Genomic DNA, 230,686 nt, shown 5'->3' with positions numbered 1-230,686 from the left:
GCAGATCCATTTGCGATACCCATTTTTCCAGCTCCGCCAGGGCCGCGCGGTTATCGCGCAACAGCAGGCGGTTGGTGCGCTTATCTACCATGATGGTTCCCTTCGCGCTCAGGAGTTTCTCGCCCGCTTTCGCCAGTTCGGCGGCATCGGCGTATTGCAGGCTAATGCTGCGGTTTTCCAGCGGTAAATTAGCCTGAAGCCTTAACCGCTCGGCATCCTGCCGCGCACTGTGTTCTTTCTGCCAGGCCTGTGAATGAACATGGAAAATATTCCCCTCCTGACGCAGCACCAGCCCCGCGCTATTGACCACCGTCTGTAGCGCCTGTTTCCACGGCACATCCGTCAGATGTAGCGATAATGTCCCGCTGACGTCCGGCGACACCACCAGATTCTGCCGCTCCTGCTCGGCTAAAGCCTGCAAAACCTGCACCACAGGGACGTCGTCAACCACCAGCGTCACTTTCGCCGCTTTTCCCGCCTGCGCGGCGGGCATCAAGGCTATCAGTATTATGGCTATCCATCGCTTCATTGTCCGCTCCCTGACGTAGCCACCGCCACTGCGGCGGCGCACAATTTTTACCGGTCGTTAACGTTAAGGCTTCCGCCGTCAGGCGGACAATCGTCCAACCGTTTTCCAGCGTCTGCCCTTCTTCCACTCGCCGCCATTTTTGCTGGCTGTCTTTAAGAATGCCTGTCCATCGCTCGCCTTTACGCACCGCGCCCTGATACCGCCACTGCGAGAGTTCCGCTATCCGGCAGCGATCTTCCGGCGGGCGGAAGGGATCGCGCATTCCCGTCAACGTCAGCAAACAAAAACAGAGCAATACACCGCGGCTAACCTTCATTCGCCAGGCGCTCCAGTTGCAGCGTTATCAATAATTCCGCCCCCTCTCTACGCAATGAAAACCGACTTACGCTCATCTCGCTTTCGGCCAACCGGACAAACAGCGACGGCACCGCATCCCAGGACGTTTTCAGCGCCATTTCTCCCCCCTGCGCCGATGGCTGCCAGTGCAGCAAACGCAGGGGAGGCGCCTGGAAATCTAACGGCGAAAAAGGACGCGGATTTTCAACGGTGCCCCCGAAAAGCGGTTCAGCCGCGACGCTCAGACGGCGCAGATGACGCCACTGTTGCCGGGCGGCCTCGCGCTGCTGGCTTAACCGCGCATGTTGCGTATCCAGCGTTTTCCAGCCGGGATAGCCCACAGATAACGCAACCGTCAGCGTCAGGCACAGCACGCCTGCACACCAACAAAAAACCCGACCACAGCGCGACATCCCGTACCAGATATCAAAGAGCGCGTTCACGGGCGGCGCTCCTCGTTAACTGATAATGGAACTGCCAGCGCCCTTGCGCATCCTGCCGCGTGGCGCCCGTGCGGTTTAGCGGAAAACTGACATAGTGACGAAGCGATGTTTCAAGCGTGAGCAGGGCGTCAAACGTTCTCGCCAGCCCTTCCAGCTCTAGCGTCTCTTGCTGATAATTGAGGCTTGTCAGCCATGCCTGCTCTGGCAACAGGCTGGCAAGGTCAGTCAAGATAGATTGCCAGGCTTGCGTCAGTTCACGCTGCGCCTGACGTTGTAATCGCGCCTGTTGCTGTCGCTGACGCTGCTGCAACTGCGGTATGTTCGCCGCAAGTGCCGTCGTGCGTCCGTTTTCCGCCGTCAGTAGCAGTTCATTAATCCTCCCCTCCTGCCAAAAAACCAACCGGGCGATCGTCGCGAGGCTTGCTATCAGCAGCAGGGACGCGCCCCATACCACGCACCACAGCCGCAGACGCGCTACGTAATGTTGGCGCCGCCAGGGGAGCAAATTGACAGAATGCGCCATCAGCGTATCTCCCCTATGGCTAAACCCAGCGCAATCGCAAAGCGATAACCGTCCGGCGGAACCGGCGGTTGGCGGACGGTAACGGCGCGCCAGGGGTCGAATTCGCCTTCGGCGCATAACGAAATATGTTCCGGCACGACGGATAACGTCGCGGCAAGGTCATGCAGCGTCGTCGCATCGCGCGCCGATTTACGTCCCCACGCATAGCGCGTCGCCCACAGCCACTGGCTCTCATCGCGCCAGACCAGACATTGCCGCCCCGAAGGTATAAACGGCAGCAAGCGCTGTAACGCGCAGGCATCGGGCGTTACAGCAGCGATGCGCACATTGAGCGTTTGCGCCAGCGTTAACAGCTCTGAAATTTCTTTGCTTTGCACGGCGGTAACGTTGAACGCGGGGCTCAGCGCATCGTCCTGAAAGTCGAAACGCAATAAGTCCGGATCCATATCCAGCTCACGCGCCATCGTTTGTGAAAGCCATGCGACTTGCTCACGTTCCCGCAGACGCATCGGCGGATGTGGAAAAGCGCGTTGCAATGTCCGATTTGCGGGAAAAGAGAGATAAATACGGTGACGTAGCGGCAGCTCGCGGCTCCAGGGTCGCAGTACGTGAGCCAGCGATTGCGGGTCAGGAATCGTACCCTCTGCCGTGGAGGCGTTCATCAGCGGCAGTCGCCACCAACGTTGCAGGGACCAGCCCGATGCGCCGCGAATAACGGCGATGGCCAGCGCTTCATGCTGCTGAATATGCAATCCTATTTGCCAGGTTTTAAAAGCCATAACGGTCGATCTCCTTATCACCCGTCGCGTTAACGGGTATATCAATGCGTCTGGCTTGCCTTTATACTACCGCGCGTTTGTTTATAAACTGCCCAAATGACACTAAATGGGAAATCTCCAGTGAAGTTCGTAAAGTATTTATTGATCCTTGCAGTATGTTGCATCCTGCTGGGAGCAGGCTCGATTTATGGCCTTTATCGCTATATTGAGCCACAGCTACCTGACGTCGCGACATTGAAAGATGTGCGTTTGCAAATTCCGATGCAGGTTTACAGCGCGGATGGCGAACTTATCGCGCAATATGGCGAAAAACGTCGTATTCCCGTTACGCTCGCTCAAATTCCGCCGGAAATGATCAACGCCTTTATCGCCACCGAAGATAGCCGCTTTTATGAGCATCACGGCATTGACCCGGTAGGTATTTTCCGTGCGGCCAGCGTCGCGCTCTTCTCCGGTCACGCATCGCAGGGAGCAAGTACCATTACCCAGCAACTGGCGCGAAACTTCTTCCTTAGCCCCGAACGCACGCTGATGCGCAAGATCAAGGAAGCGTTTCTGGCGATTCGTATTGAGCAGTTGCTGAATAAAAATGAGATCCTCGAACTCTATCTGAACAAGATCTATCTCGGCTACCGCGCCTATGGCGTTGGCGCGGCGGCACAGGTCTACTTTGGTAAGACGGTCGACCAGCTTAGTCTAAGCGAAATGGCGGTTATCGCCGGGCTACCTAAAGCGCCTTCTACCTTTAACCCGCTCTACTCGATGGATCGGGCGATAGCGCGCCGTAACGTAGTGCTTTCGCGAATGTTAAGCGAGGGATATATCACTCAGGCGCAGTACGATCAGGCCCGTAGCGAACCTATCGACGCAAATTATCACGCGCCGGAAATCGCCTTCTCCGCGCCTTATCTGTCGGAAATGGTGCGCCAGGAAATGTATAACCGTTATGGCGAAAGCGCTTACGAAGATGGTTATCGTATTTACACGACCATCACCCGCAAAGTGCAGCAGGCCGCGCAACAGGCGGTGCGTAATAACGTGCTGGACTATGACATGCGCCACGGTTATCGCGGCCCGGCGAATGTGCTATGGAAAGTGGGCGAAACAGCGTGGGACAGTAAAAAAATTACCGATACGTTGAAAGCGTTGCCGACCTACGGACCGCTGCTTCCCGCCGTGGTCACCAGCGCTAATCCGCAAGAGGCGACCGCTGCGCTTGCCGACGGTACGTCCGTTTCGCTACATATGGAAGGAATGCGTTGGGCGCGACCTTACCGCTCGGATACACAGCAGGGGCCGACGCCGCGTAAAGTTACCGATGTCGTCCAGACAGGTCAGCAAATCTGGGTTCGTCAGGTGGATAACGACTGGTGGCTGGCGCAGGTACCGGAAGTGAACTCCGCGCTGGTTTCGCTTAACCCGCAAACAGGCGCGGTACTGGCGCTGGTCGGCGGTTTCGATTTTAATCAGAGTAAATTTAACCGCGCGACGCAAGCTCTGCGTCAGGTGGGGTCGAACATCAAACCGTTCCTCTACACCGCCGCAATGGATAAAGGGCTAACGCTCGCCAGTATGCTCAACGATGTGCCGATTTCCCGCTGGGACGCCGGGGCCGGTTCAGACTGGCGTCCGAAAAACTCTCCGCCGCAGTACGCCGGACCGATTCGTTTACGCCAGGGGCTGGGGCAGTCGAAAAACGTGGTGATGGTACGCGCCATGCGCGCCATGGGCGTCGACTATGCGGCGGAATATCTGCAACGCTTCGGCTTCCCGGCGCAGAATATCGTGCATACCGAATCGCTGGCGCTGGGCTCCGCCTCCTTCACGCCGATGCAGGTTGCGCGCGGTTATGCGGTGATGGCGAACGGCGGTTTCCTGATCGACCCGTATTTCATCAGCAAGATTGAGAACGATCAGGGCGGCGTGATCTTCGAAGCGAAACCGAAAATCGCCTGCCCGGAGTGCGATATCCCGGTCATTTACGGCAATACGCAGAAATCCGACGTGCTGGAAAACACCAATGTGGAAGAGGTCGCGGTTTCGCAAGAGCAGCAAAACAGCGCCGTACCGATGCCTGAGCTGGAACAGGCAAACCAGGAGCTGGTCGCGCAAAACGGCACGCAGGAGTACGCGCCGCATGTGATCAATACACCGCTGGCGTTTCTGATTAAAAGCGCGTTGAACACCAATATCTTCGGCGAACCCGGCTGGATGGGTACCGGCTGGCGTGCGGCGCGTGACCTTAAACGTCGCGATATCGGCGGCAAAACCGGTACGACCAACAGCTCGAAAGACGCATGGTTCTCCGGCTATGGTCCTGGCGTCGTCACTTCCGTATGGATCGGCTTTGACGATCACCGCCGTGATTTAGGCCGCACTACCGCTTCCGGCGCGATCAAAGATCAAATCTCCGGCTATGAGGGCGGCGCGAAGAGCGCGCAACCTGCATGGGACACCTATATGAAAGCCGTACTGGAAGGCGTGCCGGAACAGCCGCTAACGCCGCCGCCGGGCATCGTCACGGTGAATATCGACCGCAGTACCGGACAACTGGCGAGCGGCGGTAACAGCCGTGAAGAGTATTTCATCGAAGGCACGCAGCCGACACAACAGGCGGTACACGAGGTGGGAACCACCATTATTGATAATGGTGAAACACACGAACTGTTCTGATCAAAAAAGGCGCTCCGGCGCCTTTTTTATTGTGTTTAGCGGATGACGGCGAACGGGGAGACAAACTTTCCGTTGGCTTGATCAACGCCGCGCCATCAGGCAATTCGGCCCTGCGCTTTCAACCACTCGCGTACCAGAAACAGCGCGCTGACGTTGCGGGCCTCGTTAAAATCGGGGTCTTCCAGCAGATCCATTAAATGCGCCAGCGGCCAGCGTACCTGCGGCAATGGCTCAGGCTCGTCGCCTTCCAGCGACTCCGGATAGAGATCTTCCGCCACCACGATATTCATTTTGCTGGAAAAATAAGAGGGCGCCATGCTGAGTTTTTTTAAGAAGGTCAGGTTATACGCGCCAAACCCGACCTCTTCTTTGAGCTCCCGGTTCGCCGCTTCAAAAACGGTCTCGCCCGGGTCGATCAATCCTTTCGAGAAGCCCAGCTCATAGGATTCGGTTCCCACCGCATACTCACGAATAAGAATCAGATGCTCATCAACGATCGGCACAATCATTACCGCCTCACGGGTTGATGGTCGCATACGTTCATACACGCGACGCACGCCGTTGCTGAACTCCAGATCCACGCTTTCTACGTTAAACAGTCGGGATTGTGCGACGGTTTCCACTTTCAGAATGGTGGGTTTTTGTAATGATTTGCTCATTGTGAGAATCTTTGCAGTGTAATCTGTGGTCATTGTGCGACATACCGCACGGTTTCGGCAATGCGAATTGCCGTTTATTTACATTTATGTAACGTAATAAAAATTAATTCTTATTTCAAATTAAAAGTCAATAGGTTGAAATAACTCCAGGAATTTGCTGATATTCCGTTTTTGGTGGTATTGCTATGATTTGCCTTCACTGGGATGCGCTTTACAATGCTCAAGTTCAACTCCACGCTTGCCGATAGCCAACCACAGAAAAATGTTTATTGGACAGGGTGCGACTGACCACGCCTGACAGACTTAGTAAGATGGGGAAAGCATGAGCACCATTCTGATTTTTATAGCTGCTTTGCTGGCCTGCTCTCTACTGGCAATATGGCGGTTCCGGGTAAAGTCCAGACGAGGGAGTTTACCGTGGATCAGCGCCTTTCAGGACGCGCAAACGCGTAAACTGTTGCCCGAAGAGCGCAGCGCGGTAGAAAACTATCTCGATAACCTTAGCCAGATCCAGCAAGTTCCGGGGCCGACAGGCGCCAGTGCTGCGCCCATCTCGCTGACGCTGAACGCGGAAAGCAACAGTGTCGTGATACTGACCCACTCCATCACCCGCTACGGCATTACCACTGACGATCCTAATAAATGGCGCTACTACCTCGACTCCGTCGAAGTCCATCTGCCGCCTTTCTGGGAACAGTACATCAATGATGAAAACAACGTTGAGCTGATCCTCACGGATACGCTGCCGCTGGTGATCTCTTTAAACGGCCATACGCTGCAAGAGTATATGCAGGAGTCGCGCGGCTACGCGCTACAGAATACGGCCTCTACGCAGGCGTCGATTCGCGGCGAAGAGAGCGAGCAGATTGAGCTGTTGAATATCCGTCAGGAGACCCACGAAGAATATGCGCTCAGCCGCCCGGCTGGCTTGCGCGAAGCGTTGTTAATCGTCGCCTCCTTTTTGTTATTCTTTTTCTGTCTGATAACGCCAGACGTTTTTGTACCGTGGATGATAGGCGGCGCTATCCTGCTGCTGGCAGCCGGACTTTGGGGACTTTTTGCGCCGCCGTCGAAAAGTGCGCTGCGGGAAATTCACTGTCTGCGGGGAACGCCCCGCCGCTGGGGACTGTTTGGGGAGAATAATCAGGAGCAGATTAACAATATTTCGCTGGGCATCATCGACCTTATTTACCCTGCCCACTGGCAACCCTACATTACGCAGGATCTTGGGCAACAAACGGATATTGATATTTACCTTGATCGCCATGTCGCGCGCCAGGGCCGGTTTTTATCCCTGCATGATGAAGTGAAAAACTTCCCGTTGCAGCACTGGTTACGCAGCACTGTTATTGCTATCGGTTCGCTGCTGGTGTTGTTTATGCTGCTGTTCTGGATCCCGCTGGATATGCCAATCAAGTTCACGCTATCGTGGATGAAAGGCGCGCAAACCATTGAAGCGACAACGGTAAAACAGCTTGAAAAAGCTGGCGTGCGGGTGGGCGATACGCTGCACCTGAGCGGTAAAGGAATGTGTAATATTCATTCCGGCGCGACCTGGAGCGGCCAGTCTAACTCACCGTTTATGCCGTTCGATTGCTCGCAAATCATCTGGAATGACGCGCCTGCGTTACCGCTACCGGAATCAGACCTGGTGAATAAAGCGATGGCGCTAAGCCAGGCGGTAAATCGTCAGCTCCATCCAAAACCCGAAGACGACTCGCGCGTCAGCGCATCTTTACGCTCCGCGATCCAAAAATCGGGCATGGTATTATTAGATGACTTTGGCGATATTGTTCTGAAAACCGCTGATTTGTGCGCGGCGGAAGACGAGTGCGTGCGTCTGAAAAATGCGCTGGTTAATCTCGGTAACAGTAAGGACTGGAACGCGCTGGTGAAACGCGCGAACGCTGGCAAACTGGACGGCGTCAACGTGCTGCTACGCCCCGTAAGCGCAGAGTCGCTGGAAAATCTGGTCACGACCTCAACGGCGCCGTTTATTTCTCGCGAGACCGCGCGTGCCGCCCAGTCGCTGAATAGCCCCGCTCCCGGCGGATTCCTGATCGCCAGCGATGAAGGTAGCGAACTGGTTGATCAGGCCTGGCCGTCAACGCCGCTGTATGACTATCCCGCGCAGGAACAGTGGAGCGCCTTCCAGCGTCTGGCGCAAACGCTCATGCAGACGCCATTTAGCGCCGAGGGCATTGTCACCAGCGTGTATACCGATGCCAACGGCACGCAGCATATCAGCCTGCATCGTATCCCCGATAAATCCGGCTGGTGGCGTTACCTCGGCACCACGCTGCTGATGCTGGCAATGATAGTGAGCGCGGTCTACAACGGCATTCAGGCGTTCAGGCGTTATCAACGCCACCGTACCCGTATGGCGGACATCCAGGAATACTATGAAAGCTGCCTCAATCCCAGGTTAACCGTCTCTCCGGAAAATCTCATCTGATAGCGCCGCCGTGCGACAGGGTATGCTACCCTGTCGCGCAAATTGCGTTACCCTGGAGTTCCCCATGCATATTGATATTGACTGGCAAAACGTGGATACCGTTTTGCTGGATATGGACGGCACGCTGCTCGATCTCGCGTTCGATAACTATTTCTGGCAAAAGCTGGTACCGGAAACCTACGGCGCGCAGCAGGGTATTTCGCCGCAGGACGCGCAGGAATATATTCGCCAGCAGTATCATGCCGTACAGCATACGCTAAACTGGTACTGTCTGGATTACTGGAGCGAGCGTCTGGGTCTGGATATTTGCGCCATGACGACGGCGCAAGGGCCGCGCGCCGTTTTGCGCGACGATACCGTACCGTTTCTGAATGCGTTAAAAGCCAGCGGAAAACGTCGGATTCTGCTCACCAATGCGCATCCACATAACCTGGCGGTGAAGCTGGAGCATACCGGTCTGGCCTCACACCTTGATTTATTACTTTCCACCCACACATTTGGTTATCCCAAAGAGGATCAGCGGTTATGGCGCGCTGTCACTGAGGAAACGGGAATAAGCGCAGAGAAAACGCTGTTTATCGATGACAGCGAACCGATTCTCGACGCCGCCGCCCGGTTTGGTATTCGCTACTGTCTTGGCGTGACGAATCCCGATTCCGGCCTGGCGGAAAAGCAATATACGCGCCATCCGTCCCTGAACGATTACCGCCGTCTGATCCCCTCGCTGAAGTGAAGGAGACGCCATGAAAGAAAAGTCCTCCGTTGAGGTCAGACTGGATAAATGGCTGTGGGCCGCGCGTTTTTATAAAACCCGCGCGCTGGCCCGCGAGATGATTGAAGGCGGTAAGGTGCATTACAACGGCCAGCGCAGTAAGCCGAGCAAAATCGTCGAGCTGAACGCAACCCTTACCCTGCGTCAGGGAAATGACGAACGGACGGTGATCGTTAAAGCCATCACCGAACAGCGCCGTCCGGCCAGCGAAGCCGCCGCTCTGTATGAAGAGACGGCGGAAAGCGTGGAAAAACGCGAAAAAATGGCGCAGGCGCGCAAGCTTAACGCCCTGACCATGCCGCATCCGGACAGGCGACCGGACAAGAAAGAGCGCCGCGACCTGTTACGATTTAAACACGGCGACAGCGAATAACTGTCACCCGCAAGAGAGATGATTATGCCGCAACATGACCAATTACATCGTTATCTGTTTGAAAACTTTGCCGTTCGCGGCGAGCTGGTGACCGTTTCGGAAACCTTGCAACAGATCCTCGACAATCATACCTACCCGCAGCCGGTGAAAACCGTACTGGCCGAACTGCTGGTCGCCACTAGCCTGCTGACCGCGACGCTGAAGTTTGCCGGTGACATTACGGTACAGCTCCAGGGCGACGGGCCGTTAAGCCTGGCGGTGATCAATGGCAATAATCAGCAGCAGATGCGCGGCGTGGCTCGCGTTCAGGGCGATATCCCTGACAATGCGGATCTCAAAACGCTGGTTGGCAACGGCTATCTGGTGATCACCATTACGCCGGAAGAGGGTGAACGCTATCAGGGCGTGGTGGGTCTGGAAGGCGATACTCTGGCGGCGTGCCTGGAAGATTACTTCCTGCGCTCCGAGCAGTTGCCGACGCGCCTGTTTATCCGTACCGGCGATGTCGACGGTAAACCGGCGGCAGGTGGAATGTTGCTTCAGGTGATGCCGGCACAGAACGCGCAGGCGGAGGATTTCGACCATCTGGCTATGTTGACGGAAACCATTAAAAGCGAAGAGCTGCTGACGTTACCGGCAAATGACGTGCTGTGGCGTTTGTATCACGAAGAAGAAGTCACGCTCTACGATCCGCAAAATGTTGAATTCAAATGCACCTGTTCACGCGAACGTTGCGCGGGCGCGCTGAAAACATTGCCGGATGAAGAAGTGGACAGCATTCTGGCGGAAGAAGGCGAAATCGATATGCACTGCGATTACTGCGGCAATCATTACCTGTTCAATGCGATGGATATCGCGGAGATCCGTAACAACGCCTCTCCTGCCGATCCACAGGTTCATTAATCGCCTCGTAGTCGGCAACGTCATTGCCTGATGGCGCTGCGCTTATCTGGCCTACAGCATCCCGCTCCGTAGGCCGGATAAGGCATTTATGCCGCCATCCGGCAAAAAGCTTACTCGTTGTAGTAATCCACATCCAACCGCTTACCATCAACAATGATATCGCGCCAGGCTTTGGGGGCTGAGTCTAACTGATGCCCGGCAATCGCGTGCAACAGTTGCGTCTTAGAAAACCCGTCCGGCAATCGGGCGAACGCTTTCTGCGTCCATTTCCCCTCTTTTAAGCCGTAGACCTGGCTCTCGGCAACAATAAAGTTATACAGCACCTGCTCAGGCTGACCGTCACCGTTAAGATCCTGACTCACCAGCACGCAGGCATCCGGTTCAAGGCAGGAATCGTCCGAATAACTCTGCTCTTTGACAAACGCCCAAAATGCGGCATCCGGCTTCTGGCTACCGGGTGCAATCATCACCACCCGCGCTAAATCGTCCGCCGTCGGAGCGACCTTATTTCTCTGCAAAAACGTCATCAGTTCACGATTGCGCTTTCTGTTCTGCGTAAACGCCTCGTCATCCCGCAACGATTTCAGCGCTTCCTGGCCAGGTTTGCCGCTGTGATCCAGCATATACAGGCTGATCTGATCCGCAGTAATTTTACCGCTATGGTAACGCGCCATATGGCTGTTGACGCTAATACGCCAGACATCAAGTACAGGCGAGGCCAGCAACAGCAATATCACCAGCGTCAGCAAAGAGACGCTCAGTATCACCTTGCCTTGCCACTCACCAGGGTCGCGTCCGCGGCGTAACAGACCGATTAGATAACCGAAGGACCATACCAGCAAGACAGACACCGTCAGCGCGCCATACAAACGATCCGGCGTCCAGCCGTATTGCTGAATGCGTACCCATAGCGCCCAGCCCGCCAGCAGCATATATATCGGGGCAACGCACAGCGAGGCGCTAATCAAACCGCGTAATACGCGCGGATAGGGTAATACGCGCTTTTGCGGTTCGTTGACAATCGCCACGAGGAGCAGCAGCATCAGCGTCAGCGTGGATAGCAGCCCCGCAGCGGAAACACGCGCAGAAATCGCCTCCAGTCCGGTAAAGGGTAACGTCACAATAAACAGCAATGCCAGCAGCGACACCACCGGCAGTAACCCCGTCGCGATCAGCGTCAGCAGCTTTTGCACCGCCGCCACAAGGCGCGACTGCGTGCGGGCGAGAATGACCGCCAGCGCCGTAATCAGGCCGATGGTCACATAAATAAAGGCTTCAGTTTCAAAGAAAAGGGTGCTGAAAAAGCGGATGCCCACCAGCCTGAATAGCGCGCTCCAGAGCAGAAGCACCAGCCAGAACAGTCCGTTAGCGACCAGGACGATAAACAATGTCAGTACGTTATGCCATAACCGCAGATAAAACTGGGGATAACGCGCCGAACCGGTTTGCGAATGTAACTGATATTGCATCCAGGGTAATACCAGCATCGCCATCAACACAAGCCGGAGACCATACAGCCAGAGGAGCTCGGCCAGGCGCCATTTCTCCACCGCCTCAACCTGCCATTTCAGCCAGCCGCTCATTGCCAGCACGACCACAAAGATCAGCCCCAGCCAGCCCCACAGCGCGCGCTGTTTAAAAGAGACCACGGTAAGCAATAGCATTGACGACAACGCTATCGTCGCAGGCATACCATAGAACAGCCAGTCGCTATTTTGTGGTACCAGCCAGGCCATCAGCAGGTAGCACAAGACGCCCTGCAGCAAACCGGTGAGCAACATCCCCCAGCGAGTAGTACGTGAAAGCGCTACACTTTCCATGTCGTTATCCAGAATGATGAGAAAGCCGCATTATTGCATCATCTGTTCACCGCCAGGCGTCGTCATGCATAATTCAGAAAAAAACGCAGAGAGGTGAATCGATATTGTTAATGTTGGTGTTACGTAACTTTCCTACATGAATGCGATTACAGTCACATTATGTCGGTCAAAAACACTTCCTTTTAACGTTTTCAGAACATTTTCCACAACAAAAGTAGGTTTCCTGCCATAATAACCGCCGCTGCGTGACAGGAGTCACAGTGTTTTTCGTCAATCGTGATTTTGTCCAGATACGTAAATCTATGAGCCTTGTCGCGGTTAACCAACCTCAAAAAACCTTACTATTTTCGGTAATATATATTGGCTAAGGAGCAGTGATATGCGCGTTAACAATTTAACCCCGCAAGATCTCAAGGCTTATGGTATCAACGACGTCCAGGATATCGTTTACAATCCCAGCTACGACACCCTTTATCAGGAAGAACTTAATCCTGGTCTGGAAGGCTATGAGCGTGGCGTGTTAACTAACCTGGGCGCTGTTGCCGTTGATACCGGTATTTTTACCGGTCGTTCGCCTAAGGATAAGTATATTGTTCGCGACGACACCACGCGTGATACGCTGTGGTGGTCCGATAAGGGTAAAGGTAAAAACGATAATAAGCCGCTTTCCCAGGAAACCTGGCAACACCTGAAAGGTCTGGTGACGCATCAGCTTTCTGGTAAACGCTTATTCATTGTTGATGCGTTCTGCGGCGCAAATGCCGATACGCGTCTTTCCGTGCGCTTTATTACGGAAGTCGCCTGGCAGGCCCACTTCGTTAAAAATATGTTCATTCGCCCAACGGACGAAGAGCTGGTAGGCTTCAAACCTGACTTTATTGTCATGAACGGCGCGAAGTGCACCAACCCGCAGTGGAAAGAGCAAGGACTGAACTCGGAAAACTTCGTGGCGTTCAACCTGACTGAACGTATTCAGCTTATTGGCGGCACCTGGTACGGCGGCGAAATGAAAAAAGGGATGTTCTCGGTAATGAACTACCTGCTGCCGCTCAAAGGTATCGCCTCAATGCACTGTTCCGCCAACGTGGGTGAAAAAGGCGATGTCGCGGTCTTCTTCGGCCTTTCCGGTACCGGAAAAACCACTCTGTCCACCGACCCGAAACGTCGTCTGATTGGCGATGATGAGCACGGTTGGGATGACGACGGCGTGTTCAATTTTGAAGGCGGCTGCTACGCCAAAACCATCAAACTGTCGAAAGAAGCGGAGCCAGAAATTTATCATGCGATTCGCCGTGATGCGCTGCTGGAAAACGTCACCGTGCGCGAAGACGGCACCGTTGATTTCGACGATGGTTCCAAAACCGAAAACACCCGCGTCTCTTACCCGATCTATCATATCGATAACATCGTTAAGCCCGTGTCCAAAGCAGGTCACGCCACCAAAGTTATCTTCCTGACGGCGGACGCCTTCGGCGTGTTGCCGCCGGTTTCCCGTTTAACCGCTAACCAGACGCAGTACCACTTCCTGTCAGGTTTCACCGCTAAACTGGCCGGCACCGAACGCGGCGTCACCGAACCGACCCCCACCTTCTCCGCCTGCTTCGGCGCCGCGTTCCTGACGCTGCACCCGACGCAGTATGCTGAGGTGCTGGTGAAACGTATGCAGGCAGCAGGCGCGCAGGCTTATCTGGTTAACACCGGCTGGAATGGCACCGGCAAACGTATCTCCATCAAAGATACGCGCGCAATTATCGACGCCATTCTGAACGGTTCTCTTGATAACGCGGAAACCTTCCGTCTGCCGCTGTTCGATCTGGCGATCCCGACTGAACTGCCAGGCGTGGATACCCACATTCTCGACCCGCGTAACACCTACGCGTCGCCGGAACAATGGCAGGAAAAAGCCACCGCGCTGGCGAAACTGTTCATTGAGAACTTCGAGAAGTATACGGATACCCCGGCAGGCGAAGCGCTGGTTAGCGCCGGACCGAAGCTGTAAGGAACAGGCCGGATGGCGGCTTTGAATTGCGTCATCCGGCGTTAAGAAGAAAGGGAGGGTAATACCTCCCTTTCCTATGCCTCTTTTGTCGTCCCCTGGACGCGAGCCACAGGAACCGGCAGCCAGGCGCGAATTGACAAGCCGCCACGCTCGCTGGTGCCAATCTCCAGCATCCCGTTATGGTTATCGATAATGCGCTGCACAATCGCCAGCCCCAGCCCTGTACCGCTGGTGCTACGGGCGCTGTCGCCGCGCACAAAAGGCTGGAACAGATGTTTACGCTGCTCCGGCTTAATGCCCGGCCCGTCATCTTCTACCTGGAACCAGGCGCGATGCGACTCGGTGCCGCTGCTGACCTTAATCCAGCCGTTGCCATAGCGGGCAGCATTGACCACCATATTCGCCACCGCGCGCTTAATCGAGAGCGGGTGCATTTTCACCTGGATACTGCCTGCCTGAAGCGCAGTGTTAATCTCACGCTCATAGCCGCTTTCCGCCGCAATCACCTCGCCCAGTACGGAATTGAGATCCGCCATCTCCATTGGCATTTCCTGACCGGTACGCAGATAGTCAATAAACTGTTCGATAATGGCGTTACACTCTTCGATGTCTTTATTGATCGACTCCGCGAGATAGCCGTCTTCCTCGCCCATCATCTCCGTCGCCAGACGAATACGGGTCAGCGGCGTGCGCAAGTCGTGGCTGACGCCCGCCATCAATAGCGTACGGTCATCGGCCAATTGCTTCACGCCGGCTGCCATATGGTTAAACGCCCGGGTCACAGAGCGCACCTCAGAGGCGCCATATTCACGCAGCGGCGGCGGAATAATTCCCTTCCCTACCTGCAAGGCGGCATGTTCAAGATCCACTAACGGTCGATTCTGTATACGAATAAACAGCCACGCGCCGCCTATCGCCAGGAGCATGATCGCCAGCGTGTAACGGAAAAGCGGAGAAAAATCGCCCTGATGAATCTCGGTCAGCGGCACGCGCACCCAGATATTGGGCGACAGCCAGGTTTTGAGCCACACGACAGGCGAGCTTTTGTTGACCTCAACGCGCACTTCCGTCGGGCCGCCTAATTGCTGCGCCATCTGGTGGCTTAAGAATTCGTAGTGTTGCGCCCAACGCAGCCCGGCCTCTTCAGCGGCTTCGTTGGTGTAGAGAGAGATCCCCAGCTCGCGATAGATTTCCCGGCGAAACGCAGGCGGCACGACTAACTGCGTGCCGTCCTCCAGTTGCAGCTTATCGGTCATCAGCATACGGACTTCGTAAGCCAGAACCTTATTAAACTGCTGGAGGCTCGGCAAAATCGCGAAGTTCAACACCACCAGGTAGGTCGTCACCAGGCTGACGAACAGCAAGGTGACGATGAGCAACAGCGTGCGGGCAAATGAACTTCGCGGCGAGAAGCGCATTCGCCTCATGCTTTAGAACCGTCCGGTACAAAGACGTAGCCCAGGCCCCAGACGGTCTGAATATAACGCGGATGCGCCGGATCTTCTTCCACCATACGGCGCAGGCGGGAGATCTGGACGTCGATGGAGCGTTCCATCGCGGAATACTCGCGGCCACGGGCCAGATTCATCAGCTTATCGCGAGAGAGCGGCTCGCGCGGATGGCTGACTAACGCTTTCAGTACCGCAAACTCCCCGCTGGTCAGCGGCATCGGTTCATCTTCACGGAACATCTCGCGCGTACCGAGGTTCAGTTTAAACTTACCGAACGCGATAACGGCCTCTTCCTGCGACGGCGCGCCGGGCAGTTCGTTTGCCTGACGACGTAGCACAGCGCGAATACGCGCCAACAGCTCGCGCGGGTTAAACGGTTTAGGAATGTAGTCATCGGCGCCGATTTCCAGCCCGACGATACGGTCAACCTCTTCACCCTTCGCCGTGACCATAATGATCGGCATTGGATTACTTTGACTACGCAGGCGACGACAAATCGACAGACCATCTTCACCTGGCAGCATTAAATCCAGTACCATGAGATGGAAAGATTCACGGGTCAGCAGACGATCCATCTGCTCGGCGTTAGCGACGCTTCGAACCTGGAAGCCCTGCTCGGTCAGATAACGTTCCAGTAGCGCCCGCAGACGCATATCGTCATCAACCACCAGAATCTTATAATTCTCTTGCATTGTCTGTACTCCCAAAGGTTCGCAACAAATGTAAGTGTGTATTCTTAAAAAAGCTCACGTGAGTCACCAGCAAATTCTGGTATGAATTTCAGGCTAAATTGTTACAAAGCATATTTAACAGCAGCTTAAATATACAATTAATCGGCAACCCCATTATTTATTCTGTCGGGACGATCACGTTATACCCCGTGTGCGCAATATCGACAGCAAAGGTAAATCAACGAGATGAAAACGCCCCTGATCACCCGCGAAGGGTACGAAACACTCAAACAAGAGCTCAATTATCTCTGGCGTGAAGAGCGCCCGGAGGTCACCAAAAAAGTGACCTGGGCTGCGAGTCTGGGCGACCGCAGCGAGAATGCCGACTATCAGTATAATAAAAAGCGCCTGCGTGAGATCGACAGACGCGTCAGATATCTGACCAAATGCATGGAAAATCTCAAAATCGTGGATTATTCCCCGCAGCAGGAGGGCAAAGTCTTCTTCGGCGCCTGGGTGGAAATCGAAAATGATGACGGCGATACGCTGAAGTTCCGCATTGTCGGCTACGATGAAATTTTCGGACGTAAGGATTACATCTCTATCGACTCGCCGATGGCGCGGGCGCTACTGAAAAAAGAAGTGGGCGATCTGGCGGTGGTCAACACCCCTGTCGGCGAAGCAAACTGGTACGTCAATGCGATCGAATACGTCAAATAAGACAAGAAGAATCCTAAGCCCCCGCTGATGGCTGGCATTTTTGCCAGCCAATCCGTATAACTATCCCCTGATTTTTATCCTGAAGACGAAGCTAACCCATGATGAATGATTCTTTCTGCCGCATTATTGCGGGTGAAATCCAGGCAAATGCCGGACAGGTTGAAGCTGCCGTTCGCCTGCTTGACGAAGGGAACACCGTGCCGTTTATCGCACGTTATCGTAAAGAAATCACCGGCGGTCTGGATGACACGCAGTTGCGTAACCTGGAAACGCGTCTGGGCTATCTGCGTGAGCTGGAAGACAGGCGTCAGGCCATCCTCAAGTCCATTTCCGAACAAGGCAAACTGACCGATGAGCTGGCTGGCGCCATCAACGCTACGTTAAGTAAGACCGAGCTCGAAGACCTCTACCTGCCCTATAAACCTAAACGCCGCACCCGTGGACAAATCGCCATTGAAGCCGGCCTTGAGCCGCTGGCCGATCTGCTCTGGAACGAGCCGTCCCACGATCCTGACGTGGAAGCGGCAAAGTACATTGATGGCGACAAAGGCGTGGCGGACACGAAAGCCGCGCTCGACGGCGCACGCTACATTCTGATGGAGCGCTTTGCCGAAGACGCCGCATTGCTGGCGAAAGTGCGTGATTACCTGTGGAAGAACGCCCATCTGGTCGCCACCGTCGTGAGCGGCAAAGAGGAAGAAGGGGCAAAATTCCGCGACTATTTCGACCATCATGAGCCCATTGCTAACGTCCCGTCTCACCGTGCGCTGGCCATGTTCCGTGGTCGTAACGAAGGCATTCTGCAACTTTCGCTCAATTCCGACCCACAGTTTGATGAGCCGCCAAAAGAAAGCTACTGCGAGCAAATCATCATGGACCATCTCGGCCTGCGGCTAAATAACGCCCCGGCGGATAGCTGGCGCAAAGGCGTAGTGAGCTGGACGTGGCGTATCAAAGTCTTAATGCACCTCGAAACCGAACTGATGGGCACCGTGCGCGAACGTGCGGAAGACGAAGCGATTAACGTGTTTGCGCGTAACCTGCACGACCTGCTGATGGCAGCCCCCGCAGGCCTGCGCGCCACGATGGGCCTTGATCCTGGCCTGCGTACCGGCGTAAAAGTCGCTGTCGTTGACGGCACCGGCAAGCTGGTGGCGACGGATACCATTTATCCGCATACCGGTCAGGCGGCCAAAGCGGCTACCGTGATCGCCGCGTTGTGCGAAAAATACCACGTCGAACTGGTCGCGATTGGCAACGGTACGGCCTCGCGTGAAACCGAACGCTTCTATCTCGACGTACAGAAACAGTTCCCGAACGTGACGGCGCAGAAAGTGATCGTCAGCGAAGCGGGGGCGTCCGTGTATTCCGCTTCTGAGCTGGCGGCGCAGGAGTTTCCGGATCTCGACGTCTCCCTGCGCGGCGCGGTCTCTATCGCGCGTCGTCTACAGGATCCGCTGGCGGAACTGGTGAAAATCGATCCGAAATCGATCGGCGTCGGCCAATATCAACACGATGTCAGCCAGACCCAGTTGGCCCGTAAGCTGGATGCGGTGGTCGAAGACTGCGTAAACGCCGTCGGCGTCGATTTGAATACCGCCTCCGTGCCGCTGCTGACCCGCGTCGCAGGCTTAACGCGCATGATGGCGCAAAACATCGTCGCCTGGCGCGATGAGAACGGTCAGTTCCAGAACCGCCAGCAACTGTTGAAGGTGAGCCGTCTGGGGCCGAAAGCGTTTGAGCAGTGCGCGGGCTTCCTGCGTATTAACCACGGCGATAACCCGCTGGATGCGTCCACCGTCCACCCGGAAGCCTATCCGGTTGTCGAACGCATTCTGGCGGCGACGCAGCAAGCGCTAAAAGATCTGATGGGCAACAGCAACGAATTGCGTCACCTCAAGGCCGCTGATTTTACCGACGATAAATTCGGCGTGCCAACCGTGAGCGATATCATCAAAGAGCTGGAAAAACCGGGCCGCGACCCGCGTCCTGAATTTAAAACCGCGCAATTCGCCGATGGCGTTGAAACCATGAACGACCTGCTACCGGGGATGATTCTGGAAGGGGCGGTCACTAACGTCACTAACTTCGGCGCGTTTGTCGATATCGGCGTTCATCAGGATGGCCTGGTGCATATCTCCTCCCTGTCGAATAAGTTCGTCGACGATCCACACACCGTGGTAAAAGCTGGCGACATCGTGAAGGTGAAAGTGCTGGAAGTGGATCTGCAACGTAAGCGTATTGCGCTGACGATGCGTCTGGACGAACAGCCCGGCGAAACCGCCGCTCGCCGCGGCGGCGGCGCCGATCGCGCGCAGGGCAACCGCCCGGCGTCAAAAGCGGCGAAACCGCGCGGTCGTGACGCCCAGCCAGCCGGTAACAGCGCCATGATGGACGCGCTGGCAGCGGCAATGGGGAAAAAACGCTAATCGGGTAATACGCAGGCCGGGTTACTTCTTATCCGGCCTGCGATTTTGCAATACGTCCAACCCTTTCTTTTTTAATTAACAATTAAATCTTACCCATTAGAATCTGTTAATTAATTTTCTTCTGCTATCTGCACTATTAATTATCACTTTATTAACAGATGAAACCTTAATTAAACATTAAAAACGGTGGATATTTGCACATTAGGGGTATTTGCAAAAAGACAAATAAATGTTGAGCCATATCAACATCGGCGCAAATTATCGCTTATTTGTACATTCCGTCACATTTTAATCGTTGAAGATAGAAACCATTCTCATTATCATTGTGTTGTTGATTATTTACTCTTTCCTTCGTTGGCTAAACATCGGGTCTCCTGCCGCCCCCCTGAGCGCCGCATGAGGTATACATCCAGTTAGTAAGAAACAAGTAGGTCGTATGCAATTCACTCCTGACACTGCGTGGAAAATCACCGGCTTTGCGCGTGAAATCAGCCCGGCGTATCGTCAAAAACTGCTTTCGCTCGGCATGTTGCCCGGCTCTTCATTTAATGTCGTCCGCGTCGCGCCCTTAGGCGATCCGATCCATATCGAAACACGACGCGTGAGTCTGGTTTTGCGTAAAAAGGATTTGGCGTTAATAGAAGTGGAAGCGGTTTCCTGTTAATACAGTGAGTCTATAAAAATGAAAAAATTAACCATTGGTTTAATTGGTAATCCTAATTCCGGCAAGACCACCTTATTTAACCAACTCACCGGCGCGCGTCAGCGCGTGGGGAACTGGGCGGGCGTCACCGTCGAGCGTAAAGAGGGCCAGTTCGCGACAACTGACCACCAGGTCACGCTGGTAGATTTACCCGGCACCTATTCTCTGACGACCATCTCGTCACAAACCTCTCTCGACGAACAGATCGCCTGCCACTACATCCTGAGCGGCGACGCCGACCTGTTGATAAACGTTGTGGACGCCTCCAATCTGGAGCGCAACCTCTATTTGACGCTGCAACTGCTGGAGCTGGGTATCCCCTGTATTGTCGCGCTCAACATGCTGGATATCGCCGAAAAACAGCAGGTTCGTATTGATGTCGACGCTCTGTCCACGCGTCTGGGTTGCCCTGTCGTACCGCTGGTATCGACTCGCGGCCGCGGTATCGAGGCGCTGAAACTGGCCATTGACCGTCACAACGCTAACGACAACGTCGAACTGGTGCATTATGCCCAGCCGCTGCTGCGCGAAGCGGATTTCCTGGCCGACGCGATGGCCCAGGAGATGCCTTTACAACAGCGCCGCTGGCTGGGTCTGCAAATGCTGGAGGGCGATATCTACAGCCGGGCTTACGCAGGCGAGGCGGCGCAAAACCTGGACACCTCCCTGGCCCGTCTGAAGGACGAAATGGACGACCCGGCGCTGCATATCGCCGACGCCCGTTACCAGTGTATCGCCGCTATTTGCGACGTGGTAAGTAATACCCTGACAGCCGAACCCAGCCGCTTCACCAGGGCGGTCGATAAAATTATCCTGAACCGCTTCCTCGGCTTACCGATTTTTTTGTTCGTGATGTACCTGATGTTCCTGCTCGCCATTAACATCGGCGGCGCGTTGCAACCCCTGTTTGATGCCGGTTCCGTCGCCATCTTTATTCATGGCATTCAATGGATTGGCTACACGCTGCACTTCCCGGATTGGTTAACCATCTTCCTGGCGCAAGGTCTTGGCGGCGGGATCAATACCGTCCTGCCGCTGGTGCCGCAAATCGGGATGATGTACCTGTTCCTCTCCTTCCTTGAAGACTCCGGTTATATGGCGCGCGCGGCCTTCGTCATGGATCGCCTGATGCAGGCGCTGGGACTACCGGGTAAATCCTTCGTGCCGCTGATTGTCGGCTTCGGCTGTAACGTACCTTCCGTGATGGGCGCCCGCACGCTTGACGCTCCGCGCGAACGCCTGATGACCATCATGATGGCGCCGTTTATGTCCTGTGGCGCGCGCCTGGCGATTTTCGCCGTCTTTGCCGCCGCCTTCTTCGGGCAAAACGGCGCGCTGGCGGTCTTCTCGCTATACGTGCTGGGTATTGTCATGGCGGTATTAACCGGCCTGATGCTGAAACATACCATTATGCGCGGCGAAGCCTCTCCGTTTGTGATGGAGCTGCCGGTTTACCACGTACCGCATATCAAGAGCCTGATCATCCAGACCTGGCAACGCCTGAAAGGTTTTGTACTACGCGCCGGTAAAGTCATTATCATCGTGAGTATTTTCCTGAGCGCGTTTAACAGTTTCTCGCTGAGCGGCAAAATCGTCGATAACATTAATGACTCCGCCCTCGCCTCTGTAAGCCGGGTCATCACACCAGTCTTTAAACCGATCGGCGTCCATGAGGATAACTGGCAAGCGACCGTGGGTCTGTTTACGGGCGCCATGGCGAAAGAAGTTGTCGTCGGTACGCTGAACACGCTCTACACCGCCGAAAATATTCAGGACGAAGCGTTTAATCCTGCCGACTTTCACCTCGGCGATGAACTGCTGGGCGCGGTTGACGATACCTGGCAAAGCCTGAAAGACACCTTTAGCCTGAGCGTACTGGCTAATCCGATCGAAGCGAGTAAAGGCGACGGCGAAATGGCGACCGGCGCGATGGGCGTGATGGATCAAAAATTCGGCAGCGCCGCGGCGGCGTACAGTTACCTGATTTTCGTCCTGCTTTACGTACCGTGTATCTCGGTAATGGGCGCTATCGCCCGCGAGTCCAGCCGCGGCTGGATGGGCTTCTCCATCCTGTGGGGGCTGAATATCGCCTATTCGCTCGCCACGCTGTTCTACCAGGTTACCAGCTTCAGTCAACACCCGACATACAGCCTGATCTGTATTCTGGCAGTGATCGTCTTTAACGTTGTGGTGTTAAGCCTGTTACGCCGCGCCCGCAGCCGTGTAGACATTGAACTGCTGGCAACCCGCAAAAACGTCAGTTCCTGTTGTTCGGGCACTGCGGGCAATTGTCACTAAGGGATGTAAAAAATGGCTTCATTGATACAGGTTCGCGATCTACTGGCGCTGCGGGGGCGTATGGAGGCAACGCAAATCAGCCATACGCTGCACGCTCCGCAGCCCATGATCGACGCCATGCTGAATCAACTGGAGATCATGGGTAAAGCGGTACGTATCCCGGAAGAACCGGACGGCTGCCTTTCAGGCAGCTGTAAAAGTTGTCCGGAAGGTAAAGCCTGCCTGCGCGAATGGTGGACCTTGCGTTAGCCTTCGCCGGGTAGCGACGTAACGCGTCTTATCCGGCCTTTATCCCGCGTTATGTTGCCCGGTACGCGTCACGCTGCCGGGCAATTTTGCGTCATGCCTTCCACAAAGATGAAAGCGTTACCGCCGTGCGCATTTATCTCCCCACGCGCCTCGCAAGCGCGCTAATCCTCTACTGCAATCAGCCCGGTCTGCGCGTAGTGTCACGCCATTGAACTTCACCGATGACGGATCGATATGGCGACCTCAACAACATCCACGCCGCATGACGCGGTATTCAAACAGTTTCTATGCCACCCCGATACTGCACGGGATTTTTTGGAAATTCATCTCCCGACGACATTACGTCAAATCTGTAATCTGAATACGTTACGGCTGGAGTCCGGTAGCTTTATTGAAGAGGATTTACGCCCCCATTATTCCGATATTCTTTGGTCGCTGGAAACAAGTGAAGGTGAAGGTTACATTTACGTGGTTATTGAACATCAGAGTACGCCGGACGCGCATATGGCATTTCGGCTGATGCGTTACGCAATGGCTGCAATGCAACGGCACCTGGAAGCCGGGCATAAGACGTTGCCGTTAGTGGTGCCAATGCTGTTTTATCACGGAAACCGCAGCCCGTATCCGTTCTCATTATGCTGGCTGGATGAATTTGCCGACCCGGTGATGGCGCGTAAGCTATACGCCACCGCCTTTCCTCTGGTCGATATTACGGTCGTGCCGGACGACGAGATTATGCGACACCGACGGGTCGCGCTGCTGGAACTCATACAAAAACACATCCGCCAGCGCGATCTGATGGGGCTTGTCGAACAGCTGGTCGCCCTGCTGGTTAAGGGATACGCTAATGACACCCAGCTTCAAAGTTTGTTTAATTACATGATGCACACTGGCGACGCCGCGCGCTTCAATACGTTTATCCGCCAGGTGGCTATGCGTATCCCACAGCATAAGGAGAAGATCATGACTATCGCAGACAGATTACGTCAGGAAGGACATCGTAACGGGTTACAGCAAGGCAAGCAGGAAGGCCAACGGCTCGCCGCATTGCGCATTGCCCGCTCCATGCTAAACGATGGTTTCGATCGCGATACCGTGCTTAGGGTTACCGGGCTGGCGCCTGCCGATCTGGCGTCTGAAAGCCATTAATCTGGCAGAATGGTCCGGGCCCGGCAACGCCCTGGTTACAGCGATGATTTTAGCGTCATCAGCGCCTGACAAAACGCCGCCGGATGCGAGATAAACGGCGCATGGGCCGCCTTCGCCATTATCTGTGATGTACTGTGCGGCCATAACGTATCGAGCAAAGGCACGATTTTACGCGGCACCAGACCGTCCAGATAACCATACAAACGCAAAAACGGCATGTTCACATTTTTAAGCGCTTCTCGTAGATCGACCGTTTTTAAGATTTCCAGTCCGCCATTGAGCACCTCTACATCCGGCATAGGCTGCGCCAGCACCACGCTTTTTAAGGTGCGGGCATCCTGACGCGCCGTCTCCGTCCCTAACGTTTGCAGCGCCAGAAAACGCTCCACCGTGCGCTGAAAATCGTCGCTAAGCTGCTGCTGGAATCCGCCGAGGATTTCTGGTTTTATTCCCGGCCACCCCTCACGCGCGCTAAAGCATGGCGAAGAGGCGACAGTCACCAGCGCCTGGACGCGTTCAGGGTGGGTGAGCGCCATCTGACTCGCCACCAGGCCACCCAGGCTCCAGCCAAGCCAGATAGCCTGGTCCGGCGCGTTTTTCGCTACCTGCGCCGTCATCTCTTCAAGCGTCATGGCGCCAAACCCCGAGCTGCGACCATAGCCCGGCAAGTCGACCAGATGCAGCGTAAAATGCGAGCCGAGTTCCTCGCGAATGCAATGCCACACCTCCGCGTTCAATCCCCATCCGTGCAGCAGCACAAGATGACAATTTCCCTCGCCGTAGGTCTGCCACCAGATGTCATTCATCAGTTACTGTTCTCTTTTGTCTAACAAGGATGCACCTATGCTAACAGTACCGGGATTATGCTGGCTATGCCGAATGCCGCTGGCGTTAAGCCACTGGGGGATTTGTTCCGTATGCGCGCGCGCCGTTCGTCAGCGCGTCAGCCTGTGTCCGCAATGCGGATTACCTGCCGCGCATCCTTCGCTCCCCTGTGGTCGCTGCCTGCAAAAACCTCCGCCCTGGCAGCGTCTGGTGAGCGTCAGTGACTATACACCGCCCTTGAGTTTACTGGTGCATCAGCTTAAATTTACCCGCCGCAGCGAAATTGCCGCCGCACTGGCGCGTCTACTGTTGCAGGAAGTCCTCATGGCGCGCCGCAGCACTGGCTTGCAGCTTCCCGACAGAATCGTCAGCGTTCCGCTCTGGTCGCGCCGACACTGGCGGCGGGGGTTTAACCAAAGCGATCTGTTATGCCAACCGTTAGCGCACTGGCTGGGCTGCGCGTGGGACAGCCAGACCATCACGCGGGTACGGGCGACCGCAACACAACATCATCTCAGCGCCAGGTTACGTAAGCGCAATTTGAAAAACGCGTTTCGCCTTGAATTGCCGGTACAGGGTCTCCATATGGTTATTGTGGATGATGTCGTCACTACCGGAAGTACCGTCGCGGAAATCGCGCAACTGCTTTTGCGCAACGGCGCAGCGACTGTCCAGGTATGGTGCCTGTGTCGAACCTTGTAGAGCCTCGATGATGGGCGTATTATAACCAACTAAAATAGTCAACTATTAGGCCATTACTATGATCCGTATTTCCGATGCTGCACAAGCGCACTTTGCCAAACTGCTGGCAAATCAGGAAGAAGGGACGCAAATCCGCGTATTTGTCATTAATCCCGGCACTCCTAACGCAGAGTGCGGCGTTTCTTATTGTCCGCCCGACGCCGTAGAAGCCACCGATACTGCACTGAAATTTGACCTGTTGACCGCTTATGTCGACGAGCTGAGCGCGCCCTATCTGGAAGACGCGGAAATTGATTTCGTGACCGACCAGCTAGGTTCTCAACTTACATTGAAAGCGCCAAACGCGAAGATGCGCAAAGTGGCCGATGACGCACCGCTGATGGAGCGCGTGGAATATGCTCTGCAATCGCAGATTAACCCGCAGTTGGCGGGCCACGGCGGTCGCGTCTCGCTGATGGAAATTACCGATGAAGGCTATGCAATTCTGCAGTTTGGCGGCGGTTGTAACGGTTGCTCGATGGTTGACGTCACGCTGAAAGAAGGGATCGAGAAACAGTTGCTGAATGAATTCCCGGAACTGAAAGGCGTTCGCGATCTGACCGAACACCAGCGCGGCGAGCACTCATACTACTAAGATTTTCCCCGCATCCATGCCCGATGGCGCTTGCGCCTGTCGGGCCTTGTCTGCCCCACCGTAGGCCGAATAAGGCGTCTACGCCGCCATCCGGCGCTATCAACCACATCTCATAACAATGGCCCTTCTTCTTTCGCCGATAACATGACCTGTGTCTCATAATTTAAATTTTGCCTGCCAGGGTCATTTTCAACACCCATATGTTACCCGTATCATTCTTATGGGCACCTAACATCCATATAACATCTGACTACGCTCATTCGTTTCAACGGTAATCAGTATTGGTGCTATTGCGACTCTGTTCCCGTCGGGAACAACAGGAATTTGTCGTCGAAACAATGACGTTACCCATAACAAAGTAAAGGCCAGGTAAATCATGCCATTAGTCATCGTTGCTATCGGTGTTATCTTGTTACTTCTTCTGATGATCCGCTTCAAAATGAACGGGTTTATCGCCCTTGTCCTGGTAGCGCTCGCTGTCGGGTTGATGCAGGGAATGCCGCTGGATAAAGTCATCGGCTCCATCAAAGCCGGTGTCGGCGGTACGCTTGGCAGTCTGGCCCTGATTATGGGGTTCGGCGCCATGCTGGGCAAAATGCTTGCCGACTGCGGCGGCGCTCAACGTATCGCCACTACCCTGATCGCGAAATTTGGTAAAAAGCATATTCAGTGGGCCGTAGTGTTAACCGGCTTTACCGTCGGCTTCGCTCTGTTCTATGAAGTGGGCTTCGTTCTGATGCTGCCGCTGGTATTCACCATTGCCGCAGCAGCGAATATCCCGTTACTGTACGTCGGCGTGCCGATGGCCGCGGCGCTTTCCGTCACACACGGCTTCCTGCCGCCGCACCCGGGTCCAACCGCGATCGCCACGATTTTCCATGCCGATATGGGTAAGACGCTGCTGTTTGGTACGATTCTGGCAATCCCGACCGTGATCCTTGCCGGACCGGTTTACGCCCGTTTCCTGAAAGGTATCGATAAGCCGATCCCGGAAGGCCTGTACAGCGCGAAAACTTTTACGGAAGAAGAGATGCCGGGCTTTGGCGTCAGCGTCTGGACGTCGCTGGTTCCGGTGATTCTGATGGCGATGCGTGCGGTTGCCGAGATGATTCTGCCAAAAGGCCACGCTTTCCTGCCCGTTGCCGAGTTCCTGGGCGACCCGGTAATGGCTACGTTAATTGCCGTACTGATTGCGATGTTCACCTTTGGCCTGAACCGCGGGCGTTCAATGGATCAGATTAACGATACGCTGGTCTCTTCCATCAAAATTATCGCCATGATGCTGCTGATCATCGGCGGCGGCGGCGCGTTCAAGCAGGTGCTGGTCGATAGCGGCGTGGATAAATACATCGCTTCAATGATGCATGAAACCAATGTCTCTCCGCTGTTGATGGCGTGGTCTATCGCGGCGGTGCTGCGTATCGCGCTGGGCTCTGCGACTGTCGCGGCGATTACCGCAGGCGGCATTGCGGCGCCGCTGATCGCCACTACCGGCGTTAGCCCTGAACTGATGGTTATCGCAGTCGGTTCCGGGAGCGTGATTTTCTCTCACGTCAACGACCCGGGCTTCTGGCTATTCAAAGAGTATTTCAATTTGACTATCGGCGAGACCATTAAATCCTGGTCGATGCTGGAAACGATCATCTCCGTCTGCGGCCTGATCGGCTGTCTGCTACTGGGTATGGTGGTTTAAGCGAGGCGGCTTGTAGGCCGGATAAGGCAGCAATGTGCGCCAGGATTGCCTGATGGCGCTGCGCTTATCAGGCCTACGTGCTCTCACCATCATAAAGCCGGGGAAATCCCCGGCTTTATTACTTCTTCTTCGCGGCCGCTTTTCGGCGCTTATCCAAATCCTTAATCAGCTTGTTTACACCCTCATCGGCAAACATCTGCTCCAGCGTGGCGGTGAGCTTCCGTCGCCAGTTTTTATACTGATCGCTGGTGCCCGGTACGTTAACCGGATCGGCCATATCCAGCCAGTCCTCCGGCTGAAGCCCCAACAGACCGCTGTTACTGTCGGCGATGTAGCGCTGAAGCCCGCGATTTAGCGTTGGCGTCATCGACATTAACGATGCCTTATGCCCGGCGCGTTTTGGCAGACAACCATATTTATGCAGCGCGTCCAATAGCCCCTGTTTCGCCCGCTCGCGATCCTCATACAGCCCGCGCAGAATCACTTCATCCGGATAAAGCCCCAGAGCTTTACCCAACGTCAGGTCACCGCATTCCCAATAGCCGCGCAGCGTGGGGAGATCGTGCGTCGAGGCGACAGCCATCGATTGTTGCGGATACGCGCCTGGCGCGCGGAAGTTTTTCTCAAGGTCATTTTCAAACCACAGCACTTTATAAGAATAGACCCCGCTATCGCGCAGCTTGCCGACAATCTCAACTGGCACAGTCCCCAGATCTTCGCCTATCACCATACAACGGTGACGTTGGCTCTCCAGCGCCAGAATAGCCAACAGATCGTCAACCGGATACTGAACATATGCCCCGCGATCCGCGGTTTCGCCATACGGTATCCACCACAGACGCAGCAACGACATGACATGGTCAATGCGCAACGCGCCACAGTTTTGCATATTGGCGCGCAGCAGGTCGATAAAGGGCTCATACGCCCGGGCGACAATAATATGCGGGTCCATTGGCGGCAGCCCCCAGTTCTGACCGAGCGGGCCGAGGATATCCGGCGGCGCGCCGACAGATGCTTTCAGGCAGTACAGCTCCCGATCGCACCAGGTTTCCGCGCCGCCTTCCGCTACGCCAACCGCCAGATCGCGGTACAGACCAATCGGTAGTTTAAAACTCTGGCAGGTATCCCAGCAGGCGGCGAATTGGCGCCAGGCCAGCCACTGAAGCCAGAGGTAAAACTCCACCTCTTCGCGGTGCGCTTCACAGAATTGTTTGACAGCGGGAGACTCTATCGACTGGTACGCCTCCGGCCAGGCTGGCCAGCCCCAGCGCTGCTCATCCTCTTTTACCTGATACGCATGCAGCGCGTCGAATGCCGCCTGCCAGTAAAGGCTCTCGCCTTCGCGGGCGATAAAGTGACGAAACTCCGCCATTTGCGCATCGTCGCGAGCGGCAAACCGCGTCCACGCCATCCGCAGCGCCGTGATTTTCAGCGCGGTAACGGTAGCGTAATCCACCCATTGCGCATCGCGCGCTTGTCGCAGCTTTTGCTGTGTGGCGGGCATTTGCCACCATGCCTGCGCCTCTTCGCTCAGGCGGAAATCTTCGACGGCGTTGACGTCGATATATATCACGTTCAGCCAGCGACGAGACGAGGGGCTGTAGGGACTGGCGCTCTCCGGATTCGCCGGATAAAGCGCGTGGATCGGATTCAGGCCGATAAACGCGCCGCCGCGTGTCGCCACATCGACCAGCATCGACTTCAAATCGCCGAAATCGCCAATACCCCAGTTTTTTTCTGAACGCAGAGTATAAAGCTGGACGCAGGCCCCCCACAGTTTTTTCCCTTCCAGCAGCGCCTGCGGCTCATAGCATCGCGGCGGGGCAACGATAATACGGCAGTGCGTACGCTGTTCATCCTGAGTCAACGTCAGGGTGTGGTAGCCCTCCGGCAATGTAGCCGGCAGGTTAAGTTTTTTACCGCCCGTCACGCGCCCTTTGTAATGCACGCCCTCTTCCGTAGTCAGCAGCCAGGCAAACTCACCGCGCCCCTCAACCGGCAACGCCATTTTTTTACCCGCGGTATAAACCTTCACATTCGGCACGACCGCCTGTGGTCCTGTTGTCGTGCCGTGCATCGCCGCCAGCAAACGTCTCTTGGTTTCAGCGCCAATAGACTGCGGTTTGCCATGAGCATTGATGTAACTGGGGCTGATCCCCGCCGCCAGCGCGGCACTATCGAGACGTTTATTTTCCATCGCGCTCCCTTAGCGTTTTGCCTGCCAGATACGGGCCTGATAATCGCGAATAGAGCGATCGGAACTGAACATACCGCAGCGCGCGGTATTGAGGATCGCGGCGCGCGTCCACGCTTCCTGGTCGCGATACAGCGCATCCACCTGCTTTTGCGCCTCGACATAAGCGGCGAAGTCCGCCATGACCAGGTACGGATCGCCCCCCTGTTTGCCGAGGCTATGCAGCATCTGGTCAAAGGCATGTTTATCGCCATCGCTGTATTGACCGCTTTCCAGCTCTTTTAGCACCGCATCCAGCACTTTGTCTTTTTTACGCCATTTCACCGGATCGTAGCCTTTGGCTTTGAGCGCCTTGACCTCTTCCACAGTATGGCCAAAGATAAAGATATTCTCTTCACCCACCTTCTCAGCGATTTCAACGTTAGCGCCGTCCAGCGTTCCCACAGTCAACGCCCCGTTCAGCGCCAGTTTCATGTTGCCGGTGCCGGACGCCTCTTTCCCGGCGGTAGAAATTTGCTCGGAAATATCCGCCGCCGGAATGAGCATTTCCGCCGCCGAGACGCAGTAATCCGGCAGGAAAACCACCTTCAGCTTATCACCCACCGCCGGGTCGTTATTAATGGCTTCCGCAACCTTATTGATAGCAAAAATGATGTTCTTCGCCAGGTAATAGCCCGGCGCCGCCTTCGCGCCAAACAGGAATACGCGCGGTACGCGGTCGGCCTGCGGGTTTTCGCGGATCTCTTTGTACAGCGCCAGAATATGCAACAGATTCAGATGCTGACGCTTGTACTCGTGCAGGCGTTTGATCTGAATATCAAAAATCGCGTTGCTTGAAATCTCAATCCCGGTACGGGCCCGGATAAATTTCACCAGCCGTTCTTTGTTCGCCCGTTTGATGTCGCGATACTGCTGACGGAATGTGGCGTCGTCAGCGTATTTTTCGAGGTTGATCAACTGGTCGAGATCGTTAGCCCACTCTTTTTTCAGCGCTTTATCCAGCAACGCCGCAAGCTGCGGATTGCACTGTTTAATCCAGCGACGCGGCGTAATGCCGTTGGTGACATTGTGGAATTTGTTCGGCCAAAGCTGGTGATATTCCGGGAACAGATCTTTCACCACCAGATCGGAGTGCAGCGCCGCCACACCGTTGACCGCAAAGCCGCTGACCACGCACATATTGGCCATGCGTACCTGACGGTCGTGCACCACCGCCAGTTTTGCCCATACCTGCTTATCGCCAGGCCAGGTCTTATCGACCAGCGTCTTAAAGCGATCGTTAATCTGCTTGATAATCTGCATATGACGCGGCAACAGCGCTTTGATTAACCTCTCATCCCAGCACTCCAGCGCTTCTGGCATCAGGGTGTGGTTGGTGTAGGCGAAGGTTTTGCTGGTGATAGCCCAGGCGTCATCCCAGCTCAGTTGGTGCTCGTCAATCAGCACGCGCAGCAGTTCCGGAATGGCGATGGTCGGGTGAGTATCGTTCAACTGAATGACCTCGTAATCCGCCAGCTCATGCAGTTTGCGTCCGGCCAGATGATGGCGACGCAGAATATCCGCTACCGAGCAGGCGCACTGGAAGTATTGCTGCATCAGGCGCAGTTTTTTGCCCGCCGTGTGGTTATCGTTGGGATAAAGCACCTTCGTCAGTTTTTCCGCATCGATACCCTGCTGTTCCGCCCGCAGGAAAGCGCCGTCGTTGAATTTGGTCAGATCAAACGGATGCGCGTGGGTCGCCTGCCACAAACGCAGCGGTTGCGCGACGCCGTTACGATAGCCTAACACCGGCAGATCCCAGGCCTGGCCTGTAATCACAAAACCTGGCTCCCAGCGCCCTTCTTTGGTGACTTTACCGCCGATCCCAACCTGGACGTCCAGCGCCTCGTTGTGGCGGAACCACGGATAGCTGCCGCGATGCCAGTCATCCGGCGCTTCCATCTGCTTGCCCTCAACAAATGACTGACGGAACAGCCCATACTGGTAGTTCAGACCATAGCCCGTAGCGGACTGCCCGACGGTGGCCATCGAATCGAGGAAGCAGGCGGCCAGACGTCCCAGACCACCGTTGCCGAGCGCCGGATCGACTTCCTCTTCCAGCAGATCGGTCAGATTAATATCGTGCGCTTTCAGCACATCGCTAACGTCCTGGTACCATCCCAGATTTAACAGGTTATTTCCCGTCAGGCGGCCAATCAAAAATTCCATAGAAATGTAGTTCACATGACGCTGGCCTTTCGTCGGCTGCGCTACCGGTTGCGCGCTCAGTAATTCCGCCAGCGCGCCGCTAACGGCCTGCCACCACTGACGAGGCGTCATGTCGGACGCCGACAGTAAACCGAAACGCTGCCACTGACGCGTCAGGGCGGCCTGGAATTGATCTTTATTGAAGGTTGGCTGTGACATAGGAAATCCGTCCTCGGGTAATAAAACAACGTTATCGCTAGTTTGCCAGGCTCGATGTTGACCTTCCTCCTCCCGGCAATGATTAGGGAGGGAGGAGGAGCGGGGATGAGCATAAAAGTGTGATCGCCGCCACTTACCCCTGTATAAACGCGCCGATTCCTGTCAACGACACCCAGTGTTACGCATAATCAAATGAATAAACAGAAATAACAGTAAATCGCGAAGGGGTATTTTCGAAAGATTATATGAACGCCGAAATAGTTTCTTACCTGAAATATTCAGTGGCGGGAGATTCACTCACTAAACATAATTAATTAAACGCCTGGTATCGCCATTGTGTTAAATCCGGATGATGTCCAGGACATTATTTACAATAACGGAAATATGACCTCAGCCCAGCTCTGACGCTCGTTTCAACCGCGCCGAATACTTTTTTAATACCGTTATTTAGAATTGTGACAGAGTGCAAATTCAGACACATAAAAAGTCTGCTTAGCTTGCATTAAAATGCTTTCTGGCCGACCTTATATCTATTAATTACGAAGCGCAAAAAAAATCGCAGTTCCCCCCATTTCCCACAGTGAAGTGATTGCTATGTTGATTCCGTCTAAATTAAGTCGTCCGGTTCGTCTCGACCATACCGTGGTTCGTGAGCGGCTGTTGGCTAAACTTTCCGGCGCGAACAATTTCAGGCTCGCCCTGGTAACCAGCCCTGCTGGCTATGGGAAAACCACGCTTGTCTCACAGTGGGCGGCGGGCAAAAATGAATTAGGCTGGTACTCTCTCGACGAAGGCGATAACCAGCAAGAGCGATTCGCCAGTTACTTAATTGCCGCTATCCAACAGGCCACCGGCGGACACTGCTCTACCAGCGAAGCGATGGCGCAAAAACGTCAGTACGCCAGCCTGACGTCTCTCTTCGCACAGCTCTTTATTGAACTGGCGCAATGGCATCGCCCGCTTTATCTGGTGATTGACGACTACCATTTGATTACCAATCCGGTGATTCACGACGCGATGCGCTTTTTCTTACGGCATCAGCCGGAAAATTTCACCCTGGTGGTGTTATCGCGTAATTTGCCGCAACTGGGCATCGCTAATCTGCGCGTGCGCGATCAGCTGTTGGAAATCGGCAGCCAGCAGTTGGCTTTTAACCATCAGGAAGCAAAGCAATTTTTTGACCGTCGTCTTTCGTCGCCCATTGAAGCCGCTGAGAGCAGCCGCATGTGCGACGATGTGGCCGGTTGGGCCACTGCGCTACAGTTGATCGCCCTCTCCGCGCGCCAGAACCATACCTCTGCGCATCACTCCGCCCGCCGTCTTGCCGGGATTAATGCCAGCCACCTTTCTGATTATCTGGTGGACGAAGTACTGGATAACGTGGATGTCAGCACCCGACATTTTTTACTTAAAAGCGCGATTTTACGCTCAATGAATGACGCGTTGATCGTGCGCGTGACCGGCGAAGAAAACGGCCAGATGCGGCTGGAGGAGATTGAGCGCCAGGGGTTATTCCTGCAACGCATGGACGACACGGGCGAATGGTTCAGCTATCACCCGTTGTTTGGTAGCTTTCTGCGCCAGCGTTGCCAGTGGGAACTGGCGGCGGAACTGCCGGAGATCCACCGTGCGGCCGCGGAAAGCTGGATGGAACAAGGTTTTCCCAGCGAAGCTATTCATCATGCGCTGGCGGCGGGTGACGCGCAAATGCTGCGCGATATCCTGCTTAACCATGCGTGGGGGCTGTTTAATCACAGTGAACTGGCGCTGCTGGAAGAGTCATTAAAAGCGCTGCCGTGGGAAAGCCTGCTGGAAAATCCGCGGCTGGTGTTGTTACAGGCCTGGCTGATGCAAAGCCAACACCGCTACAGCGAAGTGAATACGCTGCTGGCGCGCGCCGAGCAAGAGATCAAAGGGGTCATGGACGGCACGCTACATGCTGAATTTAACGCGCTGCGCGCCCAGGTCGCCATCAACGACGGCAATCCGGAAGAGGCAGAGCGGCTGGCGAAACTGGCGCTGGATGAGCTTCCTCTCGCCTGGTTTTATAGCCGTATTGTCGCGACCTCCGTTCACGGCGAAGTGCTGCACTGTAAAGGCGATCTCAGCCAGTCTTTATCGCTGATGCAGCAAACCGAACAAATGGCGCGCCATCATGACGTCTGGCATTACGCGCTGTGGAGCTTAATTCAACAAAGCGAAATTCAGTTCGCCCAGGGATTCCTGCAGGCCGCATGGGAAACGCAGGAGAGAGCCTTCCAGTTGATCAAAGAGCAACATCTGGAACAACTGCCGATGCATGAGTTTCTGGTACGTATCCGCGCGCAATTGCTGTGGGCGTGGGCGCGCCTTGACGAAGCGGAGGCCTCGGCGCGCAGCGGTATCGCTGTGCTGTCCACCTTCCAGCCGCAACAACAGTTGCAGTGCCTGACGCTACTGGTGCAGTGCTCGCTGGCGCGCGGCGATCTGGATAATGCCCGTAGTCAGCTTAACCGACTGGAAAATTTATTAGGCAATGGTCGTTATCACTGCGACTGGATCTCTAACGCCGATAAGGTGCGTGTCATTTACTGGCAGTTAACCGGCGACAAAAAATCCGCCGCCAACTGGTTACGTCATACGCCCAAACCGGCGTTTGCCAATAACCATTTTCTGCAAGGGCAATGGCGGAATATCGCCCGCGCGCAGATCCTGCTGGGCGAATTCGAGCCTGCGGAAATCGTGCTGGAAGAGTTAAATGAGAATGCCCGTAGCCTGCGCTTAATGAGCGATTTAAACCGCAATCTGCTGTTACTCAATCAGCTTTACTGGCAATCCGGGCGGAAAAACGACGCCCAGCGCGTATTGCTTGATGCCTTACAGCTCGCCAACCGCACCGGATTTATCAGCCATTTTGTGATTGAAGGCGAAGCCATGGCGCAACAATTGCGTCAGCTTATCCAGCTCAATACGCTGCCGGAGATGGAGCAGCATCGCGCGCAGCGCATCCTGCGAGAGATTAACCAACATCACCGGCATAAATTCGCCCATTTTGACGAAGGCTTCGTCGAGCGCCTGCTTAACCATCCGGATGTCCCGGAGCTTATTCGCACCAGCCCGCTCACCCAGCGTGAATGGCAGGTGTTAGGGCTTATCTATTCCGGTTACAGCAACGAACAGATTGCCGGCGAACTGGCGGTGGCCGCGACCACCATTAAGACGCATATCCGCAACCTCTACCAGAAACTCGGCGTCGCGCACCGTCAGGACGCGGTACAGCACGCGCAGCAGTTGCTGAAGATGATGGGGTACGGGGTTTGAGGCAAAACAGGCAACGTCCTGGTGTGTAAATTTGTTTAATCATAAAACCTGAAAGCACCGGTTAACATATGGGCAAAAACGGCGCTTTTAAAATAAATCGGCATGCGTTCCTGTTCGTTCAAATCGCAGGCATTCATCCGTTATCTTATCAATAAGAATCCAGTCAGGCCCAATATGGGCATCCCGGTATCCGCTATATGAACCTTGTAACGGGTAATCTTTATAAATGGCAGGAAGGGGAAAAGGGTGGTGAATCAGAAGCGTCATAAGTGTTTTAAGTTTGCCGACATCCTTATGACGCTTTTGTGCCCGTTTTACATCTTTCTGGAACTGTCCCGAATATTCAATTTCCCTTTGCCCCATAGTCAGATCCCTAACTGGTCAAACAAATCATCAGCATCTTTGGCTTTATGAATGTCAACGCCAGCTTCGCTATTTTCTATCGTTCGGGACGTTAACTCATTGGGTATCCGCAAATCAAAAGGCAATGCCTTTTCACGCGCAACTTTAGTCAGTGTAATCCGTATCAAATCAGAAATGGTTAACCCCATTTCAGCCAGGACATCTGCCGCCTGATTCTTCAGCGTTTCGTCGATACGGGCACGAACAAGCGCATTTGCAGCCATCGATTAGTCTCCTGTACTGTGTCTCTATACAGTTCAAATTGTGGCTCAACTGAGACACACATACAAACCGGGCCTGGATGTTTGCCTTGCAATGCTCGTAAAGATGACTTAGTCGCTTACCCGGACAAGATAGCCACTTTCGGTTGCTTCACAGGAAAATCTGACCGGCAAAAACCGTTCCACCACCGCAATATTGGTAAGCAAGTGAGCGGAAGCCCGCGCCACGGTAAACGCGCCTTCGCCCGCCAGCGCCAGCGGTAAAATCAGCTGGTCAGCCAGATGCTCTCCCACCGCCGCCGGGCTTGCGAGATAGCGCCGCGCTTCATGCGCAACCTGGTTAGCTACCGCTTCCGCGCTGGTGCCTTTTACGCCGAACGCGGCGAACAGTTCGGTCAGTTGTTCGCTTTGAATCATCAGCGACAGCGTGTTGCCCGGCCCGCAGCCGCCTTCCAGCGCAACGACGTTTTTCTCCGCCTGCGGGAAGTGGGCTTCCAGCGTTGCGACTTCACGTTCGCCAACGTGGTAAGGAACCGCCGCCAGCAAAGCTTCGGCGGTGATACGCAGCGTCTCGCCGCGCGATATCAGCGTCAGACCGCGTAAAGACGCCGCCGGTTCGACGACCGTCGCTGCCGCGCCGCCGCCAGCCGGATAAAAGCCGTGTTTTATCAGCGTGGTACGCTGGCTGATGCCCATCCTCGCCAACAGCGGCTCCCAGACGCGGCAGATAAAATCGGCGCTGGGCGCGGCCTGATTATGCGTCCCGCCGTGAACCTCCACGCGGGATGAACCGTCAGCAAACCACAGCGCGGGCAGGACGGTTTGCAGCACCAGCATACAACTGCCCGCGCTGCCAATCGCGAAACGGTACTCGCCGCCGCGAATCGGCCCCGGCGTAAAACGCAACTGTTGCGAGCCCAGCTCGTCGCCGTTCACCTGCGCGCCGCAGATTTCCGTCGCCGCTCGCACCGCCGTTAAATGCTGGCGTAGCAGCCCCGGTTTGGCGCGCCCGGCGCGGATGCCGCTCATTTCAAACGGCTGGCCGGTTATCATTGATAAACTCAGCGCCGAGCGCAAAATCTGCCCGCCGCCCTCTCCCTGTGCGCCATCCAGCGCGATAATCCTTGCCATTTTCTATCCTTTAACGCACACCACCTGCCGCAGGGTGTACATGATTTCCACCAGGTCAGACTGCGCCGCCATCACCGCATCAATGTCTTTATACGCCATTGGGATCTCGTCGATCACGTCCGCATCTTTACGGCATTCGACATGCGCGGTGGCGCGAATCTGATCGTCAACGCTAAACAGTTTCTTCGCTTTCGTTCGGCTCATCACACGCCCGGCGCCGTGGCTGCACGAACAGAACGACTCTTCGTTACCCAGCCCGCGCACGATAAAGCTTTTCGCCCCCATCGAACCGGGAATGATACCGAACTCACCGCGCCGCGCCGAAACCGCCCCTTTACGCGTCACATAGATCTCTTCGCCAAAGTGCTGCTCTTTTTGCACATAGTTATGGTGGCAGTTGATCTCGTCCATATCGAGGGCGATCGGTTTTTCCACGCAGCGCTGGAGCGCCGCCAGCGCGTTTTCCATCATCGCCTCGCGGTTCAGGCTGGCGAATTGCTGCGCCCAGTGTACCGCTTTCAGGTAATCATCAAAATATTCGCTTCCTTCATTAAAATACGCCAGATCGCGGGACGGCAGCGTTTCTAACTGCTCCTGCATTTCTTGCTGCGCCAGGCCGATAAAATAGGTGCCGATGGCGTTACCGATCCCGCGCGAACCGGAGTGCAGCATGATCCATACCCGATCGGTTTCATCCAGACAGATCTCAATAAAGTGGTTACCGGTTCCCAATGTTCCCAGGTGCTTATAGTTATTGGTATTCAAAAAGCGCGGATATTTTTGCGTTAACCACTGATATCCCGCTTCCATCTGCGCCCATTTTTCATCAACGTTGGCGGGCGGTTTTCCCCATGCGCCCACATCGCGATGCCCGCGCCCGGTGGTACGCCCGTGAGGCACAGCGGCCTCTATGGCGCTACGCAGTTCCGCCAGATTTTCCGGCAGATCGGCCGCCGTTAAGCTGGTACGCAGCGCGTTCATTCCACAACCGATATCCACGCCCACCGCCGCCGGAATAATCGCCCCTTTCGTCGGGATCACGCTACCGATGGTCGATCCTTTCCCCAAATGCACATCCGGCATAACGGCAATATGTTTGAAAATAAACGGCATTTTCGCCGTATTGATCAGCTGCTGACGGGCATCGTCTTCTACCGGTACGCCTTTGGTCCACATTTTTACCGGTGCGTTCTGGGTGGTCATCAATTCGTAATTCATCATTTTTTTCTCGTTTTAATCATTAGGGTGGCGACAAGTTTATGTGAATACACCGCTCTACCATTGAGCTACAGAGCCGGGCTCTGACGGGTCTCGAACCCGCAACAAATGTAGATCCACAGGCATTCGCCAAAATAGGGTGGCACGACAAGTTAAGGTGAATCACCCGCTCTACCGTTGAGCTACAGGGCTAAGCCCCGGCAGGGTTCGAACCTGCGTCTGGCCATACAAGGTGTAGATCCACCAGCATTCGTGCCTTCAGCGTTGCGCGACAAATTCATAGCCGGGATGATACGCATCGGGAAAGATGTAATCCCGGCCAGCATTCGCGCCGCGCTGAATACTCTTTACAGCGTCACGGCTTCAATCTCTTCCAGCCAGTGCGCGCTGCCATAGCGACCGTTAACAAAGTTATCTATCACCGTAAACACCTCGTCGCTGAAGCCGCCGACGTTCAAAATATCGCTTCGTTCCGCCGCCTGGGTGGTGCCGTAAGGCAGCAGATCGATACACACCAGGCGCGCCTGCGGGTTGCGCTTTTTCAGTTCGATCCAGCATTCCATGGTGGCCGTTGAGCCATGGCACGACTTATCAACCCACGATTCGTTATCCGACACCATAATCACCAGATCCACCCGCGCCCGCTCGTTCAACAACCTACGCAGCGGCGCGGAGCAGTTGGTGCCGCCGCCGCCAACCGCCGCCAGCTTTTGCGCGTTGTGCATAACCGACTGGCGCGCATCAAGCCGCACGTCGACCACATCGCATTCAAACGGCAGCACGCGGGCCTGCGGATGATTACGCAGCACGGCGGCGGCGATCAGCCCGGCAACGTCCACGCAGCGGATCTTACTGGTCGCCCCCTTGCGATAGCCGGTTATCGACGACTTCATCGACCCCGACACGTCCGGGCAGACCACCACATTGCCGCGAAACGGCGGAATGTTCTCCAGCGCGTACTCCATCGCCTGCGCTAAAGCCTCGCGAATAACCTGCGGCACGCTGCTTTGCAGATTGCTCCACGCCGACAGCAACTGATAAGGATAAACCCAGGACTGGCGCACCTGCGCCCTGTCCGCCAGCCGCTGCGCCACGCTGGCGGCAAGCGTTGCATTCTCAAACACGTCATGACGCGCCAGGGTATTCAAATTCATCCGCAACGTTTGCCAACTCATCCGCTGCGCCAGTTGCGCCCATTGTTCGCGGCTCAGCGGCGCGTTGGTCAGCAGTAAAAACGGCACATCGGGTAAGGCCGCGCCCATGTCGCCTTCACGAAACGCCAGCAGCGCGCGCGTTTTTTCCGGCAACTGTGTCTTATCGCACGGCTTACCAATCAGCCAGGCGAAGAAGGCTTCCTGCCACGCCGCCTGCGGCCGTGGGTGTACCATTTTGACGATATCCGCCAGCGACGGCGCATTGCCCACCGATGCCTGCAATAAACGCTCTTCGCTGGCGTTCTGCAACCAACGCTGCACCAGCTTCTTTGGCCGCGTCCCCAGCGAGCGCCGCCCGGTCACGCCGCTGCGCAAAATTTGCACAAAGTTACGCAGCATCCGGCCATTATTGATCACCCGCGTAAATACTATCGGCAGCAGCGCCGAACCACGCGCCGCCAGAATGGCGGTCAACAGCGCGGGCATATCCTTCATCATCCCGCGTTCGCGGCCATAAATCGCCAGTTGCGCTAAAAACAGATCGTCGAGATCTTTCGCCGTCGCCAGAACATCATTTAGCTGCGCCTGGCCGCTGGTATAAAAAGTCTCGTTCATGCAGCCGGTCATCACCATTTGCGCCAGTTTATGGCGCGGGATGAAGGCAAAGGCCGCTGCGCCTTGCTGATTGCTGGCGTTGGCCAGCGGCGCATCCCTTAACAGCGAACGGAACAAAAGTGGATTAGCCATTTGTTTTTCCCATTTCCGTTATTCTCCATGCCAGAGTTATTGCAACCAGCGTGCCAGAAAATAAATTATTTTATAGTCTATTGATTTTTAAGTTATTTATTTCATTAGCGTTCAGGTGAAAGAAAAATGCCTGCACGGTAGCCATTAAAAAGCGATAAAATTATCTCGTCTTTTAGAAGGAAATCTAAGATGCGAAAAACGGTGGCCTTTGGTTTTGTCGGTACGGTGCTCGACTATGCAGGACGCGGCAGTCAGCGTTGGGAAAAATGGCGTCCTACTTTGTGTCTGTGTCAGCAGGAGACGCTGGTCGTTCACCGCCTGAAACTGCTGTACGATGCCCGCTCTCGCTCGCTGTTTGAAGGATTAAAGAAGGATATCGCCAGCGTCTCGCCGGAAACGGAAGTCGTTGGCGTAGAAATCGCGATCCGCAACCCGTGGGATTTCGAGGAAGTTTACGCCTGCCTGCACGATTTCGCCCGCAGCCATACTTTTCATCCCGAAGATGAAGACTATCTGATTCACATCACCACCGGCACCCACGTCGCGCAGATCTGCTGGTTCCTGCTGGCGGAGGCGCGCTATCTTCCGGCGCGATTAGCGCAGACCTCGCCGCCGCGCAAAAAAGATAAACCGCATAGCACGGGCGACGTGACGATTATTGACCTCGACCTCAGCCGCTACAATGACATCGCCACCCGCTTCGCCCAGGAGCGGGAGGAGACGCTCAACTTCCTGAAGTCCGGCATTGCAACCCGCAACCCGTGTTTCAACCGGATGATTGAGCAAATTGAGCGCGTCGCGATACGCTCCCGTTCGCCAATCCTGCTCAACGGCCCGACCGGCGCGGGCAAGTCGTTTCTCGCCCGTCGCATCTATGAACTAAAACTGGCCCGCCACCAGTTCAGCGGCCCGTTTGTCGAAGTGAACTGCGCCACCCTGCGCGGCGACACGGCGATGTCGGCGCTGTTCGGCCACGTTAAGGGGGCGTTTACCGGCGCGAGAGAGGAGCGTGCAGGGCTGCTGCGCAGCGCCGACGGCGGCATGTTGTTTCTTGACGAAGTGGGAGAACTGGGCGCGGATGAACAGGCCATGTTGCTGAAAGCCATTGAAGAAAAACGCTTTTACCCTTTCGGCAGCGACCAGCAGGTCAGCAGCGATTTCCAGTTGATTGCCGGCACGGTGCGCGACCTGCGCCAGCGGGTGGCGGAGGGGACATTCCGCGAAGACCTGTACGCGCGTATTAATCTCTGGACCTTCGAACTACCGGGCCTGCGTCAGCGCCAGGAAGATATTGAGCCAAACCTTGACTACGAACTGGAACGCCACGCGGCGCTAACCGGCGACAGCGTGCGTTTTAATACCGAAGCGCGCCGCGCCTGGCTGAGCTTCGCCACCTCGCCGCAGGCCGCCTGGCGCGGTAACTTCCGCGAACTCTCCGCCAGCGTCACCCGCATGGCGACGCTGGCGGACAACGGGCGAATCACGGTCGAAACGGTAGACGATGAAATCGCGCGTTTGCGCTATAGCTGGAATGACCATCGCCCCTCCGCGCTCGACGGACTGCCGGGCATTGACGCAACGGCGCTGGATCTGTTTGACCGTATGCAACTGGAAAACGTCGTTGCGGTCTGCCGCCAGGCGAAAACCCTTTCCGACGCCGGGCGGCAGCTATTCAACGTTTCCCGTCAGGGGAAAGCCACGGTGAATGACGCTGACCGGCTGCGTAAGTACCTGGCGCGTTTTGGGCTGACGTGGGACGTTTTACAGAATTAACACAGCTCCAGTTGAATATGGTTCTCCGTCAACACCTGCATCACGCCCGGCGGCGGCAGGGTATCGGTGTAGACCGCATCGACCATACTAATGCTGCCCATGTTTACCATCGCGTTACGGCCAAATTTAGAGTGATCCACCACCAGCATCACGTGGCGCGAATTTTCGATAATCGCGCGCTTGGTGCGTACCTCATGGTAGTCAAATTCCAGCAACGAGCCGTCGCTATCAATACCGCTAATACCGAGAATGCCGAAATCGAGACGGAACTGGGCGATAAAGTCCTGCGTCGCTTCGCCAATAATGCCGCCGTCGCGGCTACGGAGTTCACCGCCGGCGAGGATAATACGAAAATCCTCTTTCGCCATTAGCGTGTTCGCTACGTTCAAATTGTTGGTCACGATCCGCAAATTACTGTGCCCTAACAGGGCGTGCGCTACGGCTTCCGGCGTCGTGCCGATATCAATAAACAGCGTTGAACCATTGGGGATCTGGGCCGCGACTTTGCGAGCGATGCGCTCTTTTTCTTCCGTTTGCGTCGCCTTACGATCGTGCCACGGCGTGTTCACCGAGCTGGAGGGCAACGCCGCGCCGCCGTGGTGGCGCAAAATCATATTCTGTTCCGCCAGATCGTTAAGATCCCGACGAATGGTTTGCGGGCTGACAGAAAAATGCTCCACCAGCTCTTCCGTACTGACGTACCCCTGTTTTTTTACCAGTTCAATGATCGCGTCATGCCGTTGTGTTTGTTTCATGAATAATCTCTGAAAGTAACCAACCTTGCGCCGGATAGCGGCATTCGCCCTACCCGGCCTGGAAAAATATCTCGACCACAGGCCGGATACGCCTCACGTTCGTTTTCGCGCATTCAGCGTATCAACAAAGGCCATCGCTAAACCGACGATAAGCCCGGCGATGTGCGCGCCGTTCGCCATAGACATGCCAAACCAGTCAAACCAACCAGCGACTATCCACAATAATGCAAAAATAATTAAGCCGCGCTGGAGGTAAATTCCGCTTTGCGGATCGCGCTCTCCGCGCAGCCACACGTACCCCATCAGCGCATAGACGACGCCAGACAGTCCGCCAAACCACGGGCCGCTAAATTTCTGCTGTACATAGCCGCTTAGCAGCGCGCTTATCACCGTAATGACGATTAATTTACCGCTGCCCAGGCGCTTCTCTACCGCCCCGCCGAGATACCACCACCACAGCAGGTTAAAAAGAATATGCATCAGTGAGAAGTGCATAAAGATATGGGTGAAGTAGCGCCAGACTTCAAATTTTAAAACCGGATCGAACGGCCACGCCAGCCACACCATCACCGTCTGATCGCCGATGAGACTCATCGCGATATAGACCAGCACGCAGGCGAGCATCACGATCCAGGTAACAGGGCCGGCTCGTTCACGCAGCGTGGCGAGAAAGGGAAAACGGCGGTAGCGCAGTCCGCTGTTAGTCTGCCCGGACTGCCAGCTAGCCGCCAGATAACGCGGATCGCCGGGATTTTCTATAAACCGCGCCAGCTCGACCCGCACACGTTCGGCCTGCGATTCATCCGCCAGCCAGATATCGCTTTGATTATGTTGCTGAATAGTAAGAATGACGCCCTGGGTGGCCATGTAATCAACAAATGCCTGCGCCACACGAGGATTCGCAAAGGAAGTAATCATCAACATTATTGCTGTCGCTTAGTCCATACAAAAGAAGACAGTATATATACCCTTCTCGTCGGAGGCTGCATCTTTATGGGATTACGCGCCATTCGCGACATCGGCAGGGAAACGGCGATGCCAGGCCTCAAACCCGCCGTCAATGCTGTAAACCGCATCATAGCCTTGCTGGAGCAGATACTGCGCGGCGCCTTTACTACTGTTGCCGTGATAGCACATTACCATCACCGCGGTATCGAAACCATGCTCACGCATAAACGCGCCCAGCGTATCGTTAGTCAAGTGAAACGCCTGCGGCGCATGACCCATGGCATAACTTTGCGGATCGCGAATATCGACCAGCACCGCCGCGCCCTGGTGCAGTTTCTGATACGCCTCTTCTACAGTGATACATTCAAATTGTTCCATGAATCGCTCTTTCATTATTGCCGGTGAAGCCAATTAAGGCATTTTATCGCCCAGTGTACGTTGACGGAGTAGCTTAACGCCATAATGTTATACATATCACTCTAAAATGTTTTTTCGATGTTACCAATAGCGCGTTTCTTTGCTATTATGTTCGATAACGAACATTTTTGAACTTTAACGAAAGTGCAAGAGGGCAGCATGGAAACCAAAGATCTGATCGTGATAGGCGGGGGCATTAACGGTGCAGGCATCGCGGCTGATGCCGCCGGACGCGGTTTGTCCGTACTCATGCTGGAAGCGCAGGATTTGGCCTGCGCAACCTCTTCCGCCAGTTCGAAACTTATCCACGGCGGCTTACGCTACCTTGAGCACTACGAGTTCCGTCTGGTCAGCGAAGCGCTGGCAGAACGTGAAGTGCTGTTGAAAATGGCGCCGCACATCGCCTTCCCGATGCGTTTTCGTCTGCCGCACCGCCCGCATTTACGTCCGGCCTGGATGATCCGTATCGGTCTGTTTATGTACGATCACCTCGGCAAACGTACCAGCTTACCCGGTTCCACCGGTGTGCGGTTTGGCGCAGATTCGGTGCTCAAACCTGAAATCGTGCGCGGATTCGAATATTCCGACTGCTGGGTAGACGATGCGCGTCTGGTGCTGACTAACGCACAGATGGTGGTGCGTAAAGGCGGCGAAGTCCTTACCCGTACTCGCGCAACCGCCGCTCGTCGGGAAAATGGCATGTGGATTGTCGAAGCGGAAGATATCGACACCGGTAAAAAATATGTCTGGCAGGCGCGCGGACTGGTTAACGCCACCGGACCGTGGGTCAAACAGTTCTTCGACGAAGGGATGCACCTGCCGTCGCCGTATGGCATCCGCCTGATCAAAGGCAGCCATATCGTCGTGCCGCGCGTCCATAATCAGAAGCAGGCGTATATTCTGCAAAACGAAGATAAGCGTATCGTCTTTGTCATTCCGTGGATGGAAGAGTTTTCGATCATTGGCACAACCGATGTCGAATATAAAGGCGATCCGAAAGCGGTAAAAATTGAAGAGAGCGAAATTAATTATCTGTTGAAGGTCTATAACGCGCACTTCCAGAAGCAACTGGGGCGCGATGACATCGTCTGGACGTACTCCGGCGTCCGTCCGCTGTGCGATGATGAGTCCGACTCACCGCAGGCGATCACTCGCGATTATACCCTTGATATTCATGATGAAAACGGCAAAGCGCCGCTGCTTTCCGTGTTTGGCGGTAAGCTCACGACCTACCGTAAGCTGGCCGAACATGCGATGGAAAAACTGGCGTCTTATTATCCAGGCATCGGCCCGGCATGGACCAAAACGTGCGTACTGCCCGGCGGCGACATCGACGGCAGCCGCGAAGATTACGCGGCGAAGCTGCGTCGTCGTTATCCGTTCCTGACGGAATCGCTGGCGCGCCACTATTCGCGCACTTACGGCAGCAACACGGAGTGGATTCTCGGCGAAGCCACGTCGCTGCTTGATTTAGGCGAAGATTTCGGTCATGAGTTTTACGAAGCGGAACTCAAGTACCTGGTGGATCACGAATGGGTGCGCCGTACTGAAGATGCTATCTGGCGTCGCACCAAAGAAGGCATGTGGCTGACCGCCGAACAGCAGTCCCGCATCACCCAGTGGCTGGCGGCGTATGTTGAGAAACACCAACTTTCACTGGCGTCGTAATAAAATCCGGGGCGGTTTATACCGCCCTTTTTCGCCACATACCGCATTCACTCGCCGGATTTTGTACAGCCGGGCATATGATTAGTGATACGGTAGCGATCGACACTTATTTTGGTAATAAAGAAGGGTTTTGCCCGCGCTTCGCTATTCCAGAGAGTTTTCCCCGTTTTACACCAGCTTTTATGAGGAAAGTTGGCATAATGAACCACGCTCTCCTCCCCCAGCACGCTTTCAAAATGCGCGCGTTTATCACCGTCGGCCACGCTAAAGTCAGCATAAAAAAGATTGCTGTCCAGGTTAAACGTCATTTCTATTTCACTGGCGGAAGATGGAAAGAACACAGGTAGCCAGGTCCAGATACCGGATTGCTCGGGTATAGCGGCATAATCAGGAAAATAGCTTACCTGGCGATCATCGCAGGCGGTCAGCACAGCGACGATGATTAATGCTGCGCCACACCGGAGGACCTGATTAATCAGCTCAGCAACAATATCTTTATGCCACGAAGTGGATTCACGCCGTGCAATACGAATATCAGCGCCGCTGGCCGGGTCTACGCCTACCCGTTCCACATATAATTTAACATCTTCCATTTAGTCCCTTTATTTCGCGGCCGGATACAGCGGCACATATCCCACATCCTGCACCAACTGCTGCCCCTGCGGGCTTAGAAACCAGTCCACCAGCTTTTGTGTTTCCGCTGTGGGGTGTTCACGGGTGACCATATAAACATCAACCGTGTACGGGTAACTGCCGTTACGAATATTTTCAACCGTCGGCGCAACATCGTTTATCGCCAGTAATTTAATCTCTTTATTGCTGTGCATCTGCGTAGCGTAATAACGAAAGGTATAGCCAATGGCGTTGTGCGTATTGCGATACTCAGCCACGATATCCACCATTTCCCCCATCGCGGTTGCCACTGATGTTGTTTGCGCTGGCATCAGCTTCGTTTCTTTCATTACCTTCGCCAGCATCGCCGTTTGGCTGCCAGAGTTTTCCGGTCGCTGCCAGGGCTTAATGTCGATTGCCTCTCCGCCCACCTCATTCCAGTGGGTGATTCTTCCGCTAAAAATGCCGCGAATTTGTACATCACTCAACGATGACACGGGATTGTTTTGGTTGACGATAAACACAAACGCTTCACGTGCAAAGGGGGTATAAACCAGTTTTACGCCACTGGCCTCGGCCAACTGCTTTTGAGCAGTGGAAGGCTGGGCGACAAAAATAAGATCGGCATTACCGTTAAGGATATTTTGATAGGCTTCAATGGTTCCCTGGTTTTCAAGGTAGTCTTCAGGGCAGATATCATCCGGAAAGCGCGTAAGCGCATAAAAAGCCGAGGCGTATAACGGCAAGCCAGCCGTTGCGCCATCGAGCCGCGGCCAATTTTGGGTGAGCAGAAGTGTCGGTTCATCGCGCAGCCCGGTTAGCTTGTTGCCCCATGTGTGCGCCTGATAATCGCGGAAATAAAGATATTCACTGCTCTCGGGAGCGGGATACTTCACGGCATAAAGATGTGACTGATATACGGCACAGCTCCCGAAAAACAGCAGGCAAATCACCAGCAGATTACGACAAGTGTAGCCCGCACCGCCGCGTAGCACTCCCCAACGCGCACCGCCATACCCTAATGCAAAACAGAGCTGCGAGCCAACCGGGATGAGCAACACTGCCCATACCCAGCCATTGAAAAAGGATATTACGCTGGGTACTAACCAAAGCGTTTGCACCACCTGGGCGATGGGTTTACGCCCTATCGCGCGAATATTAAGATCGGTGAGAAACATCAGGATGACCCACCCCATCAGCACTACCAGAGCGGGCATAAGCAGGCAGCAATCACGCCATTCTGGATTTACCTCTAATGCATTTCCCTTTCCCCATATTCGGCCACAGAGAAAAATTAACCCCGCGCCCAGAAGCGCTACCGGGATAATGGTCGCCTCTTCAATAGATCGCGCGACGGGGATACTATTTTCAAGAACGCTAATGTACGCCCACATTCCCCCCACGATAATCGTAATAATGTTCACCAGCAGCGGCACGCCGATAAACGCCATCATGATTGACAAAAAAAGCCACTTAGCATTTTTCATTTTTCTATCCGCTAATCCCTGCGATAGCGGAAGTATAAACCCGGTAGTCCTGAGCCCCCCCCATGCATTTTTCTGAAATCGCGACGTTAAAACATTCACGATAGCGGCAGACAGAAGTTGAAAGTTCCGGCTGCCGTTTTTTATTTACAGGCTCACATTAACCTGCAAGATCGATCTTTTTCCGCGCCTGCCCAACAGCATCGGCGGCCCGCAATGCCGCCTGCACAGCCTCCGGCGTAATGGTAAACGGCTCGTTGTGCATCGTTTCCCCGGTTTGACAAGACGCCCTGGCAACGGCCAGCAGTTCATCATCGCTAACGCCAGCCAGACCAATATCCGCCAGCGTGGTGGGCAAGCCTATATCTTCACAAAATTGATAAACCTCCTCGATAAGCTCAGGCGCTCTATCGGTGAGCATAAGCATTGCCAGCGTGCCAAACGCAACCTTTTCCCCATGCCAGTATTTGTGCGTGGCGGGCAGTACCGTCAGACCGTTATGAATGGCGTGTGCCGCCGCCAGCCCACCGCTTTCAAAACCGAGCCCGGATAATAGCGTATTCGCTTCGATAACATGTTCGAGCGCCGGAGTAACCTGATGTTGTTCACAAGCAAGCTTCGCCAGGCGCCCATAGCGCATTAAGGTGGTGTAGCAAAAGCGCGCCAGCTCAAATGCGGTCATCGGTCCTGGCCTGGTGGTCATATTGCCTGCCCCTTTGATGCGGCAATCTTCCGCTTCAAACCAGGTTGCCAGCGCATCGCCTATCCCGGAAACCAAAAAGCGTACCGGCGCGGCAGCAATAATACTGCTGTCCACCAGCACAAGCGTCGGGTTACGTGGAATCATCAGGTAGCGTTTGAATTGCCCTTCTGGCGTATAGATAACAACCAGTGAACTGCACGGCGCATCCGTTGAGGCCAGAGTAGGAACCACGGCAATAGGCAGCCGCAGGCTGGCGCCGGTTGCTTTTGCCGTATCCAGGGTTTTCCCACCCCCCATACCGACAATCACATCGGCGCCAATTTCCTGCGCGCGTGCGGAGATGCGAGCAATTTCCTCATCACTGCACTCGCTACTGAACACTTCGATATCAAATTCAATCACCCCGTGCAGTGCTGTTGCAACTGTATCCCGGTAGGTGTTGTGAACAACAGGATCCTGCAAAATCAGCGCCTTATGACCGAGTGCGGCCAATTCCTGCGGGAGATGCGTTGTCAACGCTCCTTTACCCTGAACATATCGTGACGGAAAGATCGCGGTAGTAACCATTGTTTCTCCTTAAAAAGCATTAAAGTTCAATATACAGAACACAAATTCCACATAAAGAATTTAATGCTGTTTACTCTGAACGCACAATGACCAGGTGAGAGCATAATCTTATCCTGTGAGGCAGCGCACAATTTTGGCGATGTATTAGACCGATGAGCAGTTTCCAGTGGGTTATCCGCTCTTTCTCACTTTATCTCCGTTCATTTTTGAAGCAAATCACAAAATATAACCTTCCTTAGAGTATGGAATTGACGCTGTATGAATACGTCGGCATAGTGTCAATATACAGAACAATAGTTCCATATACAGAACATAATTTTTTGATACTAAAGGGATGCAATGATGAGCATTGAAATAGAGAAACCGACCACACGAGGGCGCTGGCTGCATATTATTCCAGCCACGATCCTCGTTTATATCGTGGCCTATATGGACAGGACCAATATCGCCATTGGGATCGCAGGCGGCATGGATGAAGATTTAGGCATGACGGCTTCTTTTGCCGGTCTGGTCGCCGGGATCTTCTTTATTGGTTATATCTTCCTGCAAATTCCCGGCGGTCAGATAGCCGAGCGGCTAAGCGCCAAGAAGTTAATTGCCTGGACAATCGTCGCCTGGGGGGGCTTTGCCCTGCTGACCGGTTTTGTTCAGACACCGACGCAGTTGTTGATTATCCGCTTTGTGCTCGGCGTGGCGGAAGGTGCTGTGTATCCCGCCATTCTGGCGCTGATTGGCCACTGGTTCCCAAATGAGGAGCGCGCCAGGGCTATCGCCTATTTCCAGATGAACCTGGCCGTCGCTTCTATTATTACCGGGCCGCTTTCCGGCTGGCTTATTGAAACCTACGGCTGGCGGGAGATGTTTATCATCGAAGGCTTGCTCTCTCTGGGACTGCTCTTTGTCTGGCTACCTTTGGTTTCCGATCACCCGCATCAGGCAAAGTGGCTGGATCCGAAAGAGCGCGCCTGGATCGAACAAAAATTGCTAGCCGATCGCGCGTTGAGTATTGGCGGAGAGCAAAGCAGCATTCGCGGCGTATTAAAAAGCATCAACCTGTGGAAGCTTGTCGGTATCTATTTCTTCGTACAGGTCGGCTTCTATGGCTTCGCGCTATGGATGCCAAATCTGATTAAACACCTGACCGGCAGCGGCATGACCATCGTTGGGGTACTCACTGCGGCGCCTTACGTTCTGTGCATTATCGGTCAGTATTACATCGCCAAATGGTGTGATAAGACGATGAATCGCCGCCTTTACACGGCTATTCCTCTGCTGGGTTTCGCGGTCTGCCTCGCCCTCTCCTTATTACTGAAAGATAACGTCTGGCTCGCCTACGGCATGATGGTTATTTGCGGGTTCTTCCTGCAAGCCTATGCCGGTCCATTCTGGACGCTGCCGCCATTACTCTTCGCCCCCAACGTTCTGGGCGGCGTGCGCGGCACGATCAACGCCCTGGGCAACATTGGCGGCTTTATCGGTCCGTACCTCGTCGGGCTGTTAACGGTGACGTTCTCGCAAACAGCAGGAATGACCGTACTGGTTGCCGCACTGCTTATCGCCGTTGGACTGCTTTTCAGCTTGCCTTCTGTTACCGCTCGTCCTGCAGGTAGCAGCAACACACCTAACACCTCGACGCCGGGTGCGTCACTTAAACAGGAAGGAATCGCCAAATGAGCCAAAAATGTCAACATGCTCGCGATCTGTGGTCGCAGCTCGACGCCCTGCGTCTTGGAATGAATTACAGCAAAGAAGATGTCAATAAACTGCAGGTCCTGGTGGATGATTGCTATGGCGAAAGTCATCCGGGCAGTTTCCATCTTAACCAACTGGGCGATGAAGCCGTGCTGGGTGTTCATGAAAGCGGCGGTCGCGCGGTCCGTCACCATGTGACGGATATCTGCGACGGCTGGGGTCAGGGCCACGATGGGATGAACTACATCCTGGCATCTCGAGAAGCCATTGCCAACATGGTCGAAATTCATGCCTCAGTGGTGCCTTATGATGCTGGTATTCTGATCTCAAGCTGCGATAAATCTATCCCGGCGCATCTGATTGCCGCCGCACGCCTGAACCTGCCGCTGCTGCATATTCCCGGCGGTTCTATGCGTCCGGCACCGAATATGAGTACTTCTGACCTCGGCGGGATCACTGCTAAGTTGAAGAAAGGCGAAATCGGCATTCAGCAAGTAGAAGCCATGCAGCAATGCGGTTGCCCCACCGCCGGAGCCTGCCAGTTTATGGGAACGGCCAGTACCATGCAGTGCATGTCGGAGGCATTGGGGCTGGCCCTGCCAGGCAGCGCTTTGCTGCCATCGACCCTGGCGGAAATTCGCCGCGTTGCCAGAACCGCAGGCCACCAGGCGCTGTATCTGGCGGAGAAAAATATCACCACCCATAAGATCCTGACTCCTGCGGCGTTTGAAAATGCTATCAAAGTCCATGCTGCTATTGGTGGCAGCACCAATGCGATGATCCACCTTCCGGCCATCGCTCATGAACTTGGATGGGAGCTGAAGCCCGAACTGTTTGATCGGATCAATAACGAAATCCCTTATCTGACCAATATTCAGCCCAGCGGTGAATACGTTACCGAAATGATGTGGTTCGCTGGCGGCGTGCCAATGGTGCAATGGTATCTGCGCGATTATCTGGATCTTGATGTTCTTACCGTGACTGGCCGTACGCTCGGCGACAACCTGGAAATGCTCCATCAATCTGGCTTCTTTACCCGTAACCACGGTTACCTCAACAATTACAAAGTCAGTCCGGAGGAGGTGATCCGTAAACCAGAAAATGCCACCAAAAAAGGGTCGATTGCGGTACTGAAAGGCAACATCGCGCCTGAAGGAGCGGTCATTAAATACGCGGCCTGTGCGCCGGATATGCACCACCATACCGGTCCTGCTCGGGTCTTTAACTCCGAAGAAGACGCTCAGCAGGCCATCATCCATAACCATATCGAACCCGGCGACGTCATTTTCATTCGCTACGAAGGCGCAAAAGGCTCTGGCGCACCGGAAATGCTGATGACAACCGATGCCATCGTGTATGACAAACGCCTCGACGGAAAAGTCGCATTGATTACCGACGGTCGTTTCTCTGGAGCGACCAGCGGGCCATGTGTCGGACACGTCTCGCCAGAAGCCGCTGATGGCGGGCCGATTGCCCTGGTGGAAGATGGTGATTTAATCGAAATGGATGTGAAAGGCCGCAAGCTCAATATTGTAGGGATCGACGGGGTGTTTAAAACAGAAGAGGAAATACGCCGCTGCCTTGAAGAGCGTCGAGCAAGCTGGAAGAAACCTGATTATTCAAACCGTCGCGGCGTCTTTAAACAGTTCACCGCTAATGCAACATCATTAATGGCCGGAGCCTGGCTTAAATAATATCCCTGGCGGGCTACGGCTCGCCTGTTTTAAGGATCAATACATGACTCAGATTACGAAATTTCACGGCGTATTTCCGCCAGTTCCGACCATTGTTAATGCGCAGGGAGAGTTAGATAAAGTCGGCATGGCAACCTTGCTGGATCATCTTATTGCAAGCAAGGTCAATGGCGTATTACTGCTGGGCAGCGGGGGGGAATTTTGCCATATGACCAATGCGCTGCGTCTGGAAACCGCAGAGTTTTGCGTCCGTCATATTAACCGCCGTATTCCAGTACTATTAGGTATTAGCAGCACCAGCACGCAGGAAGTGATTAAGTATGGTCAGCATGCCGACCGACTCGAAGTCGATGCCGTGCTGGTACTCAATCCCTACTATGCCAGATTGACCGATGAGTATATTTATCATCATTTCAAAACCGTGGCTAATAACATAAAAAGCCCGGTGATTCTCTACAACTTTCCAGCATTGACGGGACAGGACCTTAGCGTTGATTTAATTACCCGGCTGGCGCAGGATCACCCCAATATTATCGGCATTAAGGATACCGTTGATAATATCAGCCATATTCGTGAAATCATCAATAATGTCAGGCCAGTGCGTCCGGACTTCGTTATTTTCTCCGGCTATGATGAATATATGATGGATACACTTATCTTAGGCGGCAACGGCGGGATCCCAGCGACAGCGAACTTTGCGCCGCAGCTAACCTGCGGGATCTACCGCGCGTGGTGTGAAAAAGAGTATGAGACAATGTTCGGATTACAGCGCCGGCTGTCCGCGCTTTCCACTATTTACAGCCTGGATTCACCTTTCTTCGGGATAATCAAAAAGGCAATTCAGCTTAGCGGAGTCGATATTTCAACTCATGTAATGCCCCCCGTTTTGCCGGCAAATGAAGAACATATTTCGAATTTGAAGCAGATCTTACAGCGTGCGGGACTTTAAGCTATGACGAAAGCGGGCTTCTTGCCCGCTGTGTCTTTTTATTTCAGCACATCAGACGCGTCAGGCTACGGCTGGCATCCATCATCAGCGTAGCAAGCGACTCGCGTTTATCATCGGGGATCTGGAACGTAACGCCGGATACGCTCAGGGCGGCGATCACTTTCCCCTGCGTATTGAATACCGGCACCGCAATGCAGCGCACGCCAAGGGAGTCTTCTTCATTATCATAACCCCAGCCGCGACGGCGAATTCCTGCTAACTCCTGCTTAAGGATATTCACATCTGTGATCGTCGTATCCGTAAAACGCGTTAATATCTGATCTGGAGGCAGCAACTCCTCCAGCTCTTCCCCGCTAAGCCATGCAATCAGCACCTTTCCCAGCCCTGAGCTATGTAATGAGAGGCGCTTGCCCTCCCAGCTTCGAATCACAATAGCCTGTGGGCTTTCGACTTTCAGAAGATAAATGGGGGCATCGCCCTCCAGAACGCCAAGATGGCAGGTCAGGCCGGTGTTATCGCGAATCTCTTCAAGAATCGGTAACGCGATTTTTTTAATATCGTACTGTTCCGCCGCTTTATTACCTAATTCATACAGGCGTAGCCCCAGATAATACTTGTCTTTTTCCTGGCGTAATAACCCATGCTCCACCATGCCGTTGAGCAAAGATGAGGTACTGCTTTTCGCAATCCCTGAATTTTGATGGATCTGGGTAAACGTTGCGCCATCGCACTCCAGAAGGTAAGCAAATACGCGCATAATTTTATCGAGAGCCGGAATAGATGTCGTAATCTTTTTCATATTATTATCAATTAATTATGGATTTTTCTGCTAATACTATACACCAGTACTCAACCCTTTTTCCATGACAGAGACCAAGTGCCGCTAACAGATTCAGCAGACGAATATCGGCATACCCCCCGAATATACCACGATAAAAAACGGGGCCGTTTGGCCCCGTTCTCAAGCATTAAACCGCTACAACCGCACCGGATCAATATGCCAGATATTTTCGGCATACTCTTTGATGGTTCTGTCCGATGAGAAGTAGCCCATATTGGCAATGTTGAGCATCGCTTTCGTCGTCCACTCTTCCGGGCGACGATACAACTCATCCACCTTATCCTGGCAGTCCACGTAGCTGCGGTAGTCCGCCAGCACCTGATAGTGATCGCCAAAGTTAATCAGCGAATCTACCAGATCGCGGTAACGGCCTGGCTCTTCCGGATTAAAGACGCCGCTACCAATCTGCGTCAGTACCTGATGTAGCTCTTCATCTTTTTCATAATAGTCGCGAGGCTTATAACCCTGCCTGCGCAACGCTTCCACCTCTTCTGCAGTATTACCGAAGATAAAGATATTCTCCTCGCCGACATGCTCCTGCATCTCTACGTTCGCGCCATCCAGCGTACCAATGGTGAGCGCGCCGTTCAGGGCAAATTTCATATTACTGGTGCCGGAAGCTTCTGTCCCTGCCAGCGAAATCTGCTCAGACAGGTCGGCAGCGGGAATGATCACCTGCGCCAGGCTGACGCTGTAGTTCGGGATAAACACCACTTTCAGCTTGTCGCCAATCTGCGGATCGTTGTTAATCACTTTCGCCACGTCGTTGATCAGATGAATAATGTGTTTTGCCATGTAATAGGCGGAAGCCGCCTTACCGGCAAAAATATTCACCCGCGGCACCCAGTCGGCCTCCGGATTTTCTTTAATGCGGTTATAGCGGGTAATGACATGCAGTACATTCATCAACTGCCGCTTGTATTCGTGAATACGCTTAATCTGCACGTCAAATAACGCTTTAGGGTTTACCACCACATTCAGTTGTTGCGCTATCACTACCGCCAGCCGTTTTTTATTTTCCAGCTTCGCCTGACGCACCGCATGATTGACCAGCGGATAATCACAATGCTGCTTCAGCTCGCTGAGCTGACTAAGATCGGTACGCCAGGTACGACCAATATTCTCATCCAGCACGTCAGAAAGCGGCGGGTTTGCCAGCGCCAGCCAGCGGCGCGGCGTAACGCCGTTAGTGACGTTACAAAAACGGGTCGGAAAAATCTTCGCAAAATCCGCGAACAGCGACTGCACCATCAGGTTGGAATGGAGTTCAGAAACGCCGTTGACTTTATGGCTGACCACCACCGCCAGCCAGGCCATCCGTACCCGGCGGCCGTTCGACTCATCAATAATCGACGCGCGTCCAAGCAGGCTGGTATCGTTGGGATATTGCTCCTGCAACGTTTTCAGGAAATAGTCGTTAATCTCGAAGATAATCTGCAGGTGACGGGGCAGAATTTTCCCCAGCATATCGACAGGCCAGGTCTCCAGCGCCTCGCTCATCAGCGTATGGTTGGTATAAGAGAAGACCTGACAGCACACCTCAAACGCGTCGTCCCAACTAAATTTATGTTCATCAATCAGCAGGCGCATCAGCTCCGGAATTGAAAGCACCGGATGCGTATCATTGAGGTGAATGGCGATTTTATCCGCCAGATTCTCATAGGTTTTATGCAGTTGATAATGACGGTGCAGGATATCCTGTACCGTCGCCGAGACCAGAAAATACTCCTGGCGCAGGCGCAGCTCGCGTCCGGAATAGGTGGAATCGTCCGGGTAGAGTACCCGTGAAACGTTCTCAGAGTGGTTTTTATCTTCCACCGCCGCAAAGTAGTCGCCCTGGTTGAATTTACCGAGGTTGATTTCACTACTGGCCTGCGCATTCCACAGCCGCAGTGTGTTAGTGGCGTCGGTGTCGTAACCGGGGATGATCTGATCATACGCGACGGCCAGAATCTCTTCCGTCTCAATCCAGCGCGCTTTTTTACCTTCCTGCTGAATGCGCCCGCCAAAAAGCACCTTATAGCGCGTATTGTGGCGCTTGAACTCCCACGGGTTGCCATATTCCAGCCAGTAATCCGGAGACTCTTTTTGCCGCCCGTCGACAATATTCTGCTTAAACATGCCGTAATCGTAGCGAATGCCGTACCCGCGGCCCGGTAATCCTAGCGTCGCCAGCGAGTCCAGGAAGCAAGCCGCCAGCCGTCCTAAGCCGCCGTTGCCAAGCCCTGGGTCATTCTCTTCATCGATCAGCTCTTCGAGATCTAAGCCCATGGCCTCCAGCGCGCCTTTAACGTCGTCATAAATGCCCAACGAGAGCAGCGCGTTAGAGAGAGTACGACCAATCAAAAACTCCATCGACAGGTAATAAACCTGCCGGGTTTCCTGCGATAATTGGGCTCGATTAGAACGCAGCCAGCGCTCCACCAGACGATCGCGCACCGCGAACAACGTGGCGTTCAGCCATTCGTGTTTATTGGCAATGACCGGGTCTTTACCAATCGTAAACATCAGCTTATAGGCAATAGAATGCTTAAGCGCCTCAACGCTGAGAGTGGGCGATGCATAAGTAAACGGAGCATTCATATAAATGATTCCTGGATGACTATTTCAAGCGATAGTACAGCTCGCGGTATGATTTCGCGGCAACTTGCCAGCTAAAATCCATCGCCATCGCCTGCCGTTGTACAAACCGCCAAAGCGAAGGCCGTGACCACAACACAAAAGCACGCCGAATCGCGCGTAGCAACGACCAGGCGTTACTGTCTTCGAAGACAAAACCGCTGGCGATACCGTCCGCCAGATTTTCCAGCGAACTGTCGGAGACCGTATCGGCCAACCCCCCGGTACGCCGCACCAGAGGCAGCGTGCCATACTTTAAGCCATATAACTGCGTTAAGCCGCACGGTTCGAAACGACTGGGCACCAGAATAACGTCCGCGCCGCCCATAATGCGATGCGAGAAAGCTTCGTGATAGCCGATCTGTACGCCAACCTGCCCTGGGTGTTCCGCCGCCGCCGCGAGGAACCCTTCCTGAAGCACCGGATCGCCCGCGCCAAGTAGCGCCAACTGCCCGCCCTGCTCCAGCAGTCCCGGTAACGCCTCCAGCACCAGATCCAGACCTTTCTGGTTGGTCAGACGGCTTACCACGGCAAACAGCGGCACTTTGTCGTTAACCTTCAACCCCATCGCAATTTGTAGCTGACGTTTGTTTTCCGCCTTCTCTTCCAGGGTATCGCGCGTGTAGCGCGACGCCAGCAGCAGATCGGATTCCGGGTTCCAGATCTTCTCATCCACGCCGTTCAGTATGCCGGACAAGCGCCCTTCCAGATGACGCTGGCGCAGCAGGCCTTCCATACCATAAGCAAACTGCGGTTCAGTAATTTCACGCGCATAGGTCGGGCTCACCGCCGTAATATGGTCGGCATAGTACAAACCGGCCTTCAAAAAGGAGAGTTGTCCGTTGAACTCCAGCCCATGCATATTAAAGAATGACCACGGCAGTTCGATGTCATCCATATGCTTTGCATAAAACATGCCTTGATAGGCCAGGTTGTGTACGGTAAAGACCGATTTCGCCGGCCGCCCGCGCGCCGCCAGATAGGCGGGCGCCAGCCCAGCGTGCCAGTCATGGGCGTGCACCACGTCGGGGCGCCAGAATGGATCAAGTCCGCAGGCCATTTCACAGCCGACCCACCCTAACAGGGCAAAGCGCAGCACGTTATCGGTATAGGCATATAAATTCGTATCGTGATAGGGACTGCCTGGACGCTCGTACAGATGCGGCGCGTCGATCAGATAAATGCCCACGCCGTTATAATGCCCGAACAGCAGCGATATCTTACCTGCGAAAGTATCGCGGCGGCTCACCACATGCGCATCGGGTATCCCCCGACGGATATCGGGAAACCCTGGAAGCAGAACGCGAACATCAACACCATCCGCAATTTGTGCCGCAGGCAACGCGCCTATCACATCCGCCAGCCCCCCAGTCTTCAGCAGGGGGAACATCTCTGAACATACATGTAAAACCTGCATTATCGCTCCTGTTTGACCTGCAGTTTGCGCAGCATTTCACGCGTGACCAGTACAATACCTTCTTCTGAACGGTAGAAACGACGAGCGTCCTCTTCCGCATTTTCACCAATCACCATGCCTTCCGGGATAATACAGGCACGGTCAATAACACAGCGACGTAAACGGCAGGAGCGTCCTACCCAAACCTCAGGTAACAACACTGCCGAATCAATATTACAAAAAGAATTTATTCTCACCCGTGGGAAGAGCACAGATTGCACCACCACCGAACCGGAGATAATGCAGCCGCCGGAGACCAGCGAGTTCAGCGTCATACCGTGGCTACCTGAGCGGTCCTGCACGAATTTCGCAGGCGGTAGCGATTCCATATGCGTACGGATAGGCCAGTTCTGGTCATACATATCCAGCTCCGGCGTCACCGAGGCTAAATCCAGGTTCGCCTTCCAGTAAGCTTCCAGCGTACCTACATCGCGCCAGTACGGTTCGGCTTGTGGATCGGACTGCACGCAGGAGAGCGGGAAAGGATGCGCGTAAGCCATACCTTCGCGGGTGATTTTGGGGATAATGTCTTTACCGAAATCGTGGCTGGAAGCGTCATCTTTATCGTCTGCCGCCAGCAATTCATACAGGTAATCGGCGTCAAAAACGTAAATGCCCATACTGGCCAGCGATTTGCTGGCGTCACCAGGCATTGCGGGGGGATTCGCCGGTTTTTCGACAAAATCAATAATCTTGTCGCTTTCATCGACCGCCATCACGCCGAACGCCGTCGCTTCTTTGATCGGCACCGGCATACAGGCCACCGTGCAACGCGCGCCCTTTTCAACGTGATCGATCAACATACGCGAGTAGTCCTGCTTATAGATATGATCGCCTGCCAGGATGACGACATATTCCGCTTTATAGCGACGAATAATATCCAGGTTCTGGGTCACCGCGTCTGCCGTGCCGCGATACCAGTTTTCGCCCTTCATACGCTGTTGGGCTGGCAGCAGATCGACAAATTCGTTCATCTCTTCGCTAAACAGTGACCAGCCGCGCTGAATATGTTGCACCAGCGTGTGGGACTGATACTGAGTGATCACGCCGATACGGCGAATCCCGGAGTTCAGACAATTAGATAAGGCGAAATCGATGATGCGGAACTTCCCACCAAAGTGGACGGCTGGTTTGGCGCGTTTGTTCGTTAAATCTTTTAGACGCGTGCCGCGGCCGCCGGCCAGGATTAGGGCAACAGATTTCAATGGCAGCTGGCGCGCCAACATTACACGATCGTTCTTCTCTAAACTCACCATGATTAACTCCTTTTTTATCCTCTCTGGAACACACACAGTCCATGCGCAGGTCCCTGCCAGACCGCCGTTATCACCGGATTATCCTCTCCAGCGAATGGGGGAACGGCGCGCCATTCCCCTTCGGGTAAAACTATATCTGTCACCTCAAGCGTGGCATTTATCGCAATCAGAAAACGGTCCGACAACAGAATTTGCATCAGCTTAGGCCCGTTTTGCCACTCATCCGCACTCAAGGGTTGCGCGTTTTTATTCAGCCAACGCACGTTGCCATCGCCTTCTTCCCACCAGCTATTGCCGGTTAAAGCCGGTATCTGCTGACGCAAACGAATCAGCGCGGCGGTAAACGTGGTTAACCCACGATTTGCCTGCTGCCAGTCCAGCCAGGTTAAGGCATTATCCTGACAGTAGGCGTTATTGTTGCCGTGCTGGCTATGGCCGTGTTCATCGCCTGCCAGCAGCATCGGCGTTCCCTGAGAGAGCAGTAGCGTCGCCAGCAGGGCATGAATGCTGTCGCGCCGCCGCTCCATTAAATCAAGCGGACCGCCTAATCCTTCTTTACCATGATTGTCGCTGTAATTGCTGTTGGTGCCGTCGCGATTTTCCTCACCGTTCGCCTCATTGTGTTTCTGATTGAAACAGACGCAGTCCCGGAGCGTAAAACCGTCATGCGCCGTGAGCAGATTGACAGAGGCGCCGGGCGCGCGGCCATTGCGTTTAAACACATCGCTGGAAGCGGCGAAACGACAGGCAAACTCCCCGGTCGTCAGGTTACGCGGCAACCAGAATCGGCGGGCCGCATCGCGAAAATGGTCGTTCCACTCGGCAAACGGTGGCGGAAAATTCCCGACCTGATAGCCGCCCTCGCCAATGTCCCACGGTTCAGCAATCAGCTTGACCGTTGATAACACAGGACACGCTTTAATCGCGGCGAACAGCGGCGCATCCTGGCGAAACGTCGGCGTGCGCCCCATGACGGACGCCAAATCAAAACGAAAACCATCGACATGACAGGTTTCCACCCAATAGCGCAAACACTCGCACGCGTATTCCACCACGCCGGGATGGCTTAAATTGAGCGTGTTGCCGCACCCCGTCCAGTTGTGATAATCGCCATCGTCCCTTATCCAATAATAGCTACGGTTATCAATTCCGCGCAGGGAGAAGGTTGGACCGTCCAGATCCAGCTCGGCGCTATGGTTTAATACGATGTCCAGAATGACCTCAATCCCCGCGCGATGCAGCGCTTTCACCGCATCGCGAAACTCGTCCAGCGCCGTCTCGGGCGAACTGGCCCAGGCGGGATGCAGCGCGAACATCGCCATCGGGTTGTAACCCCAATAATTGGTCAGCCCCATACGTTGCAGGCGCGGCTCGCTGGCAAACTGCGCCACCGGCAACAGTTCCAGCGCCGTAATGCCAAGCTGTTTGAAGTACGCCACCATGACCGGATGACCGAGCGCTTTATAGGTACCGCGTATCTCCTGGGGGAGTTCCGGATGCAGGTAGGTAAGCCCTTTGACATGTGCTTCATAGATGACCGTTTTTCCCCACGGCGTGCGCGGCGCGGCGTCATCTTCCCAGTCATAATGGTCGCTGATTACCACGCTTTTCGGCGCCACCGCCGCGTTATCGCGGTAGTCCGGTTCATCGTGTCCGCCGTGCAACAGCGGATGATCTTTTAGTTCGCCCTCGACCCGGCGCGCATAAGGGTCAAGCAGTAACTTCGCCGGATTAAACCGATGCCCCTGCGCTGGCTGCCACGGGCCATGTACGCGATAGCCATAGCGCAAACCTGGCCTGGCGCCTGCCAGATAACCATGCCAGACATCGCCGCGACGTCCTGGCAGGTCATAGCGACGCTCATTCCCTCGGGAATCAAAAACGCACAGCTCTACGCGCTCCGCATGAGCGGAAAAGAGCGTGAAATTCACGCCATGACCGTCATACGTTGCGCCATGCGGCGTTGCTTCGCCGATCGCAAGCTGCGTCATTCCCCCTCCCGCATCAGCCAGATCGTCGCCAACGGCGGTAACGTCAGGCTAAGAGAGTGCTGACGGCCATGGCTTTCGATCTCATCGCTGTGCACCACGCCGCCATTGCCGGTGTTGCTACCGTGATAATGCATCGAATCAGTATTGAGAATTTCACGCCAGCGTCCCGGCTGGTTGATGCCAAAGCGGTAGTCGTGGCGAGGCACGGGCGTAAAGTTGCTGGCGACGATGATCTCGTTACCGGCTTTATCACGGCGTACAAAAATCAGTACCGAGCGTTCATTGTCATCGACCACCAGCCACTCAAAGCCGTAAGCATCAAAATCCAGCTCATGCAACGCTTTATGGTGGCGATAGGTGTGGTTGAGATCGCGTACCAGACGCTGAACCCCGTGGTGCCAGTTATCGCCCCCCTCCAGCAGGTGCCAGTCGAGGCTGGCGTCATGGTTCCACTCGCGTCCCTGGGCAAACTCATTCCCCATAAACAGCAGTTTCTTGCCGGGGAAGGCCCACATCCAGCCATAATAGGCGCGCAGGTTGGCAAATTTTTGCCACGCATCGCCCGGCATACGATCGAGAATGGATTTCTTGCCGTGAACCACCTCATCGTGCGACAGCGGCAGAACAAAGTTTTCGGTATGGTTGTACAACATACCAAAGGTCAGCTTGTCGTGATGATACTGGCGGTACACCGGGTCCAGCTTCATGTAGTCCAGCGTGTCGTGCATCCAGCCCAGATTCCACTTGTACCAGAACCCCAGCCCGCCCGTTTCCGGTGGACGCGTCACGCCAGAGAAGTCTGTCGATTCTTCCGCCATGCTGACCGCGCCGGGCACCTGCTCGCCAATAATGCGGTTGGTATTGCGCAGAAACTCAATGGCTTCCAGGTTTTCACGACCGCCGAACTCGTTCGGTATCCACTCGCCCTCTTTGCGGCTGTAGTCGCGGTAGATCATAGAGGCCACCGCATCGACACGCAGCGCATCAATCCCAAAACGCTCCATCCAGTACAGGGCGTTGCCCACCAGATAATTACTGACTTCACGACGACCATAGTTGTAGATCAGCGTATTCCAGTCCTGGTGATAGCCCTCGCGCGGGTCGCTGTGCTCATAGAGGTGGGTGCCGTCAAACTCCGCGAGGCTAAATTCATCGGACGGGAAATGGCCCGGCACCCAGTCGAGAATGACGTTAAGGCCCGCCGCATGGGCCGCATTGATGAAATAGCGGAAGTCGTCCCGCGTACCAAAGCGGCGGGTCGGCGCGTAGAGGCCGGTCGGCTGGTAGCCCCAACTGCCGTCAAACGGATGTTCGTTGACTGGCAAGAGTTCAAGGTGCGTAAAGCCCATCCATTTGGCGTAAGGCACAAGCTGATCCGCCAGCTCACGATAGCTCAGCCAGAAATTGTTATCCGTATGGCGGCGCCATGAACCTAAATGCACCTCATAAATCGAGATCGGCGCATCAAACTGATTGGCTTTTTGTCGTTCTTCGCTTGGCGTCACTTTCTCCGGCAGTCCGCAAATCATCGACGCCGTTTCCGGACGCATCTGCGCCTCAAAAGCATAGGGATCGGCTTTAATGCGCAGATTACCGTTCGCATCAAGCAGCTCGAATTTATACAGTTGTCCATTATGCGCGCCGGGGATAAACAGCTCCCAAATACCGCTCTCTTTGCGCAGACGCATCGGGTGGCGACGCCCATCCCAATAGTTGAATTGCCCGACAACCGAAACGCGACGAGCATTAGGCGCCCAGACGGAGAAACGGGTGCCGGTGACGCCATCCATCGTATCGGCGTGCGCGCCCAGCGTTTCATAAGGACGCAGGTGGGTGCCTTCCGACAATAGCCAGGCATCCATTTCCTGTATTAATGGACCAAAACGGTAAGGATCGTCAATGAGGTTCTGCTGTCCGTGCCAGGTCACGGCGAGCTGATAGCGAAAGAAATTTTTACGTCGGGGTAAAACGCCGCAGAAAAAACCGCGAGCGTCGAGACATTCCAGTTTGCCGACTTTACGTCCGGTTTTGGGTTCAATCACCCATACGTCGGTGGCATCAGGTAATAGGGCGCGGACTTCTAGTCCGGCTTGGGTCTGGTGCATTCCGAGTACGGAAAAAGGGTCCGCAAAATGTCCTGCAATTAGCGCATTAATCACGTCTCTATCGATACGACTGGACATGGTTTGTCATCCTGTTTTGTGGCGTCACTCCATCTCACTGAATTCAACATCAGGTAGTGACACTTCTTTGACCTGAACGGCGCAGCACACTGTGCATCCTATCTGCGTCGTCCTACCTTCAGGTTAGGCTTAATACCCGTGGGATTAAGCTACCCTTAAAGAATAGCCAATGCTCTGCTTAACTCCTGATAAAAATGAAACATCTGCGTTTACTCCTGTATTACGCAAAAAAAAGGGTGACGATGCACCCCTGGTTTAACACAAATTTCCCCGCCGGATGGCGGCGCTGACGCGCCTTATCCGGCCTACAGAACCACACGCAGGCCCGATAAGCGCTGCAATAGCTACTACGCCAACTGGCGCAGCATTCGACGCAGCGGCTCGGCGGCGCCCCATAACAACTGGTCGCCTACGGTAAACGCCGACAAGAACTCTGGCCCCATGTTCAGCTTACGCAGACGACCAACCGGCGTAGTCAACGTGCCGGTCACCGCCGCAGGGGTTAATTCGCGCATAGTGATATCACGATCGTTCGGCACCACTTTCGCCCACGGATTATGTGCCGCCAGCAGTTCTTCCACCGTCGGAATGGATACCTCTTTTTTCAGCTTGATGGTGAACGCCTGGCTGTGACAGCGCAGCGCGCCGACGCGCACACACAAACCATCAACCGGAATCACAGAGGCGGTATTGAGAATCTTGTTGGTTTCCGCCTGGCCTTTCCACTCTTCGCGGCTCTGGCCGTTATCGAGCTGTTTGTCGATCCAGGGGATCAGGCTTCCCGCCAGCGGTACGCCAAAGTTATCAACCGGCAGCTCGCCGCTGCGGGTCAATGCCGTAACTTTGCGTTCAATATCAAGAATTGCGGAAGACGGCGTCGCCAGTTCATCGGCGACATGGCCATACAACTGACCCATCTGGGTTAACAGCTCGCGCATATGGCGCGCGCCGCCGCCGGAGGCGGCCTGATAGGTCGCGACGGATACCCAGTCAACGAGATTATGGGCAAAGAGACCGCCCAGCGACATCAACATCAGGCTAACGGTACAGTTACCGCCCACAAAGGTCTTCACGCCATTGTTCAGGCCGTCGGTAATCACGTCCTGGTTGACCGGGTCGAGAATAATAATGGCATCATCTTTCATGCGCAGCGTAGAAGCCGCGTCAATCCAGTAACCCTGCCATCCGCTTTCGCGCAGCTTTGGATAAATTTCGTTGGTATAATCGCCGCCCTGGCAGGTCACGATGATATCGAGCGCTTTTAGCGCATCCAGATCAAAAGCGTCCTGTAGCGTGCCGGTGGAGGTGTCGCCGAAGGTGGGCGCCGCCTGTCCAAACTGGGAGGTAGAAAAGAAAACAGGGCGAATAGCGTCGAAATCGCGCTCCTCTACCATGCGTTGCATGAGAACAGAGCCGACCATTCCGCGCCAGCCGATAAAACCAACATTTTTCATAGCGTTTTTTTCCTGCAAAGAGATGTGCTGTGTATGCGCGCCAGTATCCTGTGGCGCATCCTTCACCATACAAAAAGCAGCCAAAGTCGCAAGTGAAATTAATCAATGATAGCGAAGCCATCAGTAATGCGACTTATCCTGCCTTACCGCGCAAGCAGAAAGTCCAGTGGCGATTATCAGGGAATTTGCGTTAGGAAGGGAATCATTTCCGTCGCTGTTTTATTGATCCTAATTATGGATCAGCGTAGAAATTTGCCTGCTTTTATGCGCGTACTGAAACATGGCGAGGCAAAACGTCGTTGGGCGATTGCCATGCACACCTCAATAAAAAAACCGGGTAGCGATTACGCCTTACCCGGCTTACGGTGTCGATATGTGCCCGTTTCCAGGCCCGGTAAGCACAGCGCCACCGGGCAACAAGACTCAGCTCAGCAGTTGGAAAGCAATCATTCCGACAATCGCGCCGACCGTACCGAGGATAGTTTCCATCATCGTCCAGGTTTTTAACGTCTGCGCTTCGGTCGCGCCGGTAAATTTACCGAATAGCCAGAAACCGGCGTCGTTAACATGAGAAACCACAATTGAACCGCCGGCGATACAGATAGAGAGCGCCGCCATCTGCGCGCCGGAGAAATTCAGTTGCTCAATGACCGGCATCACCAGACCGACCGCGGTTAAACACGCCACGGTCGCGGAACCCTGAATGATGCGCACCGCCGCCGCCAGCACAAAGCAGGTAATGGCAATCGGCAGTCCCATACCGGTTAACGCTTCGCCCAGCGCCGGGCCGACGCCGGAGTCAACCAGTACCTGTTTGAACACCCCGCCTGCGCCAATCACCAGCAGGATAATGCCCGCCGGTTGCAGCGCGTGGCCGCAGATTTCCATCACTTTGTCTTTCGGCATCCCCTGACGCATCGCCAGGCCGTAAATCGCTACCAGACAAGCGACCAGAATCGCAGTGAAGGGGTGACCGATAAACTCAAACCATTCGTAAGCGCTGGAACCTTCCGGCACAAAACGCGCGGCGATCGTTTTCAGCCCTACCAGCACCAACGGCAACAGAATCAGCGACAGGCTGAAGCCGAAAGAAGGCATTTTACCTTCACCCAGATGCGGCTCGGTAATGTCGTCAGGAATACGCAGCTCAACGTAGCGGCTGATAAAATTCCCCCACAGCGGCCCGGCGATAATCATGCCAGGAATGGCGGCGCACAGCCCAATCAGGATCATCCAGCCGAAATCAGCATGCATCTGGGAAGCCAGCAGCATCGGCGCAGGCCCAGGCAACAAAAACGCCGCGGCTGCCGCCACGCCCGCAAACAGCGGAATGACCAGCTTCACCAGGTTTGTGCCTGTATGACGCGCCATAGAGAACGCCACGCTTATCAGCAGCACAATCGCCACTTCAAAGAACAGCGGAAGCGCGCAAATCAGCCCGGCCAGGCCAATCGCATAGTGCGCGCGGTTATGGCCAAAGGATTTAAGCATCTTGACGGCTATCTGATCGACCGCGCCGGTTTCATGCAGAATCTTGCCGAACATCGCCCCCAGCGCGACCACAATCGCCAGGAATCCCAGCGTGCCGCCCATCCCTTTTTCCATGGTCGCGGCGATTTTATCAAGCGGCATCCCTGAAAAAAGCCCCGCGCCCATCGAGACGACCATTAACGCGACGAAGGCGTGCATACGCGCCTTCATCACCAAAAACAGCAGCAGTAAGACGGAACCGACGGCGGTTAAAACCAGTGTTAATGTACTCACAGCGTACTGCCTTTATTGATGACCTCAATGGTGCTCGCCACGACGCCTTCCAGCGGCTGGTCGATATCCACCACCAGAACATCGCGTTCGTCGGCACCCGGCTCTTGCAGCGTTTCAAACTGCGTCACCAGCATCTGGGTTTTGAAGAAATGACCTTTGCGCGCTTTCAGACGGCTTTCAATGACGTCGAAATCACCTTTCAGATAGATAAAGGAGAGGTTCGGGTTTCCCTCGCGCAGCAGGTCACGATAATGTTTTTTCAGTGCGGAACAGACGATCAGCGAGATTTTATTGGTACGCTGCATCGCGAAAGCGGCGTCGTTCAGCGCCTGTAACCACGGTTTGCGGTCATCATCATTCAACGGCTCGCCGGAAGCCATTTTTTCAATATTGCAGCGCGGATGCAGAAAATCGCCGTCCAGAAACGCGGCATGAAGCTGATGCGCCACGGCGCTTGCGACAGCGGATTTACCGCTGCCTGATACGCCCATCAGAACGTAAACGTGGTGATCATGATTAGTCGTGCTCAAAGCGGGCCCCCACTCTACAAGTTGCAAAATTTGTTACGGGTAACTGTTATCGGTAACATTGTCCAACCGCACCATTCACGACGCAATGACCATTCGTGCCAAAAGTGAATAAGTGTGAGCTACTTCAAAGTTGTCAGACTAAATAGATCCGCCCGGTGACAAGGTGAAACCTAAATCTAACATTTTCGGCGTGACCGTTTCGCCGCGAATGCGGGCCAACAGACGTTCCGCGCCAATGCTGCCCATTCGCTCGCGCGGCGTCAGGACGCTTGCCAGACGCGGTTCCATCACCTGGCCGATGTCATGACCGTGGAACCCGGCGATCGCCATGTCGTCCGGGATTTTTAGCCCCAGGCGCTGGCATTCGAAGGCCGCCCCCACCGCCAGGTCATCGTTGGTGCAAAAAATACCGTCAAGCTGTGGGTATTCGCGTCGCGCCTGGCGCATGAGTTCGATACCGGAAGAGTAGGATGAAGATTGCTCCATCATCACACTGTAAGGAACCAGTCCTGCGTCCCGCATCGCCTGTTCATAGCCCTTCTGCTTGATGATAGTACGTTCGTCGAGGCGCGCCCCCAGATAGGCGATATGACGATGACCACGCGCGATAATCGCGGCGGTCATCTGACGGGCGGCCTCGAAGTTGTCAAAACCGACGGCAATATCGAGACACGGCGACTGGCTGTCCATCAGTTCCACCACCGGAATCCCGGCGACTTCGATCATTTTTAAGGTGCGCGGCGTATGGGTACGCTCAGTGAGGATCAGGCCGTCGATATTCCAGGAGAGCATCGATTCCAGGCGCTCCTGCTCCATCTCCGGTTTATAGCCGTAGTGCGCCAGCATGGTCTGATACCCGTGGGCATCGGTGACGGCCTCAATGCCGCGTAACACTTCCGCAAAGACCTGGTTGGTTAAAGACGGCAGCAGAACGCCAATAGCGCGGCTGGTGGCGTTGGAAAGAATGTCAGGCGCGCGATTAGGAATGTACCCGAGCTCATCAAGCGCAGCCGCAATTTTACCCCGCAGCGCGACGGAGACCTGCTCCGGATTACGCAAAAAACGGCTGACCGTCATTTTGGTCACGCCCACGCGGTCGGCTACATCCTGAAGTACGGGTCTTTTCTTTTTCATCGTCCTGAAAGGTATAAAAGGGATAGATTTGCCCAGTTTACCACGGACGTGCGGAATTAATGACAAACGATGAAAAGCCGGATGGCAACGCTTTCGCGTCTTATCCGGCCTACAAAAGGTTACAGCACGTTAGACTGGCGGCAAGTCAAACAACAACACTTCACTGTCGCTGTCGGCATGAATCGAGATTGCCTGCTCATCCCAAATCGCCAGGCCGTCGCTGGTGGTGGCTTTGGTGCCGTTAATGGTCACGTTACCTTTTACCACCTGGATCCAGACGCGGCGCTCAGCGGCAATCTGATGCACCGACTGCTCATCTTTGAGCAGCGCCCAGCGGTACAGCTCCATATCCTGGTGGACCTTCAGCGAACCATCGCGAGCATCTGGCGAAAGCACCAGTTGCTTGCCCTGCGCGGCGTCGAAGCGGCGCTGTTCGTAGCGCGGCGTGATGCCGGTTTCTTGCGGAATGATCCAGATCTGGTACAGCCGCAGACGATCCGTTTTGCTCGGGTTGTACTCGGAGTGGCGAACGCCGGTCCCGGCGCTCATAATCTGGAATTCACCTGCCGGAACCTGTTCTTTATTGCCCATACTGTCCTGATGCTCCACCGCGCCTTCCAGCACATAAGTCAGGATTTCCATGTCTTTATGCGGATGCGTGCCGAAACCCTGGCCTGCGTCGATCACATCGTCGTTAATCACACGCAGCGCCGAGAACCCCATAAAGTTCGGATCGTAATAATCGGCAAAAGAAAAGGTATGCCAGGAGTCAAGCCAGCCATGATTCGCATGACCGCGGTCGTTTGCTTTGCGTAAGTAGATCATTGTGTTCACCCCAGATGTTTTCGATGGAATAAGTGTGGACTCATTCCGTCCGGGATCATAGAGGGTGAAAATTGACTCCTCTGTTCAAAAAATATGAACAAGCCAAGAGGAGTCTGCGCAGGCTATTTAGCGAGGGTTATCGTCGCAGGCGATGCCTGTTCGAAAGCACGTTCGAGGATTTCCAGGTTGGTAAGAACTTCAGATTCCTTGACGTAATTAGGCGTACCGACGGTCAACGTCTGGTACAGCGCATCATAGACGCGGCCATAGTCACCCGTTTCCGGTTTCACCTCTTCTTTCACGGTCACGCCGTCATCGTTAACATATTCCAGCACCCCGACGGATTCGTCAGCGGCAAAACCGGGTTCGCCAGGCATAATGTTCGCTTTCAGGCTGGTTTCTTGTTGATCGATACCGTATTTCACAAACGAACCTTTGGTGCCGTGAACAATAAACTTTGGATAGTCGATTTTCACCAGATGGCTGGTTTTAACGATAGACTTCAAATCGCCATAAAACAGTTGCGCTTCAAAGGTGTCATCCGGGTTCGCTTTATTACGCAGGCTACGAATGTCATACGCGACATGATCCGGGCGGCCAAATAGCGAAATAATTTGATCCATAGTGTGGACGCCAAGTCCATAGAATGCGCCGTCCTGCGGCAGGCCCGGTTTGGTTTCTGCTACCGGGCGGTAATAATCGAAATGGCTTTCAATTTCGACAATCTTGCCCAGTTTGCCGCTCTCAATCGCTTTTTTAGCCGTGAGAAAACAGGAATCAAAACGCCGATTCTGATACGGCGTGACGGTCAGTCCTTTGCTTCGCGCCAGGTCGAACAACACTTTTGCCTCCGCCAGCGTCGGCGTGAAAGGTTTCTCAACCAGCACATTTTTACCCGCTTCCAGCGCGCGTTTGGCGTATTCGAAATGGCTATCAGCATGTGTACAGACGATCACCAGTTTTACCTGCGGATCGCCCAACACCTCATCCAGATCGCTGGTGAAGTGAATATGCGAATACTGCGGCGCCTGCTCTTCCGATTTAGCGTGACGACGGAAAATATGCGCGACATGCCAGGTATCTTTCCGATTCAGAACGTAGGGGAGATGGTAACGGGTGGTACTTTTGCCAAATCCAATAAATGCGCAGTGTAAGGTCATGAGACGATCCTTTTGAAGATGATTGTTTACACCATAGCGCAAAGCGTGAGGAGACTGAATGTTGGATTCTTTGCCGGATGCGGCGTTGCCTTTTCGGGCCTACAAAAGCAGATGCCTCAAGATCGGCCGTCGGCGTCGCGGTCAGTTGTTCACGGCAAGCGCGTAGGGCCCGGAGCGTACTAAATGTACGTGAGGAGCACGAGCACTTCCCGGGGACAAAATGACAAGTAAGCCAGGCTGAAACAAAACCAAAAAAAAAGCCAGCAAAAGCTGGCCAAAATAATACTGGAAGCAATGTGAGCAATGTCGTGCTTTCAGGTTCTCCGTAGGGGTTCCCCTGAATGCAAGGCAATAATAATCATTCTCATTCGCACTTGTCTACTTCTTTTTGCAAAAAAATGCGGTTGACGGAATTTTCTTTCTCAGCGAGTGTAAATACACAATTAACCCTGCAGGAGATAAGGAATGAGTGAAATAGTGATACGCCACGCTGAACCGAAAGATTACGACGCCATTCGTCAGATCCACGCCCAGCCGGAGGTGTACCACAACACGCTACAGGTTCCTCATCCTTCCCTCGAAATGTGGCAGGCGCGGCTAACCGAGCAAGCCGGGGTTAAACAACTGGTTGCCTGCATTGACGATATTGTCGTTGGCCATCTTTCTATTCAGGTCACCCAACGTCCCCGTCGCAGCCACGTGGCCGATTTTGGTATCTGCGTGGATACCCGGTGGCACAATCGCGGCATTGCCAGCGCGCTGATCCACACGATGATCGACATGTGTGACAACTGGCTGCGCGTCGAGCGTATTGAGCTAACGGTGTTTGTTGATAACGAGCCCGCCGTGGCGGTGTATAAGAAGTACGGCTTTGAAATCGAAGGCACCGGTAAGAAATACGGCCTGCGCAACGGTGAGTACGTTGATGCGTACTTTATGGCGCGCGTGAAATAAAGTTTCCCCGCCCCACCCTGTGGGGCGAAACGTCACAAACCTTCACAACATTCCAGTTATTGCAACCTACTTCCCCTATATCAAAACAATAACCATCTGAATTTCATGGTTATTACCACTTTAAGCTTTATCACCGTTTTTTCCGTAATTTTAGCAATATCAATATTACATTTTTGTTTTTTTTTGGTTTCTGCCATCACTTTATGGTGACAATCACAACAATATACTCCTCCCGGGACTAATTTAACCACGGTGAGGTAAAAAATGAAATTTGAACGCCATCATAGAATATTGAAGGAACTCAGTATTTCGGGAGTTGTAAAAGTTTCAAATCTGGCGAAAAGTCTCAAGGTAACAAAGGAAACTATTCGTTCAGATCTCAATGAACTTGCCGGACAGGGATATCTTACTCGCTGTCATGGTGGTGCATTTATTACCCTTGATTCTCTTGATAACGTCGCAAAAAATGAAATTGCTTATGTGCTGGAAAAATATGAATCAGCGCAGAAAAATAAAAAAGGTCTCTCTGCCATGAAAAATAATGTATGTGTTATTGGCTCGTTCAATGTTGATATTATCAGTTATCTACCGAGATTACCCTCAACGGGAGAATCATTGCTGGCCGATAAATTTATTTTTTCACCCGGCGGTAAGGGATGTAATCAGGCATTAGCAGCAAGCTATGCCGATTCTGATGTGCATTTTATTACTAAAGTCGGCTCAGATCATTTTAGCGATTACGCCATTAATTTTATAAACTCATCAAAAATCCATAAAAGTGTTATCTACCAGACCAAAGAAACACAAACAGGTACAGCAACTATCATGGTGAATGGAGATACCGGAGATAACGTCATAGCTATCTACCCTGGCGCCAACATGACAATTTCCCCTGATGAAATCACCATTCAGAAAGAAGCCATTGTTCATTCAGATATTGTTCTTGTCCAACTGGAGACGAATTACGAAGCGCTGCAGCAAACAATTCGTCTCGCACAAAAAAATGACATACCGGTCATCATCAATCCAGCGCCATACAATGACATGGTTAACACCATCATTGATAACATTGATTATATTACGCCAAATGAAACGGAAGCAGGCCTGCTGGCCAATATGGCGGTTAATGATATCGAATCAGCCAAATGCGCGGCCAAAATTATTCATCAGAAAGGCGTCAAAAATACCATTATTACATTAGGTAGCAAAGGTTCGCTTGCTTATGACGGCACACAATTCATCTATTCCCCGGCATTTCCGGCAGTTGTAAAAAATACGGCGGGAGCGGGTGACGCTTTCAATGGCGCCCTCGCATCTGGCCTTGCAAAAGGAAAGTCACTGGCATCCGCATTGTGCTACGCCAGCGCATTTGCCTCACTTGCGGTTGAAACGCCTAATGCCTCTGATATGCCGGAAAACGACTCCGTTCTTCATCGTATTCAGGGTTCACATTACAAACAAACTATCTCTACTCACTAAATCAAGGAGCAGACTATGAACAATACGCAGAAAAAACTAAAGGTGCTCTTTATTGGAGAATCCTGGCATATTCATATGATTCATTCAAAAGGTTATGACAGTTTCACCTCCAGTAAATATGAAGAAGGCGCTACATGGTTACTGGAATGCCTGAGGAAAGGCGGCGTTGATATTGATTACATGCCTGCCCACACAGTACAAATTGCCTTTCCAGAGAGTATTGACGAATTAAACCGTTACGATGTGATTGTTATTAGCGACATTGGTAGTAATACCTTCCTGTTGCAAAACGAGACATTTTATCAGCTAAAAATAAAACCAAACGCTCTGGAGTCCATTAAAGAGTACGTCAAAAATGGCGGTGGACTACTCATGATTGGCGGTTATCTGTCATTTATGGGTATTGAGGCAAAAGCCAATTATAAGAACACCGTTCTTGCTGAGGTTCTGCCAGTTATTATGCTTGATGGCGATGACCGGGTAGAAAAGCCCGAGGGTATCTGTGCTGAGGCTGTCTCACCTGAACATCCTGTTGTTAACGGGTTCTCAGATTATCCGGTATTTCTTGGATATAACCAGGCCGTCGCCAGAGACGATGCCGATGTCGTATTAACAATAAATAATGACCCATTGTTAGTGTTCGGTGAATACCAACAGGGTAAAACCGCCTGCTTTATGAGTGACTGCTCCCCACACTGGGGAACCCAGCAGTTTATGTCATGGCCATTTTATACCGACCTGTGGGTCAACACGCTTCAATTCATCGCCAGAAAATAAAAAACAATGGAGTAACGAAAGTTACTCCTTTTATAAAATATAAGGATTGATGTATGAACAAGAATAAGTACTCAACCCCCTTGCTGATGCTTGCCACCATCTTAGCCGGTATGCTTTCCCCGATGCAGTCTGCCGTTAATGGGCAGTTAGGACATTGGTTACAAGACGGTAATGCTTGCGCAGTAATCTCGTTTGCCAGCGGTCTGGTCGTCATGTTTTTTATTATTATTGCGCGCAAAGAAACACGCCAGCAATTCGCCTCAATCCCTACTCTGATTAAAAAGAGAAAAATTCCGCTATGGAATTGGTTTGCAGGATTATGCGGGGCTATGGTCGTATTTTCTGAAGGCGCATCCGCCAGCGCGCTGGGCGTTGCCACCTTTCAAACGGCATTAATTTCTGCCCTGCTTCTTTCCGGCCTGCTGTGCGACCGTTTTGGCATCGGCGTGGAGGAGAAGAAATATTTTACGCCATGGCGCATTACTGGCGCATTGTTCGCCGTTATCGCCACCATTTTTGTCGTGTCGCCACAGTGGCACTCAACCTCGTTTATCCTGCTCGCTATCCTCCCCTTTTTGGCAGGGTTACTCGCTGGCTGGCAGCCTGCGGGGAATGCGAAAGTCGCCGAGGCAACGGGCTCCATGCTGGTGTCCATTACATGGAACTTCATCGTCGGCTTTTGTGTCCTGGGCGCGGCGCTGGCGATACGTATCGCATTAGGCCATGTCACCATTCAGTTACCCGATACATGGTGGATGTATCTCGGTGGTCCGCTGGGTCTGCTGTCCATCGGGCTAATGGCGATTCTGGTGAGAGGCTTAGGGCTATTGATGCTGGGCGTAGCGTCAACAGCAGGCCAACTGCTTGGCTCAGTGCTAATTGATGAATTGATCCCTTCATTAGGCAATACGGTCTACCTGGTCACCATCATCGGTACGCTGTTCGCGTTAGTCGGTGCGATTGTGACCACCATCCCTGAATACAGAGCATCCAAAATGGCGCAAAGAATGGAGGTGTCAGAATGAAAGGTTTCCTGCAAACCGTAACAGGCCCGGTGGCACATACGGATATGGGGCTGACGCTACCGCATGAACATCTGTTTAACGATCTGTCTTCGGTCGTAGACGAGCCACATTATGCTTTTTCACAGCAACTGGTGGGAAAGAAAGTCAGTGCTGACCTGCAGTGGGGACTGAAACACGACCCATACTGCTGCGCCGATAACATGGACCGCAAAGAGATTGATGATGTTATCTTCGAAATCAATAACTTTATGTCTTTGGGCGGCAGGACGATTGTCGACGCCACCGGATCAGAATCCATTGGGCGGGACGCCTCAGCGCTACGAGAAGTTGCCTTAAAAACGGGTTTGAATATCGTTGCGTCATCCGGACCTTATCTGGAGAAATTTGAAAGTACCCGGATCCATAAACCTGTTGAGCTGTTAGCCTCACTCATTGATAAAGAACTGAATCAGGGTATTGGCGAGACGGATATTCGCGCTGGCATGATCGGTGAAATCGGCGTATCTCCCGCGTTTACCCAAGCGGAGCGTAACAGCCTGCGGGCAGCGTCTCTGGCACAATGTAACAACCCCCACACGGCGATGAATATCCATATGCCAGGGTGGCTGCGACTGGGTGATGAGGTGCTGGATATCGTGCTGGAAGAAATGAACGTCTCTCCGGCAAAAGTCTCGCTGGCGCATTCGGACCCTTCAGGAAAAGATGTCGTCTATCAACGTAAAATGCTCGACCGTGGCGTATGGCTTGAATTTGACATGATTGGTCTGGACATCACCTTTCCAAAAGAAGGTGTCGCGCCGGGCGTTCAGGAGACCGCAGATGCAGTAGCGAATCTGATTGCACTGGGTTACGCCGACCAAATCGTTTTAAGCCATGATGTTTTTCTCAAACAGATGTGGGCGAAAAATGGCGGAAATGGCTGGGGGTTTGTCCCGAATGTCTTCCTCGCCTATCTGGCTGCTCGCGGAGTAGACAACGATACTCTGCGCAAGCTTTGTATTGATAATCCAGCCCGATTACTCACGGCATAATCTGCAAATAGCCCGGTGTCTGACACCGGGCCTGGAATTAAAAATCAGTATCCCGCCGTTAAATCATCCACCGAACGCGGGTCAGACGCACCGTACAGTTCGCCATCCGGTCCAACCATAATACTTTGGGTACTGCCCATCGCTTCTTTCAGCGCCACTTTCTGCCCTTTCTGTTCCAGCAACTTCAGCGTATCGGGGCTGAAGCCCTTTTCTACCCGCAGTTCGTCCGGCAACCATTGATGATGGAAACGCGGCGCGTTGGTCGCTTCGGCGACGTTCATGCCAAAATCAATGCTGTTCACTACCATTTGCAGCACGGTAGTGATAATTCGACTCCCGCCAGGACTGCCGGTCACCAGCCAGGTTTTGCCGTCTTTTACCACGATAGTGGGCGACATCGACGACAGCGGACGTTTTTTTGGTTCGACCGCGTTAGCATCGCCGCCCACCAGGCCATAAACATTGGGTACACCGGGTTTAGCAGAAAAATCATCCATTTGATTATTCAGCAGAATACCGGTATTTCCCGCCACAATTCCTGTGCCGAAGGTGGTGTTCAGGGTATAGGTCACCGCCACGGCATTGCCGTCTTTATCCACCACCGAGAAGTGGGTGGTCTGGTTGCTTTCATACGGGGCGAGCTTGCCCGGTTTTATCTGGCTGGAAGGTTTGGCCTTGTTGATATCAATTTGATCGGCCAACGTTTTCGCATAGGCTTTGTTGGTCAGCGCCTGCCACGGCACTTTCACAAAGTCCGGATCGCCCAGATACTCTGAGCGGTCAGCGTAGGCGTATTTTTCCGCTTCCGCCATGATTTGCATGGCATCGGCGCTGCCAAAGCCGTACTTCTTCATGTCGAAATTTTCGAGGATATTCAGGATCTGTACGATGTGAATACCGCCCGAGGATGGCGGCGGCATGGAGAAGACCTGATACCCGCGATAGTCACCGCTGATTGGCGTACGCTCAACGACTTTATAGCTGGCTAAATCCTCTTTGGTCATCAGACCGCCGTTCTTCTGCATTTCTCCGGCAATCTGGTCAGCAATCGCCCCTTTATAAAACGCATCCGGGCCGTTTTCGGCAATCATTTCCAGGCTTTTCGCCAGATTCTTCTGGACCAGCTTATCGCCTTTTTTCAGCGGCTCGCCGTCTTTCCAGAAAATGGCTTTGCTGTTCTCATGGTTGGGGATCACTTCGCTGCCGTAAGTTTTTAAGTCGTCGGCCAGCGCATCGTTAACCACAAAACCCTCTTCCGCCAACTTCATCGCCGGACGCACCACTTTATTCAGCGGCATCGTGCCGTATTTCTCCAGCGCCAGCGAGAACCCCGCCACGGTACCCGGCGTACCGGATGCCAGATGCGACGTCAGCGACTTTTTCGCATCGGCGTTACCCTGATCGTCAAGGAACATATCGCGCGTAGCGCCGGCCGGCGCCATTTCACGAAAATCAATCGCCGTGGTAGCGCCATCTTTAGTGCGCAGCAGCATAAATCCCCCGCCGCCCAGATTCCCGGCTTGCGGATGCGTGACAGCCAGCGCATAGCCCACGGCGACGGCGGCATCCACGGCATTACCGCCCTGCTTTAAGATATCCACGCCAACCTGCGTCGCCATTGCATCCACGGACGCCACCATCCCTTGCGTCGCCCGTACAGGATGAAAGACATCTTCTTCAACACCATAGGAGACTGGCGGCGCGACGGGAGGATTGGCCACCGCGCTAAACGTCCCCCCGGCCAGCAGAGCGGCGATCGCCACCCAGCGCATAAACGTTGGTTTCATCGTTGTTTTTCTCCAGATAAATGGGTGTATGTCCCGTTTAATCCTGGTCCACAACGCTTAAAAAATCATCATCATGGCGAAATAGAGGTACACTTAAAAAGAGGCCTCATCGGGAGGAGACGACAATGAAACGCTTACTACTTATTACGGCTTTGTTACCCTTTGCTGTATTGGCCCAGCCAATTAACACTATGAATAATCCTAATCAGCCAGGTTATCAGATTCCCAGCCAGCAGCGTATGCAGACGCAGATGCAAACGCAGCAGATTCAGCAGCAGGGTATGTTGAAACAACAGATGCAAACGCAGGCGCGCAGCCAGCAGCAAAATCTACAGTCGCAGTTGAATGCCAATACGCAGCGGGTTCAGCAGGGACAGCCGGGCAACGGTATGCTCGGTCAGCAAACGCTGCCCAATACGCAGGGCGGAATGCTCAGCGGCAGCGGAAATCCGGACCGGATGCTAAACCATTCCCAGCCAATGTTGCAGCAGGACAGCGGGACGCCGCAGCCTGACATCCCGCTGAAAACCATCAGCCCTTAAAACTGACGGCCCTTAAAACTGAAAGTGAGGGCCGATGTCATCAATGCGATCGGTGCAGATACAATCCACGCCCCAGCGCAGCAGCTCTGCCGCCCGCTGGGGCTGATTGACGGTATACACCAGAATCCGCAGACCCGCGGCCTTAATCTCTTGCACTCGCGTCTCATCGAGTAATTTATGGTTGAGATGGAGGGAAACACAGCCCAGACGGATCGTCAGTTCACGCCAGTCTTCACGCCATTTATCCAGTAGTAACCCGCGCGGCAGTTCAGGTGCTGCCGCCTGCGCCGCTTCCAGCGCCTCTATCTCAAAGGAAGAAAGCAGCGGCGGTGTCATCCCGGCCCACAGTTCGCGGGCGGCCAACGCCACGACGCGTCCTGTTAGCCTTCCGCTCCCCGTTGTCGGTTTGATCTCAATATTCGCCATCATGCCGTGTTTACGGCAGCGCTCCGCCACCTGCGAGAGCAACGGCAGCGGCTCGCCTTTAAATTCGCCGCTAAACCAACCGCCAGCGTCCACACGCAATAAATCCTGCCAGTTCAACTCGCCCGCCACGCCCCAACCGTTGCTGGTGCGCTCCAGGTTATCGTCATGCAGCAGGAAAATTTCGCCGTCTTTCGACAGCTTGGCATCAAACTCAATCATGGTGTGCCCGTATCGCGCGCCCACGTCAATCGCCGCCAGAGTGTTTTCCGGCGCCAGTTTACCGCCGCCGCGATGGGCGACAATGTGGGGATAAGGCCAGTTACTCATACACGTTGTCCTGTTTCGCCATCAAAAAGATGCCGCTGATGTTCCGGCAGATGCAGCCATAGCGTACTGCCCGCCGCCGGGCGCTGCTGATGCGCCAACCGCACCACCAGTTTCTGATCGCCCCAGCGCCCATGCGCCAGATTATCCGCGCCCAGAATCTCCAGCGTGTCTACCGTTAACGGCACGCCGCCTTCCGCCTGCGAGCTTAACGCAATATGCTCCGGGCGGATACCCAGCGTCATGTTACGTCCGGCATGACCCCGATAGTCCGCACCTATCGGTAACGCCAGACCGCCAGGCAATTCGAAACGGTCGCCGGAAGCGCTGATAACGCCGTCCAACAGGTTCATCGCCGGGCTGCCAATAAAGCTCGCCACGAAGCGACTGGCCGGTTTTTCATATACCTCTACCGGCGTGCCAATCTGTTCTGCGACGCCTTTATTCATCACCATCACCCGCTGGGCCAGCGTCATCGCCTCTACCTGATCGTGAGTAACATAGAGCGAGGTGGTACGAAGACGACGATGCAGATGCTGTAACTCCAGACGCATCTGCACGCGCAGCTTGGCGTCGAGGTTAGAGAGCGGTTCGTCGAATAAAAAGACTGCCGGCTCGCGGACGATCGCGCGCCCCATTGCCACGCGCTGCCGTTGACCGCCGGAAAGCTCGCGTGGACGGCGTTTAAGCAGGCCGTCCAGCTCCAGAATGCGCGCCGCCTCCCGCACGCGTTCTTCAATATGCGCTTTGCTCATACCGCGAATTTTTAGTCCCCACGCCATGTTCTCCTCTACGCTCATATGGGGATAGAGAGCATAGTTCTGAAATACCATCGCGATGCCGCGATCTTTGGGCTCCATCTCGGTGACACGTTTGCGATCAATCCAGATATCGCCGCTGGTCACGCGTTCCAGACCGGCCACCATCCGCAACAACGTTGATTTGCCGCAGCCGGACGGCCCGACCATCACGATAAATTCGCCATCCGCCACGTCCAGCGTTAACGGTTGAATGACCTGGGTTTTGCCGTCCCAGCTTTTGGTTACTGCCTGTAATTTCAGTCCTGCCATGTTATTTCTCACTGTCCACTAAACCACGCACAAACGCCCGTTGCATGGCTAACACAATTACGACCGGGGGAATCAGAGTCAGCAGCATCGCGGCCATCACCTGGTTCCATTGCGTGGTACCTTCGCCGGTGGCGATCATCCCTTTGATACCCGCTACGGCAGTGCCAAGATTCACGTCGGTGATAATCAACAGCGGCCACAGATACTGGTTCCAGCCGTAGATAAAGGTGATGACGAATAACGCCGCCAGGTTGGTTTTTGACAGCGGCAACACGATGTCGCGGAAAAAGCGCATCGGCGACGCGCCGTCAATACGGGCCGCCTCCACCAGTTCATCCGGAAGCGTCATAAAGAACTGACGAAACAGGAAAGTGGCGGTAGCGGACGCCATCAGCGGTAGCGTCAGACCGGCATAGCTGTCGAGCATTTTCAGGTTGGCGATCACTTCCACCGTCGGGAAGATACGCACTTCAACCGGCAGCATCAGGGTGATAAAAATCATCCAGAAGAACAGGTTACGCAGGGGAAAACGAAACCAGACGATGGCGAATGCGGAAAGCATAGATACCGTGATTTTGCCTACCGTAATGCTGAACGCCATAATGAAACTGTTAAGCATCATCAGCCAGAATGGCGCGCTATTAACACCGACGCCGTTGACCCAAATAGTTTTGATATTCTCCAGTAACTGCGTGCCGGGAAGCAGCGTCATCGGCGTCTCAAACACCGCGCGGTCGTCCAGCGTCGCCGCGACAAACGCGACATACAGCGGAAACAAAATGACCGCGATCCCCAGAATCAGCATGGTATGGCTGAATATTGTCAGCCCGCGACGATTCTCTATCATTGGTAACGCACCTTACTTTCCACATAGCGGAACTGCACCACCGTCAGAATGATGACGAGGAACATCAACACTACCGACTGCGCGGCGGACGCCGAGAGATCCAGGCCGGTAAACCCTTCGCGATAAATCTTATAAATCAGCGTCGTGGTAGCTTGTACCGGCCCGCCGGCGGTCGCGGCGTCGATCACCGGGAAGGTGTCGAAAAAGGCGTACACCAGGTTGACCACCAGCAGGAAGAAACTGACCGGCGCAATAAGCGGCAAAGAAAGCCGGAAGAAACGACGAATCGGCCCGGCGCCGTCAATGGCCGCCGCTTCCACCAGCGAGCGGGGAATGGATTGCAGCGCGGCAAAGAAGAATAAAAAGTTGTAACTAATCTGCTTCCAGACTGACGCAAATACCACCAGGAACATCGCCTGACCGCTGTTTTGCGCGTGGTTCCAGTCATAGCCGAATTCGCCAAGGAAATGGGTGATTAATCCCCGCCCCGGGTTAAACAGGAAAATCCACAATACGGCGGCGACGGCGGGCGCGACGGCATAAGGCAGCAGCATCAGCGTCTGATAAAAACGGCTGCCGCGCACCACGTAATCCACCAGGGCGGCGAAAAACAGCGAGACCAGCAGGCCGCTAAACGTGACCAGCGCGCTGAATTTAATCGTCGTCCAGAAGGCGTCGAGATAATAACTGTCGTGAAAAAGCGCGACGAAATTCTCCAGCCCGACAAATTGGCTGGAAAAACCAAACGGATCGACGCTTTGCAGCGAATACCACAGCGCTTCGCCCGCAGGCCAGATAAAGAAAATAACGGTGATAACCAACTGCGGGGCAACCAGTAAATACGGCAGCCAGCGCGAGCGGAACACCGGACGGAATGATGACATGAAGGTTCTTTTCCTGGAAGGTGCCGGATGGCGGTGCAAGCACCTTATCCGGCCTACAAACGCTGTAGGCCTGATAAGCGCAGCGCCACCAGGCACTTATACACTTAAGATTTGCTCGCTTTCTCAAAACGACGCAGCAACTGATTCCCGCGCTCCACTGCGGTATCCAACGCCTGTTGTGGGGTCTTCTTCCCGGTCCAGACGCTTTCCAGCTCTTCGTCCACGATGGTACGAATCTGCGGCATATTGCCCAGACGCAAGCCTTTGGTGAAGGGTAACGGCGGCTTATTCAACATCTGGCGAGTGGCGATATCCGCACCGGGGTTTTTATCGTAATAACCCTGCTCGCGGGTCAGCTCGTAGGCGGCGGTGGTAATCGGCAGGTAGCCGGTTTTTTGATGCCATTCAGCAGCGTTTTCCGGTTTTGCCAGGAAGTCGAGGAATTTGGCGACGCCGGTATAGGTTTCTTTATCTTTACCCTGCATGACCCATAGGCTGGCTCCGCCGATAATAGCGTTTTGCGGCGCGCCCTTGATATCCGCGTCGTACGGCATCATACCCACGCCATAGTTAAATTTGGCATACTGGCGGATATTGGCGAGCGAGCCGGAGGACGCGGTTGTCATCGCGCAGTCACCGTTATAAAACTTCTCGGTAGACTCGTCCTTACGCCCAACATAGCTAAAATCGCCTTTCTTATTCATCTCTTCCAGCAGCGCGATATGTTTCACCTGCTCTGGCTTATTAAACTCCAGCACCGCATCTGTACCGTCAAAGCCATTGTTTTTACTGGCGAAGGGGAGACCGTTCCAGGCGCTGAAGTTTTCCAGTTGGATCCAGCCTTGCCAGCCGCTGGCGTAACCGCATTTCATGCCTGCCGCTCTCAATTTCGCGGTATAGTCAGCCAGCTCCTGCCAGGTTTTCGGCGGCTGCTCCGGATCTAAACCGGCTTTCTTAAAGGCGTCTTTGTTGTAGTACAGTACCGGCGTGGAGCTGTTAAAGGGCTGGGAGAGCAGATGCCCGCTTTTAGCATCGGTGTAGTAGCCTGCAACGGTCGGTACAAACTGGGACTCGTCAAAGTTAATACCGGCGTCTTTAAACACTTCATAAACCGGCTTAATGGCTTTCGAGGCCATCATGGTCGCTGTCCCAACCTCATAAACCTGCAATATTGCCGGCGCGTTGCCGGTACGGAATGCCGCGATCCCGGCGCTCAGGTTCTGTTCATAGTTCCCCTTATAGACCGGAACGATTTTGTAATCCGGATTGGCCTGGTTGAAACGTTGCGCCAGTGAATCAACTTCTTTGCCTAACTCCCCTTCCATTGAATGCCAGAATGGAATAGTGGTGACGGCCAACGCCTGACCCGTAAATGCCAGACTCAGCGCCAGTCCTAAAGCTGTATGTCGTAACGATATCATCGGTTATCTCTCTTTTTGTGCCGGGATGCGCGATATCACGCGTTTTATGTTCGCGGGGGTAACATGACATGCTCGAATGACAGAAAAATAACTTTTTTATTACAAAAAAAAGATAGTAAGGCGACAGAGAGATGGCAAGGCAGTGAAAGCGCCGGAAAAGAAAAGTGGGAGCTACGGCACGTCTGACAGCGTAATGCTGACCAGACATGCGTTATTTGGCTGGCGTCAGCAGTTAATCACGATGAGAATACTTTTTGTACAGATTTTGTAAGCGCCGCTGATCTCGCCGCTCGCGTTCACGCTGAATGTCGGATTTTTCATCCTCCCACGTTGCACAATCCGGATGATGACGCACTTCGCAGGTCGTTGCGGCCAGTGGATAAGGCGTTGCGGTTTCTTCTTGCCAGATAGCAGGATCGCGGGGATCAAAATCGTTTGAGGTTAAGGCGTTAACACTGAACGAAGCCGCGAACAACAGCGTTCCCATTATGCAGGCGCCTGAACGTATCATCCTTGCTCCTTCTTCGGTGGTTATAGTTGATAACTATTCTCAACTATAACATATTGGTACGAAAAATGTTCTACTGATTTGCCGAATGCCGAGTAATCCGCCAGGTCCGGTAAGCGGTAGCGCCACCGGGCGCGTTTGCCAGATGGCAGCTGTAAACTGCGCCTTATCCGCCCAGATAGGCGCTGCGCACCGCTTCGTTCGCCAGCAGCGCATCACCGGTATCGGATAGCACCACGTGGCCGTTTTCCAGCACATAACCGCGGTCGGCGAGCTTCAGCGCCTGGTTAGCGTTTTGCTCGACAAGGAAGATGGTCATACCCTGCTCGCGCAACTGCTCAATGGTGTCGAAGATCTGCTGGATGATGATCGGCGCCAGCCCCAACGACGGTTCATCCAGCAGCAATAGCCTCGGCTGGCTCATCAGCGCGCGGCCAATCGCCAGCATCTGCTGTTCGCCACCGGACATGGTGCCCGCTCGCTGGATACGGCGTTCATGCAGGCGCGGAAACAGCTCGTACACCCATTTGATACGCTCCTGAAACCGATCGCGCTCGGCAAAAAAACCGCCCATCGCCAGATTCTCTTCTACCGTCATCCGCGAGAAGACGCGCCGCCCTTCCGGCACTATCGCCACCGCTTCACGCATGATTTTCGCCGTCTGCCAGTCGGTGATGTCTTTACCGTCAAACACCACCCGTCCGCTGGAGGCGCGCGGATCGCCGCACAAGGTGCCAAGCAGCGTCGTTTTCCCCGCGCCGTTAGCGCCAATCAGGGTAACGATTTCCCCCTGGTTGATGTGCAGACTGACGTCGTGCAGCGCCTGAATCTTGCCGTAGTGGGCGCTGACTTTTTCAAACGTTAACATCGTTTTTTCCATCTTATGCCTCACCCAGATAAGCGCGGATGACGTCCGGGTTGTTGCGGATCTCTTCCGGCGTGCCGTTCGCCAGCGGCGTGCCCTGGTTCACCACGTAAATGCGATCGGAAATGCCCATCACCAGCTTCATATCGTGTTCAATCAGCAAGATAGTGGTGTTGTGATGGTTACGTAGTTCGGCAATCAGCTCATCCAGCTCTTTGGTCTCTTTCGGGTTAAGGCCGGCCGCCGGTTCGTCGAGCATCAGAATTTCTGGCTGCGTCACCATGCAGCGGGCAATCTCCAGCCGACGCTGGTCGCCGTAGGCCAGATTACTGGCCTGGCGGTTGGCATGTTCCAGCAGGCCAATACGCTCAAGCCAGGTCGCCGCGCGGTCCAGCGCTTCGCTTTGCGCGCGGCGGAAAGCGGGCGTTTTCAACAGGCCGGAAAAGAGGCCCGTTTTCAGTTGCTGGTGCTGCGCCACCAGCAGGTTTTCAATCACCGTCATTTCGCGAAACAGACGCACATGCTGGAAAGTACGTACCACGCCCATGCGGGCGATCTGCTGGCCCGGCAATCCTTCCAGATGCCGCTCGCGCAACGTGATCGTACCGCCTGTCGGCTTATAGAAACCGGTCAGGCAGTTAAACACCGTCGTTTTACCCGCGCCGTTAGGGCCAATCAGCGACACAATTTCCCGCTCACGCAATTCCAGCGATACATTGTTGACCGCCAGCAAACCGCCAAAGCGCATCATCAGGCCGTTAACCGCTAATAATGGCTGACTCATGCCTGCTCTCCTTTCGCCTGACCACTTTTCAGCTTCAACTGCGGACGCGTCATCGGCAGCAATCCCTGCGGGCGCCAGATCATCATCAACACCATTAAACCGCCGAGCATCAACATGCTGTATTCGTTGAAATCGCGCATCAACTCGCGCGACACCACCAACAGAACCGCCGCCAGGATCACCGCAAACTGCGAGCCCATGCCGCCCAGCACCACAATCGCCAGCACGAAGGCGGATTCGGCGAAGGTGAAGGATTCCGGGCTGACAAAGCCCTGGCGGGCGGCAAACAACGTCCCGGCGAAACCGGCAAACGCGGCGCTGATAGTAAAAGCGGTCAGCTTGATGCGCGTCGGGCTTAAACCTAATGAGCGACAGGCGATCTCATCTTCACGCAACGCTTCCCACGCCCGGCCCAGCGGCATACGCAGCAGGCGGTTAATGACAAACAGCGACAGGACCACCAGCAACAGGGCCACCAGATAGAGGAAAATGACCCGGTCGGATGGGTCGTACTTCACGCCAAAGAAATTGCTGAAGGTATCCCAGCCGCCTTCGCGGGTGTTGCGGCTAAACTCCAGACCAAACAGCGTCGGTTTGGGGATCTGACTGATGCCGTTCGGGCCGCCGGTAATTTCAGTGTTGTTGAGCAGCAGGATACGGACGATTTCGCCGAAGCCGAGCGTCACAATCGCCAGATAGTCGCCGCGCAGACGCAGTACCGGGAAGCCGAGCAGGAAACCGGCGGCGGCGGAGACCAGTCCCGCCAGCGGCAGGCAGGTCCAGAAACCCAAACCATAATAGTGGTTGAGCAGCGCAAAGGTATAAGCGCCGATGGCGTAAAAGCCGCCGTAGCCCAATACCAGCAGGCCGGACAGCCCCACCACCACGTTCAGCCCCAAACCGAGGATGATATAAATCATGGTCATGGTGGCGATATCGACGCTACCGCGCGACACCATAAACGGCCATGCCACGGCGATAACCAACAGCGCCATCAGAAACAGCTTTTGCTTAACGGTAGAGCCATCGATCGCCGGCAGAATAAACTTCGGTCCGGAGACGTGCTTCACCGCTTTCTGGAACATCGGACGCAGCAACTGAAAGAAAAAAACCACTGCCGTACCGATAAAGATCCACTGCCAGCGGATGTCGGCGGCGGTATCCACCACCAGTTTGGTGCCGTCCAGCTCCAGTTGTACGCCCATGAAGACGCCAGCCAGAACGAAGAACATCGCCGCAGAGAACAGAGCCATCGCAATATGCATCGGTTTCATACTTTCTCTACCTCCGGACGCCCCAGGATACCGGTCGGCATCACCAGCAGTACCAAAATCAGCAGAGCGAACGATACGACATCTTTATATTCGGTACTTAAATATGCGGATGAGAGCGCTTCGGCAACGCCCAAAATCAGACCGCCGATCATCGCGCCCGGAATGCTGCCAATACCGCCCAGCACCGCCGCGGTGAACGCTTTCATCCCGGCCATAAAACCGATGTAGGGGTTAATCACGCCATAAAATTGCCCAAGCAGAACCCCCGCCACCGCCGCCATTGCCGCGCCGATAACAAACGTTAGCGCAATGACACGGTCAGTATTAATGCCGAGCAGGCTGGCCATTTTCAGATCCTCCGCGCAGGCGCGGCAGGCGCGGCCCATCCGGGAGTAGCGAATGAAAATGGTGAGCGCCAGCATAGCCAGAAAGGTGACTATCCAGATAACCGCCTGCATGGTGGTGATGGACGCGGCAAAGTTTTCGCTGCTGCCCACAATCCACTGGCCGTTAAACAGGCTGGGTAACGCCACGTCGCGCGAACCTTCCGTCAGGCTGACGTAGTTTTGCAGAAAGATGGACATCCCGATGGCGGAAATCAGGGCGATTAGGCGCTTGGAGTTGCGCACGGGCCGGTAAGCGACTCGCTCGATACTCCAGCCGTAGGCGCTGGCAATAATAATCGCGCCGATAAATCCGGCGGCCACCAGGAGCCAACTGGTGTCTATTCCCATCATCATTAGCGCGGCGATGATCATAAAAGAGACGTAGCTGCCGATCATATACACCTCGCCATGAGCGAAGTTGATCATGCCGATAATGCCGTACACCATCGTATAACCGATAGCAATCAGCGCGTAGGTGCTCCCCAGCGTGACGCCGTTAAACATCTGCTGCAAGAAATAGAGAAACTGCTCGGACATAAGGTAACCTTTTTAAACCCGCCCGGCGTGCGGGCGGTGGGATAACTTATCTTCTGGCATTACTTCGCGACGGTTGACGAGCCGTCGGCGTGCCACTGGAAGACGCCAAATTCAAATCCCTTAAGATCGCCTTTTTCATCCCATTTCAGCGGCCCAATAACGGTATCAGCCCCGTTAGCTTTAAGATCTTTCACCAGATCCAGCGGAGCATGGCTGGCGCTACGCGTCATTGCGGTCGCCAGCGACTGGACGGCGGCGTAGGTGATCCAGACATACGGACCGCTGGGATCTTTCTTGTCGGCTTTCAGCGCCTCAACAATCGCTTTATTCGCCGGGTCCTGGTCATAACGTTTTGGCATCGTCACCAACATGCCTTCCGCCGCACCGCCCGCAATATTGGACAGCGACGCGTTACCCACGCCTTCCGGCCCCATAAATTGCGTTTTCAGGCCATTAGCCCGCGCCTGGCGCAGCATCTGCCCCATTTCCGGGTAGTAGCCGCCGTAATACACAAAGTCGATATTCTCTTTTTGCAAGCGGGCAATCAGGGCGGAGAAATCTTTTTCGCCGGCGGTAATACCATCAAAAAAGACAATATTGGCATTGCCCTGCTTCAGGCCATCCTGCACGGAGCGCGCCAGTCCTTCGCCGTATTGCTGTTTATCGTGAATAATAGCGATGCGCTGCGGTTTCACCGTTTCCAGGATGTATTTCGCGGCCGTTGGCCCCTGGGAGGAGTCCAGGCCGGCGGTACGCATAATGTACTGATAGCCGCGCTGGGTCAGCTCCGGGTTAGTCGCCCCCGGGGAGATCATCAGAATACCTTCATCTTCATAGATATCGGATGCTGGCTGAGTAGAAGAAGAACACAAGTGACCAATAACGTATTGAATACCGTCGTTAACGATTTTGTTGGCCACCGCCACCGCCTGTTTTGGATCGCAGGCATCATCGTACTCTACGCCGACCAGCTTATCGCCTTTAATACCGCCTTTAGCGTTGATGTCTTTAATGGCCTGGCGCGCGCCGTTAAATTCCATATCGCCCCATTGCGCTACCGGGCCGGACATCGCCCCGACTATGGCGACTTTAATATCATCTGCCATTGCCCCCTGCGAGACTGCTAATGCAACAATCCCTGCGATTATTGTTTTCGCTTTCCGTTTCATGTGCCTGTATCCCCATTCGTGATGTTATATGTTTTGTTTTTTGCTGGTTAAAAAGCAGACTGTACTTTTTATAAATGGTGCGCTTTTTACTGACTCATTAATGAGTTAGCGCAGCATTTAAAGCATAATAAGATTAAAATCTCTATTTTTCAGTCTATTAAGAAAAGATAATATTCTGCTTTTCGCTATAGATAAACAAAAAAAAGCACGCTTGTCAGCATAAAATAACGGCATATTAAGTGGAATAATTCACTAGCATTCAGGGAATTATGCTGCCTGTTTTCCATTCTCTAATGCTTCAAACTGTAATTATCGTTGTTAAAAAATTAATAACCTGGTAAATGACACAAAAAAGAGAAAGCATCTGGCCTGCCTGTTTCGGTACACTGATCGCATCTTTTGAAATCGGGACAAGCCGTCGATGAAGCTGACCATTCTTCGTTTAGAACACTTTAGCGCTCAGGATCAGATCGATCTGGGCAAAATCTGGCCGGAATATTCCGCCTCCTCATTAAGCGTAGATGAAACGCACCGGATTTATGCCGCGCGGTTTAACGAGCGTTTGTTGGGCGCCGTAAGAGTGACGCTGAGCGGAACGCAGGGCGCGCTGGATTCCTTACGCGTGCGTGAAATCACCCGTCGCCGCGGCGTCGGGCAATACCTGGTAGAAGAAGTCATCCGCGATAATCCCAACGTCTCGTCGTGGTGGATGGCGGATGTCGGTGTTGAAGACCGTAGCGTGATGGCCGCGTTTATGCAGGCGTTAGGCTTTACCGCCCAGCATGACGGCTGGGAGAAGCGCTAAAAGAAAGCCGGATGGCGCTGACGCTTATCCGGCCTACATGCCGGGAGAAAAGATAAAAACCACCTCGCAATTTTCCAAGAATTTCGCGTTGCAGGCAGGCGGCAAGTTATGAAATCCCCGGGAGCTTACATAAGTAAGTGACCGGGGTTGAATAACGTAGCCAACGCACCTGCAGCGCGAAAGGCGCCAGGAAAATTACTTAGCGTCTGTCGCCGTACCGTTCGCATGCCAGTCAAACACGCCGAACTCAAATCCTTTCAGATCGCCCTTCTCATCCCACGACAGCGGTCCCATTACGGTGTCGACCGTGGCGCCTTTCAGGTATTTGGCAATTTCCGCCGGATCGTCAGACTGGTTCAGACCCGCCTGCAACGATTGCAGCGCGGCGTAGGTGGTCCACACGAATGCGCCGCTAGGATCTTGTTTCTTGGCTTTGATGGCATCCACAATCGGTTTGTTCGCCGGGACCTGGTCGTAGTTCTTCGGTTTGGTGACCAGTAAGCCTTCCGCCGACTCTCCGGCGATGTTAGACAGCGACACGTTCGCCACCCCTTCCGGCCCCATAAACTGGGTTTTCAGCCCTGCGGCGCGAGACTGACGCAGGATCTGCCCCATTTCCGGGTGATAACCGCCGTAGTAGACAAAGTCGATATTCTCTTTTTTCAGACGCGCTACCAGAGTGGAGAAATCTTTTTCGCCGGCGGTGATGCCGTCAAAGAATACGACGTTAACGCCGCCTTTCTTCAGACCGTCCTGCACCGCGCGCGCCAGCCCTTCGCCGTACTGCTGCTTATCGTGGATAATCGCGATGCGCTGCGGTTTTACCTTCTCCAGAATATACTTTGCCGCCGTTGGCCCCTGGTCAGAGTCCAGACCGGTGGTGCGCAAAACCAGCTTATAGTCGCGCGCGGTCAGCTCCGGCGCGGTCGCCGCCGGGGTTATCATCAGGATGCCTTCGTCTTCGTAGATATCAGACGCTGGCTGTGTGGAAGAGGAGCATAAGTGACCGATAACATACTTGATGCCGTCGTTCACCACTTTGTTAGCGACAGCTACCGCCTGTTTCGGGTCGCAGGCGTCGTCATATTTCACCGCGACGAGCTTATCGCCTTTAATACCGCCTTTCGCATTGATATCGGCAATTGCCTGCTCCGCACCGGTAAATTCCTGGTCGCCATACTGCGCCACCGGACCGGACATCGCGCCGACAACCGCGACTTTAATGTCCTCTGCGAATGCCATATGGCTTAATGACAGGGCGATACATCCTGCCAATAACGTTTTACCCTTCATATTCATCCTGATAATCCCCATTATTCTGGTTGTTACGTGTGTTGTGGTGTTATTGTTCAGCACTTTATTTCGATTATTGGCTAGCTACCCGTGCTTTAGCAGCATACTCTGCTAAAACATACCCGATTTTTATTATTTTGGAATAGCTAAATTTACATTCAGATAACAGATTTGTGTCGGTGGGGGAGAGGAAGGGCCCGTAGGCCCGATAAGCGAAGCGCCATCGGGCAAACGTGTTGCCGGATGGTAGGGTAAACGCCTTATCCGGCCTACAAAAAACAAAACCCCCGAATTCACATTCGAGGGTTCATTGGCAATTCGCGAAGATTACGCTTCGATCGCAGCGCGAAGCTTTTTCATGGCGTTCTTTTCAAGCTGGCGCACACGCTCAGCGGAGACGCCGTAACGATCGGCCAGCTCCTGCAACGTAGACTTATTGTCTTCGTCCAGCCAGCGAGCGCGGATAATATCCTGGCTACGCTCGTCGAGCCCCTGCATCGCGTCGGTCAGTCGGTTGGCGGCCTGCTCTTCCCAGTTATCGTCTTCAATGCCGTCGGCAAAGTTAGACGATTTATCCTGCAGATACAGCACCGGCGCCATTGGCTGGCTGTCGGACTCATCGTCCGAAGACATGTCAAACGTCATGTCCTGCGCCGCCATACGCGACTCCATCTCACGCACGTCTTTACTGGAAACACCCAGTTCGCGCGCCACCATTTCAACCTCATCCTGATTAAACCAGCCCAGACGCTGCTTGGTTTTACGCAGATTAAAGAACAGCTTACGCTGCGCTTTCGTGGTTGCAACTTTAACGATACGCCAGTTACGCAGCACGTATTCGTGAATTTCTGCTTTAATCCAGTGTACGGCGAAGGAAACCAGGCGCACGCCTACTTCCGGGTTAAAACGACGTACGGCTTTCATCAGGCCGATGTTGCCTTCCTGGATTAAATCCGCCTGCGGCAGACCATAGCCCGCATAGTTACGAGCAATATGAACAACAAAGCGCAGGTGAGACAGGATCAGCGTTTTAGCTGCTTCCAGATCGCCCTGGTAATGCAGCCTTTCAGCCAATGCCCGCTCCTCGTCAGCCGATAACATCGGCCACGCGTTCGCCGCCCGGATATAAGATTCCAGGTTGCCAACAGGGGCTAAAGCTAAATTTTGCATTTCTTTGGTCATTCAAATCCTCTCAATCAGTATTGCCTGGCACCGTCAGCGAGCAACAACCGTGCCAAAGCCGATGAGCAACGAGAATATCACCCACTCTTTTATCAGACAGTGATTTTATCCACAAGTTCAATGTAACACTGTGCATAATTTGCACAAATCTTGTGACATAAAGATGACGCGCGGGGAAGAGACAACAGGGACTCTTTCCCTGCGAACGGAAGCCCATTGCAGGGAAAGATTATACCACGATTTTATCAATCGGGAGTAAAGTGACGTAAATGTTGCACCGTGGCCAGCCAGGCGGCGATCCAGCCAATCATGGAACAGACCAGCAGCAGCAGCAGGCACTCATCGAACGATAAGCCATTGAGATCAAACTTCGTGCCGAAGACCTGCGCCACTTCAGTCACCGCCGATGATAAACGCATCACCAAAATTTCAGACAATATCAGTGAAAGAAACGCGCCGGAAAAACCGAGCAACGCGCCGCCGTAGAGGAACGGACGCAGGATAAAGCCATCGGTCGCGCCAATCAGCTTTTGCACGTTAATGGTGTCGCGACGGGCAAAAATGCTCAGGCGCACGCTGTTGCCGATAACGAGGAAGACCGCCGCGACCATCAGCACGCCGATCATCGCCGACACGCGGCCCACCAGCCCGGTGAGCGCCGCCAGGCGCGCAAACCAGCTATCATCCATGCGGACTTCGTCAATGCCGTTAATCTGCGAGATACGGTCGCGCAGCGTATTAAGCGAGGCGGTACTCTGGAAGTCCAGCTTGGGGATCACCACCGCCACCGCCGGTAGCGGGTTCTCTTCCAGCATATCCAGCGCGCCGCCAAAACCCGACCAGTTGCGGAATTCTCCCAGCGCGTCCTCACGGGACAGGTAGTTGACCTTCTCAACGCCCTGCTCGGCCTGAAGCTGCCCAACAACCCGCGCCGCCGAGTCATCATCCAGCGTTTTTTGCAGATAAACGGTGATCTGCGGCGACGGATAATACTGAGTCGCCGCCTGGTTGACGTTCTTATAGACCATGTAACAGACGCTGGGCAGCGTCAGGGAGATGGCGATCACCATCACCGTCAGAAACGTCGCCAGCGGTTTGCTTTTCAGATCTTGCAGCGCGCCGTGCCAGGCATAGCGCACCTGTTCATTAAAGACATTCGTTTTACGTGAGTTCGGTTTCGGCGTCGGCTTCTGGCGTCCTGGCGCGTTGCGCCCGCCGCCTGTTCCGCCGCGAGACTTACGCAGTCGATCCAGCCGTCCACCGAACTGCCTGATTTGGTTAATCGCGTCGCGCCTATTCATTGGCCAGGCCTCCATGCAGATGTCCATCGCTCAGGACGAGCTGCCTATAGGAACGACGGGAGATAAGTCCAATATCGTGCGTCGCCATCAGTACCGTCACCCCTACGCGGTTAAACTCTTCAAACAGACGTAAAATCCCTTCCGACAACGCGTCGTCCAGGTTCCCGGTCGGTTCATCCGCCAGCAATACCGCTGGCTTATTGACCACCGCGCGGGCGATGCCCACGCGCTGCTGTTCGCCTCCGGAGAGTTGAATCGGGAAGTTTCTCGCTTTGTCCAGTAGTCCAACCTTATCCAGCGCCGCCGACACACGACGACGGATATCATCGCCGCTGGCACCGGCAATGATTAACGGTATCGCCACATTGTCATAGACCGTGCGATCCATCAGCAGATGGTGATCCTGGAAAATCATCCCAATCTGGCGGCGCAAAAACGGCACTTCGCGGTTTTTCAGGCGCGTAATATCATGCCCGCTGAAGAAGATTTTGCCGGCGCTGGGCCGCTCAATCCCACAGATTAGCTTCAGCAGGGTACTTTTCCCCGCGCCGGAGTGGCCGGTCAGAAACGCCATCTCGCCTGGCCGCATATGGAATGTCACTCCCTGCAGCGCTTGTCTCCCGCCGAGATAGGCCTTGCTGACATGTTCAAAGCGAATCATTGTTAATCCTCTCGGGCAAAAAGTGCCTCAATAAAATCGTCCGCCTTAAACGGACGCAAATCCTCGATACGTTCGCCCACGCCAATGTAACGGATAGGAATGCCAAACTGGTCAGCTACCGAGAAAATCACCCCGCCTTTCGCCGTACCGTCCAGCTTGGTCAGGGTAATACCGGTTAAGCCTACCGCTTCATGGAACAGTTTGGCCTGGCTTACCGCGTTCTGTCCGGTGCTGGCGTCAATAGTCAGCATAACTTCATGTGGCGCTTCTTCGTCCAGCTTTTTCATGACGCGAACGATTTTTTTCAGCTCTTCCATCAGGTGCGACTTGTTCTGCAGACGCCCTGCCGTATCGGCAATTAACACATCCACATTACGCGCCTTCGCGGCCTGGATAGCGTCAAAAATCACCGAGGCGGAGTCCGCGCCGGTATGCTGGGCGATAACCGGAATGTTGTTACGCTGTCCCCAGACCTGTAGCTGTTCGACCGCCGCCGCGCGGAAAGTATCCCCCGCCGCCAGCATCACTGATTTACCCTGCTGCTCAAACTGGCGCGCCAGTTTACCGATAGTGGTGGTTTTACCCACGCCGTTCACGCCAACCATCAGAATAACAAAAGGCGTTTTACCTTCAATATTAAGCGGTTCGTCTACCTTCGCCAGAATCTCGCCCATCTCGTCTTTCAACAGACCATACAACGCCTCGGCATCTTTAAGCTGTTTGCGGCTGGCGCCTTCCGTCAGATTAGCGATAATCTTACGCGTGGTTTCTACCCCGACATCAGCGATGAGCAACTGCTCTTCCAGCTCCTCGAACAAATCATCGTCGATTTTCTTGCCGCGGAACAGACTGATAAATCCGGAACCGAGATTTTCTTTGGTTTTCAGCAGACTGCGTTTCAGGCGGGCAAAGAAACCTTCTTTAGTCGGTTTTTCCTGCTCCTGAACGATCGCTTCCACCGGCGCGTCTTCTTCCGCCGGCGGAACAACCATCACCGCCTCTTCCGCCGCCTGAGCGGCCAGCGCCTGCGCTTCCAGCTCTTCGTCGGTGAATTTCGCCGCGTTTTCGCCCTCTTCTTCTACCGCGGCAATGACCTCTACGGTTTCCGCTTCGGCCTGCCACTCTTCGGGCGAGATAGCCTCGTCTTTGACCTCTTCCGGCAGCGGCAATTCCTCGCGTTCCACCGCGATCTGCGGCGCTGCCATCTCAATGGCCGTCGCGGGCTCCGGCTCTACCGGCTGCGGTTTTTCGCTCTCCTGAACTTTCTCAGTAACGTCCACCACCTCTTCCGCAAAGGCTTCGGTTTCTGCTTTGCTGTGCGCGGGCGTTTGCGCGTCTACGTCTGCCGCCGTTTCAACAGGGGGCTCAACCGGTCGTTGTTCCTCAACAATCTGCTGTTCTTCGGTCTGTTCCTGCTTCTGCTCTTTATCACCGAAGCCCAACCAGGAAAAGAAGCCACGTTTTTTCTGTTTTGCCATCTGCGACTACACCCCTCGCGGCGCTATATACATGGAAGCTAAAAAAATGATGAAATAGTCTATCACTTAACTTAATTCACATCACCGCCTGGAATAACTTGCAACAGGCGGTTCGAGCAAGAGAAATGAAAAAACCGACTCACTCTGGCAGCGGCCAAATCCGCATTATTGGCGGGCAATGGCGTGGCCGTAAATTACCGGTTCCGGACAGCCCGGGTCTGCGTCCCACCACCGATCGCGTGCGCGAAACGTTATTTAACTGGCTGGCTCCGGTAATGGTAGACGCCCATTGTCTGGATTGCTTTGCCGGCAGCGGCGCGCTGGGTCTGGAAGCGCTATCGCGTTATGCGGCCCAGGCAACGTTACTGGAAATGGATCGCGCCGTATCGCAGCAGTTGCAAAAAAATCTGGCGACGCTGAAAGCCAACAATGCTCGCGTCGTCAATACCAATACTCTGGCCTTCCTCAGCCAGCCGGGAACGCCGCATCACGTCGTCTTTGTCGACCCGCCGTTTCGTAAAGGGCTGCTGGAAGAGACGTTACAATTGCTGGAAACCCAGGGATGGCTGGCCGACGACGCGCTAATCTACGTAGAAAGCGAGGTGGAAAACGGTCTGCCGCCCGTTCCGGCGAACTGGGCATTGTATCGAGAAAAGGTGGCCGGACAGGTCGCTTATCGTCTGTATCAGCGCGACGCGCAAGGAGAAAATGATGTTGATTAATCTGGGCCGCTTATTAATGCTCTTCGTGTGGGCATTTTTGATTCTTAATCTGGTGCATCCCTTCCCGCGCCCGCTCAATATCTTCGTCAACGTGGCGTTGGTGTTCATGGCGCTGATGCACGGTATGCAACTGGCGCTACTGAAATCAACGATACCGAAAGAGGGTCCGCAGATGACGACGGGAGAGAAAATCCGCATTTTCCTGTTCGGCGTGTTTGAGCTGCTGGTCTGGCAGAAGAAGTTTAAGAACAAAAAATAACGTTTGCTGCCGGATGACGGTTTATTCGTTATCCGGGGTACGGCTAACAAACCCGACGAACCGCGTTCCCTTATAGCTCAGCGTACCTTGATCGCCCACCGTCAAAGCGTGGTACTGCTGCGCTTGTAAACGGAACGTTTTTTCGAGACCGCCATTGAGCGGCTTAAAACTGGCCTCATAGCGCATACTGGTTCCCGCCGGGATCACTTCCTGCTGGCGAGAGCGTCGGTCGTTAACCGGCTTCTCCCGTTTATTGCTGACCACGACCTGATTTTGCTGTAACGGCGCCGCCTCATTAGCGGCTTTTTCCCGCCGTTGCTGAACGAAGCGAAACGACGCGGCAACTACGATTAATGCGATGATTATAATGAAGAAAAGCGGTGGCTTACTCATACTGTTAACCTGTCAGAAAATGCGGAAATAAGCATACCCTGCCCGTTATAGTGTTGTCATCTGACCGTCACGGCCTCTACACTGAATAATAGAGCCGCAAGCATACCGTTTGCGAAAAAATAACGAATTCAAGGAATTAAGATGCTTTGGTCGTTTATCGCTGTCTGCCTGTCCGCATGGCTGTATGTGGACGCCTCCTATCGCGGGCCAGCCTGGCAACGCTGGGTTTTTAAGCCCGTCACGTTATTACTATTGCTGTTACTGGCCTGGCAAGCGCCGATGTTTGACGCCATCAGTTATCTTGTGTTGGCCGGACTGTGCGCCTCGCTGGTCGGCGATGCGTTAACGCTCTTGCCGCGTCAACGCCTGCTGTACGCCGTCGGGGCATTTTTCTTATCGCATCTGCTCTACACCATTTACTTTGCCAGCCAAATGACGTTGTCGTTCTTCTGGCCGCTGCCGCTGGCGTTACTGATAGTCGGCGCGTTGCTTATCGCCGTTATCTGGACGCGACTGGAGGAGCTACGCTGGCCGGTATGTACTTTTATCGCCATGACGCTGGTCATGGTCTGGCTGGCGGGCGAACTGTGGTTCTTCCGCCCAACGGCGCCAGCCCTTTCGGCCTTTACCGGCGCGACGCTGCTGTTCATCGGCAATATCGTCTGGCTGGGTAGCCATTACCGCCGCCGTTTCCGGGCGGATAACGCGATTGCCGCCGCCTGCTACTTTGCAGGACACTTCCTGATTGTTCGCTCGCTGTACCTGTAAATAATAGCGCTTGACTCTGGAGTCGACTCCAGAGTGTATCCTCCGGTTAATGAGAAAATTATCATCAACCGGAGGACGTTATGTCGACCCCTGATACCGATGGCAAAAAAGTCCCGCCCTTTACCTCCTTCAGATTAGCCCCGGCAATACAAAAGGCCGATAGCTGCTGCTGCGAAGAACATTGCGCGTCCAGCGCGCCTGTTTCTACTGCCGTGGCAGGCACGCGCTATACCTGGAAAATCTCCGGTATGGACTGCGCCGCCTGCGCCCGAAAAGTGGAGAATGCGGTACGCCAAATTCGCGGCGTCAACCAGGCGCAAGTGCTGTTCGCCACCGAAAAGTTAGTGGTCGATGCCGACACCGACCTCCGCACGCAAATTGAACGCGCCGTACAGAAGGCGGGTTATACCTTGCGTAGCGAAGATTCTCGCGACGCCGCGCCTGAATCTCGTCTTAAAGAGAACCTGCCGCTAATTACGCTGATCATTATGATGGCGATAAGCTGGGGGCTGGAGCAATTTAACCACCCGTTCGGCCAACTGGCCTTTATCGTCACCACTCTGGTCGGTCTGTATCCTATTGCCCGCCAGGCGCTGCGGCTGATGAAAAGCGGCAGTTGGTTCGCTATTGAAACGCTGATGAGCGTCGCCGCCATTGGCGCGCTGTTTATTGGCGCGACGGCGGAGGCGGCAATGGTATTGCTGCTGTTCCTCATCGGCGAGCGCCTGGAAGGATGGGCCGCCAGCCGCGCCCGTAAAGGCGTCAGCGCGTTAATGGCGCTTAAACCGGAAACGGCGACCCGTCTGCGCGACGGCGTGCGGGAAGAGGTCGCTATTAATACCCTGCGACCGGGCGATATTATCGAAGTCGCCGCCGGGGGGCGTTTACCCGCCGATGGTAAACTGGTTTCCGGTTTCGCCAGCTTTGATGAAAGCGCGCTCACCGGCGAGTCTATCCCTGTGGAGCGCGCAACGGGCGACAAAGTCCCGGCAGGCGCGACCAGCGTTGACCGTCTCGTCACCCTGGAGGTGCTATCTGAACCTGGCGCCAGCGCGATTGACCGTATCCTGACGCTGATTGAAGAGGCGGAAGAGCGCCGTGCGCCCATTGAGCGGTTTATTGACCGTTTCAGCCGCATCTATACGCCAGTCATTATGGTCATCGCGCTGCTGGTGACGCTTATTCCGCCGCTGATGTTCGATGGCGGCTGGCAGGAGTGGATTTATAAAGGGCTGACGCTGCTGCTCATCGGTTGCCCGTGCGCGCTGGTGATCTCCACGCCCGCGGCCATTACCTCCGGGCTGGCGGCGGCGGCACGGCGCGGCGCATTGATTAAAGGCGGCGCAGCGCTGGAGCAACTGGGCCGTATCACGCAGGTCGCCTTTGATAAAACCGGTACGTTGACCATCGGTAAACCACGGGTGACGGCGATTCATCCGGCAAGCGGTATCAGCGAAGCTGAACTGTTGGCGCTGGCGGCAGCCGTAGAACAAGGCGCTACGCACCCGCTGGCGCAGGCTATTGTCCGCGAAGCGCAGACACGCGATCTGGCGATCCCGACGGCGGAATCGCAGCGAACGCTGGCCGGAACCGGGATTGAAGCGCAGGTTAACGGCGAACGAATTCTGATTTGCGCGGCGGGAAAACAGCCTGCGGCAGCGTTTGCCGGGCAAATTAGCGAACTGGAAAACGCCGGGCAGACGGTGGTTCTGGTGCTGCGTAACGAGACCGTACTTGGCGTCCTCGCCCTCCAGGATACGTTGCGTGACGATGCGCGCGACGCCATCCGCGACCTGCATCAGTTAGGCGTTAACGGCGTGATTCTGACCGGCGATAACCCACGGGCGGCGGCAGCGATTGCCGGCGAGCTGGATCTGGCGTTTAAAGCCGGACTACTGCCGGAAGACAAAGTGCGGGCAGTCACCGCCCTTAACCAACAAGCGCCGCTGGCGATGGTGGGCGACGGCATTAATGATGCGCCCGCGATGAAAGCCGCCAGTATCGGAATTGCGATGGGCAGCGGTACTGACGTCGCGCTGGAAACGGCTGACGCCGCCCTTACTCATAACCGTCTGAGCGGGTTAGCGCAGATGATTACGCTGGCGCGCGCTACCCACGCGAATATCCGGCAGAACATCACCATTGCGCTGGGGCTGAAAGCCATTTTCCTGGTGACGACGCTACTGGGTTTTACCGGGCTATGGCTGGCAATCCTGGCGGATACGGGAGCCACGGTATTAGTGACCGCCAACGCGCTACGTTTGCTGCGTAAAAACTAATCTTCTCCCACCCGGCGGCATGTCGCCGGGTTATCCCGCGGTATTCCTTTCTTTGTTCATATTATTCACGCGAAAATTATTTATTTTCTATTACTTATCAAACCATTAATCAGAAATAGCGTGATTTGATGTAAGGTTAATTTTTATCCAACCGATATTGATCATACCGTCTACAAAATAAGGAATGTTAGGCACTATGAAAAATATCAAAGTCATCACCGGCGTTATCGCGACGCTGGGCATATTTAGCGCCTTATTGTTGGTGACAGGAATACTGTTTTATTCCGCCGTCAGCAGCGATCGGCTGAATTTCCAGAATGCGAGCGCACTGAGTTACCAACAACAGGAACTGGGCGGCAGTTTTCAGACATTGATTGAAACCCGCGTCACCATTAACCGCGTGGCGATACGCATGTTAAAAAATCAGCGCGATCCCGCCTCGCTGGACGCCATGAACACGCTGTTAACCAACGCTGGCGCGTCGCTCAACGAAGCGGAAAAGCATTTCAACAACTACGTGAACTCCGAAGCGATCGCGGGCAAAGATCCGGCGTTGGATGCCCAGGCCGAAGCCAGCTTTAAGCAGATGTATGACGTTTTGCAGCAGTCTATCCACTATCTTAAAGCCGATAATTACGCCGCTTATGGCAACCTTGACGCGCAAAAAGCGCAGGATGACATGGAGCAGGTATATGACCAGTGGCTCTCTCAAAATGCGCAATTAATAAAATTAGCCAGCGATCAGAATCAGAGCAGTTTTACCCAGATGCAATGGACGCTGGGGATAATTCTACTTATCGTGCTCATCGTACTGGCGTTTATCTGGCTGGGGCTGCAACGCGTTCTACTCCGCCCGCTGCAACGGATTATGGCGCACATTCAAACTATCGCCGACGGCGATCTTACCCATGAGATAGAGGCCGAAGGACGCAGTGAAATGGGCCAACTGGCTGCCGGTCTCAAAACGATGCAGCAGTCGTTAATCCGTACCGTCAGCGCGGTGCGCGATAACGCAGACTCTATCTATACTGGCGCAGGCGAAATTTCCGCCGGTAGCAGCGACCTCTCTTCCCGTACCGAACAGCAGGCCTCGGCGCTGGAGGAAACCGCCGCCAGCATGGAACAGTTAACCGCCACGGTACGGCAAAACACCGATAACGCACGACAGGCGACGGGTCTGGCGAAAACCGCATCAGAAACCGCGCGTAAAGGAGGACGCGTGGTGGATAACGTAGTGAGCACCATGAACGATATCGCCGAAAGCTCGGAAAAAATCGTGGACATCACCAGCGTGATTGACGGTATCGCCTTCCAGACTAATATTCTGGCGCTGAACGCCGCGGTAGAAGCTGCCCGCGCCGGCGAACAGGGGCGAGGATTCGCGGTCGTGGCCGGAGAGGTACGCACGTTGGCCAGCCGTAGCGCGCAGGCCGCCAAAGAGATCAAAGTACTGATTGAAAACTCCGTGTCGCGCATTGATACCGGCTCTACGCAGGTACGCGAAGCGGGAGAAACTATGAAAGAGATCGTTAACGCCGTGACCCGCGTGACCGATATTATGGGCGAAATCGCCTCTGCCTCCGATGAGCAAAGCAAAGGCATTGAGCAGGTGGCGCAGGCGGTATCGGAAATGGACAGCGTGACGCAGCAAAACGCCTCGCTGGTAGAGGAATCCGCAGCAGCAGCGGCGGCGCTGGAAGATCAGGCTAACGAACTTCGTCAGGCGGTCGCCGCGTTCCGCATCCAGAAACAACCTCGTCGGGAGGCGTCGCCGACGCCGTTAAGCAAAGGCTTAACGCCACAGCCCGCCGCAGAACAGGCGAACTGGGAAAGCTTCTAATCAGAATGCTATCTGCCGTGCGGTTAATGCGCTTTACGCAATAAATAGCGGTACGGCAGACCCTCCGTCTCTTGCGCCAGCAAATCGTGTTCCATAAAGGTACAGAACCCCGGAATATCACGCGTCGTCGCCGGATCGTCGGCGATAATCAGCAATGTTTCGCCAGTTTGCATGTTGCGCACCGTTTTGCGCACCATCATTACCGGTTCAGGGCAACGCAGCCCCAGGGCGTCAAGCGTATGGTCAGGGGAGGAAAACAGATCGCTCATCTTCGTCTCAATGGTAGAAAAACGGCGATATTTTACGCCCATCTTCGTCAGTAAGCCAGGCAGGTTAACGATTGCGTGAAAATTAGCCATTGCAATGCCAGCGCAAAACAGTATCATGCGGCGGTTCTTTATTGGGTTCCCTCACCCCATCCAACAAAAAGGTCACAATATGACTCCGTTTACACAATCACAGCGCGTAAAAGCGTTGTTCTGGCTATCGCTATTCCATTTACTGGTGATCATTTCCAGTAACTATCTGGTGCAGCTCCCCATCACTATTTTTGGTTTCCACACGACCTGGGGCGCGTTTAGTTTTCCTTTTATTTTTCTCGCCACCGATCTTACCGTGCGTATTTTTGGCGCACCGCTGGCGCGCCGCATTATCTTCGCCGTCATGATCCCCGCGCTGCTGGTGTCATATGTGGTGTCATCGCTGTTCTATATGGGCGCCTGGCAAGGTTTCGCCGCGTTGGCGAACTTTAATCTGTTCGTCGCCCGTATCGCCGCCGCCAGCTTTATGGCCTACGCGCTGGGACAGATCCTTGATGTCCATGTGTTTAACCGCCTGCGCCAAAATCGTCGCTGGTGGCTGGCGCCGACCGCTTCAACGCTGTTTGGCAATATCAGCGATACCCTTGCCTTTTTCTTCATTGCGTTCTGGCGAAGCCCCGATGCCTTTATGGCCGGGCACTGGATGGAAATTGCGCTAGTGGATTATTGCTTTAAGGTGCTCATCAGCATTATTTTCTTCCTGCCGATGTACGGCGTTCTACTGAATATGTTGCTGAAAAAGCTGGCAGATAAATCTGAAATTTCCCCATTACCGGCAAGTTAAAGGTTCGTTTTCCGAGTTGTGATAAGATGAGCGAATGAGCCGTTATGGCCGTTTATCGAAAGGAAGAAGTCAATGCGCAATTTGGTTAAATATGCCGGTATTGGCCTGCTGGTTATGGGGCTTGCGGCCTGTGATAACAACGATACAAAAGCGTCGGCAGAAAGCGCCGCCGCAGAAAGCCAGGCCTCCGGTCAGCCCATCAGCCTGATGGATGGCAAACTCAGTTTCTCACTGCCGGCAGATATGACCGATCAAAGCGGTAAGCTGGGCACCCAGGCGAATAATATGCACGTTTATTCTGACCCGACGGGCCAGAAAGCGGTGATTGTTATTGTCGGCGATAATACCGATGAAGCGTTGCCGGTGCTGGCGAACCGCCTGCTTGAGCAACAGCGTAGCCGCGACCCGCAGCTTCAGGTGGTCACCAATAAGTCTATTGAGCTCAAAGGCCATACGTTGCAACAACTGGACAGCATTATCTCCGCGAAGGGCCAGACGGCGTACTCTTCCATCGTGCTGGGCAAAGTGGATAACCAATTACTGACGATTCAGGTCACGCTGCCTGCGGACAATCAGCAAAAAGCGCAAACCACGGCTGAAAACATCATCAATACGTTAGTTATTAAGTAACCTTTACGATGATGATGCGGCCTCCGGCAGTGCAGACGGAGGCCGTTTTTTTAAGCGCCAGGTCAGCAATAGCGCCATCGTTACCAGCCCGGCTGCCGCCAGATAAATCACCGGCACGCCCGCCCAGGTCATCACCAGCCCCGCCAGCGGCCCGGTCACCCCCAAAGACATATCCATAAAGACGGTATAGGTCGCCAGCGCCGCACCCTGGTTCTGCGGCGGCACGGCTTTGACGGCCACCACGCCCAGCGCCGGAAAGACCAGAGAAAAACCCATCCCCGTGAGTAAAACGCCGATTTTTGCCATCCACGGCATGGCTGCCGTTCCCACCAGTAACAGACCAATAATCTCCACGCCAAAGCAGATCATGGCGACATTCAACCCGCCTAAACGATTGATGCCGTTAGGGAACAGCAAACGCGTGCCGACAAACGCGACGCTAAATAACGTGAGCGCAAAGGCGGCGCCATCCCAACCTTTAGCATCATAAAATAAGGTAATAAACGTCGCGATGACGCCAAACCCTGCCGAGGCCAGTGCCAACGCCATACCATACAGCCAGACACGCCCCAGCACCGCGCGAAACGGCAGCGGCTTGCCTTTGTTCGCCTTCACCGACGGACGTGGAAGGGCTAACAGTATCGCCAACAGCGCCACGCCCATCACCGTTAGCGCCAGCCCCTGTAACCCGCCCCAGGCATAACACAGCACGCCCAGCGGCGCGCCCATCGCCATTGCGCCGTAGGTGACGATACCGTTCCAGGAGATGACCCGACCAATATGCAACGACCCGACGACGCCGACGCCCCACAGTGTCGAACCGGTGCCGGCAAAACTTTGCCCAATCCCCAAAATCACGCGACCCAGCCCCAGTAGCAACAAACTGATCATCGGCCAGGCGCTGGCGATATCCGCCAGCAGGTAGCCGAGTCCGCTTAAAAAACAGCCGCATAAGCCAAAGACAACGATTTTTTTCGGCCCTAATACATCCGCATACCGCCCGGCATGGGGACGGCTTAACAGAGTGGCGAAGTATTGCAGGCTGATAATAAGCCCCGCCCAGAACGCGCTGAATCCCATCGCATCATGCACATAGCCGGGCAAGACGGCGAGCGGCAGGCCGATGGTCAGGTAGCTGGCAAAGTTAAACATCACAATGGAGACAATACGCAGATTGAGGCGCAATCCGTTTAGCGCCGGTTCAGCGACGGGTTCGGGCATGAGTATCACCGCATTTTTACAACATGTTTTCTTTTCTATCATGGCGCGCGGTGAAAATCAGTAGTGAGATTCAGATTATCGGTATCAGGGCAGCCGCTACACTTAGAAAAAAACACAACAAGGAAAACTTCATGGCAACCGCTCAACCCGACAAAACGGGTATGCATATTCTGCTGAAACTGGCCTCCCTGGTTATTATTCTCGCCGGGATTCATGCCGCGGCGGATATTATTGTACAACTCTTGCTGGCGCTCTTTTTCGCCATTGTTCTTAATCCATTAGTGACCTGGTTTATTCGCCGGGGCGTGAAGCGACCGCTGGCGATTACTATCGTGGTGGTTGTCATGCTGATCGTGCTTACCGCGCTGGTGGGTGTGCTTGCCGCATCGCTTAATGAATTTATCGCTATGCTGCCTAAATACAGCAAGGAGCTGACGCGTAAGGTCTTACACCTTCAGGAGTTAATGCCCTTCCTGAATTTACATATGTCGCCGGAACGTATGCTCCGCGGGATGGACTCCGATAAAATCATGCTCTTCACCACAACATTAATGACCGGCGTATCGGGCGCGATGGCAAGCATTGTGCTGCTGGTGATGACCGTGGTTTTTATGCTGTTTGAGGTGCGTCACGTGCCTTATAAATTACGTTTCGCGCTAAACAATCCACAAATTCATATTGCCGGCCTGCACCGCGCCCTGAAAGGCGTCTCGCATTATCTGGCGCTGAAAACGCTGCTCAGTTTATGGACGGGCGCGATTATCTGGCTGGGGCTGGCGTTAATGGATATTCAGTTTGCGCTAATGTGGGGCGTACTGGCCTTTTTGCTCAATTACGTTCCTAATATCGGCTCGGTGATTTCCGCCGTTCCCCCCATGATTCAGGCGCTGTTATTTAACGGTTTTTACGAGTGCGTACTGGTCGGCGCGCTCTTTTTGGTGGTCCATATGGTGATTGGCAACATTATGGAGCCACGCATGATGGGCCATCGTCTGGGAATGTCCACGCTGGTGGTATTTCTTTCGTTATTGGTCTGGGGATGGCTATTAGGCCCGGTCGGGATGCTCTTGTCCGTTCCTTTGACCAGCGTCTGCAAAATCTGGATGGAAACCACTAAAGGCGGCAGCAAACTGGCGATCTTACTGGGGCCAGGCCGACCGAAAAGCCGTTTACCGGGATGAGGCGACAGATGCTACAATCTCCTCTTCTTCATAGGCAACGTTGGTCCTGATATGTACCAGGTCGTTCTGGGAAAAGTGTCAACATTAAGCGCAGGTCAATTGCCCGACGCGTTAATCGCTCAGGCGCCGCAGGGCGTTCGCCGGGCAAGCTGGCTGGCCGGGCGCGTGCTGCTTTCCCGTGCGCTCTCGCCGCTACCGGAGATGGTGTATGGCGAACAGGGTAAACCGGCTTTTTCCGCCGGAACGCCGCTGTGGTTTAACCTCAGCCATAGCGGCGACACTATTGCTCTGTTGCTTAGCGACGAAGGTGAAGTCGGCTGCGATATTGAAGTGATCCGCCCGCGCGATAACTGGCGTTCGCTGGCAAATGCGGTATTCAGCCTCGGCGAACATGCTGAAATGGAAGCGGAACGTCCGGAGCGACAACTGACGGCCTTCTGGCGTATCTGGACGCGTAAAGAAGCCATCGTAAAACAACGCGGCGGCAGCGCCTGGCAAATCGTCAGCGTGGACAGCACGTTGCCCTCTGCCTTGTCGGTCAGCCAGTGTCAGCTCGATACGCTCAGTCTGGCAGTCTGTACCCCCACACCGTTTACGCTGACGCCGCAGACGATAACAAAAGCGTTATGACACATTAATTTTTCCCTCTGGCGGCGGACGTGTGTTACAAAATGCGGAGCTTCCCATGCGCCGACGCGCCATACCAAAAGGTTTAAGTCAGATGCAACGTGTCACCATCACCCTCGATGACGATTTACTGGAAACGCTGGACAGCCTGAGCCAGCGACGCGGCTACAATAATCGCTCCGAAGCGATCCGTGATATTCTGCGCGGCGCTCTGGCGCAGGAGGCCACCCAGGAACACGGTACACAGGGTTTCGCGGTACTTTCATATGTTTATGAACATGAGAAACGGGATTTAGCCAGCCGCATCGTCTCCACCCAGCATCATCATCATGATTTATCCGTCGCCACGCTGCACGTCCATATCAACCACGATGACTGTCTGGAGATCGCCGTTCTGAAGGGCGATATGGGCGACGTACAGCATTTTGCCGATGATGTTATCGCCCAGCGCGGCGTGCGCCACGGCCACTTGCAGTGTTTGCCGAAAGAAGACTAACGCCGGGGGCGCTTCGCTTGCCCGGCCTACGCTCGCACGTCTGTCGTTTGTAGGCCGGATGAGGCGCAGCCGCCATCCGGCAATAATGTTTACGCCATTGTGCCAATCGTTTTTCTGAAGCGTAACAGCGCTATCAGGAAGAACACGCCGCCTATCGCCAGCAGGGTCAGGAACTGCGGCCAGACGATACTCAAACCTGCGCCGCGATAAAGAATAGCCTGGGCAAGACTGACAAAATGCGTCGTCGGCATGGTCAGCATAATATCCTGCACCGCCTGCGGCATACTTTCACGCGGCGTGGAACCGCCGGAAAGCATTTGTAGCGGTAACAGTACCAGAATCATTAATAACCCCAGTTGCGGCATCGAACGGGCGATGGTGCCCATAAAAATCCCAATTGAAGTGGTGGCGAACAGGCTCAGCGCTACGCCCAACATAAACAATGGGATCGATCCTTCAATCGGTACGCCAAGTACGCCTTTCACCATCAGCATCAAAGACAAACCGGAAACCACCAGCACGACCAGCCCCATCGACCATACTTTTGCCATCATGATCTCAAAGGGCGTGACCGGCATCACCAACAAATGCTCTACTGTGCCGTGTTCTCGCTCGCGGATCAGCGCCGATCCGGTCAGCACTATCGCCAGCATGGTAATGTTGTTGATAATCGCCATCACGCCGCCAAACCACGCCGGGTCCAGATTCGGGTTAAAGCGCATCCGAATCTCCAGCGACACCGGCTGAACGTTATCTCCCCGCGCGCGCGCCACAAAGCTGTTGACCTCGCCGCTAATAATATTCTGGATATAACTGTTGCCGGTAAACGCCTGACTCATGCGCGTCGCATCGACGTTAACCTGAATATCAGGCTGACGTCCGGCCAGCACATCACGCTGGAAATTCGGCGGAATATTGACCGCAAAGGTATAGCGTCCGGCATCCAGTCCGGCATCCATTTCCGTTGCCGTAATCATCTCCGGCGGCAGAAACCACGGGCGGTAAAAACTATTCACAATACGGTTCGACAACTGTGACTGATCCATATCGGCGATGGCGATAGGGGCAAGATGCAACGAACCGGGCAGGACGGTAGCGGAGGAGTAAACCGAAATCGTAAAGGCGAAGACGATCAGCGCCAGCATCGCTTTGTCGCCCAGCAGACTGCGCAGTTCTTTAACGCCGAGATTATAAATATTACGTAATCCGCGCATTACCCCTCCTGTTTTTTCAGCAGCAGAATGCTCAGACCCATCACCACCGGGACGGCAATCAGTAACGGCATAAATAACGGCCAGAGATCGGACAGATCCAACGCTTTGGAAAACGTCCCGCGCGCGATCGTCAGAAAATGGCTGGTCGGGTAGATCTCGCCGATCCATCTTCCCGGTCCTTCCAGCGAAGCCACCGGATCGATCATGCCGGAAAATTGTGTTGCCGGAATGAGGGTAATAATCGACGTCCCAAAAATAGCGGCGATTTGGCTCTTCATAAACGTAGAGATCAGCAGCCCCAGACCGGTGGCGATGATGACGTAAAGCAGCGCCGCGAGGGTAAGCGTGAGAAAGCTGCCTTTCAGCGGCACGCCGAACACAAAGACCGACAGCGCGCACAGTAGCAAGAAGTTCAGCATACCCAGCGCGATATACGGCAGTTGTTTACCCAGCAAAAATTCGCTGCGCGTCGTCGGCGTTACGTACAGATTAATCATCGACCCCAGCTCTTTCTCCCGCACCACGCTCAGGGCGCTAAGCATTGACGGGATCATCATGAGCAGCAGCGGAATGACCGCCGGGACGATAGCGGGCAGACTTTTCACATCCGGGTTATAGCGATAGCGCGTTTCAATGTTGAGCAGCCCGGTCTGTTTAACCGGGTTCGGCTGACGACTTGCCGCCTCCTGCAGCCAGCTTTGGTGCATCGCCTGAACGTACCCCTTCACCGTCTCGGCGCGGCTGGGCATGGCGCCATCCACCCAGACGCCAATCTGCGCTGGCGTACCGCGAGCAATATCGCGGCCAAAATTAGGCGGGATCTCAATGGCAACCGCCAACTCTCCCGAACGCATCCGCCGGTCAAGCTCGTCATAGCTGGCGAGCGGCGGCTGTTCGATAAAATAGCGCGATCCCGCCAGATTGAGCGACCATGCCTGGCTGCTGACGGTTTGATCGCGGTCGAGTACGGCAAAACGCAGGTTCTCCACGTCCATACTGATGCCATAGCCCATAATCAGCATCAGAATTACCGTTCCCAGCAGCGCCAGCGTCGAGCGTACCGGATCGCGGCGTAGCTCCAGCGCTTCGCGGCGACTGTAGCTGAACAAACGCCGGAAGCTCAATCCCTGCCGCGACGGTTTACCTGACGCGGCGGGCGTCTGGGATGGCGGTATTGGGGTTTCAGGCGCCGCTCCCGCAGCTTCCTGTAGCCAGGAAATAAACGCCGCCTCCAGATTGGCCGCGCCCCGCTGTTGCACCAATTCCTGCGGCGTACCGCTGGCGAGCACTTTACCGGCGTGCATCAATGACATTCGGTCGCAACGTTCCGCTTCGTTCATAAAATGGGTCGAGATAAAAATCGTCACCTTATCCTGACGCGAAAGATCGACCATAAGCTGCCAGAACATATCCCTGGCGACCGGATCAACGCCGGACGTTGGCTCATCAAGAATCAGCATTTCCGGGCGATGGATCACCGCTACCGCCAGCGATAAACGCTGGCGGATACCGAGCGGTAACGAAGCGGGGAGCGTATCTTCCACCTCCGTTAGCATAAAGCGTTCGATCATCTGCGCGACGCGCGCCGGGATCTCCGCTGGCGGAATATGAAACAGGCGGGCATGAAGTTCCAGATTCTGCCGCACGGTGAGTTCGTTATAGAGCGAAAAAGCCTGCGACATATACCCGACCCGGCGACGAGTATCGATGTCGTTCGGGTCCACCGGCTGGCCAAATAGCCAGGCCTGGCCTTCGCTGGCGGGAAGCAGACCGGTCAGCATTTTCATGGTGGTCGATTTGCCGCAACCGTTTGAACCGAGGAAGCCAAAAATCTCGCCGCGCGGAATGCGGAAATTAACATGGTCAACCGCGACGAACTTACCGAAGCGCATGGTCAGATCTTTCGCCTCAATGGCAATCTCTTCCTGCTCAGCGTGATACGGCGGGATCACCACTGGCTTATGCGCCTGGCGCTGCGCTTCTGGCAACAGGGCGATAAACGCCTGTTCCAGCGTCGCGCTATGGGTTTTTGCCCGCAGTTGCTGCGCGCTGCCGGTTGCCAGTATCTCGCCCGCATTCATCGCCACCAGCCAGTCAAAACGCTCCGCCTCTTCCATATAGGCCGTTGCGACCAACACGCTCATATTGGTCTGCCGTTGGCGGATACTGTCGATTAAGTCCCAGAACTGAGCGCGGGAGAGCGGGTCCACGCCGGTGGTAGGCTCATCAAGAATCAGCAATTCCGGGTCATGAATCAGCGCACAGCACAGCCCCAGCTTTTGTTTCATCCCACCGGACAGCTTCCCGGCAGGACGGTCACGAAACGGCGCCAGGCCGGTGCTGTTCAGCAGCTCGGTAATACGCGCTTCGCGTTCAGCTTTGTCATGACCAAAGAGACGAGCGAAAAAATCGACGTTCTCATAAACCGATAACGTGTGATAAAGGTTTTTCCCCAGCCCCTGCGGCATCCAGGCGATGCGCGGACAGACGTCGCGGCGATGTTTCGCATCGCGCATATCGCCGCCCAGGACGATAACGTTCCCTTGCTCAATCACCCGCGCGCCAGAAATCAGCGACAGCAGGCTCGACTTACCCACCCCGTCCGGACCAATCAGCCCGACCATACTACGGGCGGGAATGTCCAGCGTGATATTGTTCAGCGCGACCGTTTTTCCGTAATGCTGGCTCACCCCCTCAAGCTGCGCCACGGGAGGAACAGGCACCAGCGTCAGCGACGTCATTGCGACAGCCTCACGCTTAGAGCGTCAGGCCAGGGCACGCGCTCATCCAGACGAACCCAGGCCATTCCCGGCAAACCGGTTTTGACATATTCCAGATGCTGTCGCAGTAGCTCTGGCGGAATACGCGCTTTGACGCGGAACATCAGCTTCAGTCGTTCATCGTGGGTTTCCACGGTTTTGGGCGTGAACTGCGCCACGCTGGCGACAAAACTGATCGTCGCCGGAATACGCAGATCCGGCGCGGCGTCCAGCACCAGTCGCGCTTCGCCGCCGATCTTCAACAACCCCGCCTGTTCGGTCGGCAGGAAAAATGTCATATAAACATCGCTGAGATCGACCATGTTCAACACCCGGCCGCCAGCCGATAACACTTCGCCCGGCTCCGCAACGCGGTACTGCACGCGTCCATCGCGCGGCGCTTTTAATTCGCTGTCGTCGATGTCGGCGACAATACGCCGCTCGGTCGCCTGCGCCGCTTCCACGCGCGTTTGCGCCTGGATAATACTGGTACGCGCCGCCTCAATCGCCGCTTTTGCCGCAGATACCTGCGCTTTGGCGGTCTCCAGGGCGGCGCGCGCGCTTTCCGCCGCCGCGCGATCGTCATCTAACTGTTGTACAGATACCGCGCCACGCTGCGACAGCGAACGGGAACGCACGTGACGTTTAGAGACGGAGTCCAGCTCAGCTTCCCGCTGTTTGACGACCGACTGCGCGGCGCGCATTTCACTCTGGCGTTGCTCCAGCAAGGCGCGGGCGGCGGCAACTGCGCTCTCGGCCTCTTTAATCTGCGCAATCGCCTCCAGCCGCTGCTCCTGCAATACGCGGGTATCCATTTTCGCCAGCACCTCGCCCTGGCGAACGAACTGCCCTTCCGAAACGAGGATGGTATCAATACGCCCGGCAATCTTAGTGGCAATATCCACTTCGGTGGCTTCAATTCTGCCGTTGCTGGCGGCAAACCCCTCCGGTATTCCCGCAGGGCGCAGCATCCACCAGGCTATCGCGGCCACCGCCACAAGAATCCCCGCTCCCCACCACACCAGATGACGCTTCATTTTGTCCATAATCGACCCGCCGTAATCCCTGTTGTCTAACCATGCGTGTCACAAAGTCCGCCGGGCGTGCGCTCAGCGGGGGTTTCCATTCGGGATAAGAATGAAAAAAGAAAAGGGGCCAGACGACGAACAGACGCCGATGAAGCGCTCGCCGTCAAAGGGAGTGAATGATGTAGGTACCCGGAAAAGAGGGAGTAATGTTGTCATCATCAGCGTTCCTGGCCGTAAATGAAACACGCATACTCATAACTGCTATAAATCGATACTAACACCTCTGTCCGGGATGTCTATTCGCTTATTGTTTGTAATGGTACTTAGCGTTTTGCCGCCAAATCCTGCGCACAGGCCCAGGCGCTCGACCAGGCCCACTGGAAGTTATAGCCGCCCAACCAGCCAGTGACGTCCATCACTTCGCCGATAAAATAGAGACCCGGCACGCGGCGCGCTTCCATAGTCCGCGATGATAGTTCGTTTGTATCCACGCCGCCCAGCGTCACTTCCGCTGTCCGATAGCCTTCGGTGCCGTTAGGCTGCACTTGCCAGGCCGTAAGCGTGTCAACCAACGCCTGCTGGTCACGAACGTTCAACTGCCTGAGCGATACATCCGGGATGTGCCCCAACTGTTGTAAACACTCCACCAACCGTTTCGGCAGATGCATCGCCAGCGTGTTCTTCAGACTCTGGTTCGGGTGCGCGTTACGCTGTTCATTGAGAACGTCTTCCAGCGAGAGATCCGGCAATAAGTTAATGCTCACTAACTCGCCCGGTTGCCAGTAGCTGGAAATCTGTAAAACGGCGGGGCCGGACAGCCCACGATGGGTAAAAAGTAGGTTTTCCCGAAATACCGTGCCATTGCGGGCGGTAATCACGCAGGGCACAGAGACGCCAGACAGCGTCTGGAGCTGTTCTAACAGCGGCTTATGTAGCGTAAAGGGCACCAGCCCGGCGCGCGTCGGCAACACTCTGAGACCAAACTGTTCGGCGATTTTATAGCCAAACGGCGATGCGCCAAGCCCCGGCATCGACAGGCCGCCGCTGGCAATCACCAGCTTTTGCGTAGTCACCGTCTCGCCGTTCAACGCCAGTACGAAACCCGACTCATCACGCTCGACGCTCAGTACCTCGCTACGCAGGCGCATCGTTACGCCGCCTTTGTCGCACTCGGCAACCAGCATATCGACAATGCGTTGGGCGGAATCATCGCAAAAAAGCTGTCCCAGCGTTTTCTCATGCCAGGCTATCCCATACCTGTCGACCAGATCGATAAAATCCCACTGGGTATAGCGGGCTAACGCTGATTTACAAAAATGGGGGTTCTGGCTCAAATACGCAGCAGGCTCAACATAAAGATTAGTAAAGTTGCAGCGCCCACCGCCGGACATGAGGATTTTACGTCCTGGCTTCTTGCCATTATCGATGAGCAGCACGCGGCTACCCGCCTGTCCTGCCTGCGCGGCGCAAAACATGCCCGCTGCGCCAGCGCCTATAATAACGGCATCAAACCTTTCCACGTCGCCTTCCTCTCTCAAATTCGGGCGGGAATTGTAAAGTTTCCTCAGTGGTCGCACCAGCGCGAAAAGCGCCTGAAAATGGTATTTATCTGAAATATATAAGATAATTCTTTAGTGATATCAAACAAAGCACGAAGTACATCAAAAAAAGTCTATATTTCACTTTGCCCGCGCCGCCAAAGTCACTGATAATGCGCCGCGTTCATGTCCTCAAAATGGCGTAACGTCCTATGCTACATTTGTTTGCTGGCCTGGATTTACATACCGGGCTTTTATTATTGCTTGCTCTGGCTTTTGTGCTGTTCTACGAAGCGATTAACGGCTTCCATGACACAGCCAATGCAGTCGCAACCGTGATTTACACCCGTGCGATGCGTTCGCAACTGGCGGTTGTCATGGCGGCGGTGTTTAACTTTTTTGGCGTTTTGCTGGGGGGTCTCAGCGTGGCGTATGCCATTGTGCATATGCTACCGACAGATCTCCTGCTCAACATGGGTTCCGCGCACGGCCTCGCTATGGTCTTTTCCATGTTGCTGGCGGCGATTATCTGGAACCTCGGCACCTGGTATTTCGGGTTGCCGGCGTCCAGTTCCCACACGCTGATTGGCGCCATTATCGGCATCGGTTTAACCAATGCGATGATGACCGGCACGTCAGTGGTGGATGCGCTTAACATCCCGAAAGTTATCAATATTTTCGGTTCACTCATTATCTCCCCTATTGTCGGTCTGGTATTCGCCGGCGGTCTGATTTTCTTGCTGCGCCGCTACTGGAGCGGTACTAAGAAACGCGCCCGTATCCACCTGACGCCAGCCGAACGTGAAAAGAAAGACGGCAAGAAAAAGCCGCCGTTCTGGACGCGTATCGCGCTGATCCTCTCAGCTATCGGCGTGGCGTTTTCGCATGGCGCGAACGATGGTCAGAAAGGCATTGGCCTGGTCATGCTGGTGCTGATTGGCGTCGCGCCTGCGGGTTTCGTGGTCAATATGAATGCCTCCAGCTACGAAATCACCCGTACGCGCGATGCTATCAACAATGTCGAAACGTACTTTGAGCAGCGTCCTGACCTGCTGAAAGCCGTCACCGGCGTTGACCAACTGATTCCGTCTCCGGAACCGGGCGCGACTGAACCGACTGAATTCCACTGCCATCCGGCTAACACCATTAACGCGCTTAACCGTGCGAAAGGGATGCTGGCAAACGTGGAAAGCTACGACAAGTTAAGCGTTGAACAGCGTAGTCAGTTGCGTCGCATTATGCTGTGCATTTCCGACACGACCGATAAAGTCGTGAAATTGCCTGGCGTAAGCAGCGATGACCAGCGCCTGCTGAAAAAGCTGAAGACCGATATGTTAAGCACCATTGAGTATGCGCCGGTGTGGATCATTATGGCAGTGGCGTTGGCGCTGGGTATTGGTACGATGATCGGCTGGCGTCGCGTGGCGACCACTATCGGCGAGAAAATTGGTAAAAAAGGCATGACGTATGCGCAGGGAATGTCGGCGCAGATGACGGCGGCAGTCTCTATCGGTCTTGCCAGCTACACCGGTATGCCAGTTTCTACCACTCACGTACTCTCCTCTTCAGTGGCGGGAACCATGGTCGTTGATGGCGGCGGGTTGCAGCGTAAAACCGTGACCAGCATTCTGATGGCCTGGGTATTTACGTTACCGGCGGCGATTATTCTTTCCGGCGTGCTGTACTGGCTTTCCCTGAAGATTATTTAAGCCAAATGGGCCGGATAGCGCTGTCGCTAATCCGGCCTGTCAGGATGAAACGACACAGGCCTGATAGGCCGCTACAAGCGGCGTCATCCGGGAGGCTTATCTAACATGAGCGGGTCAGGAAACTGGCCCGCTTTTTTCATTCAGTGCCAAATCATGAGCGCAATCAAGCTCACCACCACCAAACCGCATAACGCGCTGGTCAGCAGAAACTGGCGGCGCACGCGTTCACAACGGCGAATAAATTCTTCATCATGATGATCGCGATAGCGCTGAGCGTAGATATACCATACCAGGCGCACCTGTTTGTTGGGCTGACCATGCGTGGTAAAGAAGCCGCCGCCATCGACATATTGATAGAGCAAAGGATCGCAACCACGAAGTACCACTAACAGTGCGCGTAGCGATGAGAAATAGCGCGCCATATTAACAATGCAAACGACACATAAAGCCCAGAATAGTGAGACGGTGCTTATCATATCTCCTCCCCGGCGACCCGCCCACGGAGTTCCTCTCCGGGACTACCGCTCCCCGATACCCTGCCAGACAATCAGTGAAAGAGTACTACGAAAGCCGTCCATATTAGCGCTCCGCATTCGAACGGCTCTTATACACATTGTAGGAGATCAGTTAATTTTTTTACCAGAAGGTTAATCACTATCAATGCAATTCCCTGAAAATTTTGTTTAACTAACTGGCAAGCAAGGCAGATTGACGGATTATCCTGGTCGCTATAATGTAAGGATAGTTATGGTAAACGGCTGAGCTAGCCCCGCGCATAGAGTTCGCAGGACGCGGGTGACGCGGCGGCATAAGAAACGCCAGTAGCTCAATGGTCATCGACAACTTATGGAAGGAGTAACACTATGGCTTATAAACACATTCTTATCGCAGTTGATCTCTCCCCGGAAAGTAAAGTTCTGGTTGAAAAAGCGGTCTCTATGGCGCGCCCCTACAACGCGAAAATCTCCCTCATCCACGTTGATGTGAACTATTCTGACCTGTACACCGGTCTGATTGACGTCAATCTGGGCGATATGCAGAAACGTATCTCCGAAGAAACCCACCACGCGCTGACCGAGCTGTCTACCAACGCTGGCTACCCTATCACTGAAACCCTGAGCGGTAGCGGCGATTTGGGCCAGGTGCTGGTTGACGCCATCAAGAAATACGATATGGATCTGGTCGTTTGCGGTCATCACCAGGACTTCTGGAGCAAACTGATGTCTTCTGCGCGCCAGCTGATCAACACCGTTCACGTTGACATGCTGATTGTTCCGCTGCGCGACGAAGAAGAGTAATGCTTGCCGTGCCGGCTGGCGGCTAAGACCGCATCTGGTCTATAGTCAATCAGGTTGGCCTGAACCATCAGGCAAATTCCGGCTATCAACAACAACGCCCGCTTATGTGGGCGTTTTGTTTATCCCCCCTTCTTCGCAGTACTCAGTACATCATTCCATCACACCAAACATAATTAGTGTGATCCACTAATTAGTTTGCGTATCATTTGTATAATAACCTATTGATCAGGCTAATAACCGCAGTCTATATCAGGGTAAGTCTTTTCGGCGCGTTTTGATATACGCGCTCATACGTTTCGGGATGGCATTAAAAGGCGAAGGAATATGAATACAACTGCACCTACGGGCTTGCTGCAGCAACCTCGTCCATTCTTCATGATCTTTTTTGTAGAATTATGGGAACGATTTGGCTATTACGGCGTCCAGGGCATCCTGGCGGTCTTTTTCGTTAAACAATTGGGTTTTTCTCAGGAACAGGCCTTTATTACCTTTGGCGCTTTTGCGGCGCTGGTTTATGGCCTGATCTCCATCGGCGGCTATGTTGGCGACCATCTGTTAGGGACTAAACGCACCCTGGTCCTGGGCGCGATTGTGCTGGCGATTGGCTATTTTATGACCGGCATGTCGCTATTAAATCCCGATCTGATTTTTATCGCGCTGGGTACGATTGCCGTGGGCAACGGGTTATTTAAAGCCAATCCCGCCAGCCTGCTCTCTAAATGCTATCAGCCTAAAGATCCCCGGCTGGATGGCGCTTTCACCCTGTTTTATATGTCGATTAACATCGGTTCTTTGTTATCGCTATCGCTGGCGCCGGTGATTGCCGATAAATTTGGCTATGCGGTGACCTATAATCTGTGCGGCGCTGGTTTAATTGTTGCGCTTCTGGTGTACTTCGCCTGCCGTGGCATGGTGAAAAATATCGGTTCTGAACCGGATCATAAACCGCTACGTTTTCGCAATTTGCTGCTGGTACTGCTCGGCACCGTCGTCATGATTTTCCTCTGCGCCTGGCTGATGCACAACGTTAAGATTGCCAATCTGGTGCTCATCATCCTTTCTATCGTCGTCACTATTTTCTTCTTTCGCGAAGCGTTTCGTCTGGATAAAACCGGCCGCAATAAAATGTTCGTGGCGTTTATTCTGATGATTGAAGCCGTGCTGTTTTACATTCTGTATGCGCAGATGCCTACCTCGCTGAACTTCTTTGCGATTAATAACGTGCATCATGAAATTCTTGGATTCGCCATTAACCCGGTGAGTTTTCAGGCGCTGAACCCATTCTGGGTGGTCGTCGCCAGTCCGGTACTGGCAGCGATTTACACCCGACTGGGTAGCAAAGGCAAAGATCTGACTATGCCGATGAAGTTTACGCTTGGCATGTTCCTCTGCGCGCTGGGTTTTCTGACCGCCGCCGCCGCCGGGATGTGGTTTGCCGATGCGCAAGGACTGACGTCGCCGTGGTTTATCGTGCTGGTGTATCTGTTCCAGAGTCTGGGCGAGTTGCTGATTAGCGCGCTGGGACTGGCAATGGTCGCCGCTCTGGTGCCGCAGCATCTGATGGGCTTTATTCTGGGAATGTGGTTCCTGACCCAAGCCGCCGCCTTCCTGCTCGGCGGTTATGTGGCGACCTTCACTGCCGTACCGGAAAACATCACCGATCCGTTACAGACGCTGCCCATTTATACCGGCGTCTTTAGCAAAATTGGTCTGGTAACACTGGCGGTCACCGTGGTGATGGCCATTATGGTGCCATGGTTAAACCGGATGATTAATACGCCAGGTACCGAACAGTAATACTCAGTGCCGGATGCGGCTTACGCCTTATCCGGCCTACAAATAATTGAGAATCGTAGGCCCGATAAGCGCAACGCCATCGGGCAATCCGTTACTCCGTCAGAGGGGTTCCGGCATAAATATCAAACCGATGCCCTTTGGTGACGATGGCGTTGGGCGTCGCGACATCCGCCAGCGGCGGCGCATAATCGGGACGTTTGACTACCACGCGTTTGGTCGCCAACTGACGCGCCGGTTCCAGCAGTCCGTCGGCGTCTAAATCCGGCCCCACCAACGACTGAAACACCCGCATCTCTTTCTTCACCAGCGCGCTTTTCTGCCGGTGAGGAAACATCGGATCGAGGTAGACCACCTGCGGGCGCGGCGTGATATCAGTCAACGCCGTCAGGCTGGAAGCATGAATCAGCTGCAAACGCTCCTGAAGCCAGCCGCCAATGTCCGCATCGGCGTAGCCGCGCGTCAGGCCGTCGTCGAGCAACGCGGCGACCACCGGATTACGCTCCAGCATCCGCACGCGGCAACCGACGGACGCCAGCACAAACGCATCGCGCCCCAGTCCGGCCGTGGCATCAACCACATCCGGCAGATAATCGCCTTTGATACCGACGGCTTTCGCCACCGCTTCGCCGCGCCCGCCGCCGAACTTACGTCGATGGGCCATCGCGCCGCCAACAAAATCGACGAAAATGCCGCCGAGCTTCGGTTCGTCGCGCTTGCGCAGCTCCAGATGTTGCGGCGTCAATACCAGCGCCATCGGGTTGTCTTCGTCATGCTCCAGTCCCCAGCGGGCAGCCAGAACAGATAAGGCGCCGTCTGTGGCGCCCGTTTCATCCATTAAGCAGATTTGCACGTAAAATCAGCCTTTAATCCCGTAATGCTCCAGCATCGCGTCCAGTTGTGGTTCACGGCCACGGAAGCGTTTAAAGAGTTCCATCGGCTCTTCAGAACCACCGCGAGTCAGGATGTTATCAAGGAACGACTGACCGGTCTCACGGTTGAAAATACCTTCCTCCTCAAAGCGGGAATAAGCGTCCGCCGCCAGTACGTCGGCCCACAGATAGCTGTAGTAGCCTGCCGCATAGCCGCCAGCAAAGATATGGCTGAACGCATGTGGGAAGCGGCCCCATGTCGGTGACGGCACCACGGCGACCTGTTTTTTGATTTCAAAGAGCGTCTCAAGAATTTTCGCTCCTTGCTGCGGGTTAAATTCCGCATGCAGACGGAAATCAAACAGACCGAACTCCAGTTGACGCAGAATAAACAGCGCCGCCTGATAGTTTTTCGCCGCCAGCATTTTATCCAGCAGTTCCTTCGGCAACGGCTCGCCGGTTTCATAGTGGCCGGAGATAAACGCCAACGCTTCCGGCTCCCAGCACCAGTTTTCCATAAACTGGCTTGGCAGTTCGACCGCGTCCCACGGCACGCCGCTGATACCGGAGACCCCGGCGGTCTCAATACGGGTCAGCATATGATGCAGGCCATGACCAAACTCGTGGAACAGGGTGATCACTTCGTCATGGGTAAACAGAGCGGGTTTACCGTTCACCGGACGGTTGAAATTACAGGTCAGATAAGCGACCGGCTTTTGCAATGTGCCGTCCGCCTTACGCATCTGGCCGACACAGTCGTCCATCCACGCCCCGCCGCGTTTGTGTTCGCGCGCGTACAGGTCAAGGTAGAAGCTGCCGCGCAGCTCGTTATTTTCGTCATACAGTTCAAAGAAACGCACTTCCGGGTGCCAGACATCAACGTCAGTACGCTCTTTGGCAGTGATGCCGTAAATACGTTTCACCACTTCAAACAGGCCATTCACGGCTTTGTTTTCCGGGAAGTACGGACGTAGCTGCTCATCGCTGATGCTGTACAGGTGCTGTTTTTGCTTTTCACTGTAGTACGCGATATCCCACGGTTGCAGTTCCTCAACGCCAAATTCGGCTTTGGCGAAGGCGCGCAGCTGGGCCAGCTCTTTTTCCCCCTGCGGACGGGCGCGTTTCGCCAGATCGGTTAAGAAATCGAGCACCTGCTGCGGATTTTCCGCCATCTTGGTGGCCAGTGACTCATGGGCATAATTTTCGAAGCCCAGCAGTTGCGCCAGTTCATGGCGCAGCGCAAGAATTTCTTCCATCACCGGGCTGTTATCCCACTTACCGGCGTTCGGCCCCTGGTCGGAGGCACGAGTGGAATAGGCGCGATACATCTCTTCACGCAACGCCTGGTTGTCGCAGTAGGTCATCACTGGCAGATAGCTCGGGATATCCAGAGTCAGCAGGTAACCTTCCTGCTCTTTGGCTTCCGCCTGGGCTTTAGCGGCGGCGAGCGCGCTTTCCGGCATTCCCGCCAGCTCGGCTTCGTCGGTGATGAGCTTCGTCCAGCCCATGGTGGCATCGAGCACATTATTGCTGTACTGGTTGCCCAGCTCAGACAGGCGGGTGGCGATTTCGCCGTAACGCTGCTGTTTCTCTTTCGGCAGGCCGATGCCGGACAGTTCAAAATCACGTAGCGCGTTATCAACCGCTTTCTTCTGCGCGGTATTCAGAGTGGCGTAATGATCGCCGTCGCGCAGGTCGCGGTACGCGTTGTACAACCCTTCATGCTGGCCAACCCAGGTGCTGTATTCCGACAACAGCGGCAGCGTCTGTTCGTAGGCTTCACGCAGCTCCGGGCTATTTTTCACCGAGTTTAAGTGGCTAATTGGCGAGAAAATACGCCCCAGAACATCGTCGGCTTCCGCCAACGGCTGGCAGAGGTTTTCCCAGCTATACGGCGCGCCATGCGCCACAACGCCTTCTACCGCCGCCCGGCAATCGGCCAACGCTTTGGTGACCGCAGGCACCACATGCTCCGGTTTAATTGCAGAAAAAGGCGGCAGTGAAAAAGACGTTAGTAATGGATTGGTCATATGCGCAGTCCTGTAGAAGAAGGTGAGTGGAGCGCGCTTTTGGCGCTCTCGCGATGAGATCTAGAATGGGGGATAGTAAGGGGAATTTCAATGATGGACAGCGTACAGACGTGGGTATCGCTGCAATAAGCCGCCCCTTTAACATCATCCCGGCTTACGTTTTATAAGCCGGGTGACAACGTCAGCGCGTTTTTCTCGCCATCTCGTAAGCAGCGGACAGATCCAGACGCTGCCAGAACTGTTGATCCTCGGTCTCGCCCGACAACGGATATCCTGCCGGTAACGCCGTCTCTTCCATTAACGCCTGACGCTGCGCTGGCGACAGGTTCGGCAGCGCTGTCTGTAGCAGAACATCGGCGCCTTTTGGTATTTTCAACGGCTGATGCTCGCCTTTCTGTTGCGGCAGGTTATAAGTCATGGTGAAGCGGTAGAAGGTATGCATGGCCGGATCGCGGTACGGATCGTCTTTTCCGGCCGATGCCGCGCATTCGACAATCGTCGTACCGCACTCTTTCACCAGCGCCTCGCGCAGTTGAGCGCGAGCTTCGTTGAATAACGTACGATAATACGGATCGTTAAGATAATGCGCGACATTACGCTGCGCGACCATCCGCGCGCCCATCACATCCAGCGGATAGTGTACGCCAAGGACCAGGCGAGAATAGCCATAACGCGCGCCACGAATCACCAGCGCATCAAAGCGTTCCGGGATCATTTCCGCCATCAACAGCGCATCCGTATAACCGGTATTCGTGTGTCCGCTGGGAAAAGCACCGCCACCTGCGGTATAAGGATGACCATCTTTTACCACCACATCATCCGGCGTCAAATGGATAGTATTACCCGGCACCTGGTAAGGACGCGGGTAATGAAAATATTTTTTCGCCGCGCCGGTGCTGACTTCCGAGGCTTTAATCAACGCTGCCGCTTTGCCCAACTCACCTTTATCATAAGCGGCGAGAAATGCCCGCCCCAGCCGTGGCCCCATTGCGTCGCTCAGGAAATAGAGATACTCCACGCTTTCCGCATCCGCCAGCGCCTGGTGACGGGTATTAACATCGGCATCGTGATTAATCGCCGTCACCGTCGCCAGATTGTCTTTCAATACTGCTTCCGGCAATGTATTGAAGGCGGAAAGTAGGGTAATTCCCATCTGTTGATTCTCAGTAGTATGAAAATCATAACCGCTAGCCTGTAACCAGGCATTATCCGCCTGGATGGAATTCTGTCGCATCTGAGCCAGGGCGTCGCGAGTCAACGCGGCGGTATCGCCTTGTAATACCTTACGCAACTGTGTCAGCCATTGAGCCTCAAGGTCATTAAAGGCGACGCTCGCCGAGTCGGGCGTCACGCTTTTCGCTATCGACTCCGCCTGGGACAGGGGAATATCTTTCGCCAGTGCCGGCATCGCCAGCGCCAGAGATGACGCCAGTACAGTAATGTGTAGTTTCATTATGGTTCCTTTCATTAAAAATAACGCCAGGTCAAAACCACTACCTTGTCCACAGGCGATGCTGGCCTGCGCAGTTGACGGTTTGATGATACGAACACGTCTTGCAATACTTTCACAACGCGCGAAACAACATGGCGGTACTGGGGTAATCTCTACGGATCTGCGGTAAACTATCGGCTAACTTGTTTACTTCCCGGAATATCTGCATCCATGCTCAGTTATCGTCACAGCTTTCACGCTGGCAACCACGCCGACGTCCTTAAACATACCGTTCAGAGCCTGATCATCGAGTCGCTAAAAGAGAAAGAAAAACCGTTTCTCTATCTGGACACGCACGCGGGCGCGGGGCGTTATCAGTTGGGCAGCGAACATGCTGAACGTACCGGAGAGTATCTGGAAGGCATCGCCCGTATCTGGCAGCAGGACGATCTGCCCGCCGAACTGGAACCGTATATTAGCGTCGTAAAACATTTCAACCGCAGCGGGCAGTTACGCTACTACCCGGGCTCCCCGTTAATCGCCCGCCAGTTGCTGCGTGAGCAGGACAGTCTGCAACTCACGGAATTGCATCCCAGCGACTTCCCACTGTTGCGCGCGGAGTTTCAAAAAGACAACCGCGCCCGTGTGGAACGCGCTGACGGCTATCAGCAACTGAAAGCCAAATTACCGCCGGTTTCCCGCCGCGGTCTGATCCTCATTGACCCGCCTTATGAAATGAAAACCGACTACCAGGCGGTAGTCAGCGGCATCAGCGAGGGTTATAAACGTTTCGCCACCGGGACATACGCGCTATGGTATCCGGTGGTGCTCCGCCAGCAAATTAAGCGCATGATTCATGATCTGGAGGCCACCGGCATCCGTAAAATCCTGAAAATTGAGCTGGCGATCCGCCCGGACAGCGATCAGCGCGGGATGACGGCCTCCGGTATGATCGTGGTTAACCCGCCGTGGAAACTGGAGCAGCAGATGAACAACGTGCTACCGTGGCTGCACAGCAGGTTGGCGCCAAACGGTCACGGACACACTTCGGTAAGCTGGATCGTGCCGGAGTAATCACAGCCATCGGTGGAACCTTTCACTTTCAGGTATACAATCGCGAATATTTTGGCGGGTAGCGCAGAATCTATCCGTCCGACAACGAACATAAAGGAGCGGTCATGACCAAACACTATGATTACATCGCTATCGGCGGCGGCAGCGGCGGTATCGCCTCGATTAACCGCGCCGCTATGTACGGCCAGAAATGCGCGCTCATCGAAGCCAAAGAGCTGGGCGGCACCTGTGTTAACGTGGGCTGCGTGCCGAAGAAAGTGATGTGGCATGCCGCGCAGATTCGTGAAGCGATTCATCTGTATGGCCCGGACTACGGTTTTGACGCCACGATTAATCAGTTCGACTGGAGCAAGCTGATTGCCAGCCGTACCGCGTATATTGACCGCATCCATACTTCATACGACAACGTGCTGGGCAAAAATAACGTGGATGTGATTAAAGGCTTTGCCCGCTTTGTCGATGCCAAAACCATTGAAGTGAACGGCGAAACCATCACCGCCGACCATATTTTGATCGCTACCGGCGGCCGTCCGAGCCATCCGGGCATTCCAGGCGTGGAATACGGCATTGATTCCGACGGTTTCTTTGCGCTGTCTGCCTTGCCGGAGCGCGTCGCGGTGGTAGGCGCAGGTTATATCGCCGTTGAACTGGCTGGCGTTATCAACGCGCTGGGGGCGAAAACGCATCTGTTTGTCCGTAAACATGCGCCGCTGCGCAGTTTTGACCCAATGATTAGCGAAACGCTGGTTGAGGTGATGAACGCCGAAGGCCCGCAACTGCATACTCACGCCGTGCCGAAAGCGGTGGTGAAAAACGCCGACGGCAGTCTGACTTTGGAACTGGAAGATGGCCGCAGTGAAACCGTTGATTGCCTGATCTGGGCCATTGGTCGCGAACCGTCGACCGACAATATTAATCTGGCGGCGGCGGGCGTGAAAACCAATGAAAAAGGTTACATCATTGTCGATAAATTCCAGAATACCAACGTTGAAGGCATTTACGCCGTTGGCGATAACACCGGCGCAGTGGAGTTAACGCCAGTCGCCGTCGCCGCCGGTCGCCGTCTCTCCGAACGCCTGTTTAACAACAAGCCGGACGAGCATCTGGACTACAGCAACATCCCGACCGTGGTCTTTAGCCATCCGCCTATCGGCACCGTCGGGTTAAGCGAGCCACAGGCGCGCGAGCAGTACGGCGACGAGCAGGTAAAAGTCTATAAATCATCGTTTACCGCTATGTATACCGCGGTGACGACGCACCGCCAGCCGTGCCGTATGAAGCTGGTCTGCGTCGGGCCGGAAGAAAAAATTGTGGGTATCCACGGTATCGGCTTCGGCATGGATGAAATGTTGCAGGGCTTCGCGGTAGCGCTGAAGATGGGCGCTACCAAGAAAGACTTCGATAATACCGTCGCCATCCACCCGACCGCATCGGAAGAGTTTGTGACCATGCGTTAAGATCTTGTGCGCCCATCTTCGAGGGTGGGCGCACAAGCCTGCATGATTAATACGTACTGAAATAACTCTGGATCAGTTCCGGATTACGCGTCTGAGTTAATGCCGTCATCAGCAACACTCGCGCCTTCGCCGGGTTGAGCGAGTCAGACACCAGCCCTGGCTGCCCTTTATCCAACGGTACTACGCCGTTTCCGGTGCGGGAAGCGCGCACCACGATAATCCCGGCTTTCTCCGCTTTTTTAATCCCCGCGTCGCTGCGTACCGAGACCGAACCTGCGCCGGTTCCGGCATAAATAATACCGTCCGCGTGATGGGCGATCGCCGCATCATACATATATTCCGGGTCGTCCTGATAGCCGTAAATAATCACCACATTGGGTAATTTTTTGATATTACGTACGTCAAAAACAGATCGCAGGGTATGAATTTTTTCCACCCGCGTTTCGAACTGTGGCTGACCATTAACGATGACCCCCAGATAGCCCTCTTCCGGCGCTTTAAAGGTATCCAGAGTCGTGGCATTAGTTTTCGTCACAAAACGCGCCGAACCAATACGATCGTTTAAAACCACCATCACACCACGTCCCTTCGCATTCGGGTCAGCAGCCACCGTGACCGCTTCCAGCAGGTTCATTGCGCCATCGGCGCTGATTGCCGACGCGGGCCGCATTGCAGCGGTAAACACCACCGGTTTGTCGCTTTTCACGGTCAAATTAAGAAAGTAGGCGGTTTCATCGAGCGTGTCAGTGCCGTGAGTAATAACCACACCGTCAACATCGTCCCGCGCCAATAACGCATTCACCTTCTGTGAAAGTTTCAGGATAATATCGCTGGTCATATTTTCGCTACCAATATTCGCCACCTGCTCGCCGTCAACGCGAGCGATATTATTCATTTCCGGCACGGCATTTATTAATGTTTGCACGCCAAGTTCACCGGATTTATATCCGGCGGTTTGCGTATTATTGGCTGCCGTCCCGGCGATGGTACCGCCTGTCGCGAGAATAACAATATGCGGTAGTGACGTTGCGCTAAATACACAGTGGCTGATGAGCAGCAACACGGTGGCCATGAAAACTCTGATTTTCATTTTCTTCCTCTGAATTAAAAATAATAAGTGACGTGTGCTATAAAAATATTAATAACAATCAGGCCAGGACCATTTTTCCTATTAACAGCCCGACAATGACCGAGACAATCACGTTAACTAATCCCGGACGCATAAAACTATGGTTAAGCACATATTTGCCGATACGCGTCGTACCGGTATCGTCAAAAGCCAGCGCCGCCAGACACTGCCCCGCCACCGGAATAAAGAAATAGCCGTTAACGGCAGGCCAGGAGCCGATTAATGCATAAGCGGGCAACCCTAACGCCAGCCCCAGCGGCAACAGAATTAACGTCGTTGCCGCCTGGCTGCTGACCATAGCGGACACGAAAAACATCATAATGGCGATAAGCCAGGTATGCTGTTGCAATAGAGTTTGCACTTCTGCCTTAATCAACGCGATATGACCATTCACGAACGTCTCACTCATCCAGGCCAGGCCGAAGGCGCAGACAATCGCCAGCGCGCCCGCCCGAAATACCGTACCGCTGATAATCTGATCGACCTGCGGCCGACATAACAACACAATCAGGCAGGCAAAAGAGAGCATCGTAATCTGGATAGCGGCGGACATCGAAAGCGGTTGTAGCCCTTTCGCTGTTTCCACCATGGGCCGCAGCGCCGGAATCAGTCCTAACAGAACGATAACGATCGCGCTGGTCAGAAATAACGCCACCGACAATTTGGCGCGCGAAGTGACCACCGTATTTTTACTTTCTTTCTGCGCAGGTTTAATTAACCCTTCAGCAAGCCGACGTTGATATTCCGGATCGTCTTTTAACTCTTTTCCTTTATTAAAGGTCGCTATTGCCCCCATCGCTACACCGATTAACGTGGCGGGCACACAAATCATCATTATGGTTGAAATAGAGACGCCCAACGGCGCCATTAAACCAATCATCGCCGCCATGGCGGCAGATATAGGACTGGCGGTGATCGCCTGTTGCGATGCGATAACGGAAATAGATAAAGGACGTTCCGGTCGAATACCAGAATCCCGTGCGACTTCAGAAATAACCGGTAACAAGCTATAAACGACATGCCCCGTTCCTGACATAAAAGTGAAGATATAACAGATAAACGGCGCTAATAACGTAATGTAACGAGGGTGGCGACGCAGAATTTTTTCCGCCAGTTTGACCAGTAAATCCAGCCCGCCGGAGGCCTGTAAAGAAGCGGCCGCCAGGACAACAGAAAGAATAATCAGAATAACATCAATCGGTGGCGTAGAAGGCGTCAAGCCAAAAATAAAAACCATCACGCCGACGCCTAACCCGCCGACCATCCCTAAAAATACGCCGCCGATCCTGGCGCCTATCATCAGGGCCACAAGGATAAAACATAATTCCGTCCAAAACATACTTCCTCCTGGGTTATCTGGAGTGAGTGTCGCTTTACATTGAGAGACGTAACCTATTGTGCAAACGGTTTACCAAAACCAAATGCGCCGTAATGAGATAACGCCTGCGCCGCCGATTTCCCGCCCTGCCGCATGGCGCGTAACACGCTTTCTTTATCGGGTTCCGCCATACCCGATTGCAAAATGGAAAGCAAAAAACCGGTTAAGAAGGCGTCGCCTGCGCCCAGCGTATCGACAGGTTCGATATAAGCAGGTTGCCACTCCAGATAATCCGCGCCGGAAAAATAATAAACTTTTTCATGCCCGCAGGTGGCAATAATATGCCGACAGCCATAACGATAAAGTTTATTGAGTTTTATTTTGATTTCATCTGGCGATAACCCGCTACAGGAGACAAATCCATAATCTACCCACGGGCATACCTTTTCAAAATAGTCGTCTGTACCGCGCCCGGAAAAATCAAAAGAGAGTAAGACGGTTTGTTGTTTAATTTTCTCCAGTTCCGATTCCAGGTGGCCGTTAATACTGGAATGGACTAAGGTAAATTGTGATATATAGCGAAGATCGTCGTCAGACAGGCTAAAAGGATGTTCCCGCAATACGCCGTTTTTGTTGCTGGCGACAAATTGCCGATCGCCATGCGAGAGACGGATACAGGCATACCCATTTTCGCCGGTATAATGGCGGCTGTGAGAGATGTCTATCTGTAGCTGGTGTAATACATCCTGTACGTGCTGCGCGGCGTCGTCATTGCCAAACGCCCCCATAAACGCGCTGGGGATGTCTGCTAATTTCGCATAGACAGCAAAATTTAATGCATTACCGCCGGGGTACATGATGCCGGAATGCAGGTATTTATCGACAACGTTGTCGCCAATACCCAATACGCTGATGCTCATCATTATTCCTTGTTTGTCTTTACAATAAAAAGCGTCCCTGCTTTTTTATCCATCCTGATGTAATTAATATTCCACTTTCCACATATAGCGGCGCGTCGTTAACGGATGCTGACGAGCCTCAGCTAACGCCCGATTGTAAACGGGATAAACGTTATTAAAGAGAGAGTGGTTAAAGTAATCAATAACCGTGGTTTTAATGGTCGATAGCCCCAGCTCTTTCGCATCGACAACTTCAATCCGGCGGCCATATTTTTTCAGGAAGTTTAACGCGCGTTCATCCACCGCCCGCGTATTGCCCTCGGAAAACTGGAAGAAGAAAGGCGTATTCGCATCGGTAATTTCAAACGGCCCGTGGAAAAACTCACCGCTATGAATACAGGCGGAATGTATCCATTGCATTTCCATAAAGATACAGATGCTCTGCAGGTAGGCTGCGCCATAGCCCGCGCCGCTGGCGACGGTGTAAATGACTTTATCGTCTTTATATTCCTGCGCGAACGCCTGCGCGCGTTCCGCAACCTGCTCGCAAGCGCGCCAGACGATACGGTTGATTTTGCTGACGCCATCCTGAAAATCGTCGTAGTGCGCATACCCTTCCGTCTGCTGGAGCAGTTCGACCGCACTCAGCAGGCCTTTCATCGTTTTCTCTCCGGCAATATCTTTACCGTCGCCAAACGTGTACGTTTCCACATAGTCGCAATGCGCCACCAACGGTGAATCCATTATCCAGGTTAAACCAATGACCGGCGCGCCGTGCTGACGGGCGATTTCAGCCGCTTTAATTGTCTCTGGCGTATTACCTTTGTGGGAGGCGACAACCACAACGGCATTTTCTCCCAGCGCTACCGGCGGGTTGTTAATAAATTCTCCGCTGTTATACAGACCGACAGTCAACGCTTTCGCTTCTTTTTCTAAGAATGCTTTCGCCGGATAGAACGCCGCATAAGAACCGCCGCACGCCACATAATAGACGTGTTTAATGCCTCCTTTCTCTGCCTGGCTGGTCACAATATTGCTAACTGTCTCTTTCATACCCATCATGCTTTCCTCTGGTTCCATCAATGATACAGGCGAGGATTCGCCATAAATGACTCATAATGTATTGTTATTTTTATATGACATTTAAATACATTTGATCAAGATGGAAAGCAAAAAAAATCGGGATCCGCGATCTGGATCCCGATTCAGCCTGCTCTTCGTTAGCGTAATGCTGACATCATACGGTAAACCGTATTTTATCGCCGACAATCAACTGTTGCGAAACGCAGGAGAGTTCTCCTTTGTTATCAATCATTTCACTTTTTATCAGGATCAGCGGATAACCCTCGTTGACGCCAAGATAATGGGCGACTTCAAAGCTGGCATAAACCAGTTCGATCATCTTACGGGAGTGGGTAAACCATAAATGGTATTTCTCGCGTAAGCATTCATACAAAGAGTGATTATTAAGATCTTCGTCCAGCAAAAACGCAAAACGTGGGGGAAGATGTACGGTTTCCAGCGATACCGCCACATCGTCGGCATAGCGGATACGTTCAATGACGACCGCTTTTTCGCCATCGTTCATATTCAGTAACGCTTTTGTCTCATCGTCTACCGATTCAAAAACGGATTTGATGGTGCGTGACCCCGGGCGACGTCCCTGGGACTGGCATAACTCGCTGAAACTCATGATGCCGGTCATGCTACGCTGAAATTTCTCACCAGAGACAAAGGTGCCTTTGCCGGAGACACGGGTCAGCAAATTTTCACGCGTCAGCGCATCCAGCGCCTTACGGACCGTGACCCTGCTCACCTGCCAGCGCACGCTCAGTTCATTTTCCGTCGGGATCTGCTGGCCTGGTTTATACTCTCCACGCGCAATGGCCTCTTTTAAGGCGGCTTCAAGCTGCTTATAAAGCGGTTTGGCGCTTTTACTGTCGGGTTGCTCGATCATTTGTATCCATTTGTATTATCATGGTGCCATAGCTTGTATTATAACTATTTACGTTACCTTTGCTTGTGAATCCACGCCATGCGGTGACGTAGTGATACCGCTATGAAACGAATGTTCTGATTTTAGGTCTGGGGCGGGCGTCATGAAAATAGGATTTTCGCAATACTATTCAGTAAGTTATGAAGTGTTTTTTCTTGAGAGGTAAATTGCAAAATGTGATCTACCGCACACTTTGCCACTCAGGTATCGAAGCGAATGTCTACGCTTAATAGACAGCCGGGCAACACCCGTATCTTTTACGACGCAAGCCGGAGGTCCTTGTCATTATGCTCAACCAGAAATTAAACCCCACGCCTTCTGAAGATCTGACTATTGATGTCGATCTGCTTTATGAAACAGACCCGTGCGAGTTAAAGCTGGATGAAATGATCGAGGCGGAACCGGAGCCGGAGATGATCGAGGGGCTTCCCGCCTCTGACGCCCTGACCCCTGCCGATCGGTATCTCGAACTGTTCGAGCATGTACAGTCAACAAAACTGTTTCCAGACAGTAAAACGTTCCCGGACTGCGCGCCGAAGATGGACCCGCTTGATATCTTGATCCGCTACCGTAAGGTCAGACGCCACCGTGATTTTGACTTACGCCGCTTCGTCGAGAACCATTTCTGGCTACCGGAAACCTTATCCAGCGAGTATGTCTCTAACCCCGAAAACTCGCTCAAAGAACATATTGACCAGCTTTGGCCGATACTGACGCGCGAACCGCAGGATCATATTCCGTGGTCTTCGCTGCTGGCGCTGCCGCAATCCTATATCGTGCCGGGAGGCCGTTTTAGCGAAACCTATTATTGGGACTCTTATTTTACCATGCTGGGTCTGGCGGAAAGCGGGCGCGAAGACTTACTTAAATGTATGGCGGATAATTTCGCCTGGATGATTGAAAACTATGGTCATATTCCCAACGGCAACCGGACCTATTATCTGAGCCGCTCGCAGCCGCCAGTTTTCGCCCTGATGGTTGAACTGTTCGAAGAAGATGGCGTGCGCGGCGCGCGGCGTTATCTCGACCATCTCAAAATGGAATACGCCTTCTGGATGGACGGCGCCGAATCGCTGGCGCTCAACCAGGCTTATCGCCACGTTGTGCGGATGCCGGACGGTTCCCTGCTGAACCGCTACTGGGACGATCGCGACACGCCGCGCGACGAGTCCTGGCTGGAAGATGTCGAAACCGCAAAACATTCCGGTCGTCCGCCCAATGAAGTCTACCGGGATTTGCGCGCCGGGGCGGCGTCCGGCTGGGACTATTCTTCACGCTGGCTACGCGATGCGGGCCGGCTTGCCAGCATACGTACAACTCAGTTTATCCCTATCGATTTGAACGCTTTTCTGTATAAACTGGAGAGCGCTATCGCCAATATTTCAGCGCTGAAAGGCGAACGTGACACCGAGGCGCTATTTCGCCAGAAAGCCAGCGATCGACGCGCCGCCGTGAACCATTATTTGTGGGATGATGAAAACGGCTGTTATCGGGACTATGACTGGCGACGCGAAGAAATGGCGCTCTTTTCCGCCGCCAGTATCGTGCCGCTGTATGTCGGTATGGCGAACCATGAGCAGGCCGACCGCCTGGCAAATGTGGTACGTAGCCGTCTGTTAACGCCCGGCGGGATTATGGCGACCGAATACGAAACCGGCGAACAGTGGGATAAACCGAACGGCTGGGCGCCGCTGCAATGGATGGCGATTCAGGGCTTCAAACGGTATGGCGACGATATGCTGGGCGATGAAATCGCCCATAACTGGTTAAAAACGGTGAACCATTTTTATCAGGAGCACCATAAACTGATCGAGAAATACCATATTTCCGGCGGTACGCCCCGCGAAGGCGGCGGGGGCGAGTATCCGCTACAGGATGGGTTCGGCTGGACCAATGGCGTGGTGCGCCGCCTGATTGGCCTTTACGGAGAGCCTTAACCTGCTCCGGCCTCAGTGAATCGCATCATAAATGGCTGACTGAATTTTCAGCCATTTTTTATTGTCTGCGCTGGGCCGGGCCTGAGCGCGCAGCCGGGCCTGCTCCGTATCGTGCTGCTGGCGCGTCACAACAGCCGGAACGGTGCAAAACGTTTGCAAATAGGTTTTATGCATCGCGGTCAGCGGCGCGCCGCTCGACATGTCATGACTTAACGTTGTGATAAATCGTCGGCAGGGTTTGACCTCATCCATCAGCGCGGGATAACGCAACAACAGTTGCAGCACCTCGGTATGTCCTGCCGCAAACGCCTGCTCCGTCCACGCGAGCTGCCAGTTCATTCCACCCTGGAGGAACAGCGCCGTCACCCGCGTATCATTGCGCTCTATCGCCGCCCGCATGGTAAACGCATCCCAGGTAATCCCCATATGATTGAGCGTTTCCCGCGCGGAAGGCGCCTCGCGCGGCGGTTCATCCTGCGCCATTGCGGGCGCTTGCCCGTTATCGGAGCCTGGCGACGACGAACTAAATAGCCAGAACGCGCCCGCCAGTATCGCCAGCGTCATGACGCCAACCCCGCCCCACAAAGCGCCGGAAATAAGTTGCTCACGCTCTTCAGGCGTACGCGGAGGCCGCTTACGCGGTGGTTCTATGCTCTCGCTAATCTCATGCTTATCTCCCCCGGCCTGCCGATCTTTAAGCCGCGCGGTTTCCCAGAACTGGCGCAATTCACGTTCATCCGTCAGCAGAAACGAAGCGGGATTCACGCGGGTACGTTTTTCGGCATAGGCGCGCTGGATGGGCCGAACGATTTGCTGATACTGAACGTTTAGCAGCATAAGCTGCGCTGAGGTGAGCGGCTGCCTGGCGATAACCTCGTTTCGCGCGAGGCGACAATCATCCAGAAACATACGCAGAGTGGTGCGCGACTCGGCGAACAGCGTTAACGCTGAAGCATCATTAAAAATTCTGACGTAATGACGGGCAAACAATTTTTTATCGACCACCATAAGCGCCAGTTCGCTGAACAACATGCCCTCCAGCGCATGTTGATCTTCTCCCTGTTTTAACCACTGGCGCAAACGGTCCGGGCCGAAATGTTGCTTGAGGTAGTGATTCAGCGACGCCCGATCCGGCCATGCGCGCGCAATAAGCGCTTTTAACGTCAGTTCTATCGCCCGAAGCTGACGCTGCGCCTCAAGATGCGCCTCCTGGTCGGGTTCTTCCAGCTCAGTTTGATACGTCAGTAGCGGCTGCTGCTGACGTAGATGCTCCAGCGAGGTGACAAAACGCAACGCGGCAAGGAGTTGATTTTCGCTCACCTCTTGCCCGCTGTCATACTGGGGAACATGCTGCTGAAGGTGACGCAGTTGCAGCATAAACTGGCTCAACTGCGCGTCATTTATCCGCAATTTTTTCGCCACCGCGCCCCAACCGCCCAGGTTAAGACGCGCCTGCTCAAGTTGTTCCATGAACCACCGGGGCTCTTTTCCCTCTGTGGTATGAATACCCAGCAGCAGCAGGATTTCTATTGATGCCTGGCGGATAATCCCCAGGCTATGTTCAAAAGGCGCGCGTGTCGCCTGCGAAGCGCTATTCGTCATTATCTTCCCTAAAAAGACGATCCCGCGACGAGATCTTCGTTTTCTTTTAATTATGTTTTTTCATAGATATAACAGATTTAGCCACATTTCAGTGACTTAATCTTAATGATTGCAAATTTATAAGAAGATCGGTTACTAACCAAAAACATCAGTTTTTCATTCTGTCAACGCGGCGTGACGCTGAACGGCATAGACCTTTTCCCTGCCTGCGTTTGGCCGTCTGACCGCTAGCCACGCGTGCAGCACACTTTATAATCGCGCTTTTTATGAGAAAGATGCCATGCCGCACATTTCATCTCGCTTTAGCTCCGCCTGCATCGCGTTTATTAAACAGTGGCAGGGTCTGTCGCTGGAAAAGTATCGCGATCGGCAGGGTAACTGGGTGATTGGTTACGGGCATATGTTGACGCCGGATGAGACGCTGACGTTCATTACGCCCGACCAGGCGGAGGCATTCTTGCTGGATGACCTCAATAGCTGCGATATACTGCTACAGAATTGTTTGCCGGAACTTAACGATCGGTTTCAACGCGAAACGCTTATTGCGCTGATGTTCAGCATCGGACATCAGCGTTTTTTATCATTAATCAATACGGGTGATATTTCACAGCCAGAAATAAGCGGACTGCGAATTTAACGTCGTTAATTCGATTCATTTAACATCATGGCGGCCTGGGTACGATTTTTTACATCCAGCCGCCGGTAAAGCGACTCCAGATGCGCTTTAACCGTCCCGGTACTAATATTTAACGCCCGCCCAATTTGTTTATTTGATTCTCCTGCGGCAAGCATCTGTAAAATTTCCCGCTGGCGGGCGCTTAACGCTTTTATATCACGGGACTCCAGCTCCGTTGAATTTAACCAATCCCCCGGTAAAAACATCATCCCGCGAGCGACAGCATTGAGCGCAAGGACAAAGGTTTCGGCATCAGAATCGCGTGGCACCACGGCCTGAACGTTAAATTGCATGACTTCATGCAGCCACTTTTGACTGCCATCCATCGCCGTGATAATAATCTTCACCTCCGGAAATTGCTGCGCGGTTCTTTGTAACACCTCGCGGCAAAACTCAGCATCCAGGCCGCTATCCAGCATGACCAGCGCATCCGGCGCGCTTTCTATTTTTTGCCAGAGTTCTTCTGCCTGACCGACACTCTGGATACTTATTCCTGGAATGTGCTGCTGCAAACTGATTTTCATTCCATGAATAAATATTGACTGCCTGTCAAACATGATTACCTGCATTACTTTTCTCCACCTGGGTAAGATAATAGTCTCAAGATGAGGAAGGGTATTACCCGTAGGGTAAAATAAGAAGTCGCCATTTGGTATAGGCCATTTTACCGATAGTCATTGGTTGAGGAAGGGAAAGGTTATGAATATTTACAGCTTCAACATCGGGATTACAGAATTCGCTAAAATTAGCCTTTTAAAGTAAGGAATATCTTATTAGCGCGAACAGCCAAGGCTAATTTGAATATTAATTTAATGAAGAGTACGCCTGGCGCGTCACAAAGGAAATATCTGCTTTTCGCCTGATGTGTTACAAAAAATAAAGTAGCACATTTTGTTAAAAAATAGCCAATCCGCCTGAAAACCGCGACGATGGGTCAATGACAATACCGTGTATGTACATGCATTTCTCTGCCCCACTGCACCCGCTGTTATCGGCGTGTTTTACCGCCCTCGCCCCGTTTATCGGCTTTTTGGCGCTAAAATGCCTGGCCGGAAGGCGATAAATCCGCCGCGCAACGCGATCAGACGTATTCGTCACGCGAGCAATGATTGCGAAAGGGCTTATTAGATGCTAGAAAATCAATAAAACCAGCCGCTTCAGCGTCACTGTTTCAATAAAAACAATAATAGAGCCTGATGATGGATAAAATATATGCAATGAAATTGTTTGTACGCGTGGCGGAACGGGAAAGTTTTTCCCGTGCAGCAGAAGATATCGGCCTTCCCAAAGGCAGCGTCTCACGGCAAATACAAGCGTTAGAACATCAACTGGGCATCCGCCTGCTCCACCGCACCACCCGGCGGGTACAGCTTACTCAGGACGGTATGGTTTACTACGAACGGGCAAAAGATCTGTTGAGTAACCTGGATGAACTGGAGGGTCTTTTCCAGCCTGATCCCGCCAGTATCAGTGGCAAAATACGGGTAGATATCCCGCCAGGTCTCGCGAACAGCCTCATCATGCCGCGCCTGCCCACTTTTTTGCATCAGTATCCCGGCATTGCGCTGGAACTTTGTAGTAGCGATCGACAGGTCGATTTACTACGGGAAGATTTCGACTGTGTGGTGCGTACAGAGCCGCTACATGCGCCGGGGATACTGACGCGCCCGCTTGGCAAACTGAGAAGGGTGAACTGCGCCAGCCCACAATACCTGGCGCGCTTTGGGTATCCGGAAAACCTTGACGATCTCGCCTCACATGCGGTGGTGCATTATTCATTGACCCCGGGAGTTTCTTCACCGGGTTTTGCCTTTGAAACTCCCCACGGTATGCAGTGGGTAAAAACCGGCGGAATGCTAACGGTAAACAGTACGGAGACCTGGCATACGGCCTGTCTGGCAGGATTAGGAATCATTCAGACGCCGCGCATTGCTGTACGGGAGGCGTTACGCGCCGGAACGCTCATTGAAATTTTACCGCAATATCGCGCCGCTCCACTGCCGGTGACGCTGCATTATCCCCATCGCCGTAATCTTTCCCGCCGGGTACACCTGTTTATGGTATGGCTGACGGAAACCATTAAAGAGGCCGCAGAGTAGCCGCATTTTCAGCATCCACCGGGGAGAAGCTATACTGACATATTCTATTAATGATGAAGGACTACCGACCTGATGACGCAGGAAAATGACGTAAAACGCCCTATTCAGGAACTGGAGCACGACCCGATACAAAAAATAGAAACGCAGCCGCATGACGCCCCGGAAAAAAACGAAAAGGCAAATCAGGCGTTGCATTCCGTCACCACCCTGATGCAAAAAATACAGCGTCAACCAATGGTGGCCCACCTCATTCGCGCGACCGAACGTTTTAACGATCGACTGGGTAATCAGTTTGGCGCGGCTATCACCTACTTTTCGTTTCTGTCGATGATCCCGATAATGATGGTGTCCTTTGCCGCGGCAGGTTTTATCCTCGCCTCGCACCCTAATCTACTGGAAGATATTTTCAGCAAGATATTGATGAATGTGAGCGATCCTACACTGGCGTCCACGCTTAAAAATACGATTAATACGGCGGTTCAACAGCGTACCACGGTAGGGCTGGTCGGACTGGGTATCGCACTCTATTCCGGCGTTAACTGGATGGGCAACCTGCGGGAAGCGATTCGCGCCCAGTCACGGGACGTCTGGGAGCGCAAGCCACAGGATCAGGAGAAAATCTGGCTCAAATATCTGCGCGATTTTATCTCGCTGATTGGATTATTAATCGCTTTAATCATTACGCTGTCCATTACTTCCATCGCCGGTTCCGCCCAGCAGATGATCATCTCCGCCTTGTATCTCGACAGCATCGAATGGTTAAAACCGGCCTGGCATTTGATCGGTCTGGCCATCTCTATTTTTGCCAACTATCTGCTTTTTTTCTGGATTTTCTGGCGACTGCCCCGCCATCGTCCACGTAAAAAAGCCTTGATTCGCGGGACATTTATTGCCGCTATCGGTTTTGAGGTGATTAAAATCATTATGACCTATACGCTGCCGTCACTGGTGAAATCGCCTTCCGGCGCGGCGTTTGGCTCCGTACTCGGTCTGATGGCGTTCTTCTACTTTTTTGCCCGCCTGACGTTATTCTGCGCGGCCTGGATAGCCACCGCCGAATATAAGGACGACCCGCGAATGCCGGGTAAAACGCAACGCTAGTCTGCGGCTTGCTGCCGAATGGCACGCACGGCGTCGTCATTCGGCCTACTGGCGTGTGGTCCCAGGCCGGGCAAGCAAAGCGTACCCGGCGGTACAATCAGGCACGTCCTTCCGCCTCATCTCATTGTTTCAGCATATAAATCCAGTAATTAACTTTTATTTAACCATAAACCAGTTTTATCCACCAATTCTAAAATTATGTGAAGCATTTCATAGACGCAAAATGGCTGGCTTAAACATTATCCCCTTTTTGCGCTTTTTTTGACCATTTTTGGCTTTTGTTACACATTGAAATATAACTTTTGCTGTGCGTAATATGGCTATTCGTTCGCTAAAAATAAGAAAATAGTATGCAAGCAACCGCCACAACACTCGACCATGAGCAGGAACATGTTCCGGTAAACTCACGCAATAAAGTCGTTATTGCCTCGCTTATCGGCACCGCAATTGAGTTCTTCGACTTCTATATTTACGCCACCGCTGCGGTGATCGTGTTCCCCCTTATCTTCTTCCCCCAGGGCGATCCCACTGCGGCAACGCTACAATCGCTCGCCACCTTCGCTATCGCGTTTGTGGCGCGTCCGATTGGCTCTGCGCTATTCGGCCACTTCGGCGACCGGGTAGGCCGCAAAGTCACGCTGGTGGCTTCGCTGCTGACGATGGGGATCTCCACGGTCATTATCGGTCTGTTACCGGGCTACGCGACGATAGGTATTTTCGCGCCGCTGCTGCTGGCGCTGGCGCGTTTCGGTCAGGGACTGGGGCTGGGCGGCGAATGGGGCGGCGCGGCGTTATTAGCGACGGAGAATGCGCCGCCGCGCAAACGCGCGCTGTATGGCTCCTTCCCGCAGTTGGGCGCGCCGATCGGCTTCTTCTTTGCCAATGGCACCTTCCTGTTGCTCTCCTGGCTGCTGACCGACGAGCAGTTTATGAGCTGGGGCTGGCGCGTGCCGTTTATCTTCTCGGCGGTGCTGGTGATTATCGGCCTGTATGTGCGCGTGTCGCTGCATGAAACGCCGGTGTTTGCGAAAGTCGCCGCAGCGAAAAAACAGGTAAAAATACCGCTGGGCACGTTGCTGACGAAGCATGTCCGCGTAACCATTCTCGGCACGTTTATCATGCTGGCGACCTACACGCTGTTCTATATCATGACCGTCTATTCCATGACTTACAGCACTGCCGCCGCGCCGGTGGGGCTTGGCTTGCCGCGCAATGAAATACTGTGGATGCTGATGATGGCGGTGATTGGTTTTGGCGTGATGGTGCCCGTCGCCGGCCTGCTGGCGGACGCATTTGGTCGTCGGAAAAGCATGGTCATCATTACCACGCTCATCATTCTCTTCGCGTTGTTCGCCTTTACCCCGCTGCTGGGTTCAGGCAATCCAGCGCTGGTATTCGTGTTCCTGTTGTTAGGCCTGAGCCTGATGGGGCTGACCTTCGGCCCAATGGGAGCGCTGCTGCCGGAGCTATTTCCGACGGAAGTGCGCTATACCGGCGCATCGTTTTCCTACAATGTGTCATCGATTCTGGGCGCTTCCGTCGCGCCGTATATTGCCGCATGGCTGCAAAGCCACTACGGGCTGGCGGCGGTAGGGGTTTACCTGGCGTCAATGGCGGCGCTGACGCTGATTGCACTGCTGTTAACTCATGAGACGCGTCATCAGGCGTTGTAATAGGGCGCCGGATGGCATCATCCGGCGCTACGTTTCACGTTACTGCTTCATCTGCGTTAAAATCGTCCGGCACTGATTGGCTTCGCCTTCAGAGGGCGAAATGAGCGCCAATAGCGCGGCGGCGGGCGTTACCAACGTCGCCAGCGCTGCCGCAACCGCGCCGCGCGCAATCAGCGGGCCGGGCTTGACGCCCGCCTGCGGATTTTTAAATGTCCCACGCACGTACAGCGGCGATCGCAGCGTAATAATACGAATCCCTTTACTTTCCGGATCAATGGTTAAATCGAGCTGTTCAGAGGCGAAGCTCGCCGTACCGGTCACGTTAATCAACGCATTTTCTGTATCAAAAGCAAAAATTTGCGGTCGCGCCACGCCGTTCGCAATATTGAGATTCGCCGCCGCGCAGTTAACCCGCACTTCGTCATCGCCAAAAATCTGCCCGACAATATAGTTGCCGACGTTCAGCCCCACGATTTCCATCAGGTTGCGGCTAATCAATCCATCATTCATCAATAATTTCAGATTGCCGTTACTGTTGCCAAGCAGCGCGGCGACCGAGTTGCCCGTCCCGCGAATATCCGCATCGCCGTTCAGCTCGCCCAGCGTTTTCTGCATCAGCTCCACATCCGGCATCAGTTCTTTAAGCTTCAGCCGACGCGCCTGTATATCCGCCCGCCCCTGCATTGGCTTTTTATCCCCTTCCAGATGGATGTTGGAGACAATACTGCCGCCTGCCAGACCAAACTTCAGCGGCTGTAGACGTAAGTCGGCATTTTTCAGGATGATATGGGTCGAAAGATCGCTAATCGGTAGACTGCCGCCATGCTCAATACGTCGGCCTTTAAATCGGACATCGGCGTCCATGACGTCCCATTTGTCGGTTTCAAAGCGATCGTAAGGCAACACTTTATCCGCCGGCTGAACATTCTTCTCGCCTTTGCGCTGTTCAGACCGTTTCGACTGCTCAGCGTCTTTCCCGGAATCCACGCCAATCAGCGGCCCAAGATCGGCCAGTCGTAACTGGCGCGATTCGACATCGCCTTCCAGTTTAGGGCGCGGTTTACCGGTGGTATAAGTGAGGGAGCCGTGGATATCACTGTCGCCAATGCGCCCATTAAAACCGCGATAATCAAATACCGATGACTTTTCGGCGTCAATTTTCGCCACCAGTCGCCCATCGGTCTCAAACGGCGGCGTATCCGGCAGCAGCACGCCGGTTAAATCATATAAATCGCCCAGTGAATCGCCAGAGAATTTAAGCCGCAGATCGACGCCGCCCATTTTCATCGGCTCGTTCACCACGCCGCTAAAAGCCACCCGCGTGTTGCCAGAGCGGAAATCGGCCTGCACAGGAAAAGGCGTACTTTCGCTGCGTAGCGCCAGCATACCACCTATTTTCCCCGTACCGGTCAACGGTTCCCCGTTATAACGCCCCTGCGCCTTCAGGCCGAAGACGTAGTCACCCACGGTGGATTTGTCTGCTTTGCCTTTCGTTCCCGTCACTTCGCTGAACGGCAACGGTTTGCCTAACGGATCGACCAGAATAGTGATATCCGCTTTACTGACCTTATCATCGATCGCGATTCGCCCCTGGTCGAAGAGAATATTATCCAGCCGGAAGGACCAGGCGGAAGGTTTAGCATTGGGGTCCGTATTCTTGTCTTGCGCGAGGTTAAAGGTCCAGTTATTGGTTTTCTCGGACAGACGAATAAGACGCGCGTCGGGTTTCACCAGTTTGATCCACGGCAGCCAGACGGTTTTGGTCAGGAGCGCCAGTGGGGCAAGCGTCGCCTCAACGCGTGGCAGATGCACCATCGTGACTTCCGGAATATCCGGCGGATTGCCGAGAATGACGTCTTCCGCGTGAACATGCGGCCACGGTACCCAGCTTCGCCAGCCGGTCTCCTGTTTTTGGCGTTCCCACACCACGCCTAAATCGCCGCGAATAGCGAAAGGCCGGTTCAATTCGGTAGAGACTTTCTGGTTGATGGTCGGTTTGAGGCGGTTCCAGTCAAATGTTGCGATCAACAAAATCACTATGGCGATCAACAACAAGAAAGTCCCTGTGATGGCGGCGGTTATTTTGCCTGCTTTAGTCATGTGTTATTTCCTCACTTCTTCCCTTGCCTGTCCTAAAGATAGTTCAGCCAGACGAAAAAGGAGGATGACCGCGCCTCGTAATACCACGTATTACGGGAACAGTCTGGCGTTACAGGGTCAGAATCACCTCTTCGAGCGATATCAGCGGCACGGGTCGAGAAAGAAAATAGCCCTGGGCGGCAAAGGCGGGCGAACGCTGCACATCACGCCACTCTTCCAGCGTCTCCACGCCCTCGACAATAACGCCGCGGCAGTAGCGGTTCATCAGTTGCAGCAGCAGAGTGAACAGGTTGCGTCCCTCCGGGGACTGACGCAGCATGACGAACAGCTCGCGCGCCACTTTAATGTAGTCATAACGCACTTCGCTCAGCGCTGAAAAATTGGCCATACCAGTACCAAAATCATCCAGCCACAGCGGGCCGAACTCACACATCGAGGCGAAAGAGGAGTCTTTCGGCAAACGAATATGTTCCACCAGTTCGAAACGCAGCCAGGGTAAGCGCTCCATCGCTGCCAGAATGTCCGGCTGTCGTCGCATGGCAATCAGCGTAGGGCCGTCGACATTGACCGATGCCAATAAGTGATGGCGAGTGAAAAAATCCGCTTTTTGTTCGAGCTGATGAAGTTGTTCTTTCACTACGTCAATGCGGTGTCGAACCGCTAACTCCGCGAAATAACGATCCGGGGCAATACGTCTGGAAGGGTTATCAGGATGGGTGACGACAGTGAGAAGTTCAACCGCCATCAGACGGCCATCCGTCTGGTATATCGGCTGGTAAGTATAGGCACGCTCGCATTGCAGCCAATAGCGCCGTTCCTGCAAATTCTCTATACCTGCATCAGGAACGCGTAGCTGCTGGATAACCTGCTTTATCATCTCAGTTGTCCTGTTAATGGGAGTGTGACTGTCCGGACTCGTCAAAGGTTATCGGCGTTCAGGCAGAGAACTTTACCCTCGGTCCCTGGCAAAATAAAAACAGACCCCGAAACTTGTCAAAAATACGCACTTGCTCAAAAAAATAATGGACCGATGTTTTAATATTATTGACCACTAAACATCCACAGCGCACACTAACGCTAATTTTTACAGATCAGGTTCACGACTATGTCTAAAAAGATTGCCGTGATTGGCGAATGCATGATTGAGCTGTCGCAGAAAGGCGCTGATGTTCAGCGCGGCTTCGGCGGCGACACGCTGAATACCTCCGTTTATATTGCCCGTCAGGTCGATTCTGCCGCTCTGGCCGTTCACTATGTGACGGCGCTGGGTACCGACAGTTTCAGCCAACAGATGCTGGAGGCGTGGCAGCATGAAAATGTGGATACCTCGCTAACGCAGCGGATGGAAAATCGCCTGCCAGGCCTCTATTACATCGAAACCGATGACACTGGCGAGCGTACCTTCTACTACTGGCGTAACGAAGCGGCAGCGAAATTCTGGCTGGAGAGCGAGCAGTCAGCGGCTATCTGCGAGACGCTGGCGACCTTCGATTATCTCTACCTGAGCGGCATTAGCCTCGCAATTTTAAGCCCGACCAGCCGTGATAAGCTGCTGTCTTTATTGCGTGAATGTCGGGCCAACGGCGGGAAAGTTATTTTTGATAATAACTATCGCCCGCGTTTATGGACAAGTCGCGAAGAAACGCAGCAGGTCTATCAAAAGATGCTGGAATGTACTGATATCGCCTTCCTGACACTGGACGATGAAGACGCGCTATGGGGTCAGCAACCCGTGGAAGAGGTCATTGCCCGCACCCATGCGGCAGGCGTGCAGGAAGTGGTGGTAAAACGCGGGGCGGACTCTTGCCTGGTCTCGATTCAGGGCGAGGCGCTCATTGACGTTCCGGCAGTGAAACTGCCGAAAGAGAAAGTGATAGACACCACTGCCGCAGGCGACTCCTTCAGCGCCGGTTATCTGGCCGTTCGTTTGACGGGCGGCAGCGCGACGGATGCCGCGAAGCGCGGACACCTGACGGCCAGCACGGTGATTCAGTACCGTGGGGCCATTATTCCGCACGACGCGATGCCGCAGTAAGTCATTCGCTCTTGCCCGGTGGCGCTGCGCTTACCGGGCCGACAGGCGGCAGCTTACTGTGCCGCCGGTGTCTCCGTCACTTCCGGATGCGCCTCATCTGCTTCAACAGCGGCGGCAGTAGTCGGGACCATGATTTCATCCCACGTCGCCTTTAACGCCTTCATATTAAATTCCGGCTCGCCTTGCGGTTGCAGCAAAATTAATGCCATCTCCTGCGATAGCTGCTGACGTAAATTCTGATTGAGCATATCAACGGTCAGGCTGTTGAGGAAATTCTGACGCAGCTTCTGATACTGCTCCGGCGCGATATCCACCACCTGATTCTGCAGCGAGCGCATACGCTGTCCAGTCAAAATGTCAGTATCGGTACGCGCGTAGGTCGCGAACAGCTTTTGCAATTCGAGATTTTTCTGCGCCACCAGCGCAGTAAACTCCTCTTCCGACAAACCTTTATCGCGTACTTTCGCCAGTTCATTCGCCACCAGGCTCAAATTGGTATTGAGCTTATCATTAGGTGATTCAATGTTGATGGCGCACTGCGCGCGCAGGAACAGAACCCGGCAGTCAAACCCCAGACCAATATCTTTCGCGTTATTTTTAGTAAGCTCTTGCTGGATATGCCAGAACAGCGCTTCGCGCGCCAGATCCGCCTGCCAGTAGCGCAACAGCGCCGCCGACTCGCGAATCGGTTGCCACGGCGTATCCCACATAATGGAGAGACGATCCTGGCGCACCGCATCGGTCATAATGCTCACTGATTCCGCCCGCAGCGGCGAAAGCGTCGGCACCGGGGCGGGCGTTTCGCGTTTACCTTTCAGCGTACCGAACGTTTTATTGATCTGCTCGGCGACGGAGCGCGCATCAATGTTGCCGACAACAATCAGCGTCATGGCATCCGGGGTGTACCATTTTTCATAGAAAGCCTGAATTTTGGCTGCGTCTACTGGCTGCTTTAACGGTTCCGCGGGATCGTGCCCCAATAACGCCGACCCTTTCAGCCGATAACGCCACCAGCCCTCTTTAGTATCTGCTGGCCACGTCGCAACCATATCTTCGCTGCTTAACGCATGATTCACCGTCTCTGGCGTAATGGTTAATTTACCGGAGACGTTAGCCAGATAGGTCAGCGCTTCTTTCAGCAGATCGTTACGGTTATTGGGTAAACTGAGGTTATAGAGCGTGGAATCATAAGAAACAATAACGGGCGGCATGGGACGTTTCGGATCAAACCCTTGCTGCCATAAAGAACGTGCCTGTGCGGCATCCAGACCACCGCTTTGCGTCAGCGCGATACGGGGAATCGCATGGCTGAACCCGCTCTGTTGCGTACTTTCGGTGAGCGAACCGGTATTAACCTGGAGACGAACTTCAATACGATCGCTGGGGCGCTGAGGCGTAGCCAACACTTGCCACTGTAACCCATTAGCCAGCGTCCCCTGTTGCCATGCCGGATCGGGCTGGAGCGCATCTGCCTGCACATAGCCGGCAGAGGCCAACATCAACAGACTGCCCGCTAAGAGTCGAATTTTTGTGCCCTGCATGTGAACCCCTGATCAACAATCCTGGTAATAAAAAGACAGCCCCGGCAGGGATGCCTGAATATGACGTAAAAACACTTCGTGTTAGACCGCGAGAACCTAAAAATGTCACGGAAGAAGTGAAATAATCCCTAAGCATCATGCTGTATGCTTTGGGCGCAGGGGTCAATTATGCGCAAACACCCGCAGTCCTGGAAGGGACTACGGGCATAAGTGGCGAGATTAGGAGGAAATTTCGTGCGTTTTGCCATCCGGCGCACGATTATTAAGCACATCGTCCAGCTTTTGGTGATCTAACTCTTTCACCCATTTGGCAACCACCACCGTCGCCACGCCGTTACCCACCAGGTTAGTCAGCGCGCGCGCTTCGGACATAAAGCGGTCGATACCGAGGATTAACGCCAGTCCCGCCACCGGCAAATGACCTACGGCGGAGATAGTGGCCGCCAGCACGATAAAGCCGCTTCCGGTCACGCCCGCGGCGCCTTTTGACGAGAGCAGCAACACGACCAGCAGCGTTATCTGGTGGAAGATATCCATATGGCTGTTGGTCGCCTGGGCGATAAACACCGCCGCCATCGTCAGGTAGATAGAGGTGCCATCGAGGTTGAACGAATACCCCGTCGGGATCACCAGCCCTACCACCGACTTACGGCACCCCAGTTTTTCCATCTTATCGAGCATACGCGGCAACGCTGACTCGGAAGAGGAGGTGCCGAGCACAATGAGTAATTCTTCCCGGATATAGCGAATAAATTTAAAAATGCTAAAGCCCGTTACCCGTGCAATCGTCCCCAGCACCACCACCACGAAGAGAATACAGGTGATATAGAAGCAGATAATGAGCTGCCCCAGTTGCACCAGAGAACCGACGCCGTATTTACCGATGGTGAAGGCCATCGCGCCGAATGCGCCAATCGGCGCCAGGCGCATGATCATATTGATGATGCCGAAAATGACCTGCGAAAAACTCTCAATCACATTGAAAATGAGCTGGCCTTTGCTGCCCAAACGGTGCAGCGCAAAACCAAACAACACCGCAAACAGTAAGACCTGCAGAATGTTGCCGCTGGCAAACGCGCCGATCACGCTGCCCGGTATGACATCCATCAGGAAGGCAATAATGCCCTGCTCCTTGGCTTGTGCGGCATAAACGGCCACCGCCTGCGCATCCAGCGTTGCCGGATCGACGTTCATCCCGGCGCCAGGTTGCACAACGTTGACGATGATAAGACCGATAATCAGCGCAATCGTACTGACAATTTCAAAGTAAAGCAGCGCGACCGCGCCGGTACGGCCCACCGCTTTCATGCTTTCCATGCCTGCGATGCCCGTCACGACAGTACAGAAAATGACAGGAGCGATGATCATCTTAATGAGCTTAACGAACGCGTCGCCAAGCGGTTTCATTTGTGCGCCCAGTTCAGGATAGTAATGGCCAAGGAGAATACCAATGGCGATTGCTGTCAGGACCTGAAAATAAAGACTTTTGAACAGAGAGGTTTTCATAGGGTGTCCTTGAAGTAAAAACCACAGGTCTTGTAAGGTTATGAGTAACCTGCGGCCTTAAAATAACACCCACACAACATGACAGAAATGCGCCAGGATCATAATTGAAACAAAAATGTTAAAAAGTTTGAGCTGGCTCGCACAAGCGCGACCTTTTTTAACTTTTGTAATCAGGATTTTCGTGCGACAGATACCGTTCTTCAAAGATATCCGCGGGAACGGGCCGAGCAAACAGGAAGCCTTGCGCGACGTTGACTCCCGCCTGTTCCAGCCACGCGCGTTGCGCCTCGTTCTCCACGCCCTCGGCAATCAATTGTAAATTAAGACTGCGGGCCATCAGAATAATCGCCGTCACCATACTGTGATCATCCGGTAACCCATCGACAAACATTTTATCAATTTTAAGGATATCGACCGGTAGCGACTTCATATGCTGTAACTGGCGCAGCCCCGCGTAACCCATGCCAAAATCATCCAGTGCGATACGCACGCCAGCATTACGTAACGGACGTAAGATAGCGACGGCAGCGTGCGGATCGTCGATACGGCGGCTTTCAGTGACCTCAAGAATCAGCGTACCCGGTTGAATACGATAGCGGTTTAACAATTCCAGCAGCTCCGACACCATGCCAGGGTGCATGAGCTGTAACGCGGAAAGATTGACGGAGAGCGGCAATGTCACGCCGCGCTCCTGCCAGGCGGCAAGCTGGCGGCAGGACTCTTCCAGCACCCAATAGCCCACCGTGACCATCAGGCCGCAGGATTCAATGCGCTCAATCAGCCCCTCCGGCAATTCCCAGCTACCGTCCGGCTGTTGCATACGTAACAAGGCTTCGGCGCTTAATACGTTGCCGCTGCGCATCTCGACCTGCGGCTGCAACCAAATGGCAAACTGATGGTTATCCAGCGCGGTAAGGATATCGCTCTCTTCGGTAAGGCGCTGTTGAGCGGCCTCCATCTGCGCCGGGTCAAAGAACTGGATCTGATTTTTACCTTTTCGGCGCGCGGTAAACGCGGCGGAGACGGCGCGACCATAGAGCTCTTCGGCGGTCAGATCGCCATAATACATCGCAATGCCAATACTGCAGCTTGGGCGCAGTTGAATACCCTGGATGGGCAGTCGTTCATTAATGATAGTGAGTATTTGCTGACCTAATGTGATGGCGTGCCACGGCTCTTTAACGCCGTGGGCGATAATGGCAAAGTCATACCCGCTGACCTGCGTAAGCACCATGCGCGGCGCCAGCACCGACTTCAGCTTCTCAACCAGCGTCAGTAATAGAATCTCCCGCTGCGTTTCTTGCAGCACGCCTGCCGTGTCACGCAACGTTTCGCACGTCACGATGATAAGCGCGGTGGTTTGTTGGCGGGTGATAACCTGTTCCAGCAATGCCATTAAAAAGGCTTTATTGGGCAGCTCGGAAACCGGAAAACGCATCGCGTTGTCCGTTTGCTCCTCGCGTTGACGCTGCATAAGCTGCTGGTTGAGGTTATAGCTGCGCACCAGCATCCCAATTTCATCATCCTGATGCAGACGCGGCAACGCCAGCTGATGTCCGATCAGCTCCTGCTGCGGAATGTCGTTCAGCTCGCGGGCGATTTTGCGCAGCGGATGCACAATCAGGCGGTTTACGCACCAGGCGATGGCCACCGTCAGGATCAGCGATAGAAGTAAGTAAATGGTCACTAACGTAGAGAGCGCGCTCATGACGAACTTGTACATACGGTACGAATCCGCCTGCAATACAAGGTAGGCCAGCGGTTGCGGATTGGCGGGACGCTCCAGCGAATAAACCGGTAAAGAAATTTGTACCGGCAGTTCGAAGAGACGCGTCACCATAACCGGGACGGGGCGTTCAGGAATGAAGCGCTTACGCAACGCCTGGAACTGATTCGGCAATACCACATCGGCGCGACTCACCACGCCCGCAGGTTTAATACTTTCCAGAATGGTTTCCGCGCCGGGGAGATCCGCTTTTAAAATCGCGGAAGAAAGAGGTTCCCGAACAGATCGCGCGATGCTTTCCAGTTGCGTAGCCGTGTTGTAGCGGTTCTGCTGTACCAGATGGAACAACAAAACGGTGCAAAAGACAAAAACAAACACCATGACAACGGCCGCAACCATTGCCATCTGTTTAATTGTTAACGAGCGGCTGACGCGCAAATTGACTCTCCCTGGATATCCCGGACTGCCGCCTGAGTATACCCGATTGCAGCGGCATTAAGAGAGGCTGTATCTGAAAAGGACTTTTCTGAATAACGGTTAATGATAGCGTCTGATGGCGCTGCGCTTCTCAGGCCTACGACGCCTGTCAATTCGTAGGCCTGACGCAATGATTACCAGTCAGCGTAAGGCACCAGAGGCTGCGGCGGTAAATCCATATCCCCCTGCCAGCCCGCCGCGGAATAACGGACATACAGCAGCAGATGACTGGGGGTATAATCTTTCGCCTGCTGAATATCGACAGCCGTACCCACAAACCAGTTGGCAGTGACCCGGCGTTCAATGAGCGCCCGCGCGGTATAGCCAAATCCCTGGCTGCTGCCGCCGCCGTTGGTCTGGTCACGCGCATCCTCCTGATAATCCGCCGGGATCAAATTCATCAGCGGATAACGCGGCATGGTACGGGTGCGGGAGTGCGACCAGGATACCGAGCCGCCTAGCTCCCACGACCAGTTTTCCGTACGCTGCCGCCACATCACCGGCACCGCAAACGACAGGTATTCCTGCGGGCTATAATAACCGCCCTGACCCAGTGAATAACCGCTCAGATCTTTGTCGTAATGCCAGATCATGTTATTCAGCCCGACGGTAACGCGGCGGTTATTCTCGTTAATCACCTTATAGTAATAACCGGTCATCCAGCGCACGCGCCAGTTATCTTCCACATTTTTACCGCTCAACTGGTCGCCGCTGAGCGACGCCCAGACACCGTTTGCTTCGCCTTTATCATAGCTGAGACTGACGCCGCCGCCGTTGGCCCGCACGCCGCCCCATTTGGTGCCGGTATTGCTGCTGGCGTCCTTTTGTCCGCCAAACGCCAGCAGCGAGCTGGAGATCGGGCGACGATGCGCGTTCAGGGTATAACCCAACGGCCCGATATCGTCGCTATAGCTGACGCCACCGACCACATCAACGACATTAAAGCCCATCGGCGTCGTGCCGATATCCCAGCGCCAGGTCTCATTCTGCCAGCCGACCGCCACGCTCGCGCCCGTATCGGCCTGGCTACGATGTCCGCTGCATTTCTCCAGCGTACAGGTACCCCAGTTATTATCGTATTTTCCGTCCGCATCCGTAGAGAAACGGCCAACATCCATATTCACCATATCAGTACGAAAGAACGCCCGTCCGTCCGACCAGGGCGCATCCACCTGAAGCATCGTGGTATGCGCCTTCAGATCGGAGTAGCCGCCAGTCCCGCTCGACCCCCAATAATCGTGCGCCAACGTGACATTAAGATCCTGCTGACGGTACAACTCCGCCGCATCGCTACGCACGCCGCGTTTTAGCCAGTCATCTTTTTCATCATTGCGCGTCAGGCGGGTAAAGGTATCGTTATCCTGGGGACGAACCGGCGTAATCGCCGCGGCGACCATTGCGTCTTTGTAGGTCTCCAGCGCCCGCTGCGGCTCGCCCGTTTGCGCCTGAAAAGCGGCGGCGTCACGCAATACCATCGCGCTTTCCATTGATGGCGGCTGTGCTTTTGCCTGCGGCGTAATGCGGTTGAAGGTCCGCGCTGCCGCCGTGATATCGCCAAGCTGGAGCTGCGCCAGCGCGACGCGGCGCTGCATGTTAATAGAGGTGATTTGCGACGCAGGCAGCGCCGCCAGTTGAGCGCGCGCCGCGGCGTTATCGCCCTGTGCGATGTCGATTTCCACCCGCCCCAGCATGGCATCGACATTATCCGGTTCCCGCGCCAGAACGGCGTCATAAGCGGCGCGGGCCGCCGCATTATCGCCACGCTGCTGCGCCCAGTCCGCCAACGTTAACGCAATGCGCGTAGAGGGCGGCTGCTGACGTAACAACGCTTCCGCTTCGCGTTCTTTGCCGCTATCGCGCAAGCGGTTAGCGCTTTCCAGCACCTGGTTACTTTGCAATCGGCCCGCCAGTTCCTGAATATTGCTGTTCCACTGGTTGGTCGGTAGGGTATTGAGATGCGCCAGCGCCGCCCGGTCCCGATCGCTGCCGGAAAGATAAAGCCCATAAGCATAGACCTGTTCCGGATCGTTTGGCTTCTGTTGCGCCAGAGAGCGCATTTGCGCATCGGCCTGGGCGTGCTGCCCGGCCTGCCACAGATCGCGTGACAGTCGGTACGTTACCCACACGCTCCCCGGATCTAATGCCAGCCGACGACGGTGGAGTTCTGCGGCCTGCGCCCATTTGCCCTCGCTTTCCAGCGTTTCCGCCTGCTGCGCCAGACGGTCATTTTCCAGACTGCGTTCGATATCGTCGATACTGCGCCGCTGGCTGGCGGAAAGAGAAGCGATAAACGCGGCGGCTTTTTGCGGCGACTGCTGGCGATAAAGATTCGCCAGCCCGCGTACAGCATTGGTATTACCGCTGTCCATACGCAGCGTCTGCTGATAATAACGTTCGGCGGCGGCATTATCTTTGCGCGCCATCGCCACATCCCCCAGCCCCAGCACCGCGTAGCTGTCGGTGTTATCCACTGCTCGCGCCTGCTGATAGAAACGCTCCGCCTGGGCCAGATTATTCGCTTTTAAGGCCGCGTCGCCCTGCTGAATTAACAGCCAGTAGCGATTGACCTTCAGCAGACTCTCCCACTTATCGCGGCTGCTGCTGTGCGGCGCCATCGCCAGCGCCTTTTCAAACTGAGCGACGGCGCGGGCGCGATCGCCACGCTGTGAGTATGCCTGCCCCAGCGCGCCGACCGCCTCACTGTCGTCCTGCCGGGCGCTTACCGCCTGCTGCAATTGCGCAATGGCCTTACCGCCTTCTCCGGCATTAACCGCCGCGATGCCCTGCGAGCGCGCGCGGAACGCCGGATCGGCTAACTGTTTTTGCTGCTCGCTAAGCTGGGCGCGGGCGGCAGACACGCTATCGCCTTCGCTAAACTGCGTCAGATAGTCTTGCAACGCTTTTACGCTGGCGTCGCTAACCGGGAGATCTTTTATCTGCTGGTACCAGATGGCGGAGGCCGCGCTGCGTCCCGTACTGGATTTCGCCATCTGTTTTAGCACCGCGAATCCCTCATCGCGCCGCCCGCTGGCGAACAACAGTTGCGCCAGCGCATTTTGCAGAGCGTTATTACCCGGACTGACGGCATTAATTTTCTGTAGCTGGTTAATCGCTTCGTGACGGCGGGCGGGCAATTTCGCCACGGTCGTCCAGTATTCGACCGCCAGTTCGCCCTCCGGCGGATAACCTTTAAACAGCTTGTCGTAGCTGGCGATCGCTTGTTCAGTATGGCCGGTCGTCGCCAGTAAACGCGCCTCCTGCAAAGACTGGCGTCCTTGCGGCGTGGAGAGCAGCATCGCGGTGCGGGAAGATTGATACGCCGTCGACTCCGGCGCCAGTTGCGCCAGCCGGTCAAGTAGTTTCTGTGCCCCGTCGCTATCCCCCTGGCGCAACAGATAGCGGAAACGGGCAGCGATAACCTGTGGATCATTGGGGTCGATCAGCTCCAGGCGATAGAGCGACTGACGGACTAAGTCCTCACGGTGCGTGGCCTCGCCCAGCCGAACCTGCTCCAGCAACTGTTGCTGCGCGGAGGTCGCTGCGCCGGCAAGCGGTGTTAGCGCCATACCAAGCGATAACCCCAACAATGCCCGAGAAACGCCCCTTTTGCCAGGTAAGGCGTTTCGACCGCCAGCCGGCAAAAAAGCGTGCATGAGACTTAACGTGAACTTACGCATTCCTGGCCCCAGTCAGGTAATAATTCACCTTTGACGGTGAAGCGAAAACGGTGCTGATCCCAGCCTTGTCCAAAGAGAGTCAGCACATAGTTGTAATAGGCATCGCTGCCAGGAAAATGGTCTGCGACCCGCTGTCGCTGCACGGCCTGGGCGTCGCGATTTTGCAGGAAAGGCAGTAAAGCGGCGGAAAACCCGACCGGCCCCGTCCCTTGCGCATTCCCGCTGACGACATCCACTTTCTCCGGTGGAACGCCGTTTTTCATCGTTAACGTCGCCATCGGTTTAAATCGCGCCAGTAAACGCGCTTTTTGCGGATCGCCATCATGCATCATTCCCGTCCATAAATAGACGCGAATCGCATCGTAGCTACTGATCAGCGTCTTTTCCGCTTTCAACTGCCAGCCTTGCTTGCTTTCATAACGCACCCAGTCCGGCGAGAAACCTTTCGGCGCGGTTTCCAGCAAAAGCCGCAAATTGGTTTCCCGTAGCGTCGACCACGGCGCGCCAAAACGGCTAAAGTATTGCGCCAACTGCGGCGGCAGATAGCTTGGGTTAAAACGCCAGCTATTCGCCTCGGCAAAGCCGATTTTGCCAGGTAGCAGCATTGAGCCCAGCCCCGGCACATTCACGACCTCTTCGCGGGCGATGCGTTTTAGCAACGCCGTGCCCACCTCGGTATAACGCGTCTCTTTCCACAGACGACCAGCCTCCAGCAGCGACCATGCCATCCAGATATCGCCGTCGGACGCGGAGTTGCTGTCCAGCACCGACCAGGTGTCGGGATCTTTTTGTCCCCACAGCCAGGCGGGCAGATGTTCACGCAGCGATCCCTGCGCCAGATTGTTTTGCGTCCAGTTAAACAGTTGCGCGAACGCCGGTCGATCGTTCGCTGCCAGGGCAAAGAACATGGCGTAGCTTTGCCCTTCGGAGGTGGTAATTTTTCGCGCATCGCCCGGATCGATAACGCGTCCCTGCTGGCTAATGTAATCTTTCTTGAACTGTTCCCACGCAGGCCAGCTACACGCTGCCTGCGCATTTATTGCCGTCAGCATGACGATCATCGTTATCCATCCGCGCAGCATAGTCATCATGCGTTACTCATGGTCAGGGTCGAGACGACGGCGACTGAGAATACGTAGCAGACGCCACAATACCCACGCCAGTAATACCACACTGAGGGCCGCCAGTACCGCCAGCAGCACCGGGTGATTCGCCAGCGCATACCACAGCCGCTCAAACCACGGCAGATGTCCGACGTAATAGATATCGCCAACGCGCAGACTGTGAACGCCGGACTCGCGGATCACCGCCACGGAACCAAACATCGCGGCGCGTTTACCGCTGTCGTTCACGGCGTCGTTCAGTAGCTGGTAACCGCGCGGGCTGTCAGCCAGCAGAGCAATCACGCTGCGCTGATCATTAAACGGCGACTGGAAGCCCACCACCGCCGCCATCGGGCCGCTGGCGGTGACGGTGGACTGCGCATCCGCCGCGCGATCGGCCTCATCCGGCATAATCGACGGGAAAGCGGTCTGCCGCATCGGGGTTTTTACCCAGCTTTGTGTCGCCTGCACCAACAGATCGATACGCTTATCGTCTTTTAGCTTGCCCGGAATAGCGCCAATAATCAGCAGATCGGCGTCTTTGTCGGCTATCTGAGCGCTATCATCGGTGATGGTCAGATTAATTGCCGGGAAACCGGTCTGCCCGCCAATGGCGCCGACCGTATTCAGCAGCGTTTCCATTTGCGCTTCGGTTGGGGTCTTCGGCATCACCGCCAGCGTGTCAGACAAGTCGGCCATCCGGCTGAACGGGAAACCCGCATTGGCGAACGCGCGTAAATCCGGCATCGCGATAAAGTGGTAATATTTCGAAAAATCGATAGTGGAATCATCCCCTATCACCACATGATTCGGTACCGGCTGGAAGGTAATACAGTTGTCCACCGACCCGCCCGGCATCGGATTCATGTAGCGGAAGTCAAAACGTAGTTGGTTCATCGCCCCCAGTTTGAGCGCCGGAATAGACACATCCGTTTTACCATCCAGCAGTCCCTGAAGTACCGGCAGGCGCAACAGGAGTCGATTAGTTTCCTGCGTGCTGTTAAGACTAAAGGCTTGCAGGAACTGGTTATTCAGACTGATATCCAGCCGTGAACTGTCTTTGGTCGGCGGCGAGGTGTAACGGTAGTTGAGATCCATATCAATACCGTTGCTACGCAGCAAATAGAGGTCCGGCGGCAGATTCAAAGAAACGTTGATGGGCGCCGGCTCCAGCCCACTCGACTGGAGCTGCTCTTCATAGGTTTTCAGCTCGCCAAAAGTGACCGGGCGATCGGTACGCACCCAGTTCGGCGCATCATACGGTTTGCGCGCCAGCAGCGGTTTTACATCGTTGACCACCACGCTGGAACCACGGAAGAGAATATTCCCTTGCGCGATACCTTTTGCCGCCTGCAACAGGTCTTTATCATCTCGACCAAACACGATCAGCAACTTCACATACGGATTATCCGGATGGCTCATCATCTCGATAACCGGCGCGTTAACCGCAGGATGATCGCGCAGGAAATCGGGGCGTCGATCGTTGGTGGCGAACACGATCGCATTGCGATCCGGCAGGTGATTATACAACACCGGGAAGCGCTGACCGCGCCAGCCCGCCCGCGAGCCAAACCAGGACGCGACAATAGAAGCTGCCTGCTGCTGCGCCAGATCAGGCATATCAGCAAACACTATCGGCAACGTCACCGGACGGTTATCCCGCGGATCAAAAAACGGCACCGGGAAGTGGGACAGATCGTTATTCACCGCCAGCATGTTATAGGTCAGATCCAGGGCGCTATTTCGCCCGATGTCTAACCACAGAGTACTGCTGGCCGGATTTTCACACACGTCGCGATAGTGGCCGACAAACTCCAGCCGCACCCGGTTAAAGTCGGTGATAAATAGCGGATTGATAGGTACCTGCGCCAGCGTCTTTTTCCCCAACTGCTCTTTTGTCACCGGCAGTACGCCCATCAGTTCATCATTGAGATAAACCTTGAGCTGCGACTGAACCGGCAGGAGCGACGGCGAGGGCGTATATTCCAGATTCAGCACCGCTTTCGACGCCACTTCATCGCTGCGCATACCAAATTCAATGCCGCCGTTAGGGTTAACGCCACGCAGCGCCATACTACCCGGCGGCGGCGCGATTTGCGCAAAGGTCAGCTTGACCTCGCGCGAAGGCGCGGTCTGCGCCACGACGGGCGCCTCAGTTGCGGGCGACGGCGCAGGCTCGGTGGGTTCAGCATTTATCAATGGCGGCGTAGCAGGCGCCGCCGCCGTCATGAAAGCAGGAAACGCGCTTAATCCTATTACCGCCGCACACATCCAGGACAATTTTCTTTTCATCGCATTATCATCATTGTTGAGCCTGAGCCATAACCCGATCCGACGGCTGTATCGCCGCTTGCCGCTCCGGGCGACGCGGAATAAACGATACAATCCAGGCAATTAACGCCGTCAACGATCGGAAAATTACTTTTACTGAAGGCGGCGCGAATTCCGCGAGGTGGCGATATCCGCGGAAGCCCAGCTTCAGAATATCCAGCAAGCTTTCCAGCGGTTTATCTTCCGGGAAGCTATCTTGCCAAAGCGCCCACGTATCGGCGCGCGCGAAGGTACACTGCACAAAATCAATATGTTGTTTGGTGGTGAGCGGCATCAGTTGTAGCCCGACCTCATTGCCCGTTACGCGCACCACCTGCGTTGGAAAGACATATTCCTGCTGCCCGCGTTTAAGCAACAGATTCACTTTCTGCCCTTCCAGCACCTGCGCCTGACCGTTGATCTTGATGCCTAACCCGCCGTCGGAGAAGTCATGTACGGTACAGGAGAACAAATGTCCATCTTCGCGGGCGATGGCCCCCGGCATGGCAATCTCGACCCGATGCGCGCGCCTGACCTGTTTACTCTCTACCGAAACCGCAACCGCGCCGCCGAGAATGACCAGGTTATAGAAGACCCACACCAGGCTAACGATGACGGTCAGCGTTTCATTTTCCGGCCCGTAATAGTATCGCCATACGCCCGCCGCCACGCCGAGCAGGTTAAGCAAGACAAGGAAGATATACGGACGCGAGATTACCCAGTCGACGTACTTCTCTTCCACCAGCCCGCCTTTCGCCGTGACGTTAAATTTCCCTTTGTGCGGATTGATCAACGCGACCAGAGTCGGCGGTGCGATATACCATGCCAGTACCGTTTCATAGATTTCACTCCAGAAAGAGTGACGATACTTGCCCTGAATCTTCGAGTTAGTCAGGCTGGCGTGGACCATGTGCGGTATCACAAATAGCGCAATCATCAACGCAGGCGCATAAATGATATAGGCGTGCAGCAGCAGAAAAGCCAGCGGCGCGGTCAGAAAGATCAGGCGCGGAATGCCGGACAAGAAATGGAACATCGCGTTGAGGTAGCACAGCCGCTGCGCCAGTTTTAAGCCTTTACCAAACAGAGGGTTATCGAGGCGGAAAATTTGCACCATGCCCCGCGCCCAACGAATACGCTGCCCGATATGCGCCGACAGGCTTTCCGTCGCCAGCCCCGCCGCCTGCAGAATGCGCATATACGCTGAGGTATAACCTCGCCGGTGCAGCCGGAGCGAAGTATGCGCATCTTCCGTCACCGTCTCAACGGCGATACCGCCAATCTCATCCAGCGGCTTACGGCGAATCACCGCGCACGATCCGCAAAAGAAAGTGGCGTCCCACATATCGTTACCGTCCTGTACCAGTCCGTAAAACAGCGTGCCTTCGTTAGGCGTTTTACGAAAACGTCCCAGGTTGCGCTCAAACGGGTCCGGGGAGAAGAAATGATGCGGCGTCTGCATCATCGCCAGCTGTTTTTCTTTCAGGAACCAGCCCATTGTCATTTGCAGAAACGAGCGTGTCGGCACATGGTCGCAATCGAAGATCGCCACAAACTCGCCTTTCGCGTGTTTTAGCGCATTGTTGATGTTGCCGGCTTTGGCGTGTTCATGCGTGGCGCGGGCAATGTAATGCACGCCAACATGTCGGGCAAACTGACGAAATGATTCACGCCCGCCGTCATCAAGGATCCAGATATTCAGCTTGTCCTTCGGCCAGTCAATGCCAAGCGAAGCGTAAATGGTATTTTTGACCACATTAAGGTCTTCGTTATAGGTCGGTACAAAAATATCCACCGTCGGCCACTGCGACATCTCTTTCGGCAACGGCACCGGTTGACGATTTAACGGCCACACCACCTGGAAGTACCCCAGCACCAGCACAATCCAGGCGTAGGTTTCCGCAAACAGCAGAATCAGCCCGCACACCAGACTGACCGGGTCGTCCCAATTTAGCGTCGAGGTATAGCGCCACCAGATATAACGACAGGAGACCGTTAGCGACAGCACGATGAGCATCAGTGCGGAAAAGCGTCCCGGCATACGTCGTACCAACAGCGCAACGCCCCACAGCAACAGCAGAAAGATAAATTGCGATAGCGGGTTAAATGGCTGCGTAATACAGATCAGCGCCAGTATCAGTGAAAAAGTCACGATAACGCCCAGAATAAAACGCCGGGCGCCGTTGCTAAGATGTCCCAGCTCTTTTTCCTTTTCCAGATGCGTTGTCTTTTGGCGCACCCGTTCCGGTAAGGTATCCATCCATTGATGGTAACGTCCACGAACGTCCTTCAGGCGCGCAAATGACCGCCAGCGCGGTTCATGACGTTCTTTAGTCGACGAGATCATCACCAGCCAGAGGGTCTGAATGAGGTAGCGGGCCGGGTCCAGCGGGCGCGGGCGGGCGGCGTTAATATGCGGATAAAGCGCTTTATGCCCGTCGCGAATACGCTGCCAGCGCGGATGCTCAAGCGGAAACACTATCCACGCCAGAATCGTCCACAGGCAGCCGAGCGCTGCGCTAAACGGCGACGCGCCGTGGCGGCGGTAACCCTGATAGCGCTCGCTCAAACGCGCGCTAACCGGCGGGATAAGCAGCCACCGGGAAAGGGCGCTCATCGCAGGCTCCCGGCGGACGTTTTGTCGCCCGCATCATGCAGCAGGCACCAGTTCGCCAGCGTTAACACCTCTTCGGCAGCTAACGAATCGCTGCGATATTCGCCTAACGGCTGTTTCGACGCCATGCACTCCGCCATCGCCTCATCGCGATGGATCACAATGGGCAGCAACCGGCGCTGGCTTTGCAGCCAGACCTGGTACAGATCGTCCTGTAACTGACTGCCAATGCGTAAGTCATTGATCAGAATATGCGCTCCGGCAGGCAACGCCTGCTGATGAAGGCGAATATGGCAGTTAGCGTCAACCCGGGCTATCGCCAGCGTATGGTCGCAGAGGCTCACCAGCTGCCCTGTCAGCGGTGACGCGCCGTAGGACAAGTCCAGTAAAATCCAGCTATAACGCCCGCTCGCTTTCAGCGCCTGGATAGCCGATCCGATCTCTCCCAGCGTCTCCTGCCAGGCCTGCGGATTTTCCCGCTCTTGCGCGGTGAGCTGTCCAAACGGCAGTAGATCAAGCTGCGAGGTATAACGTAATCCGGCATCGCGCCAGTCCTGGCCGTCCAGCAACGATCGCGCCCAACCGCCCTGATGGACGAAGTCGACGTTAAACGACATGCGCAGCAGGTTATCGGGGCTGGCGTCAATCACCAGGACATTTTCCCCTAAGATTTGTAACGCCCAGGCGAGTGCTGCGGTGAGAGATGTGGTTCCCACCCCGCCGCGCACGCCCTGCAGTCCCAGAATCGCCATTCATGGCTTCCTTAATGAATGTGGTTGCGCAAATTCAGCCAGAAGTGGCCATCTTTTAATCGCCGCCGCCAACTGTTCGCGTTGGGAAATATCGGTATAATCTATTTCGGGTAGTGAAAACGCCTGGCTTAATGCCAGAAAATCATTTTGAAAAGTGTAGCCCAACGTTGGATCGGACTGAGCGCCAGGTTCATTGTTATACATTCTGGTTGCTCCTTTTTAAATATTTCTCACTGGCAGCATTACGCCCCGTCGTCAATACGGGAGAACGCGCATTTTTCATCTTTCCGTGACATCATTTATAATGTGTAAAAATGCAAAGCGCAGAGTTACAGGGCATCCTGCCGGGCAAATTGATTCACATGCTAAATCTGATGCGTTTTAATTTCAATGTTAGGTTTATTTCTGTGCTTTCGCTAGTAAACTGATAAACAGTTAAAATAGTGACATGAGGGACACTGTGGACCCCGTATTTTCTCTCGGCATCTCATCATTATGGGATGAACTGCGCCATATGCCAACCGGCGGCGTCTGGTGGGTTAACGCCGATCGCCAGCAAGATGCCATCAGTCTGGTGAATCAAACGATTGCGTCACAAACGGAGAATGCAAATGTCGCCGTCATCGGCATGGAAGGCGATCCTGGCAAAGTAATCAAATTAGATGAATCTCACGGTCCGGAGAAAATCCGCTTATTTACCATGCCGGATTCAGAAAAAGGGCTATACTCTTTGCCCCACGATTTGCTTTGTTCTGTTAACCCGACGCATTACTTTTTCATTCTTATTTGTGCAAATAACACGTGGCGGAATATAACGTCAGAAAGCCTGCATAAATGGCTGGAAAAAATGAATAAATGGACTCGTTTTCATCACTGTTCATTGTTGGTTATTAACCCTTGTAATAATAGCGATAAACAGTCCTCGTTGTTGATGGGCGAGTATCGCTCACTTTTTGGCCTCGCCAGTTTACGTTTTCAGGGCGACCAACATTTGTTCGATATTGCCTTCTGGTGTAACGAAAAAGGCGTCAGCGCCCGACAGCAGTTATTGCTGTGTCAGCAGGACGAACGCTGGACGCTATCCCATCAGGAGGAGACGGCAATTCAGCCGCGTAGCGACGAAAAACGCATTCTTAGCCACGTCGCCGTCCTTGAAGGCGCGCCGCCGCTCTCGGAACACTGGACGCTTTTCGACAATAACGAAGCGCTATTCAACGACGCGCGCACGGCGCAGGCCGCGACAATTATTTTTTCGCTTACACAGAACAACCAAATCGAGCCGCTTGCTCGTCGCATTCATACTTTGCGACGCCAGCGGGGAAGCGCGCTGAAAATTGTCGTGCGCGAAAATATCGCCAGTTTGCGCGCCACCGATGAGCGCCTGCTGCTGGGCTGCGGCGCGAATATGATCATTCCCTGGAACGCCCCGCTTTCACGCTGCCTGACGCTTATTGAAAGCGTGCAGGGGCAGCAGTTCAGCCGTTACGTACCGGAAGACATCACCACGCTACTGTCGATGACGCAGCCGTTGAAACTGCGCGGTTTTCAGCCGTGGGATACCTTTTGCGATGCCATCCATACGATGATGAGCAACACCCTGCTCCCCGCCGACGGGAAAGGCGTTCTGGTCGCGCTGCGCCCGGTACCGGGCATTCGGGTTGAGCAGGCGTTAACATTATGTCGGCCAAGCCGAACCGGCGATATTATGACCATCGGCGGCAACCGTCTGGTGCTGTTTTTATCATTCTGCCGGGTCAACGATCTGGATACCGCGTTAAACCATATTTTCCCTTTGCCGACGGGCGATATTTTCTCTAATCGTATGGTCTGGTTCGAAGATAAACAAATCAGCGCCGAGCTGGTGCAGATGCGCTTATTGTCGCCGGAACTGTGGGGAACGCCGCTACCGCTGGCAAAACGCGCCGACCCGGTAATAAATGCCGAACACGATGGCCGCATCTGGCGTCGTATTCCTGAACCCCTGCGATTGCTCGACGACACCGCGGAGCGTGCATCATGATGACCATCAGCGATATCGTGCAAATTATTCTTTTTTGCGCGCTGATTTTCTTTCCGCTGGGGTATCTGGCGCGTCATTCGCTACGCCGTATCAGTGATACGACCCGGCTGCTATTTGCCAAACCTCGTTATGTAAAACCAGCCGGAACTCTGCGCCGCGCTACGAAAGTCAAGGCAGACAAAAAATGACTCAGCATACTCAAACTCCTTCAATGCCTTCTCCGCTCTGGCAATACTGGCGCGGTCTTTCCGGCTGGAACTTCTATTTTCTGGTCAAGTTTGGCCTGCTGTGGGCAGGCTATCTGAATTTTCATCCTTTACTGAATCTGGTATTCATGGCGTTTCTGCTCATGCCAATACCAAAGTATCGCCTTCACCGGTTGCGCCACTGGATTGCCATTCCCGTCGGCTTCGCGCTGTTCTGGCATGATACCTGGCTGCCCGGCCCGCAAAGCATTATGAGCCAGGGGACGCAGGTGGCGGAATTCAGCTCCGGTTATCTGCTCGATCTGATCGCCCGTTTTATTAACTGGCAAATGATCGGCGCCATCTTCGTACTGCTGGTTGCCTGGCTATTTTTATCGCAGTGGATTCGGGTCACGGTGTTTGTGGTCGCCATCATGGTATGGCTGAATGTCCTGACATTAACCGGCCCGGTTTTTACGCTGTGGCCGGCAGGCCAGCCAACCGATACGGTGACGACGACTGGCGGTAATGCAGCCGCTACCGTCGCGACAGCGGGCGATAAGCCGGTCATCGGCGATATGCCTGCGCAAACCGCGCCGCCGACGACCGCGAATCTGAACGCCTGGTTGAACACCTTCTATGCCGCGGAAGAAAAGCGGAAAACGACGTTCCCGGCGCAGCTTCCGCCTGATGCGCAGCCGTTCGACCTATTGGTCATCAATATTTGTTCGCTCTCCTGGTCGGATGTCGAAGCGGCAGGCTTGATGTCACATCCGCTATGGTCGCACTTTGACATTTTGTTTAAACACTTTAATTCCGGTACATCTTACAGCGGCCCGGCGGCCATTCGTCTGCTGCGCGCCAGCTGTGGTCAACCATCGCATACCCGACTTTATCAACCAGCCGATAACGAATGTTATCTGTTTGATAATCTGGCGAAGCTGGGTTTTACTCAGCATCTGATGATGGATCATAACGGTGAATTTGGCGGCTTCCTGAAAGAAGTTCGCGAAAACGGTGGTATGCAAAGTGAACTGATGAACCAGTCCGGCCTGCCAACCGCCCTGCTGTCATTCGACGGCTCGCCGGTATATGACGATCTGGCGGTCCTGAACCGCTGGTTGACAGGGGAAGAACGTGAAGCCAATTCCCGCTCCGCGACTTTCTTTAACCTGCTGCCGCTGCACGATGGCAACCATTTCCCCGGCGTCAGCAAAACGGCGGATTATAAAATCCGCGCGCAGAAACTGTTCGATGAACTGGATGCTTTCTTTACCGAACTGGAGAAATCCGGGCGTAAGGTGATGGTAGTCGTCGTACCGGAGCACGGCGGCGCGCTGAAGGGCGACAGAATGCAGATATCAGGCCTGCGCGATATTCCCAGCCCCTCCATCACCAACGTCCCGGCGGGCGTGAAATTTTTTGGCATGAAAGCCCCGCATGAGGGCGCGCCGATTGATATTAATCAGCCGAGCAGCTACCTGGCGATTTCCGAACTGGTCGTACGCGCCGTGGACGGTAAGCTCTTTACCGAAGACAGTGTGAACTGGAACAAGCTGACCAGCAATCTGCCGCAAACCGCGCCGGTTTCAGAAAACGCTAATGCGGTGGTGATTCAGTACCAGGGTAAGCCATACGTTCGTCTGAATGGCGGCGACTGGGTGCCTTACCCGCAGTAAACCGAAAAAGGCCGCAAGGTTTCCCCTGCGGCCTGGTTCGGGCGCATGTTGCCATTACGGCGGACAAACGCTCAAAACGCGTTACTTCCTGTCACGTAGCCAGTTGACGATCACACTGGCGATAATGCCAGCAATGATCGGTGCCGCCAGATCGTGCCAGAAGGCCACGCCCAACTGCGTAAGCGTCATATAGCCGCCTTGTTGCAATGGCAACCGTTCGCGGCTATCCTTGATGTGTTGAGGTTCAAGTTAGCCCCCGTCAGGTTGCCAGGTTTATACCAGTCAACGTGCGGGGGTTTTCTCTATCCAGCAACCTATGCCGCCGGGGATCAAGCCCCCGCAACATTGCGCCTCACCGGGTAAACCCGGCTTGCTGCTGATATTACGGCAAAATCCCCGTCCCGGCACGGCGCTAACGTGCAATCTGCGTGACGCTTCGCAGACGATTACTTTTATTTGCCAGAATACATTCAGCATTTCTGAGGCTGGCAGTCAGCCGCTCAATTCTGTAAATTATGCCTCCTCGCGGCCAGTCCCGGTGATACCGAAACCCTCGTTCAGCATCCTGCGTCTATGACATATTCGCCTGTTGCGCCAGAGGAATGGCTAAAAGCAGGTATTACCGACGAACTTATCCGTCTTTCAGCGGGACCTGAAGATCCCGACGATATTATTCATGACCTTGAACACGCCAGCAGAAAAGCAGCATTCTGACGATTGCTCGGCGAACCGCTGTCACCGGTTTGCCGCATCGGGTATCAAGGCACTATAGCCTGGTTATAGGCAGCATTCTTTATGAGAGAGCTGCGTATATTTTGGGCAGGGGGCTCTATGCAGGACGACACATTACCATTAAATAACAGTAACGCTACGACCACACCGCTTTCAACGAGATTACCGTTTACAAAATATGATTTTGGCTGGGTGCTCTTGTGTATCGGAATGGCGATCGGCGCCGGTACCGTCTTAATGCCAGTGCAAATCGGTCTCAAGGGGATCTGGGTATTTATTACCGCTTTTATCATCGCCTATCCCGCTACCTATATTGTGCAGGATATTTATCTAAAAACGTTATCTGAAAGCGAAACCTGTGACGATTATACGGATATTATCAGTCACTATCTTGGCAAAAACTGGGGCATTTTTCTCGGTGTAATCTATTTTCTTATGATTATCCACGGGGTGTTTATTTACTCCCTGTCGGTGGTGTTTGATAGCGCCTCCTATATCAAAACCTTCGGCCTTACTGAGGCCGATCTTTCGCAGTCTATTATCTATAAAGTCGCGATTTTCGCCGTGCTGGTGGCGATTGCCTCCGGCGGGGAAAAGCTATTATTTAAAATTTCCGGCCCGATGGTGGTGGTAAAAGTCGGGATCATTCTGATATTCGGTTTTGCGATGATCCCACACTGGAATCTTGATAATATTTCCGCCTTTCCCGCCGCATCGGTTTTCTTTCGCGACGTACTGCTCACTATCCCATTTTGCTTCTTTTCTGCGGTCTTCATTCAGGTGCTAAACCCAATGAACATCGCCTATCGTAAGCGCGAACCTGACCGTGTGCTGGCCACCCGGATGGCGATTCGCACGCACCGCATTAGCTATATTACGCTGATTGCCATTATTCTCTTTTTCTCGTTCTCGTTTACCTTTTCGATTAGCCATGAAGAGGCGGTATCAGCGTTCGAGCAGAATATTTCCGCCCTTGCACTGGCAGCTCAGGTAATCCCTGGCCATATCATCCACATTACCTCCACCATCCTCAATATTTTTGCCGTACTTACCGCGTTCTTTGGTATTTATTTAGGTTTTCACGAAGCGCTTAAAGGTATTGTACTGAATGTATTGAGTCGTATTATGGATGTCAAAAACGTCAACCCACTGTTACTGACATCTGGTATCTGTGTCTTTATCGTGGTGACTCTGGTTATCTGGGTTTCATTTCGCGTCTCAGTATTGGTCTTTTTCCAGTTAGGCAGTCCGCTTTATGGCTTTGTCGCGTGTATTATTCCCTTTTTCCTGATTTATAAAGTAGCGCAACTGGAAAAATTACGCGGCCTGAAAACCTGGCTTATTCTGTTATATGGAATATTGTTGTGCCTGTCGCCGTTATTAAAATTGATTGAATAAGTCGTACCGGAGAGCCATGCCCGGTGGCGCTACGCTTACCAGGCCTACAGGTACGGTGTAGGCTTGATAAGGCGCAGCCGCCATCCGGCATAAAACGCAATTAACTCAGCGGTTTCTGCGGATTTTCATCCTGATCGACGGCAAAGCAGGCCACCAACTGGCCGTCGTACTCTTTAAGCTGCGGCTGTAACTGCGTACAGGGTCCGAAGCGACGGCTGCAGCGGGCGTTGAAGGCGCAGCCCGGCGGCGGGTTCAGCGGGCTCGGCAACTCGCCGGTCAGCTTAATCCGCTCACGGCGATCGTCCGGATTCAGCCGTGGCGTGGCGGAGAGCAACGCCTGGGTATAGGGATGACGTGGATTGTTAAAAATCTGCTCTTTGGTCCCTTTCTCCACGCAGCGGCCTAAGTACATGACCATCACTTCATCGGCGATGTGTTCCACCACCGACAGGTCGTGCGAGATAAAGACATAAGACAGCCCCATATCCTGTTGCAAATCCATCATCAGGTTCAGCACCTGGGCGCGCACCGACACGTCGAGCGCGGAGACCGGTTCGTCGGCAATCACTACGTCCGGATCAAGCATCAGACCGCGGGCGATAGCGATACGCTGACGCTGGCCGCCGGAGAACATATGCGGATAGCGGTCGTAGTGCTCGGTTTTCAGCCCCACCTTCGCCATCATCGCCAGCGCTTTTTCACGACGCTGCGCTTTACTCAGGCTGGTATTGATCAGCAACGGCTCTTCCAGAATTTGCCCCACTTTCTTGCGTGGATTCAGGGAACCGTAGGGGTTCTGAAACACAATCTGAATTTTCTGCCGCCGCAGTTTCTGCGCGTGCGGATCGTGTTTGAGCAGATCCTGCCCCTGGTAATAAAGCTCGCCGCCGGTTGGCGTTTCAATCATCGTCAGCAGGCGACCCAGTGTGGATTTTCCACAACCGGACTCCCCCACTACGGCCAGCGTTTTACCGCGTTCGAGATTAAACGACACGCCGTCCAGCGCTTTTACCAGCCGTTCCGGAGAAAAGATCCCCTTCTTCACCGGATAGTGTTTTTTCAGGTCGATAGCCCGCAACAGCGGCTGTTGCAAGGTGGCCTCATGCGTGCTCATAGTGTGGGCCTCCCGGCATCATCGAGTGGGTAATGACATTTTGACTGACGTCCATCGTCCAGTTGGTTGAGAGCAGGTTCTTCCGCACGACATCTGTCCGTGGCGTAGGGGCAGCGCGGGTTAAGCAGACAACCCGTCGGTCGGTCATATTTCCCCGGCACCACACCCGGCAGCGACGCCAGACGCGCTTTGTCCTGAGCAAACTCTGGTAACGCGCGTAGCAGTGCCTGCGTGTAGGGATGACGCGGCGCGCGGAAAATATCCTGCGCAGCGCCGGTTTCGACGACCTGCCCGGCGTACATGACGATAATTTTGTGCGCCGCTTCCGCCACCAGCGCCAGGTCATGGGTAATCAGCACCAGCGCCATGTTCTCTTTTTGCTGCAACTCCAGCAGCAGCTCAATAATTTGCGCCTGAATGGTCACATCCAGCGCCGTGGTCGGTTCATCAGCAATTAACAGCTTTGGTCGACAGGCTATTGCCATCGCAATCATCACGCGCTGACTCATGCCGCCAGAAAGCTGGTGCGGATAGACATCCAGACGAGAGGCCGGATCGGGAATGCCCACCTGGTTCAACAGGTCAATCGCTCGCTGACGACGGGTTTTCTTGTTCCCGCCCTGATGTACCTTGATGGCTTCCATAATCTGAAAGCCAACGGTATAGCAAGGATTGAGGCTGGTCATCGGGTCCTGGAAAATCATCGCCACTTCAGCGCCCACCAGGTTGCGACGTTCCTTCTCGGAAATGCGCTTCAGATCCTGTCCGTTAAAGAGCAGGTTTTCCGCCATCACGCGGCCTGGGTAATCGATAAGCCCCATAATCGCCAGCGAGCTGACGGATTTGCCGGAACCAGACTCGCCGACAATACCGACCACCTCCCCCTGCTTCACGCTGTAGCTAATGCGGTCGACGGCTTTGAACGGTGTCCCTTCGTCGCCGAAGTGCACCGATAATTGATCTACATTTAATAACGCCATCTCGAACCTCTTACTGCTTCAGTTTGGGATCGAGCGCGTCACGCAGACCGTCACCCATCAGGTTAAATGCCAGTACCGTCAGCAGAATCGCCAGCCCCGGGAAGGTCACGACCCACCAGGCGCTTTGCGCGAACTGCAATACGTCAGAGAGCATGGTGCCCCATTCCGGCGTAGGCGGCTGTGCGCCCATGCCAAGAAAGCCGAGGGCGGCCATATCGAGAATGGCGTTAGAGAAGCCCAGTGACGCCTGAACGATCAGCGGCGCAAGGCAGTTCGGGAAAATATTGACGAACATCTGACGCATCGCGCCTGCGCCCGCCACGCGGGAGGCAGTCACATAATCGCGGTTCACCTCTACCAGAACCGCCGCGCGGGTTAAGCGGACATAGTGCGGCAGCGCCACAAACGTCAACGCCAGCGCAGCGTTGCCGATGGAGGGGCCGAAGATCGCCACCAGCACCAGCGCCAGCAGCAGGCTCGGCAGGGCCAGCATAATATCGACCACGCGCATGATGATGTTATCGACCAGACCGCCGAAGTAGCCCGCGACCAGGCCGAGAATAATCCCCATTACCAGCGACAGGACGACCACCAGACAGCCGACCAGCAGTGACAAACGCGCGCCATACATCAGGCGCGAGAGGACATCGCGACCAACATCATCCGTTCCCAGAATATGCGCCCAACTGCCGCCTTCCTGCCAGACCGGCGGCGCCAGCAGCGCATCACGGAACTGCTCTGCCGGGTTGTACGGCGCAATAAAGTTGGCAAACACCGCAATCAGGATCACGATGAGAACATACGCCAGCCCGACGACCGCGCCTTTATTGCGTTTGAAATAGTGCCAGAACTCCCGCAATGGCGTCATGGGCGCCGGTGCGGCATTAACATTATTTTCAGTAACCTGTGACATGATGGCCCCTTACTTCTTATGCCGAATACGCGGGTTCACCACGCCGTACAGCAGGTCTACCAGCAGGTTGACGAGAATAATCATCGTTGCTACCAGTAACACGCCGCCCTGCACTACCGGATAATCGCGGCGTTGCAGCGCATCGATCAGCCAGCGCCCCAGACCGGGCCACGAGAAGATAGTTTCTGTCAGAATCGCGCCCGCCAGCAGCGTACCGACCTGCAGGCCGATCACGGTGACGACTGGCAGCATGGCGTTACGCAGAGCATGGACGATAATGACGCGCATCCTGGTCAACCCTTTGGCGCGTGCGGTACGGATATAATCCTCCCCCAGCACTTCCAGCATCGACGAACGGGTCATACGCACAATGACGGCCAGCGGGATTGTGCCGAGCACCATCGCAGGCAGGATCATATGCGCCAGCGCATCAATAAAGTTACCCTCTTCGCCCCAGATAGCGGTGTCGATCAGCATAAAGCCCGTCAACGGATTGGTATCATCAAGGAACACCATATCGCTCACGCGCCCGGAAACCGGCGTCAGGTTCCAGTGGACGGAGACCAGCATGATCAGCATCATGCCCCACCAGAAGATAGGCATAGAGTAACCAGTCAGCGCCAGGCCAACGGCAGTGTGATCGAAGATAGAACCGCGCTTCACTGCGGCCAGCACGCCCACCGGAATCCCCACGGCGACGGCAAAAATCATGGCGCAGACGCCAAGTTCCAGCGTCGCTTTAAAGCGAGGCACAAACTCGTCCCATACAGGGATTCGGCTTTTCAGCGAGATGCCTAAATCGCCATGCATCACCCCCCAGATATAATGGAGGTACTGCTGCCACATCGGTTTATCAAGACCGAGTTCAGCCAGCAGTTGAGCATGACGCTCAGGGGAAATACCTCGCTCACCCGCCATGATCATCACCGGATCGCCGGGGATCATGTGGACAAAGGCAAAGGTGAGAAGGGTAATACCGATAAACGTCGGGATAACGAGTCCCAAACGTCGGAGAATGAACTGCAACATAACCCGAATTCTCTCTCATGACCCACGGCCTGGAACCGTGAGTCTGTATTGCTCACAAATCTTATCCCACGCAAACTGCATCGCGGATAAAGCATTACGCCGGATGGCGCTGCGCTTATCCGGCCTACACAACACCGGGGCGCAGCGCTCTTTTAATTATTCGACAGAGACGTTTTCGAAGTGATGTTTGCCTAATGGATCAACCACATAGCCTTTAACTTCTTTACGCACTGGCTCATAAACCGTGGAGTGAGCGATGATCAGCGCTGGCGCCTGGTCATGCATCACAACCTGGGCCTGTTTATAGAGTTCAATACGCTTGTTGTGGTCATCGGTCGCACGCGCAGGCTGAATCAGGTCTTCAAACGGCTTGTAGCACCATTTTGAATAGTTGGAGCCTTGCTGGGCGGCATCGCAGCTGAACAGCGTGGCGAAGAAGTTATCCGGATCGCCATTATCGCCGGTCCAGCCCATCATCACCGTCTGGTGCTCGCCATCTTTAGCGCGCTTGAGGTATTCGCCCCATTCATAGGTGACAATTTTGGCCTGAACGCCAATCTTCGCCCAGTCCGCCTGGATCATTTCCGCCATACGACGCGCATTCGGGTTATAGGGACGCTGTACCGGCATCGCCCATAGATCGATGGTGAAGCCTTTTTCCAGACCGGCTTCTTTCAGCAGCGCCTTCGCTTTTTCCGGATCGTAGCCGTAGTCTTTAATATCGTCGTTGTAGCCCCACATCGTCGGCGGGATCAGGTTTTTCGCCGCAACGCCCGCGCCCTGATAAACGGCTTTGATGATGGCCTCTTTATTCACGGCATAGGTCAACGCCTGGCGAACTTTGACGTCATCCAGCGGTTTTTTCTGCACGTTATAGGAGAGATAACCCACGTTCAGACCGGCCTGCTCCATCAGGTTGATGTTTTTATCCTCTTTCATGCGCGCAATATCCGCCGGGTTCGGATACGGCATCACCTGACATTCGTTCTTCTGCAGTTTGGCGTAACGCACAGAGGCGTCAGGCGTGATGGAGAAGACCAGACGGTCAATCTGCGGCTTCGTGCCCCAGTAGCCGTCAAAGGCTTTGTAGAGAATGCGGGAGTCTTTCTGATATTGCACCAGTTGGAACGGGCCAGTGCCGACCGGGTTCAGATCCACTTTTTCCGGCGTACCGGCTTTCAGCATGTTGTCAGCATATTCTTTGGAAAGAATAGAGGCGAAGTCCATGGCTAAATCGGCAAGGAACGGCGCTTCCGGACGCGTCAGCACAAACTGCACCGTGTGATCGTCTACCTTCTTCACTTCGCTAATCAGATCCGGCAGCCCCATGCCTTCAAAGTATTCATAGCTGCCGCCAGACACTTTGTGGTACGGATTCTGCTCGTTTTTCTGCCGGTCAAAAGAGAACACGACATCATCGGCGTTCAGCTCGCGCGTGGGTTTGAAATCCTTGCTGGATTGCCATTTCACCCCTTTACGTAGGTGGAACGTATAGGTTTTACCGTCTTCGCTGATATCCCACTTCTCAGCAAGACCCGGGATCACTTCCGTGGTGCCGGTTTTGAATTCAACCAGACGGTTATAGATAGGTACGGAGCTGGCATCATAGGTGGTGCCAGACGTAAAGAGCTGTGGGTTAAAGCCTTCCGGCGAGCCTTCTGAACAATAAACCAGGGTTTTGGCCTGCACGCTTGCTGCAACGGTCATGGCCACCAGGCTCAAACCAAGCTTCAGCATCCCTGACTTCTTCAAGGAAATACTCATTCTTCTGCTCCAATTGTGATGTATGTTGTTTTGCCCTTTGCAAAGGCTTTTACCGCCCGGCCTTTTTTGTTTTTTACCTGGTCAGGTCAGTAGTGAGAGGTGGGGATTCCGTTCGCATAATCGACTGAGTTGCAGTGCGGATTCTCCATAAAATGCCCCTCATTCCCTACAATCTGTCAATAGAATGTCAAAACGTCAATACAGGTAACCAGCTTTTACAACAACGGTGAGAATTAACAAACAAAGATTAAAAAAAGTTCAGAAGGGTATTTTCAGCAGGGAAATTTGTGCTATAGGCAGAAAGGCAGAGTTATTCACTTAATATTTTGCAACAGTTAGTGATTAACAATTAGACATTAATTGAAAAATTTCTTTCGATATGTTGATTATCTGAGCGATTAATACCACTAACGCTAAAACGCACAGGCGAAAATGCTGAGGTTATCCATAAGCCGTGTGCAAAAAAGAGTTATCCGGACATTGAAAAACACCATCGAATATGTCACAAAATTGTAAATAAGTAGGCCGTCGTGCGGCCTACCGCGATCACAAAACTAACTTTTGACCCTGGCCTGCGTGCGCTTTTCGCTCCAGTTAAACAACGAGTTCACCAGAATCGCCGTCAACGTCCCCGCTGCCATGCCGTTGCCAAAGACCATCTGTACGCCCGCCGGGAAATTCTGATACAGGCCGGGTACCAGTATAGGTAGCATTCCCATGGCCAGCCCCATCGCCAGCGCGTAGGTTTTACCCGGCGTATGCAGTGGCTCACGCGCAATCATATCAATACCGATAACCCCGATAATGCTGAAGACAATCACCGCCGTACCGCACACCACCGAACCTGGCAGACAGGTCGCCAGACGTACCAGCGGCGCGAATATGGCAATCAGGATTAACAATCCTCCGGCAGCCGCAGTCACGAAACGCGATTTCACATTAGTGGTGCGTACCACCCCAATATTTTCGCCGGAGGTGATAATTAAGGAGGTGCCAAAAATCCCCCCCAGCAGCGACATTACCGCATCACCACGAATGGTGCGTGGAATCGCCTGCTGCACATTTTGCGTGGAATTGACTATTTCCGCGGTCGCAATCGTTTGCCCGGTTGCTTCAGCCATAGAGATGACCGCGTAAATCAGCAACGGCAGCGAGGCGGAGAGATCAAAAATCGGCCAGCCGAACGGCAAAAGCTGTGGAAAACTAAACAGCGGCCCGTGACTAACACCGCTAAAATCGGTGCTGCCCAGCGCCATTCCCAGCAACGTTCCCGCTAAAAGGCCGAACATCACCGCCAGCTGGCGCAAAATACCGCTAAACGCCAGCGCGAAAATCAGCGTTATCAGGATAGTTCCCAGCGATAAAATGATACTGGTTGGATGAGCGAAGTCGGCGCTCCCTGGCTGGCCAATGATCAACCCGCCGTACAGGCGAATAAGGTTAATCGACACCATTAGCAGCATGATGCCAATGATAAAGGGGGGAAAATGGTGCAGGCAGCGGCGGAAAATCGGCAACGCGATAAAGTAGAACAGCGAGGTCAGAATTACGGCGCCAATCGCGGTCTGGATATTGGTCTGTAAAGCGATCGCAACGAAAATCGCAATCGGCGCGCCCCCCGGTACCATAATAAACGGCAAACGCGCGCCCACCCCTTTCACACCCAGGCTTTGCAAAATAGCGCCCAGACCGCACATCAGAAAGGTCGCGCTAAGTACCGAGGCGGTCACCGTATCGGTAAAGTGGAGCGCTTTGGCGATCAGAAAGACGGAGGTAATGGGGGTGGCGGCAACGACCAGCACATGCTGAAGCGCCAAAAGTAAGGTGGTTTGCCAGGGTAATGCATCGTTATCCGGCGTAGTAAGGCCAGGTTGCGGCATGATTAACTCCCATAAAACATCAAAAAAATAACCGCCAGCGCGGGCTGGCGGTCTGTATTATTTCAACCAACTAATGGCATCAGCGGCATAGCGATGCGCACGGAAGGCGCTGTTCTGTTTTCCAGGAATAATGCCTTTACTGAGGTGCTCCGGATATTCATTAAAGAACGGAATGATATATTCCCATACCGTTTCGCCTTCCGGGGTGACTTCAAACAGGCGGCCAAACGCCGATTCACAGATAAAGGTGTTGCCGTTCGCCAGCCGCTGCGCGCTCCCCATATACGGCGAGAAAAACGCCGGCGGGAAGATATCGCGATACTGCCAGGTAATCGCTTTGGTCTGCGGATCGAACTCCAGCACCGTGGAATGCGGCGAGGTGACGCCGGGACGCAGGTTGCCGTTATCGAAAACCAGAATCGACCCGTTCTCCATCTCAACCGGCGTGTGCTGCTGCGCTACGACTTCCGGCCCTGCATGCCAGATAACCTTCCCGCTCTCTTTATCCACGGCAATGACGCCGGAAGTGGTACGCAGGCTCATCAGTACCAGGCCATCACGGGTGACGGACAGGCCGTTAATCATCGGCCAGTGGCGGCGGTCGAAAATATCATGAATCGGGAAATCTTCCGGATTCAAATGCTCCCAGGCGCGCCATTCCCAGACCACTTCACCGTCGCGATTGACCTCTTTGACGACGTCGCTCTGAATGATGCCGTCCGGCGCATCGCGGCGCGGGTCGCCGCCGGTAACACGGGCGGCGATATCGGCAGGCAACGGCGACGCGGCGGTATACAGCAGATTACCGTTCGCCAACCATTGCGCATCATGGTGATGGTAAATATCTTCGTAATGCCAGACGATTTCGTTATCCGGCGTCACTTCGTAGAAGTCGCCGCCGTGCCAGAGATCCCACGCCGGATAGAGGTTCGCTGAAGTGCGGTGGCTGCCGTTATAACCCAGATTACCGTTCGGCAGCAGCACCGCATCACGCCCGGCGCGAACCGGAAGCTGCCACTGATGCGCGACTTCGCCCTGCTCGTCCACCAGGTAAACCCGCCCTTCGGCGGTTTGCGGCGCAAAAAGCGTATAGCCGCCAAAGCTCTTCGCCTTATCAGCGTAGATAAGGCCCGCCGGACGGCGTCCAAGGGTGAAAGTCGAATCCTGAGTTAAGTGTGCCACATCGCCTCCTGAGGAATAAATTTGCGCCAAAATACCCCATTAAAACGTTTTAATGAAGAGTTTTTTACGATCCTCACTGAAAAAAAGCAAACGTTACCGTCTGGTAAATATGCTACCCTGTGCGCAAATTTTCGCAGGTCAGGAAGCAGATGGCTGTTCAAAATAAAAAACGCGCAAAGTTGATTGATGTTGCCCGCCATGCAGGCGTATCGCCAGGGACGGTATCCAATGCATTGCACAACACTCGCTTTGTCGAGCCGCAGACGCGACGGCGTATTGAAGAGGCCATTGCTGCGCTCAACTACACGCCGAATATTCGCGCCCGCCAGTTGCGAACCGGCAAAACCAATACCATTGCTTTGCTCTCTTCGGTGCCGCTGGCGATTGCTTCCGGCGCGTCACGACTGGGATTTATGATGGAGGTGGCGTTAACGTCCGCGATGATGGCGCTGGAAAAACAGCATGCGCTGATTCTGGTGCCGCCGGGGGCAAATCCACTGGATGCCGTCAGCTTTGACGCGGCGATCCTGATTGAGCCGGCGGAGAACGACCCGCAGCTCCAGGCGCTGGCGCAAGCGGGCATTCCCTGCGTCACCATTGGCCGCACGCCGGGGACCGACACGCCTGTGCCGTGGGTGGAGCTGCACTCGGCGGCAACAGCACAGCTTCTGCTAACGCATCTGGAGGCCTCCGGTGCCAGCAAATGTGCGTTATTTGTCGGTAACACACGGCGAACATCAGTTCTGGAGAGCGAAGCGGCTTACCAGCGCTGGTGCGCGGGGCGCCAGGCCCCCGTCGTCTACTCTCTCAATGAAAGCGAGGGTGAAAATGCTGGCTACCAGGCCGCGCAGCAGCTATTACAGGCGCATCCCGACGTTGACGGCGTACTGGTGCTGATCGATACCTTTGCCAGCGGCGCGGTACGCGCTTTTCAGGAACAAGACATCGCCATACCTGAACAAATGCGGGTGGTCACCCGCTATGATGGTATCCGCGCGCGCGAATCGCTGCCGCCGCTGACGGCAGTGAATATGCATCTTGATGAGGTGGCGCGACAGGCAATCACACTATTATTTGATTTGCTGGCGGGCAAGAAGGTCAGCCACAGCGACGGGATCATGCCTGAACTGGTGGTGCGAGCGTCAACCTGCCGGTGATAGAGGGTGGCTCGCCCTGCGGGCCGTTGCTGACGCAACGTTCTCTCGCTTCGCTCGGGTCGAACCTCTTGCCCCCGGAGGTTCTCATCCTCGTCAGGCTTCAGACACAAAAAACCCTGCTCGCTGAGCAGGGTTTCTGAATTTGGTCGGTGATAGAGGATGACTCGCCACTGCGTGGCTCGCCCTGCGGGCCGTTGCTGACGCAACGTTCTCTCGCTTCGCTCGAGTCGAACCTCTTGCCCCCGGAGGTTCTCATCCTCGTCAGACTTCAGATACAAAAAAAACCCTGCTCGTTGAGCAGGGTTTCTGAATTTGGTCGGTGATAGAGGATTCGAACCTCCGACCCCTTCGTCCCGAACGAAGTGCGCTACCAGGCTGCGCCAATCACCGAATGCGGGCGCATCTTACTGCTCAGGCGCACGCCCGTCAATCCCTTAGTCGCAAAATACAATTCAATCGGCGAGAAAGTCGGCAGACAACCTACTTCGCGGCGACTTTCTGCGCATCGGGAATATGGCACCAGTTGTTGTTCTGGTTAATGCCGCCATTCGGCGATGTATACCCCAGGCAGCCCATTATCGTATCGTATAGCTCCACATGACGACGCGGCACTTTGATCTCCGCCTGCTGTTTCAGGTGAGCGAACATCTGCGCATGTTGCGGACTGGCAAGATATTTATCCGACATCCATACCAGCATCGGAACACGGAATTGCTCCGGCGGCGCCATATTGCGCGGCGTACCGTGCAAATGTTCGCGTTCGTTAATCGACTCGCCGTGGTCAGCCGCGTAGAACACAATCGCTTTTTTATCACGTAGCTGATCGAACACACTGGTAATAAAGTGATCCACATAGGTCACGGAGTTATCGTAAGAGTTGATCATCTGCGCTTTCGTGCAGCCGCTATCGACCCCAATACATTCGGGCTTCCACTGAGCGTAGCTGCGCGGATAACGTTGCGTATAGTTAAAATGCGACCCCTTAGTATGCAGGATAATCAGATGCTTACCCTCAGGATTCTGGGCAAGCGAGTTCTGCATCTCATCAATCAACAGCATGTCATCAACCGTTTTACCGCGGTTACGCGGCTCGGCGCCGATCTGCTCGCGGTAGGAGATATTATCCGCCATGGTATTGCTATAGAACCACATCTCGCTCTGCATGGCGTACAGATCGGAACTGAATCCGAGCTGTTTGAGTACGGCAAAAACATTCTGCTCTTTTAACGTACGCTGCGGGTTATTATCCGCCCCGCCTTCCCGTACAAACATACAGCGTAAAGAAAGCTTCGTCGCGGTATCGCAGGAATAGCCGCGGAACGCCGCCAGATTTTTTTCCTGCGCCAGCTTCGGCGTGGTATTACGCTCGTAGCCGAAAATCCCCATGTGATCCCAACGGGTCGTCTCACCGATAATGAAAACAACGTAGGTGTCATCCCCATCCTTCGGCGCAACATAGGTAAATTTCCTGGCCGGGTTTATTAACGAATTATTGTCCGACGACTCATCTACCTGCGCCCAGGCATACAGCCCTAACGCAGATAACCAGTTTGAAGGCAGATAGGAGTTCGCCACCACGCCGCCATAGCTGGGTAAGTCGATACCTGTCGCCCGTTCAACCTTTTTTTGCTGTACATCCAGCAGGCGGATAGGCGCCCACACCATTACGCCTGCGAGTACCACTACAGCGGCGCTGCGAAAACGCTGCCCCGGCGTACGTAGCTGGCGCAACAACGTGTAGCGACAGTGGTTACTCCAGATAAAGATGAGCGGAAGCACGCTCACGGCAATCAGCCACAATACGAAGTGCAGCCCCACCACCTCTTTCGAAAGATCGATATCGGTGGTCATAACAGACGCAATAATGCCGTAGCCAATCACCACGTTCAGGAAGGTCATGTAATAACTGGCGCCAGCGGAAAACAGCACCACCAGCGTGGCCAGCACGCGCCAGACGCGTCGGCCAAACAGTGAAAGAAGACGAAGTAAGAAGAAAGTGACCAGCACCGTGGCGCCAAGTTCGACAACTGCGGAGAGGCCTTTCCAAATGGTAAATTCTTGCGCATAACTGCCGAAACGGCGGTAAAACACGGCGCAATTCATAAACAGACCGATATAGAGCGCAAGCAAGAAACTAAGTTTCTGTTGCGTCATCGATTTAATGTATCTCATGCAAACAAACCCTGGGAATCGGGATAAAAACGACCTGTACAACGATTCTTTAATCAAACAGGTAAATATGCGTCTAACGCAGATGTGAGAAAGTCTACCAGCGCGGCTAAGTAGACCACAGGAAGCGCAAAAAGTGTCTATAGAGAATGTGATTGACCTATATATTTTTGTAAATATATAGACAGGGTATTAGCTGAACTTCTAATAAGTCCAGGTGGCGGTTTATCCTGTTAAAACCTGGCACTCACCCCCAGGGTATACAAATAATCACTATCCGTAGCGCTGTTTTCCGCCTGGGAAAACGCCGCATACGCTGCCAGGTGCGGGTTAAGTAACACGTCCGCGCCTACGGTGACATCCAGCCAGTTTCCCGCCTGATTTCCTGCGGTCATACGACTCAACCCGGACTGCGCTTTCCAGATATTTTCCCCAAACTGTTGGTTATAGCTGATTTGCGCCCAGGGACGGACATCGCCGAACTGCGAGTTTACCCGCCAGCCTAACGTACTGACGCTGGCGTGCCATAACGGATCGGTAAACGCTAATGTCGTCGCGCTATCGCCATATTCGTTATACATTGATGACGTCGAACCGTCGTAATGCAGCGCCGCGACCGGCCCAGTGGTCACGCGTCGGGAAAGCGGAAAATTCCAGCCCATACTGATACCGCTGGTCGCATCAAGCGGGGTTTCATCCGCCAGGCTAAGCACCGGCCCCACCGTATTTTGCGTAGACTGAATACGTTCGGCCAGTATGTCGTTGTAATTCGGTTGGTGATCGCTGTCCCAGGTATAGCGTTCCGTCGTATGCCCCGGAGCCGCTTCAGCGATATATTCTTGTTGCCAGGCATACGTGGTATTGATAAAAAACGAGCAGGCCATAAGGCCCGCCAGACAACGCAATGTCCGGCGACCACGGCGTTTTCTTACAATCATCAACGCGACTCCAGAGTAGAGCCGAATTCGGCGATATTATTGTCATTGAATGAAGGATGTCGGGCATCAGCCCTGTATTAACTATTGTCCTTTTAGCGGGCCCGTCAAGGCGGGTTGAAGGAAATTTTCGCGGTAACCACAATAACGAGGAAGTCTATGCAGCGTTGCGACTGGGTCAGCCAGGACCCCCTTTATATTGCCTATCATGATAACGAGTGGGGCGTACCGGAAACCGATAGCAGAAAGCTGTTTGAAATGATCTGTCTTGAAGGTCAACAGGCCGGTTTATCCTGGATCACCGTGCTTAAAAAGAGAGAGAACTATCGCGCCTGTTTTCATCAGTTTGACCCGGTACGCATCGCAGCTATGCAGGAGGAGGAGGTTGAACGCCTGCTGCAGAACACGGGCATCATACGACATCGCGGTAAAATTCAGGCCATTATCAGTAACGCCCGCGCCTGGCTTGCGATGGAGCAAAACGGCGAGTCTTTCGCCGATTTTGTCTGGTCATTCGTTGATGGCCAGCCGCAGATCACCCAGGCGGCCAGCCTGGATAAGATCCCTACCTCAACACCTGCGTCCGATGCGCTTGCTAAGGCATTGAAAAAACGCGGTTTCAAGTTTGTCGGTACGACTATCTGTTACTCCTTTATGCAGGCGTGCGGACTGGTCAACGACCATATTACCGGCTGTTTTTGCCATCCGGGAGAAAAACATGATTCGCAAATCCCAGAGTGAAGACATGGCGTCTATTCTGGCGCTGTGGATGAAAAGTACCATTTATGCCCATCCCTTTATCGAAGAACGTTACTGGCACGAGAGCGAAGCAATTGTACGCGACGTCTATTTACCCGCCGCGCAAACCTGGGTATGGGAGGAAAATGGACAACTGAAAGGCTTCGTCAGCGTACTGGAAGCCCGTTTTGTCGGGGCGCTGTTTGTCGCCCCCGACGCGTTAAGACACGGCATTGGCAAAGCGCTTCTGGAATATGTCCAGCAACGTTTTCCTCTGCTGAACCTTGAGGTTTACCAGAAAAATCAATCCGCCGTAAACTTCTACCATGCGCTTGGTTTTCGTATTGAAGATAGCGCCTGGCAGGAGGATACCGCCCACCCCACCTGGATTATGAGTTGGCAGGCGGATCAAACGCCGTAAGCGGTAGCGCCGGGCCGGTATATTTCTCAAACCAGACCAGCGCGGTGTTGCCCGCACAACCGTTCCCCAGCCGGGAACTGGGAAGATCTTTTGTCAGGACGTTTACCGCGCCGTTTTTGCATATGCCGCCTGCGGTAGGTTCAGGGTCCGGCCATGCGCCTTCGTGAATACAGATAACGCCAGGCCGAATTCCGTCGGTAACGACCGCGCCCGCCAGAACCTGCCCGCGATGATTCCAGACGCGTACCGTATCGCCATCGACGATTCCACGCGTTGTCGCATCCTGCGGATGAATCGTCACCGGTTCGCGTCCGGCTACCGCATACCGCTCCCGTAATGAACTGTAGTTGAGCTGGCTATGCAGACGATGCGCCGGATGCGCGGAAAGTAGCTGAACCTGTCCCGCATCGGCGTTCCCGTGCCACTCATCCGGCACCAGCCACATCGGATGACCGGGACAATCCGCGTAACCATAGCTGGCAATGCGCGCAGAATAGATTTCGATTTTGCCGCTGGCCGTTTTTAGCGGATGGTTATCAGGATCGCGGCGAAAATCCGCGAAGCGCACAAACTGCGCGTTGGCGGGATTTTCCGGCATCTCCAGTAAACGGTTAGCCTGCCAGAATGCGGCAAACGGCGGCAGCGTCACCCCCTGGCTGGCGCCACGCTGGGCGGCAATATTGTAGAAAGTCTCCAGCCACGCCAGCTCGCTTTTTCCTTCGGTGAACCGAGCGTAACCACCGGCTTCCCACCGTTCGCTCAGTTCAGCAAAAACGTCAAAATCATTCCGCGCCTCCCACCGGGGCGACACGACCTGCTTCATCGGCGCCAAATGCTGATTGCTATAGTCGCCGGTCATGGTTAAATCGTTGCGCTCATAGCTGGTGGTCGCAGGCAGAACAATATCCGCGTGTTTCGCGGCGGCCGTCCAGAAACATTCCGAGATAACGACCAGTTCCGGTTTTTGCCACGCGCGAATCAGACGGTTGGTATCCTGATGATGGGTAAAGTTCGCGCCGCCCGCCCACCAGATAAAACGAATATCCGGGAAGCGGCGATCCATCCCATTGTGTTGGTAAAACCCACCGGGGTTTTCCAGCGCCTCGACAATACGCGCCACCGGTATTTTATCTACCGCATCGACCCCGCCAGGGATGCTTCCCTGCATCGAGGCTAACACGGCGGCGCGGCGCGTCGGGTTTCCGCCGTTAGCAAAATGATAAGAAAAACCAAACCCGCCGCCAGGCGTACCAATTTGCCCCAGCATTGCGGCCAGAGTAACGATCATCCAGTGCTTTTGCTCGCCGAACTGCTGACGCTGCATTCCCCAACCAGCCATCAACATGGTGGTGTTATGATGAAATATTTCCGCCAGTTCGCGGATTTTCACCGCAGAAACGCCGCAAATTTCTGCCGCCCATTCCGCTGTTTTGGCCGTACCGTCGGTCGTGCCCAAAAGATAGTCGGCGAAGCGGTCATAACCCGTCGTGCAGCGGGCAAGGAACGCTTCATCCTGCCAACCGTTTTCCACCAGCGTATGGGCGATTCCCAACATTAACGCCACATCGGTGCCCATATGTGGGGCGATCCACTCCATCTTATCGCCAAAAAAGTCGACGCTTTCCGATCGCATCGGATCGATGCAGATCAGGCGCTTGCCGCTTTGTCGCAACGCCGCAAAATAGTCGAGCCCCTGTTCATCCGAGGCATTCCAGGCAATTTTCAGAGTATTCAGCGGGTTCGCGCTCCAGAGCACCACCACCTCGCTGTGTTCCAGCACCACCGGCCAGCTAGTCTGCTGCTGGTAAACCTCGTTGCCACCCACCACATAAGGCATGATAGCCTGCGCCGCGCCGGTGGAATAATCGCCAAGATGGCCGGTATACCCTCCCGCCAGCGCCATGTAACGCTGCAATAGCGTAGCCGCTTTATGCAATACGCCGTTCGAACGCCAACCGTAGGAGCCGGCGAAGATGGACGATGGCCCATAACTTTCGCGAATACGTTTGTGCTGAGCATGGATCAGATCCAGCGCGTCATCCCAACTTACGCGAACAAACTCATCCTGCCCGCGTATGCCTTGCGGCTTATCGGGGGAAGCCAGGAACCCTTTACGCACCATCGGGAAGCGAACCCGCGTTTTGCTGTGTACCTGGTCATGCACAACGGTTTGCAGGGAGTTTTGGTGTGCCGTCGGGAGTTCGCCATACGAGGCAAAAATGCGTTCTCCGTCGGTTTCAACGCGGACTGGCCCCCAGTGTGCGGCGGTCAATACCGAATGACGCGATGGTGCGTGGGTCAAGGTTCGCTCCTGAATTATTGGGATTATTTATTTTGCCGATCAATGTTACTTACAAATTTCAGAGTTTTCCCTGGAATTTTCTTCATGTGCAGACGTCATAATCAACCGCCACGGTCGCTGTGGTAAAAATAAAAAAGTGATAAGGATTTAAGATGAAAAAACGTGTATTTGTGATTGCTGCCATCGTGAGCGGCGCCCTGGCAGTATCTGGCTGCACAACAAACCCTTACACCGGCGAACGCGAAGCAGGTAAATCCGGCATTGGCGCGGGTATTGGATCGCTGGTCGGCGCAGGCATCGGCGCGCTCTCCTCCTCCAAAAAAGATCGCGGTAAAGGCGCGCTGATTGGCGCGGCGGCTGGCGCGGCGCTGGGCGGCGGCGTGGGTTACTACATGGACGTACAGGAAGCGAAACTGCGTGACAAAATGCGGGGCACAGGCGTTAGCGTGACGCGAAGCGGCGATAATATCATTCTGAATATGCCGAATAATGTCACCTTCGACAGCAGCAGCGCGACGCTGAAACCGGCAGGCGCTAACACGCTGACCGGCGTGGCGATGGTGCTGAAAGAGTATCCCAAGACCGCCGTCAATGTGGTGGGCTACACCGACAGTACCGGTAGCCACGATCTGAATATGCGTCTGTCGCAGCAGCGTGCTGACTCCGTCGCCAGTTCGCTGATCACCCAGGGCGTCGACGCCAGCCGTATCCGTACCAGCGGAATGGGTCCGGCGAACCCGATCGCCAGCAACAGTACGGCAGAAGGTAAAGCGCAAAACCGCCGCGTCGAAATTACCTTGAGTCCATTGCAGTAAACTACCGTACCGGGTAAGGCGGCATGCTTTACCCGGCCTGCATTATTCCCTCGCCAGACCGGATACACCTCGCATTACTCGGTATTCATTCATTATTTACCACGACACGGCTGCCGACAGCGGGGAAATTGGCTGGTCGATGATGGCTAAACGGGTTAATAATAAGCCTGTTCCGGTTGGCGCATGCCGCGCTTACCTTTTGATTTACGGAGAGTCGCATGAAGCCGTCCATCATTCTCTACAAAACCCTGCCTGATGATTTGCTGCATCGCCTGGAGGCGCATTTTACCGTCACCCAGGTACCGAACCTGCATCCGGAAACGGTAGCGCGACACGCGCAGGCATTTGCCAGCGCGCAAGGCCTTCTGGGCGCCAGCGAAACCGTTAACCGCGCGCTGCTGGAAAAAATGCCGGCGCTACGCGCGGCGTCGACCATCTCGGTGGGATACGATAATGTCGAAGTGGACGCCCTTACTGCCCGCAAAATAGTCCTGATGCACACGCCTGCCGTTTTGACGGAAACCGTTGCCGATACAGTGATGGCGTTGATGCTGACCACTGCCCGCCGCGTGGTGGACGTCGCAGAACGGGTTAAAGCGGGTGAATGGACGGAAAGCATTGGCCCGGCGTGGTTTGGCGTCGATGTGCATCACAAAACACTCGGTATCGTTGGGATGGGGCGTATCGGGATGGCGCTGGCGCAGCGAGCGCACTTTGGGTTTACCATGCCGGTTCTCTATCACGCTCGTCGGCGGCATCAGGAGGCGGAAGACCGGTTTAACGCCCGCTACTGCGATCTGGATACGCTGTTGCAGGAGGCTGATTTTGTCTGCGTGATCCTGCCGCTAACGGCAGAAACGCGACATCTGTTTGGCGCAACACAGTTTGCCAGAATGAAATCGTCCGCCATTTTTATTAATGCCGGACGCGGTCCGGTGGTCGATGAAAACGCGCTGATTGCCGCGCTGCAAAACGGTGAAATATATGCGGCAGGTCTGGATGTCTTTGAACATGAACCGCTATCCGTGGATTCGCCCCTGCTGAACATGTCTAATGTCGTCGCGGTGCCGCATATTGGCTCGGCAACGCATGAGACGCGCTACAACATGATGGCCTGTGCGGTGGATAATTTGATTGATGCGCTGCAGGGAAAAATAGAGAAGAACTGCGTCAACCCGCAGGCGGCGGGATAGCGCTACAGGCCCGATAAGCGCTGGCTTGCGCTTATCGGGCAGACTGTCATTACTGGGTTGCGTTTACCGCCGCCGTCCAGGCCTGATTAAACGCCTGATGCTGCGAGGCCAACGGCCCAATCAGCGCATTATATTGGCTGGCCTGCTGTGAGGTCGGGAACTGAATGCCGTTCGCGACAAAGCTCACCTGCTCACCCTGTTGCGCAATATAATCGCCCACTTGTACCAACTGCTGCGTAAAGATCTGCGCCGCCGGGATCAGCGGCTGCAAAGCATCTGCCGGCACGGTGACCACTTTTTTGTAGACCTGATCAAACACAGGTTTCAGGTCATCGGCCTGCTTTAACGCGCCATGCGCGGCATCAGCCTGCAGTTTTGCATTCTGCAACTGTTGCGCCAGCACGCCTAACGAACCATTTGCCTGCCGCAGCGGCTCGCGTTGCGTCATATAATCCTGCGGAACGCGGATGGCGTTAACGCTATCGACCACCGGGCGCAGACCGGAATCCATCGCCTGGTTTACCTGCTGCGAGTAGCCATACAGTATCGCGTAATCAGACACGAACGGACCAAACTGTTTTTTCTGATCGGCCGTCAGCGTTGGTAAACGCTCTCCGCTACGCATTGCTGTATTCTGCAGGAAATCGACAAACGCTTTGCGCTGATCGCCTTCTTTATCAAAACACCCGCTCAGGCTAAACACCATTAATAACGCCACAACAGGCGCAAACCAGCGAGAGCAGGACTTACCTGTCGCCATTGTTAATACTCCTTTCACCCAAAAATGCGCACAACGACACCTGCGTGCCTGACGGCTTACAAGGATAGTCCAGGTCAGGCTTGCAGGATACCCTTTCCACACGATCTTGTAGCGGAAAATTATGTTTATCTGCATCAATGCTTAATTTGTTATTTTATTGTTAATTTTTGACCTGACACTGCGATAAAAAACGTGGCAAGAAAGCTTTCCAGCGGGGGATGTAATATTTTTTTAATCTTTACAATTATTTTCTGAAAGACGGATATACCTTCCTGGATCAAATTGTTAGCGTCCTAAAAGTCGCGTAGCGTAAGGCATCGAAACGAATTGATAGCGCTTCCTGGCGGCGCGTCGCCCCCCACCCGCAAGTTTCCCGACTATTCTTAAGAGGCTTCGATGCACTTCACGATCCCGCTGTGTGATTTACAGGAGTTCTCAATGGAATATAAAGATCCGATGTTTGAGCTGCTGAGCAGCCTGGAACAAATTGTTTTTAAAGATGAAACGCGAAAGATCACCCTGACGCAAAAACCCAATCCTTTTACCGAATTTGAACAGTTACGGAGAGGGACGGGACTAAAAACAGATGAATTCGCCAGAGCGCTGGGCGTAACGGTTGCCATGGTTCAGGAATGGGAATCGAAACGCGAAAAACCCACGCCAGCAGAGCTTAAATTGATGCGCCTGATACAGGCAAACCCACGCTTAAGTAAGCAATTGATGGAGTAATTTTACCCCTTTCTGTTTTAACGGTCCTGCATAAGGACCGTTTTCCCCGCCCGATTCCTGACCTGGAGAAATAAAGTAAAATAAAAGTTGCATCGCCCGGCATTACATGAGTTAATGTGCTCAACGGTTTGACGTACAGACCATTAAAGCAGTTTAGTAAGGCAAGTCCCTTCAAGAGTTATCCATTAGATACCCCTCGTAGTGCGCATTTCCTTAACGCTTAAAAAATCTGTAAAGCACGCCATAACGCCGAAAGGCACACTTATTTTTTAAAAGGTAATACACTATGTCCGGTAAAATGACTGGTATCGTAAAATGGTTCAACGCTGATAAAGGCTTCGGCTTTATTACTCCTGATGACGGTTCTAAAGACGTGTTCGTACACTTCTCCGCTATTCAGAACGATGGTTACAAATCTCTGGACGAAGGTCAGAAAGTTTCCTTCACCATCGAAAGCGGCGCTAAAGGCCCGGCAGCTGGTAACGTAACCAGCCTGTAAGCTTAAAAAGCTCAGAATTTTGAATCCCTGCCTGATGGCGGGGATTTTTTTATTCCAATTCCCCCCTCTCCCCCCAGCATAACTTTGCATTACTTTACCCTGCGTCCCTTTGACCTTTCCCTTAGGGGAACCCCTATAGTAGGTAAGGAGATTGTTCACAAGGAATTGAAGTTATGTCGAAATCATCATGGTTATTACTTTTGGGTTTATGCGCCAGCGGCTCCGCGCTTGCGGCATCCTCAGAATCCGCTTTTCTGGCGCAACATGGGCTGGCGGGAAAAACGGTTGAGCAGATCGTGGATACGATTGATCAGACGCCGCAGAGCCGTCCTTTGCCTTACTCCGCGTCGATTACCAGTACCGAACTCAAATTATCTGACGGAGAGCAGATTTATACGCTGCCGTTAGGCGACAAATTCTATCTCTCTTTTGCGCCCTATGAATGGCGGACACACCCCTGTTTTAACCACAGCCTTTCCGGCTGTCAGGGAGAAATGCCGAATAAACCGTTCACTGTAAAAGTGACAGACAGTAAAGGCGCTGTCATCGTACAAAAAGAGATGCAAAGCTATCGAAACGGATTTATCGGTGTTTGGCTACCGCGCAATATGGAAGGGACGCTCGAAGTAAGCTACAACGGTAAAACGGCGTCACATGCCATTGCCACCAGAGATGACAGCCAGACCTGTCTGACGGAATTACCATTACGTTAAAAATAAAAAAACCTGCCCGAAAGCAGGTTTTTTTTATTTAACTGAACGCTTATTGCAGTAACGAAATATCCGCAACCTGCAGGAACAGTTCGCGAAGTTTCGACAACAGCGTAAGGCGGTTGATACGGATATCTTTCTCTTCCGCGTTAACCATGACATTTTCGAAGAATTCATCCACCGGCGCGCGCAGAGCAGCCAGCTCAATCAACGCTTCCTGATAACGACCATCGGCAAAGTATGGCTGAAGCTTATCACGCAGCACAACCAGATGTCTGGCCAACTCAATTTCCGCCGCTTCTTTCAGTACGGAGGCGTGGACGATATCGTTCAGCGGCTCAGTGGCTTTCGCCAGGATGTTGGAGACGCGCTTGTTCGCCGCCGCCAGCGCAGAGGCTTCTTCCAGGGTGCGGAAATGAGACACCGCCTTCATGCGGGCATCAAAATCTGCCGGACGGGTCGGACGACGCGCCAGTACCGCCTGGATGGTGTCGACGGTGTAACCTTCATCCTGATACCAGGCGCGGAAGCGACCCAGCATAAAGTCGATCACATCATCGACTACGTTGGCATTGGTCAGCTTGTCGCCATACAGACGCGCCGCTTCTTCAGTCAGCGTTTGCAGATCAAGGTTGAGGTTCTTCTCAACGATAATACGCAGCACGCCCAGCGCGGCACGACGCAGCGCAAACGGGTCTTTGTCGCCTTTCGGATGCTGACCAATACCGAAGATACCCGCCAGAGTGTCCATCTTATCGGCGATCGCCAGCGCGCAGGCCACCGGGTTAGACGGCAGGTCATCACCGGCAAAGCGCGGCTGATACTGCTCGTTAAGCGCCACAGCCACATCTTCCGCTTCACCATCGTGACGCGCGTAGTGCATCCCCATCACGCCCTGGGTGTCGGTGAACTCGAAGACCATGTTGGTCATCAGGTCGCACTTGGAGAGCAGGCCCGCACGAGTGGCGTGGTTGACGTCAGCGCCAATCTGACCGGCAATCCAGCCCGCCAGCGCCTGAATACGGTCGGTCTTGTCGCGCAGCGTGCCCAGTTGTTGCTGGAACAGCACGGTTTGCAGACGCGGCAGATGGTCTTCCAGACGTTTTTTACGGTCGGTATTGAAGAAGAATTCAGCATCTGCCAGACGCGGACGCACCACTTTCTCGTTACCGGAGATAATCTGGGTCGGATCTTTCGACTCGATGTTGGCGACGAAGATAAAGTTTGGCAGCAGCTTGCCCGCGTTGTCATAAACCGGGAAATACTTCTGGTCGCCCTTCATGGTGTACACCAGCGCTTCGGCAGGCACGGCGAGGAATTTCTCTTCGAATTTCGCCGTCAATACCACCGGCCATTCCACCAGCGAAGCTACTTCTTCCAGCAGGCTTTCGCTCAGGTCGGCATTACCGCCAATCTTACGTGCTGCTTCTTCAGCGTCCGCTTTGATTTTGGCTTTACGCGCTTCGTAGTCGGCAATGACTTTACCGCGCTCCAGCAGAATTTGCGGGTACTGGTCAGCATTGTCGATAGTGAACTCCAGCTCACCCATAAAGCGGTGGCCGCGAATGACGCGGTCAGACTGAATACCCAGAATAGTCGCCGGAATGACCTTATCGCCCAACAGCAGGGTCACGGTGTGCACCGGACGCACGAAGTGTACGTCAGACGCGCCCCAGCGCATCAGTTTCGGGATCGGTAGTTTCGCCAGCGAGGTGGCTACCATGTTCGGCACCAGCGCTTCGGTACTTTCGCCCTTCACGTGGGCACGATACAGCAGCCATTCGCCTTTGTCGGTCTTCAGACGCTCGGCCTGATCAACGGTGATCCCGCAGCCGCGCGCCCAGCCTTCTGCCGCTTTGCTCGGTTTGCCTTCGGCGTCGAACGCCTGAGCAATCGCCGGACCACGTTTTTCGACTTCGCGATCGGGCTGCGATTCAGCAAGATTCGCCACTTTCAGCGCCAGACGACGCGGGGCGGCAAACCATTCAACGTTACCGTGCGCGAGGCCGGCGTTATCCAGCTCCGCAGTGAAGTTCGCAGCAAAGGACTCAGCCAAACTGCGCAGTGCTTTTGGTGGCAGCTCTTCAGTGCCGATTTCCACCAGAAAAGTTTTCTCAGACATGGCCGCCTCTTACTTGTCTTTGTTGCACATCGGGAAGCCGAGGGCTTCACGGGAAGCATAATAAGCCTCTGCCACTGCTTTGGTCAGGGTGCGAATACGCAAAATGTAGCGCTGACGTTCGGTGACGGAGATAGCTTTACGCGCATCCAGCAGGTTGAAGCTATGGGCGGCTTTCAGAATACGCTCGTAGGCCGGCAGCGGCAGCGGGTTTTCCAGCGCCAGCAGCTGCTGGGCTTCTTTCTCATACTGCTCGAAGCAGGTGAATAAGAAATCCACATCGGCGTATTCAAAGTTATAGGTGGACTGCTCCACTTCGTTTTGATGGAACACGTCGCCGTAGGTGGTTTTACCCAGCGGGCCATCGCTCCAGACCAGGTCGTAAACGCTGTCCACGCCCTGGATATACATCGCCAGACGTTCCAGACCGTAGGTGATTTCACCGGTCACCGGCTTGCACTCCAGGCCGCCGACCTGCTGGAAGTAGGTGAACTGCGTCACTTCCATGCCATTCAGCCACACTTCCCAGCCGAGTCCCCAGGCACCCAGCGTCGGGTTCTCCCAGTTATCTTCCACGAAACGGATGTCGTGAATGGTCGGGTCCATACCCAGCTCTTTCAGAGAACCGAGGTACAGCTCCTGAATATTCTCCGGAGACGGTTTAATCACTACCTGGAACTGATAGTAGTGCTGTAAGCGGTTCGGGTTTTCGCCGTAGCGGCCATCGGTCGGACGACGAGAAGGCTGCACATAGGCAGTCGCCATCGGCTCTGGCCCCAGCGCGCGCAGGCAGGTCATTGGATGAGAAGTTCCCGCGCCGACTTCCATGTCCAATGGTTGAACAATGGTGCAGCCCTGGCGAGCCCAGTAATCCTGTAAGGTCAGGATCAAGCCCTGGAAGGTCCTGGTATCAAACTTTTGCATATTATTTCGTGCTGGATACGTGTGGATTTAAAGGAAGGAGCCAGTATACCCGCTGGATGCGAGATATACAGTATGAAACCGGTTTGTTTAGCGAAAATTGCCGGATTTCGCGGCATCACACCTCACCAGGCGCGGCTTTTACCGCATAGAAAGATGTAAAAACTGCCCATCTGCATCAAAAGAGCAGACAAAACTCTCTTTACGGAAGGTATTACCCCGCATCTCATAGCTCCCCTGAAACTGTTCGAAACCGGTAACAGCAATTTTCTGTGCGCCAGTATTGTAACGCTGCGCCGCCTGAGCTTTACACAATGCTTCCATATCCAGCGTGCGTGTTGGGCTCACTTTACTCTGCTGGGCTTTTTGCGTCGGTGGCGGTGTCGCTGTGCATCCCACCAGAGCGATGGCTATCATCACAGAACAGAAATACTTCATTATCATTTTTATTACCGTCTGGTTTGCTGGTCAGTCTTATTATTAAGGTTTGTGGGTAGCAGACACATTGTGCGAATCTCCTTACGCCATCACAAGATGTAGCGTAGAAAGTCGGATTTTTCCAGTGAGCCACCGCGCTGGAACTCTATTGAAACGAAAGCTGAGGAACTGATGCAGCCTAAAATTAACTGGATTGATAACCTGCGAGGGATCGCCTGTTTAATGGTAGTGATGATCCATACTACAACGTGGTACATCACCAACGCCCACAGCGTCAGCCCGCTAAACTGGGATATTGCGAATGTCCTGAATTCGGCTTCGCGCGTTAGCGTTCCTCTGTTTTTTATGATTTCAGGCTATCTTTTTTTTGGCGAGCGCTGCGCGCAACCGCGGCATTTTTTACGTATCGCCCTGTGCCTTATCTTTTACAGCGTTGTCGCCCTGGCTTACATTTCACTTTTTACTTCGATCAACGTCGAGCTTTCGCTAAAAAATGTGCTGCAAAAACCCGTGTTTTACCACCTGTGGTTTTTCTTTGCGATTGCGGTGATCTACCTGGTATCGCCATTAATCCAGGTAAAAAACGTGAGCGGCAAAATGCTCCTGATGCTGATGGTGATCATTGGTATTATTGCTAACCCAAATACTGTGCCGCAAAAAATCGGCGGCGTTGAATGGTTGCCCATCAATCTGTATATCAGCGGCGACACGTTCTACTACATTCTCTACGGTATCCTGGGCCGCGCCATTGGAATGATGGAGACGCAAAAGCCATCGCTGACGCTTATCTGCACTGCCCTGTTCATCATCGCGGTATTTGTTATTTCTCGCGGCACATTGCATGAATTACGCTGGCGCGGAAATTTTGCCGATACCTGGTATCTGTATTGCGGTCCCATGGTGTTTATTTGCGCCGTCTCACTGTTCACGGTAGTTAAAAATAAGCTGAATGCGCGGACGTTACCTGGACTGGGGCTTATCTCCCGCCACTCGCTGGGTATTTATGGTTTCCACGCGCTGATTATCCATGCGCTACGTACTAATGGTCTGGAGTTAAAACGTTGGCCGCCGTTAGACATCGTGTGGGTTTTTGCCGCGACGGTGACAGGAAGCCTGCTACTTTCCATGCTGTTACAGCGTATTGATAAACGGAAATGGGTTAGCTAAACGACAATGATGGCTCCGGCCATCATTCATCATCACTGTAGGAAGCGTAAAGATCGGTTCCATATATACTGACCCCCAGCGCCACCAGACACAGTATTTTCAGCGCGCCCGCCAGCGCCAGGTTAAATACGCCGACCGCGACCATGCCGATGCCAAGCAACAGCAAAGATTTGCAACGAGAAAGCAAGCGGCCATTTCCCGTGTGTTCCTGGCGAATTAAGACTGGAAAACCACACATGACGATTGCCGCAAAAAAATATCCCTTTTCGCTTAATGTATGACAGCCTGGCCACAGTCCCACCAGGTATACCACTGCACCGACAACTAACATTCCCAGGCCGAATATCCGTTTCCTGCGCGCAACGTGATCGTCCATCTCACTCTCCTTGTGGTTGTGTGAGACACATTAAGCGAAGAAATAGCGATGAAAAAGGCGCCTGCTCAGCAATAATATAAAAATCAGAAAACACACATACTTACTTCGATATAATTCAATAGAATTAATATTTACGGGAAATGCCTTTCAGCCAAAACCGAAAGGCATTCTGACTTATGACATCAACGGCAACAGCTGCTGATAGAGTCGACGGAAGGTTTCACGACGTTGTTGATAAACCGCATGACGCTGCGCATCGGGATAATGCGCCTGCTCCAGCGGCAACTGCGGCAATACATCGGCGAGCGGAGTCTGTTTATTCACCGCAATTTGCGCCAGACGCGCCGCGCCCAGCGCTGGCCCCACATCGCCGCCAGTACGATAATCAAGCTGTAGCCCGCTAATATCAGATAGCATCTGACGCCAGTATTCGCTGCGCGCCCCGCCGCCGATAAGCGTCACGCTGGCGGGTTTGACGCCGCAGGCGTGAACCACATCCATGCCATCCGCCAGAGCATATCCCACGCCTTCCAGTACCGCCCGCGCCAGTTCCGCCGGGCCATGCTGATGGGTTAAACCAAAGAAAACGCCTTTTGCCTGCGGATTATTGTGCGGCGTGCGCTCGCCGGACAGGTACGGCAAAAACCAGATCGGATCGGTATGCTCATCCGCCAGCTGCGCGGCGGCAATCAGCGTCGGGACGTTCTTCTGCCCGGTGAGTTTAGCCGCCCAGTCCAGACAAGAGGCGGCGCTCAACATTACAGACATTAAATGCCAGCGTTCCGGCAGCGCATGGCAAAAACTGTGTACTGCGCTCTCCGGTTTACTCAGAAAGCCGTCGCTGACGGCAAAATAGACGCCCGATGTTCCAAGTGAGAGCATCGCCTGTCCGGCATCGATCATTCCTACGCCGACCGCGCCAGCCGCATTGTCGCCGCCGCCCGCCACCACAGGTACTGCTGGCATTCCCCATGCGCTGGCTACCTCTGGCAGCAACGTTCCGGTAATGTCACTACCTTCAAATAACGCTGGCATCTGCTGTCGGGTTAAATGACAGGCGTTGAGCATAACGTCGCTCCAGTCGCGCTTTTTCACGTCCAGCCACATCGTTCCCGCCGCATCCGACATATCGCTGGCAAAGACGCCCGTCATTCGCAGCCGCAGAAAATCTTTCGGCAGCAGAACTTTGTCTATCTGGCGGAAAATATCCGGTTCGTGGCGCTGCACCCAGACTAATTTGGGCGCGGTAAAACCGGGCATCATCAGATTACCGGTTATCGCACGCGACTGCGGCACCTGTTTTTCCAGCCAGGCGCACTCTTCGCTACAGCGTCCGTCATTCCATAAAATCGCTGGCCGCAGAACCTGCTGACGGCTATCAAGCAATGTCGCGCCATGCATTTGTCCGGCGATGCCCAACGCCCGGACGCCACTTAACGACTGTTGCCGACCTAAACCTTTAACCGCACGATCCGTCGCCTGCCACCACTGCTCTGGTTCCTGTTCCGACCATAAGGGATGCGGACGCGATACGGTCAGTTTTTCAGTATGCGTAGCCAGCACATCGCCCTGCTCATTCAACAGGATAGCTTTTACACCCGATGTACCAAGATCGATCCCGATATACATATTGTGGGTTCCTTTACTGAAAGCGCCCGGCAGCGCTACGCTTACCGGGCTAATCACGACTACAGGCCGGGCTAACGCGGAGTCGCCCGGTAGATAGGGTTATTTATCAAACAGATAACGGTTAACCAGATTTTCTAACAGCTCCTGATGACCGCTTTGATGTACTGGCGCCAGATTATGCTGCTCCGCATACTGCGCCAGTTCGCCTAAGGAGAGTTGTCCTTTCAGAATCTGCTGCCCCAGCTCGCCATTCCAGCCGGCATAGCGCTTCGCCACGCGTTTATCCAGCTCGCCGTCTTCAACCATTCGCGCGGCGATTTTCAGCGACAACGCCATCGTATCCATCGCGCCGATATGACCGTAGAACAGATCGTATTTATCGGTGCTCTGGCGACGAACTTTGGCGTCGAAGTTGAGACCGCCCGTCGTGAATCCGCCCGCTTTCAGGATTTCGTACATCACCAGCGCGTTCTCTTCAACGCTAATCGGGAACTGATCGGTATCCCAGCCCAGTTGCGCATCGCCGCGGTTGGCGTCAACGGAGCCAAAAATACCCAGCGCGATAGCGGTCGCGATTTCATGGTGGAACGAATGGCCCGCCAGCGTCGCGTGGTTCGCCTCAATGTTCACTTTGATCTCTTTTTCCAGGCCGAACTGTTTGAGGAAGCCATAGACCGTTGCAACGTCATAATCATACTGATGTTTTGTCGGTTCCTGCGGTTTCGGTTCAATCAGCAGCGTGCCCTGGAAACCCATTTTATGTTTGTGCTCGACCACCATTTGCATAAAGCGGCCAATCTGTTCGCGTTCCTGGCGCAGATCGGTATTCAGCAACGTTTCATAACCTTCGCGCCCGCCCCACAGGACGTAATTTTCGCCGCCCAGTTTATGCGTGGCGTTCATTGCCGTAACCACTTGCGTCGCTGCCCAGCTAAAGACTTCCGGATCCGGGTTAGTGGCGGCGCCTGCGCCATAGCGCGGGTTGGTAAAGCAGTTCGCCGTTCCCCACAGCAGTTTTACGCCGCTCTGCTCCTGTTTCGCCGCCAGCACATCCACCATCTGCGCGAAGTTGTTTTTATATTCTTTCAACGACGCGCCTTCCGGCGACACATCCACGTCATGGAAGCAATAAAAAGGCACATTCAGTTTGTGGAAAAATTCAAACGCCACGTCCGCTTTGCGTTTCGCCAGCTCCAGCGCTTCGCCCGGTTGCTGCCACGGACGATTAAACGCGCCTACACCAAACATATCCGCGCCGTTCCAGCAGAAGGTATGCCAGTAACAGGCCGCGAAACGCAGGTGATCTTCCATACGTTTACCTAAAACCAGCTCGTCGGGATTGTAATGACGAAATGCCAGCGGGTTAGTCGATTGAGGGCCTTCATAGCGAACACGATCGAGTTGGTCAAAATAAGCCTGCATAGTGAGCTCCATAATCAGATAAGACGGCAAGTAAACGACATAACGTCATACTGGAATTTCCTGATTTATTGCTCAATTACGTTATTTCACACCGCTATTAAGAGAATCCCCAAATGTGCTCTGGCTCTCAAAAAAACGCTGAAAACCACAGAAGAAAAAAGCGATCGCGATCGAATCCTGGCAAATAAACAAAAAACCGTAATATATAGATAAGAAATGACAATTGTCATCCGCCGTTTGCTGTGATGAATTTCGCATAACGTTTCAGGCGCAAAATAATTTGTCATCATTCGCCAGACCGTTATGTCAGCCGTTTTGATAGTATCCATGAGTCCAGGTTCACTTTTGCAGGATATATCCTCATGTTTGATAAACGTCACCGCATCACTCTGTTATTTAACGCGAATAAAGCCTATGACCGTCAGGTAGTGGAGGGGGTGGGTGAGTATTTACAAGCCTCGCAATCCGAATGGGATATATTTATTGAGGAAGATTTCCGTGCCCGTATCGATAACATTAAAGAGTGGTTAGGCGACGGCGTTATTGCCGATTACGATGATGACGATATCGCGCAATTATTGGCCGATGTCGACGTACCCATTGTCGGGGTCGGCGGTTCTTACCATCTTGCTGAAAATTATCCTGCCGTTCATTACATCGCCACCGATAATCATGCGCTCGTTGAAAGCGCTTTCCTGCATTTAAAAGAAAAAGGCGTTAACCGCTTCGCGTTTTACGGTTTGCCCGACTCCAGCCGCAAACATTGGGCGGCGGAACGGGAATACGCCTTTCGCCAGCTGGTCGCCGAGGAAAAATACCGCGGCGTAGTCTATCAGGGGCTGGAAACCGCGCCGGAAAACTGGCAGCACGCGCAAAATCGCCTCGCCGACTGGCTTCAGACGCTGCCGCCGCAAACCGGCATCATTGCCGTAACGGATGCCCGCGCCCGTCACGTATTGCAGGCCTGTGAACACCTGCATATTCCGGTGCCGGAAAAACTTTGCGTTATCGGTATTGATAACGAAGAGTTAACCCGTTATCTGTCGCGCGTCGCGCTTTCCTCCGTCGCGCAGGGGGCGCGGCAAATGGGCTATCAGGCGGCGAAGCTGCTGCACCGTTTGCTGGCGCGCGAAGAGATGCCGTTACAGCGCATTCTGGTGCCGCCGGTGCGCGTCATTGCTCGCCGCTCGACAGACTATCGCTCCCTGACCGATCCGGCGGTTATCCAGGCGATGCACTTTATTCGTAACCATGCCTGTAAGGGCATTAAAGTCGAGCAAGTGCTGGACGCGGTTGGGATTTCACGTTCAAACCTGGAAAAACGTTTTAAGGAAGAAGTTGGCGAGACGATACATGCGCTGATCCACGCCGAAAAGCTGGAAAAAGCGCGTAGTTTGTTGATTTCCACCACGTTGGCGATAAACGAAATTTCGCAAATGTGCGGCTACCCGTCACTGCAATATTTCTATTCGGTGTTTAAAAAGGAGTACGTCACTACGCCTAAGGAGTATCGCGACCAGCATAGTGAAGCGTTGTTGTAGTTTATCCAGCCTACAGATGCCTTGTAAGCCGGATAGCGTAGCGCCATCCGGCACACAGAATTACATATGCGCGGCGATCAGACGCTGGTTGTCCTGGTACATCGCGAACAAGTAGTTGTTATAGCGCGACCCCTGGGTAGAGTAACCCTTCAGCTTATGAATCATCGCCGTGGCGGTGACTTCCTGATCCGCCTTACGCAGTTGGGCGCGCGACTTGCGGAAAGAAGAATAAGCCGGATGCGTGTTCAGGTTGGCGACATACGCGCTCACCGACTCCTCAACCGACGCGAATTGCGAGTAACCTTTCACCTTACCCGGCGTATTGGTACAACGCCCTTTCGTGCACTTCATGCCGAACAGGTTATTGTTGCTACGCGCCAGTTTAGAGGTTCCCCAGCCGCTTTCCGCCGCCGCCATCGTCGCCACCATGCTGGTTGGGATAATGTCGACGCGCTCCAGCAACGTATTCCACGGAATACGACGCGTGTTGCCGGACCAGCTCACTTTATAGCGCTTCGCGATATCTTTCATACGCGCGCGCTCAGACGGCGACCAGCGGTTCTGGTACTGTTTTGAGATCAGCCAATTACGGTCCGCGGTAATCGCGGCATTTTGGCTGGTGATGTAAGGCATAACGGTCCGGAGAAACGCTTTTTTTCTGGGGGTTCCGGAAGGGTATTTTCGCAAATCAGGAAGTGAACTGCTCTTTGCACTATTGCGAGAATACGCTTGTTTACTGCTAACCTGTTTATAACTTGTCTCAGTTATGTGGGACTTTTGACTCGTTTGTGTTGCGTGCGTCTTTGCCAGCACCTCACCCGAAAATGCGATGGTGAGTAACATAAGAATCATTGCCCCATATCGTCGCATGGGAGTCAATATCATTAGGTCTCCTGGTCGGATTGATACATTCCAACACCTTTTATTTTTCACGAAGTTGAGGTTTGAACCCCAAATTCTAGCAAAAATAGGCTTAAAAAGCACCTCAGGGAATAGTCTTAATCCGAAACTATGTCAAGTATTAACGATAACAGGCAGCAATAATGCCAATAAAATGTGGTGCTTATCGCAAATAGAGGCGTTTTTTTGCGCCTCGTCGCTCACCCTCGCGCCTCCTCCTGCGCGACTCTCTGCTGAGGAGGAGTTCATTCGCCTAAAAACCAGGCAAGCTGATGAATATTGCCCACAAAGGATAGCGTGATGAAACTTGCCGCCTTCGCTCTGACGCTGATACCCGGTATCGCGATCGCCTCATCATGGACCTCACCCGGTTTTCCGACGTTCTCGACGCAGGAAACCGGGCGCTTTACCAGCCATGCTGCATTAACAAAAGGTACACGCGCGTTAACGCTCCATATTGACCAGCAGTGCTGGCAGCCCTCCGGCGCCATAAAACTCAACCAAATGTTGTCGTTAAAACCCTGCGAAGGCGCGCCACCGCAATGGCGTTTGTTTAAAGATGGCGACTATACGATAACGGTAGATACCCGCTCCGGTACGCCGACCCTGTTGTTATCGATAAAAACTGAACCTGAGCGCACCGCGCAGCTCGCCTACCAGTGTCCCGTCTGGGATGGTTCGCCGCTCACGCTGGATGTTCGCCAGACCTTTCCGGAAGGGACGGTAGTGCGCGATTATTACAGTGGTCAAACCGATACCGTCCAAAACGGGCAAATCACGCTGCAACCTGCCGACAGCCACGGGCTTTTATTGCTGGAACGCGCGGAAACCCATGCGTCGGCGCCTTTTAACTGGCGCAACGCCACCGTTTATTTTGTGCTTACGGATCGCTTTCGCAATGGCGATCCAACCAATGACCACAGCTATGGTCGCCATAAGGATGGTATGCAAGAGATTGGCACTTTCCACGGCGGCGATTTGCGTGGGTTGACGAGTCAACTGGACTATCTACAGCAATTAGGCGTGAACGCCTTGTGGATAAGCTCGCCGTTTGAACAGATCCACGGCTGGGTCGGCGGCGGGACAAAAGGCGATTTTCCTCATTACGCCTATCACGGCTATTACACTCAGGACTGGACGACACTGGATGCCAACATGGGCAGCGAAGCCGATCTCCGCGCACTGGTCGACGGCGCGCACCAGCGCGGCATCCGTATTTTATTTGACGTAGTAATGAATCATGCCGGTTACGCCACGCTGGCGGATATGCAGGAGTATCAGTTCGGCGCGCTCTATTTATCCGGCGCGGAACGGCAAAAAATTCTCGGCGATCGCTGGACAAACTGGCGACCGGCCACCGGACAAAGCTGGCACAGCTTTAACGACTACATCAACTTCAGCGACAGCGCCGCCTGGGAAAAATGGTGGGGGAAAAAGTGGATTCGTACCGATATTGGCGACTACGACAGTCCGGGATTTGACGATTTAACCCTGTCGCTGGCCTTCCTGCCGGATATAAAAACGGAATCTACCACGCCTTCCGGCCTACCCGCGTTCTATGCCAACAAACCCGATACTAAAGCAAAGTTCATTGAAGGCTATACGCCACGGGATTATCTGACTCACTGGTTAAGCCAGTGGGTGCATGATTACGGCATTGACGGGTTCCGGGTCGATACTGCCAAAAACGTTGAGCTTCCTGCCTGGCAACAGCTAAAAACCCAGGCCAGCGCGGCGTTACATGAATGGAAGCAGGCCAATCCGGACAAAGCGCTGGATGATAGCCCGTTCTGGATGACTGGCGAAGCGTGGGGCCACGGCGTCATGAAAAGTGATTATTATCGCTATGGTTTCGACGCGATGATCAATTTTGATTATCAGGAGCAGGCGGCGAAAGCGGTCGATTGCCTGGCGGAAATGGGGCCAGTCTGGCAGCAGATGGCGGATAAAATGCAGGATTTCAACGTATTAAGTTACCTCTCCTCGCATGATACGCGCCTTTTCCGTGAGGGCGGTGATAAGGCGGCGGAACTGCTGCTGCTTTCGCCGGGCGCGGTGCAGATCTTTTACGGCGATGAATCCGCTCGTCCCTTCGGCCCCACCGGCTCCGACCCGCTGCAAGGCACCCGTTCAGATATGAACTGGCAGGACGTGAGCGGAAAGTCAGCCGCAGCCGTCGCGCACTGGCAGCGTATTAGCCAGTTCCGCGCCAGACATCCCGCCATCGGCGCAGGCCAACAAACCACGCTGACGCTAAAACACGGGTACGGTTTTGTACGCCAGTACGGCGACGATACGGTGATGGTCGTCTGGGCGGGCCGCCGCTAATCGTGGCGCTACCGGTCTCCTCGCGTACCGGTAGCCCCTTCAAAATAAAAAACTAACCTGATAAAAATTTGTAGCATAAAACATCAACACCACCGCCTGACCCCCATTTGCGCCCCGCCATTTGTAGCGTTATGGTTATCCACTTTGACAGACAGTTCGATAGATCACCCGTTATGACATTTTCACTTTTCGGCGATAAATTTACCCGCCATTCAGGCATTACCCGCCTGATGGAGGATCTCAACGACGGCTTACGCACGCCAGGCGCCATCATGCTTGGCGGCGGTAACCCGGCACACATCCCTGCAATGCAGGATTATTTCCAGACGCTACTGACAGAGATGGTAGAAAGCGGCAAAGCCGCTGATGCGCTTTGTAATTATGACGGTCCCCAGGGAAAAACGGCGCTACTGAATGCACTGGCCGTACTGCTACGTGAAACGCTGGGATGGGATATCGAACCACAGAATATTGCGCTGACAAATGGCAGTCAGAGCGCGTTTTTCTACTTATTTAATCTCTTCGCCGGACGTCGCGCCGACAGCAGTACGAAAAAGGTACTATTCCCGCTTGCGCCGGAATACATTGGCTATGCAGATTCCGGTCTGGAAGACGACCTCTTCGTTTCGGCGCGCCCAAATATTGAACTGCTGCCGGAAGGCCAGTTTAAGTATCACGTCGATTTTGAGCATCTGCACATCGGCGAAGAAACGGGGATGATTTGCGTCTCGCGCCCGACCAACCCAACCGGTAACGTTATCACCGATGAAGAGCTGATGAAGCTGGACAGACTGGCGAATCAGCACAACATCCCACTGGTGATTGATAACGCTTATGGCGTACCGTTTCCGGGCATTATCTTTAGCGAGGCGCGCCCGCTGTGGAACCCCAATATTATCCTATGCATGAGCCTCTCGAAGCTGGGGCTGCCCGGTTCCCGCTGCGGGATTATCATCGCCAATGATAAGACGATTTCCGCCATTGCCAACATGAACGGCATTATCAGCCTTGCGCCCGGCGGCATGGGTCCGGCGATGATGTGCGAAATGATTAAGCGTAACGATCTGCTGCGGCTGTCGGAAACGGTTATCAAACCTTTCTACTATCAGCGCGTTCAACAGACTATCGCGATCATTCGTCGTTATTTATCCGAAGAACGCTGCCTGATTCATAAACCGGAAGGCGCAATATTTTTGTGGCTGTGGTTTAAAGATCTGCCGATTACCACCGAGCTACTCTATCAACGCTTGAAAGCGCGCGGCGTGCTGATGGTGCCGGGCCACTATTTCTTTCCCGGACTGGATAAACCCTGGCCGCACACACACCAGTGTATGCGGATGAACTACGTGCCTGAACCGGACAAAATCGAGGCGGGCGTAAAAATTCTTGCAGAAGAGATAGAACGCGCCTGGCGTGAAGGCTGACGGTTATTCCGGCCATCATGCAGGCCGGAACGACGTTCAGAAAGGTTGAGAATAGAGGCGCTGGCGCTGCACGTGTGCTGCGTCAACGCACTGTAACGCACTGGTCGGGCAGGCTTCCACGCACGCCGGCCCCGCTTCCCGATGCCAGCAAAGATCGCATTTAATCGCCTGCGCGCCTGACGCGGACGCCACCACGGTCATCGCGCCAAACGGGCAAGCCAGCATACAGCTTTTACAACCAATGCAGCGCGATGGCGTCACGAAGATATGCCCCCGATCACGGCGAATCGCCTGTACCGGACAGACATTCGCGCACGGCGCGTCCTCACACTGATGGCAGACCGTGGCCGTGGTGAAGCAATCCTCTTTTATCACCCGGATACGCGGCACAAAGTCCGCCGTCGTCACCGCCGCGCTATTCTGCTGCTCCTGATGCGACACCACGCAGGCGACCTCGCAGGTACGACACCCGATACACGCCGACGCATCCGCCATAATAAACCGGTTCATTGTTCTCCCCCTGCGTTAAAACGCCAGAATGCCAGAGAGCCATTCCCCGCCGCTTTGATCCCACTACGCAAACGGACAAATTTTGTCAGATGCCTGATAAAACCTGGCGAGCTGTCTTATTCGCGAACGGTAAATCCCAGCTCATTAGAGATAGCCTGTGCGGTTTCACGCAACGGTTTGAGCAGATTTTTCTCGCCGATCTGTTTTAGCCGTGACGTCGACAGTGAAATAGAAATGGCGTAAGGCACTCGATGGTGAATATCAAACACAGGCACAGCAATACAGGAAACGCCCAGTTCATTTTCTTCGCGATCCATCGCCATGCTGGTTTCACGAATTTGCGCCAGCTCATCGTACATTGCTGGTAAATCGGTAATGGTATTACGAGTCAGCGGCTGGATCTGATCTTTATGGCTTTCCCAGTAAGACGCCACATAATCCGGCTGACCAAACGCCATATAAATTTTCCCCATCGCCGAGCAGTACAGCGGCATATGCTGGCCAATGTAGGCACGCGTGCGCAGCATACCGGTGGTCGGTTCCAGCTTATAAATCAGGATAGCGTGATCATCTTCACGGCTGGAAAAATTCACCGTCTCGCCGGTGGCCAGGTTGAGCGCCTCAAGGTGCGGTGCCGCAACGTGGATGATATTCAGCGATGACAGGGCTTTTTGGCCGACGGCAATAAACTTTGTCGTCAGACGGTAGCTTCCGGCCGCCGGCGCTGGCGTCACGTATCCGCAGGATTGAAGCCCCTGCAACAAACGATGGACGGTACTCTTGTTCAACCCCGCCAGCTCCGACAGGTGCGCCAGCGGGCAACCGTTCGGGTAGTTACTCAAAATTTCTATCAACATCAGGCCACGAAACAGGCTCTGACTCCCCGCAGGCTTCTCTTTATCGTTGTTCTGGCTCATCAGAAAACTCTCTCCTTTCTTGGGCGATCAGATGGTAGCTCAAAGTGTGTTGCAGTTCACGATATCAGCATAAAAAACATAACCCAATGATTTTAATCGTTTTTAAAAACCTTCTCTGGCGTTGCCATGTCAATTTTTGATCTATATATTTGGAACTACATTTCGCATTATGAAATTTATCGACAAAAAAACATACTAAAATTTCTAACAATCGACCAGGAGAACAGGGATGAAAGTAGCTTTCGAAGAGTTAAAAGGGGCCTTCTACCGCGTCTTGCGGTCGCGGAATATTGCGGAAGATACCGCCGACGAGTGCGCGGAAATGTTCGCTCGCACCACCGAGTCCGGTGTCTATTCCCACGGCGTGAACCGCTTTCCCCGCTTCATTCAGCAACTGGATAACGGCGACATTATTCCTGATGCTAAACCGCAGCGGGTTACCAGCCTCGGCGCCATCGAACAGTGGGATGCTCAGCGCGCTATCGGCAACCTGACGGCGAAAAAGATGATGGACCGGGCCATCGAGCTGGCTTCCAATCATGGTATTGGCCTGGTGGCGTTACGTAATGCTAACCACTGGATGCGCGGCGGCAGCTACGGCTGGCAGGCGGCGGAAAAAGGCTATATCGGCATTTGCTGGACCAACTCCATCGCCGTCATGCCGCCGTGGGGCGCGAAAGAGTGTCGTATCGGTACCAATCCGCTGATCGTCGCCATCCCGTCTACGCCGATCACGATGGTGGATATGTCGATGTCGATGTTCTCCTACGGAATGTTAGAAGTTAACCGTCTGGCGGGCCGCGAACTGCCGGTGGATGGCGGTTTCGACGATAACGGTCAGTTGACCAAAGAACCGGGCGTTATCGAGAAAAATCGCCGCATTTTACCGATGGGTTACTGGAAAGGATCTGGTCTGTCGATTGTGCTGGACATGATTGCCACCCTGCTTTCCAACGGCTCTTCCGTTGCCGAAGTGACCCAGGAAAACAGCGATGAATATGGCGTTTCGCAGATTTTCATCGCCATAGAAGTGGATAAGTTGATCGATGGTGCAACCCGCGACGCCAAACTGCAGCGGATTATGGATTTCATCACCACCGCTGAACGCGCCGACGACAACGTCGCGATTCGGCTGCCCGGCCACGAATTTACCAAACTGCTGGATGACAACCGCCGTCACGGTATCACCATTGACGACAGCGTCTGGGCTAAAATTCAGGCGCTGTAAGGAGCCACATCATGATTTTTGGACATATCGCGCAGCCTGATCCGTGCCGGTTACCGTCGGCCATAGAGCAGGCGCTCGATTTCCTGCGTAATACGGACTTTCGCACGCTCGAACCCGGCGTAGTGGAAATCGACGGCAAAAATATCTTCGCGCAGATTATCGATATGACCACCCGCGATGCTGCTGAAAATCGTCCGGAAGTCCATCGCCGCTATCTGGATATTCAGTTTCTGGCATGGGGCGAAGAGAAAATTGGAGTTGCCATTGATACCGGTAATAATCAAATCAGCGAGTCATTATTAGAACAGCGCGATATTATTTTTTATCACGACAGTGAACATGAATCATTCATTGAAATGATACCGGGAAGTTATGCCCTGTTTTTCCCGCAGGATGTTCATCGTCCCGGTTGTAATAAAAGCATTGCTACGCCGATACGGAAAATAGTCGTAAAAGTCGCCATAGACGTTTTATAAAATAGAGTTTACTGGAGCACAAAATGAAAAATAATACCGGTTATATTATCGGTGCGTACCCTTGTGCACCCTCATTTCACCAGAAGAGTGAAGAGGAAGAGACGGAATTCTGGCGGCAACTCTCTGATACTCCGGATATCCGGGGGCTGGAGCAGCCTTGTCTTGAACATCTTCACCCGCTCGGCGACGAGTGGTTATTGCGCCATACACCGGGAAACTGGCAAATCGTGGTCACCGCGATAATGGAAACCATGCGCCGCCGTAGCGAAAACGGCGGTTTTGGATTAGCGTCCAGTGACGAGGAACAGCGTAAAGCCTGCGTGGAATACTACCGTCATCTTTATCAGAAGATAAATAAACTCAATGCGAAAACCCCCGGCAAAGTTATAGCCCTTGAGCTTCATGCCGCCCCACTGGCGGGCAATCCGAACGTAGCGCAGGCAACCGACGCCTTTGCGCGCTCATTAAAAGAGATTGCCAACTGGGACTGGTCCTGCGACCTGGTGCTTGAACACTGCGACGCGATGACCGGCCCCGCACCGCGCAAAGGATTCTTACCGTTGGTAAACGTACTGGAAACTATTGCCGACTATGACATAAGCGTCTGTATTAACTGGGCGCGCTCGGCTATTGAAGGGCGGGATACCTCTCTACCACTGATCCACACGCAGCAGGCCAAACAGGCTGGAAAACTCGGGGCGCTGATGTTCTCCGGTACAACGCTGGATGGAGAATACGGCGAATGGCAGGACCTCCATGCTCCGTTTGCACCTTTCTGTCCACAAAGTCTGATGACGGAGAAACATGTTCAAGAACTCATTACCGCCGCCGCTCCCGAACTGTTGCAGTTTACCGGTATTAAATTGTTGGAAATCAATGCCAGCGCCGATATTAATCACCGCATAAATATATTACGCGATGGTATTAACATGATGAAAAAGGCCACACGCCGCTAACCTGAATTAAACATCATCACCTTAATCCTCGGCCTGCAACTCAACGTTGCGCCGACCTAATATAAACCAAACATAAGAAATTAAGTTCCACTATTCAGCATCGAAAGAGATAAGTTTCTATAACCTGATGGAGTCGTTATGAAGCGGGTACTTGAGGGCATACTTGCGGTATTAATTGCCGTACTTTCCTGCATTGTATTTATTAACGTTATTTTACGTTACGGTTTTGAGAGCAGTATTTTGTCGGTAGATGAACTATCACGTTATCTATTTGTATGGCTGACGTTTATTGGCGCCATCGTTGCATTTATGGATAACGCTCACGTTCAGGTCACTTTTGTGGTGGAAAAACTTTCGCCAGCGAATCAGCGTCGTCTCTCGCTGCTGACGCATTCGCTGATTTTATTGTTATGCCTCGCATTAGGCTGGGGCAGCCTGCAAAAAGCGTTGCAGGACTGGAGCGATCACTCGCCAATCCTCGATTTACCGATCGGCCTGATGTATATCGCCTGTCTGCCCACAAGCGTTGCCATCGCGTTAATCGAGCTGCGTCGGCTTTATCACTTAATAACGCGTAACGATTCCTTTCAACAACCACAGCAAGGAGCCTAATCATGGCCGTGGTGATATTTCTCTGCTGCCTGCTCGGCGGGATCGCGATAGGTTTACCCATCGCCTGGTCGCTGCTGCTTTGCGGCGCTGCTCTGATGGCATACCTGGATATGTTTGACGTGCAGATTATGGCGCAAACCTTGGTTAACGGCGCGGACAGTTTCTCCCTGCTGGCCATTCCCTTTTTTGTTTTGGCCGGTGAAATCATGAACGCGGGCGGCCTGTCAAAGCGAATTGTCGACCTGCCGATGAAGCTGGTCGGCCATAAGCCCGGCGGCCTGGGCTACGTGGGCGTCATTGCGGCAATGATTATGGCCAGCCTTTCCGGCTCTGCGGTAGCAGATACCGCTGCGGTCGCCGCGCTGCTGGTGCCGATGATGCGTTCCGCAAACTATCCGATCAACCGCTCCGTTGGGTTAATCGCTTCCGGCGGGATCATTGCGCCAATTATTCCGCCCTCGATTCCTTTTATTATCTTCGGCGTTTCCAGCGGCTTGTCGATCAGCAAGCTGTTTATGGCCGGGATCGCACCGGGCATCATGATGGGCGCGGCGCTTATGCTCACCTGGTGGTGGCAGGCCGGGCGATTAAATCTCCCTTCTCAGCCCAAAGCAACACCGCGTGAAATCTGGCAATCATTGGTTTCAGGTATCTGGGCGCTGTTTTTACCGGTGATTATTATCGGCGGCTTCCGTTCCGGACTTTTCACGCCAACGGAGGCAGGGGCGGTCGCCGCGTTTTACGCCCTGTTTGTCGCCGTGGTTATCTATCGGGAATTAACGTTTTCCAGTCTCTACCACGTGCTGGTCAATGCCGCCAAAACGACGTCAGTCGTCATGTTTCTGGTGGCCGCGGCCCAGGTATCCGCCTGGCTGATTACGATCGCGGAATTACCCATGATGGTGTCAGATTTGCTGCAGCCGCTGGTCGACTCTCCGCGACTCTTATTTATCGTCATTATGATCTCAATTATGGTCGTCGGTATGGTGATGGATTTAACGCCAACGGTGTTAATTCTTACCCCTGTATTATTGCCATTAGTTAAAGAAGCCAATATTGACCCGATTTATTTCGGCGTCATGTTCATTATTAACTGCTCTATTGGATTAATCACACCGCCCGTTGGCAACGTCCTCAACGTTATTTCCGGGGTAGCAAAATTGAAATTTGATGACGCGGTAAGAGGCGTATTCCCTTACGTTGTCGTACTGATGTCGCTGCTGGTTTTATTTATTTTTATTCCCGAGCTAATTATCACACCGCTTAAATGGATTAATTAAAGGATAATATTATGAAATTACACGTTATTGCTCGTTCATTATTGATAGCTGGTCTGACGGTTTTCAGCGTGTCGTCTCTGGCGGCGCAATCTTTACGTTTTGGTTATGAAACACCGCAAACTGACTCCCAACATATTGCCGCGAAAAAATTTAACGAATTATTAAAAGAAAAAACCAACGGCGAATTAACGCTAAAACTCTTTCCTGACAGCACATTAGGTAACGCCCAGGCAATGATCAGCGGGGTGCGCGGCGGAACCATTGATATGGAAATGTCCGGTTCGAACAATTTCACCGGTCTGGCCCCTGTATTCAACTTACTTGATGTCCCCTTCCTGTTTCGCGATACCGCGCATGCGCATAAAACGCTCGACGGTAAAGTCGGCGATGAACTGAAAAAATCACTCGATTCAAAAGGGTTAAAAGTCCTCGCCTACTGGGAAAACGGCTGGCGCGACGTCACCAACTCCCGCGCGCCGGTAAAAACGCCGGACGATTTGAAAGGCTTAAAAATCCGCACTAACAACAGCCCAATGAATATCGCGGCCTTTAAAATCTTCGGCGCGAACCCTATTCCGATGCCATTCTCCGAAGTCTATACCGGCCTCGAAACCCGTACAATTGATGCCCAGGAACACCCTATCAACGTCGTGTGGTCAGCGAAATTCTATGAGGTACAGAAATACCTCTCCCTCACTCATCACGCCTATTCGCCTCTGCTGCTGGTGATCAATAAAGCCAAATTCGACGCTTTAAGCCCGCAGTTCCAGGAGGCACTGCTGAGTTCCGCCAAAGAGGCGGGTGACTATCAGCGCAAACTGGTCGCCGAAGATCAGCAAAAAATTATCGATGGCATGAAAGAAGCCGGAGTTGAAGTCCTGACCGATATCGACCGTAAAGCCTTCAGCGATGCGCTGGGCAGCCAGGTGCGCGATATGTTCCTGAAAGACAACCCGCAGGGCGCTGACCTCCTGAAAGCCGTGGACGAGGTGCAATAAGTCATGAGCAACTACTGGCTGGGGTTAGATTGTGGTGGGAGTTGGCTAAAAGCCGGGTTGTACGATGGCGCAGGCCGGGAAGTAGCGGTGCAACGCCTGCCGCTGCACGCTTTAAGCCCGCAGCCAGGCTGGGTTGAACGCGATATGACCGAACTGTGGCAACAGTGCGGCTCGGTCATCAGCAAACTGCTGGCGCACACGGGGGTGAGCGGCTCACAAATCCGCGGTTTGGGTATTTCCGCTCAGGGCAAGGGCCTGTTCCTGTTAGATAAAAGCGATCGGCCATTAGGTAAAGCGATACTCTCTTCCGACCGTCGCGCCATGGAAATTGTCCAGCGCTGGCAAAAAGAAGCGGTTCCGCAAAAACTCTACCCGCTGACCCGGCAAACCCTGTGGACCGGGCATCCGGTCTCCCTTTTACGCTGGGTAAAAGAGAATGAGCCGCAGCGCTACGCGCAGATAGGCTGCGTCATGATGACGCATGACTATCTGCGCTGGTGCTTAACCGGCGTGAAAGGCTGTGAGGAGAGCAACATCTCCGAGTCCAACCTCTACAACATGGCGACGGGCCAGTACGACCCGCTTCTGACCGAGTGGCTGGGCATCAGTGAAATCGACAGCGCGCTGCCCCCCGTGGTGGGTTCAGCCGAAATATGCGGGGAGATCACCGCTCAGGCAGCCGCCATCACCGGTCTGGCGGCGGGTACCCCCGTCGTCGGCGGCCTGTTTGACGTGGTTTCCACCGCCCTTTGCGCCGGTATTGAGGATGAATCAACGCTCAATGCGGTGATGGGTACCTGGGCCGTCACCAGCGGCATCGCTCACGGCCTGCGCGACCATGAGACCCACCCTTACGTCTATGGCCGCTACGTCAATGACGGGCAGTATATCGTTCACGAAGCCAGCCCGACCTCCTCCGGCAACCTTGAATGGTTTACCGCCCAGTGGGGCTACCTCTCTTTTGACGAGATCAATCAGGCGGTCGCCAGCCTGCCGAAAGCCGGTAGCGACCTCTTTTTTCTGCCGTTTCTCTACGGCAGCAATGCCGGACTGGAGATGACCTGCGGCTTTTACGGCATGCAGGCGCTGCACACCCGCGCGCACCTGCTGCAGGCGATTTATGAAGGCGTGGTGTTCAGCCATATGACCCACCTCAACCGCATGCGTGAACGTTTTACCGACGTTTGCGCCCTGCGCGTTACCGGCGGCCCGGCCCACTCCGACGTCTGGATGCAGATGCTGGCGGACGTCAGCGGTTTACGCATTGAACTGCCGCAGGTGGAGGAGACCGGCTGCTTCGGCGCGGCGCTGGCAGCCCGCGTCGGCACCGGCGTATATCGCGATTTCCGCGAGGCCCAACGCGACCTGCAGCACCCGGTGCGCACGCTGCTGCCGGACATGACCGCACACGCCCTCTACCAGCGCAAATACCGCCAATACCAGGATTTGATTGAAGCACTACAGGGCTATCACGCCCGTATTAAGGAGCACGCATTATGAGCCGACCATTACTGCAACTGGCGCTCGACCACACCAGTCTGGAAGCAGCCCAACGCGATGTCGCCCTGCTACAGGATCATGTCGATATCGTTGAGGCCGGAACCATCCTTTGTTTAACCGAAGGCCTTAGCGCGGTGAAAGCCCTGCGAGCGCAGTGCCCGGAAAAAATCATCGTCGCCGACTGGAAAGTGGCCGATGCCGGTGAAACCCTGGCGCAGCAGGCTTTTGGCGCTGGCGCCAACTGGATGACTATCATCTGCGCCGCACCGCTCGCCACGGTCGAGAAAGGCCACGCCGTTGCCCAGTCCTGCGGCGGTGAAATTCAAATAGAACTGTTCGGCAACTGGACGCTGGACGACGCCCGAGACTGGTATCGCGTCGGGGTTCGCCAGGCGATTTACCACCGCGGACGCGACGCGCAGGCCAGCGGGCAGCAGTGGGGAGAAGCGGACCTGGCGCGTATGAAGGCGTTGTCCGACATCGGCCTTGAACTATCGATTACCGGCGGCATTACCCCAGCGGATCTGCCGCTGTTCCGCGACATTAACGTTAAGGCATTTATCGCCGGACGTGCGCTGGCGGGTGCCGCCCATCCGGCGCAGGTCGCAGCCGAATTCCACGCCCAAATTGACGCCATTTGGGGAGAAAAGCATGCGTAATCATCCATTAGGTATTTACGAGAAAGCACTGGCGAAAGATCTCAGTTGGCCAGAGCGGTTGGTGCTGGCAAAAAGCTGCGGTTTTGATTTTGTTGAGATGTCGGTGGATGAAACCGACGAACGTCTCTCACGCCTGGAGTGGACCTCGGCCCAACGCGCTTCGCTGGTGAACGCGATGCTGGAAAGCGGCGTCGCCATCCCGTCGATGTGCCTCTCCGCCCATCGTCGCTTCCCTTTTGGCAGCCGCGACGAAGCGGTACGCCAGCGGGCGCGTGAAATCATGACCAAAGCCATTCGCCTGGCGCGCGATCTCGGTATCCGCACCATCCAGTTGGCAGGTTACGACGTCTATTACGAAGAGCACGACGAAGGCACCCGGCAACGTTTCGCCGAAGGGCTGGCGTGGGCGGTGGAACAGGCCGCAGCGGCGCAGGTGATGCTGGCGGTGGAGATCATGGATACCGCCTTTATGAACTCCATCAGCAAGTGGAAAAAGTGGGACGAGATGCTTTCGTCACCGTGGTTCACCGTTTATCCAGACGTCGGCAACCTCAGCGCCTGGGGGAACGACGTGACCGCCGAGCTGAAGCTGGGGATTGACCGTATCGCCGCTATCCACCTGAAAGACACGCTGCCGGTGACCGGTGACAGCCCCGGCCAGTTCCGCGACGTGCCGTTTGGCGAAGGATGCGTTGATTTTGTTGGCATCTTCAAAACGCTGCATGAGCTGAACTATCGCGGTTCATTTCTGATTGAGATGTGGACAGAGAAATCCAGTGAGCCGGTGCTGGAAATTATCCAGGCCCGCCGCTGGATTGAATCACGGATGCAGGAAGGAGGTTTCACATGTTAGAGCAACTGAAAGCCGAGGTGCTAGCGGCAAACCTCGCGCTCCCGGCGCACGGGCTGGTCACCTTTACCTGGGGCAACGTCAGCGCGGTCGATGAGACGCGCAAGCTGATGGTCATTAAGCCTTCCGGCGTCGAATATGAGGTGATGACCGCCGACGATATGGTGGTGGTAGAGATCGCCAGCGGTGAGGTCGTTGAAGGCAACAAAAAACCGTCGTCCGATACCGCGACCCATCTGGCGCTCTATCGCCGCTATCCGCAGATCGGTGGGATCGTGCATACCCATTCCCGCCATGCGACGATCTGGTCGCAGGCCGGGCTCGATCTGCCCGCCTGGGGCACCACCCACGCCGACTATTTCTATGGCGCGATCCCCTGTACCCGACTGATGACCGTTGAGGAAATTAACGGCGAGTATGAGTATCAGACCGGCGAGGTGATTATTAAAACCTTTGAAGAGCGCGGTCTCGATCCGGCGCAAATCCCGGCGGTATTGGTTCATTCGCACGGCCCGTTTGCCTGGGGTAAAAATGCCGCCGATGCCGTCCACAACGCCGTGGTGCTTGAGGAGTGTGCCTATATGGGGCTGTTCTCGCGCCAGCTGGCCCCGCAGTTGCCGGATATGCAACCGGAATTGCTCGATAAACACTATCTGCGTAAACACGGCGCGAATGCCTATTACGGGCAGTAATATCGGCAGTCACAGCCTGTGTCGGATGGCGGCTGCGCCTTATCCGACCTACAAGATTTGCAATATCAATACGTTATGATGAACTCTTGTAGGCCCGATAAGCAAAGCGCCATCGGGCATTCAGTTTGCAACCGCGTTGTCAGAGGGCCAAAGATTATACTCAAGAATTAACGTGTTCCTTACTGTAGCGCCGCTTCCAGGCGGCGGGCGTCAGGCCGGTGTGTTTGCGGAAGATCTGGCGAAAGTAACCAACGTCATTAAAACCGCACCGTTCCGCCACCTCTTTTAACGAACGCGCGTCGCTAATCAGCAACTTTTCCGCCTCGCGCACCCGCTGGCGGTGGATGGCTTCCGTTAGCGTAAGGTGAAATACCCGCCGATAAACGCGTCCCAGATAATCCACATTGCAATGCAGTTCTTTCGCCAGAACCGCGCTGGAAAGCGGCAGGTGATAGTGCGTTCGAATCAGCTGCTGCGCTTTCCAGGCCAGCGACACGCCAGCGGCCTCGGCGTTTTCATTCTGCCGGGCGTCAACGGTGAGCTGCTGCAAAATCAGCAGCACGATGAACTCCAGCGCCGGACTGCGCTGGTGCTTTTCCTGCTCGTTCATAAACTGGCGAAAAAGCGCAATCAGCGCTTGCGGATCGGCAACCTGGGTATGCTGCGGCACGGAAAGATGCGTCAGCCAGCGCGGGTCGCTGTCCGGCGCTTTGACCTCAAAATGGAGCCAGTAAAATTTAAGATCGGCGGGAAACTCCTCAACGCCAATATGGCGGCGATGCGGCCAAAGCAACAGGCTTTCCCCGGCGTCGACACAGAAAACACATTCTTCTTCCTGAATTTTCAGGCAGCCTTTTTCCACAAATATAATTTCCCACGATTGCAGACGCCTGGCAGGATGACGCCCAATGCCGCGAGAAATAAATAATCCGCCGTTTTGGACTTTAATCGGTAATGTCATGGATAATTCGAGCATTAATATGTCATTTCCCGCTCATTCAGCACCGTATTTCATATTAGCTTTTGATTATTAACTAAAAATAGTCCTTTCACTCGATCCATCTCACATTTTTAAATACGGGTCGGAATCGTCATCTTTTTTTACTCTTTTATCGCCTTGTCGCTCACCGCTATCCGGGCAAAATGAATCAGGTCATAACGCGAAAATAAAAATTACTGCCATAAAATACCCCGTCAGCGAGGAATATCTATGACCTCTACAGCCTTAAGGAGCACGAAATGAACGTACTGGAAGTCGATCTGCATAAACTGACGGTCAGCGATCCGTTCCTCGGACAGTATCAACAACTGGTTCGCGATGTGGTTATTCCTTACCAGTGGGATGCGTTAAACGATCGTATTCCAGAGGCTGAACCCAGCCATGCCATTGAAAATTTCCGCATTGCCGCAGGCCAGCAGACGGGCGACTTTTACGGCATGGTCTTTCAGGACAGCGACGTGGCGAAATGGCTGGAAGCGGTTGCCTGGTCACTGTGCCAGAAGCCCGATCCAGCGCTTGAGAAAACCGCCGATGAGGTGATTGAACTGGTGGCCGCCGCGCAGTGTGACGATGGCTATCTCAATACGTACTTTACGGCAAAAGCCCCGCAAGAACGCTGGAGCAACCTGGCGGAGTGCCACGAGCTTTATTGCGCCGGGCATCTGATTGAAGCGGGCGTCGCCTTCTTTCAGGCCACCGGCAAGCGTCGGCTGCTAGACGTCGTTTGTCGCCTGGCCGATCATATCGACAGCACTTTCGGCCCTGGCGAAAATCAGCTGCATGGCTATCCGGGCCACCCGGAAATTGAGCTGGCGCTGATGCGTCTGTATGAGGTAACAGAGCAGCCGCGCTATATGGCGCTGGCAAGCTACTTTATCGGGCAGCGCGGCGCCCAACCGCACTTCTACGACGAAGAGTACGAAAAACGCGGCCAAACCTCTTACTGGCATACCTACGGCCCGGCGTGGATGGTCAAAGACAAAGCCTACAGCCAGGCGCATCTGCCAATTTCGCAGCAGCAGACGGCCATTGGCCACGCGGTACGTTTTGTCTATCTGATGACCGGCGTGGCGCATCTCGCTCGCCTGAGCAACGATGAAGGCAAACGCCAGGACTGCCTGCGCCTGTGGAAAAATATGGCGCAGCGTCAGCTGTATATCACCGGAGGCATCGGTTCACAGAGCAGTGGCGAAGCCTTTAGCAGCGATTACGATTTACCGAATGATTCGGTCTATGCGGAAAGCTGCGCTTCAATCGGCCTGATGATGTTCGCCCGCCGGATGCTGGAAATGGAAGCCGATAGCCAGTACGCCGACGTGATGGAGCGCGCGCTGTACAACACCGTCCTCGGCGGTATGGCGCTGGATGGCAAGCATTTCTTCTACGTCAACCCGCTGGAAGTGCATCCAAAATCGTTAAAATTCAACCATATTTACGATCACGTTAAGCCCATTCGCCAGCGCTGGTTTGGCTGCGCCTGCTGCCCGCCGAACATCGCCCGCGTACTCACCTCCCTTGGTCACTACATCTACACACCGCGTGCGGATGCGCTGTACATCAATATGTACGTGGGTAACAGCATGGAAATACCGGTTGAAAATGGCGCGCTCAAACTGCGAATCAGCGGGAACTACCCGTGGCATGAGCAGGTGAAGATTGCCATCGACTCTGTGCAGCCGGTACGTCACACGCTGGCGCTACGTCTGCCGGACTGGTGCCCTGAGGCAAAAGTGACGCTCAACGGGCTGGAAGTGGAGCAGGATATTCGCAAAGGTTATCTGCATATCCGTCGAACCTGGCAGGAGGGCGATACGATAACCCTGACGCTGCCGATGCCGGTTCGCCGCGTGTATGGCAATCCGCTGGCGCGTCACGTCGCCGGTAAGGTTGCCATTCAGCGCGGGCCGCTGGTCTATTGCCTTGAGCAGGCCGATAACGGCGAAGAACTACATAATCTGTGGCTACCGAAAGAGAGTGAGTTCCGGGTCTTTGAGGGCAAAGGGCTTTTTGCGCATAAGATGCTGATTCAGGCTGAAGGCGAGAAGCAAAGCGCCCCAGATGCGCAGCATCAGGCGTTGTGGCACTACGATAACGCGCCGTCATCGCGCCAGCCGCAGACGCTAACGTTCATTCCGTGGTTTAGCTGGGCCAACCGTGGCGAGGGCGAAATGCGGATTTGGGTTAACGAGCGGTAATACTGTGCCGGATGGCGGCTGCGCCTTATCCGGCCTACAAGATTTGCAATATCAGTATATTGCGATGAATTTTTGTAGGCCCGATAAGCGTAGCGCCATCAGACATTACCACCAGGCTAATATCAACGCGGTAGGCCCGATAAGCGCAGCGCCATCAGACATGACCACCAGGCTGATATCAATGCGGTAGGCCCGATAAGCGAAGTGCCATCGGGCATTACCACCAGGCTGATATCAATGCGGTAGGCCCGATAAGCGCAGCGCCATCGGGCATTACCTCTTGCGTCAGAACAGCCCCAGCGGCTTATCGGAATAGCTCACCAGCAGGCACTTGGTTTGCTGGTAGTGTTCCAGCATCATCTTATGAGTTTCGCGCCCGATGCCCGACTGCTTATAGCCGCCGAACGCCGCATGTGCCGGATAGGCGTGATAGCAGTTGGTCCATACGCGCCCGGCCTGAATGCCGCGCCCCATCTTATAGGCCAGATTGCCGTTGCGGCTCCAGACGCCAGCGCCGAGGCCATACTGCGTATCGTTAGCGATTTCCAGCGCCTCCTCCATGGTTTTAAAGGTGGTTACCGCCAGCACCGGGCCAAAGATCTCCTCCTGAAAGACGCGCATATTGTTCTTACCAAACAGAATGGTAGGCTCAAGGTAATAGCCCTCTTTAAGTTCGCCATCCAGCTCCTTGCGTCGCCCACCGGTCAGAATATCGGCCCCCTCTTTTTTACCGATATCGATATAATTGAGGATAGTCTCAAGCTGGCCGTGGGAGACCTGCGCCCCCATCTGTGTACCGCTATCTAGCGGGTTCCCGCTGCGAATGCTCTCTACCCGGCGAATAGCGCGTTCCATAAAGCGCTCATAGATGGACTCCTGGACCAGCGCACGGCTTGGACAGGTACACACCTCGCCCTGGTTAAAGGCAAACAGGGCAAATCCCTCCAGCGCTTTATCAAAGAACGCATCTTCCTCATCCATCACGTCGGCGAAGAAGATATTTGGCGACTTGCCTCCTAACTCCAGCGTCACTGGAATAATATTCTGCGTGGCGTACTGCATGATCTGTTGACCCACTTCCGTCGAACCGGTAAACGCCACCTTCGCGATACGTTTCGAGGTCGCCAGATATTCGCCGATCTCGCCGCCCGCGCCGTTCACGACGTTGACGACGCCCGGCGGTAACAGATCGCCAATGACTTCCATTAACAGCAGAACGGAAAGCGGCGTCAGGCGTGCCGGTTTAAGCACCACGCAGTTACCCGCCGCCAGCGCTGGCGCCATTTTCCAGCTTGCCATCAACAACGGAAAGTTCCACGGGATTATCTGCCCCACGACGCCAAGCGGTTCGTGAAAATGGTAGGCCACGGTTTCGCTATCAACTTCGCTAATCCCGCCCTCCTGCGCACGTATACAGGAGGCGAAATAGCGGAAATGATCGATCGCCAGCGGTACGTCGGCGGCGCTGGTTTCACGAATCGGTTTACCGTTATCCCAGGTTTCCGCTGTCGCCAACAGTTCGAGGTTTTGTTCCATCCGATCGGCGATCTTAAACAAGATAGCGGCACGGTCTTGTACTGACGTATGCGCCCACTTATCTTTCGCCTTATGCGCGGCGTCGAGCGCTAAATCGATATCTTTTTTACCGGAGGAAGCGACTTCACATAGCGGCTGGCCGGTCACTGGCGTCAGGTTTTGATAATATTCGCCGTCGGCGGGCGCAACCCAGTCACCACCAATAAAATTGTCATAGCGGGCTTTTAACTTCAGTGGGTACCCGTATTCACCTGGCTGAATACGTGTTGAAGGGGGATTGTTCGTCATGACCAACTCCTTATTGTAAAGGTACTCCACAAGGGTAGACGGTGCTGGTGAATTTTTCGCCAATGATTTCCCGCTTTACGACAGCAATCACGAATTACTTTCCTTTACGTTTCTCCGTCTGGTTTTAGCCATACTAAACAGGTGCCTGTTTAACGTACGGAGAACACTATGCAGCAATATATCGGTATTGATGTGGGAGGAACTCACGTCAAATATGGCGTGATTAACAGTGACGGCGAAGAATTAACCCATCATCAATTCGATACGCCAGAGGACGCCTCCACGTTTACCCGCAAATGGCAGGATGTGGTGGCGCGTTGCCAACAGGACTATGACATTGCGGCAATCGGGGTCAGTTTCCCCGGCCATATTAATCCCCATAACGGTCATGCGGCAAAAGCGGGCGCGCTGGCTTACCTGGATGACGTCAACCTGATGGAGTTGTTCAGCGGGCTAACCGATCTGCCGCTGGTCGTGGAGAACGACGCGAACTGCGCGGCGCTGGGCGAAATGTGGCGAGGCGCCGGACAGCATTATGACAATCTGGTCTGTATCACCATTGGAACCGGCATTGGCGGCGGTATTATCGTCGGACGAGAACTGTATCGCGGCGCGCATTTTCACGCCGGTGAATTCGGCGTCATGCCGGTCGGGAATAATGGCGAAAGTATGCATAAAATCGCGTCAACCAGCGGATTAATGGCGTCGTGCCGCCAGGCGCTGGCGCTGCCTGCCGAAGAGATGCCGCCTGCGGATGTGATCTTCGAACGAATGGCGACCAATGTTCATCTGCGTGAGGCGGTCAATGACTGGGCGCGTTATCTTTCACGCGGCGTTTACAGCGTGATCTCTATGTTTGATCCGGGCGTGGTGCTGATCGGCGGAGGAATAAGCGAACAGGAAAAGCTCTACCCGCTCCTGACGCGGCATCTTGAAACGTTTGAAATGTGGGAGGCGCTCCAGGTACCGATTCAGCCCTGCCAACTGGGAAATCAGGCGGGCAGGCTGGGCGCCGTCTGGCTGGCGCAGCAACAGCTCGCCCGAAGCTAACGAGTTACGCCTTATCCGGCCTGCATCGTCTACGCAGGCCCGGTAAGCGTCCGCGCCACCGGGCAAAGGCGTTACATCGCCGCGCGATAAATTTCCACAATCTCATCGTGAGTCGCCTGACTAAGGCGCAAAGAATATGGGCAAAACTATTCTGATAACAGGTTCACGCTGGCTATTTTAAGAAGCCAGAAAAATAAAAAGCAACGCAATAATTGTATTGCTTCATTTGTTATTTAATTTAACCATTTCATTCTTTTTGCGGAAATAATAACGCATCACGTAATAAATGATCATTCCCACGACGTCGTGTAAATCCAATCCGGTCAAAATATTCAAGGATCTGAATGGCCAGTTTCCGCCCTACATTCAGCCTGTCGCGAAAATCCGCCGCACACGTTGATCCTCTCTCTTGATCCAGCTCGCGGATCATATTGGCGAAAGCGACAATCCGATCGTTACGATAGTACCGATCTTTTACGATCGCGGTAATGATGCCTTGCTGTGCCGCCTGCCGCAGCACCAGCCGCATCAATTGTTCTTCCGTTCCGGTCTCTTTCGCCAGATCGCGTACCCACCAGGGCTCATCGCCAAATAGCGGTTCGACTTTTTGCCAGACGGCCTGCTGCTCATCGCTAAATCCCGCTTTATGATCCGGCAGATGCAACCAACCGTGATGGCTATGAATCAGGCCGTCGTCGCGCATCCGCTCGATCAGCATCAGAACCAGCGCTTCATCCTCCATCGGCAGGGCCATGCGGCGTAAACGCTCGCGTCCCGGCCCCGGTTCATCGCGGTGCTGTTCGTGGTAGGTCGCCAGCGTATCAAGAATCTTACGCTGCCAGCGGGCGGCGACGGGCGCGCTTAACAGATTGTCTCCGGCCTGGATAAAACCATGTTGCTCAATAAGCTGACGCATACCGAGAGGATTAAGCTGACGCGCCCAACCGAAATCCGGCAGGTTGACGGCGCCGCGTTCCAGATGAATGGCCAACGCCGCGCTATCGTCCTGCGCGTCGGCAAGCGTTGAAAGCCAGTGCAAATAATCTGGCTTACGTTTACCGCGACGCGGCGCCTTAAGCGTCACCACGCGTGCGCCAGCAAGGGTGGCGCGTGCGGAAATATCACGCAGCACCAGTCTGTCATTATCGGCCAGCCACAACGGCGTATCAAAGATCAGCTCGGCCAGCCCGCCTTCCAGCAAAGAGACGCGACCGGTCACATGGCTGGCGGCATGGTGAATATGTAGCGGCTGCCATTGGGAAAGCGGCGCATGAAGCGCCAGAGAAACGATCACCCGGGAAAAAGCTTCCCCCACCGGCGCATCCGAAAGCAGCCAGTCGCCGCGGTTAAGCTGCTCCTTCTCCGCATCGCCCGCAATATTGAGCGCAATACGTTGCCCGGCATACGCATGGTCGGTGGGCTGATTTTGCGCGTGTAGACTTCGTACGCGCATCGGCGTATTAACGCCGGTCAACCATAGCGTATCGCCCACGTTTACCTCTCCGCTCAGCGCCGTTCCGGTCACCACCAGTCCCGCCCCTTTCACCGTAAACGCACGGTCGATAGCCAGACGGAAACGATGCTGCGCGGCGTGCGAACGTGCAGGAAGCTGCTGTAAATGAGCGCGAAGTTCTGCAATACCGCGCCCTTCATTGGCGGCGGTGACAAATAAAACGGTATCGGCGAAGCCATAGTTGTCGAGCGCCGCCAGTACCTCTTCACGTACTTCACCGATACGCGCCTCGTCCACGCGATCGGCTTTGGTCAGCGCGACGGTGAGCTGGAGATTGCCCGTCAGTTGCAGGATCTGTAAATGCTCGCGCGTTTGCGCCATGACGCCGTCATCACAGGCGACCACCAGCAAAGCGTGATCAATACCGCCTACGCCCGCCAGCATGTTAGAGAGGAATTTTTCATGTCCAGGCACATCGATAAAGCCCAGCACACGACCATCCGGCTGCGGCCAATAGGCGTAGCCCAGATCGATAGTCATCCCGCGTTTTTTCTCTTCCGGCAGGCGATCGGCATTGACTCCGGTAATCGCCTGGAGCAACGTCGTTTTACCGTGGTCTACGTGTCCGGCAGTTGCAATAATCATTTCAGCATCATCTCCATAAACCGGCTTTCGTCTTCAAGACAGCGCATATCCAGCCATAAACGGCCATCATAAATTCGGCCAATGACCGGTACAGGCAGCGTGCGCCAGCGGGCCGCCAGCGCCTCCAGCCGACTACCACGCCCGTCGTGCGGGGTAAAGGTCATGGCGGCGCTGGGAAGGCGGTCTACTGGTAATGAACCGCTGCCGATTTGCGACAGGCAGGGTTTAACCTCCAGCGCAAATTCATCGCCGTAACGTGCCGCCAGCCGCGCCTGTAACCGCTGCGCTTGTTCGCGAATCGACGCTTCACTGCGGGTTAACAGACGCAGGGTGGGTAATTTCTCCGCCAACGCTTCCGGGTGCAGATACAGACGTAACGTTGCCTCCAGCGCCGCCAGTGTCATTTTATCGGCGCGCAGAGCGCGTTTCAGCGGATGGCTTTGCAGTTGGGCAATCATCGCTTTTTTGCCGACGATGATCCCGGCCTGCGGCCCGCCCAGCAACTTATCGCCGGAGAAGCTTACCAGGCTGACGCCTGCGGCAATGAGCTGCTGTGGCATCGGCTCTTTGGGTAAGCCATATTGACTTAAATCCACCAGCGAACCGCTGCCCAGATCCGCCACCACCGGAATATCCAGCTCTCGCCCAATTTCCGCCAGTTCCGCTTCCTCTACCGTTTTGGTAAAGCCCTCAATGCTGTAATTACTGGTATGCACCTTCATCAACAGCCCGGTATTTTCATTTACCGCCTGACGGTAATCTTTCGCGTGCGTCCGGTTGGTGGTGCCCACTTCATGCAGCGTACAGCCCGCCTGACGCATAACATCCGGAATACGAAACGCGCCGCCGATTTCGACCAGCTCGCCACGCGAAACTACCACCTCTTTGCCGCTGGCGGTCGCCGCCAGCATCAGCAATACCGCCGCCGCATTGTTATTGACGATACAGGCGTCCTCCGCCCCGGTGATACGGCATAACAACGTCGCCAGCGCCCGGTCGCGATGCCCCCGCCCGGCGCCATCTAAATCGTATTCCAGCGTCACCGGCGCGCGCATCGCCTGCGTTACCGCCTCAATCGCTTCTTGCGCCTGCAATGCGCGGCCAAGGTTGGTGTGCAGCACCGTCCCCGTCAGGTTAATCACCGGGCGCAGCGCGCTTTGCGCCGCATTTTCCAGCCGGAGTTTCGCCTCTTGCGCCCAGTCTGCGTACCAGTCGGGAAGCGTTTGCGTATTCCGGATGACGTCGCGCGCGTCGTCAAGCATCCGCCTAAGCAGATCAACCACCTGGGTATGACCATACCGATCGCGCAGAGAAAGAAAAGCGCTATCGTGCAATAAGCGATCGATAGCAGGAAGCTGGCTGTAGAGTGTACGCGTTTCGCTTGTCATGAAAATGCCTGGCTGTTGGTGGCCCTCTCCTGGCGGGAGAGGGATATCGACATAAGGGGGATTGTAACGTGAGTTTGCTCAGGCGGACATAATGCGCGTCAAGCCTTTGGCGCTTCGGTGCGGGCAAAGCTTTCGCGTTGAAAAAGCGTTTCGACCAGTTTAACCAGGTGGGGGCGGCTAACGCACCAGCCAGGCGCGACCCGGCGGAAGTTGAGATAGCCTACCGCACAGGCAATCGCGATAGTCGCCAGATTGACCGTATCCGTTTTTAGCGTCCCGTCGCTCAGATAACTTTCGAGCATATCCAGGCTGCGGTTGATTTTTTCCCGCTGGCGCAACAGTTCCGTTTCCGATTGTTGCGCCGCCGGGCGCGCCTGTTCGCGTACAGACACCAACGCTGCATCCATAATGCCGTCAGCCAACGCTTCAAGCTGGCGAACTTTAAGCGCTGCCATCGGGTCACGCGGGAGCATCGCTGGCGCGATATCCAGCAGTTCAATATATTCCGCGATGATCGGCGAATCGAACCAATACTCCCCTTTCTCCGTCACCAGCGCTGGCACCTTACCCAGAGGGTTGTATTGCGCCACGCCGTTATCCGCCTCGTAGGGTAGTTCATTAATAAATTCGAAGGTAATGCCTTTTTCGAGCAGCAGAACAGAGATTTTGCGCACAAAAGGGCTGGTGTAGCTACCGATGAGTTTCATGCCGTGTCCTTTTTGCCAACCAGTAAAAATCATAGTATGGCTCAAATAAGACGAAAAGAGACACAAAAGGAGGTTGCTGAATGACATAACGTGAGAGGGCTCGCGACAAAATGTTTACCAGATCGTATTGACGTTACCCGGGCTTAAAATTTCTTGTGAAGAGGATCACAAAAACTCAACAAAGCACCAAAATAAAAATGTGAAATATCTCACATAAAATGGCCTTTTAAGTGCTAAAAATTAGATTCGTTGTTTTTTTACACAGCCACTTTGTGATCAATATCACATCAATTACCTCTCTACCCCCTATATTTATGTGACACAAATCACATAAATTGTCCCTGTCTGGACAGTTGAACGATTCAGTGCCAGATTGCGCAGTATCTACACTACAGGGTCCGGCTACCTCTGCCGCTACATTAACAAACCTCGGGCTTTCAGCCTGCGCGACAGCAACATAAGAAGGGGTGTTTTTATGTCATCCGATATTAAGATCAAAGTGCAAAGCTTTGGTCGATTCCTCAGCAATATGGTGATGCCTAATATCGGCGCGTTTATCGCGTGGGGTATTATCACCGCATTATTTATTCCAACAGGGTGGTTGCCTAACGAAACGCTGGCGAAACTGGTTGGTCCGATGATCACCTACCTGCTGCCGCTGCTCATCGGTTATACCGGCGGTCGTCTGGTTGGCGGCGAACGCGGCGGCGTGGTGGGCGCTATCACTACCATGGGCGTTATTGTCGGCGCGGATATGCCGATGTTCCTCGGCTCAATGATCGCCGGTCCATTAGGCGGCTACTGCATTAAGAAATTCGACAGTTGGGTAGACGGTAAGATCAAATCCGGTTTTGAGATGCTGGTGAACAACTTCTCCGCTGGCATTATCGGTATGATCCTCGCCATCCTGGCGTTCCTCGGTATTGGTCCGGCGGTTGAAGTCCTGTCCAAAATTCTGGCGGCGGGCGTTAACTTCATGGTGGCGCACGATATGCTGCCGCTGGCGTCCATTTTTGTTGAACCGGCGAAAATCCTGTTCCTCAATAACGCGATTAACCACGGCATCTTCTCACCGCTGGGTATCCAGCAGTCCCATGAGATGGGTAAATCCATCTTCTTCCTGATTGAAGCTAACCCGGGTCCAGGGATGGGCGTCCTGCTGGCGTACATGTTCTTCGGTCGCGGCAGCGCTAAACAGTCTGCGGGCGGCGCGGCAATTATCCACTTCCTGGGCGGTATCCATGAGATCTACTTCCCGTACGTGCTGATGAACCCACGTCTGATCCTGGCCGTTATCCTTGGCGGTATGACTGGCGTATTTACCCTGACCATCCTGAACGGCGGTCTGGTTTCTCCGGCTTCTCCTGGCTCCATTCTGGCCGTACTGGCGATGACGCCAAAAGGCGCTTACTTCGCTAACATCGCTGCCATCGTGGCGGCAATGGCGGTCTCCTTCGTGGTTTCTGCAATTCTGCTGAAAACCAGCAAAGTGAAAGAAGAAGATGACATTGAAGCGGCCACCCGTCGTATGCATGACATGAAAGCGGAATCTAAAGGCGCCTCTCCGCTGGCGGCTGGCGACGTGACCAACGACCTGAGCCATGTGCGTAAAATCATCGTGGCTTGCGATGCCGGTATGGGTTCCAGCGCGATGGGCGCAGGGGTACTGCGTAAGAAAGTACAGGATGCGGGCCTGAGCCAGATCTCCGTCACCAACAGCGCGATTAACAATCTGCCGCCGGATGTGGATCTGGTCATTACTCACCGTGACCTTACCGAGCGCGCGATGCGTCAGGTACCGCAGGCGCAGCATATTTCGCTGACCAACTTCCTGGATAGCGGCCTGTACACCAGCCTGACCGAACGTCTGGTTGCCGCACAGCGCCACAATACTAATGAAGAGAAAGTACGCGACCATCTGAAAGACAGCTTTGAGGAGGGTGATAACAACCTGTTCAAACTGGGTGCGGAGAATATCTTCCTGGGCCGTAAAGCCGCTAACAAAGAAGAGGCGATTCGCTTTGCCGGTGAACAACTGGTGAAAGGCGGCTATGTTGAGCCGGAATACGTCGAGGCGATGCTGGACCGCGAAAAGCTGACGCCGACTTACCTCGGTGAATCCATCGCAGTACCGCACGGTACAGTGGAAGCGAAAGATCGCGTGCTGAAAACCGGCGTGGTGTTCTGCCAGTATCCGGAAGGCGTACGCTTCGGTGAAGAAGAAGACGATATTGCCCGTCTGGTCATTGGTATCGCCGCACGTAACAATGAGCACATCCAGGTCATCACCAGCCTGACCAACGCGCTGGATGATGAATCCGTAATCGAACGTCTGGCGCACACCACCAGCGTGGATGAAGTGCTGGAACTGCTGGCAGGTAAAAAAGCTTAACAGTTAAGTATCCCCAAAATAGTTCGAGCTGCAGGAAGGCGGCAACGCAGTGAATCCCCAGGAGCGTACATAAGTACGTGACTGGGGTGAGCGAGGAGAGCCAACGCATCTGCAGTTCGAAATATGAAGGCGATACCCTCTCCCTTGTGGAGAGGGTTAGGTTGAGGGGAAATCTATGCAGTCCCTCACCCCAGCCCTCTCGGGTAAAAACATTAATGAAGGTTAATACTATGAAAGCATTACATTTTGGCGCAGGTAATATCGGTCGTGGCTTTATCGGCAAACTGCTGGCTGACGCGGGGATACAACTGACGTTTGCGGATGTAAATCAGGTCGTACTCGATGCCCTGAATGCCCGTCATAGCTATCAGGTTCATGTTGTGGGTGAAAATGAGCAGGTGGATACGGTTTCCGGCGTCAACGCTGTCAGCAGCATCGGCGATGATGTTGTCGACCTGATTGCCCACGTTGATTTAATCACTACTGCCGTGGGTCCGGTTGTGCTTGAGCGTATCGCTCCGGCCATCGCTAAAGGGCTGGTAAAACGTAAGGCGCAGGGCGTGGATGCCCCGCTGAATATCATCGCCTGTGAAAATATGGTGCGCGGCACCACGCAGCTGAAAGGCCACGTAATGAACGCGCTGGCGGATGGCGATAAAGCCTGGGTTGAACAGCACGTCGGTTTTGTCGATTCCGCCGTTGACCGTATTGTGCCGCCTTCCGCTTCTGCAACCAACGATCCGCTGGAAGTGACGGTAGAAACGTTCAGCGAGTGGATTGTCGATAAAACCCAGTTTAAAGGCGCGTTGCCAAACATTCCGGGGATGGAGTTAACGGATAACCTGATGGCATTTGTCGAACGTAAACTCTTCACGCTGAACACAGGTCATGCTATAACCGCGTACCTCGGCAAATTAGCCGGTCATCAGACCATTCGCGACGCTATTCTCGATGAGAGTATTCGTGCGGTGGTGAAAGGCGCGATGGAAGAAAGCGGCGCGGTGCTGATCAAACGCTACGGTTTTGATGCCGACAAACATGCGGCATACATTCAGAAAATCCTCGGTCGTTTTGAAAACCCGTATCTGAAAGATGACGTCGAACGCGTAGGTCGTCAGCCGCTACGCAAACTCAGCGCGGGCGACCGTCTGATCAAACCGCTGCTTGGCACCCTGGAATATGGTCTGCCGCATGTAAATCTGGTCAAAGGGATCGCGGCGGCGATGCATTTCCGTAGTGATGAAGATCCGCAGGCGCAGGAGTTGGCGGCTCTGATTACCGAAAAAGGCCCGCAGGCCGCGCTGGCGCAAATTTCCGGGCTGGATGCCAATAGCGATGTGGTGGCGGAGGCGGTTAACGCATATAACGCGACCAAATGACGCAGAATCCGGCGCAGGTTAGCCTGCGCCCAAATAACAGATTGTCAGATATGCAGGCAATAATGGAACAAACCCAGGCCTTTGAAAATCGTGTGCTTGAGCGTCTGAATGCTGGCAAAACCGTACGGAGCTTCCTGATTACCGCCGTCGAGTTATTGACCGAGGCGGTGAATATTCTGGTGCTTCAGGTGTTTCGCAAAGACGACTATGCGGTGAAATACGCTGTGGAACCGTTGCTGGACGGCGACGGGCCGCTGGGCGATCTTTCGGTACGTCTGAAACTTATCTATGGCCTTGGCGTACTCAGCCGCACCGAATATGAAGATGCGGAGCTGTTAATGGCGCTGCGCGAAGAGCTGAATCACGACGGCAATGAGTACGCCTTTACCGACGATGAAATCCTCGGGCCGTTTGGCGAACTGCACTGCGTCATGGCGCTACCGCCGCCGCCGCATTTTGATACGTCCGACGCGGCGCTCTACGCCATGCAAATTCAGCGCTACCAGCAGGCGGTGCGTTCGACGATGGTTCTCTCTCTGACCGAGCTGATTTCTAAAATCAGCTTAAAAAAGGCCTTTCAAAAGTAAATCCCGCCGTTAACCTCTTTCTTCTTCTTTTGGTCGGTACAGCCGCCGGTAATATTCCAGACGCTGCAAATAAATGGACGCGCTCTCCGACGGCACCTCGGAAGGAACATAATCACGCGGCGGCGTTTTATTCAGGTATTCACGGAACGCCTGGCTGGACGCCATAAAATCGACGGCTTTATCAATAAGAAGTGGTACGTTCTCACCTATTTTTGCCATGATAGATCCTCCATGTGGGACCCGCGTCTGACTCCCGCGGTCGCTTATTTGAGTTTAGGATCAATTTAGCGTTGTCATTGAGGAAAATGTGCTTAATCGCTTTTCTTGCCGACAAAAGGGCGCTTCATCTTTTCTTTCGACAAAAAGGATTTTATTCTCAACGAGATAATTAAATAGTGAGCAGTGTAATACTTGCCATAATTGATTATCTTTACGTCATGAGTTGTGAAGAATCACTCACTGCGCGCATACTATAAGGTATCTATCCCATTTCTATCAGAAGCTATCCCATGAAAGAAGTCGAAAAAAACGAAATTAAACGCCTGAGCGATCGTCTTGACGCTATTCGCCACCAGCAGGCAGGTCTCTCTCTGGTTGAATCCGCCGATAAATACGCGGAGCTGGAAAAAGAAAAAGAGACGCTGGAAGCAGAAATTATCCGTCTGCGCGAAGTACACAGCCAGAAACTGAGTAAAGAAGCGCAGAAGCTGATGAACCTGCCGTTTCGCCGCGCGATCACTAAAAAAGAGCAGGCCGATATGGGCAAACTCAAAAAAAGCGTACGCGGCCTGATCGTGGTGCACCCGATGACGGCGCTGGGCCGGGAAATGGGGCTCAAAGAGATGACAGGGTTCTCAAAGACAGCATTTTAACCCCCTTACCTGTATACCGACCTGACACCCCGTATTTCAGATAAATTCGGGGTGTAACAAAACCCCCCTCTGTTTTCTCGTAGAACCAAGTTTTTACCAGTGGCACTCAATCTGAAAATGCGTTCAGTAAAAGGTTTGGTTCGACGCCTGAAAATGGACGATATCATTCATAAAATAAAAGTTTTGCCGTTATTTTTCCATCCATATTCTAAAAATCAGCCCAAAAACATTGGCTGCATGAATATTAAATTAAAGCTCTTTTTCTGCTTTAAATGCAGTATTTGACATTTGATAACCCTCCTCATTAAAATCCTCCTCCTTAATAAAATTAAACAATTTTAAAACTTAATAAATAATTTTCAAAATGAATGTGTAAGTAATAACTATAAAGCCGACAATATAAATCACAAAAACATCAACCACAGATGGACACATCCCTTAGTTCAAATCGCGAGCAGGGATGATATGTAAGGATACTTTTATATGAATGTGAATAAATTATTTATAAGCGTCCTGGCGGCTTCGACAATACTGGTATTGTCAGGTTGTGACTACGTCGAAAAAACGAAAGTAGTTGATGAACTAACAAAACAACAGGAAGAACAAAAGGCCAGAATTGATCAACTCGAAAAGCAATTAGAACAACAAGACAAAAAAACAAATAACATTGAAAAACAAAATCTTAGCGCAATAAACAGTACAAAAATGCTGACTCAGGTGGTGAAAGAGATTAAGCGTCAGCAAGACAACTTTGTCTTTACTGAATTTAACCCAGCTCAAACAAAATATTTTATTCTAAATAATGGGTCTGTGGGTTTAGCGGGGCGCATATTATCAATAGAGGCCTCTGAAAATGGCTGCGTCATACATATTTCGCTGGTTAATTTATTAAGTGTACCTGTTTCTAACGTTGGTTTTCATGCCACCTGGGGCGGTGAAAAACCTATTGATCTAAAAGAATATGCCAAATGGCAACAGCTGCTATTTAGCACCACCATGAACTCCACGCTGCAATTATTACCAGGTCAATGGCAAGACATTAACTTAACGTTAAAAGGGGTGTCGCCCAATAACCTGAAATACCTGAAGTTGGCTATTAATATGCAGAATATCAACTTCGACAATCTTCCACCTGCCGATACCAGGCAGAAAAAAAGCAAAAAATAAATGCAGTCATTGCACTTATAACAAGGAATAGAGAGCAACAACAATGAACAAAATTTTTAAAGTTATCTGGAACCCTGCAACTGGCAACTTCACTGTCGCCAGTGAAACAGCGAAAGGTCGTGGCAAGAAATCTGGGCGCAGGAAGCTGTTAGTATCTGCATTAGTCGCCGGTGGGCTGATGTCGTCGTTTGGGGCAAGTGCTTCTGTCAGCCTTGATGGTGGTACATATTCTGATGGCACCGAACTCACTGACGCATGGATTGCTATTGGTAAAGGTGCGAAGGCTTCCTCTGTAGGCGGTAGCACAGCAAGTATTTCTATTGGGGTAAATGCAATCTCTGCTGTGGGGGCTACTGCAGTGGGTTATGACAGTCATGCTACTGGACAAAGTTCAGTATCAATGGGGCAGCTATCGACAGCCGCAGGGAGCAGGGGGGTTGCTATCGGAAGTGGCGCTAGTGCCGCTGGCGACTATACAGTTGCATTAGCGGTTGGCTCCAGTGCTAGCGGTGAGAGTGCAGTGGCAATAGGTCAAGGTTCCGCAGCCCAAAAGAAAGGTAGTGTTGCGTTAGGTCACAAAGCGTCATCATCAGGAGAAAAATCGGTAGCACTGGGTGCAAGCAGTAAGGCCACGGGTGACGATAGTCTGGCATTAGGTAGAAACGCCCTGGGCAATGGCACAGGTTCCATTGCAATGGGTGCCGAAAGCGAAGCCAACGGATTATATAGTTTGGCATTCGGCGCAAACAGCATAGCTGACGCGGACAATACCGTTGCGCTTGGATATGGTGCCAGTGCAACCAAAGCTGGAGCAATGGTTTTCGGTCAGGCTGGAAAAGCAGACGGTTTAAATTCTATTGCGTTGGGTAATAAAAGTCAGGCAAGCAGCGAAAACAGTATTGCGATTGGACAAGAAAGCTATTCTGGTAGTGAAAAGAGTATTGCGATTGGTAGCCTGTCCAATGTAACTGGTGTCAACTCCGTTGCTCTGGGCACAGAGTCTACTGCCGCGGAAGATAATACTGTTTCAGTGGGTAACGATACGCTGCAGCGTAAAATTGTCCATATGGCAAAAGGCGATATTAGCAGTACCAGTACTGATGCCATCAATGGTTCACAGCTTTATGATATCAGTAAGTCAGTTGCAGACCGTCTGGGCGGTGGCGCCTCCGTGAGTACTGCCGGGGTTGTTAACGCCCCTAACTACAAACTGCAAAGCGGTAACTTTAATAATGTTGGCGACGCTTTAAAGGGAATTGACGATAATACATTACAATGGGACTCGCTTAAAAAAGTCTACAGTGCAGAACACGGCTCCGATGCCACCAGCACAATTACTAATGTAAAAGATGGTGCATTGAGCGCATCCAGTACCGATGCCGTTAACGGTTCTCAGTTGAAAACCACCAACGACAACGTGGCAACCAACACCACTAATATCACCAACCTGACCGGCGATGTTGCTAACAACACCACCAATATCACTAATCTGACGAATGACGTTGCCGCCAACACCACCAGTATCACCAACCTGACTGATACGGTGACTAACCTTGGTGAAGATGCGCTGGCATGGGATGACGCCTCAGGCGCATTCACCGCTGCACACGGCACCGATGCCACCAGCAAAATCACCAACGTTAAAGACGGTGATTTGACTACTGACAGTACCGATGCCGTCAACGGTTCTCAGTTGAAAACCACCAACGACAACGTGGCAACCAACACCACTAATATCACCAACCTGACCGGCGATGTTGCTAACAACACCACCAATATCACTAATCTGACGAATGACGTTGCCGCCAACACCACCAGTATCACCAACCTGACTGATACGGTGACTAACCTTGGTGAAGATGCACTGAAATGGGATGACGCCTCAGGCGTATTCACCGCTGCACACGGCACCAATGCCACCAGCAAAATCACCAACGT

Annotated in this window: 192 protein-coding genes, 1 tRNA gene, 2 other RNA genes and 2 pseudogenes (1 of these 197 cut by a window edge); 86 read left to right on the top strand and 111 right to left on the bottom strand. The window is 54.0% G+C overall.

Annotated features, from left to right (window positions below; all coding sequences use genetic code 11):
- The 5 genes in view from hofQ to ABVN44_RS16090 are tightly spaced (each overlapping or abutting the next) and all read right to left on the bottom strand, a layout consistent with a single transcriptional unit that may run on beyond the window.
- A protein-coding gene (hofQ, locus tag ABVN44_RS16110) for a DNA uptake porin HofQ (protein ID WP_023232579.1) crosses the window boundary here: on the bottom strand, positions 1–529 show its beginning. The gene continues 710 nt to the left of window position 1, outside the view; the window shows 529 of its 1,239 coding nt (coding positions 1–529); it begins with the start codon at positions 527–529; the stop codon falls past the left edge of the window.
- Positions 444–845, bottom strand: coding sequence for a HofP DNA utilization family protein (locus ABVN44_RS16105; RefSeq protein ID WP_000868832.1), 402 nt, complete (start codon positions 843–845; stop codon positions 444–446). The genes hofQ and ABVN44_RS16105 overlap by 86 nt, the downstream gene beginning before the upstream one ends.
- Positions 835–1,308 carry a hypothetical protein gene (locus ABVN44_RS16100; RefSeq protein WP_023232580.1) on the bottom strand — a complete coding sequence of 158 codons (474 nt, stop codon included), beginning with the start codon at positions 1,306–1,308 and terminating at the stop codon, positions 835–837. The genes ABVN44_RS16105 and ABVN44_RS16100 overlap by 11 nt, the downstream gene beginning before the upstream one ends.
- Entirely contained in the window at positions 1,292–1,831 is a 540-nt protein-coding gene (locus tag ABVN44_RS16095; protein WP_023232581.1) for a PilN domain-containing protein, read from the bottom strand. Before ABVN44_RS16095 ends, ABVN44_RS16100 begins: the two co-directional genes overlap by 17 nt.
- A complete protein-coding gene (locus ABVN44_RS16090) occupies positions 1,831–2,610 on the bottom strand; it encodes a hypothetical protein (protein WP_023202839.1) in 780 nt (259 codons plus the stop codon). Before ABVN44_RS16090 ends, ABVN44_RS16095 begins: the two co-directional genes overlap by 1 nt.
- A 120-nt stretch (positions 2,611–2,730) precedes the next feature.
- Here ABVN44_RS16090 and mrcA point away from each other — a divergent pair, with 120 nt between their 5' ends.
- Positions 2,731–5,283 (top strand): peptidoglycan glycosyltransferase/peptidoglycan DD-transpeptidase MrcA, encoded by a 2,553-nt coding sequence (gene mrcA / locus ABVN44_RS16085; protein WP_393954299.1) that lies wholly within the window; start codon positions 2,731–2,733, stop codon positions 5,281–5,283.
- A gap of 95 nt (positions 5,284–5,378) precedes the next feature.
- On the opposite strand, the gene nudE is transcribed toward mrcA, so the two are convergent.
- A complete protein-coding gene (gene nudE, locus ABVN44_RS16080; RefSeq protein WP_023176215.1) occupies positions 5,379–5,942 on the bottom strand; it encodes an ADP compounds hydrolase NudE in 564 nt (187 codons plus the stop codon).
- Positions 5,943–6,264: 322 nt separating this feature from the next.
- Between nudE and igaA the strand changes: the two genes are divergently transcribed.
- From igaA to hslO, 4 genes are all read left to right on the top strand, one after another.
- Positions 6,265–8,397 carry an intracellular growth attenuator protein IgaA gene (igaA, locus tag ABVN44_RS16075; protein WP_000104092.1) on the top strand — a complete coding sequence of 711 codons (2,133 nt, stop codon included), beginning with the start codon at positions 6,265–6,267 and terminating at the stop codon, positions 8,395–8,397.
- A 64-nt stretch (positions 8,398–8,461) separates the two neighbouring features.
- Positions 8,462–9,130, top strand: a complete 669-nt coding sequence (gene yrfG / locus ABVN44_RS16070; RefSeq protein ID WP_023193854.1) for a GMP/IMP nucleotidase — start codon at positions 8,462–8,464, stop codon at positions 9,128–9,130.
- A gap of 10 nt (positions 9,131–9,140) precedes the next feature.
- Positions 9,141–9,542 carry a ribosome-associated heat shock protein Hsp15 gene (gene hslR / locus ABVN44_RS16065; RefSeq protein ID WP_000660719.1) on the top strand — a complete coding sequence of 134 codons (402 nt, stop codon included), beginning with the start codon at positions 9,141–9,143 and terminating at the stop codon, positions 9,540–9,542.
- Positions 9,543–9,566: 24 nt separating this feature from the next.
- Positions 9,567–10,445 carry an Hsp33 family molecular chaperone HslO gene (gene hslO, locus ABVN44_RS16060; RefSeq protein WP_001673738.1) on the top strand — a complete coding sequence of 293 codons (879 nt, stop codon included), beginning with the start codon at positions 9,567–9,569 and terminating at the stop codon, positions 10,443–10,445.
- Positions 10,446–10,555: 110 nt separating this feature from the next.
- On the opposite strand, the gene ABVN44_RS16055 is transcribed toward hslO, so the two are convergent.
- The gene (locus tag ABVN44_RS16055) at positions 10,556–12,265 is read right to left on the bottom strand and encodes a DUF4153 domain-containing protein (protein WP_021294262.1); all 1,710 of its coding nucleotides are present in this window, start codon (positions 12,263–12,265) and stop codon (positions 10,556–10,558) included.
- 379 nt (positions 12,266–12,644) lie between these two features.
- On the opposite strand from ABVN44_RS16055, the gene pckA reads away from it, so the two are divergent.
- Positions 12,645–14,264 carry a phosphoenolpyruvate carboxykinase (ATP) gene (gene pckA / locus ABVN44_RS16050; protein WP_001265689.1) on the top strand — a complete coding sequence of 540 codons (1,620 nt, stop codon included), beginning with the start codon at positions 12,645–12,647 and terminating at the stop codon, positions 14,262–14,264.
- A 74-nt stretch (positions 14,265–14,338) separates the two neighbouring features.
- On the opposite strand, the gene envZ is transcribed toward pckA, so the two are convergent.
- Together envZ and ompR are read right to left on the bottom strand one after the other, a co-directional pair.
- Positions 14,339–15,691, bottom strand: a complete 1,353-nt coding sequence (gene envZ / locus ABVN44_RS16045; protein ID WP_001253818.1) for a two-component system sensor histidine kinase EnvZ — start codon at positions 15,689–15,691, stop codon at positions 14,339–14,341.
- The gene (gene ompR / locus ABVN44_RS16040; protein ID WP_001157751.1) at positions 15,688–16,407 is read right to left on the bottom strand and encodes a two-component system response regulator OmpR; all 720 of its coding nucleotides are present in this window, start codon (positions 16,405–16,407) and stop codon (positions 15,688–15,690) included. The genes envZ and ompR overlap by 4 nt, the downstream gene beginning before the upstream one ends.
- A gap of 225 nt (positions 16,408–16,632) precedes the next feature.
- Between ompR and greB the strand changes: the two genes are divergently transcribed.
- The 6 genes from greB to ABVN44_RS16010 all read left to right on the top strand — a co-directional run bounded on the left by greB (position 16,633) and on the right by ABVN44_RS16010 (position 23,934).
- Complete coding sequence (greB, locus tag ABVN44_RS16035) at positions 16,633–17,106, top strand: transcription elongation factor GreB (protein ID WP_000856695.1); 474 nt, start codon at positions 16,633–16,635, stop codon at positions 17,104–17,106.
- Between the two features lie 98 nt (positions 17,107–17,204).
- A complete protein-coding gene (locus tag ABVN44_RS16030) occupies positions 17,205–19,535 on the top strand; it encodes a Tex family protein (protein ID WP_023231795.1) in 2,331 nt (776 codons plus the stop codon).
- A gap of 436 nt (positions 19,536–19,971) precedes the next feature.
- A complete protein-coding gene (gene feoA / locus ABVN44_RS16025) occupies positions 19,972–20,199 on the top strand; it encodes a ferrous iron transporter A (RefSeq protein ID WP_001160955.1) in 228 nt (75 codons plus the stop codon).
- Positions 20,200–20,217: 18 nt separating this feature from the next.
- Positions 20,218–22,536 carry a Fe(2+) transporter permease subunit FeoB gene (feoB, locus tag ABVN44_RS16020; protein ID WP_000736973.1) on the top strand — a complete coding sequence of 773 codons (2,319 nt, stop codon included), beginning with the start codon at positions 20,218–20,220 and terminating at the stop codon, positions 22,534–22,536.
- A gap of 12 nt (positions 22,537–22,548) precedes the next feature.
- Positions 22,549–22,785 (top strand): [Fe-S]-dependent transcriptional repressor FeoC, encoded by a 237-nt coding sequence (gene feoC, locus ABVN44_RS16015; RefSeq protein WP_000157590.1) that lies wholly within the window; start codon positions 22,549–22,551, stop codon positions 22,783–22,785.
- Positions 22,786–23,019: 234 nt separating this feature from the next.
- The gene (locus tag ABVN44_RS16010) at positions 23,020–23,934 is read left to right on the top strand and encodes an Rpn family recombination-promoting nuclease/putative transposase (RefSeq protein WP_000235955.1); all 915 of its coding nucleotides are present in this window, start codon (positions 23,020–23,022) and stop codon (positions 23,932–23,934) included.
- A 35-nt stretch (positions 23,935–23,969) separates the two neighbouring features.
- Here ABVN44_RS16010 and bioH read toward each other — a convergent pair whose 3' ends face one another.
- Positions 23,970–24,740, bottom strand: a complete 771-nt coding sequence (bioH, locus tag ABVN44_RS16005; protein ID WP_000998146.1) for a pimeloyl-ACP methyl ester esterase BioH — start codon at positions 24,738–24,740, stop codon at positions 23,970–23,972.
- 37 nt (positions 24,741–24,777) lie between these two features.
- Between bioH and gntX the strand changes: the two genes are divergently transcribed.
- From gntX to gntT, 3 genes are all read left to right on the top strand, one after another.
- Positions 24,778–25,461 (top strand): DNA utilization protein GntX, encoded by a 684-nt coding sequence (gene gntX / locus ABVN44_RS16000; protein ID WP_000958732.1) that lies wholly within the window; start codon positions 24,778–24,780, stop codon positions 25,459–25,461.
- Positions 25,462–25,519: 58 nt separating this feature from the next.
- A complete protein-coding gene (gene nfuA / locus ABVN44_RS15995; protein WP_000619387.1) occupies positions 25,520–26,095 on the top strand; it encodes a Fe-S biogenesis protein NfuA in 576 nt (191 codons plus the stop codon).
- A 376-nt stretch (positions 26,096–26,471) separates the two neighbouring features.
- The gene (gene gntT / locus ABVN44_RS15990) at positions 26,472–27,788 is read left to right on the top strand and encodes a gluconate transporter (protein WP_001131741.1); all 1,317 of its coding nucleotides are present in this window, start codon (positions 26,472–26,474) and stop codon (positions 27,786–27,788) included.
- Between the two features lie 118 nt (positions 27,789–27,906).
- Here the strand turns inward: gntT and malQ are convergent, their stop codons facing one another.
- Positions 27,907–29,985: a 4-alpha-glucanotransferase gene (gene malQ / locus ABVN44_RS15985; protein WP_023231796.1), complete on the bottom strand. Its 2,079-nt coding sequence runs from the start codon at positions 29,983–29,985 to the stop codon at positions 27,907–27,909.
- A gap of 9 nt (positions 29,986–29,994) precedes the next feature.
- Positions 29,995–32,388, bottom strand: a complete 2,394-nt coding sequence (malP, locus tag ABVN44_RS15980; RefSeq protein ID WP_023231797.1) for a maltodextrin phosphorylase — start codon at positions 32,386–32,388, stop codon at positions 29,995–29,997.
- Between the two features lie 594 nt (positions 32,389–32,982).
- Between malP and malT the strand changes: the two genes are divergently transcribed.
- Positions 32,983–35,688 carry an HTH-type transcriptional regulator MalT gene (malT, locus tag ABVN44_RS15975; RefSeq protein ID WP_000907030.1) on the top strand — a complete coding sequence of 902 codons (2,706 nt, stop codon included), beginning with the start codon at positions 32,983–32,985 and terminating at the stop codon, positions 35,686–35,688.
- A gap of 87 nt (positions 35,689–35,775) precedes the next feature.
- On the opposite strand, the gene ABVN44_RS15970 is transcribed toward malT, so the two are convergent.
- The 5 genes from ABVN44_RS15970 to ABVN44_RS15950 all read right to left on the bottom strand — a co-directional run bounded on the left by ABVN44_RS15970 (position 35,776) and on the right by ABVN44_RS15950 (position 40,561).
- Complete coding sequence (locus ABVN44_RS15970; RefSeq protein ID WP_023231798.1) at positions 35,776–36,051, bottom strand: type II toxin-antitoxin system YafQ family toxin; 276 nt, start codon at positions 36,049–36,051, stop codon at positions 35,776–35,778.
- Between the two features lie 2 nt (positions 36,052–36,053).
- A complete protein-coding gene (locus tag ABVN44_RS15965; protein WP_000729714.1) occupies positions 36,054–36,314 on the bottom strand; it encodes a type II toxin-antitoxin system RelB/DinJ family antitoxin in 261 nt (86 codons plus the stop codon).
- Between the two features lie 108 nt (positions 36,315–36,422).
- Positions 36,423–37,442, bottom strand: coding sequence for an RNA 3'-terminal phosphate cyclase (rtcA, locus tag ABVN44_RS15960; protein WP_023231799.1), 1,020 nt, complete (start codon positions 37,440–37,442; stop codon positions 36,423–36,425).
- Between the two features lie 3 nt (positions 37,443–37,445).
- Positions 37,446–38,660 carry an RNA-splicing ligase RtcB gene (gene rtcB, locus ABVN44_RS15955; RefSeq protein WP_052895236.1) on the bottom strand — a complete coding sequence of 405 codons (1,215 nt, stop codon included), beginning with the start codon at positions 38,658–38,660 and terminating at the stop codon, positions 37,446–37,448.
- A 347-nt stretch (positions 38,661–39,007) separates the two neighbouring features.
- Complete coding sequence (locus ABVN44_RS15950; protein WP_023231801.1) at positions 39,008–40,561, bottom strand: TROVE domain-containing protein; 1,554 nt, start codon at positions 40,559–40,561, stop codon at positions 39,008–39,010.
- A 189-nt stretch (positions 40,562–40,750) separates the two neighbouring features.
- Between ABVN44_RS15950 and rtcR the strand changes: the two genes are divergently transcribed.
- Positions 40,751–42,334 carry an RNA repair transcriptional activator RtcR gene (gene rtcR, locus ABVN44_RS15945; protein WP_023231802.1) on the top strand — a complete coding sequence of 528 codons (1,584 nt, stop codon included), beginning with the start codon at positions 40,751–40,753 and terminating at the stop codon, positions 42,332–42,334.
- Here rtcR and ABVN44_RS15940 read toward each other — a convergent pair.
- The 3 genes from ABVN44_RS15940 to glpE form a co-directional block, all read right to left on the bottom strand.
- On the bottom strand, positions 42,331–43,089 hold the full coding sequence (locus ABVN44_RS15940) for a DeoR/GlpR family transcriptional regulator (protein ID WP_000815085.1): 759 nt from the start codon (positions 43,087–43,089) through the stop codon (positions 42,331–42,333). The genes rtcR and ABVN44_RS15940 overlap by 4 nt on opposite strands.
- Positions 43,090–43,182: 93 nt before the next feature.
- Positions 43,183–44,013 (bottom strand): rhomboid family intramembrane serine protease GlpG, encoded by an 831-nt coding sequence (glpG, locus tag ABVN44_RS15935; protein ID WP_000928702.1) that lies wholly within the window; start codon positions 44,011–44,013, stop codon positions 43,183–43,185.
- Between the two features lie 75 nt (positions 44,014–44,088).
- Positions 44,089–44,415, bottom strand: a complete 327-nt coding sequence (glpE, locus tag ABVN44_RS15930; protein ID WP_000434523.1) for a thiosulfate sulfurtransferase GlpE — start codon at positions 44,413–44,415, stop codon at positions 44,089–44,091.
- 198 nt (positions 44,416–44,613) lie between these two features.
- Here glpE and glpD point away from each other — a divergent pair, with 198 nt between their 5' ends.
- Complete coding sequence (gene glpD, locus ABVN44_RS15925) at positions 44,614–46,122, top strand: glycerol-3-phosphate dehydrogenase (protein ID WP_023231803.1); 1,509 nt, start codon at positions 44,614–44,616, stop codon at positions 46,120–46,122.
- A 47-nt stretch (positions 46,123–46,169) separates the two neighbouring features.
- Here the strand turns inward: glpD and ABVN44_RS15920 are convergent, their stop codons facing one another.
- The 3 genes from ABVN44_RS15920 to ABVN44_RS15910 form a co-directional block, all read right to left on the bottom strand.
- The gene (locus ABVN44_RS15920; RefSeq protein WP_000390367.1) at positions 46,170–46,715 is read right to left on the bottom strand and encodes a hypothetical protein; all 546 of its coding nucleotides are present in this window, start codon (positions 46,713–46,715) and stop codon (positions 46,170–46,172) included.
- Positions 46,716–46,724: 9 nt separating this feature from the next.
- Positions 46,725–48,221: a PstS family phosphate ABC transporter substrate-binding protein gene (locus tag ABVN44_RS15915; protein ID WP_023231804.1), complete on the bottom strand. Its 1,497-nt coding sequence runs from the start codon at positions 48,219–48,221 to the stop codon at positions 46,725–46,727.
- A gap of 157 nt (positions 48,222–48,378) precedes the next feature.
- The gene (locus tag ABVN44_RS15910; RefSeq protein ID WP_000258842.1) at positions 48,379–49,488 is read right to left on the bottom strand and encodes a glycerol dehydrogenase; all 1,110 of its coding nucleotides are present in this window, start codon (positions 49,486–49,488) and stop codon (positions 48,379–48,381) included.
- Positions 49,489–49,827: 339 nt separating this feature from the next.
- On the opposite strand from ABVN44_RS15910, the gene ABVN44_RS15905 reads away from it, so the two are divergent.
- From ABVN44_RS15905 to ABVN44_RS15895, 3 genes are read left to right on the top strand one after another with little or no spacing between them, the layout of a single operon-like run.
- Positions 49,828–51,162 (top strand): MFS transporter, encoded by a 1,335-nt coding sequence (locus tag ABVN44_RS15905; protein ID WP_001518078.1) that lies wholly within the window; start codon positions 49,828–49,830, stop codon positions 51,160–51,162.
- Positions 51,159–52,874 (top strand): dihydroxy-acid dehydratase, encoded by a 1,716-nt coding sequence (gene ilvD, locus ABVN44_RS15900; RefSeq protein ID WP_000078496.1) that lies wholly within the window; start codon positions 51,159–51,161, stop codon positions 52,872–52,874. The genes ABVN44_RS15905 and ilvD overlap by 4 nt, the downstream gene beginning before the upstream one ends.
- A gap of 43 nt (positions 52,875–52,917) precedes the next feature.
- The gene (locus ABVN44_RS15895) at positions 52,918–53,823 is read left to right on the top strand and encodes a dihydrodipicolinate synthase family protein (protein ID WP_023231805.1); all 906 of its coding nucleotides are present in this window, start codon (positions 52,918–52,920) and stop codon (positions 53,821–53,823) included.
- 43 nt (positions 53,824–53,866) lie between these two features.
- On the opposite strand, the gene ABVN44_RS15890 is transcribed toward ABVN44_RS15895, so the two are convergent.
- The 7 genes from ABVN44_RS15890 to asd all read right to left on the bottom strand — a co-directional run bounded on the left by ABVN44_RS15890 (position 53,867) and on the right by asd (position 65,623).
- Positions 53,867–54,622: an IclR family transcriptional regulator gene (locus ABVN44_RS15890; protein ID WP_000724553.1), complete on the bottom strand. Its 756-nt coding sequence runs from the start codon at positions 54,620–54,622 to the stop codon at positions 53,867–53,869.
- A gap of 177 nt (positions 54,623–54,799) precedes the next feature.
- The gene (gene glgP / locus ABVN44_RS15885; protein WP_000993424.1) at positions 54,800–57,247 is read right to left on the bottom strand and encodes a glycogen phosphorylase; all 2,448 of its coding nucleotides are present in this window, start codon (positions 57,245–57,247) and stop codon (positions 54,800–54,802) included.
- 19 nt (positions 57,248–57,266) lie between these two features.
- Positions 57,267–58,700 (bottom strand): glycogen synthase GlgA, encoded by a 1,434-nt coding sequence (gene glgA / locus ABVN44_RS15880; RefSeq protein ID WP_001197669.1) that lies wholly within the window; start codon positions 58,698–58,700, stop codon positions 57,267–57,269.
- Positions 58,700–59,995 (bottom strand): glucose-1-phosphate adenylyltransferase, encoded by a 1,296-nt coding sequence (gene glgC, locus ABVN44_RS15875; protein WP_000253995.1) that lies wholly within the window; start codon positions 59,993–59,995, stop codon positions 58,700–58,702. The genes glgA and glgC overlap by 1 nt, the downstream gene beginning before the upstream one ends.
- Positions 59,996–60,009: 14 nt before the next feature.
- Positions 60,010–61,986, bottom strand: a complete 1,977-nt coding sequence (glgX, locus tag ABVN44_RS15870; RefSeq protein WP_000192491.1) for a glycogen debranching protein GlgX — start codon at positions 61,984–61,986, stop codon at positions 60,010–60,012.
- On the bottom strand, positions 61,983–64,169 hold the full coding sequence (gene glgB, locus ABVN44_RS15865) for a 1,4-alpha-glucan branching enzyme (protein ID WP_000098553.1): 2,187 nt from the start codon (positions 64,167–64,169) through the stop codon (positions 61,983–61,985). Before glgB ends, glgX begins: the two co-directional genes overlap by 4 nt.
- A 347-nt stretch (positions 64,170–64,516) precedes the next feature.
- Complete coding sequence (gene asd, locus ABVN44_RS15860; protein ID WP_000799940.1) at positions 64,517–65,623, bottom strand: aspartate-semialdehyde dehydrogenase; 1,107 nt, start codon at positions 65,621–65,623, stop codon at positions 64,517–64,519.
- 234 nt (positions 65,624–65,857) lie between these two features.
- Here asd and ABVN44_RS15855 point away from each other — a divergent pair.
- A pseudogene (locus ABVN44_RS15855) lies at positions 65,858–65,932 on the top strand (MarC family protein); the annotation flags it as partial.
- A gap of 114 nt (positions 65,933–66,046) precedes the next feature.
- Here ABVN44_RS15855 and gntU read toward each other — a convergent pair.
- The 5 genes from gntU to ABVN44_RS15830 all read right to left on the bottom strand — a co-directional run bounded on the left by gntU (position 66,047) and on the right by ABVN44_RS15830 (position 71,036).
- Positions 66,047–67,387 carry a gluconate transporter gene (gntU, locus tag ABVN44_RS15850; RefSeq protein WP_023231806.1) on the bottom strand — a complete coding sequence of 447 codons (1,341 nt, stop codon included), beginning with the start codon at positions 67,385–67,387 and terminating at the stop codon, positions 66,047–66,049.
- Positions 67,384–67,917 (bottom strand): gluconokinase, encoded by a 534-nt coding sequence (gene gntK, locus ABVN44_RS15845; RefSeq protein ID WP_000108342.1) that lies wholly within the window; start codon positions 67,915–67,917, stop codon positions 67,384–67,386. The genes gntU and gntK overlap by 4 nt, the downstream gene beginning before the upstream one ends.
- 138 nt (positions 67,918–68,055) lie before the next feature.
- A complete protein-coding gene (gntR, locus tag ABVN44_RS15840) occupies positions 68,056–69,051 on the bottom strand; it encodes a gluconate operon transcriptional repressor GntR (RefSeq protein WP_000730239.1) in 996 nt (331 codons plus the stop codon).
- Positions 69,052–69,180: 129 nt separating this feature from the next.
- The gene (locus ABVN44_RS15835; protein WP_000639789.1) at positions 69,181–69,876 is read right to left on the bottom strand and encodes a pirin family protein; all 696 of its coding nucleotides are present in this window, start codon (positions 69,874–69,876) and stop codon (positions 69,181–69,183) included.
- A 122-nt stretch (positions 69,877–69,998) separates the two neighbouring features.
- Positions 69,999–71,036 carry an oxidoreductase gene (locus ABVN44_RS15830; protein WP_023231807.1) on the bottom strand — a complete coding sequence of 346 codons (1,038 nt, stop codon included), beginning with the start codon at positions 71,034–71,036 and terminating at the stop codon, positions 69,999–70,001.
- Between the two features lie 465 nt (positions 71,037–71,501).
- On the opposite strand from ABVN44_RS15830, the gene yhhY reads away from it, so the two are divergent.
- The 5 genes from yhhY (at position 71,502) to ABVN44_RS15805 (ending at position 76,302) form a co-directional block, all read left to right on the top strand.
- Positions 71,502–71,990: an N-acetyltransferase gene (yhhY, locus tag ABVN44_RS15825; protein WP_023231809.1), complete on the top strand. Its 489-nt coding sequence runs from the start codon at positions 71,502–71,504 to the stop codon at positions 71,988–71,990.
- A gap of 264 nt (positions 71,991–72,254) precedes the next feature.
- Positions 72,255–73,469, top strand: coding sequence for a PfkB family carbohydrate kinase (locus ABVN44_RS15820; protein ID WP_001631133.1), 1,215 nt, complete (start codon positions 72,255–72,257; stop codon positions 73,467–73,469).
- Positions 73,470–73,484: 15 nt separating this feature from the next.
- Positions 73,485–74,246, top strand: a complete 762-nt coding sequence (locus ABVN44_RS15815; protein WP_001066509.1) for a glutamine amidotransferase — start codon at positions 73,485–73,487, stop codon at positions 74,244–74,246.
- A gap of 53 nt (positions 74,247–74,299) precedes the next feature.
- Positions 74,300–75,271 (top strand): DMT family transporter, encoded by a 972-nt coding sequence (locus tag ABVN44_RS15810; RefSeq protein ID WP_001038949.1) that lies wholly within the window; start codon positions 74,300–74,302, stop codon positions 75,269–75,271.
- Positions 75,268–76,302 carry a phosphotriesterase gene (locus ABVN44_RS15805; RefSeq protein ID WP_000675710.1) on the top strand — a complete coding sequence of 345 codons (1,035 nt, stop codon included), beginning with the start codon at positions 75,268–75,270 and terminating at the stop codon, positions 76,300–76,302. The genes ABVN44_RS15810 and ABVN44_RS15805 overlap by 4 nt, the downstream gene beginning before the upstream one ends.
- A gap of 44 nt (positions 76,303–76,346) precedes the next feature.
- On the opposite strand, the gene ggt is transcribed toward ABVN44_RS15805, so the two are convergent.
- The gene (ggt, locus tag ABVN44_RS15800; protein WP_023231462.1) at positions 76,347–78,089 is read right to left on the bottom strand and encodes a gamma-glutamyltransferase; all 1,743 of its coding nucleotides are present in this window, start codon (positions 78,087–78,089) and stop codon (positions 76,347–76,349) included.
- A 125-nt stretch (positions 78,090–78,214) separates the two neighbouring features.
- Here ggt and ABVN44_RS15795 point away from each other — a divergent pair, with 125 nt between their 5' ends.
- A complete protein-coding gene (locus tag ABVN44_RS15795) occupies positions 78,215–78,631 on the top strand; it encodes a DUF2756 family protein (protein ID WP_000826041.1) in 417 nt (138 codons plus the stop codon).
- Positions 78,632–78,643: 12 nt separating this feature from the next.
- Here ABVN44_RS15795 and ugpQ read toward each other — a convergent pair whose 3' ends face one another.
- From ugpQ to livK, 11 genes are all read right to left on the bottom strand, one after another.
- Complete coding sequence (ugpQ, locus tag ABVN44_RS15790) at positions 78,644–79,384, bottom strand: glycerophosphodiester phosphodiesterase (RefSeq protein ID WP_023231463.1); 741 nt, start codon at positions 79,382–79,384, stop codon at positions 78,644–78,646.
- Positions 79,381–80,451, bottom strand: coding sequence for a sn-glycerol-3-phosphate import ATP-binding protein UgpC (locus tag ABVN44_RS15785; RefSeq protein ID WP_000907838.1), 1,071 nt, complete (start codon positions 80,449–80,451; stop codon positions 79,381–79,383). Before ABVN44_RS15785 ends, ugpQ begins: the two co-directional genes overlap by 4 nt.
- Position 80,452: 1 nt before the next feature.
- The gene (gene ugpE / locus ABVN44_RS15780) at positions 80,453–81,298 is read right to left on the bottom strand and encodes a sn-glycerol-3-phosphate ABC transporter permease UgpE (protein ID WP_000572196.1); all 846 of its coding nucleotides are present in this window, start codon (positions 81,296–81,298) and stop codon (positions 80,453–80,455) included.
- Positions 81,295–82,182 carry a sn-glycerol-3-phosphate ABC transporter permease UgpA gene (gene ugpA / locus ABVN44_RS15775; RefSeq protein ID WP_000094074.1) on the bottom strand — a complete coding sequence of 296 codons (888 nt, stop codon included), beginning with the start codon at positions 82,180–82,182 and terminating at the stop codon, positions 81,295–81,297. Before ugpA ends, ugpE begins: the two co-directional genes overlap by 4 nt.
- A 104-nt stretch (positions 82,183–82,286) precedes the next feature.
- Positions 82,287–83,603, bottom strand: a complete 1,317-nt coding sequence (gene ugpB, locus ABVN44_RS15770) for a sn-glycerol-3-phosphate ABC transporter substrate-binding protein UgpB (protein WP_000624749.1) — start codon at positions 83,601–83,603, stop codon at positions 82,287–82,289.
- Positions 83,604–83,835: 232 nt separating this feature from the next.
- Positions 83,836–84,114 (bottom strand): hypothetical protein, encoded by a 279-nt coding sequence (locus ABVN44_RS15765; protein WP_000621260.1) that lies wholly within the window; start codon positions 84,112–84,114, stop codon positions 83,836–83,838.
- 163 nt (positions 84,115–84,277) lie between these two features.
- Positions 84,278–84,991, bottom strand: a complete 714-nt coding sequence (gene livF / locus ABVN44_RS15760) for a high-affinity branched-chain amino acid ABC transporter ATP-binding protein LivF (protein WP_000416114.1) — start codon at positions 84,989–84,991, stop codon at positions 84,278–84,280.
- A gap of 1 nt (position 84,992) precedes the next feature.
- Positions 84,993–85,760 carry a high-affinity branched-chain amino acid ABC transporter ATP-binding protein LivG gene (gene livG / locus ABVN44_RS15755; protein ID WP_000082083.1) on the bottom strand — a complete coding sequence of 256 codons (768 nt, stop codon included), beginning with the start codon at positions 85,758–85,760 and terminating at the stop codon, positions 84,993–84,995.
- Positions 85,757–87,034 carry a branched chain amino acid ABC transporter permease LivM gene (gene livM / locus ABVN44_RS15750; protein ID WP_000803764.1) on the bottom strand — a complete coding sequence of 426 codons (1,278 nt, stop codon included), beginning with the start codon at positions 87,032–87,034 and terminating at the stop codon, positions 85,757–85,759. Before livM ends, livG begins: the two co-directional genes overlap by 4 nt.
- Complete coding sequence (livH, locus tag ABVN44_RS15745; protein ID WP_000003005.1) at positions 87,031–87,957, bottom strand: high-affinity branched-chain amino acid ABC transporter permease LivH; 927 nt, start codon at positions 87,955–87,957, stop codon at positions 87,031–87,033. The genes livM and livH overlap by 4 nt, the downstream gene beginning before the upstream one ends.
- Positions 87,958–88,016: 59 nt before the next feature.
- Positions 88,017–89,126, bottom strand: coding sequence for a high-affinity branched-chain amino acid ABC transporter substrate-binding protein LivK (gene livK, locus ABVN44_RS15740; RefSeq protein WP_000822976.1), 1,110 nt, complete (start codon positions 89,124–89,126; stop codon positions 88,017–88,019).
- 421 nt (positions 89,127–89,547) lie between these two features.
- Here livK and panM point away from each other — a divergent pair, with 421 nt between their 5' ends.
- Together panM and ABVN44_RS15730 are read left to right on the top strand one after the other, a co-directional pair.
- A complete protein-coding gene (gene panM, locus ABVN44_RS15735) occupies positions 89,548–89,931 on the top strand; it encodes an aspartate 1-decarboxylase autocleavage activator PanM (RefSeq protein WP_000778873.1) in 384 nt (127 codons plus the stop codon).
- On the top strand, positions 89,909–90,043 hold the full coding sequence (locus ABVN44_RS15730) for a hypothetical protein (protein ID WP_001517957.1): 135 nt from the start codon (positions 89,909–89,911) through the stop codon (positions 90,041–90,043). The genes panM and ABVN44_RS15730 overlap by 23 nt, the downstream gene beginning before the upstream one ends.
- 83 nt (positions 90,044–90,126) lie before the next feature.
- On the opposite strand, the gene livJ is transcribed toward ABVN44_RS15730, so the two are convergent.
- The 5 genes from livJ to ftsY form a co-directional block, all read right to left on the bottom strand.
- Positions 90,127–91,230: a branched chain amino acid ABC transporter substrate-binding protein LivJ gene (gene livJ, locus ABVN44_RS15725; protein ID WP_023231465.1), complete on the bottom strand. Its 1,104-nt coding sequence runs from the start codon at positions 91,228–91,230 to the stop codon at positions 90,127–90,129.
- A 321-nt stretch (positions 91,231–91,551) separates the two neighbouring features.
- The gene (rpoH, locus tag ABVN44_RS15720; RefSeq protein ID WP_000159621.1) at positions 91,552–92,406 is read right to left on the bottom strand and encodes an RNA polymerase sigma factor RpoH; all 855 of its coding nucleotides are present in this window, start codon (positions 92,404–92,406) and stop codon (positions 91,552–91,554) included.
- Positions 92,407–92,651: 245 nt separating this feature from the next.
- Positions 92,652–93,707: a permease-like cell division protein FtsX gene (ftsX, locus tag ABVN44_RS15715; protein WP_023231466.1), complete on the bottom strand. Its 1,056-nt coding sequence runs from the start codon at positions 93,705–93,707 to the stop codon at positions 92,652–92,654.
- Entirely contained in the window at positions 93,700–94,368 is a 669-nt protein-coding gene (gene ftsE, locus ABVN44_RS15710; protein ID WP_000617729.1) for a cell division ATP-binding protein FtsE, read from the bottom strand. The genes ftsX and ftsE overlap by 8 nt, the downstream gene beginning before the upstream one ends.
- Positions 94,369–94,370: 2 nt before the next feature.
- Positions 94,371–95,846 carry a signal recognition particle-docking protein FtsY gene (gene ftsY, locus ABVN44_RS15705; RefSeq protein ID WP_001118694.1) on the bottom strand — a complete coding sequence of 492 codons (1,476 nt, stop codon included), beginning with the start codon at positions 95,844–95,846 and terminating at the stop codon, positions 94,371–94,373.
- A 125-nt stretch (positions 95,847–95,971) separates the two neighbouring features.
- Between ftsY and rsmD the strand changes: the two genes are divergently transcribed.
- Both rsmD and ABVN44_RS15695 read left to right on the top strand, forming a co-directional pair.
- Positions 95,972–96,568, top strand: a complete 597-nt coding sequence (rsmD, locus tag ABVN44_RS15700) for a 16S rRNA (guanine(966)-N(2))-methyltransferase (protein WP_000743275.1) — start codon at positions 95,972–95,974, stop codon at positions 96,566–96,568.
- Complete coding sequence (locus ABVN44_RS15695; RefSeq protein ID WP_000906759.1) at positions 96,558–96,827, top strand: DUF1145 family protein; 270 nt, start codon at positions 96,558–96,560, stop codon at positions 96,825–96,827. Before rsmD ends, ABVN44_RS15695 begins: the two co-directional genes overlap by 11 nt.
- Positions 96,828–96,848: 21 nt before the next feature.
- Here ABVN44_RS15695 and ABVN44_RS15690 read toward each other — a convergent pair whose 3' ends face one another.
- A complete protein-coding gene (locus ABVN44_RS15690; RefSeq protein WP_000042860.1) occupies positions 96,849–97,220 on the bottom strand; it encodes a DUF2500 domain-containing protein in 372 nt (123 codons plus the stop codon).
- Between the two features lie 141 nt (positions 97,221–97,361).
- Between ABVN44_RS15690 and ABVN44_RS15685 the strand changes: the two genes are divergently transcribed.
- From ABVN44_RS15685 to ABVN44_RS15675, 3 genes are all read left to right on the top strand, one after another.
- Entirely contained in the window at positions 97,362–97,988 is a 627-nt protein-coding gene (locus ABVN44_RS15685; protein WP_000964735.1) for a lysoplasmalogenase, read from the top strand.
- 80 nt (positions 97,989–98,068) lie between these two features.
- A complete protein-coding gene (zntA, locus tag ABVN44_RS15680; RefSeq protein WP_023231467.1) occupies positions 98,069–100,267 on the top strand; it encodes a Zn(II)/Cd(II)/Pb(II) translocating P-type ATPase ZntA in 2,199 nt (732 codons plus the stop codon).
- Between the two features lie 196 nt (positions 100,268–100,463).
- On the top strand, positions 100,464–102,107 hold the full coding sequence (locus ABVN44_RS15675; protein ID WP_000789682.1) for a methyl-accepting chemotaxis citrate transducer: 1,644 nt from the start codon (positions 100,464–100,466) through the stop codon (positions 102,105–102,107).
- A gap of 23 nt (positions 102,108–102,130) precedes the next feature.
- Here ABVN44_RS15675 and tusA read toward each other — a convergent pair whose 3' ends face one another.
- Positions 102,131–102,376 carry a sulfurtransferase TusA gene (gene tusA / locus ABVN44_RS15670; RefSeq protein WP_001541054.1) on the bottom strand — a complete coding sequence of 82 codons (246 nt, stop codon included), beginning with the start codon at positions 102,374–102,376 and terminating at the stop codon, positions 102,131–102,133.
- 169 nt (positions 102,377–102,545) lie between these two features.
- On the opposite strand from tusA, the gene ABVN44_RS15665 reads away from it, so the two are divergent.
- Positions 102,546–103,211 (top strand): 7-cyano-7-deazaguanine/7-aminomethyl-7-deazaguanine transporter, encoded by a 666-nt coding sequence (locus tag ABVN44_RS15665; protein WP_001518097.1) that lies wholly within the window; start codon positions 102,546–102,548, stop codon positions 103,209–103,211.
- A gap of 72 nt (positions 103,212–103,283) precedes the next feature.
- A complete protein-coding gene (locus tag ABVN44_RS15660) occupies positions 103,284–103,841 on the top strand; it encodes a DcrB family lipoprotein (RefSeq protein ID WP_001245277.1) in 558 nt (185 codons plus the stop codon).
- Positions 103,842–103,844: 3 nt separating this feature from the next.
- On the opposite strand, the gene ABVN44_RS15655 is transcribed toward ABVN44_RS15660, so the two are convergent.
- Positions 103,845–105,104, bottom strand: a complete 1,260-nt coding sequence (locus tag ABVN44_RS15655; protein ID WP_077248389.1) for an MFS transporter — start codon at positions 105,102–105,104, stop codon at positions 103,845–103,847.
- 89 nt (positions 105,105–105,193) lie between these two features.
- Here ABVN44_RS15655 and ABVN44_RS15650 point away from each other — a divergent pair, with 89 nt between their 5' ends.
- The 3 genes from ABVN44_RS15650 to nikR all read left to right on the top strand — a co-directional run bounded on the left by ABVN44_RS15650 (position 105,194) and on the right by nikR (position 107,366).
- Positions 105,194–106,243: an AI-2E family transporter gene (locus tag ABVN44_RS15650; RefSeq protein WP_000179588.1), complete on the top strand. Its 1,050-nt coding sequence runs from the start codon at positions 105,194–105,196 to the stop codon at positions 106,241–106,243.
- A gap of 51 nt (positions 106,244–106,294) precedes the next feature.
- Positions 106,295–106,873, top strand: a complete 579-nt coding sequence (gene acpT / locus ABVN44_RS15645; protein ID WP_020899344.1) for a 4'-phosphopantetheinyl transferase AcpT — start codon at positions 106,295–106,297, stop codon at positions 106,871–106,873.
- A 91-nt stretch (positions 106,874–106,964) separates the two neighbouring features.
- Positions 106,965–107,366, top strand: coding sequence for a nickel-responsive transcriptional regulator NikR (nikR, locus tag ABVN44_RS15640; protein ID WP_001190057.1), 402 nt, complete (start codon positions 106,965–106,967; stop codon positions 107,364–107,366).
- Positions 107,367–107,455: 89 nt separating this feature from the next.
- Here nikR and ABVN44_RS15635 read toward each other — a convergent pair whose 3' ends face one another.
- The 4 genes from ABVN44_RS15635 to ABVN44_RS15620 form a co-directional block, all read right to left on the bottom strand.
- Positions 107,456–108,580: an ABC transporter permease gene (locus ABVN44_RS15635; protein WP_001214750.1), complete on the bottom strand. Its 1,125-nt coding sequence runs from the start codon at positions 108,578–108,580 to the stop codon at positions 107,456–107,458.
- Positions 108,580–111,321, bottom strand: coding sequence for a ribosome-associated ATPase/putative transporter RbbA (gene rbbA, locus ABVN44_RS15630; RefSeq protein ID WP_000202924.1), 2,742 nt, complete (start codon positions 111,319–111,321; stop codon positions 108,580–108,582). The genes ABVN44_RS15635 and rbbA overlap by 1 nt, the downstream gene beginning before the upstream one ends.
- On the bottom strand, positions 111,318–112,385 hold the full coding sequence (locus ABVN44_RS15625; RefSeq protein ID WP_000359836.1) for an HlyD family secretion protein: 1,068 nt from the start codon (positions 112,383–112,385) through the stop codon (positions 111,318–111,320). The genes rbbA and ABVN44_RS15625 overlap by 4 nt, the downstream gene beginning before the upstream one ends.
- Before the next feature lie 305 nt (positions 112,386–112,690).
- Complete coding sequence (locus tag ABVN44_RS15620; RefSeq protein ID WP_023232286.1) at positions 112,691–113,887, bottom strand: NAD(P)/FAD-dependent oxidoreductase; 1,197 nt, start codon at positions 113,885–113,887, stop codon at positions 112,691–112,693.
- Between the two features lie 230 nt (positions 113,888–114,117).
- On the opposite strand from ABVN44_RS15620, the gene pitA reads away from it, so the two are divergent.
- On the top strand, positions 114,118–115,614 hold the full coding sequence (gene pitA / locus ABVN44_RS15615) for an inorganic phosphate transporter PitA (protein ID WP_000902764.1): 1,497 nt from the start codon (positions 114,118–114,120) through the stop codon (positions 115,612–115,614).
- A 140-nt stretch (positions 115,615–115,754) separates the two neighbouring features.
- Here the strand turns inward: pitA and uspB are convergent, their stop codons facing one another.
- Positions 115,755–116,090 (bottom strand): universal stress protein UspB, encoded by a 336-nt coding sequence (uspB, locus tag ABVN44_RS15610; protein WP_000626193.1) that lies wholly within the window; start codon positions 116,088–116,090, stop codon positions 115,755–115,757.
- A 387-nt stretch (positions 116,091–116,477) separates the two neighbouring features.
- On the opposite strand from uspB, the gene uspA reads away from it, so the two are divergent.
- Both uspA and dtpB read left to right on the top strand, forming a co-directional pair.
- The gene (uspA, locus tag ABVN44_RS15605) at positions 116,478–116,912 is read left to right on the top strand and encodes a universal stress protein UspA (protein ID WP_000323565.1); all 435 of its coding nucleotides are present in this window, start codon (positions 116,478–116,480) and stop codon (positions 116,910–116,912) included.
- Positions 116,913–117,236: 324 nt separating this feature from the next.
- A complete protein-coding gene (gene dtpB / locus ABVN44_RS15600; RefSeq protein ID WP_001098270.1) occupies positions 117,237–118,709 on the top strand; it encodes a dipeptide/tripeptide permease DtpB in 1,473 nt (490 codons plus the stop codon).
- 91 nt (positions 118,710–118,800) lie between these two features.
- Here the strand turns inward: dtpB and rsmJ are convergent, their stop codons facing one another.
- The 3 genes from rsmJ to ABVN44_RS15585 all read right to left on the bottom strand — a co-directional run bounded on the left by rsmJ (position 118,801) and on the right by ABVN44_RS15585 (position 123,061).
- Entirely contained in the window at positions 118,801–119,559 is a 759-nt protein-coding gene (gene rsmJ, locus ABVN44_RS15595) for a 16S rRNA (guanine(1516)-N(2))-methyltransferase RsmJ (protein WP_001165127.1), read from the bottom strand.
- Positions 119,560–119,565: 6 nt separating this feature from the next.
- Positions 119,566–121,608, bottom strand: coding sequence for an oligopeptidase A (prlC, locus tag ABVN44_RS15590; RefSeq protein WP_000184178.1), 2,043 nt, complete (start codon positions 121,606–121,608; stop codon positions 119,566–119,568).
- A gap of 181 nt (positions 121,609–121,789) precedes the next feature.
- Positions 121,790–123,061 (bottom strand): phosphatase PAP2 family protein, encoded by a 1,272-nt coding sequence (locus ABVN44_RS15585; protein ID WP_198870407.1) that lies wholly within the window; start codon positions 123,059–123,061, stop codon positions 121,790–121,792.
- Between the two features lie 210 nt (positions 123,062–123,271).
- Here ABVN44_RS15585 and ABVN44_RS15580 point away from each other — a divergent pair, with 210 nt between their 5' ends.
- On the top strand, positions 123,272–124,114 hold the full coding sequence (locus ABVN44_RS15580; RefSeq protein ID WP_023232288.1) for a 23S rRNA (adenine(2030)-N(6))-methyltransferase RlmJ: 843 nt from the start codon (positions 123,272–123,274) through the stop codon (positions 124,112–124,114).
- Between the two features lie 104 nt (positions 124,115–124,218).
- Entirely contained in the window at positions 124,219–125,571 is a 1,353-nt protein-coding gene (gene gorA / locus ABVN44_RS15575) for a glutathione-disulfide reductase (RefSeq protein WP_023232289.1), read from the top strand.
- A gap of 46 nt (positions 125,572–125,617) precedes the next feature.
- Here the strand turns inward: gorA and fraE are convergent, their stop codons facing one another.
- The 5 genes from fraE to ABVN44_RS15550 form a co-directional block, all read right to left on the bottom strand.
- Complete coding sequence (gene fraE / locus ABVN44_RS15570) at positions 125,618–126,661, bottom strand: fructose-asparagine asparaginase (protein WP_023232290.1); 1,044 nt, start codon at positions 126,659–126,661, stop codon at positions 125,618–125,620.
- Between the two features lie 58 nt (positions 126,662–126,719).
- Complete coding sequence (locus ABVN44_RS15565; protein ID WP_000498935.1) at positions 126,720–128,039, bottom strand: anaerobic C4-dicarboxylate transporter family protein; 1,320 nt, start codon at positions 128,037–128,039, stop codon at positions 126,720–126,722.
- Positions 128,040–128,092: 53 nt separating this feature from the next.
- Complete coding sequence (fraD, locus tag ABVN44_RS15560) at positions 128,093–128,938, bottom strand: fructose-aspartate kinase (protein WP_023232291.1); 846 nt, start codon at positions 128,936–128,938, stop codon at positions 128,093–128,095.
- Between the two features lie 63 nt (positions 128,939–129,001).
- Positions 129,002–129,979 carry a 6-phosphofructose-aspartate deglycase gene (gene fraB, locus ABVN44_RS15555; protein WP_077248388.1) on the bottom strand — a complete coding sequence of 326 codons (978 nt, stop codon included), beginning with the start codon at positions 129,977–129,979 and terminating at the stop codon, positions 129,002–129,004.
- Positions 129,980–130,154: 175 nt separating this feature from the next.
- A complete protein-coding gene (locus tag ABVN44_RS15550) occupies positions 130,155–130,874 on the bottom strand; it encodes a GntR family transcriptional regulator (protein ID WP_000572568.1) in 720 nt (239 codons plus the stop codon).
- A gap of 326 nt (positions 130,875–131,200) precedes the next feature.
- Here ABVN44_RS15550 and ABVN44_RS15545 point away from each other — a divergent pair, with 326 nt between their 5' ends.
- Positions 131,201–132,850 carry an alpha,alpha-trehalase gene (locus ABVN44_RS15545; RefSeq protein WP_000934257.1) on the top strand — a complete coding sequence of 550 codons (1,650 nt, stop codon included), beginning with the start codon at positions 131,201–131,203 and terminating at the stop codon, positions 132,848–132,850.
- Positions 132,851–132,862: 12 nt separating this feature from the next.
- Here the strand turns inward: ABVN44_RS15545 and ABVN44_RS15540 are convergent, their stop codons facing one another.
- The gene (locus ABVN44_RS15540) at positions 132,863–134,452 is read right to left on the bottom strand and encodes an STY4199 family HEPN domain-containing protein (protein WP_023232293.1); all 1,590 of its coding nucleotides are present in this window, start codon (positions 134,450–134,452) and stop codon (positions 132,863–132,865) included.
- Positions 134,453–134,732: 280 nt separating this feature from the next.
- On the opposite strand from ABVN44_RS15540, the gene ABVN44_RS15535 reads away from it, so the two are divergent.
- A complete protein-coding gene (locus ABVN44_RS15535) occupies positions 134,733–135,089 on the top strand; it encodes a glycoside hydrolase family protein (RefSeq protein WP_001120249.1) in 357 nt (118 codons plus the stop codon).
- Positions 135,090–135,094: 5 nt separating this feature from the next.
- On the opposite strand, the gene ABVN44_RS15530 is transcribed toward ABVN44_RS15535, so the two are convergent.
- Positions 135,095–135,697 carry a helix-turn-helix transcriptional regulator gene (locus tag ABVN44_RS15530; protein ID WP_001196084.1) on the bottom strand — a complete coding sequence of 201 codons (603 nt, stop codon included), beginning with the start codon at positions 135,695–135,697 and terminating at the stop codon, positions 135,095–135,097.
- 630 nt (positions 135,698–136,327) lie between these two features.
- Here ABVN44_RS15530 and ABVN44_RS15525 point away from each other — a divergent pair.
- From ABVN44_RS15525 to ABVN44_RS15515, 3 genes are all read left to right on the top strand, one after another.
- Positions 136,328–137,227, top strand: coding sequence for a LysR family transcriptional regulator (locus tag ABVN44_RS15525; protein WP_000358051.1), 900 nt, complete (start codon positions 136,328–136,330; stop codon positions 137,225–137,227).
- A gap of 72 nt (positions 137,228–137,299) precedes the next feature.
- The gene (gene yhjD, locus ABVN44_RS15520; protein WP_000191231.1) at positions 137,300–138,328 is read left to right on the top strand and encodes an inner membrane protein YhjD; all 1,029 of its coding nucleotides are present in this window, start codon (positions 137,300–137,302) and stop codon (positions 138,326–138,328) included.
- A 350-nt stretch (positions 138,329–138,678) separates the two neighbouring features.
- On the top strand, positions 138,679–140,001 hold the full coding sequence (locus ABVN44_RS15515; RefSeq protein WP_001148981.1) for an MFS transporter: 1,323 nt from the start codon (positions 138,679–138,681) through the stop codon (positions 139,999–140,001).
- A gap of 39 nt (positions 140,002–140,040) precedes the next feature.
- On the opposite strand, the gene ABVN44_RS15510 is transcribed toward ABVN44_RS15515, so the two are convergent.
- Entirely contained in the window at positions 140,041–142,101 is a 2,061-nt protein-coding gene (locus tag ABVN44_RS15510; RefSeq protein ID WP_000158680.1) for an AsmA family protein, read from the bottom strand.
- Between the two features lie 109 nt (positions 142,102–142,210).
- Complete coding sequence (gene pdeH, locus ABVN44_RS15505) at positions 142,211–142,978, bottom strand: cyclic-guanylate-specific phosphodiesterase (RefSeq protein WP_000595626.1); 768 nt, start codon at positions 142,976–142,978, stop codon at positions 142,211–142,213.
- Between the two features lie 228 nt (positions 142,979–143,206).
- Here pdeH and ABVN44_RS15500 point away from each other — a divergent pair, with 228 nt between their 5' ends.
- Positions 143,207–144,136: a sugar kinase gene (locus ABVN44_RS15500; protein ID WP_000037583.1), complete on the top strand. Its 930-nt coding sequence runs from the start codon at positions 143,207–143,209 to the stop codon at positions 144,134–144,136.
- 53 nt (positions 144,137–144,189) lie between these two features.
- On the opposite strand, the gene ABVN44_RS15495 is transcribed toward ABVN44_RS15500, so the two are convergent.
- From ABVN44_RS15495 to bcsR, 9 genes are all read right to left on the bottom strand, one after another.
- The gene (locus tag ABVN44_RS15495; protein WP_001163182.1) at positions 144,190–145,677 is read right to left on the bottom strand and encodes a pitrilysin family protein; all 1,488 of its coding nucleotides are present in this window, start codon (positions 145,675–145,677) and stop codon (positions 144,190–144,192) included.
- 219 nt (positions 145,678–145,896) lie between these two features.
- Positions 145,897–147,183 (bottom strand): C4-dicarboxylate transporter DctC, encoded by a 1,287-nt coding sequence (gene dctA / locus ABVN44_RS15490; RefSeq protein WP_000858228.1) that lies wholly within the window; start codon positions 147,181–147,183, stop codon positions 145,897–145,899.
- A gap of 157 nt (positions 147,184–147,340) precedes the next feature.
- Entirely contained in the window at positions 147,341–149,347 is a 2,007-nt protein-coding gene (hmsP, locus tag ABVN44_RS15485) for a biofilm formation regulator HmsP (RefSeq protein ID WP_001266363.1), read from the bottom strand.
- A 173-nt stretch (positions 149,348–149,520) separates the two neighbouring features.
- Complete coding sequence (gene bcsC, locus ABVN44_RS15480) at positions 149,521–153,063, bottom strand: cellulose synthase complex outer membrane protein BcsC (protein ID WP_023232294.1); 3,543 nt, start codon at positions 153,061–153,063, stop codon at positions 149,521–149,523.
- Positions 153,045–154,154, bottom strand: coding sequence for a cellulose synthase complex periplasmic endoglucanase BcsZ (bcsZ, locus tag ABVN44_RS15475; RefSeq protein ID WP_000988803.1), 1,110 nt, complete (start codon positions 154,152–154,154; stop codon positions 153,045–153,047). Before bcsZ ends, bcsC begins: the two co-directional genes overlap by 19 nt.
- A 3-nt stretch (positions 154,155–154,157) precedes the next feature.
- Positions 154,158–156,458, bottom strand: a complete 2,301-nt coding sequence (gene bcsB / locus ABVN44_RS15470; protein WP_000823809.1) for a cellulose biosynthesis cyclic di-GMP-binding regulatory protein BcsB — start codon at positions 156,456–156,458, stop codon at positions 154,158–154,160.
- A 10-nt stretch (positions 156,459–156,468) separates the two neighbouring features.
- Positions 156,469–159,093, bottom strand: coding sequence for a UDP-forming cellulose synthase catalytic subunit (gene bcsA, locus ABVN44_RS15465; protein WP_129339415.1), 2,625 nt, complete (start codon positions 159,091–159,093; stop codon positions 156,469–156,471).
- Positions 159,090–159,842: a cellulose biosynthesis protein BcsQ gene (bcsQ, locus tag ABVN44_RS15460; protein ID WP_023232380.1), complete on the bottom strand. Its 753-nt coding sequence runs from the start codon at positions 159,840–159,842 to the stop codon at positions 159,090–159,092. Before bcsQ ends, bcsA begins: the two co-directional genes overlap by 4 nt.
- Positions 159,843–160,046: a cellulose biosynthesis protein BcsR gene (gene bcsR / locus ABVN44_RS15455; protein ID WP_000282616.1), complete on the bottom strand. Its 204-nt coding sequence runs from the start codon at positions 160,044–160,046 to the stop codon at positions 159,843–159,845.
- 244 nt (positions 160,047–160,290) lie between these two features.
- Between bcsR and bcsE the strand changes: the two genes are divergently transcribed.
- Genes bcsE through bcsG form a run of 3 tightly spaced genes read left to right on the top strand, consistent with a single transcriptional unit; the run spans position 160,291 to position 163,726 of the window.
- On the top strand, positions 160,291–161,862 hold the full coding sequence (bcsE, locus tag ABVN44_RS15450; RefSeq protein ID WP_023197652.1) for a cellulose biosynthesis c-di-GMP-binding protein BcsE: 1,572 nt from the start codon (positions 160,291–160,293) through the stop codon (positions 161,860–161,862).
- The gene (gene bcsF, locus ABVN44_RS15445; RefSeq protein WP_000988321.1) at positions 161,859–162,050 is read left to right on the top strand and encodes a cellulose biosynthesis protein BcsF; all 192 of its coding nucleotides are present in this window, start codon (positions 161,859–161,861) and stop codon (positions 162,048–162,050) included. Before bcsE ends, bcsF begins: the two co-directional genes overlap by 4 nt.
- Entirely contained in the window at positions 162,047–163,726 is a 1,680-nt protein-coding gene (gene bcsG / locus ABVN44_RS15440; RefSeq protein WP_000192022.1) for a cellulose biosynthesis protein BcsG, read from the top strand. Before bcsF ends, bcsG begins: the two co-directional genes overlap by 4 nt.
- An 81-nt stretch (positions 163,727–163,807) precedes the next feature.
- Here bcsG and ABVN44_RS15435 read toward each other — a convergent pair whose 3' ends face one another.
- Positions 163,808–163,915: a type I toxin-antitoxin system toxin Ldr family protein gene (locus ABVN44_RS15435; protein ID WP_001537650.1), complete on the bottom strand. Its 108-nt coding sequence runs from the start codon at positions 163,913–163,915 to the stop codon at positions 163,808–163,810.
- Between the two features lie 372 nt (positions 163,916–164,287).
- Between ABVN44_RS15435 and ABVN44_RS15430 the strand changes: the two are divergent.
- A pseudogene (locus tag ABVN44_RS15430) lies at positions 164,288–164,440 on the top strand (PLP-dependent transferase); the annotation flags it as partial.
- Positions 164,441–164,557: 117 nt separating this feature from the next.
- Complete coding sequence (locus tag ABVN44_RS15425; RefSeq protein WP_023232381.1) at positions 164,558–165,856, top strand: aromatic amino acid transport family protein; 1,299 nt, start codon at positions 164,558–164,560, stop codon at positions 165,854–165,856.
- A 100-nt stretch (positions 165,857–165,956) separates the two neighbouring features.
- On the opposite strand, the gene dppF is transcribed toward ABVN44_RS15425, so the two are convergent.
- From dppF to ABVN44_RS15390, 7 genes are all read right to left on the bottom strand, one after another.
- On the bottom strand, positions 165,957–166,970 hold the full coding sequence (gene dppF, locus ABVN44_RS15420) for a dipeptide ABC transporter ATP-binding subunit DppF (RefSeq protein WP_000103563.1): 1,014 nt from the start codon (positions 166,968–166,970) through the stop codon (positions 165,957–165,959).
- Positions 166,967–167,950 (bottom strand): dipeptide ABC transporter ATP-binding protein, encoded by a 984-nt coding sequence (dppD, locus tag ABVN44_RS15415; RefSeq protein ID WP_001196509.1) that lies wholly within the window; start codon positions 167,948–167,950, stop codon positions 166,967–166,969. The genes dppF and dppD overlap by 4 nt, the downstream gene beginning before the upstream one ends.
- Positions 167,951–167,960: 10 nt before the next feature.
- Positions 167,961–168,863 carry a dipeptide ABC transporter permease DppC gene (gene dppC / locus ABVN44_RS15410; protein WP_000084690.1) on the bottom strand — a complete coding sequence of 301 codons (903 nt, stop codon included), beginning with the start codon at positions 168,861–168,863 and terminating at the stop codon, positions 167,961–167,963.
- Positions 168,864–168,872: 9 nt separating this feature from the next.
- Positions 168,873–169,892 (bottom strand): dipeptide ABC transporter permease DppB, encoded by a 1,020-nt coding sequence (gene dppB / locus ABVN44_RS15405; RefSeq protein WP_000938843.1) that lies wholly within the window; start codon positions 169,890–169,892, stop codon positions 168,873–168,875.
- Between the two features lie 156 nt (positions 169,893–170,048).
- A complete protein-coding gene (gene dppA / locus ABVN44_RS15400; RefSeq protein WP_000028047.1) occupies positions 170,049–171,656 on the bottom strand; it encodes a dipeptide ABC transporter periplasmic-binding protein DppA in 1,608 nt (535 codons plus the stop codon).
- A gap of 554 nt (positions 171,657–172,210) precedes the next feature.
- Positions 172,211–173,536 (bottom strand): uracil-xanthine permease family protein, encoded by a 1,326-nt coding sequence (locus tag ABVN44_RS15395; protein ID WP_001136079.1) that lies wholly within the window; start codon positions 173,534–173,536, stop codon positions 172,211–172,213.
- Positions 173,537–173,593: 57 nt separating this feature from the next.
- On the bottom strand, positions 173,594–174,718 hold the full coding sequence (locus ABVN44_RS15390; protein ID WP_023232382.1) for an aryl-sulfate sulfotransferase: 1,125 nt from the start codon (positions 174,716–174,718) through the stop codon (positions 173,594–173,596).
- Between the two features lie 149 nt (positions 174,719–174,867).
- Between ABVN44_RS15390 and ABVN44_RS15385 the strand changes: the two genes are divergently transcribed.
- A complete protein-coding gene (locus ABVN44_RS15385; protein ID WP_023232383.1) occupies positions 174,868–175,875 on the top strand; it encodes a substrate-binding domain-containing protein in 1,008 nt (335 codons plus the stop codon).
- On the opposite strand, the gene ABVN44_RS15380 is transcribed toward ABVN44_RS15385, so the two are convergent.
- The 5 genes from ABVN44_RS15380 to ABVN44_RS15360 form a co-directional block, all read right to left on the bottom strand.
- A non-coding RNA gene (locus ABVN44_RS15380) (RtT sRNA) lies at positions 175,866–175,984 on the bottom strand. The genes ABVN44_RS15385 and ABVN44_RS15380 overlap by 10 nt on opposite strands.
- A gap of 34 nt (positions 175,985–176,018) precedes the next feature.
- Positions 176,019–176,152: non-coding RNA, RtT sRNA (locus ABVN44_RS15375), on the bottom strand.
- A gap of 36 nt (positions 176,153–176,188) precedes the next feature.
- Positions 176,189–176,265: transfer RNA gene (locus ABVN44_RS15370), tRNA-Pro, on the bottom strand.
- Between the two features lie 90 nt (positions 176,266–176,355).
- Positions 176,356–178,047 carry a kdo(2)-lipid A phosphoethanolamine 7''-transferase gene (gene eptB / locus ABVN44_RS15365; RefSeq protein ID WP_023232384.1) on the bottom strand — a complete coding sequence of 564 codons (1,692 nt, stop codon included), beginning with the start codon at positions 178,045–178,047 and terminating at the stop codon, positions 176,356–176,358.
- A 230-nt stretch (positions 178,048–178,277) separates the two neighbouring features.
- Positions 178,278–178,982: an autotransporter outer membrane beta-barrel domain-containing protein gene (locus ABVN44_RS15360; RefSeq protein ID WP_000637070.1), complete on the bottom strand. Its 705-nt coding sequence runs from the start codon at positions 178,980–178,982 to the stop codon at positions 178,278–178,280.
- Between the two features lie 156 nt (positions 178,983–179,138).
- Between ABVN44_RS15360 and tag the strand changes: the two genes are divergently transcribed.
- The gene (gene tag / locus ABVN44_RS15355) at positions 179,139–179,720 is read left to right on the top strand and encodes a DNA-3-methyladenine glycosylase I (protein ID WP_001188421.1); all 582 of its coding nucleotides are present in this window, start codon (positions 179,139–179,141) and stop codon (positions 179,718–179,720) included.
- Complete coding sequence (locus ABVN44_RS15350; protein WP_023232385.1) at positions 179,698–180,138, top strand: N-acetyltransferase; 441 nt, start codon at positions 179,698–179,700, stop codon at positions 180,136–180,138. The genes tag and ABVN44_RS15350 overlap by 23 nt, the downstream gene beginning before the upstream one ends.
- On the opposite strand, the gene ABVN44_RS15345 is transcribed toward ABVN44_RS15350, so the two are convergent.
- Complete coding sequence (locus ABVN44_RS15345; protein WP_000148455.1) at positions 180,107–182,440, bottom strand: molybdopterin guanine dinucleotide-containing S/N-oxide reductase; 2,334 nt, start codon at positions 182,438–182,440, stop codon at positions 180,107–180,109. The genes ABVN44_RS15350 and ABVN44_RS15345 overlap by 32 nt on opposite strands.
- Positions 182,441–182,592: 152 nt before the next feature.
- On the opposite strand from ABVN44_RS15345, the gene ABVN44_RS15340 reads away from it, so the two are divergent.
- Positions 182,593–183,255 (top strand): OmpA family lipoprotein, encoded by a 663-nt coding sequence (locus ABVN44_RS15340; RefSeq protein WP_000747548.1) that lies wholly within the window; start codon positions 182,593–182,595, stop codon positions 183,253–183,255.
- Between the two features lie 218 nt (positions 183,256–183,473).
- Entirely contained in the window at positions 183,474–184,448 is a 975-nt protein-coding gene (gene ghrB / locus ABVN44_RS15335; protein WP_000804681.1) for a glyoxylate/hydroxypyruvate reductase GhrB, read from the top strand.
- Positions 184,449–184,497: 49 nt separating this feature from the next.
- On the opposite strand, the gene ABVN44_RS15330 is transcribed toward ghrB, so the two are convergent.
- Complete coding sequence (locus ABVN44_RS15330) at positions 184,498–185,208, bottom strand: DUF3053 domain-containing protein (RefSeq protein WP_000190524.1); 711 nt, start codon at positions 185,206–185,208, stop codon at positions 184,498–184,500.
- Positions 185,209–185,646: 438 nt separating this feature from the next.
- On the opposite strand from ABVN44_RS15330, the gene ABVN44_RS15325 reads away from it, so the two are divergent.
- The 3 genes from ABVN44_RS15325 to cueP all read left to right on the top strand — a co-directional run bounded on the left by ABVN44_RS15325 (position 185,647) and on the right by cueP (position 187,149).
- The gene (locus ABVN44_RS15325; RefSeq protein WP_000455790.1) at positions 185,647–185,937 is read left to right on the top strand and encodes an HTH-type transcriptional regulator; all 291 of its coding nucleotides are present in this window, start codon (positions 185,647–185,649) and stop codon (positions 185,935–185,937) included.
- Between the two features lie 286 nt (positions 185,938–186,223).
- Positions 186,224–186,436 (top strand): RNA chaperone/antiterminator CspA, encoded by a 213-nt coding sequence (gene cspA, locus ABVN44_RS15320; RefSeq protein ID WP_000014594.1) that lies wholly within the window; start codon positions 186,224–186,226, stop codon positions 186,434–186,436.
- Between the two features lie 173 nt (positions 186,437–186,609).
- Positions 186,610–187,149, top strand: a complete 540-nt coding sequence (gene cueP / locus ABVN44_RS15315; protein ID WP_000047148.1) for a copper-binding periplasmic metallochaperone CueP — start codon at positions 186,610–186,612, stop codon at positions 187,147–187,149.
- A gap of 49 nt (positions 187,150–187,198) precedes the next feature.
- Here cueP and glyS read toward each other — a convergent pair whose 3' ends face one another.
- From glyS to ABVN44_RS15300, 3 genes are all read right to left on the bottom strand, one after another.
- Positions 187,199–189,268, bottom strand: a complete 2,070-nt coding sequence (gene glyS, locus ABVN44_RS15310; RefSeq protein WP_023232386.1) for a glycine--tRNA ligase subunit beta — start codon at positions 189,266–189,268, stop codon at positions 187,199–187,201.
- A gap of 9 nt (positions 189,269–189,277) precedes the next feature.
- Positions 189,278–190,189, bottom strand: a complete 912-nt coding sequence (glyQ, locus tag ABVN44_RS15305) for a glycine--tRNA ligase subunit alpha (RefSeq protein WP_001168556.1) — start codon at positions 190,187–190,189, stop codon at positions 189,278–189,280.
- Between the two features lie 138 nt (positions 190,190–190,327).
- Positions 190,328–190,630 (bottom strand): YsaB family lipoprotein, encoded by a 303-nt coding sequence (locus ABVN44_RS15300; RefSeq protein ID WP_000605590.1) that lies wholly within the window; start codon positions 190,628–190,630, stop codon positions 190,328–190,330.
- A 165-nt stretch (positions 190,631–190,795) separates the two neighbouring features.
- Here ABVN44_RS15300 and ABVN44_RS15295 point away from each other — a divergent pair, with 165 nt between their 5' ends.
- Complete coding sequence (locus ABVN44_RS15295; RefSeq protein WP_001182582.1) at positions 190,796–191,791, top strand: acyltransferase; 996 nt, start codon at positions 190,796–190,798, stop codon at positions 191,789–191,791.
- A gap of 22 nt (positions 191,792–191,813) precedes the next feature.
- Here the strand turns inward: ABVN44_RS15295 and ABVN44_RS15290 are convergent, their stop codons facing one another.
- From ABVN44_RS15290 to xylA, 3 genes are all read right to left on the bottom strand, one after another.
- Positions 191,814–192,167, bottom strand: a complete 354-nt coding sequence (locus ABVN44_RS15290) for a YiaA/YiaB family protein (RefSeq protein WP_000340935.1) — start codon at positions 192,165–192,167, stop codon at positions 191,814–191,816.
- A 174-nt stretch (positions 192,168–192,341) separates the two neighbouring features.
- Complete coding sequence (gene xylB / locus ABVN44_RS15285) at positions 192,342–193,796, bottom strand: xylulokinase (RefSeq protein WP_000275322.1); 1,455 nt, start codon at positions 193,794–193,796, stop codon at positions 192,342–192,344.
- Positions 193,797–193,895: 99 nt separating this feature from the next.
- Positions 193,896–195,218 carry a xylose isomerase gene (xylA, locus tag ABVN44_RS15280; RefSeq protein WP_001149561.1) on the bottom strand — a complete coding sequence of 441 codons (1,323 nt, stop codon included), beginning with the start codon at positions 195,216–195,218 and terminating at the stop codon, positions 193,896–193,898.
- Positions 195,219–195,580: 362 nt separating this feature from the next.
- Between xylA and xylR the strand changes: the two genes are divergently transcribed.
- Positions 195,581–196,759, top strand: a complete 1,179-nt coding sequence (xylR, locus tag ABVN44_RS15275) for a D-xylose utilization transcriptional activator XylR (RefSeq protein WP_000459824.1) — start codon at positions 195,581–195,583, stop codon at positions 196,757–196,759.
- A 60-nt stretch (positions 196,760–196,819) separates the two neighbouring features.
- Here the strand turns inward: xylR and ABVN44_RS15270 are convergent, their stop codons facing one another.
- Positions 196,820–197,644, bottom strand: a complete 825-nt coding sequence (locus ABVN44_RS15270) for a protein bax (RefSeq protein WP_063054212.1) — start codon at positions 197,642–197,644, stop codon at positions 196,820–196,822.
- Positions 197,645–197,959: 315 nt separating this feature from the next.
- On the opposite strand from ABVN44_RS15270, the gene ABVN44_RS15265 reads away from it, so the two are divergent.
- Both ABVN44_RS15265 and avtA read left to right on the top strand, forming a co-directional pair.
- The gene (locus tag ABVN44_RS15265) at positions 197,960–199,987 is read left to right on the top strand and encodes an alpha-amylase (protein ID WP_023232387.1); all 2,028 of its coding nucleotides are present in this window, start codon (positions 197,960–197,962) and stop codon (positions 199,985–199,987) included.
- A 173-nt stretch (positions 199,988–200,160) separates the two neighbouring features.
- Positions 200,161–201,411, top strand: a complete 1,251-nt coding sequence (gene avtA / locus ABVN44_RS15260; RefSeq protein WP_023232388.1) for a valine--pyruvate transaminase — start codon at positions 200,161–200,163, stop codon at positions 201,409–201,411.
- 36 nt (positions 201,412–201,447) lie between these two features.
- Here avtA and ABVN44_RS15255 read toward each other — a convergent pair whose 3' ends face one another.
- Together ABVN44_RS15255 and yiaJ are read right to left on the bottom strand one after the other, a co-directional pair.
- Positions 201,448–201,921, bottom strand: coding sequence for a 4Fe-4S dicluster domain-containing protein (locus tag ABVN44_RS15255; protein WP_001078811.1), 474 nt, complete (start codon positions 201,919–201,921; stop codon positions 201,448–201,450).
- A 116-nt stretch (positions 201,922–202,037) separates the two neighbouring features.
- A complete protein-coding gene (yiaJ, locus tag ABVN44_RS15250) occupies positions 202,038–202,838 on the bottom strand; it encodes an IclR family transcriptional regulator YiaJ (protein WP_000081338.1) in 801 nt (266 codons plus the stop codon).
- A 229-nt stretch (positions 202,839–203,067) separates the two neighbouring features.
- Between yiaJ and yiaK the strand changes: the two genes are divergently transcribed.
- The 10 genes from yiaK to araD all read left to right on the top strand — a co-directional run bounded on the left by yiaK (position 203,068) and on the right by araD (position 212,089).
- On the top strand, positions 203,068–204,066 hold the full coding sequence (gene yiaK / locus ABVN44_RS15245) for a 3-dehydro-L-gulonate 2-dehydrogenase (protein WP_023232389.1): 999 nt from the start codon (positions 203,068–203,070) through the stop codon (positions 204,064–204,066).
- 11 nt (positions 204,067–204,077) lie between these two features.
- A complete protein-coding gene (locus tag ABVN44_RS15240; protein ID WP_000576056.1) occupies positions 204,078–204,542 on the top strand; it encodes a YhcH/YjgK/YiaL family protein in 465 nt (154 codons plus the stop codon).
- A 23-nt stretch (positions 204,543–204,565) separates the two neighbouring features.
- A complete protein-coding gene (locus tag ABVN44_RS15235) occupies positions 204,566–205,498 on the top strand; it encodes a DUF4862 family protein (protein WP_023181758.1) in 933 nt (310 codons plus the stop codon).
- 138 nt (positions 205,499–205,636) lie between these two features.
- Positions 205,637–206,110 carry a 2,3-diketo-L-gulonate TRAP transporter small permease YiaM gene (gene yiaM / locus ABVN44_RS15230; protein WP_023232390.1) on the top strand — a complete coding sequence of 158 codons (474 nt, stop codon included), beginning with the start codon at positions 205,637–205,639 and terminating at the stop codon, positions 206,108–206,110.
- A gap of 2 nt (positions 206,111–206,112) precedes the next feature.
- Positions 206,113–207,390, top strand: coding sequence for a 2,3-diketo-L-gulonate TRAP transporter large permease YiaN (yiaN, locus tag ABVN44_RS15225; RefSeq protein WP_000301822.1), 1,278 nt, complete (start codon positions 206,113–206,115; stop codon positions 207,388–207,390).
- Positions 207,391–207,401: 11 nt separating this feature from the next.
- The gene (yiaO, locus tag ABVN44_RS15220) at positions 207,402–208,388 is read left to right on the top strand and encodes a 2,3-diketo-L-gulonate TRAP transporter substrate-binding protein YiaO (protein WP_023232391.1); all 987 of its coding nucleotides are present in this window, start codon (positions 207,402–207,404) and stop codon (positions 208,386–208,388) included.
- A gap of 3 nt (positions 208,389–208,391) precedes the next feature.
- Positions 208,392–209,888 (top strand): FGGY-family carbohydrate kinase, encoded by a 1,497-nt coding sequence (locus ABVN44_RS15215; RefSeq protein ID WP_023232392.1) that lies wholly within the window; start codon positions 208,392–208,394, stop codon positions 209,886–209,888.
- Positions 209,885–210,547, top strand: coding sequence for a 3-keto-L-gulonate-6-phosphate decarboxylase UlaD (gene ulaD, locus ABVN44_RS15210; protein ID WP_023232393.1), 663 nt, complete (start codon positions 209,885–209,887; stop codon positions 210,545–210,547). The genes ABVN44_RS15215 and ulaD overlap by 4 nt, the downstream gene beginning before the upstream one ends.
- Positions 210,540–211,400 (top strand): L-ribulose-5-phosphate 3-epimerase, encoded by an 861-nt coding sequence (locus ABVN44_RS15205; protein ID WP_023232394.1) that lies wholly within the window; start codon positions 210,540–210,542, stop codon positions 211,398–211,400. Before ulaD ends, ABVN44_RS15205 begins: the two co-directional genes overlap by 8 nt.
- Positions 211,394–212,089: an L-ribulose-5-phosphate 4-epimerase gene (gene araD, locus ABVN44_RS15200; protein ID WP_023232395.1), complete on the top strand. Its 696-nt coding sequence runs from the start codon at positions 211,394–211,396 to the stop codon at positions 212,087–212,089. The genes ABVN44_RS15205 and araD overlap by 7 nt, the downstream gene beginning before the upstream one ends.
- Positions 212,090–212,249: 160 nt before the next feature.
- Here the strand turns inward: araD and ABVN44_RS15195 are convergent, their stop codons facing one another.
- A complete protein-coding gene (locus tag ABVN44_RS15195) occupies positions 212,250–213,065 on the bottom strand; it encodes an AraC family transcriptional regulator (RefSeq protein WP_023232396.1) in 816 nt (271 codons plus the stop codon).
- Between the two features lie 263 nt (positions 213,066–213,328).
- Between ABVN44_RS15195 and ABVN44_RS15190 the strand changes: the two genes are divergently transcribed.
- Entirely contained in the window at positions 213,329–215,284 is a 1,956-nt protein-coding gene (locus ABVN44_RS15190) for a glycoside hydrolase family 127 protein (protein ID WP_023232397.1), read from the top strand.
- A gap of 285 nt (positions 215,285–215,569) precedes the next feature.
- On the opposite strand, the gene aldB is transcribed toward ABVN44_RS15190, so the two are convergent.
- Complete coding sequence (gene aldB / locus ABVN44_RS15185; protein WP_000183988.1) at positions 215,570–217,108, bottom strand: aldehyde dehydrogenase AldB; 1,539 nt, start codon at positions 217,106–217,108, stop codon at positions 215,570–215,572.
- A gap of 168 nt (positions 217,109–217,276) precedes the next feature.
- On the opposite strand from aldB, the gene ABVN44_RS15180 reads away from it, so the two are divergent.
- Positions 217,277–218,158 carry an ROK family protein gene (locus ABVN44_RS15180; RefSeq protein ID WP_023232398.1) on the top strand — a complete coding sequence of 294 codons (882 nt, stop codon included), beginning with the start codon at positions 217,277–217,279 and terminating at the stop codon, positions 218,156–218,158.
- A 247-nt stretch (positions 218,159–218,405) separates the two neighbouring features.
- Here the strand turns inward: ABVN44_RS15180 and selB are convergent, their stop codons facing one another.
- From selB to ABVN44_RS15165, 3 genes are all read right to left on the bottom strand, one after another.
- Positions 218,406–220,256: a selenocysteine-specific translation elongation factor gene (selB, locus tag ABVN44_RS15175; protein WP_023138219.1), complete on the bottom strand. Its 1,851-nt coding sequence runs from the start codon at positions 220,254–220,256 to the stop codon at positions 218,406–218,408.
- Positions 220,253–221,644 (bottom strand): L-seryl-tRNA(Sec) selenium transferase, encoded by a 1,392-nt coding sequence (selA, locus tag ABVN44_RS15170; RefSeq protein ID WP_000200188.1) that lies wholly within the window; start codon positions 221,642–221,644, stop codon positions 220,253–220,255. Before selA ends, selB begins: the two co-directional genes overlap by 4 nt.
- Before the next feature lie 98 nt (positions 221,645–221,742).
- Positions 221,743–222,351, bottom strand: a complete 609-nt coding sequence (locus ABVN44_RS15165; RefSeq protein ID WP_000766681.1) for a glutathione S-transferase — start codon at positions 222,349–222,351, stop codon at positions 221,743–221,745.
- A 475-nt stretch (positions 222,352–222,826) separates the two neighbouring features.
- On the opposite strand from ABVN44_RS15165, the gene mtlA reads away from it, so the two are divergent.
- From mtlA to mtlR, 3 genes are all read left to right on the top strand, one after another.
- Positions 222,827–224,743 (top strand): PTS mannitol transporter subunit IICBA, encoded by a 1,917-nt coding sequence (gene mtlA, locus ABVN44_RS15160; RefSeq protein ID WP_000093287.1) that lies wholly within the window; start codon positions 222,827–222,829, stop codon positions 224,741–224,743.
- A gap of 230 nt (positions 224,744–224,973) precedes the next feature.
- Positions 224,974–226,122, top strand: a complete 1,149-nt coding sequence (gene mtlD / locus ABVN44_RS15155; RefSeq protein ID WP_000645391.1) for a mannitol-1-phosphate 5-dehydrogenase — start codon at positions 224,974–224,976, stop codon at positions 226,120–226,122.
- Positions 226,119–226,709: a mannitol operon repressor MtlR gene (mtlR, locus tag ABVN44_RS15150; protein WP_000193201.1), complete on the top strand. Its 591-nt coding sequence runs from the start codon at positions 226,119–226,121 to the stop codon at positions 226,707–226,709. Before mtlD ends, mtlR begins: the two co-directional genes overlap by 4 nt.
- A 9-nt stretch (positions 226,710–226,718) precedes the next feature.
- Here the strand turns inward: mtlR and ABVN44_RS15145 are convergent, their stop codons facing one another.
- Positions 226,719–226,928: a hypothetical protein gene (locus ABVN44_RS15145; protein WP_023232401.1), complete on the bottom strand. Its 210-nt coding sequence runs from the start codon at positions 226,926–226,928 to the stop codon at positions 226,719–226,721.
- A 290-nt stretch (positions 226,929–227,218) separates the two neighbouring features.
- Between ABVN44_RS15145 and ABVN44_RS15140 the strand changes: the two genes are divergently transcribed.
- The 3 genes from ABVN44_RS15140 to ABVN44_RS15130 all read left to right on the top strand — a co-directional run.
- Entirely contained in the window at positions 227,219–227,581 is a 363-nt protein-coding gene (locus tag ABVN44_RS15140; RefSeq protein WP_023183781.1) for a YibL family ribosome-associated protein, read from the top strand.
- Between the two features lie 483 nt (positions 227,582–228,064).
- Positions 228,065–228,748 carry a DUF3251 domain-containing protein gene (locus ABVN44_RS15135; protein WP_023232403.1) on the top strand — a complete coding sequence of 228 codons (684 nt, stop codon included), beginning with the start codon at positions 228,065–228,067 and terminating at the stop codon, positions 228,746–228,748.
- Between the two features lie 43 nt (positions 228,749–228,791).
- Positions 228,792–230,686 (top strand): ESPR-type extended signal peptide-containing protein (locus tag ABVN44_RS15130; RefSeq protein ID WP_393920706.1); only part of this gene is annotated, 1,895 nt, incomplete at its 3' end.

Origin of the sequence: Salmonella sp. SJTUF15570, from assembly GCF_043357055.1 — a bacterium.
Classification (GTDB): Bacteria; Pseudomonadota; Gammaproteobacteria; order Enterobacterales; family Enterobacteriaceae; genus Salmonella; species Salmonella enterica.
Note: the sequence above shows the minus strand (reverse complement) of the source record. Positions and strands in the feature narration are given on the sequence as shown.

What these genes read in the sequence shown, in the direction of transcription:
- ABVN44_RS16105 (WP_000868832.1), bottom strand. Translation starts at nt 845, where the DNA reads ATGAAGGTTAGCCGCGGTGTATTGCTCTGTTTTTGTTTGCTGACGTTG.
- ABVN44_RS16095 (WP_023232581.1), bottom strand. Translation starts at nt 1,831, where the DNA reads ATGGCGCATTCTGTCAATTTGCTCCCCTGGCGGCGCCAACATTACGTA.
- ABVN44_RS16090 (WP_023202839.1), bottom strand. Translation starts at nt 2,610, where the DNA reads ATGGCTTTTAAAACCTGGCAAATAGGATTGCATATTCAGCAGCATGAA.
- nudE (WP_023176215.1), bottom strand. Translation starts at nt 5,942, where the DNA reads ATGAGCAAATCATTACAAAAACCCACCATTCTGAAAGTGGAAACCGTC.
- igaA (WP_000104092.1), top strand. Translation starts at nt 6,265, where the DNA reads ATGAGCACCATTCTGATTTTTATAGCTGCTTTGCTGGCCTGCTCTCTA.
- yrfG (WP_023193854.1), top strand. Translation starts at nt 8,462, where the DNA reads ATGCATATTGATATTGACTGGCAAAACGTGGATACCGTTTTGCTGGAT.
- hslR (WP_000660719.1), top strand. Translation starts at nt 9,141, where the DNA reads ATGAAAGAAAAGTCCTCCGTTGAGGTCAGACTGGATAAATGGCTGTGG.
- hslO (WP_001673738.1), top strand. Translation starts at nt 9,567, where the DNA reads ATGCCGCAACATGACCAATTACATCGTTATCTGTTTGAAAACTTTGCC.
- ABVN44_RS16055 (WP_021294262.1), bottom strand. Translation starts at nt 12,265, where the DNA reads ATGGAAAGTGTAGCGCTTTCACGTACTACTCGCTGGGGGATGTTGCTC.
- pckA (WP_001265689.1), top strand. Translation starts at nt 12,645, where the DNA reads ATGCGCGTTAACAATTTAACCCCGCAAGATCTCAAGGCTTATGGTATC.
- envZ (WP_001253818.1), bottom strand. Translation starts at nt 15,691, where the DNA reads ATGAGGCGAATGCGCTTCTCGCCGCGAAGTTCATTTGCCCGCACGCTG.
- ompR (WP_001157751.1), bottom strand. Translation starts at nt 16,407, where the DNA reads ATGCAAGAGAATTATAAGATTCTGGTGGTTGATGACGATATGCGTCTG.
- greB (WP_000856695.1), top strand. Translation starts at nt 16,633, where the DNA reads ATGAAAACGCCCCTGATCACCCGCGAAGGGTACGAAACACTCAAACAA.
- ABVN44_RS16030 (WP_023231795.1), top strand. Translation starts at nt 17,205, where the DNA reads ATGATGAATGATTCTTTCTGCCGCATTATTGCGGGTGAAATCCAGGCA.
- feoA (WP_001160955.1), top strand. Translation starts at nt 19,972, where the DNA reads ATGCAATTCACTCCTGACACTGCGTGGAAAATCACCGGCTTTGCGCGT.
- feoB (WP_000736973.1), top strand. Translation starts at nt 20,218, where the DNA reads ATGAAAAAATTAACCATTGGTTTAATTGGTAATCCTAATTCCGGCAAG.
- feoC (WP_000157590.1), top strand. Translation starts at nt 22,549, where the DNA reads ATGGCTTCATTGATACAGGTTCGCGATCTACTGGCGCTGCGGGGGCGT.
- ABVN44_RS16010 (WP_000235955.1), top strand. Translation starts at nt 23,020, where the DNA reads ATGGCGACCTCAACAACATCCACGCCGCATGACGCGGTATTCAAACAG.
- bioH (WP_000998146.1), bottom strand. Translation starts at nt 24,740, where the DNA reads ATGAATGACATCTGGTGGCAGACCTACGGCGAGGGAAATTGTCATCTT.
- gntX (WP_000958732.1), top strand. Translation starts at nt 24,778, where the DNA reads ATGCTAACAGTACCGGGATTATGCTGGCTATGCCGAATGCCGCTGGCG.
- nfuA (WP_000619387.1), top strand. Translation starts at nt 25,520, where the DNA reads ATGATCCGTATTTCCGATGCTGCACAAGCGCACTTTGCCAAACTGCTG.
- gntT (WP_001131741.1), top strand. Translation starts at nt 26,472, where the DNA reads ATGCCATTAGTCATCGTTGCTATCGGTGTTATCTTGTTACTTCTTCTG.
- malQ (WP_023231796.1), bottom strand. Translation starts at nt 29,985, where the DNA reads ATGGAAAATAAACGTCTCGATAGTGCCGCGCTGGCGGCGGGGATCAGC.
- malP (WP_023231797.1), bottom strand. Translation starts at nt 32,388, where the DNA reads ATGTCACAGCCAACCTTCAATAAAGATCAATTCCAGGCCGCCCTGACG.
- malT (WP_000907030.1), top strand. Translation starts at nt 32,983, where the DNA reads ATGTTGATTCCGTCTAAATTAAGTCGTCCGGTTCGTCTCGACCATACC.
- ABVN44_RS15970 (WP_023231798.1), bottom strand. Translation starts at nt 36,051, where the DNA reads ATGGGGCAAAGGGAAATTGAATATTCGGGACAGTTCCAGAAAGATGTA.
- ABVN44_RS15965 (WP_000729714.1), bottom strand. Translation starts at nt 36,314, where the DNA reads ATGGCTGCAAATGCGCTTGTTCGTGCCCGTATCGACGAAACGCTGAAG.
- rtcA (WP_023231799.1), bottom strand. Translation starts at nt 37,442, where the DNA reads ATGGCAAGGATTATCGCGCTGGATGGCGCACAGGGAGAGGGCGGCGGG.
- rtcB (WP_052895236.1), bottom strand. Translation starts at nt 38,660, where the DNA reads ATGAATTACGAATTGATGACCACCCAGAACGCACCGGTAAAAATGTGG.
- ABVN44_RS15950 (WP_023231801.1), bottom strand. Translation starts at nt 40,561, where the DNA reads ATGGCTAATCCACTTTTGTTCCGTTCGCTGTTAAGGGATGCGCCGCTG.
- rtcR (WP_023231802.1), top strand. Translation starts at nt 40,751, where the DNA reads ATGCGAAAAACGGTGGCCTTTGGTTTTGTCGGTACGGTGCTCGACTAT.
- ABVN44_RS15940 (WP_000815085.1), bottom strand. Translation starts at nt 43,089, where the DNA reads ATGAAACAAACACAACGGCATGACGCGATCATTGAACTGGTAAAAAAA.
- glpG (WP_000928702.1), bottom strand. Translation starts at nt 44,013, where the DNA reads ATGTTGATGATTACTTCCTTTGCGAATCCTCGTGTGGCGCAGGCATTT.
- glpE (WP_000434523.1), bottom strand. Translation starts at nt 44,415, where the DNA reads ATGGAACAATTTGAATGTATCACTGTAGAAGAGGCGTATCAGAAACTG.
- glpD (WP_023231803.1), top strand. Translation starts at nt 44,614, where the DNA reads ATGGAAACCAAAGATCTGATCGTGATAGGCGGGGGCATTAACGGTGCA.
- ABVN44_RS15920 (WP_000390367.1), bottom strand. Translation starts at nt 46,715, where the DNA reads ATGGAAGATGTTAAATTATATGTGGAACGGGTAGGCGTAGACCCGGCC.
- ABVN44_RS15915 (WP_023231804.1), bottom strand. Translation starts at nt 48,221, where the DNA reads ATGAAAAATGCTAAGTGGCTTTTTTTGTCAATCATGATGGCGTTTATC.
- ABVN44_RS15910 (WP_000258842.1), bottom strand. Translation starts at nt 49,488, where the DNA reads ATGGTTACTACCGCGATCTTTCCGTCACGATATGTTCAGGGTAAAGGA.
- ABVN44_RS15905 (WP_001518078.1), top strand. Translation starts at nt 49,828, where the DNA reads ATGATGAGCATTGAAATAGAGAAACCGACCACACGAGGGCGCTGGCTG.
- ilvD (WP_000078496.1), top strand. Translation starts at nt 51,159, where the DNA reads ATGAGCCAAAAATGTCAACATGCTCGCGATCTGTGGTCGCAGCTCGAC.
- ABVN44_RS15895 (WP_023231805.1), top strand. Translation starts at nt 52,918, where the DNA reads ATGACTCAGATTACGAAATTTCACGGCGTATTTCCGCCAGTTCCGACC.
- ABVN44_RS15890 (WP_000724553.1), bottom strand. Translation starts at nt 54,622, where the DNA reads ATGAAAAAGATTACGACATCTATTCCGGCTCTCGATAAAATTATGCGC.
- glgP (WP_000993424.1), bottom strand. Translation starts at nt 57,247, where the DNA reads ATGAATGCTCCGTTTACTTATGCATCGCCCACTCTCAGCGTTGAGGCG.
- glgA (WP_001197669.1), bottom strand. Translation starts at nt 58,700, where the DNA reads ATGCAGGTTTTACATGTATGTTCAGAGATGTTCCCCCTGCTGAAGACT.
- glgC (WP_000253995.1), bottom strand. Translation starts at nt 59,995, where the DNA reads ATGGTGAGTTTAGAGAAGAACGATCGTGTAATGTTGGCGCGCCAGCTG.
- glgX (WP_000192491.1), bottom strand. Translation starts at nt 61,986, where the DNA reads ATGACGCAGCTTGCGATCGGCGAAGCAACGCCGCATGGCGCAACGTAT.
- glgB (WP_000098553.1), bottom strand. Translation starts at nt 64,169, where the DNA reads ATGTCCAGTCGTATCGATAGAGACGTGATTAATGCGCTAATTGCAGGA.
- asd (WP_000799940.1), bottom strand. Translation starts at nt 65,623, where the DNA reads ATGAAAAATGTTGGTTTTATCGGCTGGCGCGGAATGGTCGGCTCTGTT.
- gntR (WP_000730239.1), bottom strand. Translation starts at nt 69,051, where the DNA reads ATGAAAAAGAAAAGACCCGTACTTCAGGATGTAGCCGACCGCGTGGGC.
- ABVN44_RS15835 (WP_000639789.1), bottom strand. Translation starts at nt 69,876, where the DNA reads ATGATCTACTTACGCAAAGCAAACGACCGCGGTCATGCGAATCATGGC.
- ABVN44_RS15830 (WP_023231807.1), bottom strand. Translation starts at nt 71,036, where the DNA reads ATGACCTTACACTGCGCATTTATTGGATTTGGCAAAAGTACCACCCGT.
- yhhY (WP_023231809.1), top strand. Translation starts at nt 71,502, where the DNA reads ATGAGTGAAATAGTGATACGCCACGCTGAACCGAAAGATTACGACGCC.
- ABVN44_RS15820 (WP_001631133.1), top strand. Translation starts at nt 72,255, where the DNA reads ATGAAATTTGAACGCCATCATAGAATATTGAAGGAACTCAGTATTTCG.
- ABVN44_RS15815 (WP_001066509.1), top strand. Translation starts at nt 73,485, where the DNA reads ATGAACAATACGCAGAAAAAACTAAAGGTGCTCTTTATTGGAGAATCC.
- ABVN44_RS15810 (WP_001038949.1), top strand. Translation starts at nt 74,300, where the DNA reads ATGAACAAGAATAAGTACTCAACCCCCTTGCTGATGCTTGCCACCATC.
- ABVN44_RS15805 (WP_000675710.1), top strand. Translation starts at nt 75,268, where the DNA reads ATGAAAGGTTTCCTGCAAACCGTAACAGGCCCGGTGGCACATACGGAT.
- ggt (WP_023231462.1), bottom strand. Translation starts at nt 78,089, where the DNA reads ATGAAACCAACGTTTATGCGCTGGGTGGCGATCGCCGCTCTGCTGGCC.
- ABVN44_RS15795 (WP_000826041.1), top strand. Translation starts at nt 78,215, where the DNA reads ATGAAACGCTTACTACTTATTACGGCTTTGTTACCCTTTGCTGTATTG.
- ugpQ (WP_023231463.1), bottom strand. Translation starts at nt 79,384, where the DNA reads ATGAGTAACTGGCCTTATCCCCACATTGTCGCCCATCGCGGCGGCGGT.
- ABVN44_RS15785 (WP_000907838.1), bottom strand. Translation starts at nt 80,451, where the DNA reads ATGGCAGGACTGAAATTACAGGCAGTAACCAAAAGCTGGGACGGCAAA.
- ugpE (WP_000572196.1), bottom strand. Translation starts at nt 81,298, where the DNA reads ATGATAGAGAATCGTCGCGGGCTGACAATATTCAGCCATACCATGCTG.
- ugpA (WP_000094074.1), bottom strand. Translation starts at nt 82,182, where the DNA reads ATGTCATCATTCCGTCCGGTGTTCCGCTCGCGCTGGCTGCCGTATTTA.
- ugpB (WP_000624749.1), bottom strand. Translation starts at nt 83,603, where the DNA reads ATGATATCGTTACGACATACAGCTTTAGGACTGGCGCTGAGTCTGGCA.
- ABVN44_RS15765 (WP_000621260.1), bottom strand. Translation starts at nt 84,114, where the DNA reads ATGATACGTTCAGGCGCCTGCATAATGGGAACGCTGTTGTTCGCGGCT.
- livF (WP_000416114.1), bottom strand. Translation starts at nt 84,991, where the DNA reads ATGGAAAAAACGATGTTAACGTTTGAAAAAGTCAGCGCCCACTACGGC.
- livG (WP_000082083.1), bottom strand. Translation starts at nt 85,760, where the DNA reads ATGAGTCAGCCATTATTAGCGGTTAACGGCCTGATGATGCGCTTTGGC.
- livM (WP_000803764.1), bottom strand. Translation starts at nt 87,034, where the DNA reads ATGAAACCGATGCATATTGCGATGGCTCTGTTCTCTGCGGCGATGTTC.
- livH (WP_000003005.1), bottom strand. Translation starts at nt 87,957, where the DNA reads ATGTCCGAGCAGTTTCTCTATTTCTTGCAGCAGATGTTTAACGGCGTC.
- livK (WP_000822976.1), bottom strand. Translation starts at nt 89,126, where the DNA reads ATGAAACGGAAAGCGAAAACAATAATCGCAGGGATTGTTGCATTAGCA.
- panM (WP_000778873.1), top strand. Translation starts at nt 89,548, where the DNA reads ATGAAGCTGACCATTCTTCGTTTAGAACACTTTAGCGCTCAGGATCAG.
- ABVN44_RS15730 (WP_001517957.1), top strand. Translation starts at nt 89,909, where the DNA reads ATGACGGCTGGGAGAAGCGCTAAAAGAAAGCCGGATGGCGCTGACGCT.
- livJ (WP_023231465.1), bottom strand. Translation starts at nt 91,230, where the DNA reads ATGAATATGAAGGGTAAAACGTTATTGGCAGGATGTATCGCCCTGTCA.
- rpoH (WP_000159621.1), bottom strand. Translation starts at nt 92,406, where the DNA reads ATGACCAAAGAAATGCAAAATTTAGCTTTAGCCCCTGTTGGCAACCTG.
- ftsX (WP_023231466.1), bottom strand. Translation starts at nt 93,707, where the DNA reads ATGAATAGGCGCGACGCGATTAACCAAATCAGGCAGTTCGGTGGACGG.
- ftsE (WP_000617729.1), bottom strand. Translation starts at nt 94,368, where the DNA reads ATGATTCGCTTTGAACATGTCAGCAAGGCCTATCTCGGCGGGAGACAA.
- ftsY (WP_001118694.1), bottom strand. Translation starts at nt 95,846, where the DNA reads ATGGCAAAACAGAAAAAACGTGGCTTCTTTTCCTGGTTGGGCTTCGGT.
- rsmD (WP_000743275.1), top strand. Translation starts at nt 95,972, where the DNA reads ATGAAAAAACCGACTCACTCTGGCAGCGGCCAAATCCGCATTATTGGC.
- ABVN44_RS15695 (WP_000906759.1), top strand. Translation starts at nt 96,558, where the DNA reads ATGTTGATTAATCTGGGCCGCTTATTAATGCTCTTCGTGTGGGCATTT.
- ABVN44_RS15690 (WP_000042860.1), bottom strand. Translation starts at nt 97,220, where the DNA reads ATGAGTAAGCCACCGCTTTTCTTCATTATAATCATCGCATTAATCGTA.
- ABVN44_RS15685 (WP_000964735.1), top strand. Translation starts at nt 97,362, where the DNA reads ATGCTTTGGTCGTTTATCGCTGTCTGCCTGTCCGCATGGCTGTATGTG.
- zntA (WP_023231467.1), top strand. Translation starts at nt 98,069, where the DNA reads ATGTCGACCCCTGATACCGATGGCAAAAAAGTCCCGCCCTTTACCTCC.
- ABVN44_RS15675 (WP_000789682.1), top strand. Translation starts at nt 100,464, where the DNA reads ATGAAAAATATCAAAGTCATCACCGGCGTTATCGCGACGCTGGGCATA.
- tusA (WP_001541054.1), bottom strand. Translation starts at nt 102,376, where the DNA reads ATGAGCGATCTGTTTTCCTCCCCTGACCATACGCTTGACGCCCTGGGG.
- ABVN44_RS15665 (WP_001518097.1), top strand. Translation starts at nt 102,546, where the DNA reads ATGACTCCGTTTACACAATCACAGCGCGTAAAAGCGTTGTTCTGGCTA.
- ABVN44_RS15660 (WP_001245277.1), top strand. Translation starts at nt 103,284, where the DNA reads ATGCGCAATTTGGTTAAATATGCCGGTATTGGCCTGCTGGTTATGGGG.
- ABVN44_RS15655 (WP_077248389.1), bottom strand. Translation starts at nt 105,104, where the DNA reads ATGATAGAAAAGAAAACATGTTGTAAAAATGCGGTGATACTCATGCCC.
- ABVN44_RS15650 (WP_000179588.1), top strand. Translation starts at nt 105,194, where the DNA reads ATGGCAACCGCTCAACCCGACAAAACGGGTATGCATATTCTGCTGAAA.
- acpT (WP_020899344.1), top strand. Translation starts at nt 106,295, where the DNA reads ATGTACCAGGTCGTTCTGGGAAAAGTGTCAACATTAAGCGCAGGTCAA.
- nikR (WP_001190057.1), top strand. Translation starts at nt 106,965, where the DNA reads ATGCAACGTGTCACCATCACCCTCGATGACGATTTACTGGAAACGCTG.
- ABVN44_RS15635 (WP_001214750.1), bottom strand. Translation starts at nt 108,580, where the DNA reads ATGCGCGGATTACGTAATATTTATAATCTCGGCGTTAAAGAACTGCGC.
- rbbA (WP_000202924.1), bottom strand. Translation starts at nt 111,321, where the DNA reads ATGACGTCGCTGACGCTGGTGCCTGTTCCTCCCGTGGCGCAGCTTGAG.
- ABVN44_RS15625 (WP_000359836.1), bottom strand. Translation starts at nt 112,385, where the DNA reads ATGGACAAAATGAAGCGTCATCTGGTGTGGTGGGGAGCGGGGATTCTT.
- pitA (WP_000902764.1), top strand. Translation starts at nt 114,118, where the DNA reads ATGCTACATTTGTTTGCTGGCCTGGATTTACATACCGGGCTTTTATTA.
- uspB (WP_000626193.1), bottom strand. Translation starts at nt 116,090, where the DNA reads ATGATAAGCACCGTCTCACTATTCTGGGCTTTATGTGTCGTTTGCATT.
- uspA (WP_000323565.1), top strand. Translation starts at nt 116,478, where the DNA reads ATGGCTTATAAACACATTCTTATCGCAGTTGATCTCTCCCCGGAAAGT.
- dtpB (WP_001098270.1), top strand. Translation starts at nt 117,237, where the DNA reads ATGAATACAACTGCACCTACGGGCTTGCTGCAGCAACCTCGTCCATTC.
- prlC (WP_000184178.1), bottom strand. Translation starts at nt 121,608, where the DNA reads ATGACCAATCCATTACTAACGTCTTTTTCACTGCCGCCTTTTTCTGCA.
- ABVN44_RS15585 (WP_198870407.1), bottom strand. Translation starts at nt 123,061, where the DNA reads ATGAAACTACACATTACTGTACTGGCGTCATCTCTGGCGCTGGCGATG.
- ABVN44_RS15580 (WP_023232288.1), top strand. Translation starts at nt 123,272, where the DNA reads ATGCTCAGTTATCGTCACAGCTTTCACGCTGGCAACCACGCCGACGTC.
- gorA (WP_023232289.1), top strand. Translation starts at nt 124,219, where the DNA reads ATGACCAAACACTATGATTACATCGCTATCGGCGGCGGCAGCGGCGGT.
- fraE (WP_023232290.1), bottom strand. Translation starts at nt 126,661, where the DNA reads ATGAAAATCAGAGTTTTCATGGCCACCGTGTTGCTGCTCATCAGCCAC.
- ABVN44_RS15565 (WP_000498935.1), bottom strand. Translation starts at nt 128,039, where the DNA reads ATGTTTTGGACGGAATTATGTTTTATCCTTGTGGCCCTGATGATAGGC.
- fraD (WP_023232291.1), bottom strand. Translation starts at nt 128,938, where the DNA reads ATGAGCATCAGCGTATTGGGTATTGGCGACAACGTTGTCGATAAATAC.
- fraB (WP_077248388.1), bottom strand. Translation starts at nt 129,979, where the DNA reads ATGATGGGTATGAAAGAGACAGTTAGCAATATTGTGACCAGCCAGGCA.
- ABVN44_RS15550 (WP_000572568.1), bottom strand. Translation starts at nt 130,874, where the DNA reads ATGATCGAGCAACCCGACAGTAAAAGCGCCAAACCGCTTTATAAGCAG.
- ABVN44_RS15545 (WP_000934257.1), top strand. Translation starts at nt 131,201, where the DNA reads ATGCTCAACCAGAAATTAAACCCCACGCCTTCTGAAGATCTGACTATT.
- ABVN44_RS15540 (WP_023232293.1), bottom strand. Translation starts at nt 134,452, where the DNA reads ATGACGAATAGCGCTTCGCAGGCGACACGCGCGCCTTTTGAACATAGC.
- ABVN44_RS15535 (WP_001120249.1), top strand. Translation starts at nt 134,733, where the DNA reads ATGCCGCACATTTCATCTCGCTTTAGCTCCGCCTGCATCGCGTTTATT.
- ABVN44_RS15530 (WP_001196084.1), bottom strand. Translation starts at nt 135,697, where the DNA reads ATGCAGGTAATCATGTTTGACAGGCAGTCAATATTTATTCATGGAATG.
- ABVN44_RS15525 (WP_000358051.1), top strand. Translation starts at nt 136,328, where the DNA reads ATGGATAAAATATATGCAATGAAATTGTTTGTACGCGTGGCGGAACGG.
- yhjD (WP_000191231.1), top strand. Translation starts at nt 137,300, where the DNA reads ATGACGCAGGAAAATGACGTAAAACGCCCTATTCAGGAACTGGAGCAC.
- ABVN44_RS15515 (WP_001148981.1), top strand. Translation starts at nt 138,679, where the DNA reads ATGCAAGCAACCGCCACAACACTCGACCATGAGCAGGAACATGTTCCG.
- ABVN44_RS15510 (WP_000158680.1), bottom strand. Translation starts at nt 142,101, where the DNA reads ATGACTAAAGCAGGCAAAATAACCGCCGCCATCACAGGGACTTTCTTG.
- pdeH (WP_000595626.1), bottom strand. Translation starts at nt 142,978, where the DNA reads ATGATAAAGCAGGTTATCCAGCAGCTACGCGTTCCTGATGCAGGTATA.
- ABVN44_RS15500 (WP_000037583.1), top strand. Translation starts at nt 143,207, where the DNA reads ATGTCTAAAAAGATTGCCGTGATTGGCGAATGCATGATTGAGCTGTCG.
- ABVN44_RS15495 (WP_001163182.1), bottom strand. Translation starts at nt 145,677, where the DNA reads ATGCAGGGCACAAAAATTCGACTCTTAGCGGGCAGTCTGTTGATGTTG.
- dctA (WP_000858228.1), bottom strand. Translation starts at nt 147,183, where the DNA reads ATGAAAACCTCTCTGTTCAAAAGTCTTTATTTTCAGGTCCTGACAGCA.
- bcsC (WP_023232294.1), bottom strand. Translation starts at nt 153,063, where the DNA reads ATGCGTAAGTTCACGTTAAGTCTCATGCACGCTTTTTTGCCGGCTGGC.
- bcsZ (WP_000988803.1), bottom strand. Translation starts at nt 154,154, where the DNA reads ATGATGACTATGCTGCGCGGATGGATAACGATGATCGTCATGCTGACG.
- bcsB (WP_000823809.1), bottom strand. Translation starts at nt 156,458, where the DNA reads ATGAAAAGAAAATTGTCCTGGATGTGTGCGGCGGTAATAGGATTAAGC.
- bcsA (WP_129339415.1), bottom strand. Translation starts at nt 159,093, where the DNA reads ATGAGCGCCCTTTCCCGGTGGCTGCTTATCCCGCCGGTTAGCGCGCGT.
- bcsQ (WP_023232380.1), bottom strand. Translation starts at nt 159,842, where the DNA reads ATGGCGATTCTGGGACTGCAGGGCGTGCGCGGCGGGGTGGGAACCACA.
- bcsR (WP_000282616.1), bottom strand. Translation starts at nt 160,046, where the DNA reads ATGTATAACAATGAACCTGGCGCTCAGTCCGATCCAACGTTGGGCTAC.
- bcsE (WP_023197652.1), top strand. Translation starts at nt 160,291, where the DNA reads ATGAGGGACACTGTGGACCCCGTATTTTCTCTCGGCATCTCATCATTA.
- bcsF (WP_000988321.1), top strand. Translation starts at nt 161,859, where the DNA reads ATGATGACCATCAGCGATATCGTGCAAATTATTCTTTTTTGCGCGCTG.
- bcsG (WP_000192022.1), top strand. Translation starts at nt 162,047, where the DNA reads ATGACTCAGCATACTCAAACTCCTTCAATGCCTTCTCCGCTCTGGCAA.
- ABVN44_RS15435 (WP_001537650.1), bottom strand. Translation starts at nt 163,915, where the DNA reads ATGACGCTTACGCAGTTGGGCGTGGCCTTCTGGCACGATCTGGCGGCA.
- ABVN44_RS15425 (WP_023232381.1), top strand. Translation starts at nt 164,558, where the DNA reads ATGCAGGACGACACATTACCATTAAATAACAGTAACGCTACGACCACA.
- dppF (WP_000103563.1), bottom strand. Translation starts at nt 166,970, where the DNA reads ATGAGCACGCATGAGGCCACCTTGCAACAGCCGCTGTTGCGGGCTATC.
- dppD (WP_001196509.1), bottom strand. Translation starts at nt 167,950, where the DNA reads ATGGCGTTATTAAATGTAGATCAATTATCGGTGCACTTCGGCGACGAA.
- dppC (WP_000084690.1), bottom strand. Translation starts at nt 168,863, where the DNA reads ATGTCACAGGTTACTGAAAATAATGTTAATGCCGCACCGGCGCCCATG.
- dppB (WP_000938843.1), bottom strand. Translation starts at nt 169,892, where the DNA reads ATGTTGCAGTTCATTCTCCGACGTTTGGGACTCGTTATCCCGACGTTT.
- dppA (WP_000028047.1), bottom strand. Translation starts at nt 171,656, where the DNA reads ATGAGTATTTCCTTGAAGAAGTCAGGGATGCTGAAGCTTGGTTTGAGC.
- ABVN44_RS15395 (WP_001136079.1), bottom strand. Translation starts at nt 173,536, where the DNA reads ATGCCGCAACCTGGCCTTACTACGCCGGATAACGATGCATTACCCTGG.
- ABVN44_RS15385 (WP_023232383.1), top strand. Translation starts at nt 174,868, where the DNA reads ATGGCTGTTCAAAATAAAAAACGCGCAAAGTTGATTGATGTTGCCCGC.
- eptB (WP_023232384.1), bottom strand. Translation starts at nt 178,047, where the DNA reads ATGAGATACATTAAATCGATGACGCAACAGAAACTTAGTTTCTTGCTT.
- ABVN44_RS15360 (WP_000637070.1), bottom strand. Translation starts at nt 178,982, where the DNA reads ATGATTGTAAGAAAACGCCGTGGTCGCCGGACATTGCGTTGTCTGGCG.
- tag (WP_001188421.1), top strand. Translation starts at nt 179,139, where the DNA reads ATGCAGCGTTGCGACTGGGTCAGCCAGGACCCCCTTTATATTGCCTAT.
- ABVN44_RS15350 (WP_023232385.1), top strand. Translation starts at nt 179,698, where the DNA reads ATGATTCGCAAATCCCAGAGTGAAGACATGGCGTCTATTCTGGCGCTG.
- ABVN44_RS15340 (WP_000747548.1), top strand. Translation starts at nt 182,593, where the DNA reads ATGAAAAAACGTGTATTTGTGATTGCTGCCATCGTGAGCGGCGCCCTG.
- ghrB (WP_000804681.1), top strand. Translation starts at nt 183,474, where the DNA reads ATGAAGCCGTCCATCATTCTCTACAAAACCCTGCCTGATGATTTGCTG.
- ABVN44_RS15330 (WP_000190524.1), bottom strand. Translation starts at nt 185,208, where the DNA reads ATGGCGACAGGTAAGTCCTGCTCTCGCTGGTTTGCGCCTGTTGTGGCG.
- ABVN44_RS15325 (WP_000455790.1), top strand. Translation starts at nt 185,647, where the DNA reads ATGGAATATAAAGATCCGATGTTTGAGCTGCTGAGCAGCCTGGAACAA.
- cspA (WP_000014594.1), top strand. Translation starts at nt 186,224, where the DNA reads ATGTCCGGTAAAATGACTGGTATCGTAAAATGGTTCAACGCTGATAAA.
- cueP (WP_000047148.1), top strand. Translation starts at nt 186,610, where the DNA reads ATGTCGAAATCATCATGGTTATTACTTTTGGGTTTATGCGCCAGCGGC.
- glyS (WP_023232386.1), bottom strand. Translation starts at nt 189,268, where the DNA reads ATGTCTGAGAAAACTTTTCTGGTGGAAATCGGCACTGAAGAGCTGCCA.
- glyQ (WP_001168556.1), bottom strand. Translation starts at nt 190,189, where the DNA reads ATGCAAAAGTTTGATACCAGGACCTTCCAGGGCTTGATCCTGACCTTA.
- ABVN44_RS15300 (WP_000605590.1), bottom strand. Translation starts at nt 190,630, where the DNA reads ATGATAATGAAGTATTTCTGTTCTGTGATGATAGCCATCGCTCTGGTG.
- ABVN44_RS15295 (WP_001182582.1), top strand. Translation starts at nt 190,796, where the DNA reads ATGCAGCCTAAAATTAACTGGATTGATAACCTGCGAGGGATCGCCTGT.
- ABVN44_RS15290 (WP_000340935.1), bottom strand. Translation starts at nt 192,167, where the DNA reads ATGGACGATCACGTTGCGCGCAGGAAACGGATATTCGGCCTGGGAATG.
- xylB (WP_000275322.1), bottom strand. Translation starts at nt 193,796, where the DNA reads ATGTATATCGGGATCGATCTTGGTACATCGGGTGTAAAAGCTATCCTG.
- xylA (WP_001149561.1), bottom strand. Translation starts at nt 195,218, where the DNA reads ATGCAGGCTTATTTTGACCAACTCGATCGTGTTCGCTATGAAGGCCCT.
- xylR (WP_000459824.1), top strand. Translation starts at nt 195,581, where the DNA reads ATGTTTGATAAACGTCACCGCATCACTCTGTTATTTAACGCGAATAAA.
- ABVN44_RS15270 (WP_063054212.1), bottom strand. Translation starts at nt 197,644, where the DNA reads ATGATATTGACTCCCATGCGACGATATGGGGCAATGATTCTTATGTTA.
- ABVN44_RS15265 (WP_023232387.1), top strand. Translation starts at nt 197,960, where the DNA reads ATGAAACTTGCCGCCTTCGCTCTGACGCTGATACCCGGTATCGCGATC.
- avtA (WP_023232388.1), top strand. Translation starts at nt 200,161, where the DNA reads ATGACATTTTCACTTTTCGGCGATAAATTTACCCGCCATTCAGGCATT.
- ABVN44_RS15255 (WP_001078811.1), bottom strand. Translation starts at nt 201,921, where the DNA reads ATGAACCGGTTTATTATGGCGGATGCGTCGGCGTGTATCGGGTGTCGT.
- yiaJ (WP_000081338.1), bottom strand. Translation starts at nt 202,838, where the DNA reads ATGAGCCAGAACAACGATAAAGAGAAGCCTGCGGGGAGTCAGAGCCTG.
- yiaK (WP_023232389.1), top strand. Translation starts at nt 203,068, where the DNA reads ATGAAAGTAGCTTTCGAAGAGTTAAAAGGGGCCTTCTACCGCGTCTTG.
- ABVN44_RS15240 (WP_000576056.1), top strand. Translation starts at nt 204,078, where the DNA reads ATGATTTTTGGACATATCGCGCAGCCTGATCCGTGCCGGTTACCGTCG.
- ABVN44_RS15235 (WP_023181758.1), top strand. Translation starts at nt 204,566, where the DNA reads ATGAAAAATAATACCGGTTATATTATCGGTGCGTACCCTTGTGCACCC.
- yiaM (WP_023232390.1), top strand. Translation starts at nt 205,637, where the DNA reads ATGAAGCGGGTACTTGAGGGCATACTTGCGGTATTAATTGCCGTACTT.
- yiaN (WP_000301822.1), top strand. Translation starts at nt 206,113, where the DNA reads ATGGCCGTGGTGATATTTCTCTGCTGCCTGCTCGGCGGGATCGCGATA.
- yiaO (WP_023232391.1), top strand. Translation starts at nt 207,402, where the DNA reads ATGAAATTACACGTTATTGCTCGTTCATTATTGATAGCTGGTCTGACG.
- ABVN44_RS15215 (WP_023232392.1), top strand. Translation starts at nt 208,392, where the DNA reads ATGAGCAACTACTGGCTGGGGTTAGATTGTGGTGGGAGTTGGCTAAAA.
- ulaD (WP_023232393.1), top strand. Translation starts at nt 209,885, where the DNA reads ATGAGCCGACCATTACTGCAACTGGCGCTCGACCACACCAGTCTGGAA.
- ABVN44_RS15205 (WP_023232394.1), top strand. Translation starts at nt 210,540, where the DNA reads ATGCGTAATCATCCATTAGGTATTTACGAGAAAGCACTGGCGAAAGAT.
- araD (WP_023232395.1), top strand. Translation starts at nt 211,394, where the DNA reads ATGTTAGAGCAACTGAAAGCCGAGGTGCTAGCGGCAAACCTCGCGCTC.
- ABVN44_RS15195 (WP_023232396.1), bottom strand. Translation starts at nt 213,065, where the DNA reads ATGCTCGAATTATCCATGACATTACCGATTAAAGTCCAAAACGGCGGA.
- ABVN44_RS15190 (WP_023232397.1), top strand. Translation starts at nt 213,329, where the DNA reads ATGAACGTACTGGAAGTCGATCTGCATAAACTGACGGTCAGCGATCCG.
- aldB (WP_000183988.1), bottom strand. Translation starts at nt 217,108, where the DNA reads ATGACGAACAATCCCCCTTCAACACGTATTCAGCCAGGTGAATACGGG.
- ABVN44_RS15180 (WP_023232398.1), top strand. Translation starts at nt 217,277, where the DNA reads ATGCAGCAATATATCGGTATTGATGTGGGAGGAACTCACGTCAAATAT.
- selB (WP_023138219.1), bottom strand. Translation starts at nt 220,256, where the DNA reads ATGATTATTGCAACTGCCGGACACGTAGACCACGGTAAAACGACGTTG.
- selA (WP_000200188.1), bottom strand. Translation starts at nt 221,644, where the DNA reads ATGACAAGCGAAACGCGTACACTCTACAGCCAGCTTCCTGCTATCGAT.
- ABVN44_RS15165 (WP_000766681.1), bottom strand. Translation starts at nt 222,351, where the DNA reads ATGAAACTCATCGGTAGCTACACCAGCCCTTTTGTGCGCAAAATCTCT.
- mtlA (WP_000093287.1), top strand. Translation starts at nt 222,827, where the DNA reads ATGTCATCCGATATTAAGATCAAAGTGCAAAGCTTTGGTCGATTCCTC.
- mtlD (WP_000645391.1), top strand. Translation starts at nt 224,974, where the DNA reads ATGAAAGCATTACATTTTGGCGCAGGTAATATCGGTCGTGGCTTTATC.
- mtlR (WP_000193201.1), top strand. Translation starts at nt 226,119, where the DNA reads ATGACGCAGAATCCGGCGCAGGTTAGCCTGCGCCCAAATAACAGATTG.
- ABVN44_RS15145 (WP_023232401.1), bottom strand. Translation starts at nt 226,928, where the DNA reads ATGGCAAAAATAGGTGAGAACGTACCACTTCTTATTGATAAAGCCGTC.
- ABVN44_RS15140 (WP_023183781.1), top strand. Translation starts at nt 227,219, where the DNA reads ATGAAAGAAGTCGAAAAAAACGAAATTAAACGCCTGAGCGATCGTCTT.
- ABVN44_RS15135 (WP_023232403.1), top strand. Translation starts at nt 228,065, where the DNA reads ATGAATGTGAATAAATTATTTATAAGCGTCCTGGCGGCTTCGACAATA.